The 222,214-nt window shown below is 69.5% G+C and carries 226 protein-coding genes, 6 tRNA genes and 1 pseudogene; 89 read left to right on the plus strand and 144 right to left on the minus strand.

Annotated features, from left to right (window positions below):
• Positions 1-25 precede the first annotated feature (25 nt).
• The 3 genes from NNI01S_RS16565 to NNI01S_RS16575 all read left to right on the plus strand — a co-directional run bounded on the left by NNI01S_RS16565 (position 26) and on the right by NNI01S_RS16575 (position 289).
• A tRNA-Gly gene (locus NNI01S_RS16565) sits at positions 26-98 on the plus strand.
• Between the two features lie 44 nt (positions 99-142).
• A tRNA-Cys gene (locus NNI01S_RS16570) sits at positions 143-213 on the plus strand.
• Between the two features lies 1 nt (position 214).
• Positions 215-289: transfer RNA gene (locus NNI01S_RS16575), tRNA-Val, on the plus strand.
• Positions 290-709: 420 nt separating this feature from the next.
• Here the strand turns inward: NNI01S_RS16575 and NNI01S_RS16580 are convergent.
• On the minus strand, positions 710-1,003 hold the full coding sequence (locus tag NNI01S_RS16580; RefSeq protein WP_063021009.1) for a hypothetical protein: 294 nt from the start codon (positions 1,001-1,003) through the stop codon (positions 710-712).
• A gap of 182 nt (positions 1,004-1,185) precedes the next feature.
• On the opposite strand from NNI01S_RS16580, the gene NNI01S_RS16585 reads away from it, so the two are divergent.
• Positions 1,186-2,124 (plus strand): helix-turn-helix domain-containing protein, encoded by a 939-nt coding sequence (locus NNI01S_RS16585; protein ID WP_169812977.1) that lies wholly within the window; start codon positions 1,186-1,188, stop codon positions 2,122-2,124.
• A 143-nt stretch (positions 2,125-2,267) separates the two neighbouring features.
• On the plus strand, positions 2,268-3,497 hold the full coding sequence (locus NNI01S_RS16590) for a sigma factor-like helix-turn-helix DNA-binding protein (protein WP_084488869.1): 1,230 nt from the start codon (positions 2,268-2,270) through the stop codon (positions 3,495-3,497).
• On the opposite strand, the gene NNI01S_RS16595 is transcribed toward NNI01S_RS16590, so the two are convergent.
• The gene (locus NNI01S_RS16595; protein ID WP_245676216.1) at positions 3,463-4,407 is read right to left on the minus strand and encodes a hypothetical protein; all 945 of its coding nucleotides are present in this window, start codon (positions 4,405-4,407) and stop codon (positions 3,463-3,465) included. The two genes, NNI01S_RS16590 and NNI01S_RS16595, sit on opposite strands and share 35 nt — an antisense overlap.
• A gap of 541 nt (positions 4,408-4,948) precedes the next feature.
• On the opposite strand from NNI01S_RS16595, the gene NNI01S_RS16600 reads away from it, so the two are divergent.
• Positions 4,949-5,986, plus strand: coding sequence for a hypothetical protein (locus NNI01S_RS16600; protein ID WP_063021011.1), 1,038 nt, complete (start codon positions 4,949-4,951; stop codon positions 5,984-5,986).
• Here the strand turns inward: NNI01S_RS16600 and NNI01S_RS16605 are convergent.
• The 3 genes from NNI01S_RS16605 to NNI01S_RS16615 form a co-directional block, all read right to left on the minus strand.
• On the minus strand, positions 5,953-6,915 hold the full coding sequence (locus NNI01S_RS16605; protein ID WP_084488919.1) for a LysR family transcriptional regulator: 963 nt from the start codon (positions 6,913-6,915) through the stop codon (positions 5,953-5,955). The two genes, NNI01S_RS16600 and NNI01S_RS16605, sit on opposite strands and share 34 nt — an antisense overlap.
• 421 nt (positions 6,916-7,336) lie before the next feature.
• On the minus strand, positions 7,337-8,896 hold the full coding sequence (locus NNI01S_RS16610) for a flavin-containing monooxygenase (RefSeq protein WP_084488921.1): 1,560 nt from the start codon (positions 8,894-8,896) through the stop codon (positions 7,337-7,339).
• 58 nt (positions 8,897-8,954) lie between these two features.
• Complete coding sequence (locus tag NNI01S_RS16615; protein WP_063021012.1) at positions 8,955-10,187, minus strand: cytochrome P450 family protein; 1,233 nt, start codon at positions 10,185-10,187, stop codon at positions 8,955-8,957.
• Between the two features lie 170 nt (positions 10,188-10,357).
• Here NNI01S_RS16615 and NNI01S_RS16620 point away from each other — a divergent pair, with 170 nt between their 5' ends.
• Together NNI01S_RS16620 and NNI01S_RS16625 are read left to right on the plus strand one after the other, a co-directional pair.
• Entirely contained in the window at positions 10,358-11,584 is a 1,227-nt protein-coding gene (locus NNI01S_RS16620) for an MFS transporter (protein ID WP_063021013.1), read from the plus strand.
• Between the two features lie 343 nt (positions 11,585-11,927).
• On the plus strand, positions 11,928-12,467 hold the full coding sequence (locus NNI01S_RS16625; RefSeq protein ID WP_063021014.1) for a GNAT family N-acetyltransferase: 540 nt from the start codon (positions 11,928-11,930) through the stop codon (positions 12,465-12,467).
• Positions 12,468-12,474: 7 nt separating this feature from the next.
• Here NNI01S_RS16625 and NNI01S_RS16630 read toward each other — a convergent pair whose 3' ends face one another.
• The 3 genes from NNI01S_RS16630 to zapE all read right to left on the minus strand — a co-directional run bounded on the left by NNI01S_RS16630 (position 12,475) and on the right by zapE (position 15,161).
• Positions 12,475-13,227 (minus strand): alpha/beta fold hydrolase, encoded by a 753-nt coding sequence (locus tag NNI01S_RS16630; protein ID WP_063021195.1) that lies wholly within the window; start codon positions 13,225-13,227, stop codon positions 12,475-12,477.
• Positions 13,228-13,293: 66 nt separating this feature from the next.
• Positions 13,294-14,076, minus strand: coding sequence for a tyrosine-protein phosphatase (locus NNI01S_RS16635; RefSeq protein WP_063021015.1), 783 nt, complete (start codon positions 14,074-14,076; stop codon positions 13,294-13,296).
• Positions 14,077-14,144: 68 nt separating this feature from the next.
• A complete protein-coding gene (gene zapE / locus NNI01S_RS16640; protein ID WP_063021016.1) occupies positions 14,145-15,161 on the minus strand; it encodes a cell division protein ZapE in 1,017 nt (338 codons plus the stop codon).
• Between the two features lie 35 nt (positions 15,162-15,196).
• Here zapE and NNI01S_RS16645 point away from each other — a divergent pair, with 35 nt between their 5' ends.
• The 4 genes from NNI01S_RS16645 to msrB all read left to right on the plus strand — a co-directional run bounded on the left by NNI01S_RS16645 (position 15,197) and on the right by msrB (position 19,408).
• Positions 15,197-15,958 (plus strand): pyrimidine reductase family protein, encoded by a 762-nt coding sequence (locus NNI01S_RS16645; protein ID WP_063021017.1) that lies wholly within the window; start codon positions 15,197-15,199, stop codon positions 15,956-15,958.
• A 31-nt stretch (positions 15,959-15,989) separates the two neighbouring features.
• Positions 15,990-17,540, plus strand: a complete 1,551-nt coding sequence (locus NNI01S_RS16650) for an alpha/beta hydrolase (RefSeq protein ID WP_063021018.1) — start codon at positions 15,990-15,992, stop codon at positions 17,538-17,540.
• Between the two features lie 84 nt (positions 17,541-17,624).
• Complete coding sequence (locus tag NNI01S_RS16655; RefSeq protein ID WP_245676217.1) at positions 17,625-18,968, plus strand: glycosyltransferase family 87 protein; 1,344 nt, start codon at positions 17,625-17,627, stop codon at positions 18,966-18,968.
• A complete protein-coding gene (gene msrB / locus NNI01S_RS16660) occupies positions 18,965-19,408 on the plus strand; it encodes a peptide-methionine (R)-S-oxide reductase MsrB (RefSeq protein WP_063021019.1) in 444 nt (147 codons plus the stop codon). Before NNI01S_RS16655 ends, msrB begins: the two co-directional genes overlap by 4 nt.
• 81 nt (positions 19,409-19,489) lie before the next feature.
• On the opposite strand, the gene hemQ is transcribed toward msrB, so the two are convergent.
• From hemQ to hemE, 5 genes are all read right to left on the minus strand, one after another.
• Positions 19,490-20,185, minus strand: coding sequence for a hydrogen peroxide-dependent heme synthase (gene hemQ, locus NNI01S_RS16665; protein WP_063021020.1), 696 nt, complete (start codon positions 20,183-20,185; stop codon positions 19,490-19,492).
• A gap of 4 nt (positions 20,186-20,189) precedes the next feature.
• A complete protein-coding gene (locus NNI01S_RS16670) occupies positions 20,190-21,434 on the minus strand; it encodes a globin domain-containing protein (RefSeq protein ID WP_063021021.1) in 1,245 nt (414 codons plus the stop codon).
• Positions 21,431-21,904: an RrF2 family transcriptional regulator gene (locus NNI01S_RS16675; RefSeq protein ID WP_063021196.1), complete on the minus strand. Its 474-nt coding sequence runs from the start codon at positions 21,902-21,904 to the stop codon at positions 21,431-21,433. Before NNI01S_RS16675 ends, NNI01S_RS16670 begins: the two co-directional genes overlap by 4 nt.
• Before the next feature lie 182 nt (positions 21,905-22,086).
• A complete protein-coding gene (locus tag NNI01S_RS16680; RefSeq protein ID WP_063021022.1) occupies positions 22,087-23,448 on the minus strand; it encodes a protoporphyrinogen oxidase in 1,362 nt (453 codons plus the stop codon).
• Positions 23,449-23,874: 426 nt separating this feature from the next.
• Positions 23,875-24,930, minus strand: a complete 1,056-nt coding sequence (gene hemE, locus NNI01S_RS16685; RefSeq protein ID WP_063021023.1) for a uroporphyrinogen decarboxylase — start codon at positions 24,928-24,930, stop codon at positions 23,875-23,877.
• 132 nt (positions 24,931-25,062) lie between these two features.
• Between hemE and NNI01S_RS16690 the strand changes: the two genes are divergently transcribed.
• Both NNI01S_RS16690 and NNI01S_RS16695 read left to right on the plus strand, forming a co-directional pair.
• A complete protein-coding gene (locus tag NNI01S_RS16690; RefSeq protein WP_281180641.1) occupies positions 25,063-25,701 on the plus strand; it encodes a DUF3000 domain-containing protein in 639 nt (212 codons plus the stop codon).
• Positions 25,702-25,839: 138 nt separating this feature from the next.
• On the plus strand, positions 25,840-27,078 hold the full coding sequence (locus NNI01S_RS16695; RefSeq protein WP_063021024.1) for an HRDC domain-containing protein: 1,239 nt from the start codon (positions 25,840-25,842) through the stop codon (positions 27,076-27,078).
• A 35-nt stretch (positions 27,079-27,113) separates the two neighbouring features.
• On the opposite strand, the gene dxs is transcribed toward NNI01S_RS16695, so the two are convergent.
• Positions 27,114-29,009 (minus strand): 1-deoxy-D-xylulose-5-phosphate synthase, encoded by a 1,896-nt coding sequence (gene dxs / locus NNI01S_RS16700; RefSeq protein WP_063021025.1) that lies wholly within the window; start codon positions 29,007-29,009, stop codon positions 27,114-27,116.
• A gap of 222 nt (positions 29,010-29,231) precedes the next feature.
• Between dxs and NNI01S_RS16705 the strand changes: the two genes are divergently transcribed.
• Positions 29,232-29,906 carry an SIMPL domain-containing protein gene (locus NNI01S_RS16705; protein ID WP_063021198.1) on the plus strand — a complete coding sequence of 225 codons (675 nt, stop codon included), beginning with the start codon at positions 29,232-29,234 and terminating at the stop codon, positions 29,904-29,906.
• Positions 29,907-29,986: 80 nt separating this feature from the next.
• On the opposite strand, the gene NNI01S_RS16710 is transcribed toward NNI01S_RS16705, so the two are convergent.
• Entirely contained in the window at positions 29,987-30,286 is a 300-nt protein-coding gene (locus NNI01S_RS16710; protein ID WP_063021026.1) for a DUF1330 domain-containing protein, read from the minus strand.
• A 120-nt stretch (positions 30,287-30,406) separates the two neighbouring features.
• On the opposite strand from NNI01S_RS16710, the gene NNI01S_RS16715 reads away from it, so the two are divergent.
• The gene (locus tag NNI01S_RS16715) at positions 30,407-31,210 is read left to right on the plus strand and encodes an enoyl-CoA hydratase (RefSeq protein ID WP_063021027.1); all 804 of its coding nucleotides are present in this window, start codon (positions 30,407-30,409) and stop codon (positions 31,208-31,210) included.
• Positions 31,211-31,214: 4 nt separating this feature from the next.
• On the opposite strand, the gene NNI01S_RS16720 is transcribed toward NNI01S_RS16715, so the two are convergent.
• Both NNI01S_RS16720 and NNI01S_RS16725 read right to left on the minus strand, forming a co-directional pair.
• Entirely contained in the window at positions 31,215-32,654 is a 1,440-nt protein-coding gene (locus NNI01S_RS16720) for a class I SAM-dependent RNA methyltransferase (RefSeq protein WP_063021028.1), read from the minus strand.
• 19 nt (positions 32,655-32,673) lie between these two features.
• On the minus strand, positions 32,674-34,662 hold the full coding sequence (locus NNI01S_RS16725) for an APC family permease (RefSeq protein WP_063021029.1): 1,989 nt from the start codon (positions 34,660-34,662) through the stop codon (positions 32,674-32,676).
• A gap of 161 nt (positions 34,663-34,823) precedes the next feature.
• Between NNI01S_RS16725 and NNI01S_RS16730 the strand changes: the two genes are divergently transcribed.
• Positions 34,824-35,489, plus strand: a complete 666-nt coding sequence (locus NNI01S_RS16730; protein ID WP_063021030.1) for a potassium channel family protein — start codon at positions 34,824-34,826, stop codon at positions 35,487-35,489.
• A 2-nt stretch (positions 35,490-35,491) separates the two neighbouring features.
• Positions 35,492-36,163 carry a potassium channel family protein gene (locus tag NNI01S_RS16735; RefSeq protein WP_063021031.1) on the plus strand — a complete coding sequence of 224 codons (672 nt, stop codon included), beginning with the start codon at positions 35,492-35,494 and terminating at the stop codon, positions 36,161-36,163.
• 50 nt (positions 36,164-36,213) lie between these two features.
• Here the strand turns inward: NNI01S_RS16735 and NNI01S_RS16740 are convergent, their stop codons facing one another.
• The 3 genes from NNI01S_RS16740 to NNI01S_RS16750 all read right to left on the minus strand — a co-directional run bounded on the left by NNI01S_RS16740 (position 36,214) and on the right by NNI01S_RS16750 (position 38,079).
• On the minus strand, positions 36,214-36,840 hold the full coding sequence (locus NNI01S_RS16740; RefSeq protein WP_084488875.1) for a sigma-70 family RNA polymerase sigma factor: 627 nt from the start codon (positions 36,838-36,840) through the stop codon (positions 36,214-36,216).
• Between the two features lie 165 nt (positions 36,841-37,005).
• On the minus strand, positions 37,006-37,698 hold the full coding sequence (locus NNI01S_RS16745) for a DUF3159 domain-containing protein (RefSeq protein ID WP_084488877.1): 693 nt from the start codon (positions 37,696-37,698) through the stop codon (positions 37,006-37,008).
• Between the two features lie 3 nt (positions 37,699-37,701).
• A complete protein-coding gene (locus NNI01S_RS16750; RefSeq protein WP_063021032.1) occupies positions 37,702-38,079 on the minus strand; it encodes an OB-fold nucleic acid binding domain-containing protein in 378 nt (125 codons plus the stop codon).
• 132 nt (positions 38,080-38,211) lie between these two features.
• Here NNI01S_RS16750 and NNI01S_RS16755 point away from each other — a divergent pair, with 132 nt between their 5' ends.
• Entirely contained in the window at positions 38,212-38,904 is a 693-nt protein-coding gene (locus tag NNI01S_RS16755; protein ID WP_063021033.1) for an alpha/beta fold hydrolase, read from the plus strand.
• Positions 38,905-38,914: 10 nt separating this feature from the next.
• On the opposite strand, the gene NNI01S_RS16760 is transcribed toward NNI01S_RS16755, so the two are convergent.
• A complete protein-coding gene (locus tag NNI01S_RS16760; protein ID WP_063021034.1) occupies positions 38,915-39,784 on the minus strand; it encodes a DUF3710 domain-containing protein in 870 nt (289 codons plus the stop codon).
• Positions 39,785-39,789: 5 nt separating this feature from the next.
• Entirely contained in the window at positions 39,790-40,290 is a 501-nt protein-coding gene (gene dut, locus NNI01S_RS16765) for a dUTP diphosphatase (protein WP_063021035.1), read from the minus strand.
• Between the two features lie 73 nt (positions 40,291-40,363).
• Here dut and NNI01S_RS16770 point away from each other — a divergent pair, with 73 nt between their 5' ends.
• Positions 40,364-40,855 (plus strand): DUF3093 domain-containing protein, encoded by a 492-nt coding sequence (locus tag NNI01S_RS16770; protein WP_063021036.1) that lies wholly within the window; start codon positions 40,364-40,366, stop codon positions 40,853-40,855.
• A gap of 23 nt (positions 40,856-40,878) precedes the next feature.
• Here the strand turns inward: NNI01S_RS16770 and NNI01S_RS16775 are convergent, their stop codons facing one another.
• Positions 40,879-41,181, minus strand: coding sequence for a DUF4193 domain-containing protein (locus NNI01S_RS16775; RefSeq protein ID WP_039799153.1), 303 nt, complete (start codon positions 41,179-41,181; stop codon positions 40,879-40,881).
• 376 nt (positions 41,182-41,557) lie between these two features.
• On the opposite strand from NNI01S_RS16775, the gene cei reads away from it, so the two are divergent.
• Positions 41,558-42,235: an envelope integrity protein Cei gene (gene cei, locus NNI01S_RS16780; protein ID WP_063021201.1), complete on the plus strand. Its 678-nt coding sequence runs from the start codon at positions 41,558-41,560 to the stop codon at positions 42,233-42,235.
• Here cei and NNI01S_RS16785 read toward each other — a convergent pair whose 3' ends face one another.
• Positions 42,236-43,180, minus strand: coding sequence for an inositol monophosphatase family protein (locus NNI01S_RS16785; RefSeq protein WP_084488879.1), 945 nt, complete (start codon positions 43,178-43,180; stop codon positions 42,236-42,238).
• 156 nt (positions 43,181-43,336) lie between these two features.
• Here NNI01S_RS16785 and ppgK point away from each other — a divergent pair, with 156 nt between their 5' ends.
• The 3 genes from ppgK (at position 43,337) to NNI01S_RS16800 (ending at position 46,619) form a co-directional block, all read left to right on the plus strand.
• Entirely contained in the window at positions 43,337-44,095 is a 759-nt protein-coding gene (gene ppgK, locus NNI01S_RS16790) for a polyphosphate--glucose phosphotransferase (protein ID WP_063021038.1), read from the plus strand.
• A gap of 193 nt (positions 44,096-44,288) precedes the next feature.
• Positions 44,289-45,668 carry an RNA polymerase sigma factor gene (locus tag NNI01S_RS16795; RefSeq protein WP_063021039.1) on the plus strand — a complete coding sequence of 460 codons (1,380 nt, stop codon included), beginning with the start codon at positions 44,289-44,291 and terminating at the stop codon, positions 45,666-45,668.
• 96 nt (positions 45,669-45,764) lie between these two features.
• Positions 45,765-46,619: a rhomboid-like protein gene (locus NNI01S_RS16800; RefSeq protein ID WP_245676218.1), complete on the plus strand. Its 855-nt coding sequence runs from the start codon at positions 45,765-45,767 to the stop codon at positions 46,617-46,619.
• Here NNI01S_RS16800 and NNI01S_RS16805 read toward each other — a convergent pair whose 3' ends face one another.
• Together NNI01S_RS16805 and NNI01S_RS16810 are read right to left on the minus strand one after the other, a co-directional pair.
• On the minus strand, positions 46,620-47,804 hold the full coding sequence (locus NNI01S_RS16805) for a cation:proton antiporter (RefSeq protein WP_084488880.1): 1,185 nt from the start codon (positions 47,802-47,804) through the stop codon (positions 46,620-46,622).
• A 1-nt stretch (position 47,805) separates the two neighbouring features.
• Positions 47,806-48,288 (minus strand): cation:proton antiporter regulatory subunit, encoded by a 483-nt coding sequence (locus NNI01S_RS16810; RefSeq protein WP_043727907.1) that lies wholly within the window; start codon positions 48,286-48,288, stop codon positions 47,806-47,808.
• A gap of 111 nt (positions 48,289-48,399) precedes the next feature.
• On the opposite strand from NNI01S_RS16810, the gene NNI01S_RS16815 reads away from it, so the two are divergent.
• Together NNI01S_RS16815 and NNI01S_RS16820 are read left to right on the plus strand one after the other, a co-directional pair.
• Entirely contained in the window at positions 48,400-49,575 is a 1,176-nt protein-coding gene (locus tag NNI01S_RS16815; RefSeq protein WP_245676219.1) for a sensor histidine kinase, read from the plus strand.
• A complete protein-coding gene (locus NNI01S_RS16820; protein WP_063021041.1) occupies positions 49,572-50,219 on the plus strand; it encodes a response regulator in 648 nt (215 codons plus the stop codon). Before NNI01S_RS16815 ends, NNI01S_RS16820 begins: the two co-directional genes overlap by 4 nt.
• On the opposite strand, the gene NNI01S_RS16825 is transcribed toward NNI01S_RS16820, so the two are convergent.
• Positions 50,220-50,579: a DUF952 domain-containing protein gene (locus NNI01S_RS16825; RefSeq protein WP_063021042.1), complete on the minus strand. Its 360-nt coding sequence runs from the start codon at positions 50,577-50,579 to the stop codon at positions 50,220-50,222.
• Between the two features lie 276 nt (positions 50,580-50,855).
• Here NNI01S_RS16825 and NNI01S_RS16830 point away from each other — a divergent pair, with 276 nt between their 5' ends.
• The gene (locus NNI01S_RS16830; RefSeq protein WP_036538000.1) at positions 50,856-51,050 is read left to right on the plus strand and encodes a DUF7455 domain-containing protein; all 195 of its coding nucleotides are present in this window, start codon (positions 50,856-50,858) and stop codon (positions 51,048-51,050) included.
• A gap of 105 nt (positions 51,051-51,155) precedes the next feature.
• On the opposite strand, the gene NNI01S_RS16835 is transcribed toward NNI01S_RS16830, so the two are convergent.
• A complete protein-coding gene (locus tag NNI01S_RS16835; RefSeq protein ID WP_245676220.1) occupies positions 51,156-51,911 on the minus strand; it encodes a TetR/AcrR family transcriptional regulator in 756 nt (251 codons plus the stop codon).
• 119 nt (positions 51,912-52,030) lie between these two features.
• Between NNI01S_RS16835 and NNI01S_RS16840 the strand changes: the two genes are divergently transcribed.
• A complete protein-coding gene (locus tag NNI01S_RS16840) occupies positions 52,031-53,794 on the plus strand; it encodes a DEAD/DEAH box helicase (RefSeq protein WP_063021043.1) in 1,764 nt (587 codons plus the stop codon).
• Complete coding sequence (locus NNI01S_RS16845) at positions 53,794-54,348, plus strand: hypothetical protein (protein WP_063021044.1); 555 nt, start codon at positions 53,794-53,796, stop codon at positions 54,346-54,348. Before NNI01S_RS16840 ends, NNI01S_RS16845 begins: the two co-directional genes overlap by 1 nt.
• Positions 54,349-54,845: 497 nt before the next feature.
• Here the strand turns inward: NNI01S_RS16845 and NNI01S_RS16850 are convergent, their stop codons facing one another.
• Positions 54,846-55,415: a class I SAM-dependent methyltransferase gene (locus NNI01S_RS16850; RefSeq protein ID WP_063021046.1), complete on the minus strand. Its 570-nt coding sequence runs from the start codon at positions 55,413-55,415 to the stop codon at positions 54,846-54,848.
• Between the two features lie 55 nt (positions 55,416-55,470).
• Here NNI01S_RS16850 and NNI01S_RS16855 point away from each other — a divergent pair, with 55 nt between their 5' ends.
• Entirely contained in the window at positions 55,471-56,238 is a 768-nt protein-coding gene (locus NNI01S_RS16855; protein WP_245676221.1) for an AraC family transcriptional regulator, read from the plus strand.
• Here the strand turns inward: NNI01S_RS16855 and NNI01S_RS16860 are convergent, their stop codons facing one another.
• Positions 56,239-56,979, minus strand: a complete 741-nt coding sequence (locus NNI01S_RS16860; protein WP_063021048.1) for an SDR family NAD(P)-dependent oxidoreductase — start codon at positions 56,977-56,979, stop codon at positions 56,239-56,241.
• A 104-nt stretch (positions 56,980-57,083) separates the two neighbouring features.
• Here NNI01S_RS16860 and NNI01S_RS16865 point away from each other — a divergent pair, with 104 nt between their 5' ends.
• Positions 57,084-57,686 carry a TetR/AcrR family transcriptional regulator gene (locus tag NNI01S_RS16865; RefSeq protein WP_063021050.1) on the plus strand — a complete coding sequence of 201 codons (603 nt, stop codon included), beginning with the start codon at positions 57,084-57,086 and terminating at the stop codon, positions 57,684-57,686.
• A gap of 6 nt (positions 57,687-57,692) precedes the next feature.
• Here the strand turns inward: NNI01S_RS16865 and NNI01S_RS16870 are convergent, their stop codons facing one another.
• On the minus strand, positions 57,693-59,408 hold the full coding sequence (locus tag NNI01S_RS16870) for a DEAD/DEAH box helicase (RefSeq protein ID WP_063021052.1): 1,716 nt from the start codon (positions 59,406-59,408) through the stop codon (positions 57,693-57,695).
• A 227-nt stretch (positions 59,409-59,635) separates the two neighbouring features.
• On the opposite strand from NNI01S_RS16870, the gene NNI01S_RS16875 reads away from it, so the two are divergent.
• Positions 59,636-60,781, plus strand: coding sequence for a YihY/virulence factor BrkB family protein (locus tag NNI01S_RS16875; protein ID WP_084488926.1), 1,146 nt, complete (start codon positions 59,636-59,638; stop codon positions 60,779-60,781).
• A 6-nt stretch (positions 60,782-60,787) separates the two neighbouring features.
• Here NNI01S_RS16875 and NNI01S_RS16880 read toward each other — a convergent pair whose 3' ends face one another.
• Complete coding sequence (locus NNI01S_RS16880; RefSeq protein WP_435825077.1) at positions 60,788-61,033, minus strand: DUF3039 domain-containing protein; 246 nt, start codon at positions 61,031-61,033, stop codon at positions 60,788-60,790.
• A 185-nt stretch (positions 61,034-61,218) separates the two neighbouring features.
• On the opposite strand from NNI01S_RS16880, the gene NNI01S_RS16885 reads away from it, so the two are divergent.
• Entirely contained in the window at positions 61,219-61,572 is a 354-nt protein-coding gene (locus tag NNI01S_RS16885) for a DUF3099 domain-containing protein (protein WP_063021207.1), read from the plus strand.
• A gap of 19 nt (positions 61,573-61,591) precedes the next feature.
• Here NNI01S_RS16885 and NNI01S_RS16890 read toward each other — a convergent pair whose 3' ends face one another.
• Positions 61,592-62,902 carry an MFS transporter gene (locus tag NNI01S_RS16890; protein ID WP_063021054.1) on the minus strand — a complete coding sequence of 437 codons (1,311 nt, stop codon included), beginning with the start codon at positions 62,900-62,902 and terminating at the stop codon, positions 61,592-61,594.
• Between the two features lie 190 nt (positions 62,903-63,092).
• Here NNI01S_RS16890 and NNI01S_RS16895 point away from each other — a divergent pair, with 190 nt between their 5' ends.
• The 3 genes from NNI01S_RS16895 (at position 63,093) to NNI01S_RS16905 (ending at position 66,587) form a co-directional block, all read left to right on the plus strand.
• On the plus strand, positions 63,093-63,836 hold the full coding sequence (locus tag NNI01S_RS16895) for a VOC family protein (protein ID WP_063021208.1): 744 nt from the start codon (positions 63,093-63,095) through the stop codon (positions 63,834-63,836).
• Between the two features lie 70 nt (positions 63,837-63,906).
• Positions 63,907-65,424 (plus strand): DUF7782 domain-containing protein, encoded by a 1,518-nt coding sequence (locus tag NNI01S_RS16900; RefSeq protein WP_084488885.1) that lies wholly within the window; start codon positions 63,907-63,909, stop codon positions 65,422-65,424.
• Positions 65,425-65,618: 194 nt separating this feature from the next.
• Positions 65,619-66,587 carry a sigma-70 family RNA polymerase sigma factor gene (locus tag NNI01S_RS16905; protein ID WP_063021056.1) on the plus strand — a complete coding sequence of 323 codons (969 nt, stop codon included), beginning with the start codon at positions 65,619-65,621 and terminating at the stop codon, positions 66,585-66,587.
• 159 nt (positions 66,588-66,746) lie between these two features.
• Here NNI01S_RS16905 and NNI01S_RS16910 read toward each other — a convergent pair whose 3' ends face one another.
• The 3 genes from NNI01S_RS16910 to NNI01S_RS16920 all read right to left on the minus strand — a co-directional run bounded on the left by NNI01S_RS16910 (position 66,747) and on the right by NNI01S_RS16920 (position 71,133).
• On the minus strand, positions 66,747-67,085 hold the full coding sequence (locus NNI01S_RS16910) for a DUF4333 domain-containing protein (RefSeq protein WP_063021058.1): 339 nt from the start codon (positions 67,083-67,085) through the stop codon (positions 66,747-66,749).
• A 111-nt stretch (positions 67,086-67,196) separates the two neighbouring features.
• A complete protein-coding gene (locus NNI01S_RS16915) occupies positions 67,197-69,869 on the minus strand; it encodes a bifunctional acetate--CoA ligase family protein/GNAT family N-acetyltransferase (RefSeq protein WP_063021060.1) in 2,673 nt (890 codons plus the stop codon).
• Positions 69,862-71,133, minus strand: coding sequence for an acetoin utilization protein AcuC (locus NNI01S_RS16920; RefSeq protein WP_084488887.1), 1,272 nt, complete (start codon positions 71,131-71,133; stop codon positions 69,862-69,864). Before NNI01S_RS16920 ends, NNI01S_RS16915 begins: the two co-directional genes overlap by 8 nt.
• Before the next feature lie 209 nt (positions 71,134-71,342).
• Here NNI01S_RS16920 and NNI01S_RS16925 point away from each other — a divergent pair, with 209 nt between their 5' ends.
• Together NNI01S_RS16925 and galE are read left to right on the plus strand one after the other, a co-directional pair.
• Positions 71,343-72,029, plus strand: a complete 687-nt coding sequence (locus NNI01S_RS16925) for an iron-dependent transcriptional repressor DtxR (protein WP_063021062.1) — start codon at positions 71,343-71,345, stop codon at positions 72,027-72,029.
• A gap of 3 nt (positions 72,030-72,032) precedes the next feature.
• Positions 72,033-73,013 (plus strand): UDP-glucose 4-epimerase GalE, encoded by a 981-nt coding sequence (gene galE / locus NNI01S_RS16930; RefSeq protein WP_063021063.1) that lies wholly within the window; start codon positions 72,033-72,035, stop codon positions 73,011-73,013.
• 179 nt (positions 73,014-73,192) lie between these two features.
• Here galE and NNI01S_RS16935 read toward each other — a convergent pair whose 3' ends face one another.
• On the minus strand, positions 73,193-74,278 hold the full coding sequence (locus NNI01S_RS16935) for a DUF4192 domain-containing protein (protein ID WP_063021064.1): 1,086 nt from the start codon (positions 74,276-74,278) through the stop codon (positions 73,193-73,195).
• Between the two features lie 424 nt (positions 74,279-74,702).
• Positions 74,703-75,410, minus strand: a complete 708-nt coding sequence (locus tag NNI01S_RS16940) for a sensor domain-containing protein (protein ID WP_245676222.1) — start codon at positions 75,408-75,410, stop codon at positions 74,703-74,705.
• A 277-nt stretch (positions 75,411-75,687) separates the two neighbouring features.
• Here NNI01S_RS16940 and NNI01S_RS16945 point away from each other — a divergent pair, with 277 nt between their 5' ends.
• The 4 genes from NNI01S_RS16945 to speD all read left to right on the plus strand — a co-directional run bounded on the left by NNI01S_RS16945 (position 75,688) and on the right by speD (position 81,678).
• Positions 75,688-76,626, plus strand: coding sequence for a PAC2 family protein (locus NNI01S_RS16945; RefSeq protein WP_063021212.1), 939 nt, complete (start codon positions 75,688-75,690; stop codon positions 76,624-76,626).
• A gap of 63 nt (positions 76,627-76,689) precedes the next feature.
• The gene (locus tag NNI01S_RS16950) at positions 76,690-79,188 is read left to right on the plus strand and encodes a DEAD/DEAH box helicase (RefSeq protein ID WP_063021065.1); all 2,499 of its coding nucleotides are present in this window, start codon (positions 76,690-76,692) and stop codon (positions 79,186-79,188) included.
• A 163-nt stretch (positions 79,189-79,351) separates the two neighbouring features.
• Entirely contained in the window at positions 79,352-80,467 is a 1,116-nt protein-coding gene (locus tag NNI01S_RS16955; protein ID WP_063021066.1) for a type III PLP-dependent enzyme, read from the plus strand.
• Between the two features lie 8 nt (positions 80,468-80,475).
• Complete coding sequence (gene speD / locus NNI01S_RS16960) at positions 80,476-81,678, plus strand: adenosylmethionine decarboxylase (RefSeq protein ID WP_063021067.1); 1,203 nt, start codon at positions 80,476-80,478, stop codon at positions 81,676-81,678.
• Here speD and NNI01S_RS16965 read toward each other — a convergent pair.
• From NNI01S_RS16965 to NNI01S_RS16985, 5 genes are all read right to left on the minus strand, one after another.
• Positions 81,675-81,887, minus strand: a complete 213-nt coding sequence (locus NNI01S_RS16965; RefSeq protein WP_063021068.1) for a hypothetical protein — start codon at positions 81,885-81,887, stop codon at positions 81,675-81,677. The two genes, speD and NNI01S_RS16965, sit on opposite strands and share 4 nt — an antisense overlap.
• Position 81,888: 1 nt before the next feature.
• Positions 81,889-82,623, minus strand: a complete 735-nt coding sequence (locus NNI01S_RS16970) for an SDR family NAD(P)-dependent oxidoreductase (protein ID WP_218019216.1) — start codon at positions 82,621-82,623, stop codon at positions 81,889-81,891.
• A 73-nt stretch (positions 82,624-82,696) separates the two neighbouring features.
• Entirely contained in the window at positions 82,697-83,287 is a 591-nt protein-coding gene (locus NNI01S_RS16975) for a TetR/AcrR family transcriptional regulator (protein WP_063917520.1), read from the minus strand.
• 50 nt (positions 83,288-83,337) lie between these two features.
• Entirely contained in the window at positions 83,338-83,832 is a 495-nt protein-coding gene (locus NNI01S_RS16980; RefSeq protein WP_218019217.1) for a gamma-glutamylcyclotransferase family protein, read from the minus strand.
• Positions 83,833-83,873: 41 nt separating this feature from the next.
• Complete coding sequence (locus NNI01S_RS16985) at positions 83,874-84,782, minus strand: hydrogen peroxide-inducible genes activator (protein WP_063021070.1); 909 nt, start codon at positions 84,780-84,782, stop codon at positions 83,874-83,876.
• A 174-nt stretch (positions 84,783-84,956) separates the two neighbouring features.
• Between NNI01S_RS16985 and NNI01S_RS16990 the strand changes: the two genes are divergently transcribed.
• The 3 genes from NNI01S_RS16990 (at position 84,957) to NNI01S_RS17000 (ending at position 86,943) form a co-directional block, all read left to right on the plus strand.
• Entirely contained in the window at positions 84,957-85,544 is a 588-nt protein-coding gene (locus NNI01S_RS16990) for a peroxiredoxin (protein WP_063021215.1), read from the plus strand.
• 79 nt (positions 85,545-85,623) lie between these two features.
• A complete protein-coding gene (gene ahpD / locus NNI01S_RS16995; protein ID WP_063021071.1) occupies positions 85,624-86,163 on the plus strand; it encodes an alkylhydroperoxidase, AhpD family in 540 nt (179 codons plus the stop codon).
• A 105-nt stretch (positions 86,164-86,268) separates the two neighbouring features.
• Positions 86,269-86,943, plus strand: a complete 675-nt coding sequence (locus tag NNI01S_RS17000) for a PhzF family phenazine biosynthesis protein (RefSeq protein WP_063021072.1) — start codon at positions 86,269-86,271, stop codon at positions 86,941-86,943.
• Between the two features lie 6 nt (positions 86,944-86,949).
• Here NNI01S_RS17000 and NNI01S_RS17005 read toward each other — a convergent pair whose 3' ends face one another.
• The 3 genes from NNI01S_RS17005 to NNI01S_RS17015 all read right to left on the minus strand — a co-directional run bounded on the left by NNI01S_RS17005 (position 86,950) and on the right by NNI01S_RS17015 (position 89,105).
• Positions 86,950-87,681, minus strand: coding sequence for an anti-sigma factor (locus NNI01S_RS17005; RefSeq protein ID WP_063021073.1), 732 nt, complete (start codon positions 87,679-87,681; stop codon positions 86,950-86,952).
• Entirely contained in the window at positions 87,674-88,360 is a 687-nt protein-coding gene (gene sigK, locus NNI01S_RS17010) for an ECF RNA polymerase sigma factor SigK (protein ID WP_245676228.1), read from the minus strand. The genes NNI01S_RS17005 and sigK overlap by 8 nt, the downstream gene beginning before the upstream one ends.
• Before the next feature lie 64 nt (positions 88,361-88,424).
• Positions 88,425-89,105 (minus strand): DUF5134 domain-containing protein, encoded by a 681-nt coding sequence (locus NNI01S_RS17015; protein ID WP_063021075.1) that lies wholly within the window; start codon positions 89,103-89,105, stop codon positions 88,425-88,427.
• Positions 89,106-89,732: 627 nt separating this feature from the next.
• On the opposite strand from NNI01S_RS17015, the gene NNI01S_RS36545 reads away from it, so the two are divergent.
• Positions 89,733-89,855 carry a GNAT family N-acetyltransferase gene (locus NNI01S_RS36545; RefSeq protein ID WP_357806302.1) on the plus strand — a complete coding sequence of 41 codons (123 nt, stop codon included), beginning with the start codon at positions 89,733-89,735 and terminating at the stop codon, positions 89,853-89,855.
• A 51-nt stretch (positions 89,856-89,906) separates the two neighbouring features.
• Here NNI01S_RS36545 and NNI01S_RS17025 read toward each other — a convergent pair whose 3' ends face one another.
• Positions 89,907-91,136, minus strand: a complete 1,230-nt coding sequence (locus NNI01S_RS17025; protein ID WP_063021077.1) for an aminotransferase family protein — start codon at positions 91,134-91,136, stop codon at positions 89,907-89,909.
• Positions 91,137-91,391: 255 nt separating this feature from the next.
• Here NNI01S_RS17025 and hrpA point away from each other — a divergent pair, with 255 nt between their 5' ends.
• Positions 91,392-95,513, plus strand: a complete 4,122-nt coding sequence (gene hrpA, locus NNI01S_RS17030) for an ATP-dependent RNA helicase HrpA (protein ID WP_063021078.1) — start codon at positions 91,392-91,394, stop codon at positions 95,511-95,513.
• A gap of 1 nt (position 95,514) precedes the next feature.
• Here hrpA and nrdR read toward each other — a convergent pair whose 3' ends face one another.
• The 3 genes from nrdR to NNI01S_RS17045 all read right to left on the minus strand — a co-directional run bounded on the left by nrdR (position 95,515) and on the right by NNI01S_RS17045 (position 98,036).
• The gene (nrdR, locus tag NNI01S_RS17035; protein ID WP_063021079.1) at positions 95,515-95,985 is read right to left on the minus strand and encodes a transcriptional regulator NrdR; all 471 of its coding nucleotides are present in this window, start codon (positions 95,983-95,985) and stop codon (positions 95,515-95,517) included.
• Between the two features lie 205 nt (positions 95,986-96,190).
• Positions 96,191-97,444 (minus strand): hypothetical protein, encoded by a 1,254-nt coding sequence (locus NNI01S_RS17040; protein ID WP_063021080.1) that lies wholly within the window; start codon positions 97,442-97,444, stop codon positions 96,191-96,193.
• Between the two features lie 124 nt (positions 97,445-97,568).
• Positions 97,569-98,036, minus strand: a complete 468-nt coding sequence (locus tag NNI01S_RS17045) for a hypothetical protein (RefSeq protein WP_063021081.1) — start codon at positions 98,034-98,036, stop codon at positions 97,569-97,571.
• Positions 98,037-98,379: 343 nt separating this feature from the next.
• On the opposite strand from NNI01S_RS17045, the gene lexA reads away from it, so the two are divergent.
• From lexA to NNI01S_RS36685, 3 genes and pseudogenes are all read left to right on the plus strand, one after another.
• Positions 98,380-99,033: a transcriptional repressor LexA gene (gene lexA / locus NNI01S_RS17050; protein ID WP_157114839.1), complete on the plus strand. Its 654-nt coding sequence runs from the start codon at positions 98,380-98,382 to the stop codon at positions 99,031-99,033.
• 176 nt (positions 99,034-99,209) lie between these two features.
• Positions 99,210-99,794: pseudogene (locus tag NNI01S_RS36680) on the plus strand (ArnT family glycosyltransferase); the annotation flags it as partial.
• Between the two features lie 222 nt (positions 99,795-100,016).
• A complete protein-coding gene (locus NNI01S_RS36685) occupies positions 100,017-100,454 on the plus strand; it encodes a mannosyltransferase YkcB-related protein (protein WP_439956137.1) in 438 nt (145 codons plus the stop codon).
• A 78-nt stretch (positions 100,455-100,532) separates the two neighbouring features.
• Here the strand turns inward: NNI01S_RS36685 and NNI01S_RS17060 are convergent, their stop codons facing one another.
• From NNI01S_RS17060 to NNI01S_RS17155, 21 genes are all read right to left on the minus strand, one after another.
• On the minus strand, positions 100,533-100,943 hold the full coding sequence (locus NNI01S_RS17060) for a hypothetical protein (protein ID WP_063021084.1): 411 nt from the start codon (positions 100,941-100,943) through the stop codon (positions 100,533-100,535).
• A 29-nt stretch (positions 100,944-100,972) separates the two neighbouring features.
• A complete protein-coding gene (locus NNI01S_RS17065; protein ID WP_063021085.1) occupies positions 100,973-101,482 on the minus strand; it encodes a DUF2231 domain-containing protein in 510 nt (169 codons plus the stop codon).
• A gap of 701 nt (positions 101,483-102,183) precedes the next feature.
• Complete coding sequence (locus NNI01S_RS17070; RefSeq protein ID WP_063021086.1) at positions 102,184-102,930, minus strand: DUF6390 family protein; 747 nt, start codon at positions 102,928-102,930, stop codon at positions 102,184-102,186.
• The gene (gene nicT / locus NNI01S_RS17075) at positions 102,927-103,997 is read right to left on the minus strand and encodes a Nickel transporter NicT (RefSeq protein WP_218019218.1); all 1,071 of its coding nucleotides are present in this window, start codon (positions 103,995-103,997) and stop codon (positions 102,927-102,929) included. Before nicT ends, NNI01S_RS17070 begins: the two co-directional genes overlap by 4 nt.
• Before the next feature lie 88 nt (positions 103,998-104,085).
• Positions 104,086-105,162: a hydrogenase expression/formation protein HypE gene (gene hypE, locus NNI01S_RS17080; protein ID WP_063021088.1), complete on the minus strand. Its 1,077-nt coding sequence runs from the start codon at positions 105,160-105,162 to the stop codon at positions 104,086-104,088.
• Positions 105,155-106,267, minus strand: a complete 1,113-nt coding sequence (hypD, locus tag NNI01S_RS17085; RefSeq protein ID WP_063021089.1) for a hydrogenase formation protein HypD — start codon at positions 106,265-106,267, stop codon at positions 105,155-105,157. Before hypD ends, hypE begins: the two co-directional genes overlap by 8 nt.
• Positions 106,264-106,587 carry a HypC/HybG/HupF family hydrogenase formation chaperone gene (locus tag NNI01S_RS17090; protein ID WP_063021090.1) on the minus strand — a complete coding sequence of 108 codons (324 nt, stop codon included), beginning with the start codon at positions 106,585-106,587 and terminating at the stop codon, positions 106,264-106,266. The genes hypD and NNI01S_RS17090 overlap by 4 nt, the downstream gene beginning before the upstream one ends.
• 16 nt (positions 106,588-106,603) lie before the next feature.
• Positions 106,604-108,967, minus strand: a complete 2,364-nt coding sequence (locus NNI01S_RS17095; RefSeq protein ID WP_063021091.1) for a carbamoyltransferase HypF — start codon at positions 108,965-108,967, stop codon at positions 106,604-106,606.
• Positions 108,964-109,206: a HypC/HybG/HupF family hydrogenase formation chaperone gene (locus NNI01S_RS17100; RefSeq protein ID WP_063021092.1), complete on the minus strand. Its 243-nt coding sequence runs from the start codon at positions 109,204-109,206 to the stop codon at positions 108,964-108,966. Before NNI01S_RS17100 ends, NNI01S_RS17095 begins: the two co-directional genes overlap by 4 nt.
• A 3-nt stretch (positions 109,207-109,209) precedes the next feature.
• Positions 109,210-109,683: a hydrogenase maturation protease gene (locus tag NNI01S_RS17105; RefSeq protein WP_245676230.1), complete on the minus strand. Its 474-nt coding sequence runs from the start codon at positions 109,681-109,683 to the stop codon at positions 109,210-109,212.
• A 13-nt stretch (positions 109,684-109,696) separates the two neighbouring features.
• On the minus strand, positions 109,697-110,014 hold the full coding sequence (locus NNI01S_RS17110; protein WP_063021094.1) for a hypothetical protein: 318 nt from the start codon (positions 110,012-110,014) through the stop codon (positions 109,697-109,699).
• A 22-nt stretch (positions 110,015-110,036) separates the two neighbouring features.
• Positions 110,037-110,156, minus strand: a complete 120-nt coding sequence (locus tag NNI01S_RS36690) for a DUF6893 family small protein (protein ID WP_085994907.1) — start codon at positions 110,154-110,156, stop codon at positions 110,037-110,039.
• Positions 110,157-110,169: 13 nt separating this feature from the next.
• The gene (locus NNI01S_RS17115) at positions 110,170-111,489 is read right to left on the minus strand and encodes a hypothetical protein (protein WP_063021095.1); all 1,320 of its coding nucleotides are present in this window, start codon (positions 111,487-111,489) and stop codon (positions 110,170-110,172) included.
• Positions 111,486-112,133 carry a DUF6084 family protein gene (locus tag NNI01S_RS17120; RefSeq protein ID WP_063021096.1) on the minus strand — a complete coding sequence of 216 codons (648 nt, stop codon included), beginning with the start codon at positions 112,131-112,133 and terminating at the stop codon, positions 111,486-111,488. Before NNI01S_RS17120 ends, NNI01S_RS17115 begins: the two co-directional genes overlap by 4 nt.
• A complete protein-coding gene (locus NNI01S_RS17125; RefSeq protein ID WP_063021097.1) occupies positions 112,130-112,765 on the minus strand; it encodes a DUF5947 family protein in 636 nt (211 codons plus the stop codon). Before NNI01S_RS17125 ends, NNI01S_RS17120 begins: the two co-directional genes overlap by 4 nt.
• On the minus strand, positions 112,762-113,667 hold the full coding sequence (locus NNI01S_RS17130) for a NifU family protein (RefSeq protein ID WP_063021216.1): 906 nt from the start codon (positions 113,665-113,667) through the stop codon (positions 112,762-112,764). The genes NNI01S_RS17125 and NNI01S_RS17130 overlap by 4 nt, the downstream gene beginning before the upstream one ends.
• Positions 113,668-113,699: 32 nt before the next feature.
• On the minus strand, positions 113,700-115,496 hold the full coding sequence (locus tag NNI01S_RS17135; protein WP_063021098.1) for a nickel-dependent hydrogenase large subunit: 1,797 nt from the start codon (positions 115,494-115,496) through the stop codon (positions 113,700-113,702).
• A gap of 11 nt (positions 115,497-115,507) precedes the next feature.
• A complete protein-coding gene (locus tag NNI01S_RS17140) occupies positions 115,508-116,563 on the minus strand; it encodes an NADH-quinone oxidoreductase subunit B family protein (protein ID WP_063021099.1) in 1,056 nt (351 codons plus the stop codon).
• Positions 116,564-116,655: 92 nt separating this feature from the next.
• Entirely contained in the window at positions 116,656-117,522 is an 867-nt protein-coding gene (hypB, locus tag NNI01S_RS17145; RefSeq protein WP_063021100.1) for a hydrogenase nickel incorporation protein HypB, read from the minus strand.
• On the minus strand, positions 117,480-117,854 hold the full coding sequence (gene hypA, locus NNI01S_RS17150; protein WP_063021101.1) for a hydrogenase maturation nickel metallochaperone HypA: 375 nt from the start codon (positions 117,852-117,854) through the stop codon (positions 117,480-117,482). Before hypA ends, hypB begins: the two co-directional genes overlap by 43 nt.
• Positions 117,855-118,077: 223 nt before the next feature.
• A complete protein-coding gene (locus tag NNI01S_RS17155) occupies positions 118,078-118,452 on the minus strand; it encodes a PepSY domain-containing protein (protein ID WP_063021102.1) in 375 nt (124 codons plus the stop codon).
• Positions 118,453-118,567: 115 nt separating this feature from the next.
• Here NNI01S_RS17155 and NNI01S_RS17160 point away from each other — a divergent pair, with 115 nt between their 5' ends.
• Both NNI01S_RS17160 and NNI01S_RS17165 read left to right on the plus strand, forming a co-directional pair.
• Entirely contained in the window at positions 118,568-119,245 is a 678-nt protein-coding gene (locus tag NNI01S_RS17160) for a response regulator (protein ID WP_063021103.1), read from the plus strand.
• On the plus strand, positions 119,238-120,710 hold the full coding sequence (locus tag NNI01S_RS17165; RefSeq protein ID WP_063021104.1) for a sensor histidine kinase: 1,473 nt from the start codon (positions 119,238-119,240) through the stop codon (positions 120,708-120,710). The genes NNI01S_RS17160 and NNI01S_RS17165 overlap by 8 nt, the downstream gene beginning before the upstream one ends.
• A 226-nt stretch (positions 120,711-120,936) precedes the next feature.
• Here the strand turns inward: NNI01S_RS17165 and NNI01S_RS17170 are convergent, their stop codons facing one another.
• The 8 genes from NNI01S_RS17170 to NNI01S_RS17205 form a co-directional block, all read right to left on the minus strand.
• The gene (locus NNI01S_RS17170; protein WP_063021105.1) at positions 120,937-121,839 is read right to left on the minus strand and encodes an alpha/beta hydrolase fold domain-containing protein; all 903 of its coding nucleotides are present in this window, start codon (positions 121,837-121,839) and stop codon (positions 120,937-120,939) included.
• 124 nt (positions 121,840-121,963) lie between these two features.
• Complete coding sequence (locus NNI01S_RS17175; protein WP_063021106.1) at positions 121,964-123,109, minus strand: acyl-CoA dehydrogenase family protein; 1,146 nt, start codon at positions 123,107-123,109, stop codon at positions 121,964-121,966.
• 668 nt (positions 123,110-123,777) lie between these two features.
• Entirely contained in the window at positions 123,778-124,674 is an 897-nt protein-coding gene (locus NNI01S_RS17180) for a lysophospholipid acyltransferase family protein (RefSeq protein ID WP_084488895.1), read from the minus strand.
• A gap of 496 nt (positions 124,675-125,170) precedes the next feature.
• Entirely contained in the window at positions 125,171-126,598 is a 1,428-nt protein-coding gene (gene hflX, locus NNI01S_RS17185; protein WP_063021218.1) for a GTPase HflX, read from the minus strand.
• Between the two features lie 192 nt (positions 126,599-126,790).
• The gene (gene dapF, locus NNI01S_RS17190) at positions 126,791-127,672 is read right to left on the minus strand and encodes a diaminopimelate epimerase (protein ID WP_063021219.1); all 882 of its coding nucleotides are present in this window, start codon (positions 127,670-127,672) and stop codon (positions 126,791-126,793) included.
• Between the two features lie 30 nt (positions 127,673-127,702).
• Positions 127,703-128,539, minus strand: a complete 837-nt coding sequence (locus tag NNI01S_RS17195) for a TrmH family RNA methyltransferase (protein WP_063021107.1) — start codon at positions 128,537-128,539, stop codon at positions 127,703-127,705.
• On the minus strand, positions 128,536-129,468 hold the full coding sequence (miaA, locus tag NNI01S_RS17200) for a tRNA (adenosine(37)-N6)-dimethylallyltransferase MiaA (RefSeq protein WP_063021108.1): 933 nt from the start codon (positions 129,466-129,468) through the stop codon (positions 128,536-128,538). The genes NNI01S_RS17195 and miaA overlap by 4 nt, the downstream gene beginning before the upstream one ends.
• Positions 129,465-130,229, minus strand: coding sequence for a class III extradiol ring-cleavage dioxygenase family protein (locus NNI01S_RS17205; protein WP_063021109.1), 765 nt, complete (start codon positions 130,227-130,229; stop codon positions 129,465-129,467). Before NNI01S_RS17205 ends, miaA begins: the two co-directional genes overlap by 4 nt.
• Positions 130,230-130,470: 241 nt before the next feature.
• Between NNI01S_RS17205 and NNI01S_RS17210 the strand changes: the two genes are divergently transcribed.
• On the plus strand, positions 130,471-131,847 hold the full coding sequence (locus NNI01S_RS17210) for a DUF349 domain-containing protein (protein WP_063021110.1): 1,377 nt from the start codon (positions 130,471-130,473) through the stop codon (positions 131,845-131,847).
• 51 nt (positions 131,848-131,898) lie between these two features.
• Here NNI01S_RS17210 and NNI01S_RS17215 read toward each other — a convergent pair whose 3' ends face one another.
• Positions 131,899-132,624 carry an Rv2732c family membrane protein gene (locus NNI01S_RS17215; RefSeq protein ID WP_369689672.1) on the minus strand — a complete coding sequence of 242 codons (726 nt, stop codon included), beginning with the start codon at positions 132,622-132,624 and terminating at the stop codon, positions 131,899-131,901.
• Positions 132,621-134,174 carry a tRNA (N6-isopentenyl adenosine(37)-C2)-methylthiotransferase MiaB gene (gene miaB, locus NNI01S_RS17220; RefSeq protein WP_169812979.1) on the minus strand — a complete coding sequence of 518 codons (1,554 nt, stop codon included), beginning with the start codon at positions 134,172-134,174 and terminating at the stop codon, positions 132,621-132,623. Before miaB ends, NNI01S_RS17215 begins: the two co-directional genes overlap by 4 nt.
• A gap of 259 nt (positions 134,175-134,433) precedes the next feature.
• Between miaB and NNI01S_RS17225 the strand changes: the two genes are divergently transcribed.
• From NNI01S_RS17225 to NNI01S_RS17255, 7 genes are all read left to right on the plus strand, one after another.
• Positions 134,434-135,162, plus strand: a complete 729-nt coding sequence (locus tag NNI01S_RS17225; protein ID WP_063021222.1) for an amino acid ABC transporter ATP-binding protein — start codon at positions 134,434-134,436, stop codon at positions 135,160-135,162.
• A 50-nt stretch (positions 135,163-135,212) separates the two neighbouring features.
• Positions 135,213-136,049: a glutamate ABC transporter substrate-binding protein gene (locus tag NNI01S_RS17230; protein ID WP_063021111.1), complete on the plus strand. Its 837-nt coding sequence runs from the start codon at positions 135,213-135,215 to the stop codon at positions 136,047-136,049.
• A gap of 103 nt (positions 136,050-136,152) precedes the next feature.
• Positions 136,153-136,833 (plus strand): amino acid ABC transporter permease, encoded by a 681-nt coding sequence (locus NNI01S_RS17235; protein ID WP_063021112.1) that lies wholly within the window; start codon positions 136,153-136,155, stop codon positions 136,831-136,833.
• Positions 136,830-137,732, plus strand: coding sequence for an amino acid ABC transporter permease (locus NNI01S_RS17240; RefSeq protein WP_063021113.1), 903 nt, complete (start codon positions 136,830-136,832; stop codon positions 137,730-137,732). The genes NNI01S_RS17235 and NNI01S_RS17240 overlap by 4 nt, the downstream gene beginning before the upstream one ends.
• A 210-nt stretch (positions 137,733-137,942) precedes the next feature.
• The gene (locus tag NNI01S_RS17245) at positions 137,943-139,463 is read left to right on the plus strand and encodes a flavin monoamine oxidase family protein (RefSeq protein ID WP_063021114.1); all 1,521 of its coding nucleotides are present in this window, start codon (positions 137,943-137,945) and stop codon (positions 139,461-139,463) included.
• Complete coding sequence (locus tag NNI01S_RS17250; RefSeq protein ID WP_063021115.1) at positions 139,453-140,403, plus strand: DMT family transporter; 951 nt, start codon at positions 139,453-139,455, stop codon at positions 140,401-140,403. Before NNI01S_RS17245 ends, NNI01S_RS17250 begins: the two co-directional genes overlap by 11 nt.
• Positions 140,348-140,800 carry a GlcG/HbpS family heme-binding protein gene (locus NNI01S_RS17255; RefSeq protein ID WP_063021116.1) on the plus strand — a complete coding sequence of 151 codons (453 nt, stop codon included), beginning with the start codon at positions 140,348-140,350 and terminating at the stop codon, positions 140,798-140,800. Before NNI01S_RS17250 ends, NNI01S_RS17255 begins: the two co-directional genes overlap by 56 nt.
• Before the next feature lie 500 nt (positions 140,801-141,300).
• Here the strand turns inward: NNI01S_RS17255 and recX are convergent, their stop codons facing one another.
• The 3 genes from recX to NNI01S_RS17270 all read right to left on the minus strand — a co-directional run bounded on the left by recX (position 141,301) and on the right by NNI01S_RS17270 (position 144,375).
• Positions 141,301-141,957, minus strand: coding sequence for a recombination regulator RecX (gene recX, locus NNI01S_RS17260; RefSeq protein ID WP_084488930.1), 657 nt, complete (start codon positions 141,955-141,957; stop codon positions 141,301-141,303).
• A 193-nt stretch (positions 141,958-142,150) separates the two neighbouring features.
• Positions 142,151-143,194, minus strand: a complete 1,044-nt coding sequence (recA, locus tag NNI01S_RS17265; RefSeq protein ID WP_043728224.1) for a recombinase RecA — start codon at positions 143,192-143,194, stop codon at positions 142,151-142,153.
• A 158-nt stretch (positions 143,195-143,352) separates the two neighbouring features.
• Positions 143,353-144,375, minus strand: coding sequence for an Lrp/AsnC family transcriptional regulator (locus NNI01S_RS17270; protein ID WP_063021118.1), 1,023 nt, complete (start codon positions 144,373-144,375; stop codon positions 143,353-143,355).
• A 98-nt stretch (positions 144,376-144,473) separates the two neighbouring features.
• Between NNI01S_RS17270 and NNI01S_RS17275 the strand changes: the two genes are divergently transcribed.
• On the plus strand, positions 144,474-145,883 hold the full coding sequence (locus NNI01S_RS17275) for an MFS transporter (protein WP_245676234.1): 1,410 nt from the start codon (positions 144,474-144,476) through the stop codon (positions 145,881-145,883).
• Between the two features lie 77 nt (positions 145,884-145,960).
• On the opposite strand, the gene NNI01S_RS17280 is transcribed toward NNI01S_RS17275, so the two are convergent.
• The 3 genes from NNI01S_RS17280 to NNI01S_RS17290 form a co-directional block, all read right to left on the minus strand.
• A complete protein-coding gene (locus tag NNI01S_RS17280) occupies positions 145,961-146,410 on the minus strand; it encodes a nuclear transport factor 2 family protein (RefSeq protein ID WP_063021119.1) in 450 nt (149 codons plus the stop codon).
• Between the two features lie 22 nt (positions 146,411-146,432).
• A complete protein-coding gene (locus NNI01S_RS17285; RefSeq protein ID WP_063021224.1) occupies positions 146,433-147,275 on the minus strand; it encodes a pyridoxamine 5'-phosphate oxidase family protein in 843 nt (280 codons plus the stop codon).
• A gap of 76 nt (positions 147,276-147,351) precedes the next feature.
• A complete protein-coding gene (locus NNI01S_RS17290) occupies positions 147,352-147,813 on the minus strand; it encodes a VOC family protein (protein WP_063021120.1) in 462 nt (153 codons plus the stop codon).
• Positions 147,814-147,969: 156 nt separating this feature from the next.
• On the opposite strand from NNI01S_RS17290, the gene NNI01S_RS17295 reads away from it, so the two are divergent.
• Positions 147,970-148,491, plus strand: coding sequence for a CGNR zinc finger domain-containing protein (locus tag NNI01S_RS17295; RefSeq protein ID WP_063021225.1), 522 nt, complete (start codon positions 147,970-147,972; stop codon positions 148,489-148,491).
• Here the strand turns inward: NNI01S_RS17295 and NNI01S_RS17300 are convergent.
• From NNI01S_RS17300 to NNI01S_RS35315, 4 genes are all read right to left on the minus strand, one after another.
• Positions 148,488-149,732, minus strand: a complete 1,245-nt coding sequence (locus tag NNI01S_RS17300) for an APH(3') family aminoglycoside O-phosphotransferase (RefSeq protein ID WP_245676236.1) — start codon at positions 149,730-149,732, stop codon at positions 148,488-148,490. The two genes, NNI01S_RS17295 and NNI01S_RS17300, sit on opposite strands and share 4 nt — an antisense overlap.
• On the minus strand, positions 149,729-149,923 hold the full coding sequence (locus NNI01S_RS17305) for a DUF3046 domain-containing protein (RefSeq protein ID WP_063021121.1): 195 nt from the start codon (positions 149,921-149,923) through the stop codon (positions 149,729-149,731). The genes NNI01S_RS17300 and NNI01S_RS17305 overlap by 4 nt, the downstream gene beginning before the upstream one ends.
• Positions 149,924-149,985: 62 nt before the next feature.
• A complete protein-coding gene (locus NNI01S_RS17310; RefSeq protein WP_063021122.1) occupies positions 149,986-151,143 on the minus strand; it encodes a glycosyltransferase in 1,158 nt (385 codons plus the stop codon).
• Between the two features lie 74 nt (positions 151,144-151,217).
• A complete protein-coding gene (locus tag NNI01S_RS35315) occupies positions 151,218-151,391 on the minus strand; it encodes a hypothetical protein (protein WP_039799283.1) in 174 nt (57 codons plus the stop codon).
• 785 nt (positions 151,392-152,176) lie between these two features.
• Between NNI01S_RS35315 and NNI01S_RS36360 the strand changes: the two genes are divergently transcribed.
• Positions 152,177-152,470, plus strand: a complete 294-nt coding sequence (locus tag NNI01S_RS36360) for a PucR family transcriptional regulator (RefSeq protein ID WP_063021123.1) — start codon at positions 152,177-152,179, stop codon at positions 152,468-152,470.
• A gap of 58 nt (positions 152,471-152,528) precedes the next feature.
• Here NNI01S_RS36360 and NNI01S_RS17320 read toward each other — a convergent pair whose 3' ends face one another.
• The 3 genes from NNI01S_RS17320 to NNI01S_RS17325 all read right to left on the minus strand — a co-directional run bounded on the left by NNI01S_RS17320 (position 152,529) and on the right by NNI01S_RS17325 (position 155,040).
• Positions 152,529-153,158, minus strand: a complete 630-nt coding sequence (locus tag NNI01S_RS17320) for a PRC-barrel domain-containing protein (protein ID WP_084488897.1) — start codon at positions 153,156-153,158, stop codon at positions 152,529-152,531.
• 76 nt (positions 153,159-153,234) lie between these two features.
• On the minus strand, positions 153,235-153,402 hold the full coding sequence (locus NNI01S_RS34570; protein WP_157114829.1) for a hypothetical protein: 168 nt from the start codon (positions 153,400-153,402) through the stop codon (positions 153,235-153,237).
• A gap of 162 nt (positions 153,403-153,564) precedes the next feature.
• Positions 153,565-155,040, minus strand: coding sequence for a bifunctional phosphatase PAP2/diacylglycerol kinase family protein (locus NNI01S_RS17325; protein ID WP_063021125.1), 1,476 nt, complete (start codon positions 155,038-155,040; stop codon positions 153,565-153,567).
• Positions 155,041-155,335: 295 nt separating this feature from the next.
• On the opposite strand from NNI01S_RS17325, the gene NNI01S_RS17330 reads away from it, so the two are divergent.
• A complete protein-coding gene (locus tag NNI01S_RS17330; protein ID WP_063021126.1) occupies positions 155,336-155,536 on the plus strand; it encodes a hypothetical protein in 201 nt (66 codons plus the stop codon).
• 11 nt (positions 155,537-155,547) lie between these two features.
• On the opposite strand, the gene pspM is transcribed toward NNI01S_RS17330, so the two are convergent.
• The 5 genes from pspM to pgsA all read right to left on the minus strand — a co-directional run bounded on the left by pspM (position 155,548) and on the right by pgsA (position 159,340).
• A complete protein-coding gene (pspM, locus tag NNI01S_RS17335) occupies positions 155,548-156,438 on the minus strand; it encodes a phage shock envelope stress response protein PspM (protein WP_245676237.1) in 891 nt (296 codons plus the stop codon).
• 137 nt (positions 156,439-156,575) lie between these two features.
• The gene (pspA, locus tag NNI01S_RS17340; RefSeq protein ID WP_063021127.1) at positions 156,576-157,397 is read right to left on the minus strand and encodes a phage shock protein PspA; all 822 of its coding nucleotides are present in this window, start codon (positions 157,395-157,397) and stop codon (positions 156,576-156,578) included.
• 200 nt (positions 157,398-157,597) lie between these two features.
• Positions 157,598-158,044, minus strand: a complete 447-nt coding sequence (locus NNI01S_RS17345; protein WP_063021128.1) for a helix-turn-helix domain-containing protein — start codon at positions 158,042-158,044, stop codon at positions 157,598-157,600.
• A gap of 112 nt (positions 158,045-158,156) precedes the next feature.
• Positions 158,157-158,684: a CinA family protein gene (locus NNI01S_RS17350; RefSeq protein WP_063021228.1), complete on the minus strand. Its 528-nt coding sequence runs from the start codon at positions 158,682-158,684 to the stop codon at positions 158,157-158,159.
• The gene (pgsA, locus tag NNI01S_RS17355; RefSeq protein ID WP_063021129.1) at positions 158,681-159,340 is read right to left on the minus strand and encodes a CDP-diacylglycerol--glycerol-3-phosphate 3-phosphatidyltransferase; all 660 of its coding nucleotides are present in this window, start codon (positions 159,338-159,340) and stop codon (positions 158,681-158,683) included. The genes NNI01S_RS17350 and pgsA overlap by 4 nt, the downstream gene beginning before the upstream one ends.
• A gap of 142 nt (positions 159,341-159,482) precedes the next feature.
• Here pgsA and NNI01S_RS17360 point away from each other — a divergent pair, with 142 nt between their 5' ends.
• Together NNI01S_RS17360 and NNI01S_RS17365 are read left to right on the plus strand one after the other, a co-directional pair.
• Positions 159,483-160,049, plus strand: coding sequence for an amino-acid N-acetyltransferase (locus NNI01S_RS17360; protein ID WP_084488901.1), 567 nt, complete (start codon positions 159,483-159,485; stop codon positions 160,047-160,049).
• A 24-nt stretch (positions 160,050-160,073) separates the two neighbouring features.
• On the plus strand, positions 160,074-160,358 hold the full coding sequence (locus tag NNI01S_RS17365) for a YciI family protein (protein ID WP_063021131.1): 285 nt from the start codon (positions 160,074-160,076) through the stop codon (positions 160,356-160,358).
• 4 nt (positions 160,359-160,362) lie between these two features.
• Here NNI01S_RS17365 and NNI01S_RS17370 read toward each other — a convergent pair whose 3' ends face one another.
• Positions 160,363-161,343: a TerC family protein gene (locus NNI01S_RS17370; protein ID WP_063021132.1), complete on the minus strand. Its 981-nt coding sequence runs from the start codon at positions 161,341-161,343 to the stop codon at positions 160,363-160,365.
• A 665-nt stretch (positions 161,344-162,008) separates the two neighbouring features.
• Here NNI01S_RS17370 and NNI01S_RS17375 point away from each other — a divergent pair.
• Positions 162,009-162,081 (plus strand) — tRNA-Trp (locus tag NNI01S_RS17375).
• 29 nt (positions 162,082-162,110) lie between these two features.
• Positions 162,111-162,187, plus strand: a tRNA-Leu gene (locus tag NNI01S_RS17380).
• 6 nt (positions 162,188-162,193) lie between these two features.
• Here NNI01S_RS17380 and NNI01S_RS17385 read toward each other — a convergent pair.
• Entirely contained in the window at positions 162,194-164,785 is a 2,592-nt protein-coding gene (locus NNI01S_RS17385; RefSeq protein ID WP_157114830.1) for a DNA translocase FtsK, read from the minus strand.
• A gap of 116 nt (positions 164,786-164,901) precedes the next feature.
• Positions 164,902-165,525, minus strand: a complete 624-nt coding sequence (locus NNI01S_RS17390) for a TIGR03085 family metal-binding protein (RefSeq protein WP_063021133.1) — start codon at positions 165,523-165,525, stop codon at positions 164,902-164,904.
• A 407-nt stretch (positions 165,526-165,932) separates the two neighbouring features.
• On the opposite strand from NNI01S_RS17390, the gene NNI01S_RS17395 reads away from it, so the two are divergent.
• Positions 165,933-166,313, plus strand: a complete 381-nt coding sequence (locus NNI01S_RS17395; protein ID WP_245676239.1) for a DUF4189 domain-containing protein — start codon at positions 165,933-165,935, stop codon at positions 166,311-166,313.
• A gap of 29 nt (positions 166,314-166,342) precedes the next feature.
• Positions 166,343-166,900 carry a WKL family lipoprotein gene (locus tag NNI01S_RS17400; protein WP_063021134.1) on the plus strand — a complete coding sequence of 186 codons (558 nt, stop codon included), beginning with the start codon at positions 166,343-166,345 and terminating at the stop codon, positions 166,898-166,900.
• Between the two features lie 62 nt (positions 166,901-166,962).
• Here the strand turns inward: NNI01S_RS17400 and NNI01S_RS17405 are convergent, their stop codons facing one another.
• Complete coding sequence (locus tag NNI01S_RS17405) at positions 166,963-168,948, minus strand: ribonuclease J (protein WP_063021135.1); 1,986 nt, start codon at positions 168,946-168,948, stop codon at positions 166,963-166,965.
• The gene (dapA, locus tag NNI01S_RS17410) at positions 168,945-169,853 is read right to left on the minus strand and encodes a 4-hydroxy-tetrahydrodipicolinate synthase (protein WP_063021136.1); all 909 of its coding nucleotides are present in this window, start codon (positions 169,851-169,853) and stop codon (positions 168,945-168,947) included. Before dapA ends, NNI01S_RS17405 begins: the two co-directional genes overlap by 4 nt.
• 148 nt (positions 169,854-170,001) lie before the next feature.
• Here dapA and NNI01S_RS17415 point away from each other — a divergent pair, with 148 nt between their 5' ends.
• Positions 170,002-170,445: a hypothetical protein gene (locus tag NNI01S_RS17415; protein ID WP_063021137.1), complete on the plus strand. Its 444-nt coding sequence runs from the start codon at positions 170,002-170,004 to the stop codon at positions 170,443-170,445.
• A gap of 10 nt (positions 170,446-170,455) precedes the next feature.
• On the opposite strand, the gene NNI01S_RS17420 is transcribed toward NNI01S_RS17415, so the two are convergent.
• The 8 genes from NNI01S_RS17420 to NNI01S_RS17455 form a co-directional block, all read right to left on the minus strand.
• Positions 170,456-171,655, minus strand: coding sequence for a winged helix-turn-helix domain-containing protein (locus NNI01S_RS17420; protein WP_063021138.1), 1,200 nt, complete (start codon positions 171,653-171,655; stop codon positions 170,456-170,458).
• A 32-nt stretch (positions 171,656-171,687) separates the two neighbouring features.
• Complete coding sequence (locus tag NNI01S_RS17425; protein ID WP_063021139.1) at positions 171,688-172,707, minus strand: DUF8320 family protein; 1,020 nt, start codon at positions 172,705-172,707, stop codon at positions 171,688-171,690.
• Positions 172,700-173,896, minus strand: coding sequence for an ATP-binding protein (locus NNI01S_RS17430; protein WP_245676241.1), 1,197 nt, complete (start codon positions 173,894-173,896; stop codon positions 172,700-172,702). The genes NNI01S_RS17425 and NNI01S_RS17430 overlap by 8 nt, the downstream gene beginning before the upstream one ends.
• Positions 173,897-173,988: 92 nt before the next feature.
• Positions 173,989-174,708 carry a response regulator transcription factor gene (locus tag NNI01S_RS17435; protein ID WP_063021140.1) on the minus strand — a complete coding sequence of 240 codons (720 nt, stop codon included), beginning with the start codon at positions 174,706-174,708 and terminating at the stop codon, positions 173,989-173,991.
• Between the two features lie 76 nt (positions 174,709-174,784).
• A complete protein-coding gene (locus tag NNI01S_RS17440) occupies positions 174,785-175,237 on the minus strand; it encodes a flavodoxin family protein (RefSeq protein ID WP_174554414.1) in 453 nt (150 codons plus the stop codon).
• Between the two features lie 29 nt (positions 175,238-175,266).
• Positions 175,267-175,767, minus strand: a complete 501-nt coding sequence (locus NNI01S_RS17445; protein WP_063021141.1) for a hypothetical protein — start codon at positions 175,765-175,767, stop codon at positions 175,267-175,269.
• A gap of 37 nt (positions 175,768-175,804) precedes the next feature.
• Positions 175,805-176,551, minus strand: coding sequence for a 4-hydroxy-tetrahydrodipicolinate reductase (gene dapB / locus NNI01S_RS17450; protein ID WP_063021142.1), 747 nt, complete (start codon positions 176,549-176,551; stop codon positions 175,805-175,807).
• Between the two features lie 97 nt (positions 176,552-176,648).
• The gene (locus tag NNI01S_RS17455; protein ID WP_063021143.1) at positions 176,649-177,095 is read right to left on the minus strand and encodes a winged helix DNA-binding protein; all 447 of its coding nucleotides are present in this window, start codon (positions 177,093-177,095) and stop codon (positions 176,649-176,651) included.
• Between the two features lie 77 nt (positions 177,096-177,172).
• Here NNI01S_RS17455 and NNI01S_RS17460 point away from each other — a divergent pair, with 77 nt between their 5' ends.
• A complete protein-coding gene (locus NNI01S_RS17460; RefSeq protein WP_063021144.1) occupies positions 177,173-177,667 on the plus strand; it encodes a MarR family winged helix-turn-helix transcriptional regulator in 495 nt (164 codons plus the stop codon).
• Here NNI01S_RS17460 and NNI01S_RS17465 read toward each other — a convergent pair.
• A complete protein-coding gene (locus tag NNI01S_RS17465) occupies positions 177,641-178,753 on the minus strand; it encodes an alcohol dehydrogenase catalytic domain-containing protein (RefSeq protein ID WP_063021145.1) in 1,113 nt (370 codons plus the stop codon). The genes NNI01S_RS17460 and NNI01S_RS17465 overlap by 27 nt on opposite strands.
• Before the next feature lie 148 nt (positions 178,754-178,901).
• Between NNI01S_RS17465 and NNI01S_RS17470 the strand changes: the two genes are divergently transcribed.
• Positions 178,902-179,294, plus strand: coding sequence for a DUF4440 domain-containing protein (locus NNI01S_RS17470; protein WP_063021146.1), 393 nt, complete (start codon positions 178,902-178,904; stop codon positions 179,292-179,294).
• Positions 179,295-179,417: 123 nt separating this feature from the next.
• Positions 179,418-179,843, plus strand: a complete 426-nt coding sequence (locus NNI01S_RS17475; RefSeq protein WP_063021147.1) for a YbaB/EbfC family nucleoid-associated protein — start codon at positions 179,418-179,420, stop codon at positions 179,841-179,843.
• Positions 179,844-180,059: 216 nt separating this feature from the next.
• Here the strand turns inward: NNI01S_RS17475 and NNI01S_RS17480 are convergent, their stop codons facing one another.
• The gene (locus NNI01S_RS17480; RefSeq protein WP_063021148.1) at positions 180,060-180,545 is read right to left on the minus strand and encodes an FBP domain-containing protein; all 486 of its coding nucleotides are present in this window, start codon (positions 180,543-180,545) and stop codon (positions 180,060-180,062) included.
• Between the two features lie 189 nt (positions 180,546-180,734).
• Between NNI01S_RS17480 and NNI01S_RS17485 the strand changes: the two genes are divergently transcribed.
• Positions 180,735-181,691 (plus strand): YihY/virulence factor BrkB family protein, encoded by a 957-nt coding sequence (locus NNI01S_RS17485; protein WP_157114831.1) that lies wholly within the window; start codon positions 180,735-180,737, stop codon positions 181,689-181,691.
• 176 nt (positions 181,692-181,867) lie between these two features.
• Positions 181,868-182,251, plus strand: a complete 384-nt coding sequence (locus tag NNI01S_RS17490; RefSeq protein ID WP_084488907.1) for a low affinity iron permease family protein — start codon at positions 181,868-181,870, stop codon at positions 182,249-182,251.
• Between the two features lie 53 nt (positions 182,252-182,304).
• Here the strand turns inward: NNI01S_RS17490 and NNI01S_RS34575 are convergent, their stop codons facing one another.
• Positions 182,305-182,454 (minus strand): hypothetical protein, encoded by a 150-nt coding sequence (locus NNI01S_RS34575; protein WP_157114832.1) that lies wholly within the window; start codon positions 182,452-182,454, stop codon positions 182,305-182,307.
• 381 nt (positions 182,455-182,835) lie between these two features.
• On the opposite strand from NNI01S_RS34575, the gene NNI01S_RS17495 reads away from it, so the two are divergent.
• Positions 182,836-183,789 (plus strand): helix-turn-helix transcriptional regulator, encoded by a 954-nt coding sequence (locus NNI01S_RS17495; protein ID WP_063021150.1) that lies wholly within the window; start codon positions 182,836-182,838, stop codon positions 183,787-183,789.
• A 49-nt stretch (positions 183,790-183,838) separates the two neighbouring features.
• Here NNI01S_RS17495 and NNI01S_RS17500 read toward each other — a convergent pair whose 3' ends face one another.
• From NNI01S_RS17500 to NNI01S_RS17545, 10 genes are all read right to left on the minus strand, one after another.
• Positions 183,839-184,660, minus strand: coding sequence for an RNA polymerase sigma factor SigF (locus NNI01S_RS17500; protein WP_063021151.1), 822 nt, complete (start codon positions 184,658-184,660; stop codon positions 183,839-183,841).
• Positions 184,661-184,745: 85 nt separating this feature from the next.
• On the minus strand, positions 184,746-185,351 hold the full coding sequence (locus NNI01S_RS17505; protein ID WP_063021152.1) for an STAS domain-containing protein: 606 nt from the start codon (positions 185,349-185,351) through the stop codon (positions 184,746-184,748).
• Between the two features lie 138 nt (positions 185,352-185,489).
• Complete coding sequence (locus NNI01S_RS17510; RefSeq protein ID WP_245676243.1) at positions 185,490-186,143, minus strand: PAS and ANTAR domain-containing protein; 654 nt, start codon at positions 186,141-186,143, stop codon at positions 185,490-185,492.
• Between the two features lie 462 nt (positions 186,144-186,605).
• The gene (locus NNI01S_RS17515) at positions 186,606-187,607 is read right to left on the minus strand and encodes a PfkB family carbohydrate kinase (protein WP_063021154.1); all 1,002 of its coding nucleotides are present in this window, start codon (positions 187,605-187,607) and stop codon (positions 186,606-186,608) included.
• Positions 187,607-187,888: a hypothetical protein gene (locus tag NNI01S_RS17520; RefSeq protein ID WP_157114833.1), complete on the minus strand. Its 282-nt coding sequence runs from the start codon at positions 187,886-187,888 to the stop codon at positions 187,607-187,609. Before NNI01S_RS17520 ends, NNI01S_RS17515 begins: the two co-directional genes overlap by 1 nt.
• Positions 187,889-188,109: 221 nt before the next feature.
• Positions 188,110-188,421 (minus strand): cold-shock protein, encoded by a 312-nt coding sequence (locus tag NNI01S_RS17525; RefSeq protein ID WP_084488911.1) that lies wholly within the window; start codon positions 188,419-188,421, stop codon positions 188,110-188,112.
• Between the two features lie 26 nt (positions 188,422-188,447).
• A complete protein-coding gene (locus NNI01S_RS17530; protein ID WP_063021157.1) occupies positions 188,448-188,663 on the minus strand; it encodes an Rv3202a family protein in 216 nt (71 codons plus the stop codon).
• A 161-nt stretch (positions 188,664-188,824) separates the two neighbouring features.
• Positions 188,825-189,079: a hypothetical protein gene (locus NNI01S_RS17535; protein ID WP_063021158.1), complete on the minus strand. Its 255-nt coding sequence runs from the start codon at positions 189,077-189,079 to the stop codon at positions 188,825-188,827.
• A gap of 520 nt (positions 189,080-189,599) precedes the next feature.
• Positions 189,600-189,675 (minus strand) — tRNA-Gly (locus NNI01S_RS17540).
• 71 nt (positions 189,676-189,746) lie between these two features.
• Positions 189,747-190,961 (minus strand): MFS transporter, encoded by a 1,215-nt coding sequence (locus NNI01S_RS17545; protein WP_084488937.1) that lies wholly within the window; start codon positions 190,959-190,961, stop codon positions 189,747-189,749.
• Positions 190,962-191,054: 93 nt separating this feature from the next.
• Here NNI01S_RS17545 and NNI01S_RS17550 point away from each other — a divergent pair, with 93 nt between their 5' ends.
• Positions 191,055-191,384, plus strand: a complete 330-nt coding sequence (locus NNI01S_RS17550) for an ArsR/SmtB family transcription factor (RefSeq protein WP_063021235.1) — start codon at positions 191,055-191,057, stop codon at positions 191,382-191,384.
• Between the two features lie 19 nt (positions 191,385-191,403).
• Here the strand turns inward: NNI01S_RS17550 and NNI01S_RS17555 are convergent, their stop codons facing one another.
• The 4 genes from NNI01S_RS17555 to rpsO form a co-directional block, all read right to left on the minus strand.
• Entirely contained in the window at positions 191,404-191,826 is a 423-nt protein-coding gene (locus NNI01S_RS17555; RefSeq protein WP_157114835.1) for a hypothetical protein, read from the minus strand.
• A gap of 144 nt (positions 191,827-191,970) precedes the next feature.
• The gene (locus NNI01S_RS17560; protein ID WP_063021236.1) at positions 191,971-193,311 is read right to left on the minus strand and encodes a M16 family metallopeptidase; all 1,341 of its coding nucleotides are present in this window, start codon (positions 193,309-193,311) and stop codon (positions 191,971-191,973) included.
• Between the two features lie 38 nt (positions 193,312-193,349).
• Entirely contained in the window at positions 193,350-195,626 is a 2,277-nt protein-coding gene (locus NNI01S_RS17565) for a polyribonucleotide nucleotidyltransferase (RefSeq protein ID WP_063021160.1), read from the minus strand.
• Positions 195,627-196,282: 656 nt separating this feature from the next.
• The gene (rpsO, locus tag NNI01S_RS17575) at positions 196,283-196,552 is read right to left on the minus strand and encodes a 30S ribosomal protein S15 (RefSeq protein WP_063021162.1); all 270 of its coding nucleotides are present in this window, start codon (positions 196,550-196,552) and stop codon (positions 196,283-196,285) included.
• 262 nt (positions 196,553-196,814) lie between these two features.
• Between rpsO and NNI01S_RS17580 the strand changes: the two genes are divergently transcribed.
• Entirely contained in the window at positions 196,815-197,633 is an 819-nt protein-coding gene (locus NNI01S_RS17580; protein ID WP_063021163.1) for an alpha/beta fold hydrolase, read from the plus strand.
• Between the two features lies 1 nt (position 197,634).
• On the opposite strand, the gene NNI01S_RS17585 is transcribed toward NNI01S_RS17580, so the two are convergent.
• The gene (locus NNI01S_RS17585) at positions 197,635-198,606 is read right to left on the minus strand and encodes a bifunctional riboflavin kinase/FAD synthetase (protein ID WP_063021164.1); all 972 of its coding nucleotides are present in this window, start codon (positions 198,604-198,606) and stop codon (positions 197,635-197,637) included.
• Between the two features lie 470 nt (positions 198,607-199,076).
• Here NNI01S_RS17585 and NNI01S_RS17590 point away from each other — a divergent pair, with 470 nt between their 5' ends.
• The 4 genes from NNI01S_RS17590 to NNI01S_RS17605 all read left to right on the plus strand — a co-directional run bounded on the left by NNI01S_RS17590 (position 199,077) and on the right by NNI01S_RS17605 (position 202,073).
• Positions 199,077-199,532: a cupin domain-containing protein gene (locus tag NNI01S_RS17590; protein ID WP_051175377.1), complete on the plus strand. Its 456-nt coding sequence runs from the start codon at positions 199,077-199,079 to the stop codon at positions 199,530-199,532.
• Between the two features lies 1 nt (position 199,533).
• Positions 199,534-200,721: an aminotransferase-like domain-containing protein gene (locus NNI01S_RS17595; RefSeq protein ID WP_063021237.1), complete on the plus strand. Its 1,188-nt coding sequence runs from the start codon at positions 199,534-199,536 to the stop codon at positions 200,719-200,721.
• Positions 200,718-201,179 (plus strand): hypothetical protein, encoded by a 462-nt coding sequence (locus tag NNI01S_RS17600; protein ID WP_174554416.1) that lies wholly within the window; start codon positions 200,718-200,720, stop codon positions 201,177-201,179. The genes NNI01S_RS17595 and NNI01S_RS17600 overlap by 4 nt, the downstream gene beginning before the upstream one ends.
• A gap of 225 nt (positions 201,180-201,404) precedes the next feature.
• Complete coding sequence (locus NNI01S_RS17605) at positions 201,405-202,073, plus strand: metal-dependent transcriptional regulator (RefSeq protein WP_174554426.1); 669 nt, start codon at positions 201,405-201,407, stop codon at positions 202,071-202,073.
• 357 nt (positions 202,074-202,430) lie between these two features.
• Here NNI01S_RS17605 and NNI01S_RS17610 read toward each other — a convergent pair whose 3' ends face one another.
• Positions 202,431-203,513, minus strand: coding sequence for a tartrate dehydrogenase (locus NNI01S_RS17610; protein ID WP_439956136.1), 1,083 nt, complete (start codon positions 203,511-203,513; stop codon positions 202,431-202,433).
• A 10-nt stretch (positions 203,514-203,523) separates the two neighbouring features.
• Positions 203,524-204,996, minus strand: a complete 1,473-nt coding sequence (locus NNI01S_RS17615; RefSeq protein ID WP_174554418.1) for an NAD-dependent succinate-semialdehyde dehydrogenase — start codon at positions 204,994-204,996, stop codon at positions 203,524-203,526.
• Between the two features lie 134 nt (positions 204,997-205,130).
• Between NNI01S_RS17615 and NNI01S_RS17620 the strand changes: the two genes are divergently transcribed.
• Positions 205,131-206,372, plus strand: coding sequence for an aspartate aminotransferase family protein (locus NNI01S_RS17620; RefSeq protein WP_063021167.1), 1,242 nt, complete (start codon positions 205,131-205,133; stop codon positions 206,370-206,372).
• 62 nt (positions 206,373-206,434) lie between these two features.
• The gene (locus NNI01S_RS17625; protein ID WP_063021168.1) at positions 206,435-206,929 is read left to right on the plus strand and encodes a DUF3830 family protein; all 495 of its coding nucleotides are present in this window, start codon (positions 206,435-206,437) and stop codon (positions 206,927-206,929) included.
• Positions 206,930-207,006: 77 nt separating this feature from the next.
• Here NNI01S_RS17625 and NNI01S_RS17630 read toward each other — a convergent pair whose 3' ends face one another.
• Complete coding sequence (locus tag NNI01S_RS17630; RefSeq protein ID WP_084488913.1) at positions 207,007-208,407, minus strand: amidase; 1,401 nt, start codon at positions 208,405-208,407, stop codon at positions 207,007-207,009.
• Between the two features lie 12 nt (positions 208,408-208,419).
• Positions 208,420-209,385, minus strand: a complete 966-nt coding sequence (locus NNI01S_RS17635) for a D-2-hydroxyacid dehydrogenase (protein WP_063021169.1) — start codon at positions 209,383-209,385, stop codon at positions 208,420-208,422.
• An 86-nt stretch (positions 209,386-209,471) separates the two neighbouring features.
• Between NNI01S_RS17635 and NNI01S_RS17640 the strand changes: the two genes are divergently transcribed.
• From NNI01S_RS17640 to NNI01S_RS17650, 3 genes are read left to right on the plus strand one after another with little or no spacing between them, the layout of a single operon-like run.
• A complete protein-coding gene (locus NNI01S_RS17640; protein ID WP_063021170.1) occupies positions 209,472-210,212 on the plus strand; it encodes a maleate cis-trans isomerase family protein in 741 nt (246 codons plus the stop codon).
• 28 nt (positions 210,213-210,240) lie between these two features.
• The gene (locus NNI01S_RS17645; protein ID WP_063021171.1) at positions 210,241-210,972 is read left to right on the plus strand and encodes a maleate cis-trans isomerase family protein; all 732 of its coding nucleotides are present in this window, start codon (positions 210,241-210,243) and stop codon (positions 210,970-210,972) included.
• Positions 210,959-211,624, plus strand: a complete 666-nt coding sequence (locus tag NNI01S_RS17650; RefSeq protein WP_063021172.1) for a GntR family transcriptional regulator — start codon at positions 210,959-210,961, stop codon at positions 211,622-211,624. The genes NNI01S_RS17645 and NNI01S_RS17650 overlap by 14 nt, the downstream gene beginning before the upstream one ends.
• 58 nt (positions 211,625-211,682) lie before the next feature.
• Here the strand turns inward: NNI01S_RS17650 and NNI01S_RS33645 are convergent, their stop codons facing one another.
• The gene (locus NNI01S_RS33645) at positions 211,683-212,105 is read right to left on the minus strand and encodes an EF-hand domain-containing protein (protein ID WP_063021241.1); all 423 of its coding nucleotides are present in this window, start codon (positions 212,103-212,105) and stop codon (positions 211,683-211,685) included.
• A 276-nt stretch (positions 212,106-212,381) separates the two neighbouring features.
• Positions 212,382-212,780: a DUF4345 domain-containing protein gene (locus NNI01S_RS17660; RefSeq protein WP_063021173.1), complete on the minus strand. Its 399-nt coding sequence runs from the start codon at positions 212,778-212,780 to the stop codon at positions 212,382-212,384.
• Positions 212,781-212,908: 128 nt separating this feature from the next.
• Here NNI01S_RS17660 and NNI01S_RS17665 point away from each other — a divergent pair, with 128 nt between their 5' ends.
• Positions 212,909-213,511 carry a TetR/AcrR family transcriptional regulator gene (locus NNI01S_RS17665; RefSeq protein WP_063021174.1) on the plus strand — a complete coding sequence of 201 codons (603 nt, stop codon included), beginning with the start codon at positions 212,909-212,911 and terminating at the stop codon, positions 213,509-213,511.
• A gap of 264 nt (positions 213,512-213,775) precedes the next feature.
• Here NNI01S_RS17665 and truB read toward each other — a convergent pair whose 3' ends face one another.
• The 8 genes from truB to infB form a co-directional block, all read right to left on the minus strand.
• Positions 213,776-214,675, minus strand: a complete 900-nt coding sequence (gene truB, locus NNI01S_RS17670) for a tRNA pseudouridine(55) synthase TruB (RefSeq protein WP_063021175.1) — start codon at positions 214,673-214,675, stop codon at positions 213,776-213,778.
• A complete protein-coding gene (gene npt, locus NNI01S_RS17675) occupies positions 214,675-215,343 on the minus strand; it encodes a 4'-phosphopantetheinyl transferase Npt (RefSeq protein WP_063021176.1) in 669 nt (222 codons plus the stop codon). Before npt ends, truB begins: the two co-directional genes overlap by 1 nt.
• 97 nt (positions 215,344-215,440) lie before the next feature.
• Entirely contained in the window at positions 215,441-216,400 is a 960-nt protein-coding gene (locus tag NNI01S_RS17680) for a metallophosphoesterase family protein (RefSeq protein ID WP_157114836.1), read from the minus strand.
• 58 nt (positions 216,401-216,458) lie between these two features.
• Complete coding sequence (locus NNI01S_RS17685) at positions 216,459-217,784, minus strand: MATE family efflux transporter (RefSeq protein WP_063021243.1); 1,326 nt, start codon at positions 217,782-217,784, stop codon at positions 216,459-216,461.
• A gap of 407 nt (positions 217,785-218,191) precedes the next feature.
• Positions 218,192-219,193, minus strand: a complete 1,002-nt coding sequence (locus tag NNI01S_RS17695) for a DHH family phosphoesterase (RefSeq protein WP_157114837.1) — start codon at positions 219,191-219,193, stop codon at positions 218,192-218,194.
• A 13-nt stretch (positions 219,194-219,206) separates the two neighbouring features.
• Positions 219,207-219,650: a 30S ribosome-binding factor RbfA gene (gene rbfA / locus NNI01S_RS17700; protein WP_063021178.1), complete on the minus strand. Its 444-nt coding sequence runs from the start codon at positions 219,648-219,650 to the stop codon at positions 219,207-219,209.
• An 88-nt stretch (positions 219,651-219,738) separates the two neighbouring features.
• Positions 219,739-220,029 carry a DUF503 domain-containing protein gene (locus NNI01S_RS17705; protein ID WP_039799368.1) on the minus strand — a complete coding sequence of 97 codons (291 nt, stop codon included), beginning with the start codon at positions 220,027-220,029 and terminating at the stop codon, positions 219,739-219,741.
• A gap of 75 nt (positions 220,030-220,104) precedes the next feature.
• The coding region (infB, locus tag NNI01S_RS17710) for a translation initiation factor IF-2 (protein ID WP_084488939.1) at positions 220,105-222,214 on the minus strand (2,110 nt) is incomplete at its 5' end.

The raw sequence follows: 222,214 nt of genomic DNA on the forward strand, positions 1-222,214 counted from the left end.
GAAACGAGCCCCGGGGAGGCAAAATGCGGATGTAGCGCAGCTGGTAGCGCATCACCTTGCCAAGGTGAGGGTCGCGGGTTCGAATCCCGTCATCCGCTCGAGAGGTAGGGCCAGGCAACATTGACGCCGTCCCCCTTTGCGCGGTGGAGTGGCCGAGTGGTGAGGCAACGGCCTGCAAAGCCGTGCACACGGGTTCGATTCCCGTCTCCACCTCGCGCGATTAGCTCAGCGGGAGAGCGCTTCCCTGACACGGAAGAGGTCACTGGTTCAATCCCAGTATCGCGCACCACCGTAGTACCAGGTCAGAGGCACTTTTCGAGGAGACTCGGAAGGTGCCTTTCCTGCTTCGCCCTCCGAACACACACGCAGTACGGACACGATCGAGTAACTCCGAGCTAACGGGAGCAATTCCGGGCTAGTTCTGGCTACTGGACATAGCTGCGCCGAGTAGCACGGCGTGCGCCTCGAGGTCCTTCGGGAACAGGTCGATGTAGACCGACTCCGTGATCGCCGTGGAGGCGTGGCCCATCACGACGAATGCGACGTCGACACCTGGATTCTCGAACAGAAACGCGCCAGCGCGTAAGGGTTCTGTTTCTTTTGCCGTTGTCGCTACTTCAGTCGTCGTAGTCGGAAGGCCAGAAAATCATTGCAGCGATGACGGCCAGCGGGAGCGCGATCACGAACACAAGAGCGGCTTGCGTCGCGCTCATCGCCGTACCCCGCCGAGTGCGGGCCAGCGGCCGAATGACGCACGCGGCGCGGAGCATTCGACGTCGGCCACCGACATCAAGCGGTCCAGCGTTACCGTGTCCACGTGCGCCGAAGACGGGAGCAAGACCACCTCGGCTCCCGAGGACTCGACCTGTTCGACCAGCCCGAGCACGGAAGCGGAATCGGCCAACTTCAGCGGGTATCCCAACCGCCGTGCCAATCTGCGCACTTGCGCTATGTCCCATTCCAATGTCGGTGAGCACGGGTCTATCCATCCGAGCGCGTTCATTCCCCCGCCTTCTGTCCCCTGTCGTTGGTAGGCACCCGCCGCCGGGGATGCGCCGGGGCAACATCGTCGGCATCCGGCGGTGTCCACCCGGCGGCGGGGCTGAAACGACGCTATGCGGGAAGGGTTCGCGCACCTACGTTTTCGGCGTCCGCAGGTGTCCACACCCCAGTTACGCTGGTGTGGTGGAAACCGGGGCGCTCATGCGTGCCGCTCGTGAAGCGGCCGGTATCTCTCTGCGCGTGATGGCGGAACGGTCGTTTTACAGCAAGACCTATCTGTCGGCGATCGAGACCGGGCAGCGCCCCGTGCCCGCCGGAGTGACCGCCGCCTACGAACGGGTCTTGGGAACAACGGACCTGGGCCGACTGACCACCGCCGCAAGGTCGGCTGCGAGCGTGGACGCCAGCGCCCTAGCAGACGTCGCCATGATGCTTTCGTCTACCCGCCGGATCGAGGACGCGGCCGGTGCCCTGGCGGTGCTTCCGGCGGTACGCGGCATGTCCGCCATGTCCGAGCATTTCGCACGCGAAGCACGCACGGCCCGCACCGAGGCGGCGGCGCTCGCCTCCGAGATCACGCAGTACCGGGGTTGGCTCGAACACGCAGTGGGGGCCGACACCGCCGCGCGGCGCAGCCTGACCACGGCTGTGGACCTGGCAGCAGAGTCCCGCGACCCAGACCGACTCGTCCACAGTCTAGGTTTCGCCGGATACGTGGCGTGGAGCGCGACCGGGGACTATGGCGAGGTGATCGCCCTGTCGGACGCCGCGCTGGCGGTCCGTGGCGCGCACCCGGTCCTGGTCGCCTACGCGCGGATGCGCAGGGCCGAACTACTGGCCGCGCGCGGGGAGGCAGGCGAAGCGCTGCGTGCACTCTCCGAGGCCGACGCGGCGACAGACGCGGCGGACGGTATTGAACCGCCCGAAGCCATGTACTGGTGGACACCCGGATTCGGCGGCGTGCAGCGCGGTGGAGTCCTGTCCTTGCTGGGCGACACGGCCAACGCGATCCAGGAAGCATCGGATGGTCTGGCCGAGATGCCCGTCGAGCACCGGCGAACCGAGTGGCTGGCTTCCGCGCTGCGCCGCGTCGACCCGGACATGAACCCGGTCAGCGGGTAATACGGTGCCTGGTCCGCGTACACACAGCACACACCCGATCACCGATGGCAGGACCTCCTCACGTCCGCGAGTGCGGGACCGGTGTCGGTCGGCGGGGCTACGCTGTGGCGCACAGTGCCGGAGCCGAGTCAGGGGGTTGTCGCGTGACGATCAGTGCCGAGGTCGCGCCGGGGGCGGCGCCGGATGACGACGATCCCGAGTCGCTCGATCTGCGCGACGACATCTCATTCGAACTCGAAGAGGTCAACGAGGTGATCGCCGAACTGATCGCCATGCGCGCCGATCAGAAAGCCAAGGACGGCGACTTGCTGACGGCGCGGCTCGGGATCAGCGGAGAAAAGCCCGAGACGCTGGCCCGCATCGGCGCGCGCTACGACCTCTCCCGCGACCGGGTGCGGCAACTGCACACCAAAGCGGTCGGGCAGATGATCCGGATGGCGCAGCTGTCCGGGCATCGCGCCGCCGCGGTGCTGTCCGCGCGCTATCCGCTCGGCGCCAGGGACCGGCAGCTGACGCGCGCGCTGCTGGTGGAGACCTACGCGACCGACAGCGATATCGCGGCGACCGAGCTGTCGTACCTGAAACTGCGGCTGGCCGGGCACGCGGCCGAGGACGCGAAGCGGGTCGCCGGGTTCGTCACCCAGCGCATCGCGGCATGGCAGAAGAAGACCAACCGGCGTCTGGCGAAGCTGCACGACGCCGAGCCGCGCGCGACGAGTCAGCTGAATCCCTGGCTGGACCAGGTCGATTGGCCGAGTACCGGCGCCGCGGCGGCGATCCCCACCGCCTCCGCGCGCACCGTGGACCGCGACGACGACGGCCGCGGGCGCTTCTACCTCGACAAGGTCGGTCGCGACGTGCCGTTCGACTCCGGCTTGGAGGCCAGGCTGCTGTGGATCCTCAACGCCGGCGATCGGGTCGAGACCTTCCAGGAGCATCCGGCGGCGGTCGGCTACGACATCGACGGCGCCGAACGAGTGCACTATCCGAGCATCGTCGCCCGGCTCACCGACGGCCGCACGGTGTTGATCGACGTCGCGCCGCTCGGCCACGTCGGCTTCCACGTCAACCGGGTGAAAGCCGCCGCGAGCCGAGCACACGCGCACGCCAACGGCTGGGGCTGGCTGGTCTGGACCGGCAGTCGCATCGGCATCCCGGATCTGCGCGCACGCCCCGTCGACGCCGCGACCGAGCGGATGCTGCGCGAGCTCGTCGAGCGCGGTCCCGTGCACTGGGCCGCACTCAGCGAGGTGCGCGCGAAGACCGGTCTGGAACTGCTGGACTTCCTGGCGCTGGTGCTGCGCCACGAATTGCGCTGGGACCGGGCGCCCTTCCGGCTCAGCGCACCACCATCGCCGCCGCCAGGAACGTGACGATCAGCAACATCGCACAGATGGTGATCAGCTGCCAGCGGCCGATGGTCACCTCGAGATTGGCGATCGTATTGCGCAAGGCCTTGTCGAGCCGATCGTGATCGGCGATCGTGCGCTGCGCGGTGGCGAGGGCGTCGGCCTGTTTCTGCGCGGCCAGTTCCGCGCGTTCCAGCCGTGTGGTCATCTTCAGCAGATGTTTCTGCTTGTCACGCAACGACTTCCGGGCCATCGCGAGCGCCGTGCGCTGGTTGACCAGTTCCTGGCGCTGCCGGGCTATGACCGTGGCCTGCGTCTTCGTGTGGTACTCCCAGTCGGTCACGGTGGCCCAGCCTCCTGTCCTCTCGTCCCGATAGCCCCAGACGTACTCGTCGCGCACCCAGCCCGCGATGAACTCGCGCAGTTCGACCGGTTCCCGCCGCGGCGCCGCCATCGCGTGCTCGGTGTCCAGCACTCCGGTCACCGCGCGATAATCGCAGGCGGCCGGAGCGAAGTCCGCGATGCCCAGCGCGTGCAGATAGGGCACCCAGTAGCCGGGCGGGCACAGCCACAGCACATCCGTGCAGCCCTCCGCACGCAGCCGCTCGGTGTGCTCCTGGGCGAGTCCACGCTCCACCGGGCCGCTGCGCACCTCGATCGCATACACCCGGTCGCCCTTGCGCCAGTACACGTCCACCGGCAGCGTCCCGATGCGCCGATCCACTTCGGCTTCGTCGGCGCCGTAGGCGAGCAGCCTGCCACACAACCAGTACTTCAACCGCCGCATATCCCACTGCGCGGCGGCACATTCCGGGCACCCGCAGGCATAACCGGCCTTCGACCCGCGCGCACGGCCGGAAGCCTCTCCGATACCCAACTCGGCGAGCATCGCTCGGCGCCCGCAGGCGATCTCCGCCCGCTGCTTCGTTCTCACGCGACCACTCCCCTGCACAACCACCGCAGGCCCGGCGACCTACGCCATAGATCAAGAGTGCGTCAGACTCGGCGACCTCGCCAGCCTCGTCTACCACGCGCTCGGGTGTGCCACGCACATGCCCGATCCACGGAAATGGCATCGCACTCTGCGGCACAAGGGCTTTCATCATGCCACGGAGCGGCAACGGGCCTTCTGATATCGACGAATTGACAGTTGCCGCCATTCCGCGCCGCGCCCGGCCCTCCGCTTCGCGGGCACGGCCTGTCCGCGCGGAGCGACGCGCGGCCACCCGAAGCGTGGGCTCGCGCGGGATGCGGATGGGACGGATAATGTCGGATCGAACGCGTCGGCCCGTTCCGGACAAAGCGGGTCGCGACGTAATCCGCCTGCATGGGGTTGATTTCGGGGGCCTAAGCTGCAGCGATCAGGTCTTGGATCGGTGCACCGCCGATTCTTCGCGAGCCGCGGATGTCCAACTGGGCGGATAGAATCGTCCGGCCGAGTGCGAGCTGGGCCGATACGGGGAAGTGGGTACTGGATGGAGCACGGTCAGCAGACCGGCGAGTCGATCGGCGCGATGCTGTCGAGTATCGCGTCGGCTCTCCGAGAGGTCAGCGAGAAGCTGGACGCGGTCGCGGCCCGCATCGACGGTGCGCAGGCCGTGGTGGGCGAACCGACCGTCGAGGGACGGCTGGCCAAGCTCGAGGCGTGGGCTTTCGGTGCCGGACAAGACATTTCGGGGCTCGACGCCAGAGTGGAACGCCTGGAGTCCGGCGCGGGGCCGAGCCAGGAGGATCGAGAAGCGGCCCACCGCCCGGCTGCCCCGCTACCCCGGGCCGCCGGGAGGCGGTCGAACGCTCGCCGGCCCGAGCACAGCGCGGAACCCACGGCACCGAAAAGCGATCCCCTCGAATCGGCGGGCGCCCGCAACGGCACACCGCGTGAGCCGGTGCACGCGGCGCCCGAGCCGAGTCCCGCGACGCCGGCGAGCTTCCCGCCGGCACGTGAGCCGGCGCTCGAGCCGAGCGCCACGTCCGCACAGAACTTCACCGCACCTCGCGACCCTGCGTCGAACTTCACCGCCCCTCCCGCGCGTGAGCCCGCTTTCACCACACCGACGCCGCGGGAACCCGTCTCGTCCTTCACCGCGCCGCCCTCCCGCGATCCGAGTACCGGCCGGCAAGAGACCCTCCCGGGTTCGCTCGAACCCACCCCCTCCGCGGCCTCGTACTCTCACGGTGAGAATGCCCCCTACGAGAGCATCGTCGCGTCCGCCGCGACCACGAATCACAGCAGTCCGGCCAACGGAGCGGCGCCCGACAGTACGGCCACGGGCCTCACCGGAGCGCATCGCGCCGGCGCGGACGACCGGACACCGGTAGAGAACACGCATGTGGACAAGCTGCAGGCCATGCTGGACGAACTCAAGCGCACGGCGGCGGCTCCGCTGGGCCGCTCCGACCTGTTCGGGCCCACGCCGGGCGACGCGACCGCGAACGGATCTCAGTCCGAGCGCACCGACGCGCAGCGCAGACCGGCCGACTACCGGCTCTCCAGCCCGCCGCCGGTGTCCTGAGCGGATTTGACACGCCGCCGCTTCGGCGGACGCGCCGCGGCCGACGAACGCAGCAGGATCTCCTGCACGAGATCACGCAACCAGCGATGACCCGCGTCGGCGGTGTTGCGCGGGTGCCACGCCAGCCCGATGGCGACCTCGGGCAGCGGCAGCGGTATCTCGAACGCGCCCAAGCCGATCGCGGGCAGTGTGGCGGCGCTCAGCAGGGCGGGCGCTGAGCAGACCAGGTCGCTGCCGCGCACCGCGAACAGCGCGCTGGTCAGGGTCGGCACAGTGGCCACCACCCGCCGGGTACGGCCGTGCAGGGCCAGGCGGTCATCGATCGGGCCGTGCGAACGACCCGTGCGCGAAATGCTCAGGTGCGGCGCGGCGGCGTACGCGGCCACGGTGACGCGATCGGTGACCAGGGGATGGTCGGCGGCGGCTACTCCGATCACGCGGTCGGTGAGCACTCGGCGCACGGCGGTCTCCGGGTCGGTGTGGTCGATCACACCGACCTCGAGGTCGACCCGCCCGTCGCGCAACGCGGCGGTACCCTCCACGGTCTCGGGCAGGAAGCGCAGCGTCACACCCGGCGCTTGGGCCCGCACCGCGGACAGCAGGGGCCCGGCCAGTTCGGTCAGCACCATGTCGCCGGCCTGTAGCGCGAACGTCCGGCGCAGCGCCGCCGGGTCGAGGTCGCCGCGCGGCGTCAGCAGCGCGCGTCCCTGTTCGACCAAGGTGCTGACCTCGTAGCGCAGTTCCAGTGCGCGCGGCGTCGGCACCAGGTTTCGACCGGCGCGCACGAGCAGCGGGTCGCCGAGCACGCCGCGCAACCTGGCCAGCGTCCGGCTCATCGCGGGCGGCGACGTGTGTAGGCGCTCCGCGGCCAGGGTGACGCTGTTGGTGTCCAGCAAGGCGTCGAGGGCCACGAGGAGATTCATGTCCAGCGCTTCCACCCTTGGATTATCGCCAACGCAACCAGCGGCTTCCGGTATTGCGCGGGCGATAACCCGGGCGAGTCCCGAGCCGAGCGGCGAGGCCGGGCAGCCGTCGACGGACCTGTCCACGATCGAGTCGATCCGTATGCCGTCCCGAGCTTCCAACGGCGCACTGACCTGCGGATATGCGACGTGCGCGTCGATTATCGAGCGACACCCTCGATCAGTGGGCACGCCGGCTCGCGCCGGACCAGCCGCACACAGGTCGACGAGTGGATGGCCCTGTCCGAGTTACGGGGCGGCACACGCGCATTTCGGCAGTCGATGCAAACATGCGCGCACACCACTCGCAGCCGATGATCAGCGCAGCGGGCGTGCGGTGCCCGTACGCCGCACGCCACACCGAGTGTGCGGACAGCCACGGAGCGCCCTAGTGGCTGACCCGGCCGCTGTCGCCCTCGTACGGAAGCAGTTCCGCCTCGACCGGCGCCGTCGGACGCGCCGTCGGCCCCGGCTCGGGCTTGCGACGGGTGGTCAGTCCCCGGTAGGACTCCGGCTTGATCCGGCGGAACACCTGCCCGACGCGCGTGTGCAGCGGCAGGCGGAATTTCAGGTCGGCGAGCATCTCATCGATGTTCTGGATGGAGAACGGGACGACCGCGGTGCCGTGCGCGTGTCGGCCAGGCGTGCGTTCCTCCATCCAGCGCAGGCGGGCGTCGATCTGCTCGTCGAGTTTCTCGGCGGACGGCAGGTGCAGCCTGCCGGTGAGCAGCGCGGCGGTCCAGTGCGCGGCAACCTCGGCGTTGAGCGTGCTGATCGTCGAGGAGTTGTAGCCGGCGAATGTCAGATTCGGGACCCCCAACGGCAGGATCTGCCGATGCAGGCGGAAGTTGCCGTGCTCATCGGTCAGCCTGCGCTGGATGTACGGGGTGAGGAACGGGACGCGCTGCTGGAAGCCGGTCGCGCAGATCACGACGTCGGCCTGTAGCACCTGCCCGGTGGACAGCCGGATCCCGGGCGCCGCCTTCGGGCCGCCGCCCATCTCGGTGATGGTCGTGTCCCGGTGCACCGTGATACGTCCGTTGGCCACCTGCTCGTAGAAGCCCTCGCTGACGAGGCTCACCGTGCTCTCGGCGATCTCCTCGAATCGCCCGGTGGGCACCAAGTCGAGCTCGCGCAGGTGAGAGTGCTTGGTGACCAGTTCCTGGATCAGATCGAAGTTGCTGATCCGCACGGATTCACCGGGACCGTCCAGGAACCGATCCATCCAGCGGGGCCGTAGGTAGTGGAAGTGGGCCTCGCCGAAACGGGTCAGCATCAGCCGTTCGTAATCGATGACGCGTGCCAGCTTGCGCGGCATCTTCCAGAAGAGTCGCCGTGCCACGACCGAGGTCGACGCCGCGACCTCGCTCACCGCGGTGGCGATGTCGCAGGCGGATTTGCCGTAACCCACCACCACGACCGACTTGCCGCGCACCGACTCCAGGTCGGTGAACTCCGAGGAATGACACAGACGCCCGCCTGCGGCGCGGAACCAGTCGGCGCCGCGGTACTCCGGCATCGCGGGCTCACTGAAAACGCCGTTGGCGATCACCAGGTGGTCGCACGACGCCCGGCGCACCCCGCTGTCGTCGCGAATCTCCAGCAACCAGCCGCTGTCCACCGGATCCGCGGCGACCACCTCGGTGCGCAGCCGCAGGTGCTCGGTCAGCCCGAAGCGCTCGGTGTAGGCGGCCAGGTACGCCTGCATGTGCTGCCCGTCGAGAACACGCGGGTAGTCGCCCGGCATCGGAAAGTCGGAGAAGTGATATGTGTCCTTGGAGTTCTGCGTTTGCAGTCCCGGGTATCGCCGGGTCGCACTCCACACGCCACCGACATCGGGTGCGCGGTCGAATATTTCGACCGGAAAACCCTCCTGTTTCAGCACTTTCGCGCAGGCGAGACCTGCGATACCCGCACCGACGATCCCGATGCGGCTTCCGCTTGTCATGCGCAAGAGGCTACGTCGCCAGCGGCGCGCAGCAAAGTCGGTCGACCGAATCCGCTCGTCAGCGCACCGCGGGCGCACGCACCGGGACGACCGGGAGCTCGAGCAGCCCGCGGATCAGGATGCTCTCCCGCCACCGCAGGTCCACGTCGTCGACGGCGGGCCGCAGCAGCGGATAGCGCCGGATCAGCCGGGTCAGCGCGATGCGCGTCTCGAGCCTGGCCAGTCCCGCGCCCAGGCAGAAGTGGATGCCGTGGCCGAAGGCCAGGTGGCCGTTCGCACCGCCCTCCGGGTCGAAGGTAGCGGGGGCGGTGAAGTGACCTTCGTCGCGGTTGGCCGAGGCCACCGAGACCAGCACGAGCTCGCCTTCCGGGATGAGGCTGCCACCCACCCGGACCGGCGCGGTGGTGTAGCGCAGGGTCGCGACGTTCACCGGACCGTTGTAGCGCAGCATCTCCTCCACCAGCGACGTCACACCCGTCGGGTCGTCGCGCAGGGCCTGATAGCGAGCCGGATCGGCCAGTAATTCCAGGACGGTGTTGCCGATCAGGTTCACCGTGGTCTCGTGACCGGCGACCAGGATGAGGAAGGCCATGGAGATCAACTCGTCGTGATTGAGCCGGTCGCCCTCCTCGGTGACGAGCAGCAGCTGCGAGATCAGGTCCTCGCCCAGCCCCTCCGCGCGGCGCCGGGCGACCAGACCGTCGAAGTAGCTCACGATGGCGTCGGTGGCGGTCCGCATGCCCTCCGGTGTGGACATGGGCGTGTCCACCACGGCCGCCGACCATTCCCGGAAGCGCGCGCGGTCCTGCACCGGCACGCCGAGCAGTTCGCAGATCACCGTGATCGGCAGCGGGAAGGCGTACTCCGCGAGCAGGTCGACCGGCTCGGCGCGCTCGGTCCGATCGATCCCGTTCAGCAAACTATCTGCAATCCCCTCGATCCGTGGGGCGAGGGCCTCCATCCGCGCGGGCGCGAACGCCGGGGTGACGAGTTTGCGCAGTCGCGAGTGCCGGGGCGGGTCGGCGTTGAGCAGATGGTGGCTGAGGCGCTGGTTGACGGCCATGACGCCGCTGCCGCCCGCGGCCGATCGTCGCGCGCGGTCGCCCACCGGAGTATGCGGATCCTTGCGCACGTCGGGATGGCGTAATACCTCCTTGGCGGCGTCGTAGTCGACCACCAGCCAGGCGCGAACGCCGGTACGCAAATGGATCCGGTGCACCGGCCCCTCGGCGCGCAGCTGCTGATAGAAGTCGTGTGGCGTGCGAAAGAAGTCCGCGGGCAGCTCTCTCATCCGGTCGGTTCCCCCTCGGTTCGCGAGTGTCGTTGCGCCCCTTCGATGGTGACACCGATCACGCCGCACGGCCAGGACGCACCACGGCGGCGTCCGCGCGATCACCGTTGCGAATCGTGCCCCGACCGGCTCACCGCGCGCCGTCGTGCGGGTCCGGCTACTCTGCGCCAGTGAGTTCGATCGCGCCAGTTCTGCGGCGTGCCCGCATCGCGAACTCGTTCGCGTTCGGCGCGCAGGGCTTCTTCCTCGCCGTCGTCCTGACCGAATTGCCCCAGCAGAAGGAGCGTTTCGGCCTGTCGGATGGGGTGATCGCGGTCTCGGTGGTGCTGATCTCGTTACTGGCAGGCGGCGGCAGCGTGCTGGCGGAGCGGCTGGCGCTGCGCTGGTCCAGCCGCGTGGCGGTGCGGATCGGGCTGCTGCTCGTGGCCGTCACCGGCTCGGCGGCGGCGTTCGCGCCGAACACGGCGTTGCTCGTCGCCACGCTCGGCTGCTACGGGATCGCGGTCGGCATCGTCGATGCGAGCACCAACATGCAGGCGGTGTTCATCCAGCACGGCTATGGGAAGTTCATCCTGTCGTCGTTCTACGCCGCGTGGAGCGCCGGAACGATAGCGGGAGCGTTGTTCGTCTCGGGGTGCGAGGCGATGGAGGTGACGCTGCGCGAATCGCTGCTCGCGGCCGCGGCGGTCGTGCTGGTACTCGGCTGGGCCCTGGGGCCGGGACTGCTCGGGGCGCGGGACGCGGAGACGAGCCCCGCCGAGACCGCCTCGCCCGGCCCAGCCGTCGCGCTGCGCGCGTATCTCGCCTTCGGGGTCGCGGCGGCATTCGTCTTCGCCATCGACCTGGCGGTGGGCAACTGGTCGGCCTTGTACCTCACCGATGACCTGCTCGCCGGTTCGGCGACCGCGGCACTCGCCTTCGCCGCGTATCAGGGGACATCGCTGATAGCCCGCGTCGCGGGCGATCCGCTGGTGCGCCGTTTCGGTCCGCGCAACGTGGTGCGGGCCGCCGCGGCCACGGGGGTCTTCGGTCTCGCGCTCGTGGTGGCCGCGCCGAGTCCGGCTGTCGCGATCGCGGGCTTCTTCGTCGCGGGGGCGGGCCTGCCCGTGATCGCACCACTGTGCTTCAGCGCGGCCGGGCAACTCGCGACCGGACGGGAACTCGACGCGCTGATCGCGCGTCTCAACCTGTTCAACTACGCGGGAACCCTGCTGGGCGGTGGAGTGGTCGGCGCCGTCGCCGCGAGCATCGGACACCGTGCGGGATTCGTGCTCCCCCTGCTGTTCGCCCTCGCACTGATCGTGCTCTCGCGGGTCTTCCGTTCCCATCGCGTCACGAGCGCACCCCACCCCGGGACGCTGGACCAGCCCACAGAACTCGGTCCGGCCGCCGGGTAGGCCGTGCGCTCCGGCACGCTCGTCAGCGGCGGAGGGATCCTTCCAGCGGATGGGCGCGGAAGAAATCCCACATCGAGCTGCGCGGTGATCGTGACGAAGCGCTCGGTGGCGCCCAGCAGGCTGATCCCGCTGCCGGCGTGCTCGAATTCCGCGGATTCGAGATAACCGTGCGGATCGAACACGACCAGCGCCGGCTGCCCCGGGGGCGGTGGCCGGAACGTCTCGGAGGGGATGTGGAGCCGGACTTCTCCTCAGCGGCGAATCGCAGCGTCGACCGGACAGGCGCAGTGGCTGGGAAGGAGCGCGATGGCGCGAATCCGTGTCCGAATGCTCTGATAGCGGCATGAGCAACCTCCCAGTCATCGTCGATCGGGCCGGGCTGTGGGACGCGGAAGCGCTCAGCGACGTCGCGGCGGCCACTTTTCCGCTCGCGTGCCCGACCACAGCCACACCCGACGACATCGAAGTCTTCGTCGGCGAGGTCCTGTCGGGTGAACGCTTCGGCGAGTATCTGAGCGATCCGGCCCGGATCGTGCTCAAAGCCGTCGCGGACGGCGCCATCGTCGGATACGCGATGCTGGTCACCCGCGCCCCGGCCGACCCCGTGGTGGCCGAGTCGGTCGGGATTCGCGAGCTGGTGGAGATCAGCAAGATGTACGTGCTGCCCGGACACCACGGCACCGGCGTCTCCACCGCGCTGATGACCGCCGCGCTGGAGTGGGCGCGAGCCGAGGGATATCCGGGCGTCTGGCTGGGCGTCAATCAGGAGAACGTCCGCGCCCAGCGCTTCTACGCCAAGCATGGCTTCACCGAGGTCGGCGCCAGGAAGTTCACCGTCGGCAACCAGGTACATCACGATTACGTGCTGCGGCTGGTCTTCTAGTCCGGACTCAGCGCAGGAAATCGACGAGCGCCGCATGGAAGGCGGGCTCCACCACCGCCATCAGATGGTCGCCGGGCACCACGGCGAGTGCGCCGTTCGGCAGGGCCGCGGCGAGCCGCTCCGGTTCGGCGGCGAACGGATCGTTGTCGCCCGCCAGCACCAGAGCGGGCACGGTGATGCCCGCCAGGGTCTCGATGGGACGATCGTCGAGGCCGGTCGCCACCGCGTGGATGGCGTCCACGTCGGCGTGCACCGCGTCGGCCAGCACCCGGAACATCTTCGCGGTCGGGGACGCGCCCGCGCCGTCTCCGCTCATCGCGGCCTGCAGGTCGGGCAGGTCGACCACGCGGCGGTCGACGCCGCCGCAGTCCAGCACGCCCGACCCGATGCCGCCGACCGCCAGCCGGCGCACGCGCCGGTCGGTCATGGCCACCAGCAGCGAGATCACCCCGCCCATCGAGTACCCGACCTGCGCCACTTCCTCGAAGCCCAGCTCGTCGTAGAGCGCCCGCACGTCACGTGCCATGGCATGCCACGAATAGCGCGCCGCCTCGTGCGGCTTGCCGGAACGACCGTGGCCGCGCGCGTCCAGGGAAACCACGGTGTGCCCGGCGGATCGGAGCGCGGCGACCACGCCCGTGCTCATCCAGTTCGCGTTGGTGTCCGCGACCACCCCGTGTTGCAGCACGACCGGGACGCCCGCCCCCTCCCAGACCCGGTAATTGAGTTCCAGGCCGTCCCATGTCTCAAACTTCGCCATGCCGGGATCGTAATGCACAGCGCGGCACCGGACAGCCGGAGCGGACGTTCGGCCCGGACGCCTCGCTCAGCCCAGCAGACGCGCTCGCAGGGCGGCGATATCGCCGTCGGTCAGCCGCAGTCCGTCCCGGACGTAGGCGTCGAAACTTCCGTAGGTCTGATCCACCTGGTCGAAGGCGGCGTCGAGCCAGGCCGCCTGGACACCGTTGAGCGGGTCGTCCTGGCTCGCGTTGCGCAACCGGTTGGACAGCAGGTAGTCCCCGGTGACCGTGGCTCGATCGACACCGAGCACGGTGAGCAGGACCGCCGCCGCCCAGCCGGTGCGATCCTTACCCGCGGTGCAGTGGAACAGCACCGCCCCGTCGGCGCCGATGATGTCGCGCAGCACCGAAGCGAATGCCTCGTTCGCGCCGGGTGCGGTGATGAACGCGCGATACAGCCCGTCGCCTCCGGTGAGGGTGGTGGCGATGACCTGTGGCGGAGCCTGGCCGATCACGTCCGCCCAGTGCGCCGCCGCACCCGCGGGCACCCGGTCCAGCCCGAGCGCGCGCTCGTAGACCGTGCGCAGGTCGTGGACGGAGCGCACACGGCGGTCGGTGAGCGCGGCCAGATCTTCCGGCGTGGCGTTGTTCAGCTGTCCGGTCCGATACACCACACCGGTGCGCACGATCCGGCCGTCCACGGTGTGGTACCCGCCGATGTCGCGGGCGTTCTGCACCCCCTGCAGATGCAACGCGGGATCGACTGCGACGGCCGCGGGCGGGGCGGCCTGCGCGATGCCCGCTACCGGTCCGAACGTGACCGCCAGACCGGCCGCCATCACGACCGGGGCACGAAAACGAGGGGCCATTCGGCTGCTCCAATCATCGAGTCCGCGGAACTCGCATACACCGAACCGCCGCGGTCGGACCGGCGACGCTATGCCGCGACTTCGAACCGCGACAGCGCCAGCAAGCGGGAGATGGCGCGCAGGTACTTCTTGCGGTAACCGCCCTCGAGCATTTCGGCGGAGAAGATCTCGTCGAGCTTCGCGCCCGACACCGTCACCGGGACGCTCGCGTCGTAGAGCCGGTCGGCCAGCACCACGATGCGCAGTGCCACCGCCTGATCGGTCACCGGATGCACGCCGGAGACGAACACTGACGACACCCCGGAGATCAGCGCGCCGTACTTCGAGGGGTGCAGGGTGCTGAGGTGCTTCAGCAGCGCGTCGAACTCGTCGAGCGTGGAACCCGGTGTGCCCGCCGCCCGTTCGGTCAGCACGTCCGGCGACGTGGGCTCCGGCGCGGGCGGCAGGTCGCGGTGGCGGTAGTCCGGCCCGTCGACGCGCACCGCCTCGAAGATGGCGCCCAGTTTCTTGATCTCCCGCAGGAAATCCTGCGCGGCGAAACGTCCTTCCCCGAGCTGGCCGGGCAAGGTGTTCGACGTGGCGGCGATCGAGACACCGGCCGCGGACAGCTCGGTCAGCAAGCGCGAGACCAGCATGGTGTCACCGGGATCGTCGAGTTCGAACTCGTCGATGCACAGCACACTGTTGCCCGATAACCGCTCGAGGGCGTTGGCGAAGCCGAGCGCGCCGACCAGGTTGGTCAGCTCGCCGAAGGTGCCGAACGACTTGGGCGCGGGCGAGCTGTGAAAGATCGAGGCGAGCAGGTGGGTCTTGCCGACGCCGAACCCGCCGTCCAGGTACAGACCAGCACCGCTGACCTGCTTCTTCTTTCCGAAAAAGCTCTTCTTGCGCGCCGCCTTGCTGATCTTGGCGACCTCGCCGGCGAAATCTTCCGCCTTGCGGACCGCCGCGGCCTGGCTCGGTTCCTTCGGATCGGGGATGTAGGAGCCGAAGCTCACCTCGTCGAACATGGGCGGAGGCACCATCTGGGCGACGAGCTGATCGGCCGGGACCTCCGGATGACGATCGACGAGGCGTTCTTGCATGGACGAAGCCTAAAGACGTGGTGTGATCTGGACTCATGCAGCGTAGCCAGAATGCGATCCAGCTCACAGGACTCAGCCCCGACGACCTCGCGCAGTTGTACGCCTTCCCCGCCGCACTCGAGGCGCCCTGGGTCCGCGCCAATTTCGTCTCCAGCATCGACGGCGCGGCCACCAGCGGGAACCTGACCGAAGGGCTGGGCACTCCGGCCGACCGGACGGTGTTCATGCTGCTGCGCGAATTGGCGGAGGTGATCGTGGTCGGCGCGGGCACAGCGCGCGCGGAGAACTACGGCGGGGCGCGCCCAGACCCGGCGCGCAGGCGCGCGTTCCACGAGCGCGGCATCGGCGGACATCCCGACGGCACGCCTCCGCCGATCGCGGTGGTCACGGCGAGCGCGGCGATCGACCCCGGTGCGCGCCTGCTCACCGATACCCGGGTACCGCCGCTGATCATCACGACGGCCACCGCTCCCGCCGACCGCAAACAGCGCTTGGCGGACGCGGGCGCCGAGGTGATCGAAGCGGGCGACATCGCGGTGACGCCCAGCGGCCTGCTGCGCGTGCTCACCGAGCGCGGCCTGCTGCGCGTGCTCACCGAGGGCGGCCCGCACCTGTTCGGCGAACTGCTCGAGGCCGACGTGGTCGACGAGCTCTGCCTGACCACCGCGCCGCTGCTGGTCGGCGGCGCGGCACGGCGAATCTCGCTGTCCGCGCACGAGTTCCGCGCCCGGATGACGCGCGCGCATATCCTGCTGGACGACGACGGCACGGTACTCACCCGGTGGGCCCGTCGATGAAAGAAGCGCCCGAACCTGGCAGGCTGTAGCAATGCGCTGGACTCGGGCCGCCGTGCTTGCCGCCACCCTCTCGATCGTGACCGCCGGTTGCGGCGCGGGACCGTCGGATCGTCCCGGTGTCGCGGTGCAGCGCCCGCCGGTCGCGGGCACCGCTACGACCTCCGCCGCGCCCGCTGCGCCGCCGAGTGCCGAGCTGCCCAAAACCGATCTCAGCTGGCGCGAGTGCACCGAGCCGACCTTGAGCCAGCTCGGCCTCGGGCCCGCGCCCGCGGGCCTGGTGCTGGAGTGCGCCGAGTACTCCACCCCGATCGACTCGGCGGGCGCGGTACTGGGCAATTTCCGGGCCGGCGCGCTGCGGGCCAGGCTGGCGCAAACCCCGGCCGACGCGCCGCCACTGGTGCTCACCTCGGGTTCGGACCGCTCCTCCTCCGCCACCCTGGCCGGATTGGCCGCGGGCCCGGCGTCCGCGCTGCTGGCCGCCCGCCCGATCGTCGCGGTGGACCGGCGCGGCATCGGCACCTCGCAGCCGATCGACTGCCTGCCGCTGGAGGTCCGCCGCGGCTTGGCCGACAACGCCCAATCCGACACGGGCGACCCGGTCGCGCGGATGACGAAGCTCAGTCAGGACGGCACCATCGCCTGCCGCGATTTCCTGCAGCCCTACGAGGGCACCTTCGACGCACCGCGCGCCGCCGACGACATCGAGCAATTGCGCAGGCAGTGGCAGGTGGACCACATCGCGGTGCTGGGTACGGGCAACGGCGCGAAGGTCGCGCTCAGCTACGCCCGCAAGTACGGCGACCACCTCGCCCGGCTGGTGCTCGACTCCCCCGAGCCGGTCGGCACCGATGCGGTGACCCGCGCCGAGCAGGCCGTGCAGGGCGCCGAGGCGGCGCTGACCGCGTTCGCGCAGCGCTGCGTCGGCGTCGGCTGCTCGCTCGGCGCCGACCCGCGCGCCGCGGTCACCGATCTGGTGAACCGGGCCGCGACCGGTGGGCTCGGCGACATCTCGGCGAACGCGTTGCTGACCGCGGTGTCCGGCTTCCTCGGCAGCCCCCGGGCCGACCAGGCCACCCGGGTCACCGAGCTGTCCGACGCGCTGGCCGCGGCGGGACGCGGCGACCGGGGACCGTTGAGCAACCTGATCACCCGCGAGACCGCGGCCACCGCGAGCGACGGCCAGTTCGTCAACCGATGCACCGACACGCAGCTGCCGCCGACGCCGGACAAGGCCACCGAACTCGCAGGCACCTGGGCGGGCAAGTACCCCGTGTTCGGCAAAGCGGCGGCCATCGGCCTGATGGAGTGCGCGGCCTGGCCGGTGTCGACCACACCTCCGCTGCCCGACAAGCTGGGTATCCCGGTGCTGGTGCTCGGCGGGGTCGCCGATCCGGTGGTCGGCAACGGCGGCCAGTCCTCGGTGACCGGCGCACTCGGTTCGGCGGGCGCCCGGCACGCGGCGCTGTCCTGGCAGGGTTTCGGGCATCCGGTGGCCACGCATTCCGGCTGCGCGCAGCGGGCAGTGCTCGACTATCTGAAGGACGGCAAACTTCCCGCTGACGGCACCGCCTGCCCGGCCTGACCGGAGGCGTCGAGGAGCCGCTCGGGCGGCGAGTCGGGCAGGTCCGGCCAACCACCGGTAACCGATCCGGTGTACCGTGCCCCAGTGTTCCTTCGACAGCTCGAGCCCCGGACCGCTCGCACCACCGCCGAGGTGATCAAGTTCGCACTCTGGCCCCTGGCGGTCATGACGGTGCTGAACCGGGTTTTCATCAAGGCTGTCAACGGCTTCATCACCGACGACTACCGGCCGGTCTACCAGGCCTCCCTCGACTTCCTGAACGGGCGGCCGGTCTACACGGCGAACTTCGACTCGGTGGACCCCCACTACCTGTACCCGCCCAGCGGCACTCTGCTGATCGCGCCGATCGCGGCCATCGACTACGAGAAGTCACGCTGGCTGTTCATCGCCCTGAACGCGATCGCGATCCTCATCGCCTGGTACCTGCTGCTGCGACTGTTCCGGTACACACTGAACTCGGTCGCCGCGCCCGCGCTGCTGCTGGCGATGTTCACGTCCGAAACCGTGATCAACACGCTGGTGTTCACCAACGTCAACGGCTGCGTGCTGCTGGCGGAGCTGATCTTCATCCACCTGCTGCTGAAACGGCGGGATCTGTGGGCGGGCGCCGCGCTCGGCCTGAGTATCGCGGTCAAACCGACACTCGCGCCCCTGCTGCTGATCGCGCTGGCCCGCGGGCAGTGGAAGGTGTTCGTCACCGCGCTCGGCGTGCCGCTGGGGCTGACCGCGATCGCCTGGCCGCTGTCGAAGGACCCGGAGAAGTTCCTCACCCGCACCGCGCCCTACCTCTTCGAGTCCCGTGACTACTTCAACAGCGCGATCGTCGGCAACGGCGAGTACTACGGCCTGCCGCCGTGGCTGACCTGGGGTATGCGCGTGGTGCTCGGCGTGCTGGTGCTGATCTCGCTGTGGCTGCTGTACCGCTACTACCGCGAGGACGAGCTGTTCTTCGTCTGCACCTCCTCCGGCGTGCTGCTCACCGCCTCGTTCCTGCTCAGCTCGCTCGGGCAGATGTACTACTCGATGATGCTGTTCCCCTTCCTGATGACGGTGGTGCTGCGCAATTCGGTGCTGCGCAACTGGCCGGCCTGGCTGGCCATCTTCGGGTTCATGAGCTACGACAAATGGCTGTCGGACCGCTGGCAGCACATCGGCCGCAACCTGGAGTACCTGCGCATCACCTTCGGCTGGGGCCTGCTGCTCATCGTCGTGTTCTGTGTGCTCGGCGACCGCTATCTGGCCGCACGGCGCGAAGGACGGCTGCCCTTCGGCATCGATCCCGCGTGGATGAAGTCCGCACCGGACCCGCGCGGCGAGGCGTCGCAGCACCCCGCGCCCGCGGTCGACACTACCTTCCCGGCGGAAAGCCCGAGGCCACACAACGGTTCGACGCCGGTCGAGGAGAATCGTATTAGCGTGGAGCCATGAGCTCCGAAGCCGACACGTCCCTGCCCACGCCGCGGATTCAGCTCACGCCGCAGGAATGGCGGGTGAAGCTGGACCCCGAGGAGTACGCGGTACTGCGCGAGGCCGCCACCGAGCGGCCGTTCACCGGCGAATACACCGACACCAAGACCGAAGGCGTCTACGCGTGCCGAGCCTGCGGCGCCGAACTCTTCCGCAGCACCGAGAAATTCGACTCGCACTGCGGCTGGCCGTCCTTCTTCGATCCGGCGGCGTCCGACGCGGTGATTCTCCGGTCGGACGACTCGCTCGGCATGCACCGGGTCGAAGTGCTGTGCGCGAACTGCCACAGCCACCTCGGCCACGTGTTCGAGGGCGAGGGGTACAACACGCCCACCGACAAGCGCTACTGCATCAACTCCATCGCTCTGCGACTGCACCCCTCGGACAGCGCAGCGGAGTAACAGCCCGACGCTCACCGGCAGCGTACGAAGCAGCGCCGCTGCGCGCATGCCCCGAAAACTCTGGGCAAGCCGCTCCGGGCGTCAGGGCAGAGCGGCGATCAACTGCTCGATCTCCACGCGGGGGCCGGTGAAGAACGGGATCTCCTCGCGCACGTGCCGCCGGGCATCGGTGGCACGCAGATCGCGCATCAGATCGACGATGCGGTGCAGTTCCGGTGCTTCGAAGGCCAGGATCCACTCGTAGTCGCCGAGCGCGAACGAGCTGACGGTGTTGGCCCGCACGTCCGGGTAGCCACGCGCGGCCTTGCCGTGCTCGGCCAGCATCCGGCGGCGTTCCTCGTCGGGCAGCAAATACCACTCGTAGGACCGGACGAACGGGTACACGCAGATGTAGGCGCCCGGCTCCTCACCGGCCAGGAATGCCGGGATGTGGCTCTTGTTGAACTCCGCGGGACGGTGCAGCGCCGCGTTGCTCCACACCGGCGCGCTGGCCCGCCCCAGCTCGGTGGTGCGGCGGAAGTCGGCGTAGGCGGCCTGCAGGTCCTCGACGCGCTCGGCGTGCGTCCAGATCATGAAGTCGGCGTCGGCGCGCATCCCCGCCACGTCGTAGATGCCGCGGACGACGACGTCGCGGTCGGCCAGACCGTCGAAGAACGCCTTCGCCTCCTTGGTCGCGGCGTCCCGGTCCTCGCCCAGCACTCCGGGCTGCACCTGGAAGACCGAGAACATCAGGTAGCGGATGGTGGAGTTGAGAGCTTGATAGTCGAGTCGCGCCATAGCACTATCGTGCCACTCGGCCGGGAGCGCACGCGTCGCCGGGCATGAACTGCTCGACGTGCACGCGGGCATCCGGGATACCGAGGGCGCGCAGCTGACCTCGGATGTCGCGCAGGAATCCGGATGGACCGCAAACGTATACATCGGCGTCCGCGGGGAGGTCGAGCGCGGCGAGATCGGCCCGGCCGTGCCGTGCGCCGGGGGTCTGTTCCTCGTACCAGATTTCGACATCGGCCTGTTCGAGCCGGGCCGTGAGTCGCAGGAGCCGATCGCGCAACGGATGGGTGCGCGGTGCACGGTCCGCGTGCACGACCAGGGTGCGACGGCCCGGCGTGTGGGCAGCGAGATATTCCAGCACGCCGATCGTCGGCGTCACACCGATACCTGCGGAGATCAGCACCAGCGGTGTCAGCCCCGCCGTATCGATGACGACATCCCCGAACGGAACGGTGACCTGCAGCCGGTCACCAGGGCGCAGATGCTCGTGCAGCCACGAGGACACCTCGCCCGCCGGGCAGCCGCCGGCCGCATCGACCCGTTTGACGGCGAACGACAGCGCGACTTCTCCCGGCCTGCCCACCAAGCTGTACTGACGCAGCTGACGCGCACCGTCGGGAAGCCGCACCCCGACCGAGACATACTGTCCCGGAGCGAATCCCGGCAGCTCCGCGTCCGGTTCGGCGGACTCGACGGTGAAGATCACGACGCCGGAGGGGTCGTCGTCGCGGGCCACGACGCGGGCCTGCCGGAACACGTCGCCGGAATCCACGCCTGCCTCGGCGTAGAGCCCCTTCTCCTGATCCATCAGGGTGTCGGCCATCAGCCAGTAGACCCGATCCCAGGCCGCCGCGACCGTCTCGTCGACCACGTCGGCGCCGAGCACCTCCACGATGGCCGCGAACAGATTGTCGTGCACGATCCGGTACTGCTGCGGAGTCACCCCGAGTGAGGCGTGCTTGTGCGCGATTCGCGACAGCATGGTGGCCGGGTGTGGCAGCGTGGGGTCCACCAGGTATGTGGCGAAGGTGGCGATGGACGCGGCCAGTGCCCGCTGCTGGCTGCCCTGTGCCTGATTGCCCCGGTTGAACGTGTCGCGCAACAGCTGCGGGTGGGCGTCGAACATGGTCCGGTAGAACACGGCCGTGATGCGGTCGATGTTCGCCGCCACCAGCGGCAGGGTCGCGCGGACGACGTCGGCATGCCTCGGTTCGAGTTCCGGTTCGGCACGGACAACGCTGTCGAGGTTCATGACACTTCCTTCATCTCAGGGGAATCACTCGCCGTGGAGCGGACGAGTAAATGCAGCAACCCGGCGGTCGACGAGGTGACCAATTCCTCTATCGAATAGCGGTCGAGTTCGGCATAGAACGCTTTCTTCGCGTCCGCGAGAATTCTGCGGAGCCGGCACGCGCCGACCAGTGGACACGGATTCGGTTCGCCGCACTCCACCACATCGCGGTCGTCTTCCAATTCCCGGACGAGCGCGCCCACCGACGCCGCGCGCCCGGCCGCGGTGATGAACAGTCCACCGGATCGTCCGCGGTGCGCCTGCACCAGACCCAGCTCGACCAGCCGGGAAACCGCCTTGGCCACATGCTTTTCCGACGCGCCCACCTGCCTCGCGATGAGTTTGGTGGTCACCCGGGAATTCTTTTCGTCCTCCACCGCGAGCCGCATGATGGTGCGCAAACCGATATCGGTGGAGTGCGAGAGTTGCATGCCGCTCACGCTACCGGCGAATTCCACCGATTCCGCACGCCGCATGGCGTGTTCTTAATTACGCCGATTCGTGCGTATTTTCCGCGTGAATTATCGAGCACAACGAGGAAAGCGAGATGTCATGGCAGCGGTGTGACGTCTGGTGGCGGCGGCGTATCCGAGTCGGGACGACCGCCGTCCGATCAGCGTGCGCTGCCCGCACCGACCGTCGCCGCGATCCGCTGTGCGGCGGCTGTCCCCGAGGCGACGCACGCGGGCACGCCGACGCCGTGCAGGTACGCGCCGGCCACCGCCAGCCCGTCCAGCGCGGCGACCTCGGCTTCGACGGCCGCCACACGAGCCGGATGGCCGGGCGCGTACTGGGCGAGGCCGCCCGGCCAGCGCTGCACGACGGCCTCGATCGGCTCGACGGCGACCCCGGTGACGGTAGCCAGATCCTCGATGGCGGCGGCCACGAGTTCCGCATCGGGCCACGACAGCGGCGAGTCGTCCCCGAACTTGCCGAACGAGACGCGGACGAGGGCTGTTTCGCGTTGCGCGAGATGCGTCCATTTGCGGCTGGACAGAGTGAACGCCTTCGCGCGCAGCGGCTCTCCGGTCGCCACGAGGATGCCGGAGTTCCGCGGCAGCGCGGTCTCGCGGGGCAGCGCCAGCGCGACCAGCGCCGACGAGGAGAGTTCGACGCCTGCCAGTTCCCTCGCCGCGGTGGGGGCGACGGTCTTCAGCAGTCGCGCGGTCACCGGCGCCGGGGTGGCGAGCACCACCGCGTCGACGGCGCCGATCGGGTCCACCACCCATCCGCGCAGTCCCCTGGCCAGACGCGTACCCGGGGTCGCGGTGACGAACCTCGCCCCGGAACGTTCGGCGAGCGCCTCGAGCAGCACCCGGTACCCGTCGCGGATTCCCCCGAAGACCGGCGCGTTGGAGGGCGGCGGCAGCGCGGCGCGAACGGCGGCGGTGAGGCTGGACACGCCGTCGTCCAGGGCGGCGGCCAGCGTGGGCAGCGCGGCGCGCACGCCGATGGAGCGGGAGCTGCCCGCGTACACACCACCCAGCAGCGGGTCCACGCTGCGCTCGGCGACCTGCGGGCCGAAGCGGTCGGCGACCAGCTGGTAGACGTCGATGTCGGAGCCCGGCTCCCAGGTCAGCGGCCGGTCTTGTTCGGCGGCGATCCGCGCCAGCGTCTCGGCGTCGACCAGACCGCGCATCGACTCCGCGGTCGCCGGGACCCCCATCAGGGTGCCCTCCGGAAGCGGATGCGCGGCTCCGGCGGACCACACCAGCGGCCGCAGACCGGCAGGCGTCACCAACTGCGACTCGAGCCCGAGTTCCCGCAGCAGGGCGGGCACCTCCGGCCGACGGCCGACGAACGCTTCCGCGCCGAGATCCAATGGCCCCCCGGCCAGTTCACCGGTGTAGAGGATGCCGCCGAGCCGTTCGGCCCGATCGAGCACGAGCACGTCGGCATCCGGCCCGAGCAACGTCCGCAACCGATACGCGGCCACCAGCCCGCTGATTCCACCGCCGACCACCGCGATACGCATGCCTCGACGGTATCGCGTGCCCCGACCTCGGCCGTCGAACGGTCGGCCCAGGATGACCCGGCACACACCCGCCGGCGACTGCGGCCAGCGCCACCTCCTGCGACCGGCGCTGCCCGAACCGAGCGCTGAGCATCGCACCCTCGATCGACGTGCTATCGGGGCCGGTGGACGGCCTTCGAGCGCGTTCCGCAGTCCCCGGCAACTCCCCGGTCGGTGTGGCTTGTACGAGTCGCCCGGCACGCCGATGGCGGCCCGCACGCGCCCTCGGAAGTCTCAGCTACCGGATCCCGGAGCGAGCCCCACCGGAAGTTCTCCGCCCAGCCGGCATGTCACCGTGGCGCGCACCGGCTGTGCGCCCCGGGCGCTGAACGCTCTCCATCCGCACGCCTGCTCGGCGCCGGCCACGGGCGGCCTTCTCCGCCGGGCCTACAGTTCGTGAACGAGTTCCACCAAGGCGGTCAGCACGCCCGGATCGGTCTCCGGGAGCACCCCGTGCCCCAGGTTGAAGATGTGCCCGGCGGCGCCGAGGGTGATCGCCTCGTCCGCTTCCCGCGCGATCCGCCGTGCCTGCGCCTCGATCGCGGCGGGCCCGGCGAACAGCACAGCGGGATCGAGATTGCCCTGCAACGCTTTTCCGGGTCCGACGCGGCGGACCGCCTCGGTCAGCGGCACCCGCCAATCGACGCCGACCACGTCGGCGCCCGCCTCCCCCATGGCGCCGAGGAGCTCCCCGGTCCCCACCCCGAAGTGGATGCGCGGTACTCCTGCCTCCGCGATCTCGGCGAACACACGTTCCGAATGCGGCAGTACGAAGCTGCGGTAGTCGGCCAGCGAGAGCGCACCGGCCCAGGAGTCGAACAACTGCACCGCGTCGACGCCCGCCGCGAGCTGTGCCTGCAGGAACGCGATGGTGATGTCGGTGAGCACGCCGAGCAGCGCGTGCCAGGTCTGCGGATCGGCGTACATCATCGCTTTGGTGCGCTCATGGTTCTTGCTCGGACCGCCCTCGACCAGATAGGAGGCGAGGGTGAACGGCGCACCGGCGAATCCGATCAGCGGCGTCTCCCCCAGCGCGTCGAGCAGCAGCCGCACGCCATCGGTGACCGCCCCGACCTCCTCCGGACGCAACCGGGGCAGCGCGCGCACATCGTCGACCGTCCGCACGGGCGCGGCGACCACGGGACCCACGCCCGGCACGATGTCCAGATCGAGGCCCGCCGCCTTGAGCGGAACGACGATGTCGGAGAACAGGATCGCCGCGTCCACCTGGTGCCTGCGAATCGGCTGCAGGGTGATCTCGCACACCAGTTCCGGATCGAAGCAGGACTCGAGCATCCCGACGCCCGCGCGCACCTCGCGGTACTCGGGCAGCGAGCGTCCGGCCTGGCGCATGAACCACACCGGACGCCTGCTGGGCGTCGCGCCGGTAGCGGCGGCCAGGAACGGGGCATCGGTCAACCGGCGGCGGGTATGAGTGCTCATCACGGCTATCGTATGCGGGTCCGGGGGGAGGGTCGGACGCGGAGGCGGCAGCACTGCCCACACGGACGCCGCATGGCCCGTAGCGGCGCGCCTCCGACTGCGCCGGGTGCACAAGGTCTACCGTCAGCGTTCGTGACACCGCTCGACTTCCGCGACGGCGCCGCACCGACCGAAGGACCCCATGGCGAGCCAGCTCAGTTTCGCGCCGCGGTCGAGGCGATGCGCACCGCAACCGTGCACCCTCGGATCGAGCTCGCGCCCATCCGGCCGCCGCAACGCCTCGCACCGTACTCCTATGCCATCGGAGCGGAGGTCGCCCATCCGGAAACTCCTGTCGTACCGGAGGATTCCGAAGGCGACGCATTCGGCAGGCTGATCCTCCTGCACGATCCGGACGGCGACGACACCTGGCACGGCACCTTACGTCTGGTCGCCTACATCCAGGCCGACATCGACGCCGCGCTCGCCACCGACCCCCTCCTCCCCGAGGTGGCCTGGAGCTGGCTGGTGGACGCGCTGGAATCGCGAACCGAGCCGTTCACCGCGCTCGGCGGCACGGTGACCTCGACCAGTTCGGTGCGCTACGGGGACATCGCCGGTCCGCCGCGCGCCCATCAGCTGGAACTGCGCGCCTCGTGGACGCCCGTCACCACCGACATGCGGCCACATCTGGAGGCGTTCTGCGAGGTGCTGGCGTATGCGGCGGGACTGCCACCGGCCGGGGTCACCCAGCTGCAGGTGCCGCCCGGCCTGTCCCGCGATCAGCCCTGAGCACGCCCCCGACGGGGCGTGACCTGCGCCGGAACCGCACGCAGCCGGTCCGCCGGGCCCCTCGTGCCCGATCCGTCGACACACTTATGCGCCGATAGGACGGCGGCGCCGCAGCGTCGGCACGTAAAGTTCAACACCATGTCCGTACCAGAAGAATCCGAACCCTCGGCCGCGACGCCGCTGCTCGCGCCGGTGGAGGGCGTGCCACCGGTACTGGACACCGCCGAGGAGATCAGCGCGGCCGCCGCCCGGTTGCTCGCGGGAACCGGCCCCTTGGCCGTCGACGCCGAGCGCGCCTCCGGATTCCGCTACTCGGCGCGCGCGTATCTGATCCAGCTGCGCCGGGCGGGCGCGGGCACTTTCCTCATCGATCCGATCCCGGTCACCGACGCCCTCGGCCCGCTGGCCGACGCGATCAACGGGCTGGAGTGGGTGCTGCACTCCGCGGACCAGGATCTGCCCGGTCTGGCCGAACTCGGCTTGCGTCCGGCCCGGCTGTTCGACACCGAATTGGGCGGGCGCCTGGCGGGTTTCGAACGCGTCGGGCTTGCCGCGATGGTGGAGCGGCTGCTGGGCCGCGCGCTGCGCAAGGGGCACGGGGCGGCCGATTGGTCCACCCGCCCGCTGCCCGCCGACTGGCTGAACTACGCCGCCCTGGACGTGGAATTGCTGCTGGAACTGCGCGACGCCGTGGCCACCGCGCTAGATGAGCAGGGCAAGACGGATTGGGCGGCACAGGAATTCGAGCACATTCGCACCTTGGACCCGCCCGCGCCCAAGGCCGAGCGCTGGCGGCGCACCTCGGGCATCCACACGCTGCGCCGCACCAGGCAGCTGGCGGTGGTGCGCGAGCTGTGGACCGCCCGGGATGCGCTGGCCCGCGCCAGGGATGTCGCGCCCGCGCGCATCCTCCCGGATGCCGCGATCATCGCCGCCGCGACGGCGGAACCCCGGTCCATCGCGCAGTTGCGCACGCTGCCGGTGTTCGGCGGTCCGCGGCAGCGTCGCTACTCCCGCGAATGGCTCGCCGCGATCGAGCGCGGCCGCACCCTGCCCGACAGCGAGCTGCCGCCGCTTACCCAGCCGTTCGACGGCCCGCCGCCGGTCAACCGCTGGGAACGCCGCGACCCGGCCGCGTCGGCCCGCCTCACCCGGGCGCGGGCTGCCATGGCCGAGCTGTCGGCGGAGCACTCGATCCCGGTGGAGAACCTGCTCGCCCCCGACCTGGTCCGCCGCCTGTGCTGGGACGGGTTGCCCGACTACGACGCGGTGGAACCCTCCGCCGTCGACGGGTACCTGAAGTCCGGCGGCGCCCGTCCGTGGCAGCGGGAATTGGCCGTGCCGCGGCTGGCCGTCGCGTTGCCGTCGTCGGGCTAGCGCCCGCCCGGGGCCGTCCGGCCGGCGCTCCGGCGTCAGCCGGCGGCCAGCCACCCGCCGATCCGCCGAGCGATGTCGGGGCCGGTGAGACCGAGTTCGGCATGCACCTCGCCGCGCGAGGCGTGATCCAGGAATTGTTGCGGCACCCCGAGGTCTCGGGTCGGGATGTCCAGCCCGGAGTTACGCAGGCGGGCCGACACCGTCGAGCCGATGCCGCCGTGCAGGCCACCGTCCTCGAGCGTGACCACCAGCCGGTAGTTCTCCGCGAGTTTCAGCAGGGTGTCGGAGACCGGCAGCACCCAGCGCGGGTCGATGACGGTTACCGAAACTCCTTCGGAATCCAGCAGATTCGCCGCTTCCAGGGCCACCGCCGCGAACGAGCCCACGGCGACGAGCAGCACGTCGCCGTGCACCGCCTGCACCGAGCCGCCGTCCGGTTCGGCCATCCGCAGCACGTCGATGCCGTCCAGCCGTTCGACCGCGGAAATGTCCTCGGCCACACTGCCTTTCGGGAAGCGCAGCGCGGTCGGCCCGTCGTTGACGGCGAGCGCCTCGGCCAGTTCCTCCCGCAGCGTCGCGGCGTCGCGCGGCGCGGCGACCCTGATGCCCGGCACGATCCCGAGGACCGACAGATCCCACATGCCGTTGTGGCTGGCGCCGTCGGAGCCGGTGATGCCCGCGCGGTCGAGCACCACCGTGACCGGCTGCTTCAGCAGCGCCACGTCCATCAGCAACTGATCGAAGGCGCGGTTGAGGAAGGTCGAGTAGATCGCCACCACCGGATGCATGCCACCGAGTGCGAGCCCCGCGGCGGATGCCATGGCGTGCTGTTCGGCGATGCCGACGTCGAACATCCGATCGGGGAAGCGCTCCCCGAAGGCCGCCAGGCCGGTCGGGCCCGGCATCGCCGCGGTGATGGCGACGATATCGGAGCGGCGCTCGGCCTGCGCGATCAGTTCCTCGGAGAACACCGAGGTCCAGCCGCGCGCCTTCGGACCGCCGACCGGGACGCCGGTGAGCGGATCGATCGGATCGCAGGCGTGCATCTGGTCTGCGACGTGGTTCTCGGCGGGAGCGTAGCCGCGCCCCTTCTGCGTCACCGCGTGCACCACGACGGGGCCGCCGAAGTCCTTGGCCCGGCGCAGCGCGGCCTCCAGCGCGACGACGTCGTGGCCGTCCACCGGACCGACGTACTTCAGGCCGAGGTCGCTGAACAGTTCCTGCGGGCTGACCGCGTCCTTGATGCCCGCCTTCACCGCGTGCACCATCGAGTACGCCGATTCACCCACCCGGGGGATGCTCTTCAGAATGCGCTTGCCCGTGTCCAGCGCGTGCTCGTAGGCCGGCTGGGTGCGCAGCGCGGTCAGCCGCTCGGCCAAACCGCCGATGGTCGGGGCATAGGAACGGCCGTTGTCGTTGACCACCACGACTACCGGGCGGTCCGAGGCGGCGATGTTGTTGAGCGCCTCCCAGCACATGCCGCCGGTGAGCGCGCCGTCGCCGACGACCGCGACCACGTGCCGGTCCTGCCCGCTCAACGCGAACGCCTTCGCCAGACCGTCGGCGTAGGACAACGCCGCCGATGCGTGCGAGGACTCCACCCAGTCGTGGGCGCTCTCGGCGCGGCTCGGGTAGCCGGACAGGCCGCCCTGCTTGCGCAGTGAGTCGAACTGCTCCTTGCGCCCGGTGAGGATTTTGTGCACGTAGGCCTGGTGCCCGGTGTCGAAGATCAACGGGTCGGCCGGCGAGTCGAAGATCCGGTGCAGCGCGATGGTGAGTTCGACCACACCGAGGTTCGGGCCGAGGTGCCCACCGGTCGCGGCGACTTTGCGCACCAGGAACTCGCGGATCTCCTCAGCCAGCTCGCGCACTTGCGGCACGGTCAGCCGGCGCAGATCATCGGGCGTGTCGACCCGGGAAAGCACTCCCACCTGAACTAGCTCCCTCCGGATAGCGCATCTGATCCGATCAGTCTACGGAGCGGCGGCTGGTGCTCCCGCACGAGAACGATCACACCAACCCACACGGCGTCGAAATGTGAGCCTCGACATACGGTACCCGCCCCGGTAGGACCGGGTGGCGGGGCCCGAGGATCCGTCGAAGCGGGCACGATGGTGCGGTACGGATCGGCAGCGAGCGACGAGGAGAGTTCCGTGGGCAAGAAGACCGATTCGCATGCCGGCACCGTCACCACCTACGGCCACGGCACCGCCCGTGCCACCCCGGACCTGATGCGGGTGACGATCGCCGTCGAATCGCGGGCGAGCAAGGTCGCGCTCGCCTACAGCCGGGCCGGCGAGCGCGTGGCCGCGGTCGCGCGATCGCTGCGCTCCGACGGCGTGGACGGGGCGGACATCGCCACCAGCGGACTGTCGGTGCAGACCGAGACCGTCTGGATCGAGGGCCAGGGCAGCCGCATCACGGGCTACCTCGCGAGCACCTCGTTGACGGTCGCGTTGCGCGAGATCGGTGCGGACGCCGATCCCGGGCCGGGCACCGTCATCGCCAACTGCGTCGAGGCGGGCGGTGACGACGTGCGTCTCGGCGGTCTGGTGCTCACCTTCGCCGATCAGGAGTCCCTACTGACCCGCGCCCGCGACGCCGCGTGGGTGAACGCCCTCGCCAAGGCCGAGCAGTACGCGCGACGCGCACAGCGCTCGCTCGGCGAGGTGGTCGAGATCACCGAGAACACCGCCGCCGCGCCTCCGGTGCCGCGCGCGCAGTCGATGTCCGCTCCGCTCGAGGCCTACCGGGCCGCCGCCGTCCCGGTCGAGCTGGGCGAGAGCGAGATCTCCGCGGGCATCCGGGTCACCTGGCAGTTGGACTGACGGTACGGCGTGACCCCGCTCCGGCAACGCAGCACAATTGGACGTGATGAAACATCGCTCCATCCTGCCCCGGAGCTGGTTCACGAACCGTGCCCCAGACCTCGCACCAGCAGGCTGACCGTGTCCGCTCCGGCATGCCGATCTTTCGAGATCTCCTGATACTCCGGTGATTCGGCCCAGGCGCGGAACGATGCCTCGTCGGGGAAGGACATCAGGACGACCTTTTCGCGGTCGGTGACGCCCTCGATGGTCTGCGGGGACTCGTCGGCGGCCAGCACTGTGCCGGAGTAGCGGACGAAGACGTCCAGGAAGCGCGCCTGGTAGCGATCGTAGGCGGCGCGATCGGTGAACTTCAGTTGCGCGATTACATACACGGTCATGTCTGTGACTCTAATTGGAGGGTTCGGCGAAACCTCGGAATTCGCGGCGCCGCGCCCGAATTCACCGCTGCGGCCGGTCCGTGATGCCTATATTGAGGTCGTCACCGATCGGGAGGTCGCATGTCGTTCGTGCTCGTCGGCAAACCACGGCCGCACATCGCCCTGGTGACGCTCAATCGGCCCGAACGGATGAACGCGATGGCGTTCGACGTGATGATCCCGCTGCGCGAGACGCTCGAGCAGGTGCGCGACGACAACGACGTGCGGGTCGTCGTGCTGACCGGCGCGGGCCACGGCTTCTGCTCGGGAGCCGACCTGACCAGCGCCGGAAAAGTGCCGAACATCGACGGGCTGACCGTCACCAGTGTCGCGCGGCGGTCGATGGACCTGCTCAACGACGTGCTGATGGCGCTGCGGCGGATGCATCAGCCGGTGATCGCCGCGGTCAACGGCGCGGCTATCGGCGGCGGGCTCTGCCTGGCCGCAGGCGCCGACATCCGGATCGCGGCCGAGGACGCCTATTTCCGGGCCGCGGGGATCAACAACGGACTCACCTCGGCCGAACTGGGTCTCAGCTACCTGCTGCCCCGCGCCGTCGGCGCGTCCAGGGCGTTCGAGATCATGTTGTCGGGCCGCGACGTCGACGCGACCGAAGCCGAACGCATCGGCCTGGTCTCCCGCGCGGTTCCCGGGCCGAAGCTGCTGGACACCTGCTACGACCTGGCCGAACGCATCATCGGCTTCAGCCGGGTCGGCACCGAGCTCACCAAGCGCATGCTGTGGAGCGGCATGGAGGCGGGCGGATTCGAATCGCATATGCAGCACGAGGGCACGGCCCAGCTCTACGTCCGCCTCACCACCGGCAATTTCGACGAGGCGATGCGCGCTCGCCGCGACCGCAGGCCGCCGGTCTACGAGGACTGACCGTTCACCGCGCCAGCAACGCCAGGCACTCCACGTGGTGCGTCGCGGGGAAGGCGTCGAAAGCACGCAGATCGGCGAGCCGGTAGCCCGCAGCCTGATACAGGCTCAGGTCACGGGCGAACGCGGCGGGATCGCAGCCGACATGGACGATTCGCGCCGGCCCAGCGGCGGCGACGGCGCCGATCACCTCCTTGCCCGCACCGGCGCGCGGCGGGTCGAGCACGACGACATCCGGGGCGGCTCCGCCGACGTGCTCGAGCACCCAGCGCTCCACCCGCTGGGCGCGCAGCTCCACCCAGGGCAGATCCCGCAGGGCGGCGGCGCCGTCGGCCACGGCGGGCCGGGCGGATTCCACCGCGAGCACCACACCGGTGCGCCCGGTCTGCTCGGCGAGGCGAGCGGCGAAGACACCCGCGCCGCTGTAGAGATCCCAGGCCCGCCCGCCGGGCCCCAAGTCCGCCCATTCCGCGATCAGATCCGAATAACGTTGCGCCGCCCCGCGATGCGCTTGCCAGAAGCCCGTCGCCGCGACCTCCCAGCGACGGCCCGCCACGTACTCGACCGCTCGCCCGCTGCCCTCGAACACCCACTCGTCGCGCGCCGCGTGCGCCGCGGCACGGCGGGCGGATGCCGCACGCCGGTCGTCGCGGCGGGTGACGTCCGCGGCAGTCCATTCGTCACCGGCACCACGCCCTCCCCCACGCCGGTCGCGACCGTGCGGCCGGTCGCGCCGAGCTCCTGCCCCGCCACCACGCCTTTCCCGGCCACCGGCCTCCGCTCGGCGAACACCGCCACCCGGGCCACGCCGGTCCCCGCCGCGGCTGCCCGGCTCGGCCTCGGCGGCGGGCGCCAGCTCGACGACATGCCGGATCCCGTCGCCGTCCACCGCGATCACCAGGTCGGCGCCGGGCGTCCACTGCCGGTCCGCGATCCCGTCCAGCGCCCCCGCGACCGGTTGCGGGCACCGCAGATCCGCGATCACGTCGGTGCTGCGGTGACGGTGCACGCCCGCGCGTCCCTGTGCGTCGACCGCGAGCCGCACGCGCGTGCGCCACCCGCCGGTCACGTCGCCGGAACCGATCGGCTCCACCAGCACTTCCCGCTCGATACCGGCCAGCCGCCGCAACTGTTCGGCCACCACAGTGGCCTTCAGCGCGCGCTGGGCCGCCGGTGTGGCGAAGGAGAAATCGCAGCACCCCGCTCCACCGGGGCCGGACACCGGGCAGGTGGCCCGCACCCGATCCGGGGACGGCTCGAGCACCTCGACGGCGTCGGCCCGGCAGAACGAACCGCCGCGATCCTCGGTGACCCGCACCCGCACCAGCTCGCCGGGCAGACCGTGCCGGACGAACACCACACGTCCCTCGTGCCGTGCGACGCAGAAGCCGCCGTGCCCCGGCGGCCCGAGCCGCACCTCGAACGTGCCGGTCCGCCGATCGCTCATCCCGAATACTCCGCCACCGTCATGTTCGGTCCTCGTACCCACGCCGCACCGCGCCCGGCGCGTTCACCACTCCCGGCGTCCTGGCCCGCGCGGACGAGCTCAGCTGCCACGGCACACTGGTCACCATCACGCCCGGCTCGAACAGCAGCCTGCCCTTCAGCCGCAGCGCGCTCTGGTTGTGCAGCACCTGCTCCCACCAATGGCCTACCACGTATTCGGGGATGAACACGGTCACCACGTCGCGCGGGGCGTCCTTGCGCACCCGCTTCACATAGTCGAGCACCGGCTTGGTGATCTCGCGATAGGGCGATTCGATCACCTTGAGCGGCACCGTGATATCGCTGTTCTCCCACTCCCGCACCAGTGCCCTGGTGTCGGCCTCGTCGACGTTCACCGTCACCGCTTCCAGGGTGTCGGGGCGGCTTGCGCGCGCGTAGGCGAGGGCGCGGCGGGTCGGCAGATGCAGCCGGGAAACCAGCACGATGGAGTGCGAACGGCTGGGCAGCACGCCGTCCCACTCGTGCTCGTCCAGTTCGCGCGCGACCGAATCGTAATGCCTGCGGATCAATTTCATCACGACGAAGATCGCGACCATGGTGAAGATGGCGATGTAGGCGCCCGCGAAGAACTTGGTGATCAGCACGATCACCAGCACCGCTCCGGTCGCGCTGAGCCCGACCGCGTTGATCACCCGCGAGCGCTTCATCCGCGCGCGCTGGGCCGGGTCGGTCTCGGTGCGCAACAGGCGGGTCCAGTGCCGCAGCATGCCGGTCTGGCTGAGCACGAACGACACGAAAACGCCGACGATGTACAGCTGGATCAGCTTGGTCACCTCGGCGCCGAACAGCACCACGAACGCGATGGCCGCGCCGGACAGGAACAGAATGCCGTTGCTGAACGCCAGCCGATCGCCTCTGGTGTGCAGTTGGCGCGGCAGGTAACGGTCCTGGGCCAAGATCGAGCCGAGCACGGGGAACCCGTTGAACGCGGTGTTCGCGGCGAGCACCAGGATCAGCGCGGTCACCGTCGTGATGAAGAAGAACCCGAGCGGGAACCCCTCGAACACGGTCTCGGCGAGCTGCGCGATCAGCGTCTTCTGGTGATAGTCCGACGGTGCGCCGGTCAGGTCGTCGACGTCGTGCGCGTACACCACCCCGATCTTCTGGGCGAGGATGATGATCCCCATCAGCAGAACGATCGCGATCGTGCCCAGCATCAGCAACGTGGTGGCGGCATTGCGCGACTTGGGTTTGCGGAACGCGGGCACACCGTTGCTGATCGCCTCGACACCGGTCAGCGCGGCACAGCCGGAGGAGAACGAGCGCGCGATCAGAAAGGCGAAGGCCAGCCCATACAGATGCTCGTGCTCGGCGATCAAACCGAAGCCCGCCGATTCGGCCCGCAACTCCTCTCCGAGCACGAAGATCCGGAACAGGCCCCAGCCGAGCATGACGAACATGCCGACGATGAACGCGTAGGTCGGAATCGCGAACGCCGTGCCCGATTCCCGCACGCCGCGCAGGTTCACCGCGGTGAGCAGGGCGATGGCCACGACGGCGAACAGCACTTTGTGGGTGGCGACGAACGGAATGGCCGAACCGATGTTGGACGCGGCCGAGGAGATCGATACCGCGACGGTGAGCACATAGTCGACCAGCAGCGCGCTGCCGACGGTCAAGCCCGCGTTGGGCCCCAGGTTCGTCGTGGCCACCTCGTAGTCGCCGCCGCCGGAGGGGTAGGCGTGCACGTTCTGCCGGTAGCTGGCCACGACCACCGCCATGACGAAGGCGACTGCCAGTCCGACCCAGGGGGCGTACAGGTAGGCCGCCACCCCCGCGGCCGACAGCACGAGGAAGATCTCTTCGGGGGCGTAGGCGACCGATGACATGGCATCGGAGGCGAACACCGGGAGCGCGATTCGCTTCGGCAGCAGCGTGTGACCCAGCGAGTCGCTACGGAAAGGCCTGCCCAGCAGCACTCGCTTCGCTGCCGTCGTCAACTTGGACACTGGAGCGAGCATAGGCCCCCGCACAGGGGATCGCGCGCGTGGCTCGCAGGTTTGCTCGCCCGCTGGAGGGGGAACGTGGCCGGTGGAATCATTCGACGGGTAGCGTTCGACCGAACAACAAAGCAGACCGAACACCATGGTTCCAGGAACGAGGTTGCACGGTGTACGTAGTGATCATGGGGTGCGGGCGCGTCGGCTCGTCGCTGGCCCATGCCCTGGTCCGCGTAGGTCACGAAGTCACCGTGATCGACCGGGACTCCAGTTCCTTCCTGCGCCTGGGGTCCGATTTTCCCGGCCAGCGGGTGACGGGTGTCGGATTCGATCGAGATGTGCTGATAAAGGCGGGAATCGAGCGGGCCGAGGCGTTCGCGGCGGTGTCCTCCGGCGACAACTCGAACATCATCTCCGCCCGGGTCGCGCGGGAGATGTTCGGGGTCGAGCGGGTGGTCGCCCGCATCTACGACGCCAAGCGCGCCGCGGTTTACGAGCGGCTCGGCATCCCGACCATCGCCACGGTCCCGTGGACCACCGACCGCTTCCTGCGCGCGCTCATCGGCGACACCGGCACCACCACGTGGCGCGACCCCACCGGCACGGTTGCTGTCACCCAGTTGACGCTGCACGAAGAGTGGTACGGCCGCACCGTGCGCGACCTCGAGCAGACCATCGCGGCCCGGGTCGCGTTCATCATCCGGTTCGGCCAGGCGCTGCTGCCCGACAAGAAGACCATCATCCAGGCCGACGACATCGTCTATGTGGCCGCTGCCTCCGGCGCGGTGGGCGAGGCCGTCGCCCTGGCCGCGAAGCCCCCAGCGAGCGAGGACTGAACATGAAAGTGGCCATCGCCGGAGCAGGCGCTGTCGGCCGATCGATCGCCAGGGAGCTGTTGCGCGGCGGGCATCGAGTCATGTTGCTGGAGCGCCAGCTCGAGCACATCGATACCGCCGCGATCCCGGACGCGGTCTGGGTGCACGCCGACGCGTGCGAACTGGCCCTGCTGGAGCAGGCGGGTCTGGAGACCTACGAGGTCGTCATCGCGGCCACGGGTGACGACAAGGCGAACCTGGTGCACAGCCTGCTGGCCAAGACCGAGTTCGGGGTGCGGCGGGTGGTGGCTCGCGTGAACGACCCCCGCAACGAATGGCTCTTCGACGGTTCGTGGGGTGTGGACGTCGCGGTGTCCACACCTCGGCTGCTCGCCTCCCTGGTCGAGGAGGCGGTGTCGGTCGGAGATCTGGTCCGGCTGATGACGCTGCGCCAGGGCCAGGCGAATCTGGTCGAGATGACGCTGCCCGCGGACACGTCGCTGGCCGGCAAACCGGTGCGCACGCTCACCTTGCCGCGCGACGCCGCGCTGGTCACCATTCTGCGCGGCGGCCGGGTGATCGTGCCGCAGCCCGACGACGCGCTGGAAGGCGACGACGAGTTGCTGTTCGTGACCTCGTTGGAGGCCGAGGAAGACCTCCGGCTGGAGCTCGCCAACTACGGCATCAGGCCATAACTCCCCGTATACGGCCGGACGCGTGTCCTCGGCGAAGCACCGCCGGAGCACTAGGCGGCCAGCCGCAGCTCCGCGCGCAGCTTGTTCAGCGCGCGATGCTGCATCACCCGGACCACGCCCGGGCTGGTGCCGATGGCCTCGGCGGTCTGCGCCGCCGACCAGCCCAGCACGATGCGCATCACCAGCACCTCGCGGTGCGCGGGGGCCAGCACCTTCATGAGTTCCCTTGTGGCGGCCCGTCGTTCGGAGGCCAGCGCCCACTCCTCCGGCCCTGCCGCGGCCGACGCGCGGTCGGGCACGTCGGCCATCGGGTAGGCGGGATGCTGCTGCGAGCGGCGGAACGCGTCGGCGACCTTGTTGGCCGCGATGCCGTAGACGAAGGCCAGGAAGGACTTGCCCTGATCGCGGTAGCGCGGAATGGCGTTGACGGTGGCCAGCAGGACTTCCTGCACCACGTCGTCGGCGGTGACCTGCAGGTGGGCGGTATTGCCCAGGCGCGCGCCGCAGTAGCGCCGCACCAGCGGATGCACGATCCGGATGATCTCGGCGACCGCCTGGCGATCGCCCGCGGCGGCCGGTCCGATCAGCTTGTCCAGCTCGGCCGATACCCGCCGGCTCTCCGAGAGAGCGGGGTTGTGGGTCTTGGGCAGCGCCGCGGTGTTGTGCTCGGTAGCCACGTCCGAGTCCTTTCTAGCCGATCAGTGCGTGTTTTCGGTACGCATAGATCGTCTGACGAACTCGGGAGAGCGACCAGGCACCCCAGGGTGGGGAAGCACTCACCTCGGCGGTGGGACTTACCCCACCCCTGTGGTTTTCGCCGGGCGTGGGCGCCGGGTTAACGCTCAGGCCGGCCCGGTCGCCGCCACCGACTTGGCAGGCAGGTGGCCTGCCCGGCGCACCGCCCAGATGGTGACGCCCAGCGCCACCGCCGTCAGCGGCCAGCCCATCGCGATGCGGGCGAAGGCGAGCCAGCCGGTGCGGTCGGTGTCGTAGAGCTGCGACTGCACCAGATAACGCGCTCCGAAGACCACGATCCACGTAGTGGTGGCCAGGTCGTAGAGGCGCACCGAGCGCGGATCCGACCGCCAGTCAGAGCCGTGGCCGTTCAACACGCCCCAGATGACGCCGACCAGCGGACGGCGGACCAGGATGGACGCGAGGAACACCCCCGCGTACACGAGGCTGGTGTAGATGCCGAAGAGGAAGAACCCTTTGGCCTCGCCCATCCGGTAGGCGATGAAGGCGCAGATACCGACGCCGAAGAAGCCGGAGATGGCGGGCTGCACCGGATCGCGCCGCACCAGGCGCCACAGGAGGATGGCGGCAGCCACCCCGAGGGCCGACCAGATCGCGGCGGCCAGCCCCGCGAGGCTGTTCACGGGAACGAACACGACGACGGGGAGCGTCGAGTAGATCAGGCCGCTGAAGCCGCCGAGTTGTTCGAGGAGGGTCTGCTCGGCACGTTCCTCGTCACGGTCGGGCACATCGAGCCCGGTGCGGTCGTCCGATCCTGCGTTGTCGTCGCTCGAAGGCATACGTCAGCTGTTCCCGCGCAATTCGTAGTAGGGGTTGAAGATCACTTTGCGTCCGTCACGGTCGCCGACCCGTCCACGGACGAGAATGCGCCGTCCCGGCTCGATGCCGGGAATGCGCCTGCGCCCGATCCAGACCAGGGTGATGGCGTCGGTGCCGTCGAAGAACTCGGCCTGGACGCTGGCGCCCGCGGACTTGGGACACGCTTCGACGCTTCGGAGCCTACCGAGCATGGTCGCCTCGTCACCGCGGCGACACTCCGACGCGCGCGACGCTCCCGATGCCTCGGAAGTCTCGGCCAGCTCCTCGGCGTCCAGCTGATCGATGTCCTCGGTCAGCCTGCGGCTCAGACGTCGAAAATACCCTGAGGCTGCGGATGACATTGTGCACGCTCTCCTGCATAGAGCAGATGGCGTGGGTCGCACACCATCGTGAGGGATCCGATCCGCACGACCCGCTGCGGCCGTACAACGCCACTGTAGATGGGCGGGGCCACCCCCGCTACGCTCGGACCGATGTTCGACTCCCCACACCCCGCCCGCGTCGTCGCGCTGCCCGGCACCGGGTCCGACGCAGACTTCGCGCGGCGCGCCTTCGGGCCCGCCAGCGCCACACGGGGCATGGATTTCGTCGCGGTGGAACCGGACCCGCGCCGAGTGGTGGCGAGCTGTGTGGCCGCGCTGGAGGCGGCGGCGGACGCGGCACCGGTGCTGGTCGCGGGCATCTCGCTCGGCGCGGCGATCGCCGTGGAGTGGGCCGCCGAGCGTCCGGATCGCGTGGTCGGTGTGGTGGCTGCGCTGCCCGCCTGGACCGGATCCGACACCGCCGCCTGCCCCGCCGCGTTGAGCGCGGCGGCCACCGCGGCTCAGCTGCGCGCCGACGGCCTGGCCGCGGTGACCGACCGGATGCGGGCGAGCAGCCCGCGGTGGCTGGCGGACGCGCTGACCCAGTCGTGGCGGACGCAATGGCCGCATCTCCCGCAGGCGCTGGAGGAGGCCGCCGACTACAAGTGGCCCGACGCCGAGCTGCTGGCCACCTTCGAGCCGCCGCTGGCGGTGATCGCCGCCGTCGACGACCCGGTGCATCCGCCCGCGGTGGCCGAGGAATGGGCGGCGCTGGCCCCACGCTCCCGGCTGCATCGGATCACCCTGGACGAACTCGGCGCCGATCCCGCCATCCTGGGACACACGGGTTTCGGCTTCGGGTGAGTTCCCCGGCTCAGTTCAAACCGAGCTGCTGCATGGCCGACCCGTCCGCGCCGCGGCGCGGACCCTGTGGCATCCGCGGCACCACCGGCTGCGCGCCGGTCTGCGCCGCCACCTGTGCGGCCATCGCCTGCTGCTGAGCTTCCACCTGCTGCTGATGGGCCGCGGCCAGCTGCTCGGCCAACTGCTGCGGCAGCACCACCGGCAGCGGCTCGCGCACCGGCAGCGGGTCCTCACCGCGCCGCACGACCGTCTCGCTCAGGACGGCCCGCGCCGCCTTGACCAGCGGGGTGCCGTCGTTCGCCGCGCCCGAGGGCCCCGCCGCCACCAGCCGCACCATCCAGCGGTAGCCGTCCACACCGATGAAACGCAGGTCCGCACCCTCGGTCAGGGCCAGTAACTCCCGGCCCCAAGGTCCGTTCTCCACCGACACCCTGGCGCCGTCCTTGCGCAGCGAGTCGGCCAGGTCAGCGGCGACCAGGCGCCATTGACCCGATGTCTTGGGCGCGGCGTAGGCCGCGACGGTGATCCGGCCGTGCTCCGTGGCCAGGTGCACCGCTTGCGGCTGGCCCTCCGGCGTCATCTCGACCTGCAGCTGGCCGCCCGGCGGCACCGGCACCAGCACCGACCCCAGATCCAGCCGCTGCTCGGACACCGAATCGAGCAGTTCGGCGACCTCGTCGTAGTCGTACGGACCGGGCCGGCCGTGCGGACGGTCGACGTTCAGGTCCACGCCCTCGTACGAGCGCTCGTCGGTGGGGGCGTCGTCGTAGAAGTCGTCGTCGTACTCGCCCTCATAGGCGGCCTCGTAGTCGCCGTAGTCCTCCGCCTCGTCGTACCGATCGTCCTCGGCCCGGCCCGGCTTCTTTCTCTTTCCGAACATTCCCGTCATGCCTCCTCGCCGGTCGCCCGGCTCACCCCGTTCGTCTGCGCGGTCAGGCTCGCGTGGCCGCCGCTCGAGCCGTAGCCGCCCGCTCCCCGGGTCGTCTCGTCGAGCGAATCGACCTCCACGAAATCCACCAGTTCCACTCGCTGCACCAGCAGTTGCGCGATCCGGTCGCCGCGGCGCAACTCGATCGGCGTGCGTGGGTCGTGGTTGATCAGGCACACCTTGATCTCCCCCCGGTACCCCGCGTCCACCGTGCCCGGGGTGTTCACCACCGACAGCCCGGCCTTGGCCGCCAGCCCCGAGCGCGGATGGATCAGGCCGACCGTGCCGACCGGTAGCGCCACCGCGACACCGGTGCCGACCAGCACCCGCTCCCCCGGCTCCAGGATGACGTCTTGCGTGGTGCACAGATCCACGCCCGCGTCACCCGCATGGGCACGCGTGGGCACGGGTATGCCGGGGTCCAGCCGCAGCAAAGGTATGGGTGAAAGTGCGCTCACGTTGGACGAGCCTACGCGTAGGCTGTTTGCCCTCGTGACTTAGTGTTGACTCGTGTCGGACCAGCCCAATCCCATGACCACGGACGAGAAAAAGCAGCCCGCGCACCACTACCGGGAGCGCCTGTGGGTGCCGCTGTGGTGGTGGCCGGTGGCCTTCGCCATCACCGGATTGCTCGCGGCGGAGATCCACATGGGCGCGCCGGGGCTGCGGGCCTGGCTGCCGTATGCGCTGTTGTTCCCGCTGCCGGTCTGGGTGCTGCTGTGGCTGAGCCGGCACCGCGTGGAAGTGGCGCCGGACGCGAACGGCACACCGGAGCTGCGCGCCGATCGCGCACATCTACCGGTGGATTTCGTTGCTCGCGCGGCCGCCGTCGCCCCGACCGCGAAAAGCGCGGCGCTGGGTCGCCAGCTCGACCCCGCCGCTTATGTCCAGCATCGACCCTGGGTCGGGCCGATGGTCTTGCTCGTGCTCGACGACCCGGACGATCCGACGCCGTACTGGCTGGTCAGTACGCGGCGGCCGGAACGGGTCCTCGCCGCGCTCGGTCTGCCGAGCGCGGGCTGATCCTTCGCGAGCTCTCGCCGAGCTCAGGCAGCGCAGTCCATGCAGATCATCTGGCCGCCCTTCTCACTGGCCAGCCTGCTCCGGTGATGGACCAGGAAACAGCTGGAGCAGGTGAACTCGTCGGCCTGCTTCGGGATCACCCGAACCGTCAGCACTTCCTCGGACAGATCGGCGCCGGGAAGCTCGAACGACTCCGCGGTATCGGATTCGTCGATATCCACGACGGCGGACTGTGCCTCGTTACGACGAGCCTTCAGCTCCTCCAGCGAATCCTCCGACACATCGTCGGATTCGGTGCGCCTCGGTGCGTCATAGTCGGTTGCCATGTCGTCTTCCCCTCGTCCTAACTCCGTATATCCCGGACCGGTCCGCTCACACCCGATTCCTGCCGGAACCGCCGCGACCGGTACCGCCCCGCCGGTGGTGCACGTCACACGTACACCGGTCGCCTATCAGGGCGGATCAGGCCGATCCACTCCCGATAGCGCTGGGTAAACGCAGGACATGCCCTTCTTGTTCCCGCGACCGACCACTGATTTCCGCACCGGTGATTCGATCTGGGCCGCCAGACAATAGCGGACCCCGGAGCAAAAGTCGCAATCAAAACCCACGTGAGTCGAAAATGAGGGCCAATCGACACCCTTCAGGGAACGCACCGAGACCTTGCGCCACGCCCCCGCCACATTTTCGTAGAGTGTGCTGGTGGTTTCACTGATCACCGAAGGCGCCGCGACGGATTCGCAAGGTCGGCCGTACGTGCGCCGCCGCCCCCAGCCCTGGCTCATCATGCTCGGCGTTCTCGCTCTGATCTGCGGGATCGTCTGGATAAAAGCCCTCACGACGCACGACACCGACCACACCGCGATGGCGTGCAACTCACCGAGCCCGGCCTCGGATCCCGGTGCGCCGCAACCTGCTCCGCTCGGCCAGCGCGTCGGCGCGGGCCGGTTGCAGGATGTGGAACCCGCCGCGCTGGCGGCGAGCAAGGTGCGCGTGCTGAACGCGAACAATCAGCGCGGCCAAGCCGCGCATGTCGCCGCCCAGCTCGGCGACCTCGGCTTCGCGAGCGCACCCGGAACGCAATACGGCAACGATTCGATATACGTCAACGGCGACCTGGAATGCACCGGGCAGATCCGCTTCGGCGTCAACGGCCGTCCGGCCGCCGCCGCGGTGCAACTGGTCGCGCCGTGCGCCGAGCTGATCGAGGATCAGCGCGGCGACGACACGGTCGATCTGGTGCTCGGCTCGCTGTTCCGGGACATCCGGCCCAGCAACGACGCAGAGGAAGTGCTGCGTTCGCTCAAGAACCCGGCGCCGGGCAACTCCACCTCCATCGATATCAAGTTGCTCGACGCCGCGCGCCAGGCCCGCTGCTGATCAGCGGTCCGGAATCGGCTCGGTAGCACCCACCCGGGCCAGCAGCTCGCCCAGTTCATCGGCGATGCCGGGCGCGGCGGCGACCACCAGGTCGCCGTCGGCGCCCGGCGCCGTCGCGGGCGGAAGCGTCAGCCGCGCGCCCGCCTCCGCGGCGATCAGCGCGCCCGCGCCCCAGTCCCAGGCGTTCAATCCGTGCTCGTAGTAGGCGTCCACCCGGCCCGCCGCGACATGGCACAGATCCAGTGCGGCCGCGCCCAACCGGCGGATGTCGCGCACGTGCGGGAGCACCTGCGCGACCAATTCCGCCTGCTTGCTCCTGCGGTGCCTGCCGTAGCCGAATCCGGTGACCACCAGCGACATCGCCACCGATTCGACGGGCGTGCAGCGCAGGTGCTCCACTGCGCCGTCGGCGTCGACGCGCAGCGCGCCGAGCCCGAGCCCGGCGCTGTAGGTCGCCGCCCGGGCGACGTCCACCACGGCGCCCGCGACCGGCCGCCCGCCGCGCAGTGCGGCGACCGAGACGGCGTACCCGGGAATGCCGTAGAGGAAGTTGACGGTGCCGTCGATCGGATCCACCACCCAGTGGACGGTGTCCGCGCTCGCGTCATCGATGCTGCCGCCGCCCTCCTCGCCGAGGATCGGGTCGCCGGGGCGTTGCTCGGCGAGCAGTTTTCGGATCAGGTCTTCGGTCTCGGTGTCCACGATGGTCACCGGGTCGGTCTCGTGGCCCTTGGACTGCACCGCGCCTTCGGCGTGCGCGCCCGCGGGCCCGAACACCTCGGGACGGCGGGCACGGACATGGGCGGCGGCGGTCTCGGCGATGTCGACCGCGATCCGGCGCAGGTCGGCCTCGTCGCCGCGCGCGACGATCGAGACGAAGGAGTCGGGGGTGTAGTCGGACACTGGCGATGAGATTTCCGGCACGCCCTTTATCGCATCACACATCCTCGCCGAACGCCCAGCCTCGTGGTCCCATTACTCTTGTCGTGCACGACACAGCGCCGTCGTCGGGCATCCCGTTCGCAACGCCCGCCGTGGCGTCCCGGGCCCCGTGCAGCGTTGTCATCACACCGGCCAGCACAGGGAGACGAGGGGTTAGTCATGTCCGCTCGGGGGCACGCATTCGGTATCGACATCGGCGGTAGCGGCGTCAAAGGCGCCACGGTCGATCTGGCCACCGGCGAGTTGGTCCACGATCGGATCAAGATCGCGACACCGCACCCCGCGACACCGTTCGCCGTGGCCGAGGCGGTGGCCGAGCTGGTGGACAAAGCCAAGTGGACGGGGCCGGTCGGACTCACCTTGCCCGCGGTGGTGATCGGCGGCGTGGCCCGCACCGCGGCGAACATCGACAAGTCCTGGATCGGCACCGACGCGCGGGCGCTGTTCTCCGCCGCGCTCGGCGGCCGCCCGGTCACCGTGCTCAACGACGCGGACGCCGCGGGCATGGCCGAGGACCACTATGGCGCGGCACGGAATTTCGCGGGGCTGGTGATGCTGCTGACCTTCGGCACCGGCATCGGCTCCGCGCTGCTCTATCACGGCACGCTGGTGCCCAACACCGAACTCGGCCACCTGGAGATCCAGGGCATGGAGAGCGAGCACCGAGCGGCGGCCTCGATCAAGGAACGCGACGGCCTGAGCTACGAGCAGTGGGCCGCGCAGGTCAGCCTGGTCCTGACCACGCTGGAGAACCTGTTCTTCCCGGTCGTCTTCGTCGCGGGCGGCGGCATCAGCAGGGACTCCGAGAAGTGGATCCCCCTGCTCACCAACCGGACACCGGTCATCCCGGCCCGGCTGCGGAACACCGCGGGCATCGTCGGCGCCGCGATGGCGATCACGGGCGGTATCGCACCCTGAGGCGCGCGGGTACGGCGAGGATGCCGTTCGGGGCATCGTGCCATAGGTACCCTGGTTAGATCGTTACAATGGAACGTGCCCGGCTGAGCCGGAGAAACCCCGACCGGCCCTCCGCCGGTGAAACCCGACAGATCGCTCCGCCGGAACACCACTCTGGCGTGACGCCGCACGAGACCGTCACGAAAGGGCGTACGTGGTAGCCACGAATACCCGTCAGACCGCCGAATCGGCCGATGCCGACTCCGCAGATGTAAACGCAGCACGGCCGGTCCGTAAGGCTGCCGCGAAGAAGGCTCCGGCGAAGAAGGCCGCCGCCAAGAAGGCGCCTGCCAAGAAGGCCGCCAAGGCGGCCAAGGCTCCCGCGAAAAAGGCCGCCACCAAGAAGGCGGGCCCGGACGGCGAGCCCGGCGCCGACGAGTCGATCGAGGAGGAGTCGCTCGATCTCGACGACCTCGGTGATCTGGAGGTCTCCGAGGAAGACCTCACCGAAGGCGACGAATTGGTCGACGTCGCCGAGGAAGCCGAGACCGAGGAAGCCGAGGGCGAGGAGTCCGACGAGCCGACGGCTGCGGACAAGGCCTCCGGCGATTTCGTCTGGGACGAGGAGGAATCCGAGGCGCTGCGCCAGGCCCGTAAGGACGCAGAGCTCACCGCCTCCGCCGACTCGGTCCGCGCCTACCTCAAGCAGATCGGCAAGGTCGCGCTGCTCAACGCCGAGGAGGAGGTCGAACTCGCCAAGCGGATCGAGGCGGGCCTCTACGCGGCGGAGAAGGTCCGCGAGTTCGCCGAGCAGGGCGAGAAGCTGCCGGTCGCGATGCGCCGCGATTACAACTGGATCGTCCGCGACGGCAACCGGGCCAAGAACCACCTGCTGGAGGCCAACCTGCGCCTGGTCGTCTCGCTGGCCAAGCGCTACACCGGCCGAGGCATGGCGTTCCTCGACCTGATCCAGGAGGGCAACCTGGGTCTGATTCGCGCGGTGGAGAAGTTCGACTACACCAAGGGCTACAAGTTCTCCACGTACGCCACCTGGTGGATCCGGCAGGCCATCACGCGCGCCATGGCCGACCAGGCCCGCACCATCCGCATCCCGGTGCACATGGTGGAGGTCATCAACAAGCTCGGCCGCATCCAACGCGAGCTGCTCCAGGATCTCGGCCGCGAGCCGACGCCGGAGGAACTGGCCAAGGAAATGGACATCACGCCGGAGAAGGTGCTGGAGATCCAGCAGTACGCGCGTGAACCCATCTCCCTGGACCAGACCATCGGCGACGAGGGCGACAGCCAGCTCGGTGACTTCATCGAGGACTCCGAGGCCGTCGTCGCCGTCGACGCGGTGAGCTTCACGCTGCTGCAGGATCAGCTGCAGTCGGTGCTGGAGACGCTGTCGGAGCGCGAGGCGGGCGTGGTCCGGCTGCGGTTCGGTCTCACCGACGGCCAGCCCCGCACCCTCGACGAGATCGGCCAGGTCTACGGGGTCACCCGCGAACGCATCCGCCAGATCGAGTCCAAGACCATGAGCAAGCTGCGCCACCCGAGCCGCTCCCAGGTCTTGCGCGACTACCTGGACTAGGCCGCCGCGCCTCGACGCCCGCATTCACCGCTCGAATCTTTCATCGGTCGGCGAATGCGGGCGTCGCGCTTTCCGGGGGCTGTCCCGCTCGGTCTGATGGCGTCGACCGAATTCCGGCCGGACCCTGGTCAGCTGGGCGGCTCCCCCGGGGTGGGCCGGGCGGGCGCGCACCCGGCACGGCAGACTTGCGGGGTGGTTGCCTCGACCTCGACTCCGCACGCGCCGCGCTCCCCGTGGACGCGGACCGTGGATCTGCGCGCCGAGCTGCGTGACGTGTCGGCCTGGCTGCGCCGTCCCGGATCGCCGCGGCGGATACTGCCGGCCATCCGGGCGCATCTGGGGGCCGCGCCCGCCAGTACCGCCTACGCGTTCACGCTGTTCGTCACGTGGTGGACCTTGCGTGGGGTCGGGGACTCGGTGGAGCGCAGGCTGATCTTCTCGGCGTCTACCAACCTGTACAACATGCGGCACAACCCGGTTCAGGTGCTGGTCGCCTCCGCCTTCTGGACCGAAGGCGGGTTTCCCTGGACGACTATCGCCGGTTTCCTGGTCGTCATGGCCTACGCCGAGCGCTGGCTGGGCACCGCGCGCTGGATTCTGCTGTTCGCGACCGGGCACATCGGGGCGACGCTGCTCACCGTCACCGGCATCGCCCATGCCATCGACCGCGGCGTCATTCCCCTGCGGGTGGCCGTCGCCGCGGATGTCGGTACCAGTTACGGGTTCTCCGCCGTGCTGGCGGCGCTGGCGTTCCGGTTCCGGGGCAAGGTGCGGCTGGGTTGGGCGGGGGCGATCCTCGTAGCGTTGGGCGCGGCGCTGTGGATCGAACCGACGTTCACCGACTACGGCCATCTGTGCGCCGCCTTGATCGGGCTGGCGGTCGGTGCGACCGCGAGCCTGTTCTGGCACCGGCTGGAACGAATCACCGCGCGCAAGACCGCGCGGGACTGATCAGGAGACCTGCGGCTCGGGGCGGCCGCGGCTCTGCAGGACCCCGGCCATCGGCTCGACCACACGCGCCGCGATCGGACCCAGCACCGCCATCAGCAGGACGTAGGTCGAGGCGAGCGCGGTGAGCTGTCCGTCCATCGCACCCGCGCTCACCGCCAAGCCCGCGATGACGATGGAGAATTCGCCGCGCGCGACCAGGGCGGCGCCCGCGCGGGCCCGGCCCAGGTGCCGGATGCCCTCCCGCGCGGCGGCCCACCACCCGGTCGCCACCTTGGTCACCACGGTGATCACCGCCAGCAGGATCGCCCAGCCGAGCACCGGCGGTATCGCTCGCAAATCGGTGTTCAGGCCGAAGGCCACGAAGAAGATGGCCGCGAACAGGTCGCGCAGCGGCTCGAGCAATTTGGCCGCCGCGTGCGCGGTCGAACCGGAGATCGCGATGCCGAGCAGGAACGCGCCGACCGCCGCCGACACGCTCAGCGCCGAGGACGCGCCCGCCACCAACAGCGCCGCGCCGAGCAGTGTGAGCAGGAAGACCTCGCGATCGGCGCTGTCCACGATCGCCGACACGTACCGTCCGTAGCGCAGCGCCACCACGAGGACGAGCGTGATGGTGAGCAGTGCCACCGCCAGGGCGCGCAGCCCGCTGACCCAGCTCAGCCCGGCGAGCACCGTGGTGAGGATCGGCAGGTAGACCGCCATCGCCAGATCCTCGAACACCAGAATGGACAGGATCACCGGCGTCTCCCGGTTGCCCAGGCGCCCGAGATCGTCGAGGACTTTCGCCACGATGCCCGAGGACGAGATGTAGGTGACGCCCGCCATCGTGATGGCGCCGGGCAGGCCCCAGCCCAGCATCAGCGCCACCACCGCGCCCGGCGACGCGTTGACCACGATGTCCAGCACACCCGCGGGCCAGGACCGACGCAGCCCGGTGACCAGCTCCGCCGCCGTGTACTCCAGGCCGAGCAGCAAGAGCAGCAGTACCACGCCGATCTCACCGGCCACATGGCCGAAATCGTGGGCCGCCCGCAGTTCGATGAGACCGCCCTGGCCGAAGGCGACACCGCCGAGGAGATACAGCGGGATGGGCGACATCCCGACACGGCCCGCGACACGACCCAGCATGCCGAGAACGAAAAGAACCGCTCCGAGCTCGATCAGGGCGAGCGCGGTGTCCGTCACGTCAGCCGTGCGTCAAGATCTTCGCGGCGGCATCCAAGCCTTCCGGAGTGCCGACGACCACGAGCAGGTCGCCCGCGGTGAAGGTGAAATCGGGGCCGGGCGAGGGATGCAACTGCCCGGCCCGCATGACCGCCACGATGGACACCTTCGTGCGGGTGCGCATCTCGGTTTCGCCCAGGGTGCGGCCGTCATAAGGGGAGTCGTCCCCGATCGGCAGCTGGCGCGTGGTGATCCCGGGCAGGTCGCGATGGTCGTCGTTGAGTTTGGCGACCAGCTGCGGCGCACCGAGCAGATTGGCCAGGACCGCCGCCTCGTCGGTGGTCAGCGGGATCTGCGCGGCACAGGCGTCGGGATCGTCGAGCTTGGAGACGATCAGGTCGATATCACCGTCACGGTGGGCGACCACGCCGATTCGGCGACCGGAACGCACCTCGAAGTCCTTGCGGACCCCGATGCCGGGTAGTGCGGTGACGTCGACGTTCACGCCCTCCAGATTAGCCGGATCACCGCGTCCGCGAACGGATCGGTCATCACTTCGGCCGATGGCGCGTCGCGGGAGCTGTGCTGTGATGGAGGCGTGCGGCGGTGGTCGGATTTGCCGGAGCGGACGCGGGACGCGCTGGGCGCGGTGATCGCGTTCACCGGCGGCGCGGCGCTCTACCTCACCGGCTTGTCGCCGATGACCGACCGTGGCGAGCAGGTGTCGTTGTGGGTGCGGTTCGGCGTGCTGGCCGTATTGTGCCTGGCTACGTTCGCCCGGCGCCGCACGCCGGTCGCGGCGATGCTGGGCGGGCTCTTCCCTTTGGCGGTGGATATCCGGCTCGGCGCCACCGTGTCGGTGTGGATCATCTACGCCGACCTGATCTACGCCGCCGTGCTGTACTCGGGACGCCGGAAATCGCGGATCACGGCCGTGGCCTGGTCGGCGCTCTCGGGCGTCGTCGTGGTGCTGACATCGGCGCTGACCGGCGATCCGCGTGCGGTGGCAGTGGCCCTGGTGGGGGTGTTCAGTTTCGTCGCGACGCCGATCTGGTGGGCGAATTCGGTGCGCACCCACAAGGAGGTGGCGCACGTCGAGCGCGCCCGCGCCCAGGCGATGACCCTGGTCGCCGAACTCGACCGGCGCGCGGCCATCGCCGACGAGCGCACCACGATGGCGCGCGATCTGCACGACATGATCGCCGGGCATCTGTCGGCCATCGCGCTGCACTCGGAGGCGGCGCTCGGGGTGCTGGACCGGAGCGCGTCCGACCCTGCGGTGGCCGGGATCATGCGATCCATCCGCGCCAACAGCGTCAGCGCCCTGGAGGAGATGCGCACCATGATCGGATTGCTGCACAGCGACGACGCCGCGGCGGAGGTCGCCGCGCCCCGTACGCTCGCGCAGTTGCCGATCCTGGTGGAGGCCGCACGCGCGGCGGGGATTTCGGTGCGGGTGCGCGACGCGCTGGACGGCGCCGCGCTCCCCGGGGCGGTGAACCAAACCGCCTACCGCATCGTGCAGGAGGCTTTGACCAACGCCATGAAACACGCTCCGGGACAGGAGGTCTGCATCGACGTGCGCACCGAGGAGGGAATGCTCACCATATCCGTCCGCAACCGGACCGGGCCGGCACGGCCGCCCGGCGCGGCGGATGGGGCCGGACGCCGCGGTCTGGCGAATATGCGCGAGCGGGCCGCGGCACTCGGCGGAAGCCTGCGCGCCGGAACGGATTCCGGCCGGTGGGAGGTCCTGGCCAGCCTGCCGCTCGGAACCACGGGTGCCGCATGACGATTCGGGTGGTGATCGCGGATGACCACGCCGCCATCCGCGCGGGCCTGCGGATGATCCTGGACGCCGAGGAGGACCTCGAGGTGGTCGGCGAGGCAGCCGACGGCGATGTCGCGGTGGCGCAGGCCAAAGCGCTGCGGCCGCAGGTGGTGCTGATGGACGTGCGGATGCCCGGGGTGGACGGCATCACCGCCACCGAGCGGATCATCGCGGACGGCCTGGCCGCGGTGCTGATCTTGACCACCTTCGACTTGGACGAGTACGTCTTTCGCACGCTGCGGGCGGGCGCTTCTGGATTCGTGCTGAAATCGACGTCGGGGCGGGCGCTGGTCGAGGCGGTGCGCGCGGTGGCGGCGGGCGACGGCGTGCTGGCTCCGGAAGTGACGCGAGCGGTGATCTCGGCGTTCGCCTCGTCGAATGGAGCCGGCGCGCAACCGGCTCCCGCGGGACTCCACGAACTCACCGAACGGGAACGGGAAGTGCTCGACTGTCTCGGCGACGGTCTGTCCAACGCGCAGATCGCCGGCCGGCTGTTCATCGGCGAGACGACCGTCAAGACCCACGTCTCGCGGGTGCTGACGAAACTCGGTGTGCGGTCGCGGGTTCAGGCCGCCATCGTGGCGCGCGAGATCCGCGACCGGTAGTCACGCCGTGCGGGGGGCGAATCCGCCGTCTTCCTCGGGCAGGTACTGCTCGACACCCGTCACCGCGGTCACCGGCAACGGGCCGTAGAGATGGGGGAAGAGCATCGATTCCGGGTCGGTCGGGACGCCCGGTTCCCATTCGATCGGCGACCCCACCCGGAGGGGGTCGATGCGCAGCAGCACCAGATCACGTCGTCCGCGGAACAAACGGTTTGCGGGCAGGTGCACCTGTTCCGGCGACGAGAGATGGATGAACCCCGCTTCGGCGAGCGAGGGCGTACGGTACTCCCCCGTTTGCCGAGCGGAAAGCCATTCCTCCAAAGTGCATAGGTGAACAAGCGTGTGAGTGTCATGGGTCACGGGTAATCTCCCGGTAGACAACTGGATCGGCCGATCGAGGGTGTGACACAGTGCACATCGACGACACGACCTGCGGCGTTCGCCCGTAGCGAAATCCCTGGTCGTGTTATCGAAAACACACTGCTTCATCCGCGGGAACAAAGTCCCCCGTCCCGAACGTCTGACAGAGTAGTCATACCCCTGCTGGGAAGTAGCGGTAGCGAGCTCGTGGTGAGTGACCACGGGCCCCACACCAGGTGAACGGTCGTCGGGACCGGGAGCCAGGACGGAGGAGTCATGCCAGGAACCCTGACAAGCACCCCACTGACCGCGGTCGATCGTTGCGACCGCTGCGGGGCGGCCGCTCGAGTGCGCGCCGTACTGCCCGCGGGTGGAGAGTTGCTCTTCTGCCAGCACCACGCGAACGAACACATGGATCGGCTGCGTGAGCTGGACGCCGTGATCGACACGGAGTCCGCTCCCGCACTCTGATCTGCTCCTCGCGTCCTGACACAACAGCATCGGACAACAGAACACCGTTTCCACCGGCAGCGGGCGACCCACAGGTCGCCCGCTGCCCGCGTGTCCGGGGGCCGTTCAGTCTCCGGACCCCGGGGCGAGAATGCCGTCCAGCAGCCTGGCCAGGCCGAACTCGAACGCACCGTAGGGGTCGGCGGGTGCCTGGTACAGTTCGCCGACCGCGGCCCCGACGCGTGACGAGAGCGGGAAACGACTCGGCGACATGAGTTGGGCCAGCAGCGGGCCGTGCACCTCCCACCACCGTTCGTCGCTCATCCGCCCGGTCTCCCGGGCCGCGGCGACCGCCATGCGCGCGTTTCCGGTCGCGAACTCCGACAGCACCGCGATCACCCGGTCCATCGCCACGTCCGGCAGACCGAGCCCGTCGATCGCGGCGAGCTGGCGTTCGTAGCGGCGCATCCGTCCCGGCCCGAGCACGAGCCGCCACGGCGGGACGTCGAGCAGCCAGGGATGGGCGACGATTTCCGCGCGGACCCGCCGGGCCACAGCGGCGAGGCGCTCGCGCGGCGGCAGATCGCCGGGGATGGGCGGATCCTCGTCGGCGACCGCGTCGACCATCAGCACCGTCAGCGCGTCCTTGCTGGGCACGTAGGTGTAGAGACCCATCGGCCGCAGCCCGAGTTCGGCGGCGACGGAGCGGATGGAGACCTTCTCGTAGCCCTCGCGGTCGGCGAGCGCGACGGCTGCCGCGACCACCGCGTCGACGCTGACGGTCTGCTTCGGACCGCGTCCCGCCGGACGCGGCGGAAGTTCGTGCCGCCACAGCAGCTCCAACAGCCGCCTGGCCTGGTCGAGTGCGTTGTCCTCGCTCACCGGTTCCCTTGGAATGAATTCGGTACGGTGTACGTTGTCACATTACTCCGTACGCTATACGTTGATTTGAGGGGTGCGCCCTGCCCAGCACACACGCCACATACCTACCGGATCGGCACATGTTCGCACTCTGGTCCTGGACCGGGTTCGCCACCGGCCCGTTCCCGGACGGTCCAGGTGAGCGCGGAACCGTCGCGCTGGCCGTCCCGGTCTCGGACGGAGCCCTCATGGTCGCCGATGTGGACGCCGTCCTGCTCGATCCCGAGACTTTCGCCGACTCGACGCCCGAGCAGCCCGGCGAGTCGGTCCTGTCCTGGCAGCGGATCGTGCGCTCCGTTCTCGCGGACCCGGCCGGGGAGCCGCTCGACACGGAAGCCGATGCCCTGCCCGTCGCCGCCCACGCGGTGCCGGACGCGTCCGGCACGGCGATCGTCTCCGCGCAACGCGCGCTGCGCGTCCTGCGCGACACCGAGGCGGTCACCGCGGACCTGCGGGCGACGTTGAAGGCGCGACTGCGGCCGTACCAGGCCCGCGGAGTCGGCTGGCTGCGCGAAACGGTGGCCGCGCACGGCGGCGCGGTGCTCGCCGACGAGATGGGGCTCGGAAAAACCGTCCAGACCATCGGTTTCCTGCTCGACCGAGCCGCGGCGGGCCCGCAACTGGTGGTGTGCCCGACCTCACTGGTCGGCAACTGGGCACACGAGATCGGCCGGTTCGCACCGGGGCTGCGGGTGGTCGTCTGGCGCGGCGGCGCCATCGCCGTCGACGCGGAAACCATCGTCGTCACCGGGTATCCCACCTTGCGGCTGCACGGACGGCTGCTGGCCCAGCAGAGCTGGGCAACGGCCGTCTTCGATGAGGCGCAGGCATTGAAGAACCCACGCACCCAGGTCGCGAAGGCCGCGCGCGCGATCGACGCGGCCGCCACGGTCGCGCTCACCGGCACGCCGGTGGAGAACCATCTCGACGAGTTGTGGGCCCTGCTGCACCTGGTGGCGCCCCGGCTGTTCGGGCACCGGACCCAGTTCCGGCGCCGCTTCGTACGGCCGATCCACGAGGGGTCGGCAGCCGCCGCGGCGCGGTTGCGCGACACCATCGAACCGGTGCTGCTGGCCCGCACGAAAAGCCAGGTCGCCGCCGCCCTGCCCGCGAAGATCCACAGCGACCTGCTCTGCGATCTCACTGCCGAGCAAGAGCAGCTCTACGACCAGCTGCTCGACAAAGCCGTCGATGACGGATTCGGCGCGGGCATCGAGCGCCACGGCCGCGTGCTCGCGGCGCTGACTGCGCTCAAACAGGTGTGCAACCATCCCGGGCTGATCACCGGCGACCTCGACGAGTTGGCCGGCCGGTCCGGAAAACTCGACCTGTGCACCGACATTGTCGCCACGAATCTCGAAACCGACAGCCCGACACTGATCTTCACCCAATACCGGCAGACCGGTGAGTTGCTCGTGCGGCATCTGGCCGACCGGTTCGGGGTGACCGCGCCGTTCTTCCACGGCGGGCTCTCCCAGGCCGAGCGCGCCGAGATCGTCGCCCGGTTCCAGGCCGAGGACGGACCCCCGGTGCTGGTGCTCAGCCTGCGCGCGGCGGGCACCGGGCTCACCCTGACCCGCGCCGCCGACGTCGTCCACTTCGATCGCTGGTGGAATCCCGCGGTGGAGGCACAGGCCTCCGACCGGGTGCACCGGATCGGCCAGACCCGCACGGTCACCGTCACCACGCTCACCTCCACCACCACCGTGGAGGAGCACATCGCGGGCATGCACGACCGCAAAGCGGCACTGCGCGATCTCGGCGACGCGGCGGGGATAGCCACACTGGCCGCGCTGGACGACGACCAGCTGATCGAGATCCTGCGCCGCAAGAGGGAGAACTGATGGCGGACAACGAATTCGGCTACACGGCGTGGGGCATGGACTGGGTGCGGCTGGCCGAGCCGCTGCGCCAGACCCGGCCGGACCCGCTGTTGCCCCGCGCACGCAGCATCGCCCGCAACAACGGTGTACGGGCCACCGTCGAGGAACGGGTGGTGCGGGCCACCATCCACCGCGGCGGCCAGGCGTCGCTGACCCAGGTGGAGGTGGCGCCGCTGTCCCGGCAGACGATCACCGCCGTCGCCGGGATCGTTCCGGACCCGACCGTGCTGACCGACGACATGCACCGTGCCATCACGGCGGCCGGGATCTCGCTCGCGCCCGTGCTCGCGGGCGTCGACTGCTCGTGCACGGCGCGCAAGGCGCGGTGCGTGCACGTCTTGGCCGTCTACTACGAGATGGCGCGGCGAGTCGACGAGGATCCGCGACTCGGTTTGGCGATCCAAGGCTACTTCGCCGCCGCGCCCCGGGATGCGGACGAACCCGCACCGCAGGCGCGCTGGACCCCGATCGGCGCGCTGGACCCTCAGCGATTCTTCACGGTCACACCGGGCTGAACGGCGGGACGGAAGTCCACACGACCGCTCGGGGCGCCGCCGCTCGCCGGAGCGACCCGCCCCGGGCGGCGTCGTCGGCGAGACACGGCGGGAGCCGAGCACCACGGCGGCAGCCTCAGCGCATACCGCCCAGCCGAACCGGGCGGCGTGGTAGGTGAACACCGCTCAACCGAACACGTGAACGGCCGCGAGCGCGAAGGTGGGTCCGGCCCGGCGCGAGAGAATCCGGCCCAGTGCCTCCGCAGGCGGGGCTGTCCACCGACTCGACCGCACGTCGGCAACGCGATGAGCCGTCGAACGGCCTCGATCCCGGCAACGCGTGCACGATCCCGGCAGGCTGACAGCGGTGCACGACATCGACAGCACCGCGACCATGCGCGCGATCAGCCGGCAGGCCCGAGTGACCGTCAGGCAGGCTCGGATGCCACCGCCTCGCCCCTGGCATCGACCCGAGAGGACCGATACCCGCGTGCATCGACCGCTGCCGGGCCAGGACATCAGTCCGGCCGCCGGGCCCGGAAGCGGAAACTTCCCGCACCGGTGTCGATCTCGACGTCGGTGAAGCCGATCCGGCGCAGCCGGTCGGCGGCCGTCTCCGGAGGCACGGGCACACAGGTGTCCCCGAGGTGCACGAGCCGGAACAATCGGCCGTCGAGCCCGTCGCTGCCCGCGAACACACCGCCCGGACGCAGCACCCGCAGGGCTTCGGCGAACAACGCGTCCTGCTTGCCGGGTGTCGGCACGTGGTGCAGCATCGTGAAGCAGACCACGGAATCGAATCGGTCCGGCGGCAGCGGCATCTCGGCGCCGTCGCCGTCGATCACCGTCATCGCCGCACCGTGCCGGTCGCGCAAGCGCGCGGCCAGCGCCGGATCGATCTCTACGCCGGTGAGCGCGGAGGTGCGGGCCAGTAGCGCGGACACGTTCGCGCCGTAGCCGGGACCGATCTCCACGGTGTCGGCGCCGAGGTCCAGGCCGGACAGCGCCCACGGCACGATGCGCGTCGCACTGGCCTTCTCCCACATCGACGAGCGGCACAGCAATCGGTGAAAGATGTTCATCGCCATACCTGTCACGCTAGGAACGGATCCCGCCGGGCACGACAAGCTACGGTGACAAACTGTGTCGCAGAACGGCCACGCCGAGGTTCATCCCGCCCCGACCGGAGCGACCGCCATGGTGTTCGGAGTCGGCGTGCTGCCCGCAGGACACTGGTTCGGCTTACACGAACATCCGCAGCACCAGATCGCCTGGGCCTCACGCGGCGTCCTCGCCGTCGAGGTCGACGACAGCCGCTGGGTGTTGCCGCCGACGAGGGCGCTGTGGATCCCCGCGGGCATCGCCCACCGCACCGGCACCTCCGACGGAGCGGCGATGCGCGGCATCTTCCTCGACCCCGGCCGGTGCGCTGTCGACTTCGGCGCACCGACCATGTTGCGCGTGACCCGGCTTCTGCACGAACTGTTCGACCTGCTCACCACGGCCGACACCACGCCGCAGCGGCGAGCGCGCGCCGAAGCGGTGGTGTTCGATCTGCTCGAGCCCGTCGAGGTCATCCCGATCGGCGCACATCCGCCGACCGATACCCGGGCGCGGCAGGTGGCCGACGCCCTCACCGCCGATCCGGCCGACCCGAGGACGCTCGCCGAATTCGCCGCCCACGTCGCGGCCAGCCCGCGCACCTTGGCCCGGTTGTTCGTCTCGGAAACCGGCCTCGGCTTCGCCCACTGGCGCACGCAGATCCGGTTGGCCGCTTCCCTGCCGCTGCTGGCCGAGGGCCTCCCGATCGCCCGGATCGCCGGCCGCGTCGGTTACGGAACGCCGAGCGCTTACGTCGCGGCGTTCCGGCGGGCGGTCGGCGTTCCGCCCGGGCGGTATTTCGGTGGCTGATCAGGCGTTGGTGCCGCTGTCCACGGTGAGGAGCGCACCGGTCACGCTGCGGCCGGAGGGCCCGGCCAGGAAGGCCACCGTAGCCGCCACATCGTCGGCGGCGCCGAACCGGCCCAGCGCGGTCAGTTCTCGCTGCCGCTGTGCGTGAGCGCCGTCCCCGGGGTTCATGTCGGTGTCGGTGGAGCCGGGCTGCACGAGGTTCACCGTGATCGCACGCGGCCCCAGTTCGCGCGCCAGCGCCTTGGTGAAGCCGTTGAGGGCGGACTTGCTGAGGTTGTAGAGCGTCACACCGTCGAACGGCGCGTGATCGGTGAGGTTGGTGCCGATGCTGATGATCCGTCCACCGTCGGTCATGTGCGCGACCGCGGCCTGCGCACCGACGAACGCGGCGCGGGCGTGCACGCCGAGCGCGTTGTCGATCTCGGCGACGGTGAATTCCTCGAACGGCTTCGCGGGAAAGATTCCCGCGTTGTTGATCAGGATGTCCAGCCGGCCGAGTTCGGACGCGGCGCGGTCCACCGCCGCGCGCACGGCCGTGGCGTCGGCGCTGTCGGCCTGGATCGCGATGGCTCGGCGGCCGAGTGCCTCGAGCTCGCCGACCACCGCCTTCGCCTGTCCTTCGGCCTGCTGGTAGGTCAGCGCCACGTCCGCGCCCGCGGCGGCGAGGCGGCGCGCGATCGCCGCTCCGATCCCGCGGCTCCCCCCGGTGACCAGCGCGACCTTGCCCGTCAACTCCGACATCGGTACTCCTCCAATTTTGTGCCGATCAATACATAAATAGCCAAGCGCATCCGCCACAGCGGTGTCAAGGGGTATATTTAACGATCGACACAGAAAGGGTCGGGATGGCTGAACGGGGACGACCGCGCGCCTTCGATCGCGCCGAGGCGTTGCACCGTGCCATGGAGGTGTTCTGGGAGCACGGCTACGAGGGCGCCTCGATGAGCGACCTCACCGCCGCGATGGGGATCAACTCCCCCAGCCTCTACGCCGCGTTCGGCGGCAAGGAGGCGCTGTTCCGCGCGGCTGTCGAGCTCTACGGGCAGACCGACGGCGGCTACACCGCGCGCGCTCTGCGCGACGAGCCGACCGCGCGGGCCGCCATCGAGTCGATGCTGCGCGACAACGCCCGGGCTTACACCGAGGCGAACAAGCCGCACGGGTGCATGGTCGTGCTCGCCGGCTCCACCTACACCACCCGCAACACGAGCATCCGCGATTTCCTGATCGACAAGCGCCGCGAGACGACCGAAGACATTCGGCGACGGCTGGAGCGCGGCGTCGCCGAGGGCGATCTACCGGAGGGCACCGACAGCACGGCATTGGCCGGTTTCTACACCACGGTGCTCTACGGACTGTCCATCCAGGCGCGAGACGGGGCGTCGCCGGCGGAACTCACCGCGGCCATCGACTGTGCCATGGCCGTCTGGCCGGCCCCGGTCGGCTGACGCGGGCTACTTCCGGCGCAGCGCGGCGATGCGCTCACCGAGTTGCTCGGCCGAGGCCAGCGCCGTCGGCGGACCGCCGCACTCACGGCGCAACTCGCCGTGGATCACGCCGTGCGGTTTGCCGGTGCGATGGTGATGCATCGCCACCAGGCTGTTGAGCTCGCGCCGCAGCTCACCCAGCCGATCGGCCGTGGCGACGCGCTCCGCGGCGCCCGCCACCTGGGCGCCGGGATCGGGGACCGGCGCGGGCACACTGCGCTCGGCGACCTGCTTGGCCTGCCGCTCACGCAACAGCGCGCGCATCTGCTCGGCGTCCAACAGGCCGGGAATCCCCAGGTAGTCGGCTTCCTCGTCGCTGCCGGCGAAGGTCGCGGTACCGAACGAGGACCCGTCGTAGATCACCTGGTCGAGCTCGGCGTCGGCGGCCAGCGCGACGAACGACTTCTCCTGCTCGCCCGGCTCGTCCTGCTGCTTGTTCGCCTCGATCAACAGCTCGTCGTCGAGGGCGTTCTTCTCCCGGTGCGGCTTGCCGATGACGTGGTCGCGCTGCAACTCCAGCTGCGCGGCCAGATCCAGCAGCACCGGCACCGACGGCAGGAACACGGTCGCGGTCTCGCCGGACTTGCGGGCGCGCACGAACCGCCCGATCGCCTGCGCGAAGTACAGCGGCGTGGAGGCGCTGGTCGCGTACACCCCGACGGCCAGCCGCGGCACGTCGACGCCCTCGGACACCATGCGGACCGCGACCATCCAGGGCTGGGTGCTCCGGCTGAACTCGGCGATGCGACTGGAGGAGGCCGGGTCGTCGGAGAGCACCAGCGCGGGCTTCTCACCCGAGATGTGTTCCAGCAGTTCGGCATAATCACGGGCACGGTCCTGATCGGTGGCGATCACCAGGCCGCCCGCGTCGGGCATGCCGGAGGCGCGCTTCTGGCGCAGCCGGATGTCGGCGGCGCGCAGCACCGCGGAGATCCAGTCGCCCGCCGGGTCGAGCGCGGTCCGCCAGGCCCGGGCGGTCTGTTCGGCGTTCAGCGGCTCGCCGAGGCGCGCGGAGTACTCTTCGCCCGCGCTGTCGCGCCAGTGCGCTTCGCCGGAATAGGCCAGGAAGACCACCGGCCGCACCACGCCGTCGGCAAGCGCCTCGGCGTAGCCGTAGGTGTGGTCGGCACGGGACTTCGGGAAACCCGACTCGTCGGGCTCGTAGACGACGAACGGGATCTGGCTGTCGTCGCTGCGGAACGGGGTACCGGTCAGCGCGAGGCGGCGGGTGGCGTCGCCGAAGGCCTCGGCGGTCGCGTCACCCCAGCTCTTCGCGTCGCCCGCGTGGTGGATCTCGTCGAGGATGACCAGCGTCCTGCGGTTCTCGGTGCGCACGCGATGGCGGGAGGGGTGCGCGGCGACCTGGGCGTAGGTGACCACGACGCCGTGATAGTCCCCCGAGGTGCCGCCGGTGGAGTTGGAGAAGCGCGAGTCCAGCGCGATCCCGGTGCGCGCAGCGGACTGGGCCCACTGGTGCTTGAGGTGCTCGGTCGGCGCGACCACCGTGATCTGGTCCACGGTGCGGTCGGCCAGCAGTTCGGCGGCCACACGCAGCGCGAAGGTGGTCTTACCCGCGCCCGGAGTGGCCACGGCGAGGAAGTCTCGCGGTTTGGTGGCCAGATACTTCGTCAGCGCACGTCGCTGCCAGGCGCGAAGGGAGCCGCCCGAGGGCGTGCTCACCATTGTCGAATCGCCCGGCGTCTCCGCTTCTCCCGCCACAGCGGCGCCACCCGACCCAGTCACGCAGACGACCCTAGCGGCCCGGCACGGTGTGTCGCCAAACCGACGCGACGGTCGCGATGGGCATCACACGCCGTCGGGTGGGACGCTGGGTGTTCACCCGACGCCCACCGACACGTCGCGCGCACAGTCCGATGCCGATCGCCGAAGTGCGCGATGCTGTAAGCACGATGACCGAACACCGCGCCCTCCCGGGCGATCCGCCGCGGACCGACGTACCGTCGCCCCGCGCTGCCGCCGCGCGCGCCCCCGGAGGGGCCGACCGCGCGGGCGCGCGAGCTTCGGTGCTGGGTAGACGGGCCGCAGCGCTGATCGTGCGCGTGGCGGAGAAGGCGTGGGCGGATTCCATCTTCGCCAAGTCGGCCGCCGCGGCGTTCTGGCAGACGCTCTCCTTGGCTCCGCTGTTGCTGGGGGTGCTCGGCAGCCTCGGTTACGTCGGCGGGTGGTTCGGGCCGGACACGGTGCAGATCGTGGAATCCAAGATCATCGCGTTCAGCCAGGACCTGTTCAGCGCCAATGTGGTGTCCGACCTGATCGAGCCGACGGTGCAGGACGTGCTCGGGCGCGGGCGCGGCGCGGTGGTGTCGGTGGGCTTCGTGCTGTCGCTGTGGGCCGGTTCGTCGGCGATGGCCACCTTCGTGGACTCGATCGTGGAGGCCCACGATCAGCAGGACGCGCGGCACCCGGTGTGGCAGCGCATCTTCGCCCTGCTGCTGTACGTGCTGTTCCTGGTGGCTTCGGTGTTCATCCTGCCGCTGGTGGCGCTGGGGCCGACGCTGATCGGGCGGGTGTTGCCCGGCGCTTGGCGGGCGACCGGACTGCAACTGCTGGATTTCTTCTACTACCCGGGCGTCGGCGTGCTGCTGATCGTCGGGCTCACCACCCTCTACAAGCTGGCACTGCACACCTCGCTGCCCTGGCACCGACTCTTCGGTGGGGCGCTGGTGGCCGGAGTCTTCTTCATGGCGGCCAGCGACGTGCTGCGCCGCTACCTGTCCTGGGTCACCCGCACGGGCGTCACCTACGGGGCGCTGGCGACGCCGATCGCGTTCCTGCTGTTCACGTTCTTCCTGGGCTTCGCGGTGATCCTGGGCGCGGAGTTCAACGCGGCGGTGCAGGAGTTCTGGCCCGCCAGGGCGACGCGCATGGAGCAGGTGAAGGAGTGGATCGCCAACCAGGTGCGTGGCGAGGACGACTTCGACGACGAGGACGCGGCAGCCCAGGACGAGGCCGCCACGGGCCGGGACGAGGCAGGGTCCGACGGCTCGCGCGGCCTGCTCGAGCTGCGAAAAGCGAGGTCCTCGCCAGGCGATTAGACCCTGTCACTCACCCTTGCGTAGGCCGTCGTAGACCTTTTTGCACTCCGGGCACACCGGAGAGCCCGGCTTGGCCGAGCGGGTGACCGGGAAGACCTCGCCGCACAGCGCGACCACGTGGGTGCCCATCACGGCGCTCTCGGCGATCTTGTCCTTCTTCACGTAGTGGAAGAACTTCGGGGTGTCGTCGCCCGTCGTCTCGTCGGTCGTCGTATCCGGGCGAACCATGGTGTCGGTGCTCACGCATTCCATGATGCCGCATCAGGGGATACCGGGTTGACCACGGTGGCGCGGCACAGGTCACCACGTTTCCGGATCGGAACTCGACCGCCGTGTGTGCGCGCACCGACCGCGAGTGGAAGACTCGGGGTATGCAGCAGAACGGCGATTCCCCATCCGCCGACGGCCGCGACCGCGAAGAGCACCCCGACGTGACGATGCCGACGCAGCCCCGCCGTTCCCCCGGATACTTCCCAGGCAATGACGACAAACACCCGGCGCTGATCACCGAGGCGGCGCCCTCGCTGGAGGATCAGCACCGCGCTCGGGTGCGCCGGTACACGATCATCATGGCGTTCCGCATACCGTGCCTGGTCCTGGCCGCGATCGCCTACAGCACGTTCGGCAACCCCCTGTTGTCGATCCTGATCATCGTCGCCTCGATCCCGCTGCCCTGGATCGCGGTGCTGATCGCGAACGATCGCCCGCCTCGCCGCAAGGACGAGCCCAGCCGCTGGGACCGGCCGCGCACGGCCATCGAGTCGCGCCCGCACAACGCCATCGACAACTGAAGTCTCCGGCGGGACCGATTCACCGCCCGCCCGGCGTCCCGCCGAGCGCAGGCACGCGGCGGATGACCGCCGACATCACAGCGGCGGCGCCGCACAGACCACCCGCCAGATACCAGGCGAGGTCATAGCCGCCTTGGACGTCACGGATGACGCCTGCGCCGGTGGCCGCCACCGCGGACCCGATCTGGTGGGAGGCGAACACCCAGCCGAACGCGACGGGACCGTCTGCGCCGAACAGTTCGCGGCACAGCGCGACCGTCGGCGGCACCGTGGCCACCCAATCCAGGCCGTAGAAGACGATGAACATCCACAGGCTCGGCCGCGTGTCCGGCCCGAGCAGCGCGGGCAGGATCAGCAGCGACAGCCCGCGCAGCGTGTAATAGCCGATCAGCAGAAAGCGCGGGTCGATCCGGTCGGTCAGCCAGCCCGAGGCGATCGTGCCCGCGACGTCGAAGACGCCGACCACGGCCAGCAGGCTCGCCGCGGTGGTGGGCGGCATGCCGTGGTCGTGCGCGGCGGTGACGAAATGGGTCCCGACCAACCCGTTGGTCGACGCGCCGCAGACCGCGAATCCGCCTGCGAGCAACCAGAATCCGGGACGGCGGGCGATCGCGGCCAGCACCGTGAGCGCGCGCGACGCGCCACCGGCGGCGGGGACCCGCAGACCGGCTGCGCTGTCCGGCCCGGCGCCGTAGGCTCGCACGCCCAGGTCGCTCGGGTAGTCCCGGATGAACAGCAGCACCAGCGGCGCCACGGCCAGCGCCGCGCCGGCGACGATCAACGACGGCAGCCGCCAGCCGTGCGCCTGCGCCAGCGCGGACACCACCGGTAGGAAGATCAGTTGCCCGGTCGCGCCCGCGGCGGTGAGCACCCCGGTGACCAGACCGCGCTGCCGCACGAACCACCGGCCGGTGATCGTGGCGACGAACGGCATCGACATCGATCCCACGCCGATCCCGACCAGCAGACCCCAGGTCAGCACCAGGTGCCAGGGCCTGGACATGAATACCGTCAGCCCGCTGCCCGCCGCGACCAGCAGCAGCGCGCAGGCCACCACCCGGCGGATACCGAACCTGTCCATCAGGGCGGCAGCGAACGGCGAGATCAACCCGTAGAGTAGGAGATTCAGCGACACGGCCGTCCCGATGGTTCCGTGCGACCAGCCGAACTCGTCGTGCAGCGGATCCATCAGCACACTGGGCACCGACCGGAACCCGGCCGCGCCGAGCAGCGCGATGAAGCCGATGCCCGCGACCAGCCACGCCGGATGCAAGCGCCGGCGCGGCACGGCGTCGAGGGGAACCAGGGGCGGGGTCTGCAGTTCGGTCACCCGACGAGCGTGCCGGAACTATGCCCGCGCAACGAGTGACTGGAATGCCATATACCACCAAATTCCTGCCAAACGCCGGGGCAGCGGTATTTTCTCGACAAGGTGGGCACGTGTACCTAGGGTCGCATCGAGCCTCGCGCACCCGATCGACCGGACATGGTTTGTTGCGGGCGACAAGACAGGAGTGAACATGATTCGGTGGATCTGGGTCTTCCTGGACCGCCCGGCACAACGTTTCGACGACTGCGCCAAGTTCTGGTCCACGGTCACCGGCACCGAACTGTCCCCCCGGCGCGGCGCGAACGACGAGTTCCTCACCTTGTTGCCGGACCCGGCGCTGTTCGCCGCCGCCAGCGTCAAGATGCAGGCGGTGACCGGTCTGGGCGGTGTGCACCTCGACCTGGACGTCGACGACATCCCCTCCGCCGTTCGCACCGCGCTCGACCTGGGTGCCGAACTGGTCGCCAACCATCCGGACTACGCCGTGCTGCGCTCCCCCGGCGGCCAGACGTTCTGCCTGACGCCCAGTGGTCGCGCGAGAAGCACGCCCGCGCCCGCCGTGCGCGCTCCGGACGGCACACTGTCGCGCCTGGACCAGGTGTGCCTCGATATCGGTCCCACCGACCACGAGGTGGAGACCCGCTTCTGGAAACTGCTGACCGGCTGGACCTACGAGACCGGAAGGCGGCCGGAATTCGCCCGGCTGCGCTCCGCGGACACCCAGCTTCCCGCACACCTGCTGTTGCAGCGCCTGGGCGAGAACCGCCCGACGAGCGCCCATGTCGACCTGGCCGCGAGCGACGTCGAAGCCACCGCCGCGTGGCACGAGTCGCTCGGCGCGACCGTGGTGGAACGTCACGAGCACTGGATCGTCCTGAGTGATCCGGGCGACGCGCTGTACTGCGTCACCGGACGCGACCCCAGCGGAGTCTGATCGAGCCCTCCGCCGGTGGGACAGCGGCCACCCGATCCGTGCCCGGTGATAGCGGTGGCAGAGTACCGGTGTGCCTACGAACCGATCGACGACCACCGGATCGCTGCTCACCGCACTGTGCCCGGATCTGCGGACCGCGCTGACCAGGGCGGGCTACGAGGCCGACACCCTGCTCGCGGTACTCGGCGACGCGCATGCGGCTTTGGGCCGCTCGGAGCCGGTGCCGGTGCGCCGGGCCGTACGCGGGGCGGGCGAGCTGGGCACGCTCATCCGCCTGCTGCTGCTCGGCGATGCCCTGTCCGAACGAGAGGTCTCCGCGGCGCTGGCGCCCGTGCCGATCGACCGCGCGGTCGCCGCGGGGCTGCTGGAGCGCGACGGCGATCAGGTCCGGGCAGCGCTCGACCTGCGCCCGCTGGACGCGGGCGCGGGCACCCGCTGGGTGCTGTCCGATCTCGACGATTCGATGCGCCGCCGCACCCTGACCGAGGATCACGTCCTCGGCGTCGGTCACGCCTCCCTCTCGCTGTTGCGCGCCACGCCCACCCGGCCGGTCGGCACGGTGCTCGACCTCGGCACCGGTTGCGGTGTGCAGGCGGTGCACGCCGCCTCCTACGCCCGGCGCGTCACCGGCACCGATGTGAACCCGCGGGCGTTGTGGCTGGCCGAGGCCACCGCGGCGCTCAACGGGTTGGACATCGAACTGGTCGAGGGGTCCTGGTTCGACCCCGTGCGCGGCAGGCGCTTCGACCAGGTGGTGGCCAACCCCCCCTTCGTGGTGGGTCCCGGACGCGTCGAGCACACCTATCGCGATTCCGGCCTCGCGCTCGACGGCGCGAGCAAGGTGGTGATCTCCCAGGCCGCCGACCTGCTCGCCCCGGGCGGCACCGCGGCCATGCTGGCCGCGTGGGTCCACGTCGAGGACGAGGACTGGCGCGAGCGCGTCTCGTCCTGGTTGCCCGCGCACGGCGTCGATGCCTGGGTGGTGCAACGTGACGTGGCCGACCCCGCGCTGTATGTGGGCACCTGGTTGCGTGACGCGGGTGCGGACCCGCGTGACCCGGAGGCGCAGGCTCGCGCGGAGCGCTGGCTGGACGCCTTCGACGCCGCCGACGTCGAGGGAATCGGATTCGGGTTCGTCTACCTGCGTGCCATCGACGGGCCGACCGAACTGCTCGCCGAGGATCTCACCCACGGCTTCGACGACCCGCTCGGTGACGAGGCCGTCCGGTATTTCGAGCGCTCGGCCTGGCTGCGGGCCGTCGCCGTGGACGAAAACCTCGCCTGGTCTTCCCGTTTCGCCGTGAACCCGGCAACCGCGCTGCAGCGCGTATACCTGCCGGGCGCCGACGGGTGGACAGCCGAGGTGGCGCGTCTGCATCGCGGTGACGGGCCCCGCTGGCAGCACGAAGTGGATGAGGTCACGATCTCGCTGTTGGCGGGAATGCGCGCCGACGGCCTGCCGTTGTACGACCTGATCGAACTGCTGGCGCTCGCCCACGGATCCGGCGAGGTGGGCGCCGAGTTCGCCGCCGACGCGTTGTCCGTGGTCACCGGGCTGGTACGGCACGGATTGATCAAGCCCGTGTGAGCGCACGCCGACCGCGCGCCGACCGGTGCAGGTCCTGGCCGGGGATTGTCCCGCGCTGCGGCGCTTCTCAGGAACTTCTCAGACGAGAGGGGCGAAAACCGCTGCTCAGAGCGGTTTATGCCAGCCGTAACGGGGAACTTTCTCCCTGTCGGGTCCGTTTATCGGAGTGAGACACCACCGACAGGAGGCAAGTCATGACAAGCCCCGCCACCACTCGTGTGCGCACCAGCGATTCGGACCTCGACGCTCAGAGCCCTGCCGCCGACCTGGTACGTGTGTACCTGAACGGGATCGGCCGTACCGCGCTGCTCACCGCTGCCGACGAGGTCGAGCTGGCCAAGCGCATCGAGGCGGGCCTCTACGCGCAGTACCTGCTGGAAACCGGCAAGCGACTGTCGGCGTCCCGCAAGCGTGATCTCGCGATCATCGTGCGCGACGGTCAGGCCGCCCGGTCTCACCTGCTGGAAGCCAACCTGCGTCTCGTTGTCTCGCTCGCCAAGCGTTACACCGGCCGCGGCATGCCGCTGCTGGACCTGATCCAAGAGGGCAACCTCGGGTTGATCCGCGCCATGGAGAAGTTCGACTACGCCAAGGGCTTCAAGTTCTCCACCTACGCCACCTGGTGGATCCGGCAGGCCATCACCCGCGGCATGGCCGACCAGAGCCGCACCATCCGGCTGCCCGTCCACCTCGTCGAGCAGGTGAACAAGCTGGCCAGGATCAAGCGTGAACTGCACCAGCAGCTGGGACGCGAGGCCACCGACGAGGAACTGGCCACCGAATCGGGCATCCCGGTCGACAAGATCTCCGATCTGCTCGACCACAGCCGCGACCCGGTGAGCCTGGACATGCCCGTCGGCAACGACGAAGAGGCCCCGCTGGGCGACTTCATCGAGGATTCCGAGGCCACCTCGGCGGAGTCCGCGGTCATCGCCGGTCTGCTGCACCACGATGTGCGCAGCGTGCTCGCCACCTTGGACGAGCGCGAACAGCAGGTCATCCGGCTGCGGTTCGGCCTGGACGACGGCCAGCCGCGCACGCTGGACCAGATCGGCAAGCTCTTCGGCCTGTCCCGCGAGCGGGTGCGCCAGATCGAGCGTGAAGTCATGGCGAAGCTGCGCAAGGGTGAGCGGGCCGACCGGCTCCGCGCCTACGCCAGCTGATCGTCTCCCGACGCCGGCCGCGTCGAGACAGCGCCGGCGTTCGGCTCGGTGACCCTTCCCGCCGGGGTCGCCTTCCCGCGCCGACCGGTCAGCGCGCGTGCCCGTCCCCTCCGGGTGTCGCGCGAGCCGGTCGGCGGTGTCGCACTCCCTTCGTGCGGTTCAGCTCTGGTCGACCGCGATGTCGTACTCGACGGTCTCACCTTCGACCGAAGTCACTGTCAGCGTCACACCGAGTGTGTCCTCGCCCGCGGTCAGCGTGCAGCGCATGGTCGTTCCTTCCTTGCCGGTGAGGTCGCCGGGGCAGTCGATCGCGTCGGGTTCCTGCCCCACCTTCTCGGTGAGCGAGTCCTTGACCGACTTCTCCAGGTCGGCCTCCTGAACCTTCGGCGTGCCGATGCTCACCGAACACGCGGTGAGCGCCGCCGCGAGCAGGGACAACAGGGCGAGGCTACGGGTCTTCACGGCGAGCCGGCCCTTCTTCTGGGACGAACGTGGCATCCCCAGATCGCAGTGGGCGCGATCGTCCGTTAGCGTGCCTCCCCTAGGTGACGTATGCGGGCCGACGGCTCAGCCGCGCCACGCTTCTGGCAAACCGTTCGCCCGGAAAGCTCACCCCAGCCGACGCGGACCCGTGTCGAAACGACTCGGCTCCGGGCCGATACGCCCACGGGCGTAAAGGATCTCCGCCGAGGTCGGCGAGGCCAGCACCGGGTCGAAGGACAGCTCTCGCATCTCCGGCAGATCGTCGAACAGGGCCGAAATGCGCTGAGCCAGTTCGGTCAGGGCCGCCTTGTCCACGCGTGGGCTCGCCGGAGTACCCGACAGCAGCGGTGCGGCTCGCGGCGCGTCGATCAGAGCCGTCGCCTCGTCGGCGGTCAGCGGCAGCGCGCGATAGGCCCGGTCCCCGAGCAACTCGATGATCAGACCGGACAGGCCGAACTCGATCACCGAACCGAACGAGGGATCGTCCTGCACGCGCAGGGTGCAGCCGACCCCCTTGGTCGCCATCTTCTGGATGTGCAGCACGGGATCACCGCACAACTCCGCCAGATCCGCGTATCCCTGCCGCACCGCTTCCGGCCGCCACAGATCGAGCCGGACACCGGTGAGATCCGGTCTGCGTCGCCACAGTTCGCCGGTCGCCTTGGCGGCCACCGGATAGCCGAGCTCCTCCGCGGCCGCGACCGCCTCCTCGGCATTGCGCACCTCCCGGAATTCCACGACCGAAATCCCGTAGCAGCCGAGCAGTTCCACCGTCTCCAGATCGGTGAGCCGGCGACCGCCCGACCCGGACATCCAGTCGGCCACCAACTGGCGGGCGCGATCGGTGTCGATACCCTGCGGCCGCACCACCGGCGACACGGGCTTGGTGCGCCATTCGGCATAGCGCCGGACCCGGGCCAAGGCCCTCGCCGCACGTTCGGGATCGGGATAAGACGGGATCGACCCGTGCACCGCCGCCGCGCCGGGACCGCGCACCGCGAGCAGATTCGGAATCCCTTGCTCGGCCACGAAGGTGGCGAGAATCGGCTTCCCCGCTTCGGGGACAGCGCCCGCCGCCGCCCGGATCGCGTCGGCGAAGCCGGCGGTCGGCAGCGGGACCGGGGGCGCGAAAACCACGATCACAGCATCGGTCTCGTCCGACCGCAGGGCCGCGACGAGCGCGTCCAGGTACGCGCCCGGCGTCGCCTGCGGCCCGAGGTTGACCGGCTCGGCGACCTCGAGCCCTTCGCTCTGGGCCGCGTCGACGGCCAGCCAGTTGAGCGCCGTACTGTTGCCGACGACGGTCAGCCGCGAGCCGCGCGGCAACGGCTGGTAACCGAGCAGGGCGGCGCAGTCGAACAGTTCGGAGATCGAGTCGACCTGGACGATGCCCGCTTGGGCGAACAGATCCCGCACGATCGAACGGTCCATGTCCTTCGCAGGCTGGGCGACCGAGCGGCCGCTGCTCACCGCGACGATCGGCTTGGTCCGGGCCACCCGGCGCGCGATCCGGGAGAACTTGCGCGGATTGCCGAAGCTCTCCAGATACAGCAGCACCACATCGGTGTCCGGGTCGCTGTCCCAGTACTGCAGCAGGTCGTTGCCGGAGACGTCGGCGCGATTACCCGCCGATACGAACGTCGACAACCCGAGATTGCGCGCCGCCGCCTCGCCGAGGATGGCCGCGCCCAAGGGCCCGGACTGGCAGAAGAATCCGATCCGGCCGCGCCCGGGCAGCACCGTGGCGAGTGTCGCGTTCATCGCGACCGCCGGGTCGGTGTTCGCGATGCCGAGCGCGCTCGGCCCGACCACGCGCATGCCGTGACCACGCGCGGCCGCCACCAGTTCGCGTTCGGCTGTCAGGCCCTCCTCTCCCGTCTCGCCGAAACCCGCGGTCAACACCACGAGCCCCTTGACCTTTTTGGCCATGCAGTCGTCGAGCACCGATCCGATAGCCGCGGGCGGCACCGCGACCACAGCGAGATCGACCTCGTCGGGAATTTCCCGGACCGTCGCGTATGCCCGCACCCCGCGCACCGACTTGCGGTTCGGGTTCACCGGGAACACCGGCCCCTGGAACAGGCCCGACAGCAGATTTGCCAGCACCGCACCGCCGACCCGGCCCGTCGCGGGCGTGGCCCCGATCACGGCGACCGACCGCGGTGTGAGCAAATTGCCCACGCTGCGCGCCTCCGAGGCGCGTTCGCGCGAATCACGCACCGACAGCAGCGCTTCGGTGGGATCGATGGCGAACTCGAGGTGCAGCACGGAGCCGTCCCTGCTGCGCTCGACCTGATAGCCCGCGTCACGGAACACGGTCACCATCACGGTGTTCTCCGCGAGCACCTCGGCGACGAACGTCTCGATCTTGTTCTCGGCGGCGGCGCCGGCGAGGTGCTCCAGCAGGATCGAGCCGAGCCCGCGTCCTTGATGCCCGTCGGCGACCACGAACGCGACCTCCGCCGCGCGCGGCCCGTCCCGCTCCAGCAGTTCGTAGCGGCCCACCGCCACGATTGCCTCGCCCAGCTCCAGTACCAGCCCGACCCGGTCGTGATAGTCGACATGCGTGGTGCGGTACAGGTCCTTCGGCGAAATCCGCGGATACGGGCCGAAATACCGCAGATATCTGGTGCGATCCGACAGCGCGCTGTGGAACTCCTGCAGCCGGTCGGCGTCGTCGGGTGTGATCGGCCGCAACCGGACGACGCCTCCGTCGGAGGCCAGAACGTCCGCGAACCAGTGCTGCGGCGGCGGAGGCGGGATCGCGGGAGTGTCCGAAGTATCGGGAAAGTCAGTCACGGGGGTCCTCCGGGTCCAGTCCCAGCAATCCGAAAGTCGCTCGGCGGGTGGCCAGCACGGCCATGTCGACGGCACGTTGGGCACGGTCGACCCGCGCGTCACCGGTCTCGCCGGTACCGCCGGGGCCGTCCCACGGACGGTAGGCGACGTCGCCGCCCTCGCCCATGGTGCGCGGCGGGTCGGACCGCGGCGCTGCCGCGCGGATCGTGTCGATCCAGTCCTGCGGTATCGGCGTCGCGGGGTCGACGGTGCGGTCCAGCGCGGTGGCCAGCAGATGGGTCCAGGCCCTCGGCACCACCCGGACCAGGCCGTACCCACCGCCGCCGACAGCCAGCCAGCGACCTTCGGCATAGCGATCGGCGAGGTCGCGCATGGCGCGGAAGGCCGCGCGCTGTCCGTCGACGGTGAGTTCCAGATCGGCCAGCGGGTCTTCCCGATGGGTGTCCACCCCGCACTGACTGACCACGATCTGCGGCCCGAACGCCGCTATCGCCCCCGGCACCACGGCGTGGAAACCGCGCAACCACTGCGCGTCCCGGGTGCCGGGCAGCAGCGGCAGGTTGATCGCGGTGCCCTCCCCCGCGCCGGCGCCGGTCTCCTCCGGCCACCCGGTGTTGGGCCACAGGGTGGCCGGATGCTGGTGCAGCGAGATGGTGAGCACCCGGGGGTCGGCGTAGAAGGCTCGTTGCACGCCGTCCCCGTGGTGCACGTCCACGTCGATGTAGGCGATCCGGTCGAAACCATGGTCCAGCAGCCAGGAGATGGCCACCGCCGGGTCGTTGTACACGCAGAAACCCGCGGCCGAATCGGCCATCGCGTGATGCATGCCACCGCCGATGCTCACCGCACGTCTGGTGCGCCCCTCCGCGATCGCCCTGGCCGCGGCCAGAGTGCCGCCGACGATCGTGGACGCGGCCTGGTGCATGCGCGGAAATACCGGATTGTCCGGGGAACCGAGGCCGTAGGGCGGCGCGGCCGGCGAACCCACCGGCGGCACGGCGCGTTCGACCGCGTCGAGGTAGTCGGGTGTGTGGATGCGCAGCAGATCCGGGCGGCCGGCCTCGGCGGGTTCGAGCAGTTCGACACCCTCGAGCAAGCCGAGGCTCCGCGCCAGCGCCATGGTGAACTTCAGACGCGCGGGCTGCATCGGATGCTCCGGTGTCCAGGCGTAATCCAGGAACCGCTCGGTCCAGACGACGGTCGCGGGCCGGGTCGATGCGGGCGGGATCGGCGTCCGCGGTTCGCCGCGCGGTGCAGTGGCCATGATCGCAACGCTAGCGGGAAGCAAGGAACCCCGCGAAACGTTCCTATGCAGTACAAATACAAGAAAGTACGCTCACGGCCGCCTGTCGTGCGCCGATCGGGTCGCCGCAATGCCGCCGGAGATGTCGTGCGCAGCGTGGAGCGACACGATCCGGCACACGGGGGTGCCGTCGTGCGTGGGTAGAATTCGTGCCGACGAAGGGGTAACAGGTGAAGGATCTGGTCGACACCACGGAGATGTATCTCCGTACCATCTACGACCTCGAGGAAGAGGGCGTGGTGCCCCTGCGCGCCCGGATCGCCGAGCGCCTCGAACAGAGCGGCCCCACCGTCAGCCAGACCGTCGCCCGGATGGAGCGGGACGGTCTGCTGCTGGTCGCCGGAGACCGTCACCTGGAGCTGACCGAGAAGGGGCGCAGCATGGCCGTCGCGGTCATGCGCAAGCACCGTCTGGCCGAACGCCTGCTCGTCGACATCATCGGCCTCGATTGGCAGAACGTGCACGCGGAGGCCTGTCGCTGGGAGCACGTCATGAGCGAGGACGTCGAGCGTCGCTTGGTCGAGGTGCTCAACCACCCCACCACCTCCCCGTATGGCAACCCCATCCCCGGACTGGACGAACTGGGCATCATTCCGCCCGCCGCCGCCGACGAGACGCTGCTGCGCCTGTCCGACCTGCCGCACGGCCAGCAGCACGCCGTCGTCGTGCGCAGGCTCGCCGAGCACATCCAGACCGACCCCGAGGTCATCGGCCGGTTGCGCGAGGCGGGCGTGGTCCCCGACGCCCGCGTCACGGTCGAGACGAAGTCCGGTTCGGTGGTCATCACCGTGCCGGGCCACGACGGCTTCGAACTGCCCGACGAGATGGCGCACGCCGTCCAGGTGAAGCTGGCCTGACACGTGAAACTTCTCGTCACAGGAGGCGCGGGGTACGTCGGCGGCGTCTGCGCCCAGGTGCTGCTGGAAGCCGGTCACGAGGTGGTCGTCGTCGACGATCTGTCCACCGGCAATGCCGACGGCGTCCCTTCCGCCGCCCGGTTCGTCCAGGGTGACGTGGCGGTCGCCGCACCCGCACTGCTGGCCGCCGAAGCCTTCGACGGCGTACTGCATTTCGCGGCGCAGTCGCTGGTCGGCGAGTCGGTGCAGCAGCCGGAGAAATACTGGCACGGCAATGTGGTGAAGACGTTCGAACTGCTGGAGGCCATGCGGCGCGCGGGCACGCGGCGACTGGTCTTCTCCTCCACCGCCGCGGTCTACGGGGAACCGGAACAGGTGCCGATCACCGAGGCCGCCCCTACCCGCCCGACCAACCCGTACGGCGCGTCGAAGCTGGCCATCGACCACGCGATCACCTCCTACGCGATCGCGCACGGACTGGCGGCGACCAGCCTGCGATATTTCAATGTCGCCGGGGCCTACGGCGGGCTCGGCGAGAACCGGGTGGTGGAAACGCATCTCATCCCCCTGGTGCTGCAGGTCGCTGCCGGGCACCGCAAGGCGATCTCCGTCTTCGGCACCGATTGGCCAACCCCCGACGGCACCGCGGTCCGCGACTACATTCACATCCGCGATCTCGCGCAGGCCCATCTGCTGGCCTTGGCGACCGCGGAAGCGGGTACCCACCGGATCTACAACCTCGGCAGCGGCACCGGATTCTCCGTTCGCGAGGTGATCTCGGCCTGCGAGCGCGTCACCGGCCTGCCGATCACCGCACAGGACGCGCCACGCCGCCCCGGCGACCCGGCGACGCTGATCGCGTCCAGCGAGCGCGCGATCGCCGAACTCGGGTGGCGGCCCGAGCACAACGATCTCGACGAGATCGTCACCGACGCTTGGGCTTTCCTTCAGTCGCTCGGCCCTCGCGCGCACAGCGCGAAGTAACCGGCATTCCCTTGCCCGAGTCGGCACCGCGCCGACTCGGGCCGCCGTGATCGCACCACCGCATCGGAGCCGGAACCGCCGCGACACCATGCGCCCGGCGGACAGGCGGCGCCTCGTGAAGTCGCTCGGCACCGGACCGCGCACCGCCGACTCGACACCGCCGACGCGCCTATCCGTTGTCACGACGACGGAGTGCCGAGGTCGACACCGAGACCGGCGGCGGTCCGATATCCGCTGTGCGCGAGGCGCCGCATCTGTTCCGGACGCATGCCCAGGCGCAGCGACGTGTCCAGCAGCAGGGCCATGGGATGTCCGGGATCCGCCTCCAGCGCGGCATCCAGCGCGATACCCGCTAGCGGTCCGTCGCCACGGACGTAGGCGCTGTACCCCAGCAGAGCGGCCGCCTCGGCACGATCCGTGCCGGACAGCGCGCGAGTCAGCGCCGCCCACACCGCCTCGGCCGTAGCGGCGTGATCGCCAACCGCCAAGGCGAACATCGTGTCCCGGACCGCCCGATCACGCAGGGCCGCAGCAAGTTCCGCCAGCTCAGGCGCCAGCAGCTCGGCACCAGAGGCGGTGTTGGCGATCTGCCACAGCACGTAGTCGAGCGCTTGCCTGCTGTACCCGATCGGATCACCGCGACGAGCGGCCACCGCGTAGCGTTCGCGGGCGCGCGCGACCGCGTCCGCCAGGTGCGCCGCCACCTCGGCCCGTGCGGTCGGCTCCGGTGCGACCAGATCGGTGAGCTCGGTGCGCGAACCGCGGATCGGCCTGCCGTCCAGCACATGGGTCAGCGTCACCAGGGAGGCTGCCGGGTCCCGCAGTACCCCGCCTCGTCGCGCTCCCGCCACCGTCCACCAGCGCTGTCCAGCGGCGATCGACCGCACCGCCCACACTCCGGCGAGCGAGATGTCACACGCCGCCAGTCGCCTGCCGAGCGAGCCGACCAGCACGTCGAAACGCCCCGCCGCGCATCCTGGTTGGTCGGCGCCGGCATCGGGCTCCACGGCGCGTTCGTCGACAACGACGGCCAGCACCTCGGCCGCCTCGTCGTGCGCGCAGATCCGCGCGATCGCGGACGCCAAGGTCGCGCCTCGTACGCGCCGACCGCTGGGCGAATCCAGATCGAACCGCACCACCGCGTCGACTATCGCGGCGCCGCCCGTCGCGCGCCGCAGGACGAGCACGACCACCGACCGTTCCGGGGTGAAGCCCAGCATCGCGGGCACGGCGGCGATCAATTCCGCCGGGTCGTCCACACACACGGCGTGATCCGCCGAATTCCGGAACGGCGGAGGATCGTCGCGGCAGAGGGCGGGGCGGGCCGGTCGCCCGGCGGTACATGGAGCTGCCTCTCCATCTGTCGAATCCGCAAAGAGTTGTGATGCAACCACTTCGGCAGACATGACCCGCACCGCAGCCGTTGCCGGGGTACTACGGGTCGATCGGGTGTTTCGGCCCGAGCCCAGCTGGAAGCCGTCGCCCTTGCCCGCGTATCCCGCATCGATCGGTTCGGATGAGGAAGTTGTCATGCATCGACTGTGCGGGGCGACGGTCACCGGCCCCGGACGCCGACCTGGCTGTTCAGCCACCCTGGGGAAAGGATTCGTGCTGTGCACGACTCGGCAGGCGCCACGCACGGACCGCGATTCGTGTCGGTGCCGCCTGCTACCGTGCCGACGCGACTCGCTATCTCTCGCGTACTTTGCGCACCGCGGTGGCGAACAGCGAATCCAGCGCGGCGATATCCGCTTGCCCCTCGGCGAAGGACATGTATGTCACCGTGATTCGCACATCACCGGACTGCGCGACGTGGGTGCGCATGGACTGGGTCAGCCGCGTACCACCCGACTCCGGCCGCACCGTTCTGCGCAGCGAGAGGGCGTCGTCGGCATCGATCGGCGGCGGCGACTCCAGCTCGGTCGTCACGGTGGTGGCGGCGCCAGCCCGGTTCACCCGCACCGATCCGCACTGTCCCAGCCGATCGCGCAGCGCCGCCAACGGCTCGCCGGTGCGGGTCAATTCGACGGTCAGCGTGGCGCGCGTGACGTCGTCCGTGCCGACCGCCATCGCGGTACGATCCGGTCCGAAGTCCTGATTCGGCGGCACACATCGGCTGGGCTGGACGTTCGCGCCGCGGCCCATGCCGTCCAGGTCGCCCGCCGCCTGGGCCACGGCCTCCTGCGGCAGCACCACCGCCGTGTACGGCGCCGGGAACTGAGCCGGATCCGGCAGCAGAGTCGGCAGTTCGGCGCTCACATGCCTGGTCACCGTCGTCGGCGCCGACGAGACCGGGCGCCCGGGTACCGTCGACCCGCATGCTGCCAGCAGCACCGCGTAGACCAGGGGTGCCACCACCCGGCCCAGCCGCATGCGCTTCGAATCCGCCACGGTCACCCGCCCACTGTGCCAAACTCCTGCTGTCCAGTCGGCGATGCCACGCCGCCGGGCCGGGAATGCGCGAGCCACCGATGCTGTTGCCTCGGAGTATGGGTCGGTGTCCGGCCGTGCGCGGTGACCGCCACGGTATGGGGGACAATGGGCAGTGGTCCCCGGTTCGGACGACTGTTCGGCTCGCGCCACCACCAGAGGTGGTGAACGAGCGGGCAGGCAATCACACTGGCGCGTGCGGTACGCGTCCGGGCCGCAGGAGCCGCGCAGGAAGGAGTACGCGATGGACTACGAGTCGCGAATGTACGAACTGGAGTTCCCCGCTCCGCAGCTGTCGTCCGCCGACGGCGCGGGCCCGGTCCTGGTGCACGGACTGGAAGGTTTCACCGACGCGGGGCATGCGGTGCGGCTGGCGACCACGCACCTGCGCGAGAGCCTCGAAAGCGAACTGGTCGCCTCCTTCGATGTGGACGAGCTGCTGGACTACCGGTCGCGGCGTCCGCTCATGACCTTCAAGACCGATCACTTCTCCGAGTACGCCGAACCGGAACTCAACCTCTGGGCATTACGCGACACCGCTGGGACGCCGTTCCTGTTGCTCTCGGGTCTGGAGCCGGACCTACGCTGGGAGAAGTTCACCACAGCGGTGCGGCTGCTCGCCGAACAGCTGGGCGTGCGCCGCAGCATCGGCCTGAGCGCCATTCCGATGGCGATTCCGCACACGCGCCCGCTCGGCGTCACCGCGCATTCCTCCAACCGCGACCTGATCTCCGACCATCAGCGGTGGCCGGGCGAACTCCAGGTGCCGGGCAGCGCGTCGTCGCTGCTGGAATTCCGCATGGCGCAGCACGGGCACGAGTCGGTCGGATTCTCGGTGCACGTGCCGCACTACCTGGCGCAGACCGCCTACCCGGAGGCCGCGCAGACGCTGCTGGAGAACGTCGCGGACAACGCGGGCCTGGAGTTCCCGCTGGCCGCGCTCGGTGAGGCCGCCGCCCGCGTACGCGAGCAGGTCAACGAGCACATCGCGGGCAACGTCGAGGTGGAGACCGTCGTGCACGCCTTGGAGCGGCAGTACGACAGCTTCGTGACCGCGCAGGAGCGGCAGTCGAGCCTGCTGGTCGGTGACGGCGAGTTGCCGAGCGGCGACGAGCTGGGCGCCGAGTTCGAGCGATTCCTTGCCGAGCAGAGCCGCAACAAGGACGAGGACGAACAGGACTGATCCACGCCGGGTCCCGATCGCCCCTGCACGCGTGCCCACCGGCGAGGCCGTAGGGTGGTCGGAGTGGATCTGACCGAACTGCTCGACATCCCGGGGACCGACGCCGATGCGCTCTACGAGTCGTTCGGGATGTGGGCCGCCGAGCAGGGCACCCCGCTCTACCCCGCGCAGGACGAGGCGCTGCTCGAGCTGGCCTCCGGATCCAACGTCATCCTCGCCACTCCAACCGGTTCCGGAAAATCGCTCGTCGCGGTCGGCGCACATCTTCTCGCCTTGACCCAGGGACTGCGCACCTACTACACCGCTCCGATCAAGGCGCTGGTGAGCGAGAAATTCTTCGCCCTCTGCGAGGTGTTCGGGGCCGAACGCGTCGGCATGGTCACCGGTGACGCCGCGGTGAATCCGGAGGCGCCGATCATCTGCGCGACGGCGGAGATCCTGGCCAATCTGGCGCTGCGTGAGGGCGCGGACGCCGCCGTCGGCCAGGTCGTGATGGACGAATTCCACTTCTACGCCGACCCCGACCGGGGATGGGCGTGGCAGGTCCCCCTGCTCGAGCTGCCCCGCGCCCAGTTCCTGCTCATGTCGGCCACGCTCGGCGAGGTCGACTTCTTCGCCCGTGACCTGGAGCGCAGGACCGGCCGCTCCACCGCCGTCGTCGCGGGCACCGAGCGCCCCGTGCCGCTGAGCTTCTCCTATGCCCGCACTCCGATCACCGAGACCCTCGAAGAGCTGGTCACCACCCATCAGGCCCCGGTGTACGTGGTGCACTTCACCCAGTCCGCCGCGCTCGAGCGGGCCCAGGCGCTGACGAGCGTGAATTTCGCGACGCGCGCCGAGAAGGACGCGATCGCCGACGCGCTGGGCGAGTTCCGGTTCGCCGCCGGGTTCGGCAAGACTCTGTCGCGACTGATCCGGCACGGCATCGGCGTGCATCACGCGGGCATGCTGCCGAAGTACCGCCGCCTGGTGGAGCGCCTCGCCCAGGAGGGCCTGCTGAAGGTGGTGTGCGGCACCGACACCCTCGGCGTCGGCATCAACGTGCCGATCCGCACCGTGCTGCTCACCGGGCTGACCAAGTTCGACGGCGTACGCACCCGCCGGCTCAAGGCGCGCGAGTTCCACCAGATCGCGGGCCGCGCCGGGCGGGCGGGTTACGACACCATGGGCACCGTCGTCGTGCAGGCTCCCGAACACGAGGTGGAGAACACCCGGCTGCTGGCCAAGGCGGGCGACGATCCGAAGAAGCAGCGCAAGGTGCAGCGGCGCAAACCGCCGGAAGGCTTCGTCTCCTGGAGCGAAGAGACCTTCGATCGCTTGGTCGCCGCGCAGCCGGAGCCGATGGTGTCGCGATTCGCGGTGACCAACGCCATGCTGCTGAACGTGATAGCCCGGCCGGGCAACTGCTTCACCGCCATGCGTCACCTGCTGGAGGACAACCACGAGCCGCGCCCCGCCCAGCGCAGGCACATCCTGCGCGCCATCCGGCTCTATCGCGCGCTGCGTGACGCCGGGGTGGTCCAGCAGCTGCCGGAACCCGACGAGCAGGGCCGCCGCGCCCGCCTGACCGTCGACCTGCAGCGTGATTTCGCCCTCGACCAGCCGCTGTCGCCGTTCGCGCTGGCCGCGCTGGACCTGCTGGACAAACAGTCCCCGAGTTATACCCTCGACGTGGTGTCACTCATCGAATCCACCCTCGAGGATCCGCGCCAGCTGCTGATGGCTCAGCAGCACAAGGCGCGCGGCGAGGCGATCGCGGAGATGAAGGCCGACGGCATCGACTACGACGAGCGGATGGAGCTGCTCGAAGAGGTCACCTGGCCAAAGCCCCTGGCCGAACTCATCGAACCGGCCTACGAGACCTACCGCGCCGGGCACCCGTGGGTGTCGGAGTTCGCACCCGCGCCGAAGTCGGTGGTCCGCGACATGATCGAACGCGCCATGACCTTCGCGGAGCTGATCTCCTTCTACGAGCTGGCCCGCTCCGAGGGCGTGGTGCTGCGCTATCTCGCCGACGCCTACCGTGCGCTGCGGCGCACCGTGCCCGACTCCGCGCGCACCGAGGAGCTCGACGACATCACCGAATGGCTCGGAGAGCTTGTGCGCCAAGTCGATTCGAGCCTGCTCGACGAATGGGAGCAGCTGACCAACCCCGGCGCGGAAACCGACGCCGACCAGGTCGCGTTCGGCGCGGAAACGGTGCGCCCGATCTCGGCCAACGAGCGCGCGTTCCGCGTCATGGTCCGCAACGCGATGTTCCGCCGCGTCGAACTGGCCGCGCTGCGGCGCTGGGGCGAGCTGGCCGAACTCGGCCCCGGCCCGGATTGGGCGGAGGCGTTCGCGGACTACTACGCGGAATACGAGCGGATCGGCACGGGCCCCGACGCACGGGGTCCGCAACTGTTCCAGGTGGAACGAAGACCCGGATTCTGGCACGTGCGGCAGGTGCTGGACGACCCGGCGGGCGACCATGGCTGGTCGATCGATGCGGTAGTCGATCTGGCCGAGTCCGACGCCGCGGGCGAGGTCGTCTTCGACGACGTCACCGTGTCCGCCGGCTGAGCCCGCATCGGCCATCGGTCCTGTATCCACGCAGGTCAGCAGCTCCGTCACGCCAGCACGACGGGGGTGCGCGACCACGTGGCGAACCCAGGTTTCGACGGATTCGTTTCTGGGTAGGGGCCGCTGATACTCTCTCCCCCGCTGCCCAAGCGAAAGATCAACTATGCCCGAATCGCCGTACCTTGTCATCCATCCCGAGCGTGTCCGCCGGAATTACCGCGCGCTCGACGCCGCCCTGTCCACGGGGACCGGCGCCGCGACGAGGATCCGCTTCGCCGTGAAGGCGAGCCCGGTGCCGGAGATCGTGCGCCTGCTGGAGGAGGAAGGCGCGGAATTCGACGTCGCCAGCATCGGTGAGATCGACCTGTGCCTCGGGCTGGGTGTGGCCCCGCAGCGGCTGTGCTACGGCAACCCGATCAAGAAAGCCGCGCACATCGCCCGCGCCTACGCCCTGGGGGTGCGGCGCTTCGCTTTCGACACCGAGGACGACCTGCTGCGGATCGCGGAGCACGCACCCGGCTCCGAGGTGGAGTGCCGCTTCCTCGCCTCCGCGCCGGAGTCGCGCACGCCGTTCGGCACGAAGTTCGGCTGCAGTCCGGGTGAGGCGTTGCGGCTGCTGGTCCGCGCCCGAGACCTCGGGCTGGTCGTGGCCGGGCCGTACTTCCACGTCGGCTCCCAGCAACTGGACCCCGCCGCGTGGCGGATCGGCATCGAGCAGGCGGGCCGGATCGCCGAGGCACTGGCCGACAAGGATATCTCCGTGCGCTCGGTGAACATCGGCGGCGGGCTACCGATCTCCTACGCCGACGCGGCGCCCGCGCTGGGCGAGATCGCCGCGGTGGTCAAGCACGCCGCGGCCGAATTCCTTTCCGGGACAACCGGGTTGGTCGTCGAACCGGGCCGAGCGCTGGTCGGTTCGGCGGGCACGATTCACGCCGAGGTGGTCGGCGTCCGCACCGCGCCGGACGGCCGGCGCTGGGTGTATCTCGACATCGGCCGCTACAACGGAATGGCCGAGACCGAGAACGAGTACATCGCCTACCGGTTCGTCACCGACCGCGACGGCGACCCCGTCGACGAGGCGGTGGTGGCCGGTCCGACCTGCGACGGCGACGATGTACTGTATCAACGCACGCGAGTCCTCCTACCGACCACGTTGCGAGCCGGTGATCGCGTTCGAATCCTCGACACCGGTGCCTATACCGCGAGTTATTCGTCGGTGTCCTTCAATGGTTTTCCGCCCTTGACCGTTCATGTCTCGGGCGCTGAGCGAGAGTGAGTTTGCCCATGACGGCGGAATTCACCGGTTGGCATGTGCTGGCCGAGTTCGGTGGTGTCGACGCAGATCTCTGCGACGATCTCGAACGACTCGAATCGGCGTTGCGTGAGTCTCTGATCGCGGCGGGCGTCACCATCTGCGATGTCGTACACAAGAAGTTCGAACCGCAGGGGGTGACCGTCCTCGCGCTGTTGTCGGAGTCCCACGCCTCGATTCACACTTATCCGGAGTCCGGCGACATCTTCGTCGACGTGTTCACCTGCGGCAGCATCGGCGCAGGCGCGTCGAAGGCGGTCGAGCTGCTGCGGGACGCGTTGGCTCCCAAGGATGTTCGCATGCAGGTCATTCGCAGGGGACACGGCAGCCAGCGGATCGAGGAGCCGGTGGGCGCGGGTCTGACCCGCATCTGGGACCTGCACGAGGTGATCGTCGACACTCACACCCCCTACCAGCACATGGTCATCGCGCGGACCGAGCAGGGCATCAGCCTGTTCTCCGACGACGACCGCCAGTCCACCGAGTTCTCCCAGCTCACCTACCACGAGGCGATGATGGTGCCCGCCTTCGCGCTGGCCGAGAAGCTGGACAAGGTGCTGATCATCGGTTCCGGGGAGGGCGTGGCCAGCCAGATGTCGGTCGCCGCGGGCGCCACCCTCGTCGACCACGTGGATATCGACCGGCTCGAGGTCGAACTGTGCGCCGAGCACCTGCCCTACGGCTACACCAGCGACGAGCTGGCCGCCGCCGTCGAGGGCGAAGGGCCGATCAAGGTGCACTACGCCGACGGCTGGGATTTCCTGGCCGAGGCCGAGCGGGCGGGCACCCGCTACGACGTCGTCGTGATCGACCTGCCGGATGAGCGTGTCGAGGACGCGCAGCACAACCGCCTCTACGAGGCGGAGTTCCTGTCCCGATGTCGTGCGCTGCTCGCGCCCGGCGGCGTGCTGTGCGCCCAGGCCGGTTGCGCGACCATGTGGCGCAACGAGACCTTGAAGCGGTCCTGGCAGCGTTTCCACGAGCAGTTCGGCACCGTCGTGCACTACGGCAGCGACGAGCACGAGTGGTCGTTCCTCTTCGGCCTGGTGGACGCGGTCGACGACCCGGTCGGCGGGATGACCGATCGCCTGGCGCTGCTGCCCTACAAGCCCGAGACCATCGACGCGCGGGCGCTGATGCGCGGCGCGATCGAACCGCACGCCCTGCGGGTCTAGGCGAGGGCGCCCGGATGCGCCGGTTCCGGCCGGAACCGGCGCATCCGGCGTTCGCCGGTCAGAGCCGCGCCGCGTCCGCGGGCGACGGCTGCGGCGGCGTCACTTGCGCCTTGCCGAGCACGTCTTGCAGCAGATCCGCCCTTGATCAGTCGCGCTTTCTGCCCGCGGGTGACGCCGTCGTCGGTCACTTCGGTATCGACGAAAGGCATGTCAACCCGCCCTTCCCGAGATGAATCCGCCGTCGACGGGGAGGATGTGTCCGGTCGTGAACTCCGCGTCGGCGAGATACAGCACAGCGGCGGTCGTTTCGGCGACTTCGCCGATGCGGTTCAACAGCGCGAGCCCGGCGGAGGCCGGCTCGTCTCCGTCGCCGAACAGCGGCGTGCGGATGATGCCGGGGGCGACCGCGTTGACCCGGATCCCGTCGGCGGCGAGTTCGGCGGCGAGGCTGGTGGTCAGTGCGTGGACGCCGCCCTTGCTGACCAAGGCCGCCGTGGCGGGCAACCCGGCGAGGGCATGATCGATCAGCACCGTGCCGATGTTCACGATGCTGCCGCCACGCCCCTGCGCCAGGAACCGCCGCACCGCGGCCTGCGTGGTGAAGTAGGTGCCTTTGAGGTTGCCGTTCAGGTAGCCGTCCAGGTCCTGTTCGGTGACGTCCACGAACGGTTTCGCCCCGAAGACGCCCGCGTTGTTGACCAGGACGTCCACGCCGCCGAACCGCTCTACGGCGACGGCGACCAAGGCGGCTCCGGTCGCGGCTGCCCCGATGTCACCCGCCACCGTGGCCACTCGCTGCGGCGCGTCCAGTTCGGCGGCCACCTGCGCCAGCTTCCTCTCGTCCCGGCCGTTGAGTACGACGTTATCGCCGCGCTCCACGAATGCCCGTGCGATGTCGCGACCGATCCCACTGGAGGAACCGGTCACGAGGACCGTCTTCGCCATTTCCATCCCTTCCATACGACCGGTCGTCTTGGAATGGGTAGCCGCGACGACCGGATGGGTGTATTGCCTGGAATCAAGGCAAGAAATAGTCGCCGAGCAAGCGATCCAGGCACTTGTGCAGCGGCGCGAGGGTCCGCTCCATCTTCATCCGGATCACCGCGCCCTCCCAGGACTCGAGCAGCAGATCGGCCAGTTCGCCCGCGTCGATGTCGGCGCGGATCGTGCCCAGGCGCTGCGCCTGCGCGAGTTGCTCGGCGACGCGATCGCGCCACGCGGTCCACGCCACCGACAGCGATTCCCGCAAGACGTCACTGCCTTCCAGCTCGCCCCCGAGGTTCGCGATGAGGCAGCCGCCCGTGAATTCGGCCGCCACGAAGTCGTCCATGAGCCGGGTGAAGAACGCCCGCAGACCACTCACCGGGTCCGGCGCCGCACCGAATGCCTCGGTCAGATTGCGCTGCACGCACACGGAGTGGTGCTCGATGATGGCGCGCCCGAAACTCTCCTTGCTGTCGAAGTAGTTGTAGAACGAACCCTTCGGCACGCCGACCTTGTCGAGGATCTGTTTGATCCCGGTGCCGTGGTATCCGTTCGTCAGGAACCCCGCCGCGCCCTCTTCGACGAGAAGCCGCCGAGTGTCCTCGCTGCGCCGGGGTCGTGCCATGCGCTCAATATACGACCGGTCGTCTTGGAATGGCAACGGCCGGACGTGGTCTACCCCGGGAACCCCACCCATCCGGGTCCGACCGAACCACCGGAGCTTTCCGGGCTTCGGCGCCACCGCGCGGACCGAGCGGCGAAGCCCAAGAGGTGCTCGGCGGCGAACCGATCCCGGTCCCAATCCACCGGATCCGCCGTCACGGTCCAGACATAGGTCCACACCGGAGCAGCGCGGCCCTCGATGCGCACCCGGCGCAAGTCGTACTCGTCGTCCTCGAAAGCGTCGAGGATCGCCCATTCCGCCGCGGTGAGGCCGCTCAGCAGGGCGCCGCGAGTGAGCCTTCGTGGCGCGGCGACCAGCCCCGGATAGAGCCGCCGCGGCAGCGCGGCAGCGCGCCATCCGGTGAGCTCGGCCGGTTCGAGGGACGGAACCCGCCCGAGCAGCGTCTCCAGCACCTCGGGGAATTGCAATGTGCCATAGGCGAACAGCACGTGGCCCGACCCGGACAGGCCGCTCAGCCGCCCCTCTCCCAGTGCCGCGGATTCCACTTCGCCGCTCCTCTCATCCCTCCACTGCGCCTTCAGAGGGCTCACATAGGCCGCTGAGCGCGGACGATGGCGGCCAGATATTCGTAGTCTTCGGCGCGCGCGCTGGAAGTACGGAAGACCAGGCCGATGGTGCGTCCGGGGGCGGGCGCCGAAAAGTGGGCGACATCCAATGTGCCGCGAGCGGTTTCCGTCGCGACGGCCATCTGCGGAATCAGGGTCACGCCGAGTCCTCCCGCGACGCACTGCACCACGGTGGACAGGGACGCGGCCCTGGTGTCGCCGACGGCGGCCGGGTGCACATCGGCCGAGCGGCACGCCTCCAAGGTCTGATCACGCAGGCAGTGACCCTCGTCCAGCAGCAGCAGCGGCTGCGCGTCCAGCACCGCCGCCGCGAGGTCGGTGCGCCCGGCCAGCTCGTGACCACGCGGCGTCACCAGCACGAATTCCTCGGAGTAGAGCGGGATCTCGACCAGCCCGGCCAGCTCGGTGGGCACCGCCAGCAGCGCGACGTCCAAGACGCCGGTGCGCAGCCCGTCCAGCAGCCGCGCGGTCTGGTCCTCGACGATCTGGGGACGCAATTCGGGCAGCCGCTTGCGCAGCTCCGGCAGCAATCCCGGCAGCACATACGGAGCGACCGTCGGGATGATGCCCATGCGCAGCGTGCCGCCGAGCCCATCCCCGGTCGCCGAGGCGACGAAGCGGTCGGCGGCCTCCAGCGTCGCCATCGCCTTGGGCAGCAAGCGCATTCCCGCTGCGGTCACCAGCACGCGCCGTGTGCTGCGCTCGATCAGCTGCAGCCCGAGCCCCTGTTCCAGAGCCGCGAGCGCCTGCGATAACGTGGGCTGACTCACACCGAGGCGAGCGGCCGCGGTGCCGAAATGGCGGTATTCCGCGATCGCCACGAACGCACGCAGCTGTGACAGGGTGGGCTGATAAGTCTGATCAGTCACGCCTATCAGTGTAGTGCGACTGATCACCTTTACCTTTCAGCGCCCCTTCGGCAAGATCCCCCCTGAGCTTTTCACCCGCGGTGTGAGTCCGGTCCGCGGCGGTGGCCTACGCAACCGCAAAGACCCCGCAATACCGCAGAACACAGTTGGCAACCCAATGACGAGGAGATGAGCATGGCCCTGCTGACCATCGGCGACCAATTCCCGGCATACAACCTCACCGCGGTCATCGGCGGTGACCTGTCGAAGGTCGACGCTCAGCAGCCCGACGACTACTTCACCCAGATCACCAGCGACGACCACGCGGGCAAGTGGCGGATCGTCTTCTTCTGGCCGAAGGACTTCACCTTCGTGTGCCCGACGGAGATCGCCGCGTTCGGCAAGCTCAACGAGGAGTTCGAGGACCGCGACGCGCAGGTGCTCGGCGCGTCGGTGGACAACGAGTTCGTGCACTTCCAGTGGCGCGCGCAGCACGAGGACCTCAAGACCCTCCCCTTCCCGATCCTGTCGGACCTCAAGCGCGAACTGGCCACGGCCACCGGTGTGCTCAACGCCGACGGCGTCGCCGACCGGGCCACCTTCATCGTCGACCCGAACAACGAGATCCAGTTCGTCTCGGTCACCGCGGGTTCGGTCGGCCGCAACGTCGACGAGGTCCTGCGCGTGCTGGACGCGCTGCAGTCCGACGAACTGTGCGCCTGCAACTGGAAGAAGGGCGACCCCACCATCAACGCCGCCGAGCTTCTGGCCGCCAGCGTCTGAACACCGTCGTCACCGTCACCCACACTGTCGAAACCGCCCTGGTCCCGCGTGGGGCCGCATCGAGTAGAGGAATCGCCGCATGAGCATTGAGAACCTGAAGAACTCCCTTCCCGAGTACGCCAAGGACCTCAAGCTCAACCTTTCATCCCTCGCGCGCACCACCGTGCTGAACGAGCAGCAGCTGTGGGGCACCCTGCTGGCGTCGGCGGCCGCGACCCGGTCGACGACCACGCTGCGCGAGATCGCCGAAGAAGCCGCCGGCGTGTTGTCGGCGGAGGCGTACAACGCCGCGCTCGGCGCCGCCTCGATCATGGGCATGAACAACGTGTTCTATCGGGGCAAGGCGTTCCTCGGCGGCCGCTACGACGATCTCCGGGCGGGGCTGCGCATGCAGATCATCGGCACGCCTGGCGTCGACAAGGCCGACTTCGAGCTCTGGTCGTTCGCGGTCTCCTCGATCAACGGCTGCGCGCACTGCCTCGAGGCGCATGAGCACACCCTGCGCGAAGCGGGCGTATCCCGTGAGGTGATCTTCGAATCGCTGCGCGCCGCCGCCATCGTGGCGGGTGTCGGCCAGGCGGTGCAGTCGACCGAGGCCCTCACCGCGGCCGCGATCTGATTTCGCCGGGAAAGAGGCCCCTGTCCTGCGGCGGGGGCCTCTTTCGCATTCCGATGTGATCCGGCCGACAGCTCGGCCCGCGGCATCCGGGTAGGCTCGGCGGGCATGAGCACACAGGTCGATGTGGTGCGAGTGTTCACCGACGCCGCCGGGCGATACGGCAACGAACTGGGCATCGCGCGGGCGGCCGACGTGGCCGCGGTCGATCGGCAGGCGCTGGCGGCCAAAGCCGGATACAGCGAGACCGTGGTGGTCGAGGAACCGGTGCACGACACCGTCGCGGTGCGGATCTACACCCCCACGATGGAGCTTCCCTTCGCGGGCCACCCGTCGGTCGGCACCGCGTGGTGGCTCGCGTCGCAGGGTATCCCGGTGCGGGTCCTGGATGTCCCCGCCGGCCCGGTGGCGGTGGAACTCACCGAGGGTCTGACCTGGATCACCGCTCGCGGCGAATGGGCGCCCGCGTTCACCTTCCATCAGCTCGAGGACACCGAGGAACTCGCGACCCTGCGACCGGACGAGTTCCCCGGCGGCCCGCACTACCTGTGGGCGTGGACCGACGAACACCGCGCCGCCCTGCGCTCACGCATGTTCGCTCCGACCATGGGGATCACCGAGGACGAGGCGACCGGGGCCGCTGCTGTGGCATTGACGGCGTTGCTGCGCAAGGGCCTGGTCATCACCCAGGGCAAAGGCTCGCAATTGTTCACCCGGTGGGATTCCGACGGATGGGTCCATCTGGGCGGTCGAGTCGTCCCCGACCAGCCGGTGGAAATCTAGGTTCCCTCAGGGCAGCGTCACACCCACGAGCGGATCGCCGCTGGGCGCGTCCGAACCGCCGTCCGGTTCCACACTCACCGCGAGTACCTCACCCGACCGGAAACCCGTGACGAACGGCCGGACGGTCGACGGCAGGTCGCTCAGTACCCCGGCCGATCGGGGCTGTCCGTCGGCCCCGACCAGCCACACCTGATACACCTGTCCCAGCGGCGGCGGCGCCACCCGGTCGAACACGACGACCGCGCGCCCGAGTTCGGGCGAAGCGTCCACTACGAGCAGACCGCCGCCGGCGAACGATCCGTTGACCGTCCGCGCCTCGGGATGCATGTGCTCTTGGTCGGCGGCGGCCGGATCGGATGGGTTGCTGATCAGTTGCGCGGTCAGCACGCTGCCACCGAACAGCAGGCACGCTGCGGCCGCGATCGGTACCGCCCAGCGCGTCGGCCGCCGCCACGTCGAAATACGCCGGATCGATCGAGCCGGGGGTTCGTCGGGCAGCGCGGCCAGGATGCGGCGTTCCAGCTCCGGCGGCGGCGCGAACTCGTCGAGCACGGCCAGCCGCCCCATGACGTCGCGCACCTGCCAGACGGTGTCGGAAAAAGCCTGTCGCACGTCCGGGTCCGCGGCGGCCAAGCGGGCATCGATATGCCTGCGCTCGATATCGGCCACCGCGTCCAGCGCGCACGGGTAGGCGAGGTCGATGAGGTCCGCCTCCGACCGCGGCGAGGTGTCAACCATCGGTGGATTCCCCGGACAAACACTTCTCCAATCTCTTCAGCCCGTCGCGGATGCGGGTCTTGATCGTGGGTAGCGGCACCGAGAGATGATCGGCGACCTCTCGGTAGGTCCACCCGCTGTAATAAGCCAGCGCGATCGCTTCGCGCTGGGTGGGGGTCAAGTTCTTCAAGCAGGCTGTCACCTGCTGCTCTTCGATACGCTGGGTCACCGATTCGGCGACGACGTCATGGTCGCGACCCAGGTGCTCGTGCGCGTAGACCAGGTCCCGGCTGGTGGCCGAACTCTCCGCGCGGACCCGGTCCACCGCCCGGCGATGGGCGAGCATCATCAGCCAGCCGACCGGGCTGGCCAGTGTGGCGTCGTAGCGGTCGGCCATCGACCACACCTGCAGGTAGACCTCCTGGGTCACCTCCTCCGCGGCGGCGTGACTGCGCAGGATCCGCACCGTCAGACCGAACACCCGCGGGCTGGTCAGCTGATAGAACTCGGTGAACGCGCCGCGGTCGCCCGCGCCCGCGGCGGCGAGCAGCGCCGCGAGTTCACGGCTCGCGCGGCCGGCCTGCGCCCGGTTGTAGCCGGTGGGCAGCGGGCACGCGAGCGCCGGGTCATCGGATTCCTCTCTTGTGCGCGCCGGATCACCGGGCCGTCGGAGTGAAGCAGAACCGTGTTCGTTGCTCATGGCCGAATCCCGTGCCTGCATGCACAGGGGTTCGGTATGCGCTGGGAACCGGATTGGTCCCCGGTCAGCGAATGATCACGGACAGCAGCATGTAGGCGGTCCCGGCATCCATCACCACGTGTGGCACCGCAGTCCACGGTTTCGCGGGACCGGTGAGCGCGGCCACACAGCCGCCGGAACGCACCAGCAGCCTCAGCGGCCCCGGCACGCGTGCGTGCGCCCAGCCGCCCCGGGCGGCGAAGGCGACCAGAAGCGCGTCGAGCAGGAACAGTCCGGCGAGACCGAGCGCGGGACCGGCGGCCGGGCCGCCCGCGTGCCCGGAGGACGTGTGGCCGGACATGGCGTAGAGCATCGCGGCGGCGGCCACGATGTGGTAGCCGAGCGGCACCAGCCGGCTGACCGGCAACGGCCGTCCCTGCGTGGCGTACTCGGCGGCGCGGATCGTCAGCAACCCGGCGAAGACCACGGCCATCGCCGTCAGCACCCCGCGCATCGCGTGCGGGCTCGCACCGGAGGGGAACAGCAGCATGCCGAGCATGACCAGGCACATCACCAGATGCGCCGCGTCGGACTCCGAGTGCCCGGCCGAAAGATCCTGCGGCGCGGAAGATTCCGGCAACCCTTCGGTGGCTTCGGCGGACGGTGTCGCGGGCGCCGTCACCCGGGACAGCACGATCGCCGCGGCGACCACGAACGCCGCTACCACCACCCACCGCACAGCGGCGTACTCCTGCACGAACTCCACTACACCCCACCACCTCTCAGCACGGCGACCACGGTCGTCGCCTCTCCATGCTCGCATCCCGAGACGGCCGGGGTGTCCTTTTCGATTGGCGCACAGCGTCGATCGACTGCGGCTACCGCGATCGACCAGCAATTTCCCCGGCAGAGCATCGATCCGATCGATCGAGGAACACGGTCGCCGCGCTATTCGCGAGATCGTCTGCCGCACAGATCTGCCACAACGTACGGCGGTCCGCGCGACGCACGACGGGCGGAGACGGTTCGGTACCGCGGCGAGCCGCAGTTCCCGATCACAGTGGGCTGCCGGTGCGGCGGGCGGCCCGGCAGCCGGGCGGGCACTCCGCCCATGATGGATCCATGCCCGACCAGACCGATCAGTACGGTATCCAGCCGGAGAGCGGTTTGCGCATCGTCGCCGACGACCTGACCGGCCCCGCGATCGCAGCCGCTGCTCACCGAGCAGCTCACCGAGATGGCCGCCCACTCACCCGCCGAGAACATGCATGCCTTGGACCGCGCGGCGCTGCGCCACCCGGACATCACATTCTGAGCGGGGCGGGACGGTGCGGCCCTCGCCGGGTGCGCCGCGCTGAACCGCCTCGACGACGACCACGCCGAGATCTAATCCATACGCACCGCGGCGGCACACCGAGGTCGCGGCGTCGCATCCGCCCTGCTGCGCCACGTGATCGCCGAAGCCACTGCGCGCCGTTCGGTGACTACCGTCCCGATCCGCACAGCGTGTTCATGACCCGCGCCCTCTGAGATCGGGTCCGGTGCGCACCATCGCTCTGCCGGCGGATCACGCGTCGTTCAGGGCGCGGAGGAAACCGTCGACGAGCTCGGTGATCTGGTCGTCGGTCATGACGAACGCCGGGGAGATCTGCATGGCGCCCTGGCCGGCGGCCCGACCGGAGATGCCGTGCGCACGCAGAGTGTGCACGAGCGGAATCGCTTCGGCGGGGTCGGCCAGCTGGATCGCCGCTACGGCGCCGAACCCGCTGCGCACCTCGGCGACCCGAGGATGTGCGGCGAGCACCGACAGCTGATCGTGTAAGCCGGCCTCCAGGCGCAGGGCGGCGTCGAGCAGGCCCTCCCGCTCGATGATGTCGAGATTCGCCAGCGCGGCCGCCGCGGCCCCCGCGTGGCCGCCGTAGGTGTAGCCGTGCCGCCACCAGACGCCGCCCGCGAAGAACGGCTCCGCCACGCGCGGGGCGGCAAAGACCGCGCCCATCGGCAGATAGCCTGAGGTCAGCCCCTTCGCGGTGGTCATCAGGTCGGGTTCCAGCGCGAGCCGGGACGAGGCGAACCACGCGCCGCCGATGCGGCCGAAACCGGTCACCACTTCGTCGGCGACGAACAGGATGTCGTGGTCGCGGCAGATGCGCCGCACCTCGGCGAGATAGCCCGCCGGAGGCGGATACACGCCTCCCGCGCCGATGACCGGCTCACAGAAGAACGCGGCGATCCGTTCGGCGCCGACCTCCTCGATCAAGGCGAGCAAAGCCTTCGCGTCGTCCCATTCGACGGTCCGCGCCGCGGGCATCAGTTCGCCGTAACCTTCCCGGTTCCCCGGCAGCCCTGCCAGCGCCGTCCCCGCCACATGCATGCCGTGATAGGCCATCCGCCGCCCGACCACGATCGTCTTGCTGGGTTGCCCGAGTTCGTGCCAGTAACGCCGGGCCAGCTTCGTCGCGGTGTCGACGGAGTCGGAGCCGCCCGAGGTGAAGAAGATCTTGCTACCGGGCACCGGAGCGAGGCGAGCGAGCCGCTCGGCGAGTTCCTGGGTGGCAGGCTCGGTGATATCGCCGAAATTGGAGTAGTGCGCGATCGTGCGCAATTGGGCGGCCACCGCGTCGGCGATCTCGCCGCGTCCGTGCCCCACGTTGGCGAACCACAAGCCCGCGGTCGCGTCGAGGTAACGCTTGCCCGCTCGGTCGAAGACGTAGGCGCCGTCGCCGCGGGCGACCACGAACGCTCCGTCCCGCTCGACGGCGCCCATGTCGGCGAAGCCGTGCCACAGCGCGTTCATGCGTCCACCTCCACCGGTTGCCAGACCGCCCGGCTCTGTGCAACACGGCGCCGGGACCGACGCTTGTTCGGCAACGCCGGCAGGCCACCACGGTGCGGCCGGCCCGGCGGCGCCGGCATCCTCGTTCCTCGTCCGATCCTCGCATATCGACGGCTGTCGGCGGGCCGCCGCACGACGTCGTGCATCCCCGTGGCTACCGAACGCGTCGCCTGGTGGAAAAATCCGCTGGCGGATTTCGCTAGGCTGGTCGATGCAATGACCAGGACAGCCGCCACCGATTCCCGCGCCCTTCGCACCCGCCTGGCGAATCTCTCCCTTCGCGACGAACACCGGTTGCGGCGCAGGCTCGACAAGGCGCGCGGCGGCGACCTGGCCGAGGTGGAGGCCGAGATCACGGCCGCCGAACTGCGGGTCGAGGCGCGGCGAGCGGCGGTGCCGCGGATCCGCTATCCGGAGCAACTGCCCGTCACCGCCCGCCGCGAGGACATCGCCGCGGCCATCGCCGAACACCAGGTGGTCATCGTCGCGGGCGAGACCGGCTCCGGCAAGACCACCCAGATCCCCAAGATCTGCCTGGAACTCGGCCGTGGCGTCCGCGGCACCATCGGGCACACCCAGCCGCGCAGGCTCGCCGCCCGCACCGTGGCCGAGCGCATCGCCGAGGAACTGGGCACCGAACTCGGCGATGTCGTCGGCTACACGGTGCGGTTCACCGACCACGCCTCCGAGCACACCCTGATCAAGCTGATGACCGACGGCATCCTCCTCGCGGAGATCCAGCGCGACCGGCTGCTGCGCCGCTACGACACGATCATCATCGACGAGGCGCACGAACGCAGTCTCAACATCGATTTCCTGCTCGGTTATCTGAAGCAACTGCTGCCGCGCAGGCCCGACCTCAAGGTGATCATCACCTCCGCGACCATCGATCCCGAGCTGTTCGCGCGGCATTTCGCGGACGAGCAAGGCACTCCCGCGCCGATCGTGGAAGTCTCCGGCCGATCGTATCCGGTGGAGATCCGCTACCGTCCGCTCGCGCTGGAGTTGCCGGGCTCCGCCGAGGACGAAGACGACGAGGACGCCCGCATCGTCGACCGGGATCCGGTGGACGCCATCGGTGACGCGGTGACGGAGTTGTTCGCCGCGGGCGACGGCGACGTGCTGGTGTTCCTGTCCGGCGAACGCGAGATCCGCGACACCGCGGACGCGCTGCGGGATCTGAAGCTGCCGCGCACCGAGATTCTCCCGCTGTACGCCCGGCTGTCCGCCGCCGAACAGCACCGTGTGTTCGCCCCGCACGCCGGACGCCGAGTGGTGCTGGCGACGAACGTCGCGGAGACCTCGCTCACGGTGCCGGGTATCCGGTACGTCGTCGACCCGGGCACAGCGCGGATCTCGCGCTATTCCATGCGGACCAAAGTGCAGCGGTTGCCGATCGAGCCGGTGTCGCAGGCCTCGGCGCGGCAACGATCAGGACGCTGCGGTCGCGTCGCCGACGGCATCTGCATCCGGCTGTACTCGGAGGACGATTTCGAATCGCGGCCGACCTTCACCGATCCGGAGATCCTGCGCACCAACCTGGCCGCGGTCATCCTGCAGATGACCGCACTCGGTCTCGGTGACATCGAGAACTTCCCGTTCGTGGAGGCGCCGGACCGCCGCGCCATCCGCGACGGCATCGCCCTGCTGGAGGAACTCGGCGCGCTCGCGCGCCGGGACGGCGGATCCCGGGACGGAGACGGCGCGACCGCCCTGTCGCTGACGCCGATCGGCCGCGACATGGCCCAGCTTCCGGTCGATCCACGGATGGCGCGGATGCTGGTGGAGGCGCAGCACACGGGTTGCCTGGCCGACGTGCTGGTCATCGTCGCGGCGCTGTCGATCCAGGATGTCCGGGAGCGCCCCGCCGAGCAGCAGCAGGCGGCCGACGCCCGGCACGCGCGCTTCACGGTCGACGGCTCCGACTTCCTGGCCTACCTGCGCCTGTGGGATTACCTCGGCGGACAGCGTAAGTCGTTGTCGTCCAATCAATTCCGGCGCCTGTGCCGGGAGGAGTTCCTGCACTATCTGCGGATCCGGGAATGGCAGGACCTGCACGGGCAACTGCGCACGATCACCAAGGGCCTCGGCTGGTCGACGCGGTCAGCGGAGCCGACGGAGCCGACGGACTCGGCGGAGCCGGGCCGGGACGCAGCGGCCGCGCCGGATGGCAAGTCCGGCAAGCGATCCCGCCGGGGTCGGTCCGCGCGCGGCGGCGAGGCGCGCGCCGGCGCCGATCGTGGCCGGCCCGCCACCGCGGCGTCCGTCGTGGACGACGGACTCCCCTGGGATACCGCGGGCATTCATCAAGCGCTGCTGGCCGGCATGCTGTCGCACATCGGCGTCCGCGAGGCGGAGACTCGCGAGTTCCTCGGCGCGCGCAACGCCAAGTTCATGATCTTCCCCGGTTCGTCGCTGGCGAAGAAGCCGCCCCGCTGGGTCATGGCCGCCGAACTGGTCGAGACCTCGCGGCTGTGGGGCCGGATGGCGGCGAAGATCGAGCCCGAATGGGCTGAGCGGCTCGCGGGCGACCTCGTCAAACGCACCTACTCCGAACCGCACTGGTCGGTCAAGCGGGGCGCGGCGCGCGCCTACGAGCGGGTGACGTTGTACGGGATCCCGCTGGTCACCGGCAGGCCCGTGGATTACGGCCGCATCGATCCCGAGCTGTCGCGCGAGTTGTTCATCCGGCATGCCCTGGTGCAGGGCGAATGGCAGACCCGGCACGAGTTCTTCCACCGCAACCGCGCATTGCTCGACGACGTCGCCGACCTGGAGCATCGCGCCCGCCGCCGCGACATCCTGGTCGACGACGAGGTGCTGTTCGAGTTCTACGACAAACGTCTGCCCGCCGACATCGTCTCGGTGCGTCACTTCGACAGCTGGTGGCGCTCCGCACGCCGGGAAGACCCCGGACTGCTCGACTTCACCACCTCCACTGTGGTCAACGAAGGATCGGCCGCACTCGACCCCGCCGCCTTCCCCGATTCCTGGCGCCAGGGTGAACTCAGTTTCCCGCTCTCCTATCAGTTCGAGCCGGGCACCGAGGAGGACGGCGTCACCGTGCGGATCCCGGTGGAACAGCTCGCCCATGTCCGCGCCGTCGGCTTCGACTGGCTGGTGCCCGGCATGCGCGACGAACTGGCCGCCGCGTTGATCAGAACGTTGCCCAAGGCGTTGCGCCGCAGCGTCGTTCCCGCCCCGGACTTCGCGGCCGCCGCCCTGGCCGCGCTGACCCCGCGTGCGGAGCCGCTGCGCGCCGGGCTGGCACGCGAGCTGTCCAAGCTGGGTTCGGTTCCGATCGCACCCACCGACTTCGACGTCGCGGCACTGCCCGATCACCTGCGCATGACCTTCGCGGCCATCGGTGACGACGGCGCCACGCTCGCGCGGGGCAAGAGCCTTGCCGCGCTGAAAACGCAGCTGGCCGAGCAGGTTTCCGCCTCGGTCGCCCGGGCCACCGCAGGCGCGGAGCGACCGCCGGCCACCGTATGGACCTCTGAATCGCTCGGCACCCTCGCCCCCACAGTGCGACGCGAGGTGGCGGGACAGACCGTCACCGGATACCCCGCGCTCGTCGCCGAGGGCGACGGCGTGGCGGTCCGGGTGCTCAGCTCCCCCGCCCAGCAGGCCGCCGCCATGCGCCTGGGCACCAGAGCGCTGCTGCTGCACGCGCTGCCCGCTTCGGCCCGCAGCGCCACCGCGGGCCTGTCGCCGACCGATCGCCTTGCCCTGAGCCAGAATCCGTACGGCTCGCTGGAGGCGCTGCTCGAGGACTGCCGCGCTGCCGCCGCCGACGAACTGCTCACGGCCGCGGGCGGACCGGTGCACGATCCGGCGGAGTTCGACGCGCTCGTCGCCCGGATCCGTCCCGATTTCGCCGCCACCGTTGCGCGTTTCGTGCGCCTGGTCGTGCCGGTGCTCGCCGGCGCCCACCACGTCTCCGCGGCGCTGGAACGAACGAACGAACGCGATATCGCCGAGGACGTCCGTCACCAGCTCGACAACCTGGTCTTCCGCGGCTTCGTATCCGAAACGGGCGCGGCCAGGCTGCGCGAACTACCGCGCTACCTGCAGGCGGCGTCGACACGACTGGAAGCGTTGCCCGGCTCGGCGGTCCGCGATCGCCAGGGCATGGCCGAACTCGACCGGGTCCTGGCCGCCTACGACCGCCTGGTCGAGTCGTTGCCGGAGAACCGTAGACAGGCACCCGCGGTGACCGAGATCTGGTGGATGATCGAGGAATTGCGCGTCAGCCTGTTCGCGCAGAAGCTCGGTACTCCGTTCCCGGTGTCGGCCAAACGAATCGAGAAGGCGATCGCCGCGGTCCGGCGCTGAGTCAGTCGGCGGCCGACAGCGCTTCGGCGCGCGCCCGGCGCATCTCCTGGATCTCGCGTTCGAAGTCCTCGGCCGAGGTGAACGACCGGTAGACCGAGGCGAACCGCAGGTAGGCCACCTCGTCCAGGTCACGCAACGGCCCCAGGATGGCGAGCCCCACCTCGTGGCTGGGCACCTCGGGCGATCCCTTCGCCCGCACCGCGTCCTCCACCTGCTGTGCGAGCAGGTTCAGCGCGTCGTCGTCGACTTCGCGGCCCTGGCAGGCCCGGCGCACACCCCGGATCACCTTTTCGCGGCTGAACGGCTCGGTGACGCCGCTGCGCTTGACCACCGACAGGATGGCGGTCTCCACCGTGGTGAACCGCCGCCCGCACTGCGGGCAGGCGCGACGGCGGCGGATGGCCGCGCCTTCGTCGGCCTCGCGCGAGTCCACCACCCGGGAGTCGGGGTGTCGGCAGTACGGGCAATGCATCCGAGAAATCCTTCGTCGATGCGCGTGCTCGCGTCCGGACCGGGCACCGATCGCGGCGATCGGTCCGGCGAGCCCGTGTACAGAGGTCTATACCCCCGCACCAGGCATTCCTCGTGCGACACGCGGAATACCTGCATAACACTTCGAGGATACCCGTCCGGGTCTCCGGATTGCCGCACTCACCCGGCTACCGGACGCCGCTCGATCATCCGGAGATCTGCCAGTGCGCGGTCAGGTCGGCGATCAGGTCCGGCAACCGGGCGGCGAGGCGGCCCCGGTCCAGTTTGCTCCAGAACGCCTCGCCGAGGACCGCGCCGGCCAGTGCCGGGTCGGTCTCCACATCGATGTGACGAGGCACCAGGTCACCGGTGATGTAGTTCCATCGTGTGTCGCGATCGGCCCAGTTGAAGCCGGGCAACGGGACACGCAGAGTCACGGTGCGGCCCTCGATTTCGGCGCTGACCACCGTAGGAGCGAACACACCCGGCGCGCGGACGCCCGGGACTCCAGGCTTTCCCGCGACGGTGCTGACATAGGTGAGCACGCGGCCGATCGGCGCACGACCCGACGACGTCTCGTCCCATTGATCGGCGACGACGTGGTTCTGCTCCCGGTCGGTCATCCGGATCAGCGCGTCGATGTAGCCCGCCCGAGTGCCCGAGGCGATCGACTGCCAGGCGGTCCTGATGTCGTCGTCGAGTACGCCTGCCGCGTACATCTCGTCGATCCCGCGCATACCCAGCGCGGCATACGCTTCGTGCATCGGCACCAGATCCGTGAAAATGTGCTTCTGCATGATCATCAGGCGCGTCTGGTACCAGGCGACATCCGCGGCGCTCAGCCGGGAGCCCTCGGTGGCGAGCAGCCGGATGTCCTCCGGCAGCGCGCGCGCCAATTCCGGCGGGGTGGCCCGCAGCAGATCGGCGACCGCGTCGCCGAGTCGATGGATGCCAGGCACGTCCAGGACGACGCCCACATCACCCATGTCGAAGAAGCCGGAGGCGAACGATCCTCCCGCGATACCGGCCAGCCCCGCCCAGTAGAACTCCGGATGCCGGGTGGCCAGCCGCAGATAATTGACGTACACCTGGTTGAAGATGCGTTCGTTCGCGTGCGGGCCGCGATCGGGATCCCAGGCGGCCAAGTCGATGTCGGCGTTGCGGGTGGCGACGACCAGCCAATACTGATGTAGCAGCGTCGCGTACCGGCGCGGCGCCACGCCGTCGGCACGCGCCTGCCGCAACGCCTCGGCGAGGTCCGATTCATCCAGCGGCAGAGCGGGATCGAGCCCGCCCGCCCCAGCGCCGTCTCCGTTGGCGGACGAGAGGTCGAGATACGACGCGTACGCGGGTTCGGCCCGAGCTGTGGACACTGCGCCCACAGCGAAGACGAGACAGAGGAACAGGGCAGCGGTGCGGAGGAAGACGCGAACCGAGCGGCCCGAGGTGCGGAATGTCATGTGCTGAAAGTCCCGGCATTGGTCGGGCGGTGTTGCCCGGATCAGGTTTTCAGCACGGTAGCAACACGTTCTAGTTTGTGGATCAACAATTCCGGCCGCTCGGATTGACCGAATTCCCTTCCGCTCAGCGCGAATCGCCACTTCCGGGCACACCCGAGCCGTCGACCACCGCGGGCGCGGGCCGGACGGACTCGCCGCCCCACTCGCCCGCTCGCACATGAGCCAAGGCGATCAGCCCGGCCACGATCACGGCCGTGACCAGCGCGGTGACGGCGAGAACCGCCAAGCCGACCTGCGCCTGCTCGACGCGATGCATCGGATGCATGCCACGAGCGCGCCGATGCGCGAAAGCGCGGGACCCACGGTCGTACGCGACCATGCCGGCCGCAGGACGGGCGCCGGACGGACGGCGATCGGCCGCGGATCGATGCGCGGGCGTCAGTGCGCGTGAGCGCGCACCATCGCACACCAGCCGGCGCGCGGTCTCGTACCCGAGATCGTCCCGCGCCGGACCGGACTCGGTGGCGCGGTGCTCGGATGCGGCGCCCGACGCGCCGAGGGCCAGGGTGACATCGCTGATCGCAGTGCTCATCGGACAAACCTCCGTGGTGGGTGCTCCGTCGCCGTTCGGGCTGTTCGAACATGTGTTCCGAGGGCATTCGCTCAAGTGTTCGAAGAACTGGTGTTCGATTTCTACCACGGTCCGGTGACAAAGTCAGCACGAACACCCGACATACGTCGAACAGATGTTTGATCCAGCGGCGTGACCGGACTAGATTCGAAGAACCGAAGATTCGACGGGCCATCGAGACACATGCCGGGCACGGACCGGCCTGGCACAGCAGGAAAGGGCGGTTGCGGTGAGGCAGACGGGCGACACGGGTGACGAGACCGAAAGCGGCGCCGATGCGGCGGGTAGCGGGGCGGATCTCACCGTGCGTCAGCGCAAAGTACTCGAGGTGATCCGCACCTCGGTGAGCGAGCGCGGCTACCCGCCGAGCATCCGGGAGATCGGTGACGCCGTCGGCCTCACGTCCACCTCGTCGGTCGCCCATCAGCTGCGCGCCCTGGAGCGCAAGGGCTACCTGCGCCGCGATCCGAATCGGCCACGCGCCGTTGACGTCCGGGGCCTGGACGAGGTGGTGCGGTCGGTGACCAGCCTGCCGGTCGCCGCGGTGGACGACGGTGAGATCCCCGTCGACGTCGATCGTCCCGTCCCCACTTTCGTCCCGGTGCTCGGTCGCATCGCGGCCGGTGGGCCGATCCTGGCCGAGCAGGCGGTGGAGGACGTCTTCCCGCTGCCGCGCGAACTGGTCGGTGACGGTTCACTGTTCCTGCTGAAGGTCGTCGGTCAGTCCATGATCGACGCGGCGATCTGCGACGGCGACTGGGTGGTCGTGCGGCAGCAGAACGTCGCCGACAACGGCGACATCGTCGCGGCGATGATCGACGGCGAGGCCACGGTGAAGACCTTCAAGCGCACCGGCAAGGACGTCTGGCTGATGCCGCACAACCCGGTCTTCGAGCCGATCCCCGGAAACGACGCCCAGATCCTGGGCAAGGTCGTCACGGTCATCCGCAAGATCTGACGGTCCACGACGAGCGACCGCAGATCACGCGTCGACGCGCCCTGCGGTCTCCGCTGATCGGCGGTTCGGTTCACAGCTGATTGCCAGCCGATGCGCAGTCGGTTCACCGGGATGCTTGCGAAACTCCTGCGGTGACAGCGACCCCCGCCGAAGCCGCCGTGCCCGAAGCGAACTCGATTGCCGCCCGTCCCGGGTCCTCCGGGTTACCGCCCGCACGACCATGGGAGCGCGTGGGGCTGGCGGCACTGCTGCTCGGGACCGCCATCGCGTATCTCTGGCATATCACCGTCAACGGGATGGGCAACGACTTCTACGCCGCGGCCGCCTGGTCCGGCGCACAGAACTGGAAGGCGATGCTGTTCGGTTCCCTGGACCCGGGCAACTTCATCACGGTGGACAAGCCGCCGGTGTCGCAATGGGTGATGGGCCTGTCGGGACAGATCTTCGGATTCGGTAGCGCGAGCATGCTGGTGCCACAGGCGCTGATGGCCGTGGCGGCGGTGGCGTTGCTGTGCGCGATGGTCACCGAGGCGACCGTCAATCGCGCCGCGGGCCTGCTGGCCGGCGCAGTCTTGGCGGCGACGCCGGTGGTGGCGTTGATGTTCCGTTTCAACAATCCGGATGCCGTGATGGTGCTGCTGATGACCGCGGGCGCGTACTGCACGCTCCGGGCGGCGCGGCAGGCGAGCGCGCGATGGCTGCCGCCCCTGCGCTGGACGCTCGCGGTGACCTCGCTGGCGGTGGCGTTCGGACTGCTCGCCGCGGCGGTCCCGGCCGGGTCGCGGCGCGTGCGGACCGGAGCCGTCTCGGTGCTCGTCATCGTGGGCGCGCTCGCCGGCATCGGCGGCACGACCGCTTACGCCGCGGCGACTCTGCCGCAGGCACACACCGGCGGCAGTCCTACCGTGGGCCCCGCGCCCCCCGCCGGGCTCGATCCGGCGAACGACGCGCGCCGCGAGGTGACAGCGTTCGTCGACGAGGAGGTGCAACCGCAACTCGCCGCGCTGTTGCGTGACACCTCCACCACCTGGTCGGCCGCCGTGGACCGCTCGTCGGTCGCCGCGTCGCTCGAACTGGCCAGTCATACCCCGGTCATGGCCATCGGCGGATTCACCTCGGACGACCCGGTACCGACCCTCGCCGACTTCCAGACCATGGTTCGCACCCACCAGGTGACCTACTATCTCGCGCAGGAAGTGCGGCTGCCCGACACTTGGCGGGTGCGCGATGAGCCCGCCGGGACCGGCCGCACCGCCGCACCGGACAGCGGATGGTGGCGGCCGACCGGACACGCGGACATCGCCGAGTGGGTGTCGGCGCACTACACAGCGGTGCACATCGGCAACGTCGCGGTCTACGACCTCACCGCACCGGCCTGCGAAGACGCGGGAAGCCCATTGCCCGCGGCCTGCGCGAGATGATCGCGTAGTCCTACGGCCGTGGACGATCCGCCACCGAGACCCGGTGGCGGTGCGGGCTCGGAGCCGGAGGTGGTGGGTTCAGCTTCCGACGCCGAGCGCGGTCAGGAAAACCAGCACTACGGTCGTCACGGCGAATACGCCGTGACCTGCGACTACGGCAACCGGAAAGTGTCCTTCGGGAGGCTCGGCCGTACCGGCCGAACGATCCCGGTAGACGGGTATCCAGCGCAGCAGCATCGCGAATCCGAGGAGGGCGACCGGGATCAGCAGGACGAACGCGGTCCACGCCAGTGCTGTGCTGTCGACGGCGAGGTACACGATCCAGACGATCAGTCCGGCCACGGCGAGCGCGAAGTGACCGAACAGCACCGGCGGCGGCAGCTGGGTCGAATTCGGCTGCCGCGTTCCGCCTCGGGCGATCCACGTGCCGAGCAAGAAGAAACCGCCGCCCGCGGTGAGCAGCCAGAAGATCAATGCGGCGATGCCCATGGTGTGCCTCCTGACAGGTGAGCAGGGATTCAGTGGGTGAAGCCGCCGGCCTGGGTGGTTTCGTCGGCGACTCGCACGCCGTAGTGATAGGCCAGCTTGCCGCCGAGATACCCCGATATCGCCAACATCATCAGACCTGCCGCCGACAACACCAACTGCCCGGCCGGGACGGGGACCGCTGTGTCGGCGTCCTGCCGCCACACGAAGCCGACCGCATAGACCACGGTCACCAGCAGGTTCAGGGTCATGTGCAGCAAGCCGGTGCGGAAAGCGGGCGTGCCGGTCGGGATCGCGAGCAGATCGAGGAACCCGATCGTCGCGGCGGCCAAGGCGCCCAGCACGCCGATCGCGATCAACCACGACGACCCCTCGACCAGGAAGTCGGGATCATCGACGAATCGGGACGCCAGGTCGAAGACGAAACTGGCGACCCAGGCGCCGATCGGGACGGTGACCAGGATGGGATGGAACGGATGCCCGTACGGACCGGCCAGCACGGCACTGACGGGTCGCTTCGCCTGTCGCTGATCTCCGGTCATGGCGCACCTCACTGGATCGCGTCGCCATTCGCCGATCATCACGGAGTCCGGAACTCGTCCCCCGCGCCGAGCCATTTCACGGCGCGGAGACCCGGATATCGCGTTACGTGTGGCGAATGGCGAATCGGTTGCGGTCGATTATCCGGCGGACTGCCGGGCAGAAATTCCGCATCACGTATGCGGAGCCGCAGGAGCTCGCCGTATTCTCCGATCGGTCGCGTTGCTACGGCATCATCGGCATCATCGGCATCATCGGCATCGCCATGCCGGGGAACATGCGGTTCCACCAGTCGCGTGCCATCCCCATCATCTGCTCCATCACGGTAGTTCACCTCCCTTCGCGTACGAACCGAGACGCAGACGGGCCGGTCGGCCACCCATGACGAGAAACACGCCTATACACGGTGAGAATCACCCGGAAAACAATTTCTGGGATCCAATAATTTTTCGCCCCGACAACCATCGTCGAAATACACGTGTTACTCCTCGCGGTCGGGCTCGACAGCCACTCACATTATACGTCGCGCAGGGTGCTCGAAACGGAACGGTGCCGCGGCATTTCACCGATACAGCGGCCGGTTAACCATTTTCCGCAGACTGCATCGTTACCGCTGAAAGGAGGATGTCGCTCTCCGATTCACGGCTGCGGAGGTCTCGCCGGGTCCCCGCGTGACCGCTACCGGGCGAGGCCACCGCCGGTGTCAACTGGTCGCCGGACTCCGCCGCTCGGCCAGTCGCCGGTTGGTGACCTCCAGCTGACGAATCGTCGCCGCCTCCAGGGCACGCACCTGTACACCGTCCAGCCGCCCGCACAACCGCCCCCAGTGCACCGCGACCCGATCCCCCACCGTGACGTCGGGGAGCACCGCGTACCCGTCCACCCGGATTGCCAGAGATCGCACCGTTTCGGTGTGCAACTCGAGCCGCTCTCCGTCCCAGGCGAGCGCGCGACAGCGCACCGCGACCTCCGCACCCCTGTGGTCGGCCACCGTCCCCCAGGTGATCCGGCAGCTGTCGAGCACGTGCAGTGGATGTCCGTTGCCGCGCCGGAGCAGGCGGGACCACGGATACACGCCGAAGACGTGGAAGCAATGGTTCGCCGCAGCCTCCTCGGCCAGCTGCGGTGTCAGGTGCGCCCAGTACCCGCCCGCCACCGGGCCGAGCAGAGCCAGCAGCTCCGCGGTGAATTCGGCCGGATCCAGTTCCGCGCCCACGCCGCCGCCCAGCCAATAGGACTCGACGAGGCGGCGGTCCAGCGGATCGGCGATGCCGGTCATCCGCGCCATCACGCGCAAGTAGGGCCACGCGCCGGTGAACCGGCGCGCCACCTCGCGCACCTGTTGGTCCGAACCGTCCCGCAGCGCGGTCGCGTCGGGCGGACCGCAGTAGCCGAGCCGATTGGGCGCGTAGGCGTATCGGGCGAACATCTCCGCGCCGCTGCCGGTCATCGGCGCGGCCTTTCGCCGGGGTGCTCGACGGACCACCGCTGCTCGAGCCGGCCGAAGCGCCACACCGCGAACGCCACCGTCCAGGTGAGCACGAACAGCCCGGCGATGACGAACCCCAAGGCGCCCAGATCCAGCCCGCCCACCCAGGCCAGCGGGCCGTCGGCGATGCCGAATTCGGCGGTCAGCACGGAGATCATCTCCTGCGCGCCGATCAACAGTGCCACGACGACCGACAGACCCGTGACGACGATGTTGTAATAGACGCTGCGCAGCGGCCCCGCGAAGGCCCACCCGTAGGCGTAGTTCATGAACGCGCCGTCCAGCGCGTCGAACAGCGTCATCCCCGCCGAGAACAACACCGGCAGGACGAGGATCGCGTACCAGGGCAGGTCGGTCGCCGCCGCGCCGCCCGCGATGACCAGGAGGCTTACCTCGGTGACGGTGTCGAAGCCGAGTCCGAACAGCAACCCGACCGGGTACATCTGCCACGGCGCGCGCACCGCCCGGATGAGCGGTCCGACCACCCGCTGCAGGCCGCCGCGGTCGTCCAGCCGCTGCCGCAACGCCGCCTCGTCGTACGTGCCGCGACGCATTCCGCGGAACACCCGCCAGATGCCGATCAGCGAGACCAGATTCAACACGCCGATGGCGAGCAGGAAGGTGCCCGAGATGCCGGTGCCGAACACACCGGTCCATCGGTGCAACCCGGAATCGTCGTCGCGCAGGTTTCCCGCCAGCGCCTTGACGCCGAACGCCAGCAGCGCGACGAGGACGAAAACGATGGTGGAGTGCCCGAGGGAGAACCAGAACCCGACCGACAGCGGCTTTCGGCCGTCCGCGACCAATTTGCGGGTGGTGTTGTCGATGGCGGCGATATGGTCGGCATCGAACGCGTGCCGCATGCCGAGCGTGTAGGCGGTGACCCCGAGACCGACGCCGAACACCGCACCGTCCACCACGTAACCGCCGGGTACCACGAGCAGCAGCAGCGCGGACCACCCGAGCAGGTGCAGGGCGACGACGACCGAGGCCATCCCCGCGACGCCGCGCCGCTGCCGTCCGTCCAGCGGACCGCGGGTCGCCGCGGGGGTATCGGCGATCCGAACGATGATCCCTACCTCGCCTTCTGGCTCCGGGCCGATCCGGGGCCCGCCGTCAGCAGATGCGCGGCAACTGCTCGCCTGCGGGCAGATCCACCACCCGTGTCCCGCCCAGCGCCGTGCGGGCGACCACCATGCCGGGATGTTCGGCGACGCACCGACCGATCATCGCGGCCTGCGCGCCCAGCGGGTGCTCCCGCATGGCCGCGAGCACGCGATCGGCGCTCTCGGTTGGAACGAAGGCCAGCAGTTTGCCCTCGTTGGCCACATACATCGGATCCAGCCCGAGCAGGCCGCAGGCGTCGCGCACGCCGTCGGGCACGGGGAGCTGCCGCTCGTCCAGCGATATGCCGACCTGTGCGGCGCGGGCGATCTCGTTGAGCGAGGCCGCCACGCCGCCGCGGGTGGGATCGCGCAGCACGTGCACGTCGGCGCCGGTGGCCAGCATCGCCGCGACCAAGCCGTGCAACGGCGCGGTGTCGCTGAGCACGGTGGTACCGAACTCCAAACCCTCACGGCAGCTGAGCACCGCGACACCGTGCACGCCGATATCGCCGCTGACCAGCACGACGTCGCCCGGCGCCGCGCGCTGCGGCCGGATGTCCACCTCCGGGGCGACCACGCCGATTCCGGCGGTGTTGATGTAGATCCCGTCACCGTGTCCGGCGTCCACGACCTTGGTGTCCCCGGTGACCAGCTGGACTTCCGCCGCCAAGGCGGCGGTGCCGACCGCCTGCGCGATGCGCGCGATGTCCGCCAGCGCGGTGCCCTCCTCCAGGATGAACGCGGTGGACAGCACCATCGGGCGCGCACCGGCCATGGCCAGATCGTTCACCGTGCCGTTGACCGCGAGTTCGCCGATGGTGCCGCCGGGGAAAACGATCGGCTTCACCACGAACGAATCGGTGGAGAAGGCCAGCCGCGCGCCGTCCAGCGTGACCACCGCGGAGTCGCCGAGGTCCGCGTGCGCGGCCGACCCGAAGGCGGGCAGGAACAGATGCTCGATCAGCTCGCCGGACATCGCTCCGCCGCCGCCGTGACCCATCACGATGTTCGGCGAATCCCGCAGCGGCATCGGGCAGACCCAGCCCTCCATGTCGATCGTCACGGGGGCGGCGCCTTCCTCAGGCATGGGCCACCTCCGCGGGCAGATCGAGGCGACGGTACAGGTAGTAGGCGGCGCATGCGCCTTCGGAGGACACCATGGTGGCGCCCAGCGGGTTACGCGGCGTGCATTGCTTCCCGAAAGCGGCGCACTCGTGCGGTTTGATCAGTCCCTGCAGCACCTCACCGGAGCGGCAGATGGTCGACTCGGCGGTATGCAGATCGCCAACGGCGAAGCGGTGTTCGGCGTCGAACTCCCGGTAGCGGTCCGACAGCCGCCAGCCGCTGCGCGGGATGATGCCGATCCCCCGCCAACCCCGGTCGGTGACCTCGAAAACGTCCTGCAGCATGGCCTTCGCCGCGGGATTGCCCGCCGCGGACACGGCGCGCGGGTACGCGTTCTCCAGTTCGTGCCTGCCCGACTCCAGCTGCGACACGGTGCGACGGATGCCCTCCAGGATGTCCAGCGGCTCGAACCCGGTGACCACCATCGGCACCTTGTACTGCTCGGCCAGCGGCGGGTACTCGTCGGTGCCCATCACGGTGCAGACGTGCCCGGCCGCGAGGAAGCCCTGCACCCGGCAGCTCGGCGACTCCATGATCGCGGCGATGGCGGGCGGGACCAGCACGTGCGACACCAGCAACGAGAAGTTCCGGATGCCGAGGCGCTTCGCCTGGTACACCGTCATCGCGTTGGCCGGCGCGGTGGTCTCGAAACCGATGCCGAAGAACACCACTTCGCGGTCCGGATTCTCTTTGGCCAGGTTCAGCGCGTCCAGCGGCGAGTACACCACCCGGACGTCACCGCCTTCGCTCTTCACCCGGAACAGGTCCTTGGCGCTGCCCGGCACGCGCAGCATGTCGCCGAAGGAGCAGAAGATCACGCCCGGTCGCGCGGCGATCTCGAGCGCCTTGTCGATCACCTCGAGCGGCGTGACGCAGACCGGGCAGCCGGGGCCGTGGATCATCTCGATCTGATCGGGCAGCAGCTGGTCGATGCCGTGGCGGATGATCGAATGGGTTTGTCCGCCACAGACTTCCATGATCGCCCAGCGGCGGCTGGTGGTAGCGCGGATGCGGTCGAGCAGGCGCTGGGCCAGCTCGGGATTACTGAATTCGTCCAGATACTTCATGACCGGGCCTCCGGTTCCTCGCGTGATGGCTCGGCGGGATTGTCCAGGCCCGCCTGCTTCGCGGCGATGGCGAAACCGTCGCCGAATTCCTCGTTCAGTACGCCGAGGTGCTCGAACTCGGCCAGGGTCCGCAACGCGGATTCCTCGTCCAATCGCTGGATCGCGAAGCCGACGTGGACGACGACGTAGTCACCGACCGCCGCGTCGGGGATGTATTGCAGGCACACGTCTTTGTGCACGCCGCCGAAGTCGACGACCGACATCAGCGTGCCGTCCCGCTCGTGCAGGCTGAGCACTTTGCCTGGTACCGCAAGACACATCGTTGCTCTCCTTCGCTCATCCCTCGCTGCACGCGAGGAGTTGCCCGAACGCGAGGCCACCGTCGTTGGGCGGCAGCCGGTGATGGGTGATCACGGTGCAGCCGTGCTCACGCAGTAGCGCGCAGGATCGCGCGAGCAGCAGGGCGTTCTGGAAGACGCCGCCGGACAGGGCGACGACCTGCGCCGGCGCGGCATATCGAGCCGCGAGCTCGAGCACCAGCCGGGCGACGGCGGCGTGGAACCGGGCGCCCACCACCCGGGCGGGCTCGCCCGCACGAACGTCGGCGACCACGCTCGCGAGGACCGGTGCGGGATCGATCACGGCGGGATCGTCGTCGCCCAGCGAGAATCGGTAGGCGGTGGCGCCTTCCGCACCGGAGCGGGACAGGCCCTCCAGCTCGATCGCCGCTTGGGCTTCGTAGTCGACGACGTGCCGTACGCCGCACAGCGAGGACACCGCGTCGAACAACCGGCCCATGCTCGACGTGGGCGCGCAACCCAGGCCGGTCCGGAATTGGTGGGCCAGCACCGACCGCTCGGCGGGCGGACATGCCGCTACGGCCGGGATGTCCTCGGTCCAGTCGATCCCCGCCGCCCGCAGATGGGCCAGCGCCATGCGGTAGGGCCTGCGCACCGCTAGATCACCACCCGCCAGCGGCACGTATTTCAGATGGGCCAGCCGTCGATAGCCCTTGTAGCCCGCGAGCAGGACCTCGCCGCCCCACACCGCGCCGTCCGGCCCGAATCCGGTTCCGTCGAAAGCGATGCCGACCACCTGTTCGGTGGCGCCGAGCCCGTGTTCGCCCATGACGGCGGCGATGTGCGCGTGATGGTGCTGGACGGTGTACACGGGCCGTTCGCCCGCGTTGCGGCGCGCCCACGCGGCGGAGCGGTAGCCGGGATGCGCGTCGGCGACCAACTGCACCGGACGTACCGCGGTGAGTTCCCCGAGATGGCGCTGCGCGGCGTCGAAGGAGCGTAGTGTCGCCAGGTCGTCCATGTCGCCGATGTGCTGGCTCAGCCACGCGTAGCGGCCGTCGGCCATCGCGCAGGTGTTCTTGAGGTCGGCGCCGACGGCGAGCGTCGGTGGCAGCGGCACCGGCAACAGCAGCGGCAGCGGCGCGTACCCCCGCGAGCGCCGTACCGGCAGTTCGCGGCCGTCGAGTGAACGCACCACCGAGTCGTCGCAGGGCACCAGGATGCGCCGGTCGTGCCACAACCAGCCGTCGGCGAGCCCGGCGAGGCGGGTGCGGGCGTCGTCGTCCTGGTAGCAGATCGGCTCGCCACCGAGATTGCCCGAGGTCATCACCAGCACCTGCGGTCCGGGCGGATCGCCGGGCAGACCGAACAGGAGCAGATGCAGCGGGGTGTAGGCGAGCATGACGCCCAGGTCCGGGTTGCCTGGCGCCACCGAAGGAGCGGGGACCGGATAGTGCCGCGCCGCCGCGTCACCGGCCGGCACGGCGTCTCCCCCCGCCTCAGCCGTGTATCCGGGATCGGCGGCCGCCTGGATCCTCCTGGGCTCCGGTCGGCGAGCGAGTAGCACGATCGGGCGCGCCGAGCTGGTCAACAGCGTCGCGGCCGCGTCGTCGACGGCGACGACGGCCCGGGCGGTGGCGAGATCCGGCACCATCACCGCGAACGGCTTGTCCCCGCGGCGCTTGCGCCTGCGCAACTCCGCCACGGCCGACTCGTCGGTGGCGTCGCAGGCCAGGTGGTAGCCGCCGATGCCTTTGACCGCCAGGATGCCGCCCGCGGCCAGCAGCTGCCGCGCCGCCGCCAGCGGCTCGCCGTCTCCCGGTCCCGCGTACCCGAGGGTGGGACCGCAGTCGGGGCAGGCGATCGGCTGCGCGTGGAAACGGCGGTCCGCCGGATCGGCGTATTCCCGCGCGCACCGCGCGCACATGGTGAAGTCGGCCATCGACGTCCGTTCGCGGTCGTAGGGCAGACTCGCGATGATGGTGAAACGCGGACCGCAGTTGGTGCAGTTGACGAACGGATGCCGGTAGCGACGGTTCCCCGGATCGCGCAACTCGCGTTCGCAGTCGGCGCAGAGGGCGACATCGGGCGAGGCCAGCGTGCGACCGCCGCCGTCGCGCGTGGTGCCTGCGATGTGGAATCCGGTGCCGCCACGTGCCGGGATGTCGGCCTGCTCGACCGATTCGACCACCGCCAGTGGCGGCGGACGCAGGCGTAGCCGTGCGGCGAACTCGTCCAGGTCCTTGGGCGCTCCCTCGACCTCGATGACGACGCCGCCGCTGTCGTTGCCGACGCTGCCGGACAGAGCCAGTTCGGCGGCGGTGGTGTAGACGAACGGCCGGAACCCGACCCCTTGGACCACACCGCGCACCACCAGGCGCCGCCGCCGCACAGTGGTCATGACTGGTCCCCGCGTTGCAACAGGCGCAGTCCGTCCAGCGCCGCCGCGGCGCCGGCCTCGTCGGTCTTCTCCACCGCGAAGCCCATGTGGATGATCACCCAGTCGCCCGGCCGCGCCGGATCCTCGTCGAGCAGGCCGATATTCACCTTCCGCTGCTCGCCGGACACCTCGACCAGCGCGATCTGGTCGTGGTAGCCGTCGGGGATCGCCATCACCCGTCCGGGGATGCCCAGACACATCGGTCAGTCCTCCTGTCCTGCCGTGGCTCGCGGGAGCAATGCGGCGACCACGTCGCCCACGGCCGCGACCGCGTCGTCCACCGCCGCCGCGACCGGTTCGGACAGGCCGATGCCCTCCTCGGCGCAGGCGACCTGGCAGCCGATCACCACGGTGGGCGGCAGCACGCCACCCAGCGCGCGGACCCCGGCGAAGACGGCGTCCGGGCTCATCGCGTGCGCGTCCAGCGGTGCTGGGCCGGTGTTCTCCGGCGCGGCGCCGAATACCTCCAGCCGGCCGGGCGCGCCGCGGTCGGGCAGCGCGTCGACCAGCACCAGCGCGTCCCAGCGATCGAGCAGGTCGTAGGCGAGGTGCATGCCGCGGATGCCGTAATCCACCGCGCGCACGCCGGGATCCGGGTGGCGCGGCAGCCGCCGCACCACCTCCGGTCCGAATCCGTCGTCGCCGAGGAAGATGTTGCCGATCCCGGCGACCAGCACCGCGGCCGTCGGGTCACCCCTCTTTCTCGGTCGGCGTCGTCGCCCCGCCGACACGCGCGTCGTCGACCTTGCCGGTCGCCGTCTCCGACGGGGCGTTGGCGGTCTCCTTGCGCTCGTCGTAGGGAGGCGCCGCCGATTCCGTCGCGGGCGGGGCCTGCGAGGAGAACTCGGTTTCCTTCTTGGCGTCTTCCGAGTGTGCTGAGGTCATCTCCTCGTGATCGATATGCCCCGGCTCCCGTTCCGCCGGGCCTCCGGCCGCGACGCTTGCGCCCGCGTCGCGCGAACCCGGCGCGCCACGTGCCGACTGCGGCTCTTCGCGATGCTCACCCATGATGCTCCTTTCCGGTCCCCCGCTACATGTGCCGGATCTTCAGGTATCGCCGCAGATCCGGGATCGACCGCACGCCGAGATACACTCCCGCCGCCACCAGCACGGCGACGACGGTCGTCGAGACCACTCCCACGGTTTCCATAGCGGACTTCCTTTCATTCCTCGGTGCCGTCGAGCGGCTCCAGTTCGTCGGGCGCGAAATACAGATAGCGGCCGTACCATTCGTGCAGCTCGGCCGCCGGGTCGTCGTCCAGCACGACCCCGACGTGCGCCTGCCCGTCCACGTCCTCGTGGACCGACACGACCCGCGCGCACTGTCCGTCGAAGAACAGGTCCTGGGCGTCGGCCCGGCGGGACGGATGCAGCCGGACCCGGCTGCCCTTGCGCACGAGCACGCCCGCGACCGGCACCGCGTCGAAGTCCGGGCGAACGGCGCCGTCGGCCAGCGGGTCCCACCAATCGATGCCCTCGGGGATCTCCGGGATCAGACCCGGACCCCCGGCATGCGGATCGCGCAGCACCCCGTGTAGCTGCCGCATCGCGTCGGGCGACATGGCTTCGCAGCGGTCGATGATCTCCGCCGCGCGCGGATCGGTGGCGCGCGCCCGCGCCTTCTCCGCGTCGGTCATGGTGAGGATCCGCAGCGTGAGGATCTCGTCGATCTCGGTGGAGTCGAACAGCGCGCCTTCGCTCTGCTCCGCGATCTCGGGGTGGTCGTAGAGGATGATCGGCGAGATCAGCAGCATGCTGTAGTCGCCGGGCGGGCCCGCGAGCACCGGGAAGCAGCGGTATCGATCGCAGCGGGCGGCCGCGGCCACCGCGTGCGGCGGCGGCTCGAGCAGCGAGACGAAATCGCCGCCGGTGATCTCCGCGAGGACGTGCGCGCCGATCAGCGAACGGGCGATGGCGTCGCGCTGGTCGGCCGCGGCCGCGCCGACGTTGCGCAGGATGACCGTCAGCCGCAGGAGACCGTCGTCCCGGTCGGCCGCCAGCTCCAGCTCACCCGCCAGGGGCAGCCTGCTCCGCACGAAAGTGCCCTGTCCGGGGCCGGCGATCTCCTCCCGATCGGAGCCGCCCGGGATGTCCAGTGATCGGACGAGGCGACCGGGCGTGACCGGGCCGACGGCGACCTCCCGCTCGACCGCCTCGTCCCAGGACAGCCACGACCGCTCACCCTCGGTCAATTCGACGACCGGCGTGCCGTCCCCGTTCACCACTTGGCGGCGCTGGAGCTGAAGGAAGCGAACGGTCAGGGTCAGCTCGGGATGCTCGCCCGGGTCGATCAGGCACTGCGCCGACAGCGTCTCCTCCTCGCCGAGACCCGCGGCGGCGGCACCGGGCGGCCCCAGCACACCGAACTGCCATCGCGACTGGTTCTTGCGCGCGTCGGCGCGGTAGGGATAGAGCAGGTAGCCCTCGTAGAGCACCGCGTCGGCCACGGCACGGGCGCGGGCGCGGGCTTCGGCGGTGGTCACGACGTCTCCTCGGCGCTGGTCAGCAGCCGGGTCACCGCGTCGTCGAAAGCGGGCAGGCCGTGGCCGGACTTGTAGGCGGCCAGGGCCCGCAGGGTGTCATTGTGCAGCCGCACCCACCCGGAATTCGGGAAGTACGCGGCCATCAGGTTCTGCCACACCGACACGGGCATCTGGAACTTGTCCTCGCGATCCCACGGAATCTGCTGGATGGCGAATCCGGTGCTGCCCCGGATGAAGACGGTCCCGCTGAACAGGAACAGCAGTGGGACCACACCGTCACGCAACGCATGCAGATACTTCGATCCGGTCACCTCGAAGTCGTAGGTGCACGGCATCGGCAGATCCACTTCGGCGCCGCCGGTGAAGCTCGGAACCATCGTGGCGCAGTGCATCCAGAGAAACGAACGCTGCGTCTCGTGCCACCGCTCGCGCGGACCGAACAGATCGACCAGCCCCGCGGCCTCCTCGTCGGAGTAGCCGCGGCGGAACGGCTCGATGCGCACCTGAGCGCGCAGGGCGATGGCGTGCACGGGTTCCTCGGCGAGCGCGGCGATGCCGACGCGCGCGGACAGGATCGGCGCGACGGCGTACGGCTCGGGTTTCATCTCGAGCACGGCGAAGGTCGTCGAGTACACCGGGCTCATGCCGCACCGCCGGATTTCGCGCGCGCCGACGCGTCGGCGAAGAACTCCTCCAGGTACCGGTGCACGTCCTGGCCGCCGTCGAAGCCGTGCCACAGCAGCCGCATCCGGCCGACGAACTCGTAGCAGGCGTCGATCGGAAGCAACAGGCAGGCGGCCTGTTCGGTCCGGCGGTCGGGCACTCGGATGAGCAGCGCTTCCACGTCGGGCGCGAGCACGTCCAGCTCCGGATGCCGGTGCAGGATCGCGTTCCACTGCTCCAACGGCAATTCCGATTCCGTCGCACCCGCGGGCCCGGGATAGAACGCCACCGTCCGGTCCAACGCGGAATTGCGGAAGAAGAACGCCAGGTTCACCGGGATCTCCAACGCGTCCCATTCCGCCGGGGTGATCGTGAAGCCCGGAAACGCGAGATACCGGTCCGGCACCGCTCGATAGCGCAGCTCCGCGTTCTGGTCGACGAACAGCAGATAGCAGCCGCGGCACACGCACATCAGCTGCCTGCCTTCGACGTTCACGACGTGCTGGTGCCGGTCGGCGATCGGCTCCGCGCACATCTCGCACCGTTCGCCGGGCCGCGGCGCGGGCCTGCGGTCGGCGGCGATCCGCTGCAGCGCGCGAAACGGGGTACTCACCCGTGCACCCCCACCGGCACCGCCACCGACAATTCGCCGGATCGCACGAGCACGGGAAGCGGCTCGAGATGCCCGTCGCCGTCGACCCGGGCGCCCGCGTGCACCACGTCGTAGTGCGCCCGGCAGGTCGGGCAGCGCAGCACCGCGTCACCGGCCGGGAATCCCACGCGCCGCTCCAGCGCCGCGCCGGCGAGGGAGCGGTCGCAGCCGGGACAGTGGTCCCGGTAGGCGTACAGTTCCTCACCCACCCGGCAAGCCAGCACGGTCAACCCGGCGACGGCGAAGCCGCCCACCTCGCCGGCGCTCAGCGCGGCCAGTTCGGGGACCGCGACCCAGCTGCCGGACCGCGCGCCGTCCGCGCGCACGCGTGAGAACAGCGAGTCGGCGGAGATCACCCCCGCCGACTCCGTCTGCGCGGCGACGACTTCGATGGACTCGATTTCCGGCGCCGCCGCCCGGACGGCGTCCTCGACGGCCAGTTCGAGCGTCACCGACGAGGACGGACAGCTCTTGCAACTGCCCGCCAATTCCAAGCGGACCACTCCGTCGACGATCTCCACCAGGTGGACGTCACCACCGTGCGAACCGAGGTAGGGACGCACGCTGTCCAGCGCGGTCCGCACCCGGGTGTCCACGTCGTGCGGGTGCAGCCCGTGCACGAGCAGCAGGCTCGCCACCAGATCGTCCCCGGCCAATCGCTCGACCGCCTCCGCGTCGAGCAGACCGACGACGCGGGTCAGGCCCGCCCCGTAGAGCTCGACCAGTTCGCGTACGAGTTGCTCGGCGCGTTCGCGGGCGAGCGCGCCGCCCGCCGAACTCGCCTCCAGCAAGGTCTCGATGCGATCACCGGCTTCCCGCCACCGGGCGTCACCGGGCGTTGCGTCGTCCGGGCGATCCTCCACCGTCACCTCCGGTCGTTGCGCCCGACGCGGACTCACTCGGGGGTGAGCGTCTGCGTCGGAGAGTGCAGTTGCTCCAGCGACTTGCCCTTGCCGAGATACATGTGCACGCCGCACGGCAGGCACGGATCGAAACTGCGCACGGTGCGCATGACGTCGATGCCCTTGAAGTGCTCGCGGTCGTTCTCCTCGAAGATCGGCTGGCCCTGCACCGCGTCCTCGTAGGGCCCGGGCGTGCCGTAGCTGTCGCGTGGGCTGGCGTTCCACGGGGTCGGCGGATACGGGTGGTAGTTGGCGATCTTGCCGTCCCGGATCACCATGTGATGCGACAGCACGCCGCGCACCGCCTCGGTGAAGCCACAGCCGATGCCCTCCTCGGGGACCTCGAACTTCTCCCAGGTCTTGGTGTGGCCGGCCCGGATCTCCGCCATCGCCTTCTCCGCGAAATGCAGCGCGCAGGCCGCCGCGTACGCCTGGAAGTAGGTGCGCGCGCGGTTGCGCTCGAGCGTGTTGCTGCCGTGCACCGGGATCTTCCATTCCAGCGTGACGGGGCCCTTCAGCGCGGTCTTGGGCAGGTTGATCTGCACGCTGTTCCCGGTCGCCTTCACGTAACCGATGTCGATCAGGTTGGCCAGCGCCGTCGCCCACAGTCGGGCCAGCGGGCCACCGCCGGTGTCCAGGGAGAGGTGGTCGGTGCCGTCGAACCAGCGCGGCGACATGACCCAGCTGTACTTCTCGTCCAGGTCGCGTTTCTGCGGCCGGGGGTTGGTGTGCTGGTTCCAGGGATGGCGCCGGTCCACCGGGTTGCCCAGCGGATCGGTCTTCACGAACATCTCCTGATCGGTCCAGTCCTCGTAGTACGAACTGCCCAGCAGGATCCGCAGGCCCAGGTTGATGTCTACCAGGGAAGTGGTCAACAGTTTGCCGTCGACGACGACGCCGGGGGTGACGAACATCTTGCGCCCCCAGTCCGCCATGTCCTTGTACTCGAAGTTGCAGACCTCCGGGTCTTGGAACGAGCCCCAGCAACCGAGCAGCGTGCGCCGCAGACCGACCTTCTCGTATCCCGGCAGCGCCTCGTAGAAGAAGTCGAACAGATCGTCGTGCATCGGCACGACCTTCTTCATGAACTCCACATAGCGCATCAGCCGGGACATGTAGTCGGTCATCAACTGGATCGTCGCGACCGTGCCCGGTCCACCGGGATACAGCGTGGACGGGTGGACGTGCCTGCCTTCCATCAGGCAGAACATCTCCCGCGTGATCCGGCTGACCTGCAGCGCCTCCCGGTAGAAGTCACCGGTGAACGGGTTGAGCGCCCGCATGATGTCGGCGATCGTGCGATACCCGTGGTCGCCCGCGTGCGGCGCCTCGGTGTTCTCCGCCCTGGCCAGCACGCCGGGGTTGGTCTCGGACACCATCTTCTCGCAGTAGTCCACGCCGACCAGGTTCTCCTGGAAGATGTTGTGGTCGAACATGTACTCGGCGGCCTCGCCCAGGTTGACGACCCACTCGCCGAGGTGCGGCGGCCGCACGCCGTAGGCCATGTTCTGGCAGTAGCACGAACAGGTGGCGTGGTTGTCGCCGCAGATGCCGCAGATGCGGCTGGTGATGAAGTGCGCGTCGCGCGGGTCCTTGCCCTTCATGAAGATCGAGTAGCCGCGGAAGATGGACGAGGTGCTGTGGCACTCGACCACTTCGCGATTCTCGAAGTCGATCTTGGTGTAGATGCCGAGGCTGCCGACGATGCGAGTGATCGGGTCCCACGCCATCTCGACGAGTCGATCCGGCTCGATCGTTTTGTGCGACGGCTCCGGGATGATCTGTGTCATCAGAGATCCTCCTACCAGGTGCGGGTCGCGCCGGTCTCCAGCTTCCGGCCCCGGTGCCGCCAATGCGGCTCCTTGTCGACCGTGCGTCCGGTGATATGCCGGAGGCTGCGGATCACCGATCCGTAGAGCCCCGATGCGGTGGACGAGAATTTGCCGCCGGGCGGTTCGTCCATGAACGGCATGAACTTGTCCGGGAACCCCGGCATGGTGCAGCCGATGCAGATGCCGCCGACGTTCGGGCAGCCGCCCAAGCCGTTGATCCAGCCGCGCTTGGGGACGTTGCACTTGACCACCGGCCCCCAGCAGCCCAGCTTCACAATGCATTTCGGCGAGCCGTACTCGGTGGCGAACTCACCCTGCTCGTAGTAGCCCGCGCGGTCGCAGCCCTCGTGCACGGTCGCGCCGAACAGCCACTTTGGCCGCAGCGCGTCGTCCAGGGGGATCATCGGCGCCTGTCCGGTGGCCATATAGAGCAGATAGGTGAGCGTCTCGGACATGTTGTCCGGCTGGATCGGGCAGCCCGGTACGCAGACGATCGGAATGCCCGCTTTGCTCTTCCAGTCCCAGCCGAGATAGTCCGGCACGCCCATCGCACCGGTCGGGTTGCCCGCCATCGCGTGGATGCCACCGTAGGTCGCGCAGGTGCCCGCCGCCACGATGGCCGTGGCCTTCGGCGCGAGCCGGTCCAGCCATTCGCTGGTCGTCATGGGCTGGCCGGTGGCGGGATTGTTGCCGAACCCGCACCAGTAGCCCTCTTCCTTGAGTTGCTCGTTCGGGATCGAGCCCTCGACCACCAGAACGAACGGTTCGAGTTCCCCACGGTCGGCCTTGAAGAACCACTCCAGGAAATCGTCCGCACCGCCGTTGGGGCCGCACTCGAAGTCGATCAGCGGCCAATGCACGGCGATCTTGGGCAGACCGGGGAGCGCGCCGAGGGCGATCTCTTCGACGCTCGGCTGCGTGGCCGCCGTCAAGGCGACCGAATCACCGTCACAACTGAGTCCCGCGTTGATCCAGAGAACGTGGATCAGCGTCTCTTCGGCTCGTACTGCTTCCTGAGTGGGCATTCTCGCCACCTTCCGCAGCGGACCACCGGGGGCCGAATCTCACCTTTCTCGAAGAAGGGGTCACCCGTAGATGTGATCCTGATCACTTCACTTTAAGCGTGCCCGGCGGCTTCCTCAAGCGCCGCCGGATCGGCCGCGCCACGCCGCGCGACCAGCCAGTCGTACCAGGTAGACAGGCCTTTACCGCTGCTCACCGACAGCGGGAGGACCTCGACGCCGGGGTGTATCGAATGGATGTACTCCCGGCATCGGTCCAGGTCGAAATCGACATAGGGCAGCAGGTCGGTCTTGTTCACCAGCACCAATCCCGCCGCCTGGAACATGTGCGGATATTTCAGCGGCTTGTCGGTCCCCTCGGTCACCGAGATGACCACCACCTTCTCCCGCTCCCCCAGGTCGAACAGCGCCGGGCAGACCAGGTTGCCGACGTTCTCCACGAACAGCAGCGTGCCCGGTGCGGGGTCGAGCGCCTCCAGCGCGCGATACATCATCTCGGCGTCCAGGTGACATCCCGCGCCGGTATTGACCTGCACGACGCGGCACCCCGTGGCCTTGATCCGTTCGGCGTCGAGCAGCGTGGCCTGATCGCCCTCGATCACCGCGATCGGGGACTGGCCGGACTCGCGGATGGTGCGCTCCAGCAGCGTGGTCTTGCCCGCGCCCGGCGAGCTGGTCATGTTGAGCGCGACGATGCCGCGCTCGGCCAGCCAGGCTCGGTTGCGCTGCGCCAGTTCGTCGTTCTTGGCCAGCACCTTCAGTTCCAGGGTGACCGTCTCAGTCGCGGGCAGGTGGACGTGATCGGCATCCGGGCCGTGTGCATGCTCGTGCGGGTGGTGGTGGTCACGTGCGTGCTGATGGTCCGCCGCGTGGGCGTGTTCGTGCCCTTCGGCGTGCTGGCGGTCGTGCGGGACACGAATCAGCGCGGCGGCGTCGTCGCCGCACCCGCAGGTTGCGCACATGCCTCACTCACCTCCATGGATCGGATACGCAGCTCGCGCCCGGAACGGATCTCGACATCGGCGCTGCCGCAGGGACACAGCAGGATCGGGTCGCGCAGGCGGAATTCGGCGCCGCAGGTCCGGCAGGCCGCGACTCCGGGCATCTCCACCACAACAAGGTCGGCGCCCTCGGCGACGGTCGCCTCGGCCGCCACCTCGAAACAGAACCGCATGGCCTCCGGCACGACGGCGCACAGCGCGCCGACTTCGACGGTGACGGAGTGGACCCGTCGGCCCGCCGCGTGCTCACAGACGGCGTCGATGACGCTGCGCGTGATGGCCATCTCGTGCATCCCGACCTCGATTCCTCGAGTGGACAACCTTGAGGCTACTCCTGGGCAAACCGGCTGAGGGGCAGATTCCGGATGCTCGGCGCGCTTCTGCGGGGCAAGGGGATATCAGCGACGCCGCGGCCGGGATCTCCCTCCGGACCCCTGCCGCCCGGCGGCAAACACCTCGTGCTTACCCGCCCACCGATGCATCACACCCGCGTCGCCGACGCGGACGAGCGGAAGTTCAGTCGTGGTCGACCGCGGCCCGGACAGCGCCGCTGTTCGCATCAATCGTGACGTCGTGCTCCACGCCCGCGGGCGTGACGATCTCCACTTCCCAGACCGCGACGCCGCGGTCGGCGTCGAGTTCGGTGGACCGGACCCGCCCGCCCGGGACGGCTGCGAGCGCCTTGTCGATGGCCTGCTGCCTGCTGACGCCGGTGTCGGCCACCAGCGACCAGTCCGCCAGGGACGAGCGGAAGGCGACGGTGTGGCCGTCCGGACCGCCGGTGGCGACCGCGGCGAGGACGGCGCTCAGGCCGACGACGGCAGCCGCGACGGCCGTGCCGACGATGAGCCAGCGGAGACCGGCGTAGGCACGGCGGAATACGGTTGTCATGCGAAACCTCCTGCGGGGGTGCTGATCTGGAATGCGTTCACCTTGTCGCACGGAGCTGAAGGCCCGCTGAAGCGACCTGAAGACGGTTTCAGGGTCGGTCTGCCACTCTTGGTGGATGCGTCTGCTGATCGTCGAGGATGAGAAACGTTTGGCTCTCACACTGGCAAAAGGCTTGTCGGCCGAGGGCTTTGCCGTGGATGTGGTGCACGACGGCGCCGAGGGCCTGCATCTGGCGACCACCACCGACTACGACCTGATCATCCTCGACATCATGCTGCCCGGCATGAACGGCTACCGGGTCTGCGCCGCGCTGCGCGCCGGAGGTCACGAGACGCCGGTGCTCATGCTGACGGCGAAAGACGGTGAGTACGACGAGGCCGAGGGTCTGGACACCGGCGCGGACGACTACCTCAGCAAGCCGTTCTCCTACCTGGTGCTGCTGGCCCGCATTCGTGCTCTCCTGCGCCGCCGGACCCGCGGCGGCGCGCGGGTGCTGCGCGTCGGCGACCTCGTGGTCGACCCGGGCACTCGGACCTGCCGCCGAGGCACGGAGGAGGTGACGCTGACCGCCAAGGAGTTCGCCGTGCTCGAGCATCTGGCCGTGCGGGCCGGGCAGGTGGTGTCGAAGGCCGACATCCTGCATCACGTCTGGGACTTCGCCTACGACGGCGATCCGAACATCGTCGAGGTCTACATCAGCACGTTGCGCCGCAAGATAGACGCGCCGTTCGGGCGCCGATCGATCACCACCGTGCGCGGCGCGGGCTACCGGCTGGCAGCCGACCGTGCCTGAGCGCAGCGGCAGGGCCTGGTGGCGTTCGGTCCGCACGCGCACCACGGTGGCGGCGACGGCCGTGGTCGCGGTGGCGCTCACGGCGGCGGGCCTGACGGTGCTGACGGTGCTGCGGCACAACTTGGTCCACAGCGCGGAATTGCAGGCGGAGACCACCGCGCACGACGTGGCGAGCCAGCTCGAGGCGGGCGCGGATCTCTCCCGCCTGAGGCTGCCCGACGCCGAAAGCGAACCGGTGCAGATAGTTTCGCTCGACCGGCGGGTTCTCGCGGCCGACGACGACCTGGCGGGAAAGCCACCGATGGCCGACTTCGGGCCGTACTCGAAGGGCGTCGAGGACGAGGACGACAACGAAGACGAGGACGGAGACGAAGGCGAGGATGTCGACGAAGACGAAAGCGGCTCCTCGTCCACGGATCCCGCGTCGGCCGAAGCCGAATTCGCCGACGTATGGCTGACGGTCGACGCCGAGGACGGCCCCCACCCGTTTCGTGTCGCCGCCCTCGCGGCTCGAACCCCCGGCGGGCAGCCTGCCACCATCTACGCGGGCTCCTCGCTGGAGACCGCCCACAGCGCGGTGGCGGACGCGCGGCAGGCGATGCTGATCGGCCTGCCGCCGCTGCTCGCCGTGGTGGCCGTGGTGACCTGGCTGGTCACCCGGCGCGCCCTGCGCCCGGTGGAGGCGATCCGCAGGCAGCTCGCGGAGATCATGGACGGCGACCTCTCCCGGCGCGTGCCGGATCCGGGCTCCCGTGACGAGATCGGCAGGCTGGCCGGCACCACCAACGCGACGCTCGCCGCGCTGGAGGAATCCGCCGAACGCCAGCGCCGGTTCATCGCCGATGCCGCCCACGAATTGCGCAGCCCCATCGCGAGTCTGCGCACCCAGCTCGAGGTGGCACAGGCGCACCCCGAACTTCTGGAACTGGACGGGCTGATCGGCGACACCATCCGGCTGGAACATCTCGCGGCCGACCTGTTGCTACTGGCCCGGCTCGACGCGGGCGAACAGCCGCGCGCCGATCGGGTGGACTTGACCGCCCTGGTCCGCGAGGAGCTGGAGCACCGCGTCCGCGACCGGGTCGCCGTGCAGATCGCGACACCACAGGAGGCCGTTGCGGTCACCGGCAGCCGCACCCAGCTCGCCCGCGTCCTGGGCAACCTCGTCGACAACGCCCAGCGGCATGCCGCGAGCACCGTCCGCGTCACCGTGGATCGCGACGCCGACGGGCGTGCGGTGCTCTCGGTCACCGATGACGGCCCGGGTGTGCCGCCCGCCGAGCGCGACCGCATCTTCCAGCGATTCGTCCGCTTGGACGACGCGCGCAGCCGCGACGAAGGCGGCGCCGGTCTCGGCTTGGCCATCGTCCGCGATGTCGTCGAACACCACGGGGGCGCCATCCGCGTCACCGACGGCGCACCCGGCGCCTGCTTCGTGGTGACGTTGCCCGGGTCGGGTCCCTGAACTCGGGTCGGCACGCCGGTAGTCGACCGTGACGACACTTGCGCACCGTGAAGTTATAGCTGCTGCGCCGGTTCGAAGCTTCGATGTGCGACGCGCGAGAACTCCGGCGCGGCTCCCCACCCCCGTGAAGCCGCGCGGAGAACAGACGGGCGCGTTGCCGACCCCAGCGGATTGGGGACACGCACGACGTCGAACCGGCGACCGTGTCCGGCGCGAGCGCACTCGTTCAGCCTGCGAGCGCGCTGCGCAATCGCTCGATGACGATCCTCCGGGCGGCACGTCCCTCCGGAGTAGGGGTCAGCGGGTAGACATGCGGGAGCCCGGGTCCTTCGTGAAAGTCCACCGTGACCCCCGCGCCGCGCGCCGCCTCCACCAGCAGGCGGGTGTCCGGGTGCAGGATGTCGTCGGTGCCGCAGAAGACCGTCAGCGGACCCAGCCCGCGCGGGTCGGCGGCGAGCGGGCTGACTCGCGGGTCGGCGAGGCCGAGATCGCCCCGCCAGTGCTCGATGAACACCCGGGATCCCGCGACACCCAGCCACGGGTCGCGGGGCTGCACGACGGGGATCTCAGGGTTGGTCAGGGAGAGGTCGAGCGCGGGCGCGATCAGCACGGTGCCAGGCAGTCGCACCGACGAGTCGTCGCGCAGCACCACCGCGGTCGACAGAGCGATCTGCCCGCCGGCGGAATCTCCTGCCAGGCAGACGTTTCCGTAGGTCTCACGGTTGGCGAGCACCAGCTCCGCGAAGCCCTGCACGACCGGCCCGGCCGTCCCGAACGGAATCAGCGGGTAGATCGGGACCGTCACGGCCGCGCCGGCATCGGCGGCGACGGCCGCGCAGAGCGCCCAGTGCTGTGGGGCGATCTCGTGCACCCAGCCGCCGCCGTGCGCGTACACGACATTGCCCCGAGGCGACCGTCCGCGCGGAGTGAGCGTGTAGACCGGCCAGCCGCCGCGCCGGTCCACCGCGATCGCCACATCGGCGCGCAGGCGGCGCGGCGGACCGTAGCGCCGGGGCCGCACGCTCAGGTCGCGAACCCGCTCACGCGCCGCGCCGGCGTCGATGAACACACGATTGGCGCGCGTCGCCGTCAAGTATCCGCGCACGATCTGGTTGGCCAGACTCGCCATCACATCTCCTCCGCTTCGGGCGACGAATGGACGTCGAGTCCTCCAGCGCCTCGGGAGGCGATTGTGCCGCAGACGAGGCCCGGGCAGGCGGCAGACGTCGGCGCGAGCCGGGAAAGGCGTGCGATCAGGAGAGTTTCAGGCTGCGCCCGATGATCTCCTTCATGATCTCGGTGGTGCCGCCGTAGATGGTCTGGATGCGGGCGTCCATGTAGGCCTTGGCGATCGGGTATTCCTTCATGTAGCCGTATCCGCCGTGCAGCTGCAGGCAGCGGTTGATCAGGTCGAGCTGCTCCTCGGTGCTCCACCACTTGGCCATCGCCGCGTCCTCCGCGGTCAGCTTGCCCTCGTTGAGCAGTTCGATGAACTTGTCCACCATCAGGCGCACCGCGGTGGTCTTGGTGGCCAATTCGGCGAGCACGAAGCGGGTGTTCTGCAGCGCGCCGATCGGCTTACCGAACGCCTTGCGGTCGCGCACGTACTGGATGGTCATCTCCAGGCAGGACTCCATGGCCGCCGCCGCCATGACGGCGATGGACAGCCGCTCCTGCGGCAGGTTGTGCATCAGGTGGAGGAAGCCCATGCCCTCGGTGCCGAGCAGGTTCTTGCCGGGCACGCGGACGTCGGTGAAGCTCAGCTCGGCGGTGTCCTGGGCCTTGAGGCCGAGCTTGTCCAGGTTGCGGCCGCGCTCGAAACCGGGCATGCCGCGCTCCACCACGAACAGGCTGAAGCCCATCGCCCCCTTCTCCGGGTCGGTCTGCGCCACCACGATCACGATGTCGGAGTTGATGCCGTTGGTGATGAACGTCTTGGCGCCGTTGAGGATCCAGTCGTCTCCGTCGCGCACCGCGCGGGTCTTGATGCCCTGCAGGTCCGAACCGGTGCCCGGCTCGGTCATCGCGATCGCGGTGATGATCTCACCGGCGCAGAAGCCGGGCAACCAGCGCTGCTTCTGCTCGTCATTGGCCAACTCGAGCAGATAAGGCGCGATCACATCGTTGTGCAGCGAGAAGCCGAGACCGGAGTACTGACCGCGCACGCACTCCTCCGAGACGATGGCGTTGTAGCGGAAATCCTTCACCCCGCCGCCGCCGTACTGCTCCGGCATGGCCATGCCGAGGAAGCCCTGCTTGCCCGCCTCGAGCCACACCTCCCGGTCGACGATGCCCTGCTCCTCCCACTTCGCGTGATTCGGCGCGACATGCTGATCGAGAAACTTGCGGAACGACTCCCGGAACAGTTCGTGCTCGGGTTCGAACAGTGTGCGTTCCACGCCAACCTCCTAGTGACCACACCGGCCGGTCCACACCGACCAGTCGTTGCCCATACCGTACCCGGAAAGAGAATCGCTGTTCACTTCTGGGGCCGGAACCATGGTCTCACCAGGAGCGGCGAACTGGGTCGAGAACAGCGGACGAGATTCTCGGCAAACGGCCGCGAAAGCTTCCGGCGATCCGAAGGGACCACAGAGGCGTGCGATCCGCAGACCGCCGATTCGCGGGAGGACGATCTGTCGACCCACCGGCCGGGCGCTACCCGGCCTGCGCGCGCTCGCCGGTCGAGCGGACGAACTGGGACGACGACGGACAAACGATGAGGCCATCCGGGCTGAAGCACCACCAGGCCCGGCGATGCCGCTCGCACACACGACGGCCGGCCGGAACCCGTGCGATCTGCCACGCCGCGCGCGAGCAGTTGCCGTCACTCGACTACCCGACACCCCTGCTCGCCAGTGCTGATGCGATCACTCAGCCCTGCCGCTGGAGAAGTCGCCGTAGCGCCGACACGACAGCGAGGATGTCCGGCGGCTCCCTGCCGGACGGAGGGCGCTGATCGAGCGTGGAACCGATCGAGCCCGAACCCACCGCTGCCGGCGAATCGGGCGACGTGAACCGCTCCAGCCGTGCGCGGCACCGGCGCGAAGGATCGAAGCCGGAACCGTCAGCGGTTCAGCCAGCCCCGCAGACGCCCCACCAAGGTGCGGCCGCGGTCGCGAGCCCGTTCGGCGAAGAGGAAGTTCATCTCCTCCTCGAGCGCCTTGCGCACCACGTCGCGGAATTCCGTGGCGGCGGCGTGCATATCGCCGGCGTTGCGCCAGGGCGCCGGATCGATGGGCGCGCCCGCGGAGAAATAGAAGCGCTCCGGGCGCGGGATCACGGTGGGACCGACGCCGCGGATGAGCGGCGGCGTGAGATCGCGGCTGAGCCCGAGCGCTTCCACGGTCCAGCGCAGCGGCCGCAGCAGCGGGTGATCGCCGTCCACCACGATGTCGTACGCGTCGTCGACGCCGATCATCGCGACCGGGACGATGGGCGCACCCGCCTCGATGGCCATGCGCGCGAACCCGCTGCGCCCCTCCCACTTGAGCAGGTACTTCTCGTTCTTGCGGCGGACCGCCTCCCGCCCACCGCCGGGGAACACCATCACGGCCTCGCCGCGCCGCAGCAGCGCCAGGCAGTTGGCCCGGGTGCCGCGCACCGCGCCGTAGCGGTGCAGTAGGTGCCGCACACCGGGCACATTGATCAGCACGTTCTCGGCGAGCCCGCGGATCAGGCGGCCGCGGCGGCGCAGCACCTCGGGCAGCAGCATCGGCGCGTCGATGCCGCCCAGCAGGTTGTGGTTACCGACCAGCAGCACCGGGCCGTCGGCCGGGATGTTCTCCAAGCCGTAGAACCGCGGACTGGTCCACGCACGCAGCGGAGCCAGCAGGGTGTCGATCACCCGCAGATCGGTGTCGGTCAGCGAGACCGACAGCGGCGCTCCGTCGGTGAGCGGCCGGTCGGCGCTGTTCGCGGCGCCGGAGCGCCGGGTGCGGGAATCGGAGCGGGCGTCCGACATGAACCCTCCTGGTGTCGATTCGATGACGATAGCGCAACGAAATCGACTGCGTCGCACCGGATGTGCGCGTCACGTCGCGACACGCCTGGTTCGGCCGATCGACCAGCTCATTCGCCACCCCGGCAAGCACGTCGCGAACTCGCAGTCGAGGTGCCGTCCGAGGCGGTCGGCGCGTCGCTCCGACGCACCCCACATCCCACCGATGTTGTGGACGCGCGAGCGACCCGCCCGACGCCCGGTGGAAGTGCGCGCCAGTCTGCCATCGCAGCCTGTGCGGCGGTGAGCAGTCCGACGGTGGGCGAGTTCCGGGCGGCCGACTGCCGTGACGCCGGGGCAGATCCGGCTCGTGCGCACAACGCGATGCGCCGCGACGCGTCGGGCCGGCTCGGAACTCCGCGTTGTCGGCGGGTCGATGTCGATCCGCGCGAGGCGTTCCGCACCAGCAGGACGAGCCACGCGGCAAGGCCGGATCAACGCTCGGGAAGATACGCTCGCCCTACTCCTGCGTACCGGTCGTGCCCGCGTGCGCGTACTCCGACACAGCGGCGGCGAGCGCGTGCGGGACGCGCGCGCGAACGCGGGTCCCGCCCTCCTCGTGCTCCGAGCCCAGGATGCGGCCGTCGGCGTGGATCCGGGCGAGCAGATCGCCGCGCGTGTACGGCAGCAGCACGCTGATCTCCACGTCCAAGCCGCCGAGCATTTCGGCGAGCCGCTCGCGTAGCGCGTCGATGCCATGGCCGTTGTGCGCGGAGACGAACGACGCGTCCGGCAGTAGCGCACGCAGGTTCGTGAGCTCGGTCGGGCCCATCGCGTCGGTCTTGTTCACCACCAGCAGTTCCGGTGGGGCGGGCGTGCCGGATTCCTTGATCACGTCGGTGATGACCTCGCGGACCGCCTTGATCTGCTCGGCGGGCAGGGCGTCGGAGCCGTCCACCACGTGCAGCAGCAGGTCGGCCCCGGTCACCTCCTCCAAGGTGGAGCGGAACGCCTCGACCAGCTGGGTCGGCAGATGCCGCACGAAGCCGACAGTGTCGGTGAAGACGACCTCGCGCCCGTCGTCCAGCTCGGCCCGGCGGGTGGTCGGATCGAGGGTGGCGAACAGGGCGTCCTGAACCAGCACGCCGGATCCGGTCAGCTTGTTCATCAGGCTCGACTTGCCCGCATTGGTGTAGCCGACGATGGCGACGGACGGGATGCCGCTGGAGGTGCGGCGCGCCCGCATGGTGTCGCGCGCGGTCTTCATCTCCCGGATCTCCCGGCGCAGCTTGGCCATGCGCTCGCGGATGCGGCGACGATCGGTTTCGATCTTGGTCTCACCGGGCCCGCGCAGACCCACGCCGCCGTTGCTGCCCGCGCGACCACCGGCCTGCCGGGACATCGACTCACCCCAGCCGCGCAGCCGGGGCAGCATGTACTCCATCTGGGCCAGCGAAACCTGCGCCTTGCCCTCCCTGGAGGTGGCGTGCTGGGCGAAGATATCCAGGATCAGCGCGGTCCGGTCGACCACCTTGACCTTGACCACCTTCTCCAGCGCGGTCAGCTGCGCGGGGGTCAGTTCGCCGTCGCAGATGACGGTGTCGGCACCGGTCTCCAGCACCACGGAGCGCAGCTCGTCGGCCTTGCCGGAGCCGATGTAGGTGGCCGGATCCGGCCGGTCGCGGCGCTGGATCAGCGCTTGGAGCACCTCGGAGCCCGCGGTTTCGGCGAGCGCCGCCAGTTCGGCCATGCTCGCCTCGGCCTGCGCGGCGGTTCCGGCGGTCCAGACCCCCACCAGCACGACGCGCTCCAGGCGCAGCTGCCGGTACTCGACCTCGGTGATGTCGGCGAGTTCGGTGGACAGGCCCGCCACCCGCCGCAGCGAGCTGCGGTCCTCCAACTGGAGTTCGCCCACCGTCGGATCGGCTGACCAGCCCGAGCGGTCCATCCTGGCTCGGTGCTCGGCGACTACGTCGCCGGTCGCGGTATCGTCGCCGGTCACGGCGTCGTCCGCCGCGGCGGTGTCGTCGTCGCTCGCGTCCGCCGGAGTGAATTCATACGTCTCTGATTTCCTCATACACCATCCATGCTGCCACGACATCACCGCAGCACGCACCCGGTTATCTGGAGGCGGCGCCGCTCACAGATCGTTCCACCACGATCCGGCGAGGCGGCCCGTGGCGACCAGCGCCGACGGCCCGCGCAGCCACGCCCTGCCGCGCTCGAGCCCGACGGTGAGCTCACCCCCCGGCACCCGCACCGCCACCCGGCCGGTGTCCTCGGCGATCCGGAAGCCGTCGGCGGCCAGCGCCGCGGCGGCCGCGGCGACGGTTCCCGTTCCACAGGAACGGGTTTCGCCCACACCGCGCTCGTAGACCCGCATGTCGACCGATCGCTCGGCGTCCAGCGCGGTGACGATCTCGACGTTCACGCCGTGCGGGAACAGGTCCGGGTCGAAGCCGGGCGGCACGGTCAGATCGAGCTTGCCGAGCGCGTCCGCCGACATTCCCGGATCGACGCAGGCCAGATGGGGATTGCCCACATCGATGCCGATCCCGGGCAGCGCCCAGCCCGCGATCGTCGCGGTGGACGCGCCGAGTTCGCGCACCTGGCCCATGTCGACGGTGACATCCCCGGCGACCGAATCCCCGGCGTGCACCGTGACCGGACGCGCCCCGGCGCGGCTGCCGACGACGAAGCTGCCGCGGGTCTCCAGTCCCGATGCGGTCAGGTAATGGGCGAACACGCGCACACCGTTGCCGCACATCTCGGCGATCGAGCCGTCGGCGTTGCGGTAGTCCATGAACCAGTCCTCGGCGCCGACGCCTTCCGGGATATCCGCCAGCACACCGGCGGCCAGCAGTGCGCCGGCCCGCGCGACCCGCAGCACACCGTCCGCGCCGAGCCCGCGGCGGCGATCGCACAGCGCGCCGACCTGCTCGGCCGTCAGCGCCAGGTCGGCCTGCGGGTCCGGCAGCACCACGAAGTCGTTCTGGGTGCCGTGGCCCTTGGTGAACTCGATGTCCACGGGTGATGTCTCCCTATCTCGTCGTCATCTGGCAAACGTCCGGCGCTGCCGGGAAATTTCGTAGAGCGCCACCGCCGCGGCCGAGGGCGCCCCCAGCGAGCTGGCCGTACCGCCCATCGGGATGTGCACCATGTCGTCGCAGGCGGTCTGCCAGGCGGAGCTCATCCCGCTGGTCTCGTTGCCGACGACGAGAATGGTCGCTTCGGTGAAGTCGTAGTCGTAGGCGGCGTGCCTGCCGTGCTCGTCGGTTCCGACGATGCGGGTCGGGATGCCGCGGCGCACCTGCCGGTTGCGGAACTCCAGCACCTGCGCGGGCCCGGCGGCGCGGAACACCGGCACGGCGAACAGCGAACCGGTCGAGGCGCGCACCGCAAGCGGGTCGTACTGATCGGCGCCGTGCCCGGTGACGACGACCCCGCTGGCGCCGAACGCGTCCGCCGAGCGAATCAGGGTGCCCAGGTTGCCGGGCGAATTGGGCCGGTCGAACACCACGACCACCGGCGCGTCCTCCCCCGGCTCGCCCGGCTCGAACGTTTCCAGCTCGGGCTGCCGCGACTGGGCCACCGCCACCAATTCCGGGATACCGCCCGACTTTTCGCCGAGTTCGGCCATCAGCTCGGGCACCAAGCCCACCTGCGGCACGCCGCTGGTGTCCAGCACTTCGCGGGCCCAGCTCGACAGCTCCGGGCCGCCGAGCCGGTACAGCAGCGTCTCCAGCGGCCAGTCGTTGGCCATGGCCTGCGTGATCGGACGGACCCCTTGCACCAGGAAACGGCCGTCGCGATGACGCTTGGTGCGGTTGTTGAGGTAGGCCTGCCACACCTGGACGGAGGCGTTGCGCGTGCTCACACGTCGGGTCACTGCGGGGTCCGTTCTTTCTCGTCGAGCAGGGCCAGCGCCATTGCGGCCGGATTCGCGGCCGCGCCGTCCACCCACCGCACCCGAGGATCGCGCCGGAACCAGGAGCGTTGCCTGCGCACATAGCGCCGGGTGCCGATCAGGGTGCGTTCCTGAGCGTGGTTCAGGTCGTATTCGTTGTCCAGATAGGCCAGGACTTGTGCGTAGCCGATGGCGCGGCGGGCCGTCACGCCCTCGCGCAGGCCCCGCTCGATGAGGTCGCGCACCTCCTCCACCAGTCCGCCCTCGAACATCGCGGTGGTGCGCTGCTCGATGCGCGCGTCCAGGGCCGCGGTCTCCCGGTCGACGCCGATGACGACGGTGCCCCAGCGCGGCTGTCCGATGGTCGGCGCGGAGGCGGCGAACGGCCGTCCGGTGAGCTCCACGACCTCGAGGGCGCGCACCATGCGGCGGCCGTCGGTGGGCAGGATGGTGGACGCGGCCACCGGATCGGCCGCGCGCAGCGCCGCGTGCACGGCGGCGACGCCGCCCTCGGCCAGCACCGCCTCCCAGCGCGCCCGGACCGCCGGATCGGTGGCCGGGAACTCCCACTGGTCCAGCAGCGCCTGGACGTACATCATCGAGCCGCCCACGATGACGGGCACCCGGCCGCGCCGCATGATCGCGACGACGTCCGCGCTCGCCGCCGCCTGATAGGCGGCCACGGACGCGGTGTCGGTCACGTCGAGCACGTCGAGCTGATGGTGCGGAATGCCCCGGCGCTGCGCGACGGGCAGTTTCGCGGTGCCGATGTCCATGCCCCGATACAGCTGCATGGCATCGATGTTCACGATCTCGCCGCCGAGCCGTTCGGCCAGGTCGAGGGCGAGATCGGATTTGCCGGTGGCGGTGGGGCCGACCACGGCGATCGGGGTGATGCCGGAGTCCGTCACGGCGCATCGTCTCCCGCGGGACGCCAGAGGCTCACGTGGTAGCCGACCCCGAACGGGGCGTCGCAGTATCGCGTCTCGACCAGCGGGTCGGCGCGGAACAGTCCCGCCAGCACCTGGTAGGCGGCCCGTCCAGCGATGCCCAGCTCGCCGCACAGCCCGGGATCGAGCGCCCACAGCGCGGCGCGATCGCCCGCGGTGAGGGCCTGGTCCAGGCGGTCCTGCACCGGACGGGCCCGTTCGTCGAGGTAGCCGGGCGCTTTGGTGGACAGCGTCGCCGCGCCGTCGGCAACGACGAGCACACCGCGTGGCGCGATGTCGCCGTCCAGAACGGCCCGCGTCTTCGCACCGGTCTCGCGGCAGTGCCCCGGCGTCGCGTCCGCGGGCACCACACGCGCCTCGGCGACCGCGCCCGGCGCGACCTGTCCCCGCAGCCACCCGCCGATCAGCACGGCCAACGGCAGGTCGGCGTCGACCCGCCCGGCTCCGGTGACCGCCGCGCCGGAAAGGCCGACCCGCACGTCGGCGCCGAATCCGCGGAACGTGCCGACGGTCTCCGGGCCGAATGTGCTCTCGTTCGCGCCGACGCCGATCACCGTCCAGTGGTCTGCCGCGGCCGCGACGGCGCGCACAGCGTCGAGCACGGCGGATCGCAGCACCGCGCGCGGGTCCGGATCGCCTGTTCCCGGCTCGTCCGCCACGCCGCCGCACAGCTCGGGGACCAGCACGGGTGGCGACGGAACGAGGGCGGCGACGGAGAACACGACGTAACCGTAGTCGTTGCCGGGACCACCGGTACCGCCCGGCTTCGAGTGTCTCTCCCGGAAATACCACCGGGATTGATAGTGTTCGAGGAGCTACAACCCAGGTCATCAGGGGTTGGAAACCCCCGGGATTCCTCCTCGGGAAGGCATGGGTCGATGGTCACAAGGGCTCGGACCGGGTTGAATGGGATGAGCTAGGGCGTAACCAGGCAGCCGTGACGCGCGGCAGGGACGAGGAAAAATGACCGACAGCAACGGAACCGCGAAAGCCGGCCCCGGCAAGATGCCCCGTTCTTCCGGTGCCCCGAAACCGGGCCGCTCGATTCAACCGCCCAAGCCGCACGCGGTCAAACCCGCCCCTGGCCCGGCCCAGCAGCATCCGCATCCCGTCGTCGTACCCACCGTCTCCGATCCGAGCCTGTGGGGCCGGGTCGACGAGGACGGCACCGCCTGGGTGAAAACCGCCGAGGGCGAACGCCAGGTCGGCTCGTGGCAGGCGGGTGACGCCGCGGAAGGGCTGGCGCACTTCGGCCGCCGATTCGACGATCTGGCCACCGAGGTCGCACTGCTGGAAGCCCGGTTGGCCGCGGGGGCCGACGCGCGCAAGACCAAGACCGCCGCCATAGCGCTGGCCGAGTCGCTGCCCACCGCTGCCGTCATCGGCGACGTCGAGGGCCTCGCCCGGCGCTTGCAGGCCATCGCCGAGCATTCCGAAGAGGCCGCCGCCCACGCGAAGGAAGAGAAGGAACGCGCCCGGCACGAGCACACCGAACGCAAGGAGGCGCTGGCCGCCGAGGCGGAGAAGATCGCCGCCGAATCCACCCAGTGGAAGGCCGCAGGGGATCGGTTGCGCGAGATTCTCGACGAATGGAAGTCCATCCGCGGCGTGGACCGCAAGGTCGACGACGCGCTGTGGAAGCGCTACTCGAAAGCGCGCGAGGCGTTCAACCGCCGCCGCGGCGCGCACTTCGCCGAGCTGGATCGCGAGCGGGCCGCTGCGAAAGCGCGCAAGGAAGAGTTGTGCGTGCAGGCCGAGGAGCTGTCGGGCTCCACCGAGTGGGTGGCCACCGCGAGCGTCTTCCGCGATCTGCTCGCCGAGTGGAAGGCCGCGGGACGCGCGCCGCGCGAGGCCGACGAGGCGCTGTGGCGGCGCTTCAAGAGCGCGCAGGACGTCTTCTTCGCTGCCCGCAACGCCGCCGTCTCCGAGCGCGACGCCGAGTTCGAACAGAACGCGGCCGCCAAGGAGGAACTGCTGAGCGCCTACGCCTTCATCGATCCGTCCGCCGATCTGGAAACGGCGCGCAGCGCGCTGCGCGAACTCCAGGAGAAGTGGGACGCCATCGGCAAGGTGCCGCGCGAGCGCATGCAGGAACTGGAAGGCAAGCTGCGCGCGATCGAGAAGCGCGTGCGCGAGGCCGTCGACGCGCAGTGGCGGCGCACCGACCCGGAGGCGATGGCGCGTGCCGCCCAATTCCGCGAGCGGGTGGCGCAGTTCGAGGAGCAGGCCGCGAAAGCACAGGCCGCGGGCAACGTCCGCGACGCCGAGAAGGCGCTGGAGCAGGCCAAGCAGTGGCGGGAGTGGGCCGAGGCCGCCGAAGGCGCCGTCAGCAACCGGTGACCGTCGAAGCCCCGCCTGGCCGGGCGGGGCTTCGATCATCCGAGTTCCGGGTCAGGAATCGCCCATGAGGCGACGGCGGTCGCGTTCCTCTGCGGCCGCGGCGGCGTTGCGGCGCTGCTCCTCCGCGGCCAAGTGCAGCGCGGTGCGGCTCCACACCACGCGGATCCAATGGAAGGTGAGCACGACGGTCACGATCGCGCCCAGGATCAGCCCGATGCCGGGGCCCGCGCCGATGTAGTTGCCGACCCCGGGCGTCTGGCGATGCCAGATGGACAGCACGCCGAACACGCTCGCCACGGCGCTGCCCGCGACCGCGATCCAGGCCAGCACCCAGCGGCGGGTCATCAGCGCCAGCATCGAGAACCCGATGCCGAAGACCACGAGGAACCAGACGAAGACGCGCGAGGGCAGCCCGATGTGCTCGGCCCGCGCGACGTCGGTGTTCAACAGCACGTCGAAGCCGCGTGCCGCGCCCGCGTGCGGCAGTACCAGGGACGCCAGCAGCAGGAATACCGCGCCCGCCACGACCATGGCGCGGACGCCCGGATCGATCTCACCGGCGATCTTGCGCTCGACGGCGTCCAGATCGTCGCGGAACTGTTCGAAATCGCCGGTGCTCTCGACCGAGCTCACTGAGTCCTCGTTTCGTTCGTCTCCTGCGGGGCCGGCGGGCTGGTGCCCCGGCTTCGCCGCGGACGTTCGGCGTTCGTCGTCGCCGGACGCGGCGGCTTCGGCGCCGCGGGTGGCGTCGTCGTTGTCGTCCGGCGGCGTGGTCATGCGTCGCAACCGGTGGAGCAGCTCACGGCGGCCGGTTCCGGGGCGGGCGCGCCGATCCGGGGAAGCCCCAGACCCACACCGATCGGCGCGGTCTTCGGGGTGACACCGCGTTCGTGCGCGTCACCGGCACGGGTGCGGCGATGGGTCTTGATCGCGGCATCGGCGACCAGGTGGTGCGGCGCAGCGGCGGTGATGTCGACCGTGATCAGATCTCCCGGACGGATCGGCTCGGCGGTGCCACCCGGGCGGAAGTGCACCAGCCTGCCGTCGCGGGCGCGGCCGCTCATGCGCGCGGTCGCGGCGTTCTTCTTGCCCGCGCCCTCGGCCACGAGCAGCTCCACCTCGGTGCCGACCAGCTCCCGGTTGGCGGTCAGGGAGATCTCCTCCTGCAGCGCGATGAGCCGGTCGTAGCGTTCCTGGACGACGGCCTTGGGCAGCTGGTCGGGCATCTCGGCCGCGGGCGTTCCGGGCCGCTTGGAGTACTGGAACGTGTAGGCGCTGGTGAACCGCGCCTGCCGGACCACGTCCAGGGTCTCCTGGAAATCCTCCTCGGTCTCGCCCGGGAAGCCCACGATGATGTCGGTGGTGATCGCGGCGTGCGGCATCGCGGCGCGGACCTTGTCGATGATGCCGAGGTAGCGCGCCTTGCGGTAGGAGCGCCGCATCGCCTTGAGCACCCGATCCGACCCCGACTGCAGCGGCATGTGCAGCTGCGGGCAGATGTTCGGGGTCTCGGCCATGGCCTCGATCACGTCGTCGGTGAACTCGGCCGGGTGCGGCGAGGTGAAGCGGACCCGCTCCAAACCGTCGATGTGCCCGCACGCACGCAGCAGCTTCGCGAATGCGCCGCGGTCGCGGGGTTCGCCCGGATCGGCGAACGAGGCGCCGTAGGAGTTCACGTTCTGACCGAGCAGCGTCACCTCGAGCACGCCTTGGTCCACCAGCGCCTGCACCTCGGCGAGCACGTCGCCCGGACGGCGGTCGACCTCCTTGCCGCGCAGAGCGGGCACGATGCAGAAAGTGCAGGTGTTGTTGCAGCCGACCGAGATGGACACCCAGCCCGCGTAGGCGGACTCGCGCTTGGCGGGCAGCGTGGACGGGAACGCCTCCAGCGACTCCAGGATCTCGACCTGGGCTTCCCGGTTGTGCCGCGCCCGCTCCAGCAGCACAGGCAGCGAGCCGATGTTGTGGGTGCCGAAGACCACGTCCACCCACGGCGCCTTGCGCACCACGACGTCGCGGTCCTTCTGCGCCAGGCAGCCGCCGACGGCGATCTGCATGCCCGGATGACCGGCCTTGATCGGCGCGAGGTGCCCGAGCGTGCCGTAGAGCTTGTTGTCGGCGTTCTCGCGCACCGCGCAGGTGTTGAAGACGACGAGGTCGGCCGTCGCGCCGGGCGCGGCCTTCACATAACCCGCGTCCTCCAGCAAACCCGACAAGCGTTCGGAATCGTGCACGTTCATCTGGCAACCGAAGGTGCGGACCTCGTAGCTGCGTGCTGGGCCCTCGGCGGGCGCGGAAGCCGACACCGCCTGTCCGATCGAATCCACTCGTCCAGGGTACGGGGCGGCCGACAGCGGCTTTCGCGGGCATCGGCGCAGGCTCCGGGCGGTCTTCGGCCGACAGCGGAGGAACCGGGAGGTTACACGCAAGTGTCGGATCGGCGCGGCGGGACGGTGTGTCGCGGAAAGCCGGGCAAATTTCCGATTTTTGCCTAAGGTCATGACCATGACCGACGACGACGCCGCGCCCGCCACGACCGGGGACGCCTCTGCCGGGGCCGTCAGCGCCGCCACCAGCGCGCCTCCGATGATCTCGATGCGCACAGTGGACAAACACTTCGGCGACCTGCACGTGCTCAAGGACATCAACCTCGAGGTTCCCAAAGGGCAGGTCGTCATCGTGCTGGGCCCCTCGGGCTCCGGGAAGTCGACGCTGTGCCGCACCATCAACCGGCTCGAGCCGATCGACTCCGGCGACATCGCCATCGACGGCGTCCCGCTGCCCGCCGAGGGCCGCGCGCTGGCCGCTCTGCGCGCCGACGTCGGCATGGTCTTCCAGTCCTTCAACCTTTTCGCGCACAAGACGATCGTCGAGAACGTCATGCTGGCGCCGGTCAAGGTCCGCAAGGTCAAGAAAGACGCCGCCCGCGCCCGCGCGATGGAACTGCTCGACCGGGTGGGCATCGCCGATCAGGCCGGCAAGTATCCGGCGCAGTTGTCCGGCGGCCAGCAGCAGCGCGTCGCCATCGCCAGAGCGCTGGCGATGAACCCGAAGGTGATGCTGTTCGACGAGCCGACCTCCGCGCTGGATCCGGAGATGGTCAACGAGGTGCTCGAAGTGATGGTGTCGCTGGCCAAGGACGGGATGACGATGCTGGTCGTCACCCACGAGATGGGCTTCGCGCGCCGCGCGGGGAATCGGGTGCTGTTCATGGCCGACGGCCAAGTGGTGGAGGACGCGGCGCCGGACGCCTTCTTCACCGCCCCGAAGTCCGAGCGTGCGAAGGACTTCCTGGGCAAGATCTTGAGCCACTGACCTGCCGGACACAGCGGCCAGCACACCCACGGATAGGGAGAAGGAACTCGATGAGGATCAATCGCGCTCTGCGCATCGGTGTCGGAGCGATCGCCCTGACGCTCGCCGCCGCGACCGCCACCGCGTGCGGCGGCGGCGACGACAAGTCCGCCCTGGACCACGCCAAGGACGGCAAGCTCACCATCGGCATCAAATTCGACCAGCCGGGCCTGGGCTTGCGGAACAAGGACGGGTCCTACAGCGGCTTCGATGTCGAAGTGGCCAAGTACGTCGCCGGGAAACTGGGTGTGCAGCCGAACGACATCACGTTCAAGGAGGCCCCGTCGCCGCAGCGTGAGACGTTGATCGAGAACGGACAGGTCGACTACATCGTCGCCACCTACTCGATCAACGACAAGCGCAAGGAGAAGGTCGATTTCGCCGGGCCGTACTACGTCGCGGGGCAGTCGCTTCTGGTGCGCGCCGACAACACCGACATCAACGGCCCGGAGACCCTGAAGGGCAAGAAGGTCTGCTCGGTGAAGGGCTCGACTCCGGCCCAGAACATCGAGAAGAACTTCCCCGACACCCAGTTGCAGACCAACGACACCTACTCGCTCTGCCTCGAGGGCCTGCGCGCCGGATCCTGGGACGCGGTGACGACCGACGACATCATCCTGGCCGGTTACGCCGCGCAGAGCAGCGGCGCGTTCAAAGTGGTCGGCAAGCCGTTCACCACGGAGAACTACGGCATCGGCTCGAAGAAGGGTGACAAGGAGCTGCGCGACAAGATCAACGACGCGATCGAGGCGATGATCGCCGACGGTTCCTGGAAGAAGGCGTTCGACTCGACTGTCGGCGCCTCGGGCTACCAGGCACCGCAGCCGCCGACGGTGAACCGGTACTGAGCGTCCGCGCTCGTCCCCGCACGGGTGGCCCGTCCCCGACCGGCCGGGCCACCCGCCGCACCTCCCCTGACCATCGAGACCCGATCGGAGGAACGCGTCCGCCGTGTTCGACCTGATCTCGAGGTACGACAGCCAAATCCTCGAAGCCTTCTGGGTAACCATCCAGCTGACCGTGCTGTCCGCGGTCGGCGCGCTGATTCTGGGCACCGTCGTCGCGGCGCTGCGCGTGTCTCCCGTGCCGGTCGCCCGCTGGGCCGGCACCGCCTACGTCACCGTCTTCCGCAACACCCCGCTCACACTGATCATCGTGTTCATGTCGCTGGGCCTCTACACGACGATGGGCTGGCGCCTCGCCGGTGAGGGGCCGGACTCGCTGGCGCAGAACAACTTCCGCTTCGCTGTCGTCGGCCTGAGCATTTACACCGCATCCTTCGTCTGCGAGTCGCTGCGCGCGGGCATCAACACCGTGCCGATGGGCCAGTCCGAGGCGGGCCGCTCGCTCGGCTTCGGCTTCCTGCAGAACCTGCGGCTGGTTGTGCTGCCGCAGGCCTTCCGCTCGGTGATCGCCCCGCTGGGCAGCGTGCTGATCGCACTGACCAAGAACTCCACCATCGCTTCGGCGATCGGCGTCGCCGAAGCGGCGACCCTGATGGCGGAGATGACCGAGACCGAGGCCGCGGTCCTGGCGATCGGCGCGATCTTCGCACTCGGCTTCGTCATCCTGACCCTGCCGACCGGCCTGTTCTTCGGCTGGCTGGCCAAGAAATACGAGGTGGCCCGATGAGCGCAGGCGCTTCGGTCCTGTTCGACGCGCCGGGTCCGAAGGCTCGGCTGCGCAACAACGTCTACTCGCTGCTGGTCGTGGTCACCGTGGCTGCGGCGGGCTGGCTGCTCTATCGCGGTTTCGCAGACAAAGGGCAGTTCACCGCCGAGAAATGGAAGCCGTTCCTGGATGCGGAGGTCTGGTCGACCTACCTGTTGCCCGGTCTGCGCGGCACGATTGTCGCCGCGCTGCTGTCCATCGTGTTCGCGCTGATCATCGGCATGGTCTTCGGCATCCTGCGGTTATCGGACCATCGCGTCGTGCGCTGGGTCGCCGGAACCGTCGTCGAAGTGGCGCGTGCCATCCCCGTGCTGATCTTGATGATCTTCCTGTTCGCGGTGTATTCCGAGTACGACGTGTTCCGGTCCGAGGACCTCGCGCTCGCCGCGGTGGTCACCGCGCTGACCGTTTACAACGGCTCGGTCATCGCGGAAATCGTGCGCGCGGGCATCCGCTCGCTGCCGAAAGGGCAGACCGAGGCGGCCGTCGCGCTGGGCATGCGCAAGAACCAGCTGATGCGATTGATCCTGCTGCCGCAGGCCGTCACGGCGATGCTGCCCGCACTGGTCTCGCAGATGGTGGTCGCGCTCAAGGACTCGGCGCTGGGCTACCAGATCACCTATGTCGAAATAGTGCGCTCCGGCCAGCAACTCGGCGCGGCCGAACAGAACACGATTCCGGCGCTGATCGTCATCGCGATCATCATGATCGCACTCAACAGCGCGCTGACGTGGGTGGCGACGAAGCTGGAGCAGCGGCTGCGGGCACGCAAGCGTGGAAAGGGCGGCGGCGCGGTCGTCGCCGCGGACTCGGTCATCACCGACGCGGCGCCCGGCGTCGACCTCGGCCGGAAACCCTGAGAACCGCCTCGGAATCGTTGCCGCGCAGGCGAACTCGTTACCATGCAGCAATACCGCACGGCACGGTCCGGGGCGGCCGGAGTGTTGCGCTCGAGCTGAGCGCAACACTCGTGCCCTCGGCGGTGTCCCGTCAATCTCGTAGGCATACGCCGATCCCCGGTATTCGAACCGGCGGGACGGTCATCAGTGCATACCTGCGGGAGTTGATCGATGACCAGCCGTACCTCCGACCGTCTTTTCGACGAGTCCTTCTCCTTCCCTGGCGAACTGCGCCGCCCCGGGCACGCGGGCCCCGCGCGGGTCGCGGTGATCGGCGCGGGAGCGAGCGGTCTGGCCGCCGCGTACGAGCTGCAACGCCATGGCTTGGACGTGACCGTCTATGAACGCACGGCGCGTCCCGGTGGGCGGGTGCGCACCTGGCGGTTCTGGGACGGCACCCACGGGGAGCTCGGCGCCATGCGGATCCCGGGCAACCATCACTGCACTTTGCACTACGTCGACGAGTTCGGCCTGGCTACAAGGCCTTTCGTCAACGCCAACCCGGATGCGTACTACCTGCTGCGGGGCCGCCGGGTGCGCAGGTCGCAGGTGGAACAGGTGCTGCCCGCCTATCAGCTGCAGGAGAGCGAGTGCACCGACCCGCTGCTGGTGCTCGAGCGACTGTTGCGCGACGCCTGGCACGGCCTGGGCGACCATCGGCGCAAGGCACTGCTGGCCGGTGATGTAGCCGATCCGGAGCTGGACCGGCTCGCGGCGACCTCACTGTGGCAGTTCGCCCGGCAGCGCCTCTCGCCCGACGCCTGGGATCTGATCGGGCATGCCAGCGGACTGCTGCACTACGAGCACGCCTCGCTGCTGGAGGTGCTCGTCGACTACTTCGGGTTGTTCAACGTCGACCAACTCGAGTTGGTCGACGGCACCGACGCGCTCATCCGCGGTTTCACCGACGCGCTGCGCCCCGGCAGCCTGCGGCTGGCCACTCGCATCACCGAACTGCACGTCACCGGCGACAGCGTGCGACTCCGAGGCGAGCGGCACGGCGCCGCGTTCACCGACGAGGCCGAATTCGTGATCTGCGCGGTGCCCGCACCCGGTCTGGATCAGATCGACATCTCCCCCGCGCTGCCCGCACCGCAGCGACAGGCGATCCGCGGCATCAGTTACGCCAGCAGCACCAAGACCCTCGTCCACGTCCGAGAGCGGCACTGGGAACACGTCGACGGGATCTTCGGGGGCGGCAGCTTCACCGATCTGCCGATCCAGCAGGTGTGGTACCCGTCGGACAACGCCCGGCTCGCGTCCGAGGCGACCCGCTGGACCGCCTCGGACCCGGAACGCTCGCACGCTCCGGCCGTGCTCACCGCCGCCTATCTGTGGGAGAACAACGCCCGGCGGTTCGCGGCGCTGCCCGAGAGCGACCGCACCAGAATCGTGCTCACCTCGCTCGAGCAACTGCACCCCGGCCTGACCGCCACCGTCGACGACGTCGTGCACTGGACCTGGGATGAACAGGTGGGTATCGGCGGCGGCGCGTTCGCCTACCTGGCACCGGGACAGCACGCACGCTACCTCGCGGAAATCGGCGCCCCGCATCCGCATCCGGCGCCGCGGGTGTTCTTCGCCGGCGAGCATCTCTCGGTCGCGCACGCCTGGATCCAAGGCGCGCTGCAATCGGCGCTGGAGTCGGTGCGGCACCTGCTGGATCAGGTGAGCGTGCCGCGTGCGGCTTGATCGCGCGACCTGGGTCCTGGCCTCGGTGAGCGCCGTGTGGGGAGCCAGCTATACGGTCACCGGCTGGGGTCTGCGTGAACTGGACGTAGTGACCTTCAACGCGATCCGCTTCACCGCAGCCGCGCCGCTGCTACTGGCGCTCGTGCTCGCCGTGGAGGGCAGGCCCGTCATCGCACGCCTGTGGTGGCCGCGCCTGGCGCTGTCGGCCGGGATCGGCATCGTGGCATATCAGTTGGCCTTCAGCGCCGCCGTCGCGCTCACCACGGTGACCGAGTCCGCCATTCTGATCGCGCTGTCGCCGTTCTGGACCGCGGTGCTGGCCCGGCTGGCCGGTGAGCCCGTCCGCGCTCCCGTGCTGACCGCCGCCTGCGTGGCGATGGCCGGTGTGATCCTGGTCGTCCTCGGTCGCGGCGCGGGCCACTCCGCATCGAACCGCGCGCTCGGCGACCTGGCCGCCTTGGTCGCGTCCGCGCTGTGGGGCGCCTACCCGGTCGTCACCCGTCCTCTGCTGGACGACCACAGTCCCCTCCGGGTGACAGCGTGGACTTCGGCGATCGGCGCCGCGCTGCTGCTGCCCGCGGCGGCCGCACCGGCGCTAGCGCACGATCTGCCGACGTTTTCCGGGACAACCACGCTCTCGCTGGTCTTTTCCGTGCTGGGGGTGACCGTTTACGGCCTCGTTGCGTGGTACTGGGGGGTGCGGCGGGTGGGGTCGGCGCAAACGATGGTCTTCATGTTCGCGGTGCCGGTGGCGGCGGCGGTGTTCGCCGTGATGTCCGGCACCGAACGTGTCACCGGGCTGCAGATCGCCGGGGCGGGCCTCGTGCTCGCCGCACTGACCTACAGCCAACGCAATGCGGAAGTCCACGACGCAGGAGTAGCACATGACGGTTACCACGACCTCGATCACCCTGGAACGCGCGACGCTCATCGTCGGTGAGGCGCTGGCCTACGGTTCCGCGCACGGATTCGACCCGCTGACGGTGGCGGTGCTCGATCCCGGCGGCCATCTCGTCGCGTTACAACGCCAGGACGGCTCCGGCATCCTGCGACCGCAGATCGCGATCGCCAAGGCTTGGGGCGTGCTCGGTCTCGGCGTCTCCAACCGCGAGATCGCCCGGCGTGCGGCGGCCGCGCCGACCTTCTTCACGTCGGTCGCCGCACTCGCCGAAGGACGCATCCTCGATGTGCCCGGCGGCGTCTTCATCCGGGACACGACGGGCGGGATTCTCGGCTCGGTCGGCGCGACGGGGGCCGCGACATCGGTGGAGGACGAACGCGCCGCCGTAGCGGGTATCGAGGCCGCCGGTCTGCTCGCCGACACAGGAGAGGTGTAGACCGACGATGCCCCATCCGAAACCCGCACAGCGTTGCACCTCCACCGCGGCGGTACGAAGGGTACAGAGTTCAACGGCCGCGGGCCGAGCGCCGATCGACTGTCCGAGCAGCGACAATCAGCAAACCGACCGGAAACGCCGTAGTCGCCCGAGATTCCGCTGACACCGGGATCTCGCTGGCGCGGCCGCGGCGCCGGGCCGCCCGAGCAGGTCGCCGCACACCGGGCAGCTGTATCCCGCAGAGCCGACCGGCGTGGAGCGCGGTCGTGAGCGGGATGCGACTCCGCCTGTACGGGCTGGATCCATTCGGCGCGGACCGGGTGCGCTCTCCGGGGTGAACACACATGGCTTCCGTAGCCGTGACGAGACGCCTATTCGGGTGAGGCCGTGCCCCGACGAACTCTCACGACTTCGCGCGGTTGGACGGCCGCCGATATATGAGTGCCTCGAGCCGACGGAGCACGGCTCCCTATCGCCGGAAGCCACATGAGCCGTCGAGTTCAATCGATGGAGCCGTCGAGGTCGCCTTCGATCCCCCGCTCCGCCAATTCGGCCTTGACCACCCGATACGCTGTGGACTGATCGTAACCACGGCGGGCGAGCATGCCGACGAGGCGGCGAATCCTCTTGTCCCGGTCCAGTTCTCGCGGCAGCGAGCGCAGTTTGCGGCGGACCAGCTCGGCGGCGCGGGCTTCCTCGTCGTCGGTGCTGATGGCGTCGAGGGCGGCCGCGGCGTCCGACTGCGCGACCCCCTTGCGCCGCAGTTCCTGTGCGAGCGCCTGCTTGCCTTTGCCGGAGAAGGTGTGGCGGGAGTGCACCCATTGCTCGGCGAAGGCGGCATCGTCGATGAGACCCACTTCGCCGAGGCGGTCGAGCGCTCGTTCGCTCACCTCGGGCGTGTACCCCTTGGCGGCCAGACGCTGAGCCAGCTCCGCTCGGCTGCGGGCACGGACGGCGAGCAAGCGGAGACACGCCTCCTTCGCCTGCTCGACCGTCCCGCCTTCGGATCCGGCCGCCACCGGATCCGCCGACCGGCCTTCGGACCGGCCGGAGTCGGCCGAGGACGACCCGGGAAACCCCCGCGCTCCTCGACGCCCCCGGCGGGACCCAGCCGGACGCGCCCGCTGCGGATCGGACGCATCCGGCCGAGTTCCCATGGTGTCCGGCGCAACCGAACCACCTTCGGCTCTCCGGACGAGTTCGGAATCCTGTCCACGCGACCGGACGCCGTCCGGCGAACCGGAGCCGGAGAGGAGTTCCTCCAGCCGGCGCCGCATCTCCTGTACCGCGTCGGCCCGTGGCTGCCCGGAATCAGCCGGAGCCGTTCCGGGCGAGCGCCGGTTCGTCGGCTCAGAAATCGGCGGGCACCTCCGCGGCCGCATCGGCCGTCACATCGGCGCCGATGCCGAGCTTCTCCTTGATCTTCTTCTCGATCTCGTCGCGGACGTCGACGTTCTCCAGCAGGAACTTGCGGGCGTTCTCCTTGCCCTGACCGAGCTGATCGCCCTCGTAGGTGTACCAGGAGCCGGACTTACGGATGAAGCCCTGCTCGACGCCCATGTCGATGAGCGAGCCCTCCTTGGAGATACCGTGCCCGTAGAGGATGTCGAACTCGGCCTGCTTGAACGGCGGGGAAACCTTGTTCTTCACGACCTTCACGCGGGTGCGGTTGCCCACCGCATCGCTGCCGTCCTTGAGCGTCTCGATGCGGCGCACGTCCAGGCGCACCGACGCGTAGAACTTCAGCGCCTTGCCACCGGTGGTGGTCTCCGGCGAGCCGAACATCACGCCGATCTTTTCGCGCAGCTGGTTGATGAAGATCGCGGTGGTCCCGGAATTGTTCAGCGCGCTGGTCATCTTGCGCAACGCCTGGCTCATCAGGCGGGCCTGCAGACCGACGTGGCTGTCGCCCATCTCGCCCTCGATCTCGGCGCGCGGCACCAGCGCGGCCACCGAGTCGATGACGATGATGTCGATGGCGCCGGAGCGCACCAGCATGTCGGCGATCTCCAGCGCCTGCTCACCCGTATCGGGCTGGGAGACCAGCAGCGCGTCGGTGTCGACCCCCAGCTTGCGGGCGTAGTCCGGATCGAGCGCGTGCTCGGCGTCGATGAACGCCGCCACCCCGCCCGCGGCCTGTGCGTTGGCCACCGCGTGCAGCGCCACGGTGGTCTTACCCGAGGATTCCGGGCCGTAGATCTCGACGACGCGGCCGCGCGGCAGGCCGCCGATGCCCAGCGCCACATCGAGCGCGATGGAACCGGTGGGGATCACCGAAATGGGCTGGCGCGCCTCCTCGCCGAGGCGCATGACGGCGCCCTTGCCGAAGCTCTTCTCCACCTGGGCCAGCGCGAGCTCGAGCGCCTTGTCCCGGTCGTAAGCCTGTGGTGCCATGTCCTGATCCCCTTTTCGACGGGTAAGTCTCGTTCTGTGGTTGGCGCCTACAGTAGAGCGCGGCACCGACAAGTTCTGGCGACCAGACTAGACGAACAGGTGTTCGAGTCAAGCGACGCGCCAAGCGCCCGGCACCGTTCTCGGCCAACGCCGCGCGATCAGGGCACCAGCGCGATCCGGTCGGTGTCCAGCAGCGTCTGCGCCTGCTTGAGCACACGCAGCGACGGCGTCATCTCCACGCCGGTGATCCCGTCCAGCGCGCCGAGCCGCTCGGTCACATACCGGTAGAGATCCGCGGTGTCGCGGCAGATGATCGAAGCGAACACGGTGGACGGCCCGGTGGTGGCGGCGACGAAGACGATTTCCGGATGCGTGGCCATCGCCCGCCCGACGGCGTCCAGGTCGGCGGGACGCACGCGCAGCCACAGCGCGCCGCGCACGTTGTACCCCATCCGCTCGATCGCGAAATCGACGTCGAAGTACAGCACGCCCGCCGCGGTCAGCTCGGCCATGCGCCGCGCCACACGCGGCGCCGTCCACCCGGTTTCGGCCGCGAGCTGAGCGTAAGGAGCGCGCCCGTCCCGGCCGAGCAGCGTGAGCATCGCCTCGTCGTCCACCGACAGATCCACCGGCGCATCCGGTCCCGAATCCGCAGGCCGGGACCGGGCGGGGCCGAGTTCGTCGAGCTGGGCGGCGGTGAGCAGATGCCGGTAGCGCGGCCACTCCTCGTCGAGCGGGAAACGGTGGATGACCTCGTGCGCGGTCAATTCCAGCACTTGCGGGGCGCGCGGCAGGATGTGCAGCAACAGCGCGTCGCGCCGTTCGACCGAACGCGGCCTGCCCACGCAGGTGACCTCGGACCCGGTGGACAGCAGCGTCACCCAGCTCAGATCCGGGAACCGCGCCAGCGACTCGGCCAGCCGCAACGCTTTGTCCGGCGTCGATTTCAAGCGCAGCACCCAGCGCGCGTGGCCGAGCGGCACGGCGTTCACCTGCCCGGAGACGTGCAGGATGCCGCGCTGCCGCAGCGCGCGATACCGCCGCGCCACCGTCTGCTCGGAGACCCCGAGGATGCCACCCAACCGGGCGAACGGGATCCGGGCGTCGTGGACCAGCCCGTGCACGATCTGCTTGTCCAGCACATCCAATCCGGAGGATTCCCTCGGGCCATCATCTCGCACAGGAGGAATCTAACGCGGATGCCGCTGTGGCTAGGGAGATTGCTCCGATTAACGCACGCTTGGCGTCGAAATCGTTCGAATCCGCCATGGAGGCCCCCGTGAGGAAATGGCTCCCCTTGTTCGCCGCGTGTCTCGGCACGCTGATGCTGCTCATCGACGTCACCATCGTGAACGTCGCCCTGCCGGACATCGCCGCCGACCTGGACACCGGTTTGTCCGGCTTGCAGTGGGTGGTGGACGGCTATGCCCTGGCGCTGGCCGCGTTGCTGCTGGTGCTCGGCTCGCTCGCCGACCGGGTCGGCGCGAAACGCGCCTACCTGGCCGGGCTGGTCGTCTTCGCGGTCGCGTCGCTCGGGTGCGGGATCGCCGAATCCGCGACGGCTCTCGTCGCGGCGCGGGCGCTGCAAGGCATCGGCGGCGCGGCCATGTTCGCCACCACTCTGTCCCTGCTGCACGCGACCTACACCGGACGCGATCGCGGCGTCGCCTTCGGCGTCTGGGGCGCGGCGTCCGGCGCCGCCGCCGGCATCGGGGTGGTACTCGGCGGCGTCCTCACCGACGCGCTGTCGTGGCGCTGGATCTTCTTCGTCAACCTGCCCATCGCGGTGCTGGCGATCGGCCTGACCGCCACGGTGTTCCCGCACGCTCGGCAGCGGCTGGACCGAGCCGTGGATGTGCCCGGCATGATGGCCTTCGCGACCGCGGCCACCGCGGTCACCTACGGCGTCATCCGCGGCGGCGAGCACGGCTGGACGGACGCGGCCGCGGTGACGGCGTTCGCGCTGGGCGCTGCCGCGGCGATGGTCTTCGTTCTCGTCGAAACACGCAGTTCCGCACCGATGTTTCCGCTGGCACTGCTGCGCAACCGCGACTTCGGCGCGACCTTGTTCGGCGCGTCCGGGCAGACGTTCGCCGCGTTCGCGAGCAGCCCCCTGATCTCGCTGTGGCTGCAGCAGCAACTACACCTGTCGCCCCTGCACGCGGGGCTGGCGATGCTGCCCATGGCCGCGACCGCGTTCGTCGTGGCGGGTGTGTTCGGGAGGTTCCTGCACGACGTCGCGCCGAAGTGGACCATCGGCGCGGGGCTGGTGGTCGTCGGCCTTGGCAGCTGGCTGCTGATGCTCGTCGGCGCCGAGTCCTCCTGGGTCGCGCTGGTCCCCGGATTCGTGGTGATCGGCATCGGGATCGGCGTCAACGCGCCCGCGCTGGTCTCGGTCGGCATGGCGGCCGTCGCCCCGGAACAGGCCGGCACGGCCGCGGGTGCGGTGAACACCGCGCGGCAATTGGGCCTGGCGCTCGGCGTCGCGGTGCTCGGCACCGTGTTCCGCGGTGTGGCGACCGGTGAGCAGCCGATGACCCTGCCGCACTTCGTCGCGGGACTAGACGCGGCGTTCGGCGTCGCCGCCGCGGTGGGCATCGGATTCGGGGTGATCTCGTTCGCGCTGTTCCCCCGGCGCGGCGCGAATGCCGGATCGTCCCAGACCCCGCGGCAGGCCGTCGCCGCCTGACCGCGATCCGGCACACGAGACGGCGGCGTCCGGCTGGGCGCCGCCGTCTGCTGTGGTCGCACGGTCCCGGGAGCGCTCTACCGCTGCGGCAGCACCGACACGTCACCCGGATCGCGCGGCCCGAAGATGCGCCGCTCGGATTCCTCGATCGGCACATCGTTGATGCTGGCCTCGCGCCGCGACATCAGGCCGTCCGGGGCGAACTCCCACTGCTCGTTGCCGTAGCTGCGGAACCACCGGCCGGACTCGTCGTGCCATTCGTACTGGAAGCGCACGGCGATGCGGTTGCCGTCGAAGGCCCACAGATCCTTGCGCAGCGCGTAGCCGTTCTCGACTGACCATTTCCTGGTGAGGAACTCGACGATGGCGTCGCGACCGGTGAAGAACTCATCGCGGTTGCGCCACACCGAGTCTTCGGTGTAGGCGGCGGCGACTCGCTCCGGATCGCGGGTGTTCCAGGCGTTTTCGGCAGCTCGCACCTTCGCCTCGGCGGATTCCGCGTCGAACGGGGGTAACGGAGGTCGCATGGATGGCTCCTTTCTCGAAGTTTCAGGGATTGACGGGCGAGAGCTCGGCAGGCCCCCACCGCAGCGCTCCTCCGGGCCGCTCGACTACCTCCTCGACGGTGAAATCGAGGGAGCATTGCGCGCCTGCGGCGAAGGTCTCGGGGGTCCAGAGCAATTCTGCGGTGCCGGTGAGCTGCAACGCGGCTCCCGTGGACCAATCCGGGACCAGAATCCCGCAGCGGGGATCGACCTCGAGGTTGCCGAGCGTCATGAACATCGAATTGCCCCGATAGTCCGGCCAGCGCAGCCGCGTGGGCGAAAGCACCTGCAGGAAACCGGGGTTCCCACCCCGGTGCGAGGCGTCGGCGTTGCCCGCCGCGTCCGCGGTGGCGACGAAGAACGTGTCGGCCGCCGCTATCGCGGCCCGCTGGTCCGCGTCGAGTTCGACGCCGCGACGCACCGCCACTGATTCGGCCTCGGGCGCATAGCTCTCGATATCGCGCCGCGAGATGTACTTAGGGCAGTTCGAATACACCTGATCGGTGACGATGCGCAGGCCCGCGCCCTCCGGCGTCGACCTGCCGTTGACCCGCATCCGTCTGCGCCGCTGCGGCTGCAGGGCGATCATGCCGACGCGGCAGTGACGCGTCAGCGCTTCGTGCAGCGGATCGGCGGCGGCGGGCGTGGTCTCGACCGTGATCGTCCGGTCGTCCGCCGCCCGGACGAAACCCGGCGGCCCGACCAGCTCGCTCGCCCACAGCCTGCCCGCCGCGTCGGCGGCGGCGAGCACCACCATCCGCTGTTCGGCCAGGAAGCCCGCGGCGACCGCCGGGATGTCGGGACGGATCATGCGACCGACCCGTTCGGCGATGTCCGCCTGCCCCATCCGGCGCTGGACGGCGACCTCCCCGCGGTGAAACGTCTCCCGCACGATGGCTCCCTTCGTTGCGCTGACGACCCGATCAGAAGAAGCCGCAGGTGGGTGCGGCGCCGCTGGGCGCGGGAGCGGTTTCGGCTCCGCTGGGCGCGTAGACCTCCAGCCGGATGCCGTCGGGATCGCTGAAGAAGATCCCGCCGGAGGCCACGCCCTCGCCGTGCGCCACCACCCCGTCGTGCGCGAAGGCGACCGAGAGTTCACGCAGCACGCGTTCCACCGCGCGTACCTGGTCGATGCTGTCCACCTGGAACGAAAGGTGATGCAGTCCGGGAGTGTCGGTGGAGAACGCGCCGTCGCTCTGCTCCCACAGTGTGACGACCAGTTTGCCGTCCGAGCCGAGAAAGGCCCACCGGCGCTGGTCGTCGGCGCTCGCGGCGAGCTGGTCGAAGCCGAGCGCCCGGCGATAGAAGTCCACCGAGCGATCCAGGTCCGAGACGTTCAGTCCGACGTGCCCGGTGGCGAGCCGAGGCGCGGCGATCGTGGTCATGATGATTCCTCCTCGAAATACTTAACCGTATTATACGGTTTCACTGGTTAGAACATACGGACGTCACACCCCGCGTGTCAACCATCGAAATTAGTTTCAACAGTTAGAAAGGAGGTGACCGGCGTGAGCCCCGACGCGCACTCGATACCCTCGGGCATGCCCGATCCACGCCCCCACCTCGGTGAACCCCTGGCGCTCGATCTGCTCAACACGCGATGGATCGAGCACGGACCCCAGGACCTGCTCACGGCGGTCGCCGGCCTGCGCACCTGGCTGACATCGGCGGGGATCTCCGATCGCGCCACGGCCGACGACGCCACCTTGCAGGCGACACTGGCCGCGCGCACGGCCATCTACGACGTGGTCGTGCACGCCTCCCACACGGCACTCAACGAGGTGCTGGAACACGGCCGCATCCGTCGCACGCTCACCGAGGCGGGGCCTGCGGACGTGGCGGACGTCGCGGAGCCGGCCTGGCTCCCCGCCTGGCTGGCCGCCGACAACCTGCTGGAATTACTGCGCACCGCGCCGGACCGGATCCGTCAATGCGCGCACCCGGAATGCGTGCTGTTCTTCTACGACACCTCGAAGAACGGAACCCGGCGCTGGCACTCCATGGCGACCTGCGGCAATCGCACCAAAGCGGCCCGCCACTACGCGCGGAAACCTGACGCCTAGAACAACTCGTCGAGCAGCCGGTAGTACGCCAAGCGGCTCTCGTCCGGCTCGGCCAGCCCATAGGCCGCGAAGAAGGCCCTCACCTCCGCCTCGCCGAAGTCCGCGCGCAGATCGCGGACGGCGAGAGCCAGATCGCGGTAGCGGTCGGCCACGCCGAGTGCGCCCACGTCGAGCAGGACGCCGTTCTCCAGCACGTTCGGCGGGGTGAAATCGCCGTGCGCCACCACTAGATCCTCACCGTCCGGCCGCTGCGCCAGCAACCGCGCGAGAACCTCCTCCGGCGTGGATCCGGAGTTGTCCTCGTCGAAATCGTCCGGGTCCACCAGCCCCTCGACCACGTGGCGGCGCGCCTGCGCCAGCACGAGGTCGAGGCGTCCATCGAACGGGCAGTCGGCGACCGGAATGCTGTGCAGCCGCCGCAGGAGCGCGCCGAGAACGGCGCCGACGGAAGCCGCCTGCGCACTGCCGGAGCCCGTCCGCGCCGCCAGGCTGGGTGCGCCCGCGTCCGTGAGCACCAGGACGTCGTCTTCGAACGCCGCGACCTCCGGCACGGCTATCCCGCGGTCGCGCAGCCAGGTGAGCCGCTGATACTCGGCGACCGCCTTCGGTCCGCGTTTGAGCCAGTAGGCGCCGTTGACGGACACCACCCCGCCGCTCATGCCCTCGTGCGAGCCAGACCAGTTCGGCGACTCGCCGAACAGCGTCCTGACCGTGGGGGGCAACGGGATCGGCAGCTCGCCCAACGTGTCCAGCGCGGCGCGAGTGGATTCGATCTCCTCGGGATCGCCTTCGGCGACGCGCAGCCGCATCGCCTCGGCCAGCAGCGCGTGCGCCTCGGCAAGCTGATCGCGTTCGGCGAGCGCCTTGCCCAGATGCTGCACGGCGAAGGAGAGCACCTCGGGAGCGGCCACCCGTGCGTGTTCCACCGCGCGGCGGTACAACGTCTCGGCGGTGCCCGCGTCGCCGCGGTAGCGGTAGACGTCGCCCAAGTTGATCCACACACTGATCCGCCGCTGCTCCGTGTCCACCAGTTCGAGGGCGCGATCGAGGTGATCCAGCGCGTCGTCGTAGCGGCCGAGCAGCATCAGCTCGATACCGGTCTGCCGGTAACTCGCGAAGTCGTCGGGGCGGGCCTGCGCCACCCGATCGGCCAGGCGCTGCGGGTCGTGCGGAATCATCCGCTGCCGCTCGTCGAACCGGTACAGCGGCTCGTCCCGCTCGACCTGCCCCGGGGCGCTCACCAGCGTGCCCTCGGCACGTCGAACTCGGTGCACAGGGCACGCCAGACGTCGCGAGGGTCGACCCCGGCCTCGATGGCGTCGGCGCCGGTGCGCCCGCCCAACTCGGGGATGACGTGGTCGGTCAGCAGGGCGTCGCCCCTGGCCACACCGAACTCGCTGTGCAACAGTTCCTGAAACTCGGTCAACCGCACCGTCCCGAACTTACTCCCCCGCCGCGCGTTCCCAGGTCAGTGGCACACCCGGACCATTCCGGTCAGGAATGGACGGCGTGACCCACCCGGTGACACAGGCTGACGGGGTCGGGGAACTCGGGCGTGGCGGCAGCGCGCCGGGCCGCTTCGGCGTAGCGGGGATCGGCGAGGATCTCCTGGACCGCGGCGCGGACCGCGGCGGGCGACAGCGGCCGGACGACGATCGAACTGCCTTGCCGGGCAGCGCGATTGGCCAGTTCCCACTGGTCGCCACCGCCGGGAACGGTGACGATCGGGACGCCCGCGGACAGCGTCTTGGCGAGCAGGCCGTGCCCGCCGCCGCCCACGACGACGGACGCGTGGGTCAGCAGCGCGTCTTGCCGCCCCAGCCCCGCCGTGGCCCACGGGGGCAGATCGGCGGGCGGAGCGTCCAGCATCGAAATCGCCACGCGGACACCCGTTCCGTCCAAAGCCTCCAGAACGGTCTCCGCCATGCCGGCCACACCGGTGTGGGCGGTCGACGGGGCGACCATGACCAGCGGCCCGTCGCCGGGCGGGAGGTCCAGGATCGCATCTGTCGGCTCCCACAGCAGCGGCCCGATGACATGGGCGGATTCCGGCCAGTCGGGGCGCGGCACCTCGAGCGCGGGCAGGGTGGCGACCAAGCGGGCGGCCGGGCCCGGGTCGACGGCAGGCAGACCGACGCTCTCGCGCGCACGCTCACGCTGGCGGCGCCCGTTCCGCAGAGCGCGGGCGGTCATGCCGCGTAGTACGCCGTCGCGCACCCGCCCGCGCAGACCCGCACCGGGAGCGAGCCCGCTTCCGATGGGCGGCAATCCCTTCGACGGCAGATACAGCGGATGCGGGGACAGTTCCACCCACGGGACCCCGAGCCGCTCGGCGGCCATCCCGCCACCCGCGGTCAGCACGTCGGAGATCACCAGCTCGGGCAGCATCGCGCTCAGTTCGGGCAGGATCTCGGTGGAGATGTGCGCCGCCCGCTCGTGAATGCGCTGCCCCGCGTCCGTGTCGTCGTCCACCGGCCGCGGCGCCAGGCCCTTGAGCCTGCGCACGCCGATACCGGCGGCGAGCGCGGCGTCGAACCACCGCGGACCGGTGAACAGAACCGGCTCGTCACCGGCGGCCAGGAACCGCAAGCACAGCGCGATAGCGGGAAACGCGTGACCGGGGTCGGGCCCTGCGACGACGGCTACTCGCATGCGCCTAGCCTGCCACAGGGCCGATCAGATCCGCAGCGGCGGCGGGGTCCAGCGGAGTCCTCCCGCCGCCGCCCCTACAGCTTGCTCACCGTCGAGTTGTCCGAGCCCGAGACCGCCTTGTACAGCAGGTACAACCCGAACACGATGGCGCTGATCACCAGGATCGGGAACAGGCCCTTGATCAATGCGCCGATGACCGCCAGTGCGATCCAGACGACCGCGACGATGCCGATGATCTTCCACAACATTCCGATGCCTCCCAGAAGTCCGTTACCGTTCGAGCATGACACTCGGCTGAAGCGGAATCACCAGGTGAAGCGGGATATCCGGGTGGAAATCAGGGTTCCCCCCGACACCCGGCGCGCGCCGATCGGGGTTTCCCGATCGGCCTCCGGCCATGCGGCGCGAAGCCGGGGACAGCGCGGGCTTGCTTCCATCGGCGCAGGTCACGCCATCGGTGGAGCGTCGATTCTGCCGACGGCAGTACACGTCGATACTCGATCGAACCAGACCGGACGCTCGCGGCAGGACCCATCGGGCGCCCGGCATCGGAGTACTGCGAGATCGACGCACGACCTCGACGGCTACGGACTAATCCAACCCAGCGCACCGCGAGTCCGAGTGTCGACGACGCGCCGGCGCCCGTGCTGGGCGTCGGCGCTGCGCGCTCTGGGCGCGATGTCGGCGCTGCTCTCGGCCGCCCCCCGGGAACCGGACATCCTGCGGAGCGCCGCGGAGGCGGTCTCCGTCGCCGGATGCTGCGAAGCACTGGGCTGCTATCGACTCGCCGGGGACGAATACCGACTCGGCACAGGACAACTCGCCTCGCCCGATCTGAACGCGCAACTGCGCGCGCAGAACGGCTCCGGCCGTCTCCGGCTTCCCGGTCACCGGTGGGCCTGGGCGCTACCTTCAGCCGCCTCCGCCTTCGGTCGCGTACGCCCGATGGTGCGACGGCGTACGACGAGCCGGGCTTCTACAGCCTGATCGATGCCGCCCGCACGGACGGCCGAGCCGAGCAGTTCCTGCGGCAATGGCCGGCACCCTGCTGGATTACGACCGGCGCCGTAACGCCGACCTGGCGCACACGCTGAGCCGATACCTCGAATGCGGTGGCAATTACGACGATTCCGCCGCCGCCCTGCACATCCATCGCAGCACGCTGCGCTACCGGCTGCGCCGCATCCGGGAACTCACCGGATTCGATCTGCGCGACGCCGACACCCGCTTCACCTTGCAAGCGGCCACGCGCGCCTGGCGCTTCCTCTCCTCGGCCGCGCTTCCCGAGCGGCCCTCGCCTGCAACCAGGTGGTCGGCTTCCCCCTGAAAGGCGACGATGGTATGCGTGTCTGCGGGACACGCATACCATCGTCGACGAGGCGCCGTCAGATCCCGCGGCGCTCGACGTCCGGCATCTCTTCGCCCAAGGGATCGTCGTTCGGCATGCCGTCCGATCCCTGCATCCCGAGATCGGCCGCGTCGACGGCGTAGGGGTCGAGCAGCTCTGCACGCCCCATGCGCGACCGATCGCCGCTCGGCGGCATCCGTAGCGTCTCCTCTTCACCGCTCTGGTTGGCGCGCCTCCGGGCCGCGGCGACGTCTCCCGGTTCCCCGGCGCGCTGCTCCGGCGGGCGGGTCATCTCGGGCCGGGGCCGCCGCGGCTGCGGCACCGGCTGCCTGCCGTAGACGTCCCAGGCGGCCTGCTCCGGGTCGATCTGATAGTGATCGAACAGCTCCTGCTCGGCCTGCGGGCTGATCTGCCCGTTGTGGTCGAGCTGGGGCGAGGTCTTCACCGCTTCCTTCCCGACCCGTACCTGCAACGTCGCCGATTCCGGGCGGTGCTCGGCCCCGGCCAGCGGGACCAGAGCGTCGGTGCTGAACAGGCCGGTGGACACCGCGATCCAGGTGGGGGATCCGGAGTTGTTGTCGACGTAGACCCGTTTGACCTTGCCGATCTTCTCGCCTTCGGGGCCGTACACCGAGCTGCCGATGAGCGTTTCCAGCATTTCAGTCATGGGTTCCTCCGCGGTTCGTCCTGCGACGCGCAGCCCGGCAGACCGCGGCTGGGCACCGCGCGTGCTGAGAAAGGGGTCAATCGCTTGGGGGTCGATCGGTGGCGTCGGAGCCGTCGGCGACGCGCTGCGCCCTGCGCGACAGCCGCACCGGGTCCTCGGCGGTTTCACACGTCAGGTACCGGCTGACATCCAGCCGCTGCGTGTCCTGGTCGAGCAGCGAGAGACGGTAGGAAACATCGAGCATGACGTGCTCCTGCCCTGTAGTGCATGTTCCCGCCCCAGTCGAGGACGGAAGTATTCAGCTACATTCTCGCAACTACCCGCACCCGCCACAATCAAACCGGGCGCCCAGCCGAATTCGACGACACGCCGAAGCGGTTCCGATCCCGTGGCTATCTAATAGCTATCAGCGGGTCGCGCGGTGGGCCGCATCGTCGCCGCTTTTGATCAGGGTCAGCGCCGACGGCCCGCTGGCGAAACGGAAGTTCTTGCCGCGATGGTCGACCTCTCCGTCGGTGGCCAGCGAGACCGGCTCGTCGGCCACCCGCACGTTCAGGCGGGAGACCCGGCGGTGCCGATAAGTCGGTGAATACGCCAGCGTGCCGGTGAACGTCGCGAAGACCAGCCGCAGCCGCGAGAACGGAACGTCGGCGCGCAGGTAACGGACGTCGAGGGTGCCGCCGTGCAATTCCGGACGGGACATGGGGATCTGGTCCGCGGGGTGATAGGCGCCGTTGCCGACGAACAGCATCCACAGCGCGGTGCGTGTGTCATCGATGGTGACGTGCAGCGGCTGAGCGCGGAACAGCACGCGCACCATGGCGATTCCCGCCGCGGGCCACTTGCCGATCCGGCGCTCCCAGCGCTCACGGACGCGCACGAAGTCCGGATAACCGCCGAGGCTGGCGGTGTTGACGAAAACGCGCTGCTCGGCGTCGTCGAAGCGCACCTCGGCCACGTCGACGCGCACCGCTTCGCCCGCGTCCAGCGCCGCGAGGGTGTTCCCATGGTCCTCCACTCCGGCATCCCTGGCGAAGTGGTTCAGCGTGCCCCCCGCGAAGACCGCCAGCGGCACCCGGTGGCGCACCGCATACTCCGCGACGGCCGACACCGTTCCGTCGCCGCCGACCACGCCGAGAGCGACGATGTCGTCGCGCCGCAGCAATTCCCCGACCCGCGCCTCCACATCGTCGCCGCCACCGAGTTCGAGCACCTCGGCGGCGGGCAGCCGGTCGCGCAAGGTGGCGAGCGCGTTGTCTCCGTCGCCCGATCCCGAGTGCGGGTTGCCGATCAGCAGCAATCCGGCGCCGCCCGGCAGCGGATCGATGTACTCGACCGGACCGAGGGCGGCGGGCTCGTCGTCACGCACCGCCCACCACCGCCGCGTGACCAGCGCGACCGCACCACCGAACAGCGCACCTGCGACCACGTCGGACGGCCAGTGCACGCCGATGTGCACGCGCGAATAGGCGACCGCGGCGGCGACCGGGGCCACGGCGGCGGCCGCCGCGGGAGACTCCAGCGCCAGACCGGCCGCGAAGGCGGCGGCGGACGCCGAATGCCCGGAGGGGAACGAGGAGGACACGGGCGGCGCGACCAGCCTGCGCACGAACGGAACGGACTCGTCCGGCGGACGGCGGCGAGGAAACAGCGGTTTGGCCACGCCGTTGGCCACGCTGCTGGCAATGCTCAGCGCGAGCAGCCCGCGCACCGCGCCGCGCCGGGTCGAGCGATCCCCGGCGACGAACAGGACCGCCCCCAGAGCGATCCACAAACGGTTCTTGTCCGCCGTGGTGCTCAACGCCTTCAGCACCCGGTCCGCCGGAGTCGCCCGCACGCGCGCGCTGCGGCCGACCAGCCATCGATCCAGGCTGCTCGTCATTCGGACCACTCCACCGTCACGACCGTGAGCCGAGAGAAACCGCATCGCCGCAGCCTACCGACTTCCCGCTCACCGGACCCGGCGACCACTGCGCCCGGATGTCCCCGCGACGGCGTCGGCCCGCCGACGCCGGCCCGCACTCGACCGCCTCGTATGCCATTTCAGTGCACGGATGTACTCTGATCTTCAACGCACAGTGACGTTGCGCACCAAGAGGGAAGGGATGATCGAATGAGGAAGACACACCGGTCAGCACACAGTCATGCACTGAGCCTCTCGTAACGGCCGGGACCCGATGGAACAGACGAACGAGCTGGCCCAGGAACTCGCGGCCGCGGCACGGCGGCACGGTTCGGCGATCGCCGGGATAGTCGGATCCGCCGCACGCAAGGCGTCCTGGGAGGTGCTCGACCTCCTGGCCGAGAGCCGCGAACTGGTCGGCGCGGCGTTTCGCGCCAGGGCCGAGGAACTCCGCCGCCGGGACCGGCCGAACTGAACCGGCCGACGTCAGATCGGTGGCCGCGGCGACGCGGGCACCGATTTGTCGGCCACCTCGATGAGGGCTTGGGCCCATCCATCCAGCCGATCGGAAGCGTCGCGCAGATCCGCCACGATGGTGTCGAAGTTGCGCCGCACCACGCTGTTCTCCGGAACCGCGAGAATCCGGCCCGCAGCGGCCACGACCTGCTCGTACTCCGTGACCCCCGCGTCGAGCCGGGCCAGGATCAGTCGCAGGTTCTCGGTGAGCGCCACCGCCGCGGGCGAATTCGCGCTTCCCATCGCGCCGAGGCCCTGTTCCATCGCCGCGATGTCGGCGGCCAGCGCATGGAGCGCCGCCGCGCCCGAAGCGGCCGTTTCGAGCAGGTCGGCCATCTCGTCCGGCGGCAGCCGATGGGAGCGAGCGATCTGGACGCCCATCCCGTGCAACGCCTTCTCCGCCCGCACCAGCCGCGCGATCGCGGGCCGCGCGTTGGACCACAGCGGCGGCTGCTTGCGCGGGATGAACGCCGCGTGCGGCAGTGGAGCACCCCGCAGCCGCAGATAACGGCGAGTGCTCAGCGCCGCGCCGGTCACCAGCGCGACCGCGCCGCCGCCGACCACGACCACAGCCCAGACCGGCGCCGAAAGAACTACGAGGCCAACGGTTCCCGCCGTGGTGAGGCCGGACACGGTGCCCAGCTGAAAACTTCGGCGACGGGCCCTGCGGCGACGGCGTAGCTCACGCTCCCGCGGATCGGCCCAGCGCCGCACGGCCACGAGCGCGTTCTCCCCGGCTTCGCGAAGGCTGTCCGGCAGGCTGCCCGGCTGTGGCGCGAGCGCGGCTTGTGCCCGGATCATCGCCGACCCGCGCAGGCGCCGCGCGTCGAGCTGACGCTCGCGAAATACACTGCCGCTCATACCTTCTCTCCCGCCGGTTGCGCACTTCGGACAGACCGGAACCCGACTCGGCCGACGGCCGGCCGGTCGGGTCCCACGCCTTGTCTTCCAGTGAACCAGCCCCCACCGACACGTGCTCGCCGAACGCCCGTCCGCGGCTACTGCTGCGCGGCCTGCCCCTTGTTCATCTGCGGCTGCGCCGAACCGGGCTGGGCCGGATTGATGGCGGACTGGGCGCCACCGGCAGGCAGCTGATCCCCGCGCATGGACGCACGGATCTGCTCCAGCTTGCTGTGCCCGGCCATCTGGATGCTCGCCTGCTGCACTTCGAGCATGCGACCCTGCACCGAGTTCTGCGCGAGTTCGGCGGCACCCAGGGCGTTGGCGTAGCGGCGTTCGATCTTCTCGCGCACCGCGTCCAGGCTCGGCGTGCTGCCCGGCGCGGACAGCGTCGAATCCATCTGCTGCAACGAGGCGGAGACCTGCTCCTGCATCTTGGCCTGCTCCAGCTGGCTGAGCAGCTTGGTGCGCTCGGCGACCTTCTGCTGCAACAGCATCGCGTTCTGCTCCACGGCCTTCTTGGCCTGGGCAGCCGCCTGCAGCGACTGGTCGTGCAGGACCTTCAGGTCCTCGACGGACTGCTCGGCGGTCACCAGTTGCGCCGCGAACGCCTCGGCGGCGTTGGTGTACTGGATAGCCTTCTCGGTGTCGCCCGCGGCGGTGGCCTGATCGGCCAGCAGGACGGCCTGGCGCGCGTTGGCGTTGAGCTTCTCGACTTCGTCCAGCTGCCGGTTCAGCTTCATCTCCAGCTGGCGCTGATTGCCGATGACCGATGCGGCCTGCTGCGAAAGGGCCTGGTGCTGCCGCTGGGCTTCCTCGATAGCCTGCTGAATCTGGACCTTCGGATCCGCGTGCTCCTCGATCTTCGAATCGAAGAGGGCCATCAGGTATTTCCAGGCCTTGACGAACGGATTAGCCATCGATTGATCCCGCCTCCATCTGACATGCCGCGCTCGGGCGCGACTCCAGTGCGCGACCGTCACGCACTCGATATGTGCCTATCCTCCACCATGTGGCACCCGGGCCGGGCGAACCCGGCCCAACCGACGCCTAGGGGAGAATCTATCCGCTTTCCGCACCGGCCCGCAGCGCTGCCGCCATGGCAACGTCTCGTTGCGCCTCACACGCCCTTCACCAGGACCAACATGTCCGATCGCGGAGCGGGGATGACGATCCGGGTGTCCTGCGCCAGCGGCAGCGGGCGCGCCGCGGGATCGGCCGCCGACATGGACGCCGCCGCGGGTTCGTCCTGCGCCGCGGGCTCGGCGGCCACCTGCTCCGACTCCGCGGCCGCGGCCGCCGCGTCGTTCGCGGTCGCCTCGGCGGTCGGTCCGTCGGCGCCCGCCATGATCGTGCTCACATCCCACAGCACCCGGGACAGCGGCACGTCCAGCGCTTCGCAGATGGCGGCCAGCAATTCACTGGAAGCCTCCTTACGACCGCGCTCGACTTCGGAGAGATAGCCCAGGCTCACCCGCGCGGAGGTCGACACCTCGCGCAACGTCCGGTTCTGGGCGAGACGCGCACGCCGCAGACTGTCCCCGATCGCCTCTCGCAGCAGCGTCATCTCGTTCTCCTTCGCTCCCGGTCGCCGGGCCGAGGCGATTCTCGACCCCACGCATGCCGTTCTTTCTGGCACAACGTCCGGGCCGGGGCGGTTGGTTCCCGCCCGGGGCATCTCAGCCGCTCCACCCGACGCGGTCGGCCGGACCCGTGCCCGCCTCCCGCACACACCGCAGCAATTCCGACACCGCCGCGCGCGTCGCACCGATTCTGATCGTCCACCGGTCGCCCGGGAGTTTCAACCGCATCACTTCGGTGTGCCCGGGACCGGCCAGTCCGAGGAAGACAGTGCCGACCGGGTGCCCGTCCTGCGAATCGGGCCCCGCAACACCGGTCAGGCCGACGCCCCAGTCCGCGCCGCATCGGGTGCGCGCGCCGACGGCCAGCTGTTCGGCGGTGCTCGCCGCCACCGGGCCTTCGGCCGCGAGCACTTCGGCGTCCACGCCCGCGAGGCTGTGCTTGAGATCGGTGGCGTACACCACCAGGCCGCCGCGCAGCACGGCGCTGGCGCCGGGCACCCCGGCGATGGTCGCGGCGAGCAGGCCCGCGGTCAGGGATTCGGCCGTTGCCACGGTTTGCCGCACAGTTACCAGCGCACGCACCAGATCGATCGCGGGCACGCCTTCCACGAGCGGATCGCTCATACGCCGCGCGTCCGCCCCGGCCCGCCCGCGAACCACACCCGAGCCGCCTGACCGACGTAGTCGAGCCCTGTGGCCACGGTCAGCGCGACCGCCACGTACATCAGCAGCATGCCGCTCGCGGCCACCCAGCCCGACAGCGGCAACAGCAGCATGGCTATGGCCAGCGACTGGACCAGCGTTTTCAGCTTGCCGCCGCGCCCGGCGGGAATCACGCCGCGACGCACGACGACCAGGCGCAGCAATGTGACGCCGATCTCGCGTCCGCAGATCACCAGGGTGATCCACCAGGCCAGATCGCCGAGCACAGACAGCCCGATCACCGCGGACCCGATCAGCGCCTTGTCCGCGATCGGATCGGCGAGCTTCCCGAAATCGGTCACCAGGCCGTATTTGCGAGCCAGTTGCCCATCGAACCGGTCGGTGATCGCGGCGAGGCCGAACAGCGCCGCGGCGGCGATCCGCCAGCCGGTCTCGTGCCCACCCCCGACGAACAGCGCCACGACGAACAGCGGCACGATCGCGATGCGCAGCATGGTGAGCACATTCGCGATGTTCAGCAGCGGCGGCCCGGTCTCGGCCTGAGCGGGCGCGAAGCCGGGCCGGGTCGGGGCGGGCGCGACCCAGGGGCGGTCCGTCTCGTCGGGTTGTACGCTCATGCCTTCGCCTCACCGGCGATCGGCTCGGTCACGGCCGCCTCGTCACCGCGTCGCGCGGCACGGCGCGAAGCGGTGAGCTGAACGGGTGGATCTGCGGCACACGTTCAGACTATCGGTAGCCGGGCCGACTACTGTGCACCCCATGACCTCTCGGGGACCACTAGGTGGTTCGACCAGCGACGCGTATCCGGGCGCGGCTTCGGCCGCGCGGAGTTCCCTCCCGGTCGTCCGACGCGCGCGAACCTCCGATGTGCCCGAGATCAAACGCCTCGTCGATGAATACGCCGGCCGGATCCTGCTGGAGAAGAACCTGGTCACCCTCTACGAGGCGGTGCAGGAATTCTGGGTCGCCGAACTGGACGGCCGGGTCGTCGGCTGCGGCGCGCTGCACGTGCTGTGGGCCGACCTCGGGGAGGTGCGCACGGTCGCGGTGCACCCCGATGTCAAGGGCAGCGGTGTGGGCAAGCTCATCGTGCAGCGGTTGATCGCGGTAGCCCGCGAACTCGAACTGGAGCGGGTGTTCGTACTGACATTCGAAGTGGAGTTCTTCGGCAGGCACGGCTTCGTCGAGATCGACGGCACGCCGGTCACCGCCGAGGTGTATGCCGAGATGTGCCGCTCCTACGACACCGGTGTGGCCGAGTTCCTCGATCTGAGCTATGTGAAGCCCAACACCCTCGGCAATACTCGGATGCTGCTGACGCTCTGAGACCACCCACAGGAAGCGATACCCGTGCCGATCTTCGCCGTCCATTACGTCTACTCCCAGGCCACCGCCGCGGACCGGGACGTCCACCGTCCCGAGCACCGCGCCTGGCTGGCCGGCCTGCTGGAGTCCGGCGCCCTGCTCAGCAGCGGTCCGTACCCGGACGGGTCCGGAGCGCTGCTGATCTTCCGCTCGGAGGACGCCGGACAGTTGAAGGACCTGCTCGCCCAGGATCCGTTCGCCCGGGAGAACCTGATCGAGGACGTGCGCGCCGTGGAGTGGGCCCCGGTCTTCGGCGCCTTCGCGTCCTGACCGGCTAACGCTCCGCTCGCACGCGCGTCCGGGCCAGGCTGGCGACCGTCGCAACCACCAGGATGCCCAGGATCACGCCCAGCGAGACGGGCGTGGAGATCTCCGGGACCGAGACGGGCTCGCCGCCGTTGACGAACGGCAGCGTGTTCTCGTGCAGGGCGTGCAGCACCAGCTTCACGCCGATGAACGCGAGGATCGCGGCCAGCCCGTAGGACAGGTAGACCAGCCGGTCGAGCAGCCCGCCGATCAGGAAGTACAGCTGTCGCAGGCCCATGAGCGCGAACGCGTTCGCGGTGAAGACGAGGTATGGCTGCTCGGTCAGGCCGTAGATCGCCGGGATGGAGTCCAGCGCGAACAGCAGATCGGCGAATCCGATGGCCAGCAACGCCAGCAACAGCGGCGTGACCGCCCGGCGTCCGTCGATCCTGGTCACCAGCTTGTCGCCGTCGTAGACGTCGGTGGTCGGCAGCACGCGCTTGGCCAGTGCCACGATCCGGCTGTCGCGTTTCTCCTCGACCTCGACCTCGTGGCCGCTGTCCCGCAGCAGCTTCACCGCGGTGTAGACGAGAAAGAGACCGAACAGGTAGAACACCCAGCTGAACGCGCTGATCGCGGCCGCGCCGACGGCGATGAACGCACCGCGCATGACCAGTGCGAGCACGATGCCGATCAGCAGCACCTTCTGCTGGTAGATCCGCGGCACCGCGAAGGTGGACATGATGATCAGGAAGACGAACAGGTTGTCCACCGAGAGCGCCTTCTCGGTGACGAAGCCCGCGTAGTACTCCCCGGCGTAGGTGGAACCCCACTGCCAGGCGACCACACCGCCGAACAGCAGCGCCAGCCCGATGTACACCGCGGACCAGAACCCGGATTCCCGGAACGTCGGTTCGTGCGGAGTGCGGACATGGGCGAAGAAGTCGAAGACGAACAGTCCGAGGATCACCACGATGGTGATCACCCATTCGAGTGCGGTTACATGCATGCGGCGTGCCGATCGAAAGCGAAGGTCATGATGTCCATAATGCCCGATTTGTCTGCTGTTCTTTGATAGCGGGGTGATTGCCGACCATAATTCCACATGCGTTCACCCACCCGTTCGTGTCACAGTCGACGTTCGCGGGACGGCACCACCTAACGTCCCGTTCGGCCAGACCACAACACACGAATGGAGCCACGGTCCAGGCGAGGTGGTGAGCGCGCTGCCGGCCGCGGGCCTTACGCTGACCGGACCGGTCGAGCACCGCACTGTTGCGTCGAACGCGTTGCCCGGCCTGGTGACAGCGGGACGGGACGCTGAATGGCGGCTGACTCGGCATCCGGAGCGGCTGCCGCTGAGTTATACCCTTCAGGCGCGGAAGAACTGAACCGGGTAGTTTCGGCGGCGAAGGAAAAACGGTTCCCAACACCGGCGTCCGATGCTACTTTCTGAGCCTGCGAAGATCGGATCACAGGAAGGCGAGACGATGACCGGGACAACGAGGCGACAGGTGTTGCCCGACGGTGTCTCGCGCGCCCACGCCGTGCTATCGATCTCATTCGTCACCTGGCGAGCAGCGCGGAGCCGCCCCTGAACGTGTCTTGCACAGACCCGTACCGAAGGGGTCACTCCGCGGCGAACCGCCCGAGAGTGGCCCCTTTTTCGTGCGAACGGACGTAGCTCAGCCGGTAGAGCAGCGGTCTCCAAAACCGTCGGTCGTGGGTTGGAATCCCTCCGTCCGTGCCGAACCTTTCCGGTCGAACCCCGACCGATCCCTCGTAGCCCAATCGGTAGAGGCGCCGGACCTAGATTCCGGGAGATGCGAGTTCGAATCTCGCCGAGGGAACCAGCCGGATCACTCCGGCGGCTCCGAGCCGCCGCCCTCACCGCCGCCGCGGATCGACCACAGGAGTCCTTCCAGCTCATCGGGTTTCACGAGTACGTCGCGCGCCTTGGAGCCCTCGCTCGGGCCGACCACACCGCGGGTCTCCATGAGGTCCATCAGCCGCCCCGCCTTGGCGAACCCGACGCGCAGCTTGCGCTGCAGCATGGAGGTGGAGCCGAACTGCGAGGTGACCACGAGTTCCACCGCCTGCAAGAAGACGTCGAGATCGTCGCCGATGTCGGGGTCGACGTCCTTCTTCTCCCCCGGCTTGGCCGCGGTCACGCCCTCTTGATAGTCCGGCTCGGCCTGGTTCTTGGTGAAGTCGACGACGGCGTGGATCTCCTCGTCGCTGATGAACGCGCCCTGCAACCGGGTCGGTTTGCCCGCCCCCATCGGCAGGAACAAGCCATCACCCATGCCGATCAGCTTCTCCGCGCCGGGCTGATCGAGGATGACGCGCGAGTCGGTCAGTGACGAGGTGGCGAAGGCCAGCCGGGAGGGCACGTTGGTCTTGATCAGACCGGTCACCACGTCCACCGAGGGCCGCTGCGTGGCCAGCACGAGATGGATGCCGGCCGCTCGGGCCTTCTGGGTGATGCGGACGATGGCGTCTTCCACGTCGCGCGGAGCGGTCATCATCAGATCGGCCAGCTCGTCGACGATGGCCAGGATGTACGGGTAGGGCCGGTACACCCGTTCGCTGCCCAGCGGCGCGGTGATCGCGCCCGACTTCACCTTCTTGTTGAAGTCGTCGATGTGACGCACCTTGTTGGCCTGCATGTCCTGATAGCGCTGCTCCATCTCCTCGACCAGCCAGGCCAGCGCGGCCGCCGCCTTCTTCGGCTGGGTGATGATGGGCGTGATCAGGTGCGGAATTCCCTCGTACGGGGTGAGTTCCACCATCTTCGGGTCGATCAGGATCATCCTGACCTCGTCGGGCGTCGCCCGCTGCAGCAGGGACACCAGCATCGAGTTCACGAAGCTCGACTTACCCGAACCGGTGGAGCCCGCGACCAGCAGATGCGGCATCTTGGCCAGGTTCGCCGAGACGAACTCGCCCTCGATGTTCTTGCCCAGGCCGATCACCAGCGGATGGTGGTCGGTGCGAGTACTGGGCGCCTTGAGCACGTCGGCCAGCCGGACCAGCTCGCGGTCGGCGTTGGGCACCTCGATGCCGACGGCGGACTTGCCGGGGATCGGCGCCAGCAGCCGGACGTTCTCCGTCGCGACGGCGTAGGCGATGTTGCGCGCCAGCGCGGTGATCTTCTCGACCTTCACGCCCGGCCCGAGTTCGACCTCGTAGCGCGTGACCGTCGGGCCGCGCACGAAGCCGGTCACCGCGGCGTCGATCTTGAACTGCACCAGCACCTCGGTGATCGCCTCGATCATCGATTCGTTGGCGGCGCTGCGTTTCTTGGGCGGGTCCCCGTCGGTCAGCAAGGACAGCGGCGGCAGGGTGTAGTCGCCTTCGACCTCGCGATCGGTCACGAACTCCAGCTGCTGCGGCGGCGGTGGCGTCTGATCCTCGACCACCGCGGCGGGACGCTGCTTCTTCGGCTTGGGTTTCGGCGTGGGTTCCTCGACCGCGATCGGCTTGGCGTCGCGCAGCGGCGGTTCGCCGAGCGCCTCGGTGACCGCGTCGGGGTCGCCGAACTCGTCGGGCGGGTAGTTCTCCGCAGGCGTGCGACCGCGCCGTTTGGCGGTGGCGCGGTGCACCGGGAAGCCGTCGGCGTCGTAGTCGGCCGGATCGTAGTCCCGATACTCGCCGTCGAATTCGCCGTAGTCGTCGCCACCGGTCTCGGCGCCGAGGTAGCGCCGCAGCTTGTCCGGCACCTCGCGCACCGTCGTCCCGGTCACAAGCAGCGCGCCGAAGACGATGGCCAGCAGGAGGATCGGGACCGAGAGCCAGGCGGTGAGACCGTTGGTCAGCGGCCCGCCGGTCACGAAGCCGACGAAACCGGCCGCGCGGGAACGTCCGTGCGCGTCGGTGGGTGCGCCCGCCGCGATGTGCCACAGTCCGAGGATCGGCAAGCCGATCAGCAGGCCGCCGAGCACCAGCCGCGGCCGGATCTCGGGACGCGGTTCGGTGCGCATCAAGACGACGGCGACCCCGGAGGCGACGAAAGGCAGCGCCGCGGACGCCGAGCCGGAGATCGCGCGGATCACGTCCTCGACCCAATGGCCGACCGGCCCGCCCGCCGACAACCAGACCGCCGCCGCGATCACGGCGCTCAGGGCGATCAACGCCAGCGCGATGCCGTCACGCCGATGCCCGTGCTCGATCTCGCCCGCGCGGCTCAACGTCCGGGTGGTCGCGCCGAGTCCGCGCGCCAGCACGGTCCAGCCGCTGCCGATACCGCGTGTGATGACCGCGAGCGGAGCCGTGTTCGACGGGCGGCGGGCCGGACGCCGAGCCGCGGCGCCACGCCTGCGGGGCGTGGCGGCCGCTCGTGGCGCCGTCGCGCGGGGGGTGGCCGCGCGAGACCGCGCCGTAGTGGTCCTCCCCCGCGCCGATCCCGCCCGCGCCCGAGTCGTCGTGGTGCTGCGGGACTTACCTGCCATGGCCCCAGGCTAGCCGCAATCGCCCCATCCGGACCATCCGCAACACTGGCACCGTTGTGCCGCTACCGGCTTTTCGTCGCTCGTCCGGCCCTTCGACCGGGGGCGACGGACATTTTTCAGACCGATCGGTCTGCTTCGAGCACTGCCTGGACAGCCGCTGGGGATCCGGTGGTCTCCAGCCGGACTTCCTCCCGGCCGAAGGCATGCAACACCAGCTCCGAAGGCTTGCCGGTCAGCGTGACGACCTCCGCCGACCCCGACGACACCACCGTGCGCCTGCCGTCCGGCGTCGCGAGCTCGACCGTGACCGGCGCCTTGCGATAGGCCATCTTGGCCATCTTGCGCAGCACCGACCACAGCTGGTCCTCGTCGGCGGCGGTGAGTTCGCGTGGCTGCCACCCCGGCTCGGCACGGCGCACGTCCTCGTGATGGACGAACATCTCCGACAGGTTGACCACCGCGTCGACCGGCCGCAGCGGCGACCACCACGGCGGACCGGTGCGCACCTGTTCCAGCAGTTCGGGAAACGGCCTGCGCGCGGCCTTCGCCTGCACGCGCTCGAGATACCCCGTGAACGGCTTCAGCAGGATGCCCGGCGCGGCGTCGGGCCGACGTTCGCGAACCACCAAGTGCGCGGCCAGATCCCGCACCGTCCACGCACCACAGAGCGTGCGCGCGTCCGGACCCGCCGCCTGCATCGTTTCGACGATTCCCCGGCGTTCCCGCTGTGCCATAGTCACACCCCGAACATACCGACCGTCAGGCCTCGACGCCGTGCGGCACGACGTCCGCGGTCACCCGCAACCGTGGCGCCACCCGGCCCGGACCAGCACCTCTCGGGCCACGCGAGACCGGCCGCGCGATCCGAGGACGCGCCCGCTCTGCTCCACGCCGAGCCGCGGCGCAATGATGTTGCGCTTCAGGTGGATTCACCGCGAAAATCACGCGGCGGTAACCCTTGTGCACCGGTTGCGGGAGGCGCGACCGTGGGCCACACTGGGCTCTACGCCTCAACGCGCGTCCCTATCACGGTGTTCGCGGCTCCCCCTGCCGGGAAATCTCCGGCTAGCGCAATGGGAGTCGGCTCTGTACCTTGTCACTCGGTCCATCGGGTCGTGGACCTTATGACAAGAAGGGGCAAATCCTCGTGAAGAAGTTTGCTACCGGTGTGGCCGCGCTCGCGGCGGTAGGTGCCTCGCTGGCTGTCAGCGCGCCCGCCGCGAACGCCTACACCAACAACTACGGCGCGATCGCGCTGTCCACCTCCACCGGTTTGATCGGGTATTCCTACGACTACCCGAACTCGGCTGCCGCACAGCAGCGCGCCGTGAGCTCCTGCGGCGCGGGCGACTGCCAGTCGGTGGTCTGGTTCCGCAACGGCTGTGGCGCCGTGGCGTACTCCAGCGGCACCGGCACATGGAGCTGGGGGTATGCCTCGTCCCGGCGCAGCGCGCAGGGCCAAGCTCTGGCGCACAACGATTCCGACGCCTACATCGTGCACTGGAACTGCACGTCCAACCACGGCTGATGCCCGGACTTCGAGTCGAAGGAAACAACGTGAAGCACCGCACTTTCCGGACCACCGTGGCCGTCGTTCTCACCGCGCTGGCCTGCTCGCTGAGCGCCTGCGCCTCCAACGACGACTCCTCGTCCCCGAGCACCAGCGCCAACCCCAGCCACGCGGCGGGTGAGTTGGAGGGCGGCACGGACAAGGGTGACAAGGAGGCCGGCTCGGCGCCGACCACGCCGTCCTCCCCCGCCCTGGCCAAGCCCTCCGTGCAGCAGCTGAACGAGCGGCTGCAGAAGGCGTTCGATCCGAACGTGCCGAACGCGGAGAAGATCAGCTGGATCCAGGCCGCCGAGCAGGATCCCTACCTGGTCGCCAACCTCGTCGACGCCGCGAAGAAGCAGAAGGTCACCGTCGAGGTCACCAACGTGGGCGACCCGAAGGACGGCAAGCTCAAGGCCGACGCCAAGGTCACCATCGACGGCACGCCGGTGGACGACGCGTTCATCCAGTTCGTGTCCGAGGGCGGCCAGTGGAAGGTCGACCACACCTTCGCCTGCAACATCGTCAAGAGCGCGAAGATCGAGTCCGCGGCCTGCCAGGAGTGATCCCTACCGCGTGAAAAGCGCCGGGCAGCTGAGCTGCCCGGCGCTCTTCGTTGTGCGGAAGGTCAGACGCCGATGACGGTCGGCACGATCATCGGACGACGCCGGTAGGTATCCGCCACCCAGCGGCCCACCACGCGGCGCACACCCTGCGCGATCCGGTGGGTGTCGGTGACGCCCTCGCCGGCCAGCCGCAACAGTTCGGCTTCCACGAGTTCCGCCGCGTCGAGCAGCGCGGTGGGATCGTCGGAGAAACCGCGTCCGCTCAGCTCCGGTGTGCTCACCGCCTTGCCGGTGGTCTCGTCGATGGCGACGGTGATCGCGATGAAACCGCCCTCGCCGAGCACCAGCCGGTCCGACAGCGTCGATTCCCCGACGTCGCCGACCGACAGTCCATCGACGTACACGTGGCCCACGGGCACCCGGCCGACGATCGAGGCGATGCCGTCGACCAAGTCGACCACCACGCCGTCCTCGGCCAGCACCACCCGCTCCTGCGGCACGCCCGTCGCCACCGCCAGCGCCGCGTTCGCGCGGAGATGGCGCCATTCGCCGTGCACGGGCATCGCGTTGGTCGGCCGCACCGCGTTGTACAGGTACAGCAGTTCGCCCGCCGAGGCATGCCCGGAGACGTGCACCTTGGCGTTCTGCTGGGTGATCACCGTGGCCCCGAGCCGGGCCAGGCCGTTGACCACCGCGAACACCGAGTTCTCGTTGCCGGGGATCAGCGAGGAGGCCAGCACCACGAGGTCGTCGGGGCGGATGTTGATCTGCCGGTGGTCACCGCGCGCCATCCGCGACAGCGCCGACAGCGGCTCGCCCTGCGAACCCGTGGAGATCAGCACCAGGCGGTGGCTGGGCAGAGTGGCGGCGACGTCGAGATCCACGACGACGCCATCCGGCACGGTGAGATAACCCAGGTCCTGAGCGATCTGCATATTGCGGACCATCGAGCGGCCGACGAAACACACTCGCCGCCCGTACTTCTGGGCCACGTCGACAACCTGCTGGATGCGGTGCACATGACTGGCGAAAGACGCGACGATGACCCGCCCGAGCGCTTTGCCGATGACCGTGTCCAGCACGCCGCCGATCTCGCGTTCCGGCGTGACGAAGCCGGGGACCTCGGCGTTGGTGGAGTCCACCAGGAACAGGTCCACGCCCTCGTCGCCGAGGCGGGAGAATCCGGCCAGATCGGTGAGCCGCCCGTCCAGCGGAAGCTGGTCGAGCTTGATGTCACCGGTGTGCAGGACGACGCCGGCCGGCGTGCGGATGGCGACGGCGAGCGCGTCGGGAATGGAATGGTTGACCGCGAAGTACTCGCAGCCGAACGGGCCGTGCGTGGTGTGCTGCCCCTCGGTCACTTCGACCAGTTTCGGGTGCAGCCGGTGTTCCCGGCACTTCGCGGCGACCAGCGCGAGGGTGAATTTCGAGCCGACCACCGGGATATCGGGCCGCAGCCGCAACAGGAAGGGCACCGCGCCGATGTGGTCCTCGTGGCCGTGGGTGAGCACGACGGCCACCACGTCGTCGATCCGGCCCTCGATGGGGCGGAAGTCCGGCAGGATCAGGTCCACGCCGGGCTGCTGGTCCTCCGGGAACAGCACGCCGCAGTCGACGATCAGCAGTTTGCCGCCGTACTCGAAAACGGTCATGTTGCGGCCGATTTCGCCGATGCCGCCGAGCGCGAACACCCGCAGGCCGTTCGGGGGGAGGGCGGGTGGGGTGCCGAGCCGGTCGTGCGTGGCGCCCGGACCGGCCTGTGCCGGAGTCTCTTCGGCCCGCCGGGCGGCGGACTGCCCGCGTCCCCGGCCCGCTCGCCGGGACGACGTGTTCTGGCCCCTGCTTTCCCGTCGCGCCTGCACGGGCGCGGGCTCGGCGGCCGGGACGACGCGACCGGCCTCAGCCGTCGTGTCGCCCGGCGCCGGTTCGGGGCGCGCGGCGGTCTGCGCAGGCACAGGGGGAGTCACCGGCTCCGCCGGTGCGGCGGGGGCCGGTGCTCCCGCGGGGCGGGACGCACTGCGACGGCGCCGGGATAGGGATTCGCTCACGAAAGGACTCCGACCGCTCGCAGGTCCGCGGCGAGCACTTCCAATTGCTCACCGCTCGGCATCAACTGGGGCAGCCGCGGCTCGCCGACCTCCACGCCCAGCAGTCGCAGGCCGCCCTTGCTCATGGCGACGCCGCCGAGCCGGGCCATCGCGGCGTGCAGCGGCAACAGCGTGGTGTTGATCTGGCGGGCGCGCACGACCTCGCCCGCCGTATACGCCTCCAGCAGCGCACGCAGCCGTTCGGGCGCGAGATGTCCGATGACGCTGATGAATCCGGCCGCGCCGACCGACAGCCAGGGCAGGTTGAGCGCGTCGTCGCCTGAATAGAACGTCAGGCCGGTGCTCGCGATGAGCTCGGCGCCCATGTTCAGATCACCCTTGGCGTCCTTGACCGCGACGATGCGCGGGTGCTCGGCGAGTTTGCGGATGGTGTCACTGGCGATCGGCACCACTGACCGCCCGGGTATGTCGTAGAGGGTGACCGGCAGGTCGGTCGCGTCCGCGACGGCGGTGAAATGCGCGATCAACCCCTCCTGGGAGGGCCGGGAGTAATACGGCGTCACCACGAGCAAACCGTGTGCACCCGCCCGCTGCGCGTTGCGCGCGAGTTCGATCGAATGGGCGGTGTCGTAGGTGCCCGCGCCCGCGATCACGGTCGCGCGCTCACCCACGGCGTCGACGACGGCGCGCAGCAGATCGGCCTTCTCCGACTCGGTGGTGGTCGGCGATTCACCGGTGGTACCCGAGATCGCGAGCAGGTCGACGCCGCGGTCGACCAGGCGGGCCGCGAGCGCGACCCCGGCATCGACGTCGAGCTTGCCGTCGGCGCTGAAGGGGGTCACCATCGCGACACCTACCGTGCCGGACGCACGCAGCTCCGTTGGCGTCGATTCACCGTTCGTCATGGTCAGAAAGGCTACCCGGTCCACGACACGCCCTCGACACCGTCGTCGGCGATCAGGCCGCAACAAAGACGCGAATCCATATCGGCGACTATCCGATGATGCCATCTTGCTGCTTGCTCGACGTCAATCATGGCGTCACACTGGCGTCATGGATTTGAACAAGTACACCAGCCGGCTGCGCGAGAACCTGATCGCCGCCGCGGCCCTCGGCGACGAGAAGACGCAGGCCACGGCGGCCGCTCTGGCGGCGGCGACGGAAGGATCCGCCCGCCTGGTGCTGCTGGCCGCGCTGTCGGACCTCGCGGCCGAGGTCAGCGCCACACTCGGCGACCGAACCGTGCACGTGTCGGTGGACGGCACCGACGCGTCCATCGATGTGCGCAAGAGCACGGCAGGCGACGAGTCCCCGACCTTCGAGGAGATGACCGGCGACATCAGCAGGGTCACGCTGCGACTGGTCGAACAGATGAAGGCGCGTGCGGAAGAGGCTGCCGCACAGAGCGGTCAGTCCCTGAACTCGTGGCTGTCGAGCGCCGTCCACGGCGCTTTGCGCGACCAGATGCGCGGGTACGGGCCCAAACGCGACAGCTGACCCAGTCGCGCTACAGCAACGCGGCGAGATTCCCGCGATCGCCGACGGCGACCTCGTCCAGTTCGAGCCAATCGGCCATTTCGCGCAGCGCACCGGCGAGGGCATGCGCGGTGGCCGGCGTGTCGTATCCGGGTTCGGCGAAGGCGGCGGGAACCGACAACCGGCCGTTCGCGCGCTCCGCGCGCAGATCGACGCGGCCGACGAGTTCACCGTCGAGCAGGAACGGGAAAACGTAGTAGCCGTGCACCCGTTTGTGTTCGGGTGTGTAGATCTCGATGCGGTAGTGGAAGTCGAAGATGCGCTCCGTGCGGGCGCGGAAGAAGACGAGCGGGTCGAACGGGCACAGCAGCGCGGCGCCTTCGACGCGGCGCGGGGTCGCGGCGCCCGCCCGCAGATAGGCCGGTTTCCCCCAGCCCGCCACCTCGACCGGGATCAGCTCGCCCGCGTCCACCAGATCGGCGATGGCCGGCTCGGTCTGGGCGCGCTGGAGCCGGTAGTAGTCGCGCAGGTCCGCTTCGGTGCCGATGCCGTGCGCGGTGGCGGCACGCAGCACAAGCTCACGGACGGCGTCCTGTTCGGCGACATCGCGAGACAGTACCTCCGCGGGCAGCACCCGCTCGGTCAGGTCGTAATGCCTGGTGAACCCCACGCGGGTGGCCACAGACAGCGCACCCGCCGCGAAGAGTTGCTCGCAGATCATCTTCGTATCGCTGAGGTTCCACCAGGACCCCTTCGGCCGCGGTTTGTCCAGCTCCAGGTGGCGCTCCACCTCACCGGCGGTGGCCGCGCCCACCGAGGTGATCACGTCCAGGATGTCCTTGCCCAGGGTCGGATTGCGCTCGACCACCTTGCGCATGCCCGACCAGCGCCCGTGCTCGTACCGCCGCATCCGCCAGCGCAGCAGCGGCCAGTCCTCCACCGGGATGAGCGCGGCCTCGTGCGCCCAGTATTCGACGAGCGCCCGCGGGCGCCGCGTGCCATCGCTCCACGCGGCCTGATCCAGCAGCGAGCGATCGTAGGACCCGATGCGGCTGAACACCGGCGCGTAATGCGCTCGCACCACCGCCGACACCGAATCCAGTTGCAGCAACTGGGTCCGGTCGAGCACCCCGAGCACCGTCCGCCGCGTCGCGCGGCCAGGCCTGCGCATCCCGAAACCCTGCGCCGCCAATGCCGTTCGCCGTGCCGCCGCGGCACCCATCTTCCGCATAAGAGGCAACGATGCCATGCCCCACCGACACGTCAGGTCGAGACGGTGATCGCGCCGGTGGTATCGATCTCGGTGCGGCGGTCTCGGTCGGACGCGGTGGCCAGGACGGTGGCCAGGATGCGACGGCCGGTGGGGAGGATGCGGACGGTGACCGAACCGTCGTTGGCGGCGTCGAGTTCGCGAATGGCGGCGTCGATCACTTGCCTGCGCACCCGATGCGGCACGCCCGCGAAACCGCCGTCGTCGAGCAGAATCACCTCGACGCCGCGGGAACGAGCGCCACGAGCGGCGCTGCTGAGCTGATCGGTGGCCAGTTGCGGAGCGCGGAGGCCGTCGCGCAGTTCGGCTTCCAGCAGCCTGCACTGTTCCCGCTCCACGGCGGTGAGTTCCACCCCGTCGGCGATGCGTTCCAGGATCGGGCGCGCCACCGCGTCCAGGCGGGCCAGCTGACGGGTGCGCTCGGAGTTCTCTGCCGCCATCGCGGCTTCGGCGGCAGCGCGCATGGCCGCTTCCTCGCGCAGCAGCCGCAGCGAGCGCTGAGTGGGCCGCATGATCGCCGCGAACAGGGAGACCCCCGCCACCGTGGCGACCGGCACGATCGAACCGACGACGACTCCGATCCGTAGCCCGGCCACCACACCGACGACGGCGATCACCACGCCGATGCCTGCGACGCCGAGCCAGGCGGCCGCCAACCGTCCGCGCAACACGAGCACGGCGAGTACGTACGACGCGGCGAACGCCGTCCACACCTGCTTCGACCAACCGTGTTCGACATCGAACGAGGTCAAGGTCGTGGCCAGCGGACCGGAGGCGGCGACGAACACGGTCGCGGCCCAGGGCAGTGGATCGGTCGGAACCACCAGCACGACGACACCGGCCGCCGCCAGCACGACCAGCGCCGCGACCGCGGCGGCCACCGGCGATTCCGAGAAGTTCCGGATCATGTACAGCACGATGGTGGCTTCGAGCACGACCAGGAACAGCCAAGCCGCGCGGTCGCGCAGCCCGAGCAGATCGCGCAGCCCGAATTCGGTCTCCGGCTCAGCCATTTCCGCCCCATACCAGCGTCACGGTCGTTCCCTCCCCCGGTTCGGACTCCACGAAGCCCGCGCCACCGGCGAGTTGACGCATGCGGCCCAGGATGCTCACCGAGATGCCGAGCCGATCGACGGGCACTTCGCTCAGGTCGAAACCCGCGCCGTCGTCGCGGAATACCACACGGATTCCCCCGGCGCTGATCGTCACTGTGACGGTGCGGCGCACCTCCCGCCCGGCGACGGTGGCGTGCCGCAGACTGTTGCGCACGGCCTCGGCCAGCGCGGCCGCGATCGTGCCTGCGGCGTCTACCGGCAGGTGCAGATCGTCGAATCCGGCCCAGCGCCGCGTGGTGAACCGGATGCCGGGGTTCACCTCGTGCACGGCCGAGCGGAGGAACCCGATCGCGGATTGCGCGTCCAGACGATCGGGTTCGGTTTCGGCCACCCGGCACTCATCGAGTTGTTCGAGTGTTCGTTCGGCCTGGCGGCGCAGCACCGGCGATTCGGTCCCGGCTCGCGAGGCGTCGAGCAGGGTGGACAACACCGCGTCGTGGATCAGCGCGGCGAACCGCGCGCGTTCCCGCTCCCGGGCCGCCGCGCCCGCGACCGCCGCCGCACGGCTGCTCTCGATCGCCGACTCGCGGTCCACTCGCGCGGCCGCCGCCCTGGCATAGACCACACACCACAGGAACAGCGCGCTCAGCCCGGCCGCCCTGGCGAAATCGCCGAGCAGAGCGAGGGCGGTGGTCTCCCGCAGCACGACCAGATTCGCCAGGGCGCTGAACGCCGCGCTCACCACCAGGTAGGTCACGGCGAGCGGCGGACGCCAAGCGAGCACAGCGGCGAGAACGCCCAGTGCCAGTACCCGGTACAGCCACACCGAAGCCGCGCCTTCGGCGTCCGGCACGGCATATGCCACGGGAACCACCGCCATCGCGCCGAGGAAACTCACCGCCGCCGCACCGGCGACCCGTTGGATCACGCGCCGGCTCATGCCGATCGAGACCACCGCGAGCACCGGGGACAGTCCGAACGCGAGCACCACCTCCACCACTGTCCACCGGACGGGCACGAAGCGACTCTGATCGGCGATCTCGGGCAATTCGACGATCGCGGCGATCACGCCCGCGATGCCGATGGCGAACCCGAATCGCCGCAGGATGCGATCGGCGGCTCCTTCGGACGCTTTCTCCCTGGACAACGCGGCGACTCCGCGGCGCCAACGGCTCGCACGCGGCCGGTCGAGCGGGAGAGAGGACGAGTGCGACGGGGTGTCCAGCATGCTGGACGCGATCATCCGCGCGGCTGCCGCTCGGGGACCGGCAGCCACCCGTCCTCGATCGCCCGCTTGTACAGGTCGGTCTTGGTCGGCGCCGGACGGCCGGCGTCGGCGTACTTCTGGCGGATCCGGCCGAGATAGTCGTTGACCGTCTGCTCGGACAGACCGGTCAACCGCGCGACCCGGGAGGCTTTCTCCCCGGACGCGTAGAGCGTGAGCACTTCCTCCTGACGCGGGCTCAGGCCCACGTCGGACAGTTGCGGATCGCCGTCGATGGCGGCCGCCCAGTCGGTGGTGACCACCTGTTCACCACTGGCCGCACGACGCACGGCGGCGACGACGGTCGGCACGTCCTCGGATTTGCGCACCACACCCAAGACGCCCGCACGCGCGGCGGCGCGCACCAGGAAGGCGTTGTCGGCGCCCGTGAAGACCAGTACTTCGATGCCGCGGCCACGCAGGGCGCGTACGTTGTCCTCGGGTGAGGACCCGTCGGCCAGCCGCAGATCCAGCACCACCAGATCCAGCGGCGGCGCGCCGTCGGCAGCGGCCAGCAGTTCCGGCACGGTCCCCGCGGTCAGCACCAGATCGAGATCCGTTTGCGGCGCCAGCATCGCGGCGAGACCGATCGCGACCGATTCGTGGTCCTCGACCAATCCGATTCGGCGCGGCGCGTTCTCGTTCCCTTCGGCCCAGGTCACCTGGCTCTCCCATCCCGAGCTACTCGTCCACATCCCCACCGCGACAACAACCGCAGACAGTATGCCGGGCAATGGTGCCGGAGGGTCAGACACCAGAATTCGGGGGGCTTCAGGCCATGAGCCCGGCCGCCAGCGTGGCTCCGAGTTCCCAGCATCGCTGCAGGTCGTCCTTCGCGGGCGGACCGGAGAGCACGACCGCGGCGGCGGCCTGCTCCCAGCCGAGCCCGGTGGTGATGCCCACCACCCCGCGCTCGGCGCCCTCGGTGCCTTCGTTGCCGTGCAGGTACAAGCCGTACGGGCGACCGCGGGTGGAGTCCAGACACGGGTAGTAGATCGTGTCGAACGCGTGCTTGAGCGCACCGCTCATGTATCCCAGGTTCGCCGGGCTGCCCAGCAGGTATCCGTCGGCGGCCAGGACGTCGGGAGCGGTGACGGCCAGTGCGGCACGGCGCACGACTTCCACGCCTTGGATCTCGGGGTCGGTGGCCCCGGAGACGACCGCCTCGAACATCGCCTGCATGTGCGGGGACGGCGTGTGATGGATGATCAGCAACCGGGCCACCCTGCGATGGTATCGGCCCCGTCCGGCCGTCAGGCGGTGTCGCGCTCGTGCCGTTCCAGGGCGACGGCGCGGCGCATGGTCTCGCGGGCCCGGGTGCGGTCACCGGCGTAGTCGTAAGCGCGTGCGAGGCGGTAGGAGACACGCCAGTTGTCCGGATCGGCCTCCCATTCCGCCTTGACCGTCGCGAACAACTCGTCGGCCGCGGCGCGTTGGATGCGGCCGGATGGTAGCCGCGGCAGTGCGGAGGTGTCGAGCTCGAGGCCCTCGTCGTGGATGCGCCGCGCGAGGTGCTGGTGCGCCAGGGCCGCGCGCACGGTGGCCGCGACGATCCAGACGCCCAGCAGCGGCAGGATCAGCACGCCGACGCCGATCACGATCGCCGCCACCTCGCCGGAAACGATCAGGCCGATCGCGATCCGGCCGAGCAACAGGAAATAGAAGCCGAGCACCAGGATGAGCGCCGCGATGAACGCGACCACCTTGACGACTCCTGCGCGGCTTTCGCGATCGGCCGGCTCCGCGCCGCTCATGGGCGCGCTCCGGCACGGTGCGGCCGCCCGGGCTCGATCACAGGTCCAGGAACGGGTCGAGCCCGACGGTGAGACCGGGGCGGTTCGCGATTTCCCGCACGCCGAGCAGCACGCCCGGGGCGAAGGAGGAGCGGTCGATCGAGTCGTGCCGGATGGTGAGCGTCTCGCCCTGGGTGCCGAACAGCACCTCTTGGTGGGCGACCAGGCCGGCCAAGCGCACCGAGTGCACCCGGACCCCGTCCACGTCGGCCCCGCGCGCGCCCTCCAGCTCGGTCGTCGTCGCGTCAGGACTGCGGTTCAGGCCCGCTTTGTCCCGGGCGGCGGCAATCAGTCCGGCGGTGCGGTAGGCGGTGCCGGACGGCGCGTCGGCCTTGTTCGGGTGGTGCAACTCGATGACCTCCACCGATTCGAAGAATCGGGCCGCCTGCTCGGCGAATCGCATGGACAGCACCGCGCCGATGGCGAAGTTCGGCGCGATCAGCACGCCGACGTCGGGACGCTCGGCCAACCAGCCGCGCACTTCCGCCAGCCGGGTCTCGTCGAATCCGGTGGTGCCCACCACCGCGTGAATGCCGTGCTCCACCAGGAACCGGAGATTTCCCATCACCACGTCCGGGTGGGTGAAATCGACGACCACTTGCGTGTTCGCCGCGGTGAACCGGTCGAGCGAATCATCCTTGTCGACGGCGGCGGCCAGTTCCAGATCGTCCGCCGCGGTCACCGCCGCGCAGATCGCCTGTCCGACTTTGCCACGCGCTCCCAGCACTCCGACCCGAATGGTCACCGCACCTCCTCGTTCCGCTTCGGTCGGGATCAGCCTAACGGGCAGCGCGCACGGCACGACCGCAGGCCGAGGCGGCACGACAATGAGCGCAGAGCGCCTATCGCGCCGGCTGCGGGTCGCCGACCTCCGGAGTCGTAGCGCCGCCGAGGTTCGCGACCATTCGCCGCAGGATCCGCACGGTCTCGGCGAATTGCTCGTCGGTGATGCCCTCCGCCAATTGCTTTCTGCGTTCGCCGATCCGGACGAAGGCCTCGTCGTGGGCGACTCGGCCCTTGTCGGTCAGCGACAGCATGCCCGCGTCGTCGGCGACCAGCCCGTCGGCGAGGAGTCCGGCCAGTTGAGTGGGCCATTCGGAGTCGTCGGTCCAGAAGCTGTCGAGCGCGTCACGGATGTCGTCGGCACGCTGTGGTCCATCGGCCAGCGAGTGCGTCACCTGCCAGCGTCTGCGATCGAACCCGCCTGAGGCGAGGTCCTCGTCGAAGCGCTCGTTGATCACTCGATCGAGTTCTACCAGCCAATACCCGATGCCACGACGGATGGCCATGATCTCTCTCCTACACATGTCAATGAACAATTACATGTATTCTTACATATAAATTTCGGGCATGACAGAGTGAACGAATGGACGAGCACGACGCGATCACCGTCGCCGTGGAAGCGGCGATGGTCCGGATCCGGCGCAGGCAGACGCGCGGTGCACTGAGCGACGGCACGATTCCGGTCGCCGTGTTCCGGGCGCTCGACGCCGTGGCCGACGGCGCGGCGGACACGGTCGGCGCGCTGGCTCCCGCTCTCGGCGTCGATCAGCCGAGGGCCAGCCGACTGGTGGCCCACGCGGTGTCCTCGGGCCTGCTGGAACGGGTCGCCGATCAGCGCGACGGACGTCGTTCGGTCCTCCGGCTGACCGCCGCGGGGCACCGGGCCGTGGCCGGCGCCAGAGCGGGCAGGCGCGCCGCCATGGCCGCCGCCATGGCGGACTGGACTCCTGCCGAGCGCGCCGAGTTCGCCCGTCTGCTGGCTCGATTCGTCGACGGACTGGACCGTCCCGCCGACGGAGCGACATCGCGCATCGGCCGCAGTGAGGCGGGATCAGCCGAAGACGATGACCTGGCGTAATGCGTGGCCCGCGGCGAGTTCGTCCATGGCGCGGTTGATCTCGTCGAGCCCCACGTGCGCCGAGATGAGCCGCTCCACCGGCAGCCGTCCCGACCGCCACATGCGAACGTATTCGGGAATGTCCCGGGACGGTACCGCGGAGCCGAGATAGCTGCCGACGATGGAACGCCCCTGCGCGACCAAGGCCAGCGGCGAGATACCGGCCCTGGCGTCGGGAGCGGGCAATCCGACGGTGACGGTGGTGCCCCCGGGAGCGGTCGCGGCGACGGCGGTCTCGAAGGCGCGAACGTTGCCCGCGGCTTCGACCACCACCTCCGCCTGCACCCCGAGTTCGACGACTTCCGCCGGGGTGTAGGCGGCGTGCGCGCCGAACTCCCTGGCGAGAGCGAGCTTGTCCGGCACGGTGTCGACCGCGATCACCTCGTGCCCCTCCGCGGCGAGCGACACCGCCACCAGCACCGCCGCCATACCGACACCGCCCAGGCCGACGACCATGATCCGGTCCCCGGTGCCCGGCCGCGCCGAATTCAGCAAAGCGCCACCGCCGGTCAGCACCGCGCAGCCGAGAACAGCGGCCACCTCGGGCGGCACATCGTCGTCGACCGGCACCACCGACCTGCGATCCACCACCGCATGCGTGGCGAAAGCCGACACACCCAGGTGGTGGTGCACCTCGGCGCCGTCGCGGAGCAACCGCCGCCCACCGTTGAGCAATTCACCCGCGTTGTTGGCGACGCTGCCCGGCACGCACGGTGTGCGCCCCTCGGTCGCGCACCCCGCGCACTCGCCGCACCGCGGCAGGAAGGTCATGACCACGCGCTGCCCGATCCCGATATCGCTGTCGCCGGGACCGACCGCTTCCACCTTCCCCGCAGCCTCGTGGCCCAGCAGCATGGGCACGGGACGGACCCGGTTGCCGTCCACCACCGACAGGTCCGAGTGGCAGAGCCCCGCCGCCTCGATCCGGACCAGCAGTTCACCGGGCCCCGGCTCGCGCAGCTCGAGGTCGCACACGGTGATCGGCGCCGACTCGGCGAACGGCGCCGGCGCCGCGATCCGCTCCAGGACCGCTCCACGAATCTTCATTCCGCCGACGGTACCGTCCGTGGCGGACCCGGCCCACCCGCCGCGGCCGCGCCCTGCCCGGCTCTCGCACCGTCCGGAACGGCGGTCGGTTGGTGGGCGCCCCGCCGGTCCCGCCACGCCGGGTGCGTGCCTGCGTACGATGCCGCGAATGGATGTGGATCTGGTCGATGTGGTCGAACGCTTGCACGCCGACCTGGCGAGGTGGTTCGGATCGGCGGCGCCGGTCGAGGTGTTCGAGCGGTTCGCTGCGGCGCAGCACGAGCAATTCAGCATGGTGACGACCGCCGGCGAAGTGCTCGACCGCAGCGCGTTGCTCACGGGCGTCCGCGACGCGCGCAACGCGATGCCCGGCTTGACCATCGAGGTGGCCGATATCGAAGAACTCTCGCGGGCGGGTGGCCTCGCGGTAGTGCGGTTCCTGGAGACGCACCGGGCGGCCGGAAATGTCACTCGCCGCCGGGTGACCGCCGTGCTGACGACCGAGGATTCGGGCGCGGTTCGCTGGTTGACGGTGCACGAAACCGATACGGCGCCGGCCTGACCATTCCCAGCAGCGGATGGGCGCGCGCCGCGCCTACGCTTCGTCTGCCGGACAATTTCTTCCTCGTTCTCGAACAACGTGGCGACGCTGCGGGAACGACGTGACGCGAGGAGGTCGGCGCCGGTGGATCGGTGGGAACGCGACGGTCTGCGCTCCGCGAACAGCGGAATCCGCAACCAGGTGGACTACATCCTGGACGCGCTCGCCGAACAGCGCACCCACCTGGCGGAGGTGCGCGACAAGCTGGCCGCGGTGCGGTGCACGGCCGAGTCGGCGGACAAACTGGTGGAAGTGACCGTGGACGCCGCGGGCGTCCTCGTCGACGTGCGGTTCACGCAGGCCGCGCTGCGCAGCACGCCGGAACAGCTGGGCCGCTCGGTGACCGAAGCGGGTAGGCGGGCGGCTCGGCAGGCGCGCGACCGGCACGCGGCGATCATCGCCCCGATCGTCGCCGACGCCGCAGCGGTACCCGACCTGCCCGATCTCGTCCCCGGCGCACCCAGTCTGCGTACGGTGTGGGAACCCGCGCGCGACGACTCGGCAAGCTAGCGCGCTCGGTGTATCCGATGCGGTGCCTCCTCGCCGGACGAGACGGTCCGGGCCGATCCGGACCCACTCGACCGGCGAGGAAGCACGGCCACCCCGAGTGCGGCCGCGCTGCCGGCGGCTCGGGGTGGCTCGACCGTGGTTCTCGAGTGTCGGCACATGGCAGCTACCTCCGTTTCGAATGGGCAGCCTCGGCTGCCTGAGGGATGGGCGAAGCGATCAGTAGAGCTTGGCCAGGAACGTGGACATGTTCTCGCGCACCCGCTCGACCTTCGCTTCGGGCGTGAGATCCTCCCGGTACCGGCTTCCCAGCGCGGGCCGCTTCTTGTTCCGCGCGTACAGCGAGCAGGCGAGATCGGTGCACATATAGGTACCGACCGAGTTACCCCTGCGCCCGGACTCGCCGGCTTTGTGCGCGGTCATCAGGGAGACCCCGCCGCCGGTGTGGGTGGTCAGGCAGATCGTGCACATCTGCGCCCGGCCGGTGCCACCGGTGGCGTACCGCAAGGCGACGCCGACCAGGCGGTCGTCCTGTGGGACGACCAGATAGCCGCGTCCCGGCATGGACGGATCGCTCCAGCCGAGGAAGTCGAGATCCGCCCAGGGCCGCTCGTCCAGGTCCCTGGGCACGGGTAGCCGCTTGGCGTCTCCTTTCGAACAGTTGACGAACGACGACCTGATGTCGCGTTCGGTGACGGGTTCCATGAGGGGTCTCCTTCGTTTGATCGGTGGACAAACCGAAGCGACGTTACGGTCCCGTCATGCCGGGAACAACGGAATTTCTCGCGCCCTCGGCACTGCGCGCTGCCCTCCCGATCGCATCGAACCCCTCGGGCGCGGAGACGGTTTCGGCCCTGGCACGGCGGGTATCCGCCGCCAGCGGGAGGTGTGAGTGTGGCGCAAAACTTGCAGAAGAGGTTCGCGGCGCGACGCAGGCTGCGCAGCCCGGCGGATCTGCCGGGACGGTCGTGGTGGGGTGTGGTCAGACGGTCGATCGGCGAGTTCCAACGGGACAATCTCACCGACTGGGCCGCGGCCTTGACGTATTACAGTGTGCTGTCGCTGTTTCCGGGCATGATCGTGTTGACCGCCGGGCTGGGCATGCTGGGCCGCGACGACACTCTGGCGTTGGTCGACACTCTTCGCGAGATCGGGCCGGGCAGCGGCACGGATCTGCTCGTGGACGCGGTGAACGGCATAGAGGAGGCGCAAGCCCCGGCCGGACCGCTGGCGTTGGTGGGGCTCGCGTCGGCGCTGTGGACCGCGTCGGCGTACATCGGGGCGTTCATGCGGGCGACCAACGCGATCTACGACATCCAGGAGGGGCGGCCGCTCTGGAAGACCGTGCCGGTGCGGGTGGCCCTCACCGCCGCAGTGGTGGTCCTGCTGGGCGTGTGCACGGTCGGCGTCGTGGTCAGCGGTTCGTTCGCCGATCAGGTCGGCCGCTGGCTCGGATTGGGGCAGGCCACGATCACGGTATGGGGCATCGTCAAGTGGCCGGTGATGATGGCACTGATCAGCCTCGTCTTCGCGTTGCTGTACTGGGCGGCGCCCAACGTGCGGCAGCCGGGATTCCGGTGGCTGACCCCGGGTAGCGCGCTGGCCGTGGTGCTCTGGGCGGGTGCGTCCTGGGGATTCGCCTTCTATGTCGGCCACTTCGGCTCCTACAACCGGGTCTACGGTTCCCTGGGCGGCGTCGTCGTTTTCCTTGTCTGGCTGTGGATCTCGAACATCGCGGTCCTGTTGGGCGCGGAGCTGGACGCCGAGCTGGCGCGGGCGCGCAACATCGCCCACGGCCATCCGGAAGAGGCAGAACCCTATCTGCCGCCGCGTGACGACCCCGACGAATGAGCAACGGCGCCCAGCCATTCGCCGCGCAAGCCCCCTCCGCGGCGCGGCCCCGGCCGAACACCCACCGCGTTTGAGCGAAACCGGTAGCGGTACCCGAAGCCCGTCTGGATCGGCATTCGGAGAGGACTCCCATGACTCAGCACGCTGAACCTTCCGCCCCCGGAGGACCCGCGACCATGCCCTCGGATGTCACCGGGAAGCTGTCGGTCTTCGACCGATTCGCGACAGCCGCCAGCGCACTGGCCTCGAAGGCGGGATTCTTCGTCTTCTGCGTGATTCTGGTCTTGGTGTGGGCGCCGACGATCTTCCTGCTCCCGAGCGTGGACACCTGGCAATTGGTCATCAACACCGCCACGACGATCATCACGTTCCTGCTCGTGGCCCTGCTGCAGAATACGCAGAGCCGCGCCGACGCCGCCGTCCAGCAAAAGCTCAACGCCATCGCCGACGGGCTGGCCGACCTCATGAGCGAGCTGAGCTCCGAACACCCGGAACTACAGCGGCACCGCCGGGAACTCACCGACGCCGTGGGGCTGGAGAACCGGGAGAGCGCCGGGTGATCGGCGCGGAGGCCGGTGGCACCGCATGCCGCCGACCTCCCCGCGCCGATGCGTCACGGCCGATCGGGGTCGGTGCTCTTGCCTGCCTCCCGGACCGCTTCGGCGAGCTCACGGCGCAAACGTTCGGCGTTCGCTTCGTCGCCCGCGTCCTCGGCGGTGGTGATGTCCTGGCGCAATTGCGCGATCGTGTCCTGCGAAACCATGGGATCTCCTCGTCTCTTCGGACGGTTTCGGACGAGAGGGCGGCTCGGCCCCCGTCATCAGGGTGGCCGCTGAGTCGAGGACGAAACACCGGCGAGTCCCGGCGGCAGGCAGCCAACCCCGGCCAGCGCTGCTCGGCTCGACGCGCTTGTCGCGAAGGTAGGGTGGAAAGGTTCCCGACGATTGGGTCCGGGCGCAGTGGGTACTCTCCGCTGCGGTGTGACCGGGATACAGATCGCCGACGCATCACGAGGTACCGACCGCACCTTCCCGCCTGAGTGACAGGGTTGTGACCAGTCCGTACACCGAGCAGCGTGGCTCGGGAACCCTTCACGACGTGCTGGGCGGGATGCCGTGTCCGAAAGAGCAGGAGTGTCGCAGCGATGGAGTCATTGGCCTTCCACAGCGACAGCTTGGGCGATACCGAAGAGTTCCTCAATCTCAACTACACCAGGATGCGGATCGGCAACAGCACCGGCGTCCCCGTCCGGACGGACATCACCCGGACGATGCTCGGCCCGGTCAGCCTGGACGCCCTCGATTTGAGCTTCGACATGCGGTACGACGCCCAGCCGCTGGGCAAGATATGCCTGTGCGAGGTAGACGCGGGGACGATCGAAGAGAACTATGCCGACGGCAGCACCGACTTCTTCCGGCCCGGCGAACTCGGGCTGCTCACTCCGCCGGACCTCCCGTACTCCGGGGTGATCCACCAAGCCCGTTACAGCATAACGATGTTCGATCCCGCGCTGCTGACCCAGGTCGCGGCCTCGGCCCCGGGCCACGATCTGGAACCGGTCCGGCTCACGGGTCATCGCCCGGTCTCGCCGGCCGCAGCACGGCGCCTGTCCGGCGTGCTGGAGCACATGCGCGGTCTCGCTGCCGACCGCACGGCCGGCGAGCAGCCGCTGATCACCTCCACCGCCGCGCAGTACCTGGCCGCCACCGTGCTGCACGCTCTCCCGAGCACCGCGCACACCGATCCCACGGCGAACGACCGCAACGACGCCCATCCCGACACGGTGCGACGCGCGCTGGCCTACCTCGAGTCGCACGTCAGCGAGGACATCACCGTCGCCGACATCGCCGCGGCTTCCTATGTCACCGTTCGCGCGCTGCAACTGGCGTTCCGTCGCCATCTCGACACCACGCCCATGGCGTATCTGCGGCGGCTTCGCCTGCGCGCGGCGCACGAACAGCTGCGCGACAGCTCGTCCGACGACGGTCACACCGTGACCTCGATCGCCGCGGCCTGGGGTTTCGCTCATCCGGGACGATTCGCGAGCGCCTACCGCTCGGCATACGGTCGCTCTCCCCATACCACTCTCATCGCGTGACCCACCGCCACTCGAGCTTTCGGCCGAGGACTCGGCGAGAAAGCCGTGATCAGTCCCGCAGGGCACGCTCGCGAAGGTCCGCGAGGGTTCGCGACAAGACACGGGAGATGTGCATCTGGGAGACGCCCAGGACGGCGGCGATCTGCGCCTGCGTACGGCCCTCGAAAAAGCGCATGCGCAGCACGCGCCGCTCCCGCTCGGGCAGTTCGGCGAGCAGCGGCGCGACCGCGAGCGCCTCGTCGGTCAGGTCGTAGGAGGGATCTTCCTCGCCGAACGTCTCCGCGACGCGCACCGAGGCGCCGCCGCTCTCGTCGTCCTCGATGACCGCGTCGATCGAGTTCGTGGAATAGGCGTTGCCTGCCAGCAACGCTTGGGTGACTTCGGTCAGGTCGATGTCGAGTTCGACCGCGATTTCGAGCGCGGTGGGCATCCGTTCCAATCGCTGGGACAGCCGCTCCACGGTGGGGCCGATGGTCAGCTGAATCTCCTTGATCCGGCGCGGCACTCGCACCGCCCAGCTGTGGTCGCGGAAGTGGCGGCGTACCTCGCCCATGATGGTGGGCACCGCGAACGACAGGAACGACGGTCCCCGCGCCGGGTCGAAGCGGTCGACCGCGAGCACCAGCCCCACGGCGGCGATCTGGTACAGATCGTCGTAGTTCTCCCCGCGGCCGACGAAGCGGCGGGCGATGTGCTCGGCCAGCGGCAGGCACCGGCGCATGATCGCTTCCCGCAGCCCCGGCCGTTCGGGATCGTGCTCGTCCATCGCGGCCAATTTCTCCAGCCAGGGTTCGATGCCGTCGTAACTGTCCGTCCCGCGCCGCGTCCGGCGCGGCGTGGCGGTCCTGCGGTTGGCGGTCGCGAGTGACATGAGCTTCCTCGTTCCTTGTCCAGCGGCCGCCGCGCTCGCCCGATAGAAGGCGGCGACGACCGCCGAATACCGCCCGGCTGCCGCGTCAAGCGGTTGTGGGCGGTCTTGTTCGTATTTCGGACGGGCGACGGTGCCCGGATGCGTTCTCGGGATCGCTCGCCTCCGCGGGATGCCGCCGAGAGTGAGCCGTGCCACCGGGGGTGCGCGGTCGGCGACCAGCCTCCGGGGAGATCCCCTGATGTGCTGCCGTACCGCCGCCGGTCCGCCCCGCCACGCCATCCGCGACGACAGCGCCGGGTGACCGGCACCCGCGCGGCCGGGGATCACCGTCGTCGTGCATCGCAGGCGCCGGGCACGCGACCACCGGCACGCTCTGCCCCACTCCCAGCACGTCCACGATGCGCCGCACGGGTCCGTCGTCCGGCACGGTCAGGCCGACCGGGACACCTGTTCGCGCCCCCCACCTCGCCAGCCGCAGCACCACGCGCACGCCCGCACAGGCCAGGAAACGCACCGCACACAGGTCGAGGACGACCAGATCGGGGTTCACTGTTGTGCGGCAATGCTTTTCGATGAATTCGTTCATCGCGGCGAAACACTCGTCGGCGGTCGCGGCATCCAGTTCACCGTGGGCGACGAGGAGCAAACCGTCATCGGTCCGGATGCCCTCCACGCCGTTCTGACAGGTCATGCGTACCTCCGGCGGCCGGGTATCGGCACGAGACCGCACAGTCGAGCCTGTCAGTCGGCACCGGTGGTGTCAGCGCGACAGACGAAGTCTCGCGTGGCATCGGTCCGAAAAACGAAACGCCTGACCGCACCGAGCGGGTCAGTCCCGGGGGATGCGGTGGTGGACGGTGAGCAGGATATGGTCGAACGCGGCGACCAGGTCCGCCGGTGGCGGCGGTACCAGCGGGAGTTCCGCGATCAGTTGCTGGGCGAGTGCCCGCAACTTCGTGTTGGTTTCCTGCGATCGCCAGCGCAGTATCTGGAACGCTTGCTCGGCGCTGATCTGGTAGACGCGCATGAGCACCCCCTTGGCCTGCTCGATGACCGCGCGATTCTCGTAGAGCCCGGGCAGCGTCGCGGCGAGCATGGCCTGGTGCGCCTCGGCCAGGGTGTCGGAGAGGTCGACGTAGAAGCCCGCGGTGCCGACCGCGAGGCCCGCGTCGTCCAGAATCCGGTCGGCGACGACGAGCACCGTGTGCTCCTGGCCGGACAGGTCGATGAATCGATGCCTGCTCGAGAAGGGCTCACCGTGATCGATGGCCCGCGTGATGGTCTCGGCGACGTGCGTGCGGTCGTCGGGATGCTTGTGCGCGAGCAGCAGTTGTGTGGTCGGCTCGATCTCACCGGGCTGGTAGCCGTGCATGCGATAGACCTCGGCGGACCATTCCCAACGGCGGGTGGCGAACCAGAACCGGAAGCTTCCGACAGTAGGTTGCTCGGGCGGTGCCGCACCGGCGGTGGTCACGGCGGACATACGGGGCTGCATGCTTTGAGTCATGGATGCAAGGCCTCTCCGAGGGACAAGGGGCTCACGCCGCAACGCGACCCGCGGGCTGTCTTCCCTCGGCGGGGTCACGCGGACGCGGGCACGTTCGGCCGACAATCCGCTGTTGACTCAACGGCCGGCGCACGCGCACATCGTGGCGGCAGCCGGTGACCTGCGACCCAGTATGTCATCCGCCTGCGGCTCGGGCTCGACGAGGCTCGGCTACCGTCCGAAAAACGAAGCACACCCTGGTTCTTCCGCAGCGGGTGATCGTCTGGCGCGCAAGGGATCAGAGCCGGACGACCACGCGGACCGCGTACCGGCACATTCCCTGACTTCGAATCGAGTTCGCGCACAGCGTGGCCCGGCTCGTTGCCGCGAGCCCGACGAGCCGTTGCGCCGGACGTGGTGGCCGCAGCCCTCGGGCTCGGCGCCCCGGACGCGTAGGGATCATTCCCACGGAGTGTCCCCTGCGACATTCGCTCCGGAAACCGTGGCCGGTTCCGATTCCGCGAACGCGGCGGCGGCGCCGGAGCCGACGAACTCGGCCGCCGCCAGCACCGCCCGGCGCACCGCCCGCTCCGGTCCGCTGCCCTCGCCCACATGGGCCGTCGCGGCGACGGCGAAACTGTCGCCCGCCCCGCAGGTGTCCCAACCGGCGGGCGTCTTCGCCGCGACCGGAAGCGGGATGCGCAGGCGCTTGCCCGACGCCCGCAGGCAGACCAGGGCGCCTTCCGGTCCGAGGGTCACCGCGATGGCGTCGACGGCCCATCCTTTGGCGAGTTTCCACAGGTCAGGACCATCGTCGAGTCGGCCGGACAGCAGCGTGAGCGCTTCCGCGCGATTCGGGGTCACCAGTGCCGCGCCCGGGATCGGCACGGGTCCGTGCGGGTGGGGATCCCAGACGACCGGAACATGGCGGGCATGGTCGCGCAGCAGTGCACGGATCTGCGGGTGAGCCGCGATGCCGCGACCGTAGTCCGACACCAGCACCGCCCGCGCCGCCGCGAGCACGGCGTGCGCCTCCTCCGGCAGCGGGTCGGCGCCGGCTCGTCCGGTACCGGAATCGATTCTGGTGATCAGCACGGGCCGCCGGGGCTCCTTGGCCCGGGCGTGCCCGTTCGAGCGGGCCCATGGGCCGACCGCGCGCACGCGCTGCTTACAGATGGTCGAACCACGCAGGGGAAGCGCGATGACGCGTACGTGCCGGTCCAGCAGCCCGCGCAACCGGGCCGCCGCCTCGTCGGCGGCGAAGCCCGCGATCAGGACGACGTCCCGGTCGCCGGCCGCGGCGAGCCGGGCCGCCAATCCCGCGCCCCCGGGACGGAACGCCCGATGTACGACGTCGACGACCGGGGCCGCCGACTCCGCACTGCACCGGTCGGCGCGACCGTCGACGTCGATGTCGAGCAGCGCGTCCCCGATCACGACGAGCGGATCGCCCGCGGCCATCACTCTCGCTCCAGCGCGGCTTCCGACGCCGTCCACGCTCCGTGCACCAGCGGCACGGGCATCTCCTGCACCGGCGCGGCGGTATCGGCCTCGGGCGAATCGGTGCCGAGCACGACTTCGCATGCGGGACGAAAGCCGTAGGGCTCGGTGCGGACGGCCCCGCCGCCACGCCGTGACATGACCACCGGCGACTCGGCGGCGTGGATATCCCGGCCACCGGCGTGCCCGGCACCGAACTCGGCCGGCGGGCCGTCGCGCTCGGACACCATGGCGATCCTCACTGCAGGCTCCGTTCGCCGAGGACGACTGGATCACACACGCAGTAGTCGATCCGGGCCGCACCAGAAGCCCGCACGTGCTGACATGCCCCGACCTACCGCGCCGAAACATCCGTTCTCCGATGCGGCGCAGATCTCGGCGATTCGCTGTTGGCCTTCTCCGCGATCCACGCGCTATTCCAGCGGCCCGGATCGCCCCGCTCGGTACACGAATGCTCGCCCCATCACCGGCCGGGCGTGTGGGGCCGTGGTGTGTACGGCCGAACACTCGCCGCCTCGGGGCCCCGGTCGGTGATCGCGGTGGTGAAGACGACGGTCTGACCTGGAGCGAGTGTCTTGTACCCACGGGTGTCGATGGCACGGAAGTCGACGAAGACGGGGCTCGTGCGATCGTCGGGCTCGAGATAGCCGAAGCCCTTCTCGGTGTTGAACCAGGCAACGGTGCCATGACGCCATTCGGTGGCGGTGGCGGGCACGAGGGTGTCGCGACGCCGGCGGGGCGGCCGGAATCGACTCGGGGCATGCGTTGTAGTCATGAGACAGCGTGGGAGCGGGAATCGGGTCAGTACGCGAGCGGGTATTCGTCGTCGGGCAGCGGCGTGACGAAGGCTTGATCGAGCCGGTCCACTTCGTCGGCGTGGTCGAAGGCTTCCCGGATGCGTTCGGTCAGCGGGTTCAGCGCCGTCGGGTCGATTCCCGCGTGCTCGTGCCGGTCGGCAGGCGCTTGCTGTTCGAGGTGGTCGGCGCGGCTACCGGTGGGAAAGGTCGGGGTGTGCACGGTGGTCCTTCCTCGTGACGTCAGGCCTGTCCTGGGATACGGGAGCCGCGGGCCCGGACACCGCGTGCCGGGCCCGCGTCGGAAGAGAGTGACGTGACGGTTCGATCGATTCGGGCATCACCTGCCTTCCTTGCGCCTGTCTTTCCGATCTGCCGAAAGCCTCACCCGCGCGGAGGTCCGCGCTCGCGCGGATGCGGCCTGTGCGCCGGGATGCGACCGCGCGGGGCGGCGACCTCTGCGGACGGCCGCGGCCCCGTCACCTCGTCGGGGATGTACGCCGAGCGCGGCACATCCGGTGGGCACCGGGCGATCGCCATTGCCGCACAAAGGATCTCGTCCACTTCGGCGAACAACCCGTCGAGGTCGGCGTCCACCAGCGGCAACCCGGAGACGTCGCAGATGTCGAGGGTGCTCACGACCCTTCACCTCCTGCCGGAACGTGCTGGGTCCTGCGGGCGATCAGGCGTCGATCGGCACGACCGCCGGGTGCGCCGGCCTGCCGAACACCTGGTGCGTCAACTGCTCCAGATCATGGAACGGGTCGCTACGCATCACCATTGGTCGCCACCTCCATCTCACTCCATCTACTGGGGTCTACCGAGATAACCTATGGCAATTCAGACAGATTTTTTGTAGCACTATCCAGATATCTACGCAAGAGCCCGAGGGGAACAATTTCGCGGACGGTCGATGGGGGTGTTCGCGAGCCGCCGCCCGCACGCCCGGATGTCCGCGCGCGACAATCGGCAGCGCCACATCGATCGATTACGGCTCCCCTCCGCACGAGCGGAGACCGGCATCGAGGTTTGCGAAACTTTCGCGCTCGTCACACACCGCGGGCATGACTCGGAAGAGAGAAGGCAGACAGTCAGAAGACCTGGACGATGCCGAAACCGTTTCTGACACATGGCCGACCGCACAGGCCGGACGATTTGGTGGAGCGGATGACGGGATTCGAACCCGCGACCCTCACCTTGGCAAGGTGATGCGCTACCAGCTGCGCTACATCCGCATTCGCATCGCGGAGTCCGTGATGCGACACAGAACATTAGCGGACACGCGGGGCGAAAAGCCAATCGCCGCTCATGCCCGCCGCACCGCCGATCGGTCCCGGCGCAGTCCGAGGCCGGCCGCGATCAGGCAGGCGAAGGCGACGACACCCACGAACCACGGGAACACCGTGCTCAGGCCCCATGTGGTGGCCGCCCAACCGGCCAGGATGGTGGGCAGCGCCATCGCCGAATAGGCGAGCAGGTAGTACGCCGACATCGTCTCGCCGCGCTTGTGCTGCGGGACGACCTCCGACAGGTGGCGCAGCGAACCGCCGAAACCGAGGCCGAAGGTCGCGCCGAGCGCGACGCCCGCGGCGAGCACCGCGATCCAATTGTGCGTGGCCAGGGCGGGCACGGTCAGCACCAGCGACAGCGCCATGCCGGTGTCGCCGAGGATCGCGGCCCACCGGGCGGGCACGCCGGTCGCGAACAATTGCGCGGTCGCGCCAGAGAGGGCGGTGGAGGCGACGACGGCGCCGCCGAATACCAGGTTGTGGATTCCGGTCTGCTGAGTGGCCAGCGAGGGGTACAGCGACAGCAGCACGCCCAGCACCGACCATGCCGCCATCACGCCGATGGCCGAGAACCAGAAGTCACCCCGAATCTCCTGCGGTACGGCGGGTTTCGCGATCCGGATGCGTCCCGCCACGCGAGCCGAGTGCGGTTCGCGCAACGCGAGTACGCCGACGCCGATCGCCAGGCAGACGACGGTTATCACGACGTAAGGCGTGCGCAGCGGGTGCGGGGCGTACTGCGCGAGCAGCGCCGAGCCCAGGATCGCCACCGCCATGCCCACGTTGAACGCGACGCCGCTGAGCTGCCCGGAGCGCGCACCGCGATGCGGGCGCAGATCCAGCAGCGCCGCGGCGCCCGCGACCACGGTCGAGCCCACCGCGATACCGTGCAGCGCACGAGCCAGCAACAACATGGACACGCTGTCGGCGAGCACGAACACCAGCAATCCGGCGACCATCGTGGCGAACGCGCCGAGCAGCACCGGCTTCCGGCCGACCACGTCCGAGATCCGCCCGGACACCAGCACCGCGCCCAAGGCGGCCACCGCGTAGACGGCGAACACGATCGTCGTGGTCAGCGGGGAGAGATGCCACTGCTTCTGATAAATGCCGTAGAGCGGCGCCGGAACGCCCGAAACCCCCAGCGCCACGCCGCTGGCCGCCAGCACCAGGGCGTAGGCCCAGCGCTGCGTGGTCTGCTCCTCGACGGCCACCGCCATCGTCGCTGCCATCGGAACTCCGATCAGGTAGGTTTGATAATGATCGAACCGCAATCGACCATACATCCGGTACGACGATCATCAAACCTGAGAGTGAGCCAGATCATGCCCGATGTCCGAGACGCGGACGAGCAGGCGCCCCCGGTGGCCGCGCTGCCCGCAGTGCTCAGCGCGCTGCAGGATCCGGTGCGCCTGGAGATGGTGCGCCGGCTCAGCAACGCGGGAACGGCGGTCCGCTGCAGCGCGCTCTACGAGGTGATCAACAAATCGACCGCCACCCACCATTTCAAGATCCTGCGCGACGCCGGCGTGATCGAGCGCCTGGTCATCGACGGCCACACCTGCCAGCGCCTGCGCGTCGACGACCTCGAGTCCGCCCTGCCCGGGCTGGTACCGACGATCGTCGCGGCCGCCAACCGCGCCCACCGGGTTTGACCCGGCCGGGCGGGCGCGTTCAGCAGTTGTCGAAGCGCCACTGCCCGTCGACGAACGTCCACGTCTTCGGCTTCGTGTCGTCCTTGGCCGCGCGCGCGTCGAAATTCTTGACCGTGACCGTACCGGTCGACCCGGACGTGGTGACAGTGATCTCCGCCGGCTTGGACTTCAGGTCCCGTCCGTCGTAGAGCTGCGCCATGGACGCGACATAGTCGTCCTCGTTGAGCGTGAGCCTGCACCGCGCGGAGCGAAATCGGTACGCGGCGGCGTAATCGTGCGCCGCCAGCGCCTCGGTCATCTTCGTGGCTTCCGTGCGCAGCGCGGCCGCGGTCGGCTCACCCGGCTTGCCCGCATCCGCGTCCGTTCCGCCGCACCCGGCCAGCACGAGGAGGGGCATCGACACCGCGCCCAGCACGCACAGGGCACGACTCGTTCGGTTCATCTCGACTCCTTGCCAGAGATCGCCGGATCCGACACCCGGACAATCGAGTTCAGCGCCCTCCGGCGGGGATCGACGGCCGGGCGGCCGAAACAGTATCGCGGCAACGGATACTCCGCCAAGCGCGGCCCGTCGCCGGGGCGAAGCTCAGCTCGGCACCAGCCGCCGGACGGCGGCGGGCAGATCCCGGGTGCGCTTGTACGGCCCGGCGACCGACGCGGCGAACGGCCGCGACAGCAGCGTCCGCGCGACGGCGGACACTTCGTCGGTGGTGACGGCGTCGATGCGCGCCAGGGTCTCCGACACGCTGCGGTGGTTGCCGTAGCTGAGTTCGCTGCGCCCCAGACGGTTCATGCGCGAGGCGGAGTCCTCCAGGCCGAGCACCAGTCCACCACGCAACGAGCCCTTGGCACGGGCACACTCGGCGTCGGTGATGCCGTCGGCGGCCACCTCCTCCAACACGCCGCGCGCCAGTGTCGCCACCTGGCCGAGATTCTCCGGCTGACAGCCGATGTAGACCGAGAACGCCCCGGTGTCGGCGAAGGTGTCGACGCTGGAATACACCGAGTAGGCCAACCCGCGCTCCTCCCGGATGCGCTGGAACAGACGCGAACTCAGGCCGCCACCGACCACGGTGTTGAGCACCGACAGCGGCCAGCGCCGCTCCCCTTCGTGCCGTCCGAAGGCGCGCACGCCGAAAGCCAGATGCGCCTGCTCGCTGTCGCGATGGCTCCAGTGCAGTTGCGGAGTACCGTGTGGCCGAAATCGGCCTTCGCGCCGCGGGGCGGGCGTCGCCGCCAGGTCGAGCCGGTTCTCGAAGGCACGATGCACCAATTCCACGGTGTGGTCGTGCTCCACGTTCCCCGCGACCGCGACCACCATCCGGTCCGGCCGGTAGCGTCGCAGGTGGAACGACCGCAGCTGCGCGGCCCGCATACCCTCGATGGATTCGATCGAGCCGATCACCGGGCGTCCGATCGGGTGATCGCCGAACAGCGCGGCGAGGAAGGAGTCACCCACCAGGTCCTCGGGGTCGTCGTCGCGCATCGCGATCTCCTCGAGCACCACCTGCCGCTCGACGTCCACGTCCGAGGCCCGGCACAACCCATTGAGCACGACGTCGGAGACCATGTCGACCGCCAAGGGGAGGTCGTCGTCCAGGACGTGCGCGTAGTAGCAGGTCTGCTCCTTCGCGGTGAACGCGTTGAGTTCCCCGCCGACCGCGTCCATCGCCTCGGCGATGTCCAGGGCCGACCGCGTCGGCGTCGCCTTGAACAGCAGGTGCTCCAGGAAGTGCGCGGCCCCCGCGACGGACGGGCCTTCATCGCGCGACCCGACCCCTACCCAGACGCCGACGGATGCCGAACGCACCCCGGGCAAATGCTCGGTGACCACTCGCAATCCGCCGGGCAGTACGGTACGCCGCACGCCGCTGTCCGAGTCCGCCCGCAGCTCGAGTGACGAACCCCCCTGCCCGGTGCTGAGCAGAGGGGTTGTCGTCTTCTTCTTCGTCACAGGGACAAGTACTACTCGGTCCCGGCCGAACCCGCATCGGTCGTGTCATCGCCGGTCTCCTCGGCGTTCTCCTCGACCGGCACGAGCGAGATCTTGCCGCGGTTGTCGATGTCGGCGATCTCCACCCGCAGCTTGTCGCCGACGTTCACCACGTCCTCGACCTTGGCCACGCGCTTGCCGTTGCCCAGCTTGGAGATGTGCACCAGACCGTCGCGGCCCGGAAGCAGCGAGACGAACGCGCCGAAGGCGGTGGTCTTGACGACCGTGCCCAGGAAGCGCTCGCCGACCTTCGGCAGCTGCGGGTTGGCGATGGCGTTGATCGCGTCGATCGCGGCCTGCGCCGACGGGCCGTCGGTCGCGCCGACGAACACGGTGCCGTCGTCCTCGATGGAGATGTTGGCGCCGGTGTCCTCGGTGATCTGGTTGATCACCTTGCCCTTGGGGCCGATCACCTCGCCGATCTTGTCGACCGGGATCTTGATCGCGGTGACGCGCGGCGCGTACGGGCTCATCTCGTCCGGGGTGGCGATGGCTTCGGCCATCACGTCCAGGATCGTGGCGCGCGCGTCGTGGGCCTGGCTCAGCGCGCCGGCCAGCACCTGCGAGGGGATACCGTCCAGCTTGGTGTCCAGCTGCAGCGCGGTGACGAACTGGGGGGTGCCCGCGACCTTGAAGTCCATGTCGCCGAAGGCGTCCTCGGCGCCGAGGATGTCGGTCAGCGCGACGTAGCGGACCTCGTCCTCGCCCTGGTCGTTGGTGATGGTGTCGGAGACCAGACCCATCGCGATACCGGCGACCGGCGCCTTCAGCGGCACGCCCGCGTTCAGCAGCGACAGGGTGGAGGCGCACACCGAGCCCATCGAGGTGGAGCCGTTGGAACTCAGCGCCTCCGAGACCTGGCGGATGGCGTACGGGAACTCCTCCTGGCTGGGCAGCACGGGAATCAGCGCCCGCTCGGCCAGCGCGCCGTGACCGATCTCGCGGCGCTTGGGCGAACCGACCCGGCCGGTCTCACCGGTGGAGAACGGCGGGAAGTTGTAGTGGTGCATGTAGCGCTTGCTGGTCTCCGGGCCGAGCGAGTCGACCTGCTGGGCCATCTTCACCATGTCCAGGGTGGTGACGCCGAGGATCTGGGTCTCGCCGCGCTCGAACAGCGCCGAGCCGTGCGCCCGGGGCACCACGGCGACCTCGGCGGACAGCGCGCGGATGTCGGCAAGGCCGCGGCCGTCGATGCGGAACCCGTCGGACAGGATGCGCTGGCGGACCAGCTTCTTGGTCACCGAGCGGAATGCCGCGCCCAGTTCCTTCTCACGGCCGGCGAAGTCGTCGACGAGCCGCTCGAGCACGGCGAGCTTGATCTCGTCGATCTTCTCCTCGCGCTCCTGCTTGCCGGAGATGCTCAGGGCCTCGCCCAGTTCGCGCTTGGCGGTGCCCTCGACCGCCTCGTACACGTCCTGACCGTAGGGCGGGAAGAGCGGGAACTCCTCGGTGGGCTTGGCGGCCAGCTCGGCCAGGTCCTGCTGCGCGCGGCACAGCCGGGCGATGAACGGCTTGGCGGCCTCGAGCCCCTCGGCGACGACGGCCTCGGTCGGCGCCTGCGCACCGCCCTCGACCAGGCTGATGACGTTCTCCGTGGCCTCCGCCTCGACCATCATGATCGCGACGTCGCCGGAGTCGACCACCCGGCCCGCGACGACCATGTCGAACACGGCGCCTTCGAGCTGCTCGGTGGTCGGGAAGGCGACCCACTGGCCTTCGATCAGCGCGACGCGCACGCCGCCGACCGGGCCGGAGAACGGCAGGCCCGCGATCTGGGTGGACGCGGACGCGGCGTTGATGGCCACCACGTCGTAGAGGTCCTTCGGATCCAGGCTCAGCACCGTGACCACGACCTGGATCTCGTTGCGCAGGCCGTCGACGAACGACGGACGCAGCGGCCGGTCGATCAGGCGACAGGTCAGGATCGCGTCGGTGGAGGGACGGCCCTCACGGCGGAAGAACGATCCCGGGATGCGGCCCGCGGCGTACATCCGCTCTTCGACGTCGACCGTCAGCGGGAAGAAGTCGAACTGGTCCTTGGGCTGCTTGCCCGCGGTGGTGGCCGACAGCAGCATGGTCTCGTCGTCCAGGTAGGCGACGACCGAACCGGCGGCCTGCCGGGCGAGGCGTCCGGTCTCGAATCGGATGGTGCGGGTGCCGTAGCTGCCGTTGTCGATCAGCGCGACGGATTCGAACACGCCCGGCTCGACCTCGACGGCCGTGCTCTTGCGTTCAGTTGTTTCGGTCATTCTTCTCTCTCAACCTCTCGTCTTCGCCGGCTCGAGCGCTCGCTGGCGCGATCCGGCTGTCGTCAGCCGTACCGGGTACGGACGCGCGGCAACCCTCCTGGCTGCGACGCGCGCACCCGGCCGAATCCCCTTGGACACGGCGACGCGGAGGCGGTCATCGATCGAAGCCCGACGGCGCCAACTCGCTGCCGATAGGCCACTACCGAAGACCGACGCCACGCGGGCGGGTGCATACGGCTGTGCAATGTTGTCGTGCGACGGGGGCGCGATCCACCCCTATACACATGTGCCAACGGTGCGATTGTACGTCGCACCCTCAGTTGAACCAGCGACCGCCTCGAACACCCCCGTGTCGGACCGCCGCCTGCCACTCCCGCCGATACCGCAGCGGGTCACGAACACCCGGAACCCGACTTCTGCGAGTCGACCGAGCTCACGCCTCGAAATCGCTGATCGTTCACCCGGCCATCAGCGCGCCGGACCGGGCAGGCCATGGCCGTGCCCGGTTCGCATCCGAACGATCGCTGCGTGCGCGACCGAGTCGGCGACAGCGGTCGCTCGGACGCGAACCACAAGAACGCCGCGAACACGCCGCGACGAAGTCGCGACCGAACCGACACGGCCGCGAACACCCGGCGCCGGGCGCCGGAAAGGAATTACCGGCGCAACCCGAGCCGCTCGATCAGCGAACGGTAGCGGTTGATGTCCTTGTCCTGCAGGTACTTCGACAGCCGCTTGCGACGACCGATCAGCGCCATCAGGCCGTGGCGGGTGTGGTGGTCGTGCTTGTGCTTCTTCAGGTGCTCGGTGATGTCGGCGATACGCTTGGACAGCAGCGCGATCTGCGCCTCCGGCGAACCGGTGTCCTTCTCGTGCAGGCCGTACTCGGCGAGAATCGCCGACTTCTGCTCGGTGGTCAGCGCCATGGGGCATCCACTCCTGTTTCTCAGTTCCGCGCTCGAATGTCCGGTTACCCGGGTGCGGGCGCCGCCGCGGACCGCAGCAAACCCGATCGACCACCCTACCGGACCGGTAGCTCCCCGCCGAAATCGCGGACGCGACGACCTGGAATCCGGCTCCGGCCGCGCCGGACAGGGAAGCGGCGGCATTACCTCCCGGGTAATCGACTCGCCGCACTTCGGCTGCGAATCTTCTTCTCGTACCGCCGAATACGAGGAGACGACGACGATGCCCTACCTGGAGACGACCGACGGCACCCGCCTGGCCTACGAGGACTACGGAACCGGAACACCGATCGTGTTCCTGGCCGGGTGGGCCCTGCACGCGGAGATGTGGGAGTACCAGGTCCCCTTCTTCGTCGAGCGGGGCTATCGGTGCGTGCTGCTGGACCGGCGCGGGCACGGCCGGTCGGACCGGCCCTCGACCGGATACGACTTGGACACCCGCGCCGACGACGTGGCGGACCTGATCGAACGGCTGGATCTGCGCGATCTCACCCTGGTCGCCCACTCCGCGGGCGGCGCGGAGGTCGCGCGCTATCTGGCCAGGCACGGCACCACGCGGGTCGCGCGACTCGCACTGTTCGCCACGACGCTGCCTTTCCTGCGGCAGACCGAGGACAACCCCGAGGGCCTCCCGGAAGAGTTGAGCCTGTCGTCGATCGCGCAATGGCGCACCGACCGGCCCAAATGGTTCGCCGATCGCGCGCAGGGATACTTCGCCACGCATCTCGGCAACGACGTCTCCCCCGCCCTGATCGAGCATGAGACGCGCCGCTGCCTGTCCGCTTCGCCGTGGGCCACCATCGCCGTCTGGGAGTCCACCTTCCCCTCCGACCACCGGGAAGTTCTGCGGAATCTGCCGATTCCCGCCTTGGTCGTGCACGGGGTGCCGGATCAGTCGATTCCGATCGACGCCAGCAGCAGGCGCACGGCGAAACTAATTCCGGACTGCGTCTACAAGGAGTACCCGACCGCCGGGCACGGCTTGTACGTCACGCATGCCGAGCAGCTCAACAACGACCTGCTCGAGTTCATGAAGTCCTGACTCAGCCGGCGTCGACGGCGGAGAGGATCTTGCGGGCGGTCTCCACGTCGCGGCCCATGCACTCGACGAGCTCGTCCACCGACTCGAATTTGCGCTGCCCGCGGATGTGCTCGACGAAGTCCACCGCGACGTGCTGACCGTAGAGATCGGCCTCGCCGTCGAGCACGTACGCCTCGACGGTGCGGGCGCGGCCGGAGAAGGTGGGGTTGGTCCCCACCGAGACGGCGGCCATGGCCCGTTCACCCGGGGTAACGGTGCCGATGGTGGGGCCGGGGCCGAGCACGGTGAACCATCCGGCGTACACGCCGTCGGCCGGAATCGCGGCGTGCATCGGCGGTGCGACGTTCGCGGTCGGGAAGCCGAGTTGCTTGCCGCGCCCGTCACCGTGCACGACGACGCCTTCCACCCGGTGCGGGCGTCCCAGCGCCTCGGCCGCGGCCGCCATGTCCCCGGCGTCGACGCATGAGCGAATGTAGGTCGAGGAGAAGGTCACGGCGTGTTCACCGAGCAGCGTCACGCCGTCGACCTCGAAGCCGAAGCGCGTGCCGAGTTCGCGCATCGTCTCGACTGTTCCCGCGGCCTTCTTGCCGAAGGTGAAGTTGTCGCCGACCACCACCTCGACCACGTGCAACCGCTCCACCAGCAGGTCGTGGACATAACGCGCGGGCGTCAGCTTCATGAACTCGTGGGTGAAGGGCATCACGCAGAACACGTCCACGCCCAGTTCCTCGGCCAGTTCGGCCCTGCGGGTGAGAGTGGTCAATTGTGCGGGGTGGGAGCCGGGGCGGACCACCTCCATCGGGTGCGGGTCGAACGTCATCAGCACCGCGGGCACGCCGCGCGCGGCGGCGGACTTCACGGCCCGGCTGATCAGCTGCGCGTGGCCGCGGTGCACACCGTCGAACACACCGATCGTGAGGACACAGCGCCCCCAGTCCGCGGGCACCTCGTCGAGACTTCGCCATCTCTGCACAGTGCGCAGCCTACGCAAATCAGGTAGCGAACAGTATTCGGGCGTGCTGATCTCACACAACACTTCCGGTGCCGTGAGCCGCCGGCAGGCTTCGAGCGCTCGACGTGCGGCGGGCGCGAGTAGGCCGCACGTCACCGGGACGGATACGACACGGACGCCGTCCGCCTGCTCTGCGATGCGGCCATGCGAGTCGTGATCGTGACGGAACCTCTCGCCGCCGGCGGCGGTAAGGCACGTCCCCGGCGTAGCGGGGAGGTGGCCCGGCTAGCCGCATGCTTGCGTGCCACCGTGCCGGGACGTCGGGTTCGCCGACATCTCCGGGAAAACTTCGCCCGCCGGAAACGAATCCGGCGTTTTGGCGAAAGAGCCGATACATCCCGGGGTTTGTGCGGGCTTCCGAGCTCGTCTCGCCAACAGCGGGAATGGTCTAGCGTCCAAATCGTCGGCGATAGAAGTGCCCCGGAGTAGCCATGAAAAGTGCAGTCAAGCACGTGCGTGTGATCAAACCGTCCGATGCGGCCGAAACAATCGGGCGGCAACGACAACGCCTCATCCCCTGCGTCACCACCGAAACGTGTGGCGCTACCGGCATCTCGGCGGGCATGGTCAACATGAACCCCGGCGCCGTGTCCAAGGCGCATTATCACGCGCACAGCGAGATCGTCGTCGTCTGCCTGCGCGGGCGGGCGGTCACCCTGATCGGGCCGGAGCTGATTCCGCATTTCCACGGTCCGGGCGAGTTCATCTACATCCCGGACGGCGTGGTGCACGTGGCGGTGAACCTCGACGAGACCGAGGACCTGGTCGCGGTGGAAATGCGGACCGATCCCCTTTTCAACGACGACGTGGTGCTGACGCCCGAATACGACGCCCAGGTGCCCGAAGTGGTTGCCCGCCTCCGGCGCCGCGACCCGGTCGGTTCCTGACGTGGCGCCCCGCCTACGCAGCCGGGGCGCGGCCGCGGTGCGCAGCGGACCCATCGACGACATCTTCGCGGCGCTGGCCCGCCGCCCGGAGGTCGTCTCGTTCGCCGTCGGAGCACCGGATCCCACCCTGCTCCCGGCCGAGCTCGTCGCGACGCTCTCGCAGAACGTCATCGACCGATACGGCAGCGCCGTTCTCCAGTACGGCATGACCCGAGGATTCGCCCCACTCCTGGACGAAGCGCGAAACCTTGCGCGTAGTCGCGATATTCGGTGCCCGCACGATCGCTTGCATATCTCGACCGGCGGATCCGGCGCTTTGCACAACGTGTGTTTGGCGCTGCTCGATCCGCTGGACGTGGTGCTCGTCGAAACACCGACCTACGGCCCGGCTGTGAAGGAATTCCGCAGCCACGGCGCGACCGTCGTCGCGGTGCCGTGCGACGAATTCGGCATCCTGCCGGAAGCGCTCGAGCAGGCTCTGTCCCGATACGACGCGACTTTCGTCTACCTGCTGCCCACGTTCCAGAATCCCACCGGGCGGACGATGCCTGCCTGGCGGCGTGAACGAATAGCGGAGATCGTCGTCCGGCACGGCACGCTGATTGTCGAGGACGACGTCTACACCGACCTGCGTTACCGCGGCGTCGCACCGCCCGCGCTGTCGTCTTTCGCGCCGGACAACTCGGTCTACATCACGTCCCTGTCGAAAACTCTCGCTCCGGCGATTCGTGTCGGAATCACCGTCATGCCCGCGGACCTGCTGGAAACCGTGCTCGCGTTGAAGCAGGGCATCGATATGCAGACTTCGACGTACTGCCAGGCGATTGCCGCCGAATTCCTCGCCAGTCCGGCGGGCTCCACGCACCTCGCGCACGTCGTCGGCGCCTACTCGGCCAAGTTGGACGCCTTGACCGCCGCGCTCGGGCGGCATCTCCCGGCCGGGTTCCGGTGGACCGAACCCGAGGGCGGGATGTTCCTGTGGGTCGAGGGCCCGGCGGGTTTCGATGCCGACGCGGCCCTGACGGAGGCCCTGCGGCACGGGGTCGCGTTCCTGCCGGGAAGCGCCTTCTACGCCGACGACGTCGCCGGCCACCGCAACACGATGCGCTTGAGCTTCGCGAACGTGCCGCGCGACGACATCGAGCGGGGCATCGCGCTGCTGGGCGCCGTCTGCGGAGGCGCAGCATGACCACGCCGGGCCCCGCGCACGCCGACACCGAGCACGTCATGAGCGATCGGCATCCGATACTGGGCACATGGGAGGTCGTGGCCGACGGCGCTCCGTTCGGCTACCACGTCATGCAGTTCCACCCGGGCGGCACGATGCTGCAGTCGAACCCCGATCACGGCAACCGCGCCACCAGCGACAGCAACGGCATGGGCAGCTGGCGAGCCGACGGCTCTCGCGTCACCGGCGCGTTCCTGGAGTTCACCGTCGATCGAGCCGACCCCTCCGTCGTGCGCAAGGGAATCGTCGCCTTCGAACTCGACGTGACCGGCGACCGATTCGCCGGATTCGCCACGGCGACGTTCTACGAACTGTCCGGTGCGCCAACCGGCCCATCGGCGACGGCACGGCTGACCGGTGCGCGATTCGACGGCGTGGCCGCGCATCGCCGTGCGCTGGATCGCTCGGGAACCGTGTGATCGTCTGCCGCGAACGGCCCGGTCGAGCGAGGCCGTGCGGCGCACACCGGAGAGTGAACGGTGAATCGCGTTTCGTTCGCGATCGGGCGACGGCGGGGTCGAGGATGTGTGTATCGGCACCTCAGTGCCTAAGCTCGGGGTGTGCCAGGTAAACGAGATATCGCCACTCGACGCGAGTTGGCCGACGCCCCGGCGCCGGGCGGTGCGCAGGGCGGTACCGCGACGATCGCGCCGGTGCTCTCGTCGGTCGCCCAGGACTACCTGAAGGTCATCTGGACCGCACAGGAGTGGTCACAGGAGAAGGTGACCACCAAGTTGCTCGCCGAGCGGATCGGGGTCTCCGCCTCCACCGTGTCCGAAGCGGTCCGCAAACTCGCCGACCAGGGACTGGTCGAACACGCCCGCTACGGTGCGATCGCCCTGACTCCCGAGGGGCGCCGCGCCGCCGTCGCGATGGTGCGCAGGCACCGGCTCATCGAGACGTTCTTGGTGAACGAACTCGGTTACGGCTGGGACGAGGTGCACGACGAGGCCGAGGTACTCGAACACGCGGTCTCCGAGCTGCTGATGGCCAGGATCGACGCCAAACTCGGATACCCGGACCGCGATCCGCACGGTGATCCGATCCCCTCGGTGGACGGTGCGGTTCCCACTCCGCCCGCGCGCCAGCTCAGCGACTTCCACGCGGGCGAATCCGGCCGGGTCGCGCGCATCTCCGACGCCGATCCGGACATGCTGCGCTATTTCGACTCCGTCGGCATAGCCCTGGACACCACCATCGCGGTCGTGGAACGCCGCGACTTCGCGGGTACCATCGCCATCCGCATCGGCGCCACCGAGTCCGCCACCGATCTCGGGCGTCCCGCAGCCGAGGCCATCTGGCTCACCGCCTGACCGGTTCGCGCCGCGGACGCGCGGTCCGCGGTTGGCGCGCGGTATCGCGCGGACGCCTCCGCTCGGACCCGGTACCACCGGACGCTTCGGCTCGAACCCGGTCCCACCGAGGCTGGGGCGAAAGCCGCTTGGAGCCTGCCTGCTTGTTCTCCCATCCCTTCGGTCGCGGCTGCGGCGAGCCTCCGCGCCGACCAGTCGATCGCGCCGACAGGCGGCACGACGCGCGCACACAGCCGGTCGCGGACTATGCGAGGCTGAGGCCGGCACCCGGCCGCCGCAACGCCCTGAACGCTGTCGGCACGCACGACGGATCGCGATCAGCGAAGCCGGGGCCCGACGGTGCGCACGGCGGAGCGGTCAGCCGATTTCGGCCGTGGCGCCTCGTCGGGCCGACTCGGCCGCCCGCGCGGCGATGGCATCGGCGAGTTCGGCGGTGGTGCCCGTGCCGCCGAGGTCGGGAGACCGGACCTCCCCGGCGGCGAGGACGTCGCACACCGCTCGATCGATCGCGGCGGCCGCGGCGGACTCACCGAGGTGATCGAGCAGCATCGCGCCCGCGAGAATCTGCGCCACCGGGTTCGCGATGCCCTGGCCCGCGATGTCGGGGGCGCTGCCGTGCACCGCCTCGAACATCGAGGGGCCGGTGCGCTCGGGGTTGATATTGCCCGACGGCGCCAGGCCGAGCCCGCCGGTCACGGCTGCGGCCAGGTCGGAGAGGATGTCGCCGAACAGGTTCGAGCCCACGATCACGTCCAGCCGGTCCGGGTGCAGCACGAGTTCGGCGGCCAGCGCGTCGACATGCATCTGCCGCGTCCGCACCTGGGGGTACTCGGTCGCGATACGTTCGAAGACACTGTCCCAATAGGGCATCGAGTGGATGATCCCGTTCGACTTCGTCGCCGAGCACAACCGCCCGGACCGTTCGGCCGCCCGCTCGAACGCGTAGCGGATGATCCGCTCGCATCCGGCGCGGGTGAACACGGACTCCTGTAGCACGAATTCGTCGGGACGGCCCTCGTTGTGGATGCCGCCGATCCGCGAGTACTCGCCTTCGGAGTTCTCCCGCACGATGAGGATGTCCAGGTCGTCGGCGGTCCGGTCGCGCAGCGCCGACTCCGTGCCGGGCAACAGGCGCACCGGGCGCAGGTTGACGTACTGGCCGAAGGCCCGGCGCAGCGGAATCAGCAGCCCCCACAGCGAAGCATGGTCGGGCACACCGGGAAACCCGACGGCGCCGAGCAGGATGGCGTCGAAGCCGGCCAGCCGCTGCGGGCCGTCGGGCGGCATCATCGCCCCCGTGCGCAGATAGTTCTCGCAGGACCAGTCGAATTCGGTCCATTCCAGTCCCGGCAGCACGGCGTCGAGCACGCGCACCGCAGCCTCGGTGACGTCGACTCCGATTCCGTCGCCCGGGATGGTGGCGATGCGGTACCCGCTCACTGATGCTCCTTCACAGTCGCACTCCGATGTACTTGGTCTCCAGGAATTCATCGATCCCGGTCAGCCCGCCCTCGCGTCCGAGCCCGGACTCCTTGACACCGCCGAACGGCGCCGCCGGGTTCGACACCACACCCTGGTTGAGGCCGACCATGCCGGTTTCCAGTGCCTCGCACACCCGCAGTCCGCGCCGGAGGTTCTCGGTGAATACGTAGCTCACCAGTCCGTAGGGGGTGTCGTTGGCCCTGTTCACCGCCTCGTCCTCGGTGTCGAAGAGGCCGATCGCGGCGACCGGCCCGAAGATCTCGGTGTGGCACAGTTCGGCGTCGTCCGGGACGTCGATCAGGACGGTCGCGGGGTAGAAGGTGCCCGGTCCGGGCAGCGCGGTACCACCGGTGAGCACCGTGGCGCCACGGGCGCGGGCGTCGTCGACCAAGCGCTGCACCTTGTCGACGGCCTCGGCGTCGATCAGCGGGCCGACCACGACGTCCGGCTCGGTGCCCCTTCCCATCGGCAGGGCCGCCATCCGGTCGGCGAGCCTGCGCGCGAAGTCCCCGGCGACGCCGCGCTGTACGAGGATGCGATTGGCGGCGGTGCATGCCTGGCCGATGTTGCGCATCTTCGCCGCGAGCGCGCCCTCCACCGCCTCGTCCAAGTCGGCGTCGTCGAACACCAGCAGCGGCGCGTTGCCGCCGAGCTCCATCGACGTGCGCATCACCGTCCGCGCGCACTGCGCGAGCAGCTGTTTGCCGACCGCCGTCGAGCCGGTGAACGACAGCTTGCGCGAGCGGTCGTCCAGGATCAGCGGCGTCATCACCGCGGCCGGATCGGCCGTCGTGACGACGTTCACCACCCCGGCGGGAAGCCCGGCCCCGGCCATCACCTCGGCCAGCGCGAGCATCGAAAGAGGCGTCTGTTCAGCGGGTTTCACCACGCACGTGCAGCCGGCGGCGAGCGCGGGCGCGATCTTGCGGGCACCCATGGCCACCGGGAAATTCCACGGCGTGATGAGCAAGCTCGGCCCGACCGGCTGACGGGTCACGAGGAAACGCGAACCGCCGGTCGGTGCGGGCATGTACCCGCCGTCCAGCCGCACGGCCTCCTCCGCGAACCAGCGGAAGAATTCCGCGGCGTAGGCGATCTCGCCACGCGCCTCCGCCAGCGGCTTGCCCATCTCCAGCGTCGCGATCAGCCCGAGCCGGTCGGTGTCGGCCAGCAACGCGCGGTGCACGCGCATCAGCAGATCGCTGCGCTCGCGCGGCGGCGTGGCCGCCCAGTCCCGCTGCGCCGCGCACGCCGCGTCCAGCGCGGCGAGACCGTCGGCCGGATCCGCGTCGGCCACCGCGCACAGCACCGCACCGGTCGCCGGATCGAAGACCGGCAGCGTCCGTGCCGTCGCCCGCCATCGGCCTTCGATGAACAAGCCGCGCGGCACCGTGCCGATCGCCGCCCGTTCGGCTGCGCTCAGTGTGCTTTCGGTGAGCATGGTCGGTGGCTCCTTTTCGTCACCGCGCAGCGCTCGGCCATTGCTGCGACCCGTCGGGCCATGTTATGCATATTGTCGACAATCCGACAATAGACAGCAGTTTCCCTTCCACCCGCTCCGGGAGGCGAATCACCATGACCGAGCTCTCGCCCATCCTGAAACAGGCCACTCCGGTGACCGTCGACCACGGCGCGGGGTGCTATCTCTACGGCACCGACGGCCGCCGCTATCTGGACTTCACCGCCGGCATCGGCGTGACCAGCACCGGTCACTGCCATCCGACGGTGGTCGCCGCCGCGCAGGCGCAGGTGGCTTCACTGATCCATGGCCAATACACGACCGTGCTGCATCGTCCGCTGCTGGAGCTGACCGAACGGCTCGGCTCCGTACTGCCCGAAGGATTGGACGCGCTGTTCTTCGCCAATTCCGGCAGCGAGGCGGTCGAGGCAGCACTGCGGCTGGCGCGCCAGGCCACCGGACGGCCGAACGTCGTCGTCTTCCACGGCGGTTTCCACGGCCGCACCGTGGCCGCTGCGACGATGACCACCTCCGGTACCCGCTTCTCGGCCGGGTTCAGCCCACTCATGTCCGGGGTACACGTCGCGCCGTTCCCCACCGCCTACCGCTACGGCTGGAGCGAGCGGGAGGCCACCGCCTTCGCGCTGCGGGAATTGGACTATCTGTTCGCCACGCTGACCTCGCCCGCCGAGACCGCCGCGTTCATCGTGGAGCCGGTGCTCGGTGAAGGCGGGTACGTCCCGGGCAACACCGAGTTCTTCCGCGGACTGCGCGAACGCGCGGACCGGCACGGCATCCTGCTGATCTTCGACGAGATCCAGACCGGCTTCGGCCGCACCGGGAAGTTCTTCGGCCACCAGCACTTCGACGTGCGGCCCGACGTGATCACCATCGCGAAGGGGCTGGCCAGCGGGTTCCCGCTGTCCGGCATCGCGGCCTCGCGCGAGCTGATGGCGCGGGCGTGGCCGGGATCGCAGGGCGGCACCTACGGCGGCAACGCGGTGGCGTGCGCGGCGGCGATCGCCACGCTCGACGTCATCGAATCCGAAGGATTGGTGGACAACGCGGCCGCGCGCGGGGCACAACTGCTCGGCGGCCTGCGCGACAGCGCCACCAAGGCGATCGGCGACGTCCGCGGCCTGGGATTGCTCGCGGGCGCCGAATTCACCACGGCCACCGGCGAGCCCGACACCGCCACGGCCGCGGCCGCACAGCGTGCCGCCGTGGACAAGGGACTGCTGCTGCTCACCTGCGGCGCGCACATGAACGTGGTACGGATGATTCCGCCGCTGATCGTGACCGAAACGCAGATCGAGGACGCACTGGCGATCTGGTCCGAGGTGCTCGCCGAGTTGTGACTCGCGCACGTCACCCGTCCGTTGCGCCCGCTCGGCGGGCACCGATCAGGAAGCAGCACAGCATGGCCCGCTACATCACCATCACGCTCACCAAAGCGGCGGTCACCTGCCGCGCCCGTCTACTGGACGAGGAAGCGCCGCAGACCTGCGCTGCGGTGTGGAACGCCCTGCCGCTGGAAGGCGACGCCTTCCACGCCAAGTACGCCCGCAACGAGGTGTACACGTTGCTCCCGCGGGTCGGCGCGGCCCCGCATCGAGAGAATCCGACGGTCACGCCGATCCCCGGCGACGTATGCCTGTTCGATTTCGAGCCGTGGGAGATCGGCAATCCGGCTTACGGCTACGAACCCGGCTCCGCGGCCGAGCACGAGCGCGGCGCCACCGATCTCGCGCTGTTCTACGGCCGCAACAATCTGCTGATCAACGGCGACCTCGGCTGGGTTCCGGGCAATGTCTTCGCGACCGTCGAGGAGGGGCTCGCCGAGATCGCCACTGCGTGCAACACGCTGTGGCTGCACGGCGTCCAAGGCGAAACGCTCGCCTTCGCCCGCGACTGACGGCTACGACACAGAACTCGAGGGCCTGAGCCCGGTGCGATCCCGGACTCAGGCCCTTTCTGGTGGTCCGCTCGCGGTCAGGAGGCCAGCACGAATTCGGCGTAGCGGGCCACCGCGAGCACGAGATCGTCCGAGTGGCGGGGACCGACGATCTGCAGTCCGACCGGCAGACCCGCGCTCGTGGTACCCGCGGGGATGCTGATCGCGGGCTGCTGGGTGAGGTTGAACGGATAGGTGAAGGGCGTCCATTCGGGCCAACTGCGCAGGCCGCTGCCCGGTGGCACGTCGTGCCCCGCCTCGAACGCGGGGATCGGCACCGTCGGGGTGATCAGGACGTCGTAGTCGGTGTGGAACGCGCCCATCGCGATGCCGACCCGGGCCGCCACGTTGCGCGCGGCGAGATAGTCCACGGCGGACACGGTCTCGCCACGCTCCCAGACCGCACGCAGACCTGGGTCGACCTGTTCGCGGGCGCCTCGCGGGAAGCCGGACAGCATGGCGGCCGCGCCGGCGGCCCAGAGCAGTTCGAACGCCTCGCGCGGGTCCTCGAAACCCGGATCGGCGGCGCCGACCCGGAGTTCGGCGTCGGCCAGGCGCGCCACCGCCGCGTCCACGATCGCGGCGACCTCGGCGTCGAGGGTGGCGTAACCCAGCGTCGGTGAGTACGCCACGCGCAATCCCCGCACGTCGCGCTGCATTTCGGCGCGGAACACCGTGAGCGTGGGAGCCAGCGCGGTCGGATCGCGTGGATCGGGGAGCGACAGGATGTCCATCAGCAGCGCCGCGTCCTCGACGGTGCGCGTCATCGGACCCGCGTGCGCCAGGGGGCCGAACGGGCTCGCCGGAAACAGCGGAATCCGGCCGTAGGTGGGCTTGAATCCGACGATCCCGCAGAAGGCGGCGGGGATGCGCACGCTGCCACCGCCATCCGTGCCCACCGAGACCGGGCCGAGGCCCGCCGCGACGGCCGCGGCGCTGCCGCCGGAGGAGCCGCCCGCGGTGGTGGACGGGTCGGCCGGATTGCGGGTGACACCGGACAGCGGGCTGTCGGTCACCGCCTTCCACGCGATCTCCGGCGTGGTGGTCTTGCCGAGGAAGACCATGCCGTCCTCGCGCAGCCGCGCCGCCACCGGGCTGTCCACCGGCCACGGCCCGGCCGGGTCGATCGACGTGGATCCGCGCCGGGTGGGCCAGCCCTCGGTCAGGAACACGTCCTTGATGGAGATGGGCACACCGTCGAGCAGGCCTCTGGCATGCCCGGACTGCCAGCGCGCCTCGGACTCCTTCGCCTGCACCAAGGCACGATCGTGATCGACGAGACAGTAGGCGTTGAGCGCGCCGTCGCGATCGGCGATCGCGCGCAGGATCGCCTCGGTCGCCTCGACGGGCGACAGCGCGCCCGCCGCGTACGCGGAGACCAGTTCGACCGCGGTCATGGCGGTCGGGTCGGTGGGAAGGTTCTTGTCGGGGTAGCTCATGGATGGGCTCCTTCAGCCGGGCACGTACCCCAGCCTTTTGTCGACCACGTTGTCCAGCGGACGTCCGGCGATCCAGTTGTCGAAGTTCTCGGTGAACGCGTCGACGATCTCGGTGCGCCATCCGATGAAGTCACCGGAGTTGTGCGGGGTGATCCGGACGTTCGGCAGTTCCCACAGGGGATGATCGGCGGGGAGCGGCTCGGGGTCCACCACATCGAGCGCCGCCGCGGCGATCGATCCGGTGCGCAGCGCGGCGACGAGATCGTCGGTCACAACGAGTTCCCCACGACCGACGTTGACAAACCTGGCATGCGGTTTCATCGCGGCGAAGGCGGCGGCATCGAACATGTTCCTGGTCTGCTCGGTGAGCGGGGTGATCGCGACGACATAGTCGGCGCGGGCCAGCTCGGCGTGCAGGTCGGTGGTGATCTCGCCGAAATCGGGATCCGCAGCGCGCTCTCGCCTGCCCACCGCGCGCACGGACATCCCGACCGCGCGCAGCAACCGGGCGATGTGACGTCCGATCGAGCCGGTGCCGACGATCAGCGCCGTCGCCCCCGCGACCCGTTCGGATTCCCGATGCCGCCACTCGTGCCGCTGTTGCAGCAGCAGCGAGCCGGACAGGTCCTTGGCGAAACCGAGAATCTGTCCGAGTACGTATTCGGCGATCGCGGCGTCGAAGACGCCTCGGGTGTTGGTCACCACCACGTCGCTGGCCTGCAGCTCGGGAAACATCGCCGGATCGACGCCGGTCGACCCCATGTGCACCCAGCGCAGACGGTCGGCCGCGTGCCACGCGCCGGGCAGCGCACGCGTCCGGAAGTCGTAGACGAACAAGACCTCCGCTCCGGGCAGTGCGTCCGCCAATCCGGGTGCCTCGGTATACCGGAGGGTGGCGCGGCCTGCTACTCGGTCCATTCGTTCGGCGTCGGGCACACTGTCACTGTGCAGGACGACGACAATCGGGCCCTGTTCCACATTGACACACTAAGATGACATCGTATGATTGTCAACAATCCGATCGTGTTCGGAGGTCGTCCCGGCTGAGCGCGAGAGGGGCCGTAGTGGATCTGAGCTTTCCCGACCTCGAGGGGCCCGTTGCACAACGGGGTATCGGGATCATCGCACCGTTCGACCTCGCCCTCGAACGGGAGCTCTGGCGCTGGGCGCCGCTGGAGGTGAGCCTGCACCTGGCCCGCACCCCCTACGAGCCGGTCCCGGTGTCGCTGGAGATGGCCGAATTGGTTTCCGACGCCGCGCATCTCACCGCCGCCACCCGAAACGTCATGCACGTGGAGCCGGAAGTCGTCGCCTATCTGTGCACGTCGGGCAGTTTCATCAAGGGCCTCGCCTACGAGAAGTCGCTGCGCGACACCATCTGCCGGGCCGGGGCGCAGGACGCGGTCACCACCTCCGGCGCGCTGCTGGAAGCGATCCGTCATCTCGACCTCACCCGGATCTCGGTGCTCACCCCCTATGACGAGATCCTGACCCACCGGCTGCACGAGTTCCTCGCCGAAGCAGGATGCTCGGTGGTGCGTTCCGACCATCTCGGGCTCGGCGGCGGCATCTGGAAGGTCAGCTACCGCACGATCGCCGAACGCATCGTCGGCGCCGACGATTCCGACGCTCAGGCCGTCTTCGTCAGCTGTACCAACCTGCCGACCTACGACGTGATAGAGCCGCTGGAGCAGGCCCTCGGCAAGCCGGTGCTCACCGCCAACCAGCTGACCATGTGGGCATGCCTCGGCCGGATGAAGCTCCCGATGATGGGCCCGGGCAAATGGCTGCTCAACGTTTTCTGAAGGAAGAACTCCGAAGGAAGAACATCGCATGCACGCACCTACCGTCGGTTTCATCTACCCCGACCACGCGGCCGAGGACGACTACCCGCTCGCGGCGGCGGCCCTCGGCGCGCACCTGCCCGTAGCCCACATCTACGGCACCGATCTGCACGCCGTCCCCGAACTGCTGGAACTGGGCAGCCCGGAGAAATTGCGCCTCGGCGCCTCGCTGCTCGCCCGGCACCGCCCCGACGCGATCGTCTGGGCCTGCACGTCCGGCAGCTTCGTCTACGGACCCGCGGGCGCGCGCGACCAGGTGCGCGCGCTGGCCGAGGTCGCGGGCGTGCCGGCGACCAGCACCAGCATCGCGTTCGCCGACGCCGTGCACGCACTCGGATTGCGTACCGTCGCCGTCGCCGCCAGCTACCCCGACGAGGTCGCCCGGCTGTTCGTGGAGTTCCTCGCCGACGCGGACATCGACGTCGTCTCGATGTCCAGCGCGGGGATCGACACCGCGGCCGAGGTCGGCACCCTCACCCCGGCCCAGGTACTGCGGCTGGCGGCGGACAACGATCATCCCGGCGCGGAAGCGCTGCTCATCCCCGACACCGCGATGCACACCCTCGCGGTGCTGCCGGACCTGGAGGCTACGCTGGGCAAACCGGTGCTGACGGCCAATCAGGTCACGATCTGGGCGGGCCTGCGGCTGGCCGGCGCCGAGCCGGTCGTCGCCGGACTCGGCACCTTGTTCGCGGAAAGGCACATCGATGTCCGTCGTTGATTTCGAGCCGGTGAACCGGCAGTCGACCGCGGAGATGATCGCCGATCGACTCCGCGAGGCGATCATGCGCGGCAGTCTCGCGCCCGGATCGCAGCTCGGGGAAGCCGACCTCGCCGCGCGGTTCGCGGTCTCGCGCGGACCGGTACGCGAGGCGATGCAGCGCTTGGTGTCCGAGGGTCTGCTGCACAGCATCCGGCACCGCGGCATCTTCGTCATCGAACTGAGCCTCGACGATGTCGTCGACATCTACCGCGCCAGGACTGCGTTGGAAGGCGGCGCGCTGGAACTGATCCTGGACGGCCGCCGCCCGATCGCCTACGAGGCGCTCGGCCCCAGTGTCGAGGAGATGGTCGCGTGCGCCGAACGCGGCGACGCGGTGGGAGTATCGGAAGCCGACCAGGCCTTCCACGAGGCGCTGGTGGAGAGCGCGGCCAGTCCGCGGCTGGTACGGGCGGCCCGCACCCTGCTGATCGAGACGCGGATGTGCCTCGGCGCTTTGCAGACCACCTACCCGGACCTACGGGACCAGGCTCTCGAACACGTCGGCTTGCGCGAAGCGATCGCCACGGCCGAGCCCGAGCACGCCCGCGCGTTGCTCGTCGAGCACATGGACGACGCCGTGCAGCGCCTGCGCCACCAGATCGGCGGCTAGACCTGGGCACTCCATCGGGGACCAGTTCGATGACGCGAGCCCTGGGCAGTTCGCGTAGCTACCGGGACAGGAAGTCCAGCAGCGCACGGAATTCCGGCAGCGAGAGATAGCCGTCGCCATCGGTGTCGGCGGCGGCCAGCAACGCATCGGCCGGTTCGTCGATACGGCCCGCGCCGCAGTGACGGATCAGCGATTCGAGTTCCTCGACGGAGATGCGGCCGTCGCCGTTGACGTCGAACACCGCGAAGGCGGCGTCGGCGTCGGTCACTTCGATGCGTCCGCCCACCAGGGCGGCGTCGAATTCGGCTCGCGAGACCAGGAAGTCGCCATTGGTGTCGGCGGCCGCGACCAGCCGTTCCACCGCCGCCTCGTCGACCTCCAGGCCGAGCGCCCGGATACCCGCGGTGATGTCCTGCACCGACACGAGCCCGTCCCCGTCACGGTCCCACAGCTGGAACGTGTCCACCGGTCCATCACTCATGCTCGCTACCTTCGCCACCACTACCCGACCACAGCCGCCGCCACGACGACGACGCTCCCTACTGTACGGATTGCCTTGCGAGCGCGCGGGGCTCACGCCGCGTGGCATGGCACGGCACAGGCCCTTCCGTAGTCGCTCCTGCGTTCCCCGAGGCCACGACTGTGCTGCAGTGTGCCCCGTCCCGATCCGCCGGACACCTCCACGTGAGCGCCACGGAACGCCCGGCGACGCGAATCGCGTTTCCGCAGTGGGGTCGCCGCGCACCAACGGTGTGACTCAGTCCGCGGCGAGCGCACGGCGCCGCTTCTCGTCGGTGTCGGCGAGCCAGAAGTAGACCGGGGGAAGCACGAGTTCGACTGCGGTCAGAACAATCTGGAACCAGTGCGGCCAGCCGTGCACGGCGACCGAGATGAAGCGGGCCACCGCGCCGAGCAGGAAGACCCCGGCCAGCAGGCGCACCGCCGCCGCCGGTATCGGTGACTGCCGCACGGCCCAGATCCACGCGAGGCCGTACCCGACGAAGATCGCGCCGAAGAACCGGCTCTGGCTGTCGGCGGTCACTCCGGCCGAACCCATGTCGGGCACCGAGTCGACCCCGAGTGCCATATGCAGGATTCCGATCGCCACGCAGGCGACGCCCATCACCATGGACAGCCCTCTGAGCGCACTGGACATACATGCCTCCCCGGATGTACGCGGATGTTCGGCGGGCGCACCGGGACATCGGTCGCCGCCACTTAGTAGACGTTCGTCTACTTAGACCCTACGACGTGTAGTAGACACGCGTCAACTAAGCTCACGAGGTGACCCGCCGCCGCCTGCCCCCGGACGAGCGCCGCCGCGTGCTCCTCGACGCAGGCGCGAAGCTGTTCGCCGACCAGCCCTATGACGCGGTGCTCATGGAGGACGTCGCCGCCGAGGCCGGCGTGTCCCGCGCCCTGCTCTACCGCCACTTCCCGAGTAAGCGTGACTTGTTCGCGGCCATCTACCAGCTCGCTTCCGAGCAACTGCTGGTCGCGACCACGTTCGACGCCGAAGCACCCTTGGCCGATCAGCTCGCCGCTGGACTGGACACGCACTTCGACTACTTCGAGGCCAACGCCAACAGCGTGCTCGCGGCCAACCGCGTGCTGGCCGCCGACCCCACGATCCAGGCGATCATCGCGGGCGAACTCGGCGAACTGCGCGAACGCGTGCTCGACGCACTGCGACTGGAGGGGCCGCCGCGCGCCACCGTCTCGGCCATCCTGATGAGCTGGCTGACCTTCGTGCGCGTGCTCACCGTCGACTGGCTGGAGCACGGCGCACCGACCCGTGCCCAGATGCGCGAGATCTCACTCGGCGCGCTGCTCGGCGCCTTGCGTCCGGTCATCGACATCGAAGGTGATATCGCGGAAAGACCGTGAGAGCACCGATGCGCGTCGTGCAACGCGGCCCGGCCTTGTCCGATCGGCCCCTTGCCGAATGAGCACCCGGCTCGACCCGAGCGGGCACCTTCGCACGGAATCCGGGCAACGACCGGCAGCACAGAGGCATCCCACGGCCGTGACCAGCGGGATGCTGCGGCGGGCCGAAACCGTCGGACGGAGAGCGCTGCCGAGTCGAGTGGTTCGGCCCGGCTCTCGAATCCTCGTCCGCCCGTATCCGGTCGGAGCCGGAAACCGCGGCCCTTACAGATTCGCGGGGCGCACCACCATGACCGATGCCGCCCGCTTGCCGCTTTCCCTCACCAATGCGATCGCACGCCCTTCGGCGTCGATTGCCCCGTACACCCCGGCTATCCCGGCGGGCTCGAGCCAGCGGCCGTTGCGCAGGTCGTCGGCTTGCTTGTCGTCGATGTCCCGGAGCGGAAACGCGGTTCGGACCGCGGCGTCCATGTCGAGGCTCAGCGGCGGCACACCCGACTCCGCGGCGGCGGCCAGATCGTCCAGGGTGCGGGCGTGCTCGAGCGTGAAGGGGCCGACCCTGGTACGACGCAAGGCGGTCAAGTGGCCGCCGACGCCGAGCGCGGCGCCGAGATCCCTGGCCAGCGCCCGCACATAGGTGCCCGACGAGCACTCGACCACCACGTCCAGGTCGGTGAATTCACCGACGTCGCGCCGGGCGAGCACGTCGAACCGCGACACCGTGACCGGGCGGGCGGCCAATTGCACCTCTTCGCCCGCGCGGTGGCGGGCATAGGCACGCTCACCCTGGACCTTGATCGCGCTCACGGTGGCAGGCACCTGATCGATGTCGCCGGTCAATTCGACTGTGCGCGCGGCGATGTCGTCATCGGTGAGGTGCCCGGCCGGAGTCGTCGTGAGCACCTCGCCCTCGGCGTCGTCGGTGCTGGTGGCCTGTCCGAGCCGGACGGTCGCGGTGTACGCCTTGGTCGTCAAGGTGAGCAGTCCGAGCAGTTTGGTCGCGCGCTCCACGCCGAGCACCAGCACACCGGTTGCCATCGGGTCGAGGGTGCCCGCATGGCCGACCTTCTTGGTGTGCAGCAGCTTCCGGCATTTCGCGACGACGTCGTGGCTGGTCCAGCCGCCGGCCTTGTCGACGACGAGCAGCCCGCCGAGTCCGTCCATCAGACGTGCGCGATCGCGGTCAGGATGTACCCGTCGGTGATCAGCCAACGGCCCTCGAACGACAGCAGCGGCGTCCCGCCGTCGATGGTGTTCCCCGGCACCAGCAATTCGGTATGGAAGCTGCCGTGCCCGGAACCGGCGGCGCTGTCCTCGATCTCGAACGTGATGTGCGCGTCCTCGAAGCCCAACCAGCGCATCGTGAGCGGGAACCACGCCTTGTAGGTGGCCTCTTTGGCGCAGAACAGCAACCGGTCCAGGTGCAGCGGGGAATCGGTGGTCTTCAGCCATTCTCGTTCCGGCGGCAGGCTGACCGAGTCCAGGACGCCGTCGGGCAGGGTGGCGTGTGGCTCGGCATCGATGCCGACGGAACGAAACCGCAGCTTGTGCGCCAGCGCGGCGGCCTGATATCCGTCGCAGTGGGTCAGGCTGCCCACGACGCCGCGCGGCCACACCGGAACTCCGCGCTCGCCTTTGCCGATAGCCACCGGCTGCTCGCCGAGCTGCGTCAGCGCCAGCCGAGCGCAGTGCCGCGCGCCGATGAAGTCCCGGCGCCGCTTCTCCACCGACTTGGCGATGAGATGCTCCTCGGCGGGATGCGGCCGCAGATCCTCGGGGTACGCCCGCAGCTCGGCCGAGGCCACACCCGCAGGCAGAATGTTCTCGATCATCACCGACGAGCGTAGTCGAGCCGCACCCGGTGGGATCGCAGCGCCGTGCCCCGCGCATGGCCACGGCCGCACCGATATGCAGCGGGCAGTGGGAGTCCTACGCCAGCCCGCGCCGCTGCTGCGCCTTACTGCGCATCTCCGCGGCGGCGGCTTCCATCTCCGGCGTCAGCTGGAAGTGCCCGCCCCACTTGTTCAGCGTGCCCGGCGGATACTGCGGGGTCGGCAGGATCTGGCGCAGCAATCGCTCCGGCAGGCCGCGGCGCTGCCATTCGCGCGGGTAACCGAGCGAGACCTCCTCGAACCGGACACCGTCGTAGTGCGAGGTACGCGGGATGTGCAGGTGACCGTAGACCGAGCAGACCACGTTGTAGCGGGTGTGCCAGTCGGCGGTCAGCTCGGTACCGCACCACAGCGCGAACTCCGGGTAGAACAACACGTCGGTCGGCTGCCGCACCAGCGGGAAGTGGTTGATCAGGACGAGGGGGGTATCGGGTGCGAGCGCGTCGAGTTTGCGCTTGGTCACCTGCACCCGGGCATGACACCACGCGTCCCTGGTCAGGTACGGCTCCGGCGAGAGCAGGAACTCGTCGGTGGCCACCACGTTGCGCTCCCGGGCGATGGCCAGCCCCTCCGCCTTGGTCGTGGCTCCCTCCGGCAGGAACGAATAGTCGTACAGCAGGAACATCGGCGCCAGCGTGACCGCTCCGCCGTGCTCCTCCGCGCCCGCGCCCTGCCACACCGGGAAGGGATCCTCCGGCGTCAGGACGTCCAGATCACGGCAGATCGACACCAAGTAGTCGTAGCGCGCTACCCCGGCCATCTGCACCGGGTCCTTCGCCGTCGTCCACAACTCGTGGTTGCCCGGCACCCAGATGACCTTGGCGAACCGGCCGCGCAGCAGCTCCAGCGCCCACCGGATGTCCTCGGTCTTCTCGCCCACGTCGCCGGCCACGATGAGCCAGTCCTCCGGCGAGTCCGCCCTGATCTGCTCGACAACCGGCCGATTCCCCTGGTGCCCGACGTGAATGTCGCTCACCGCCATCAACTTGGGTATCACCACACCTACCTTGGCACATCCATCCGGATTCACGCGCACCGGCCGCGCCGGGTGTCGGTCACCTCGGCATCTCGGCGCCGGCCAGGGCCCACCGGCCCGACCGCGCCCGCCACGCGACGGCGACCAGCCGCATCATCATGAACGCGGCGAGGCCGGACCAGATTCCGGCCACGCCCCAGTCGAAGGCCAGCGACAACCAGATGGCGGGCAGGAAGCCGAGCAACGCGGCGCCGAGCGTGGTGGTGCGCAGATACGCCGCGTCACCCGCGCCGAGCAGCACACCGTCGAGGGCGAAGACGATCCCGGCCACCGGAATGAGCGCAACGAAGAACCACCACACCACGTGGGTGCGCTCGAGCACGCCGGGGTCGTCGGTGAACAGCACCGGGATCGCCACCGCTCCCGCCGCGAAACAGGCGGCTAGCCCGAGGCTGAAGATCTCCGACCAGCGGGTCACGCGCCGCGCGATCCCGCGCGCGCCGGTGACGTCGCCCGCGCCCAGCGCGGCGCCGGTGAGCGTCTGGGCGGCGATGGCCAACGCGTCCAGTGCCAGCGCCAGGAAGTTCCACAGCTGCAGCACCAGCTGGTGGGCCGCCACCGACGCGGCGCCGAACCGTGCGGCGACCGCCGCCGCCGAGACGAAGCACGCCTGGAAGGCGAAGCTGCGGACGATCAGGTCGCGACCGAGCACGAGTTGCGCCCGCATGACCGACCAGCTCGGGGCGAGGGAGACCCCCTCGTGAATCAGCGCGTGCAGGAACAGGACCGCGGTGACGATCTGACCCGCCACATTCGCCACCGCCGAGCCGGGCAGACCCAGGTGCGGGGCACCGAGAAGTCCGTGCACCAGAATCGGGCAAAGGATGCCCGACACCGCCAGCCCCGCGACCACATAGACCAGCGGCCTGCGCGTCTCCTGGATGCCACGCAGCCATCCGTTGCCCGCCATGGAGATCAGGATCAGCGGTACGCCCAGCAGCGCGATCCGCACCCAGCCCAGCGCTTCCTCCGCGATGTCGCCCCCGCCGGCGATGGCGCTGGTCACCGGCACGGCGCACACTTGGACCAGCAGCAGGATCGCGGCGCCGACAGCGATGGCGATCCAGGTGGCCTGCACGCCTTCGGCGACGGCTCCCCGGTGGTCGCCCGCGCCATGACGACGCGCCGAACGCGCGGTGGTGCCATAGGACAGGAAGGTGAGCTGCGAACTCGTCTGCGCCAGGATCAACCCGCCGACGGCCAGCCCGGCCAGCGCGAGCGCCCCGAGCCTGCCGACCACGGCCAGGTCGAACAGCAGGTAGATCGGTTCGGCGACCAGCACGCCGAGGGTCGGCAACGCGAGGCCGAGAATGCGTTTGGGACCGGCAGCGGCGGCACGGTCCAGATCGGCCGGGCGTGCGACCGGACCGGTGACCTCCGCGCCACCGGGACTCTTCGCGTTCACCAGCACCTCCCCTGCTCGGCCCGCGCCGAGTCCGCCGTCGCGCCGATCGTGGTCCCTCCCTGGCACGACCCACCGACAAACGCCGCGCGCGTCACCGGCCGCACCGTCACCGGCCGTGCCGACTTTCGAACGACGTCTTCAGAACTGCGCGGCCAAACCGAATCGCTTTCGCGCGGCGGCGTCTCGGCCGACCGCGACGCTGATGGCCGCGCCTTCCGGTGAACAACCGCGATCACGTCGGCACAGCCGAGGCCCGGAGGCCACCGGAACCGAGCGAAACGACCATCGGACGACCCAGCGATCGGAACCGAAACCGACTCCGGCCGTGCGAGGTTCGACACCCCCGGTCACCCGAGCGCGGCCAGCAGCGCACCGACCAAATCGTCGGGCGCGCCGTAGGCGGTGTAGCCGGCGGCGAAGCGGTGGCCGCCGCCGCCCAACCCTGTCGCCACCTCCGCTACGTCGACCCCGTCACCGGCGCACGATCCGCTGTCGCGCGAACGCAGCGACACTGTCCATCGATCCGGCACGACGCGAGATTGCTTGAATACCGCGGCGATTCCCGCCTCGGCGGTCGTACGCACGATATCGATCACGCTCTCGATCTCCTCCGACCGCACGTCATCGATGTCGTCGCGACGCACGAACGCGTACACCAGCCCCACACCACCACGGACCTCCGGAACCAGCTGCGCTGTCCCGAGCACCCGTGACAACATGGGCAGCCACCCGAACGGGTGGGTATCCATCAACGTGCGCGCGATCTCTGCGCCATCGATCCCGGTGGCCAGCAGCCGCTCCGCCAATTCGTGGGTACCCTGCCGCACCCACCGGAAGGAGCCGGTGTCGGTGACCAGTCCGGCGTAGAGGCAGTGCGCCACGTCCGCATCGATCGGCATGCCCCACGCGTCGAGCAACCGCGCGATCACGCTCGTGGTGGATTCGGCGGCGGGATCGACGAGGTTGATCGCGCCGAAGCGCGTGTTCGACCGATGGTGATCGATCACCATTGTCGTTGCGGCGCCGGGCAATCGGTCGGCGAGCGCGCCGAGCCTGCCTGCGCTGCCGCAGTCGACCGTGACGAGCAGATCGACCTCGGCACGCACGTCGGCGGGCGCCACCAGATGCCGCACGCCGGGCAGCGACCGCATCGATACGGGCAACTCCGCCGGTTCGGCGAACGACACCTGCACCGGGATCCCGCGCCGGTGCAGGACCAGCGCCAGCGCGAGACCACTTCCAATGGTGTCCGCATCGGGCTGCACATGGCAGACGATGGTCACCGAGCGCGCGGCGTCCAGCGCCGCCACGGCCGCGTCCAAACCGGCCGTTTCCCGCATCGTCGTCATCGACTACCGCATGTCACTCGTCGCCGTCGCGTTCGACCTTGTAGGGGTCGGCGTCGCCCGCGTGCCTGGCGGTTGCGGCCACCTTGGCGACCGCGTCGTCCGCGGCCCGCGCCTTGGCGAGCAGTTCCTCCATCTGCCGTGCCGCGTCGGGCACGGTGTCCAGTACGAATGCCAGCGTGGGGGTGAACTTCACCCCGGTTCCCGCGCCCACCTTGGAACGCAGGACGCCCTTGGCCTTCTCCAGTCCGGCCGCCGCACCCTCGTAATCCGGTTCGGCGTCGAGGGTTTCGCCCATCACGGTGTAGTACACCGTCGCCTCCCGGAGATCGCCGGTGACCTTGGCGTCGGTGACGGTCACGAAACGCAGCCGCGGGTCCTTCACCTCGTATTCGATCGCGGTCGCGACGATCGAGGAGATCCGCTTGGCGAGTCGGCGTGCCCTGGCTTGGTCCACCATGGCCGTTTCCTCCTCACTATCAACTCTGTTCGGTGGCGGTCGTCGCGTGGCTCGGTGCCGCCACCCGAGCTCCGTCGCTGCGCCGCGGTCAATCCTCGGGACCGAAGATTCGGCGGCGCACCGCCAGCAACTGTAACTCCGGACGGGCCGCGACGTGCCGTTCACATCTGTCCAGCACCTCGGTCAGGTGATCCATGCCCGCACTGACCATGGCCACGCCCAGCAGCGAGCGACGGTATAGATCGTGTTCCCCACCTTCGGCGGCACTCACACCGAAACGCTGCAATTCGGCCAGAATCGGCCGGATCACCGAGCGCTTCTGTTTCAGCGAATGCACGTCGCCGAGCAGCAGGTCGAACTCCAGTGCACCCAGGTACACCCATACCCTCCCCAAGTCAGGAAGACCGGCCGGACGCCGCGCACTTCGCGCGGCGTCCGGCCTCGTCTCGGTCTATCAGTCGCGCGGCTTCTCGCGCAGCTCGTAGGCCTCGATGATGTCGCCTTCCTTGATGTCGGAGTAGGTGACCGTCATACCGCACTCGTAGCCGTCGCGGACCTCGGTGACGTCGTCCTTCTCCCGGCGCAGCGACGAGATCGTCATCGTCTCGGCGATCACCACGTTGTCCCGGAGCAGGCGCGCCTTGGCGTTGCGCTTGACCGAACCCGACGTGACCATACAACCGGCGATGTTGCCGATCTTCGACGAACGGAAGATCGCCCTGATCTCGGCGCGCCCCAGCTCGACCTCTTCGTAGATCGGCTTGAGCATGCCCTTGAGGGCCTTCTCGATCTCGTCGATGGCCTGGTAGATCACCGAGTAGTACCGGATGTCGACGCCCTCGCGGTTGGCCAGCTCGGTGGCCTTGCCCTCGGCGCGGACGTTGAATCCGATGATGATCGCGTTCGACGCCGACGCCAGGTTGACGTTGGTCTCGGTGACGCCACCGACGCCGCGGTCGATCACCCGCAGTCGTACCTCGTCGCCCACCTGGATCCCGAGCAGCGCCTCTTCGAGGGCCTCGACCGTACCGGAGTTGTCGCCCTTGAGGATCAGGTTCAGCTCGCTGGTTTCCTTCAGCGCGGCATCCAGATCTTCCAGGCTGATCCGCTTGCGGCTGCGTGCGGCCAGCGCGTTGCGCTTGCGCGCGTTGCGCCGGTCGGCGATCTGCCGAGCGATCCGGTCCTCGTCGACCACGAGCAGGTTGTCACCGGCGCCCGGCACCGACGTGAAGCCGACGACCTGGACCGGCCGCGACGGCAACGCCGCCTCGACGTCCTCGCCGTGCTCGTCGACCATCCGGCGCACTCGGCCGTAGGCGTCTCCCGCCACGATCGAGTCGCCGACCCGCAGGGTGCCGCGCTGGATGAGCACGGTCGCCACCGGGCCCCGGCCGCGGTCGAGGTGCGCCTCGATAGCCACACCCTGCGCATCCATGTCCGGGTTCGCCCGCAGGTCCAGCGCCGCGTCCGCGGTCAGCAGGACCGCCTCGAGCAGCGCGTCGATGTTGATGTTCTGCCTGGCAGAGATATCGACGAACATGGTCTCGCCGCCGTATTCCTCAGCGACCAGGCCGTACTCGGTGAGCTGCTGACGAACCTTCTGCGGGTTCGCGCCTTCCTTGTCGATCTTGTTGACCGCCACGACGATCGGCACGTCGGCCGCCTGCGCGTGGTTGATCGCCTCCACCGTCTGCGGCATGACGCCGTCGTCGGCGGCGACCACCAGGATCGCGATGTCGGTCGCCTTCGCACCGCGGGCACGCATGGCGGTGAACGCCTCGTGACCGGGGGTGTCGATGAAGGTGATCAACCGGTCCTCGTCGCCGAGGTGGGTGAGCACCTGGTAGGCGCCGATGTGCTGGGTGATGCCACCGGCCTCGCCCTCGCGGACGTTGGCCTTGCGAATGGTGTCCAGCAGTCGGGTCTTACCGTGGTCTACGTGACCCATGACGGTCACCACCGGAGGACGCTGTTCGAGGTCTTCCTCGCCGCCCTCGTCCTCGCCGTAGGTGAGGTCGAACGACTCGAGCAGCTCGCGGTCCTCGTCCTCGGGGCTGACCACGTGGACGACGTAGTTCATCTCGCTGCCGAGCAGCTCGAGCGTCTCGTCGTTCACCGACTGGGTCGCGGTGACCATCTCACCGAGGTTGAACAGGGCCTGTACCAGCGCGGCCGGGTTCGCGTCGATCTTCTCCGCGAAGTCCGACAGCGAGGCGCCGCGGGCGAGCCGGATGATCTCGCCGTTGCCGCGCGGCAGCCGCACGCCGCCGACGGCGGGCGCCTGCATCGAGTCGTACTCTTGCCGCTTCTGCCGCTTCGATTTGCGACCACGCCGAGGCGCGCCACCGGGACGGCCGAACGCGCCGGCCGCGCCACCGCGGCCACCGGGACCACCCGGGCGACCGCCGCCACCGCCACCGCCACCGGGACGACCGCGGAAGCCACCGGCCGCACCGCCACCGGCGCCGGGCGCACCGGTACCCGCACCGGGAGCGCCACCGCCACCGCGGTAGCCACCGCCGCCGCCACCGGGACGACCCGCACCGGCGCCGCCGGGACGGCCG

The sequence above is a fragment of the Nocardia niwae NBRC 108934 = DSM 45340 genome (assembly GCF_001613465.1).
GTDB lineage: Bacteria > Actinomycetota > Actinomycetes > Mycobacteriales > Mycobacteriaceae > Nocardia > Nocardia niwae.

What these genes read in the sequence shown, in the direction of transcription:
- NNI01S_RS17025 (WP_063021077.1), bottom strand. Translation starts at nt 91,136, where the DNA reads ATGAACGCGCTGTGGCACGGCTTCGCCGACATGGGCGCCGTCGAGCGG.
- NNI01S_RS17350 (WP_063021228.1), bottom strand. Translation starts at nt 158,684, where the DNA reads ATGAGCGATCCGCTCGTGGAAGGCGTGCCCGCGATCGATCTGGTGCGT.
- NNI01S_RS17100 (WP_063021092.1), bottom strand. Translation starts at nt 109,206, where the DNA reads ATGTGTCTGGGCATCCCCGGACGGGTGATGGCGATCCCCGACGGCTAC.
- NNI01S_RS17505 (WP_063021152.1), bottom strand. Translation starts at nt 185,351, where the DNA reads ATGACCTGTCAGAACGGCGTGGAGGGCATCCGGACCGATGACGGTTTG.
- NNI01S_RS17525 (WP_084488911.1), bottom strand. Translation starts at nt 188,421, where the DNA reads ATGACTACAACGCATGCCCCGAGTCGATTCCGGCCGCCCCGCCGGCGT.
- hypA (WP_063021101.1), bottom strand. Translation starts at nt 117,854, where the DNA reads ATGCACGAGATGGCCATCACGCGCAGCGTCATCGACGCCGTCTGTGAG.
- NNI01S_RS16955 (WP_063021066.1), top strand. Translation starts at nt 79,352, where the DNA reads ATGCCCGAATCGCCGTACCTTGTCATCCATCCCGAGCGTGTCCGCCGG.
- NNI01S_RS16610 (WP_084488921.1), bottom strand. Translation starts at nt 8,896, where the DNA reads ATGACAAGCGGAAGCCGCATCGGGATCGTCGGTGCGGGTATCGCAGGT.
- NNI01S_RS17420 (WP_063021138.1), bottom strand. Translation starts at nt 171,655, where the DNA reads ATGCGGAAGATGGGTGCCGCGGCGGCACGGCGAACGGCATTGGCGGCG.
- NNI01S_RS16990 (WP_063021215.1), top strand. Translation starts at nt 84,957, where the DNA reads ATGGCCCTGCTGACCATCGGCGACCAATTCCCGGCATACAACCTCACC.
- NNI01S_RS17210 (WP_063021110.1), top strand. Translation starts at nt 130,471, where the DNA reads ATGACCGACAGCAACGGAACCGCGAAAGCCGGCCCCGGCAAGATGCCC.
- rbfA (WP_063021178.1), bottom strand. Translation starts at nt 219,650, where the DNA reads ATGGTGGACCAAGCCAGGGCACGCCGACTCGCCAAGCGGATCTCCTCG.
- NNI01S_RS17590 (WP_051175377.1), top strand. Translation starts at nt 199,077, where the DNA reads ATGAAAAGTGCAGTCAAGCACGTGCGTGTGATCAAACCGTCCGATGCG.
- NNI01S_RS16830 (WP_036538000.1), top strand. Translation starts at nt 50,856, where the DNA reads ATGCCAGGAACCCTGACAAGCACCCCACTGACCGCGGTCGATCGTTGC.
- NNI01S_RS17060 (WP_063021084.1), bottom strand. Translation starts at nt 100,943, where the DNA reads ATGGGCATCGCCGCATTGATCTTCTGGCTGCTCACCGCGGGCGGCGGT.
- NNI01S_RS16895 (WP_063021208.1), top strand. Translation starts at nt 63,093, where the DNA reads ATGATTCGGTGGATCTGGGTCTTCCTGGACCGCCCGGCACAACGTTTC.
- NNI01S_RS16975 (WP_063917520.1), bottom strand. Translation starts at nt 83,287, where the DNA reads ATGGCACGACCCCGGCGCAGCGAGGACACTCGGCGGCTTCTCGTCGAA.
- NNI01S_RS17490 (WP_084488907.1), top strand. Translation starts at nt 181,868, where the DNA reads ATGCCCTCGGATGTCACCGGGAAGCTGTCGGTCTTCGACCGATTCGCG.
- rpsO (WP_063021162.1), bottom strand. Translation starts at nt 196,552, where the DNA reads ATGGCGCTGACCACCGAGCAGAAGTCGGCGATTCTCGCCGAGTACGGC.
- NNI01S_RS17480 (WP_063021148.1), bottom strand. Translation starts at nt 180,545, where the DNA reads ATGGAACCCGTCACCGAACGCGACATCAGGTCGTCGTTCGTCAACTGT.
- NNI01S_RS16845 (WP_063021044.1), top strand. Translation starts at nt 53,794, where the DNA reads ATGGCGGACAACGAATTCGGCTACACGGCGTGGGGCATGGACTGGGTG.
- NNI01S_RS17660 (WP_063021173.1), bottom strand. Translation starts at nt 212,780, where the DNA reads ATGTCCAGTGCGCTCAGAGGGCTGTCCATGGTGATGGGCGTCGCCTGC.
- recX (WP_084488930.1), bottom strand. Translation starts at nt 141,957, where the DNA reads ATGGGAACTCGGCCGGATGCGTCCGATCCGCAGCGGGCGCGTCCGGCT.
- NNI01S_RS17580 (WP_063021163.1), top strand. Translation starts at nt 196,815, where the DNA reads ATGCCCTACCTGGAGACGACCGACGGCACCCGCCTGGCCTACGAGGAC.
- NNI01S_RS17225 (WP_063021222.1), top strand. Translation starts at nt 134,434, where the DNA reads ATGATCTCGATGCGCACAGTGGACAAACACTTCGGCGACCTGCACGTG.
- NNI01S_RS16600 (WP_063021011.1), top strand. Translation starts at nt 4,949, where the DNA reads ATGGAGCACGGTCAGCAGACCGGCGAGTCGATCGGCGCGATGCTGTCG.
- NNI01S_RS34575 (WP_157114832.1), bottom strand. Translation starts at nt 182,454, where the DNA reads ATGGTTTCGCAGGACACGATCGCGCAATTGCGCCAGGACATCACCACC.
- NNI01S_RS17510 (WP_245676243.1), bottom strand. Translation starts at nt 186,143, where the DNA reads ATGTCCGCCGTGACCACCGCCGGTGCGGCACCGCCCGAGCAACCTACT.
- NNI01S_RS16945 (WP_063021212.1), top strand. Translation starts at nt 75,688, where the DNA reads ATGGACTACGAGTCGCGAATGTACGAACTGGAGTTCCCCGCTCCGCAG.
- NNI01S_RS17090 (WP_063021090.1), bottom strand. Translation starts at nt 106,587, where the DNA reads ATGTGTCTTGCGGTACCAGGCAAAGTGCTCAGCCTGCACGAGCGGGAC.
- NNI01S_RS17360 (WP_084488901.1), top strand. Translation starts at nt 159,483, where the DNA reads ATGACCTCTCGGGGACCACTAGGTGGTTCGACCAGCGACGCGTATCCG.
- NNI01S_RS16785 (WP_084488879.1), bottom strand. Translation starts at nt 43,180, where the DNA reads ATGTGTGATGCGATAAAGGGCGTGCCGGAAATCTCATCGCCAGTGTCC.
- NNI01S_RS16670 (WP_063021021.1), bottom strand. Translation starts at nt 21,434, where the DNA reads ATGAACCTCGACAGCGTTGTCCGTGCCGAACCGGAACTCGAACCGAGG.
- recA (WP_043728224.1), bottom strand. Translation starts at nt 143,194, where the DNA reads ATGGCACCACAGGCTTACGACCGGGACAAGGCGCTCGAGCTCGCGCTG.
- NNI01S_RS16760 (WP_063021034.1), bottom strand. Translation starts at nt 39,784, where the DNA reads ATGTTCGGAAAGAGAAAGAAGCCGGGCCGGGCCGAGGACGATCGGTAC.
- NNI01S_RS17645 (WP_063021171.1), top strand. Translation starts at nt 210,241, where the DNA reads ATGCACGCACCTACCGTCGGTTTCATCTACCCCGACCACGCGGCCGAG.
- NNI01S_RS17160 (WP_063021103.1), top strand. Translation starts at nt 118,568, where the DNA reads ATGCGTCTGCTGATCGTCGAGGATGAGAAACGTTTGGCTCTCACACTG.
- NNI01S_RS16775 (WP_039799153.1), bottom strand. Translation starts at nt 41,181, where the DNA reads ATGGCAACCGACTATGACGCACCGAGGCGCACCGAATCCGACGATGTG.
- NNI01S_RS17070 (WP_063021086.1), bottom strand. Translation starts at nt 102,930, where the DNA reads ATGACCGGCAGCGGCGCGGAGATGTTCGCCCGATACGCCTACGCGCCC.
- NNI01S_RS17170 (WP_063021105.1), bottom strand. Translation starts at nt 121,839, where the DNA reads ATGGCGAGTCTGGCCAACCAGATCGTGCGCGGATACTTGACGGCGACG.
- NNI01S_RS17445 (WP_063021141.1), bottom strand. Translation starts at nt 175,767, where the DNA reads ATGAGCGGCGCGGAGCCGGCCGATCGCGAAAGCCGCGCAGGAGTCGTC.
- msrB (WP_063021019.1), top strand. Translation starts at nt 18,965, where the DNA reads ATGAGCTCCGAAGCCGACACGTCCCTGCCCACGCCGCGGATTCAGCTC.
- NNI01S_RS17095 (WP_063021091.1), bottom strand. Translation starts at nt 108,967, where the DNA reads ATGACCACTGTGCGGCGGCGGCGCCTGGTGGTGCGCGGTGTGGTCCAA.
- NNI01S_RS17545 (WP_084488937.1), bottom strand. Translation starts at nt 190,961, where the DNA reads ATGGCAGCGACGATGGCGGTGGCCGTCGAGGAGCAGACCACGCAGCGC.
- zapE (WP_063021016.1), bottom strand. Translation starts at nt 15,161, where the DNA reads ATGCAAGAACGCCTCGTCGATCGTCATCCGGAGGTCCCGGCCGATCAG.
- NNI01S_RS17280 (WP_063021119.1), bottom strand. Translation starts at nt 146,410, where the DNA reads ATGCGACCTCCGTTACCCCCGTTCGACGCGGAATCCGCCGAGGCGAAG.
- NNI01S_RS17310 (WP_063021122.1), bottom strand. Translation starts at nt 151,143, where the DNA reads ATGCGAGTAGCCGTCGTCGCAGGGCCCGACCCCGGTCACGCGTTTCCC.
- NNI01S_RS17245 (WP_063021114.1), top strand. Translation starts at nt 137,943, where the DNA reads ATGACCAGCCGTACCTCCGACCGTCTTTTCGACGAGTCCTTCTCCTTC.
- NNI01S_RS16680 (WP_063021022.1), bottom strand. Translation starts at nt 23,448, where the DNA reads ATGCGTATCGCGGTGGTCGGCGGTGGAATCAGCGGGCTGGTGGCCGCG.
- NNI01S_RS16720 (WP_063021028.1), bottom strand. Translation starts at nt 32,654, where the DNA reads ATGAGCGATCGGCGGACCGGCACGTTCGAGGTGCGGCTCGGGCCGCCG.
- NNI01S_RS33645 (WP_063021241.1), bottom strand. Translation starts at nt 212,105, where the DNA reads ATGAGTGATGGACCGGTGGACACGTTCCAGCTGTGGGACCGTGACGGG.
- NNI01S_RS17140 (WP_063021099.1), bottom strand. Translation starts at nt 116,563, where the DNA reads ATGCCCACTCAGGAAGCAGTACGAGCCGAAGAGACGCTGATCCACGTT.
- NNI01S_RS17625 (WP_063021168.1), top strand. Translation starts at nt 206,435, where the DNA reads ATGGCCCGCTACATCACCATCACGCTCACCAAAGCGGCGGTCACCTGC.
- hflX (WP_063021218.1), bottom strand. Translation starts at nt 126,598, where the DNA reads ATGGACCGCTCGGGCTGGTCAGCCGATCCGACGGTGGGCGAACTCCAG.
- NNI01S_RS16625 (WP_063021014.1), top strand. Translation starts at nt 11,928, where the DNA reads ATGAGCAACCTCCCAGTCATCGTCGATCGGGCCGGGCTGTGGGACGCG.
- NNI01S_RS17230 (WP_063021111.1), top strand. Translation starts at nt 135,213, where the DNA reads ATGAGGATCAATCGCGCTCTGCGCATCGGTGTCGGAGCGATCGCCCTG.
- NNI01S_RS16580 (WP_063021009.1), bottom strand. Translation starts at nt 1,003, where the DNA reads ATGAACGCGCTCGGATGGATAGACCCGTGCTCACCGACATTGGAATGG.
- NNI01S_RS17465 (WP_063021145.1), bottom strand. Translation starts at nt 178,753, where the DNA reads ATGAAGATTCGTGGAGCGGTCCTGGAGCGGATCGCGGCGCCGGCGCCG.
- NNI01S_RS17455 (WP_063021143.1), bottom strand. Translation starts at nt 177,095, where the DNA reads ATGGCCATCCGTCGTGGCATCGGGTATTGGCTGGTAGAACTCGATCGA.
- NNI01S_RS16860 (WP_063021048.1), bottom strand. Translation starts at nt 56,979, where the DNA reads ATGTCGGAGTTGACGGGCAAGGTCGCGCTGGTCACCGGGGGGAGCCGC.
- hrpA (WP_063021078.1), top strand. Translation starts at nt 91,392, where the DNA reads ATGACCAGGACAGCCGCCACCGATTCCCGCGCCCTTCGCACCCGCCTG.
- NNI01S_RS16755 (WP_063021033.1), top strand. Translation starts at nt 38,212, where the DNA reads ATGTTCGACTCCCCACACCCCGCCCGCGTCGTCGCGCTGCCCGGCACC.
- NNI01S_RS17345 (WP_063021128.1), bottom strand. Translation starts at nt 158,044, where the DNA reads ATGACGCTGCTGCGAGAGGCGATCGGGGACAGTCTGCGGCGTGCGCGT.
- NNI01S_RS16920 (WP_084488887.1), bottom strand. Translation starts at nt 71,133, where the DNA reads ATGGCCACTGCACCGCGCGGCGAACCGCGGACGCCGATCCCGCCCGCA.
- NNI01S_RS16965 (WP_063021068.1), bottom strand. Translation starts at nt 81,887, where the DNA reads ATGCCTTTCGTCGATACCGAAGTGACCGACGACGGCGTCACCCGCGGG.
- NNI01S_RS17255 (WP_063021116.1), top strand. Translation starts at nt 140,348, where the DNA reads ATGACGGTTACCACGACCTCGATCACCCTGGAACGCGCGACGCTCATC.
- NNI01S_RS16710 (WP_063021026.1), bottom strand. Translation starts at nt 30,286, where the DNA reads ATGACCGTGTATGTAATCGCGCAACTGAAGTTCACCGATCGCGCCGCC.
- speD (WP_063021067.1), top strand. Translation starts at nt 80,476, where the DNA reads ATGACGGCGGAATTCACCGGTTGGCATGTGCTGGCCGAGTTCGGTGGT.
- NNI01S_RS17285 (WP_063021224.1), bottom strand. Translation starts at nt 147,275, where the DNA reads ATGGGGCAGGCGGACATCGCCGAACGGGTCGGTCGCATGATCCGTCCC.
- pspA (WP_063021127.1), bottom strand. Translation starts at nt 157,397, where the DNA reads ATGGCTAATCCGTTCGTCAAGGCCTGGAAATACCTGATGGCCCTCTTC.
- NNI01S_RS17500 (WP_063021151.1), bottom strand. Translation starts at nt 184,660, where the DNA reads ATGTCACTCGCGACCGCCAACCGCAGGACCGCCACGCCGCGCCGGACG.
- NNI01S_RS16675 (WP_063021196.1), bottom strand. Translation starts at nt 21,904, where the DNA reads ATGCAACTCTCGCACTCCACCGATATCGGTTTGCGCACCATCATGCGG.
- NNI01S_RS35315 (WP_039799283.1), bottom strand. Translation starts at nt 151,391, where the DNA reads ATGTTGTGGAAGATCATCGGCATCGTCGCGGTCGTCTGGATCGCACTG.
- NNI01S_RS17005 (WP_063021073.1), bottom strand. Translation starts at nt 87,681, where the DNA reads ATGGTTGACACCTCGCCGCGGTCGGAGGCGGACCTCATCGACCTCGCC.
- NNI01S_RS16635 (WP_063021015.1), bottom strand. Translation starts at nt 14,076, where the DNA reads ATGGCCCCTCGTTTTCGTGCCCCGGTCGTGATGGCGGCCGGTCTGGCG.
- NNI01S_RS34570 (WP_157114829.1), bottom strand. Translation starts at nt 153,402, where the DNA reads ATGCTCGATGTTTCCTACCGTCTCTCGCTGCTCGACCAGGACACGCAG.
- dapA (WP_063021136.1), bottom strand. Translation starts at nt 169,853, where the DNA reads ATGACGAACGGTGAATCGACGCCAACGGAGCTGCGTGCGTCCGGCACG.
- NNI01S_RS17045 (WP_063021081.1), bottom strand. Translation starts at nt 98,036, where the DNA reads ATGAGCACTGCGATCAGCGATGTCACCCTGGCCCTCGGCGCGTCGGGC.
- pspM (WP_245676237.1), bottom strand. Translation starts at nt 156,438, where the DNA reads ATGAGCGGCAGTGTATTTCGCGAGCGTCAGCTCGACGCGCGGCGCCTG.
- ahpD (WP_063021071.1), top strand. Translation starts at nt 85,624, where the DNA reads ATGAGCATTGAGAACCTGAAGAACTCCCTTCCCGAGTACGCCAAGGAC.
- NNI01S_RS17370 (WP_063021132.1), bottom strand. Translation starts at nt 161,343, where the DNA reads ATGCATGTAACCGCACTCGAATGGGTGATCACCATCGTGGTGATCCTC.
- NNI01S_RS17630 (WP_084488913.1), bottom strand. Translation starts at nt 208,407, where the DNA reads ATGAGCTACCCCGACAAGAACCTTCCCACCGACCCGACCGCCATGACC.
- NNI01S_RS17515 (WP_063021154.1), bottom strand. Translation starts at nt 187,607, where the DNA reads ATGGCCGCGGGCGATCCGCTCGTCGTGATCGGGGACGCGCTGCTCGAC.
- npt (WP_063021176.1), bottom strand. Translation starts at nt 215,343, where the DNA reads ATGATCGAGAACATTCTGCCTGCGGGTGTGGCCTCGGCCGAGCTGCGG.
- NNI01S_RS36690 (WP_085994907.1), bottom strand. Translation starts at nt 110,156, where the DNA reads ATGGAAACCGTGGGAGTGGTCTCGACGACCGTCGTCGCCGTGCTGGTG.
- NNI01S_RS16770 (WP_063021036.1), top strand. Translation starts at nt 40,364, where the DNA reads ATGACCACGGACGAGAAAAAGCAGCCCGCGCACCACTACCGGGAGCGC.
- NNI01S_RS17120 (WP_063021096.1), bottom strand. Translation starts at nt 112,133, where the DNA reads ATGAGCCCGGTGTACTCGACGACCTTCGCCGTGCTCGAGATGAAACCC.
- NNI01S_RS17425 (WP_063021139.1), bottom strand. Translation starts at nt 172,707, where the DNA reads ATGGCTGAGCCGGAGACCGAATTCGGGCTGCGCGATCTGCTCGGGCTG.
- NNI01S_RS17650 (WP_063021172.1), top strand. Translation starts at nt 210,959, where the DNA reads ATGTCCGTCGTTGATTTCGAGCCGGTGAACCGGCAGTCGACCGCGGAG.
- NNI01S_RS16800 (WP_245676218.1), top strand. Translation starts at nt 45,765, where the DNA reads ATGGCGTCGACCGAATTCCGGCCGGACCCTGGTCAGCTGGGCGGCTCC.
- NNI01S_RS16715 (WP_063021027.1), top strand. Translation starts at nt 30,407, where the DNA reads ATGTCGTTCGTGCTCGTCGGCAAACCACGGCCGCACATCGCCCTGGTG.
- hemQ (WP_063021020.1), bottom strand. Translation starts at nt 20,185, where the DNA reads ATGGCGCGACTCGACTATCAAGCTCTCAACTCCACCATCCGCTACCTG.
- NNI01S_RS16630 (WP_063021195.1), bottom strand. Translation starts at nt 13,227, where the DNA reads ATGGCGAAGTTTGAGACATGGGACGGCCTGGAACTCAATTACCGGGTC.
- NNI01S_RS17470 (WP_063021146.1), top strand. Translation starts at nt 178,902, where the DNA reads ATGGATGTGGATCTGGTCGATGTGGTCGAACGCTTGCACGCCGACCTG.
- NNI01S_RS16645 (WP_063021017.1), top strand. Translation starts at nt 15,197, where the DNA reads ATGCAGCGTAGCCAGAATGCGATCCAGCTCACAGGACTCAGCCCCGAC.
- NNI01S_RS17180 (WP_084488895.1), bottom strand. Translation starts at nt 124,674, where the DNA reads ATGTCGGACGCCCGCTCCGATTCCCGCACCCGGCGCTCCGGCGCCGCG.
- NNI01S_RS16885 (WP_063021207.1), top strand. Translation starts at nt 61,219, where the DNA reads ATGCCGACGCAGCCCCGCCGTTCCCCCGGATACTTCCCAGGCAATGAC.
- NNI01S_RS17695 (WP_157114837.1), bottom strand. Translation starts at nt 219,193, where the DNA reads ATGACGACGATGCGGGAAACGGCCGGTTTGGACGCGGCCGTGGCGGCG.
- NNI01S_RS17135 (WP_063021098.1), bottom strand. Translation starts at nt 115,496, where the DNA reads ATGACACAGATCATCCCGGAGCCGTCGCACAAAACGATCGAGCCGGAT.
- hypD (WP_063021089.1), bottom strand. Translation starts at nt 106,267, where the DNA reads ATGAAGTATCTGGACGAATTCAGTAATCCCGAGCTGGCCCAGCGCCTG.
- NNI01S_RS16820 (WP_063021041.1), top strand. Translation starts at nt 49,572, where the DNA reads ATGACGATTCGGGTGGTGATCGCGGATGACCACGCCGCCATCCGCGCG.
- sigK (WP_245676228.1), bottom strand. Translation starts at nt 88,360, where the DNA reads ATGAGCAACGAACACGGTTCTGCTTCACTCCGACGGCCCGGTGATCCG.
- NNI01S_RS16905 (WP_063021056.1), top strand. Translation starts at nt 65,619, where the DNA reads ATGACAAGCCCCGCCACCACTCGTGTGCGCACCAGCGATTCGGACCTC.
- NNI01S_RS36360 (WP_063021123.1), top strand. Translation starts at nt 152,177, where the DNA reads ATGGCCGGCACCCTGCTGGATTACGACCGGCGCCGTAACGCCGACCTG.
- NNI01S_RS17385 (WP_157114830.1), bottom strand. Translation starts at nt 164,785, where the DNA reads ATGGCAGGTAAGTCCCGCAGCACCACGACGACTCGGGCGCGGGCGGGA.
- NNI01S_RS16615 (WP_063021012.1), bottom strand. Translation starts at nt 10,187, where the DNA reads ATGAGAGAGCTGCCCGCGGACTTCTTTCGCACGCCACACGACTTCTAT.
- NNI01S_RS17550 (WP_063021235.1), top strand. Translation starts at nt 191,055, where the DNA reads ATGCCCGATGTCCGAGACGCGGACGAGCAGGCGCCCCCGGTGGCCGCG.
- NNI01S_RS17600 (WP_174554416.1), top strand. Translation starts at nt 200,718, where the DNA reads ATGACCACGCCGGGCCCCGCGCACGCCGACACCGAGCACGTCATGAGC.
- NNI01S_RS16880 (WP_435825077.1), bottom strand. Translation starts at nt 61,033, where the DNA reads ATGGAATGCGTGAGCACCGACACCATGGTTCGCCCGGATACGACGACC.
- NNI01S_RS16650 (WP_063021018.1), top strand. Translation starts at nt 15,990, where the DNA reads ATGCGCTGGACTCGGGCCGCCGTGCTTGCCGCCACCCTCTCGATCGTG.
- pgsA (WP_063021129.1), bottom strand. Translation starts at nt 159,340, where the DNA reads ATGAGCGTACAACCCGACGAGACGGACCGCCCCTGGGTCGCGCCCGCC.
- hypB (WP_063021100.1), bottom strand. Translation starts at nt 117,522, where the DNA reads ATGTGCGCAACCTGCGGGTGCGGCGACGACGCCGCCGCGCTGATTCGT.
- NNI01S_RS17330 (WP_063021126.1), top strand. Translation starts at nt 155,336, where the DNA reads ATGGAACAGACGAACGAGCTGGCCCAGGAACTCGCGGCCGCGGCACGG.
- NNI01S_RS16745 (WP_084488877.1), bottom strand. Translation starts at nt 37,698, where the DNA reads ATGCCTTCGAGCGACGACAACGCAGGATCGGACGACCGCACCGGGCTC.
- NNI01S_RS17295 (WP_063021225.1), top strand. Translation starts at nt 147,970, where the DNA reads ATGCCCGATCCACGCCCCCACCTCGGTGAACCCCTGGCGCTCGATCTG.
- NNI01S_RS17155 (WP_063021102.1), bottom strand. Translation starts at nt 118,452, where the DNA reads ATGACAACCGTATTCCGCCGTGCCTACGCCGGTCTCCGCTGGCTCATC.
- NNI01S_RS17325 (WP_063021125.1), bottom strand. Translation starts at nt 155,040, where the DNA reads ATGACGAGCAGCCTGGATCGATGGCTGGTCGGCCGCAGCGCGCGCGTG.
- nrdR (WP_063021079.1), bottom strand. Translation starts at nt 95,985, where the DNA reads ATGCATTGCCCGTACTGCCGACACCCCGACTCCCGGGTGGTGGACTCG.
- NNI01S_RS16910 (WP_063021058.1), bottom strand. Translation starts at nt 67,085, where the DNA reads ATGCCACGTTCGTCCCAGAAGAAGGGCCGGCTCGCCGTGAAGACCCGT.
- NNI01S_RS17065 (WP_063021085.1), bottom strand. Translation starts at nt 101,482, where the DNA reads ATGACCGGAGATCAGCGACAGGCGAAGCGACCCGTCAGTGCCGTGCTG.
- truB (WP_063021175.1), bottom strand. Translation starts at nt 214,675, where the DNA reads ATGGACGGACTCGGCGGGCTGCTCGTCGTCGACAAGGCCGGCGGCTGG.
- NNI01S_RS17240 (WP_063021113.1), top strand. Translation starts at nt 136,830, where the DNA reads ATGAGCGCAGGCGCTTCGGTCCTGTTCGACGCGCCGGGTCCGAAGGCT.
- NNI01S_RS16870 (WP_063021052.1), bottom strand. Translation starts at nt 59,408, where the DNA reads ATGGTGAGCACGCCCTCGGGCGGCTCCCTTCGCGCCTGGCAGCGACGT.
- NNI01S_RS16850 (WP_063021046.1), bottom strand. Translation starts at nt 55,415, where the DNA reads ATGGCGATGAACATCTTTCACCGATTGCTGTGCCGCTCGTCGATGTGG.
- NNI01S_RS17215 (WP_369689672.1), bottom strand. Translation starts at nt 132,624, where the DNA reads ATGACCACGCCGCCGGACGACAACGACGACGCCACCCGCGGCGCCGAA.
- NNI01S_RS17040 (WP_063021080.1), bottom strand. Translation starts at nt 97,444, where the DNA reads ATGACATTCCGCACCTCGGGCCGCTCGGTTCGCGTCTTCCTCCGCACC.
- NNI01S_RS17435 (WP_063021140.1), bottom strand. Translation starts at nt 174,708, where the DNA reads ATGTGGACGAGTAGCTCGGGATGGGAGAGCCAGGTGACCTGGGCCGAA.
- NNI01S_RS17290 (WP_063021120.1), bottom strand. Translation starts at nt 147,813, where the DNA reads ATGACCACGATCGCCGCGCCTCGGCTCGCCACCGGGCACGTCGGACTG.
- NNI01S_RS17320 (WP_084488897.1), bottom strand. Translation starts at nt 153,158, where the DNA reads ATGACTGAAATGCTGGAAACGCTCATCGGCAGCTCGGTGTACGGCCCC.
- NNI01S_RS17555 (WP_157114835.1), bottom strand. Translation starts at nt 191,826, where the DNA reads ATGAACCGAACGAGTCGTGCCCTGTGCGTGCTGGGCGCGGTGTCGATG.
- NNI01S_RS16875 (WP_084488926.1), top strand. Translation starts at nt 59,636, where the DNA reads ATGACCGAACACCGCGCCCTCCCGGGCGATCCGCCGCGGACCGACGTA.
- NNI01S_RS17415 (WP_063021137.1), top strand. Translation starts at nt 170,002, where the DNA reads ATGGATTTGAACAAGTACACCAGCCGGCTGCGCGAGAACCTGATCGCC.
- NNI01S_RS16735 (WP_063021031.1), top strand. Translation starts at nt 35,492, where the DNA reads ATGAAAGTGGCCATCGCCGGAGCAGGCGCTGTCGGCCGATCGATCGCC.
- NNI01S_RS16840 (WP_063021043.1), top strand. Translation starts at nt 52,031, where the DNA reads ATGTTCGCACTCTGGTCCTGGACCGGGTTCGCCACCGGCCCGTTCCCG.
- NNI01S_RS17495 (WP_063021150.1), top strand. Translation starts at nt 182,836, where the DNA reads ATGGAGTCATTGGCCTTCCACAGCGACAGCTTGGGCGATACCGAAGAG.
- NNI01S_RS17615 (WP_174554418.1), bottom strand. Translation starts at nt 204,996, where the DNA reads ATGCTCACCGAAAGCACACTGAGCGCAGCCGAACGGGCGGCGATCGGC.
- NNI01S_RS17110 (WP_063021094.1), bottom strand. Translation starts at nt 110,014, where the DNA reads ATGGGTGAGCATCGCGAAGAGCCGCAGTCGGCACGTGGCGCGCCGGGT.
- NNI01S_RS16695 (WP_063021024.1), top strand. Translation starts at nt 25,840, where the DNA reads ATGTCCGTACCAGAAGAATCCGAACCCTCGGCCGCGACGCCGCTGCTC.
- NNI01S_RS16970 (WP_218019216.1), bottom strand. Translation starts at nt 82,623, where the DNA reads ATGGCGAAGACGGTCCTCGTGACCGGTTCCTCCAGTGGGATCGGTCGC.
- NNI01S_RS16750 (WP_063021032.1), bottom strand. Translation starts at nt 38,079, where the DNA reads ATGTCATCCGCAGCCTCAGGGTATTTTCGACGTCTGAGCCGCAGGCTG.
- hemE (WP_063021023.1), bottom strand. Translation starts at nt 24,930, where the DNA reads ATGAGCACTCATACCCGCCGCCGGTTGACCGATGCCCCGTTCCTGGCC.
- NNI01S_RS17565 (WP_063021160.1), bottom strand. Translation starts at nt 195,626, where the DNA reads ATGACCGAAACAACTGAACGCAAGAGCACGGCCGTCGAGGTCGAGCCG.
- NNI01S_RS17620 (WP_063021167.1), top strand. Translation starts at nt 205,131, where the DNA reads ATGACCGAGCTCTCGCCCATCCTGAAACAGGCCACTCCGGTGACCGTC.
- NNI01S_RS16865 (WP_063021050.1), top strand. Translation starts at nt 57,084, where the DNA reads ATGGCTGAACGGGGACGACCGCGCGCCTTCGATCGCGCCGAGGCGTTG.
- ppgK (WP_063021038.1), top strand. Translation starts at nt 43,337, where the DNA reads ATGTCCGCTCGGGGGCACGCATTCGGTATCGACATCGGCGGTAGCGGC.
- hypE (WP_063021088.1), bottom strand. Translation starts at nt 105,162, where the DNA reads ATGCCTGAGGAAGGCGCCGCCCCCGTGACGATCGACATGGAGGGCTGG.
- NNI01S_RS17000 (WP_063021072.1), top strand. Translation starts at nt 86,269, where the DNA reads ATGAGCACACAGGTCGATGTGGTGCGAGTGTTCACCGACGCCGCCGGG.
- NNI01S_RS17460 (WP_063021144.1), top strand. Translation starts at nt 177,173, where the DNA reads ATGGACGAGCACGACGCGATCACCGTCGCCGTGGAAGCGGCGATGGTC.